Below are 223976 nucleotides of genomic sequence, written 5' to 3'. Positions count from 1 at the left end.
CGGGCACTCGCGCGCCGACTGGGGCACCGTGGTGGCCTTCGGCATCGCGATGGGCGGGATGAACACCCTCTTCTACCAGGCCGCCGACCGCATCCCGCTGGGCGCGGCCGTCACCCTGGAGGTGCTGGGGCCGCTCGTCCTGTCGGTCGTCGCCTCCCGCCGCCTCATCAACCTCGTCTGGGCGGCGCTGGCACTCTGCGGCGTCGTCCTGCTCAGCGGTGGAGGCTTCGACCGTCTGGACCCAGTCGGAGTCGCGTACGCCCTCGGCGCGGGCGTCATGTGGGCGGTGTACATCCTCTTCAGCGCCCGGACCGGACGGCGCTTCCCGCAGGCGGACGGACTGGCCCTGGCCATGGTCGTGGCAGCCGCCCTCTCGCTGCCCCTCGGCATCATGGAATCGGGCTCGAAGCTCGTGGTCCCGTCCACCCTGGGCCTGGGCATCGCCGTCGCGCTGCTCAGCTCGGTCCTTCCGTACACCCTCGAACTCATGGCCCTGCGCCGGCTGCCCGCACCCACCTTCGCGGTCCTCATGAGCCTCGAACCGGCCATCGCGGCCACGGCCGGCTTCCTCGTCCTCGACCAGGCGCTCTCCACCACCGACGCCCTCGCCATCGCCCTGGTCATCGGGGCGAGCATGGGCGCGGTGCGCAGCCAGACGCGGGGCCCGCGGAAGAGGTGAGCCCCCGCTTCGGGGGCGTGCCCGTTCCGCCTGCGCGGCCGGGCGTCCGATCCTAGGGTGGTCGCGACGGCCCACCTGGAGGTACTCATGCCGGAACGCGACGACCTGCTCGCGCTCGTGACCGACCAGCGCACCAACTTCCTCTACACCGTCGCGGGGCTCGACGACGCGGGAGCCCGCGCCCGGACGACGGTGAGCGAGCTGACCCTCGGCGGACTCCTGAAGCACCTGGGAGACATGCAGCGCGGCTGGCTCGACGTCGTCGAGGGCACCGCGCCCGCCGAGGTCGGCTGGGCGGACCTCGACCCCGACGGCAACCGCATGACGGACGCCGAGACGCTGCCCGGACTGCTGGAGGCCTTCCACGCGGCGGCGGCCGCGTTCGACCGTACGGTGCGCGAGGAGGCCGACCTCGACCGCGAGGTCACGCTGCCCGCCTACCCCTGGTCACCCCCGGAGCCGGTCGTCTGGACCGTCCGCCGCGTCCTGTGGCACATCTTCCGGGAGATCGCCCACCACAGCGGCCACGCCGACATCATCCGGGAGGCGCTGGACGGGGCCAGCACCACGGCGAAGATGGCCGAGGCGGCGTCGGAGGGGCGGTAGCGGGCCGCCGTGGGTGCGGCCGTGCCGGGAGCGGGCGGGCGAGGCACGATGGAAGGGAGCGGAGGAAGGAGGCGCGCGCATGGGATCCACGAAGGGAACCGACGAGTACGCCGGTCTGTACTCGCACACCCCCTCACAGGCCGAGGGCGAACGCGACGAGCCCGCCGCGCGGGGCAGCGCCCTGGAGACACACCCCGACGTCCCCCGGACCGAACCCTCCCAGGCCGAGGGCGACCGCACGGAGTGACCCGGACGCCGGCTCAGCCGTCGACGGGCAGGATGCGGAACGCGGTGAGGCCGGGGGTCAAGGGGGTGATGGCCCCGAAATCCCTCCGGTCGAGAGTGAAGATGCGGTCGGTCCTGTACCGGTCGGCGAGGACGACTCCCACCGCGTCCGCGAGGTCCAGCCTCAGCCCTCCGTAGTCGCGGCGCACCGTGTGGGCCGCGACCAGATCGGCGGGTCTGAGCTCCGCGAGTCTGTACTGGCCGTCCGTGATGCGCGCGTTGAGGGCTTCCATGACCTGCATGGCCGCCGGGAAGCCGAGGTCCCGGTGAACGAGGTGGTCGAGCTCCGTGAGCACCAGCGGAGAGACTGCCAGCCTCTCGTACTCCAGGATCTTCGCAGCGCCGGAGTGCTCGGGCTGCGCGCTGTCGAACGCCGCGTACAGGGCGGATGTGTCGGCGACGATGATCAACGGCGTGCTGCTCGTTCCTTGATGTGCTCGTACACCACGTCGTCCATCGCCTCGGGGCTGAGCGGGCGCCCGCTGTCGAAGACCGGGAGATCTCCGCTGCGCTTGGGCCGCTCCGCGTGGTCGAGGATCATGGCGACGCCCCTCCTGATGAGCTCCGCCTTGCTGACCCCCGTCGCGGACGACTCGGCGTCCAGCCGGACTTCCAGGTCCTCGGGAAGGTACACAGTCGTCTTTATCATGTCTCCAAAAATACCACCCTGCCCTACGTAGGGCAGGGTGGCGGAACGCTCTCCGCTGTCACGAAAGCCGTCGCCCCGAATAAATCATGCAAGCATGCTTGCTTGTTTTATGGGCCGCTGGCATGCTCCGGGGCACACCGCCACGCCCCGAGGGGAGCGCACCGTGCCCGACGCATCGGCCGTGACCGTCGCAGTGCTCGACGACATGCGTGAGGAGAGCGACGAACTCGACCTGCTGGTAGCGGGGTTGAGCGCACAGGAGTGGACCGCGCCGACCCCCGCCGCCGGGTGGACCGTCGCCCATCAGATCGCCCACCTCAACTGGACCGACGAGGTGGCCCTGGTCGCCGCCACGCAGCCCGACGCCTTCGCCGCCGAGGTGGAGAAGGCGCTCGCGGCCCCCGAGACCTTCGCCGACGAGGCGGCCGAGGAGGCCGTCACCGCGCTCACGCCCGCAGACCTGCTCGTGGAGTGGCGGCAGGGCAGGGCCCGGCTCCAGGAAGCGCTCCGCGCGGCGCCGGAAGGGACGAAACTTCCCTGGTACGGCCCGCCCATGAGCGTCGCCTCGATGGCGACCGCCCGGCTCATGGAGACCTGGGCGCACGGCCAGGACGTCGCCGACGCGCTCGGGGTGACCAGGAAGCCCACCGCGCGGCTGCGGCACGTCGCCCGGATCGGCGTACGGGCCCGGGACTACGCCTACTTCGTGCGGGGCCTGCGCCCGCCCGCCGAGCAGTTCCGGGTGGAACTCCTCTCGGAGGACGGCGTCCTGACGGTGTACGGACCCGAGGACGCCGAGCAGCGGGTCACCGGACCGCTCCTGGACTTCTGTCTGCTCGTCACCCAGCGCGCCCACCGGGACGACCTCGCCGTCGAGGCGGCCGGCCCGGACGCCGGGCAGTGGCTGGACATCGCACAGGCCTTCGCCGGACCCGCCGGGCCCGGGCGCCCCCGGAAGGCGGACCGATGACCCGGCCGCTGCGCATCGGCAACGCCTCCGGCTTCTACGGCGACCGCTTCGACGCCGTGCGCGACATGCTCACCGACGGGCCGCTGGACGTCCTGACCGGTGACTACCTCGCCGAGCTCACCCTGCTCATCCTGGGGCGCAGCCGTCTGAAGGACCCGAAGCGCGGATACGCCTCGACGTTCCTCCGGCAGCTGGAGGAGAACCTCGGGCTCGCCCACGAACGGGGCGTGAAGATCGTCACCAACGCCGGCGGGCTCAACCCGGCCGGGCTCGCCGACGCCGTACGGGAGCTGGCGGACCGCACCGGCATACCCGTGCGCGTCGCCCACGTGGAGGGCGACGGCCGCCCCGTGCCCGAAGGCTGTCTCACCGCCAACGCCTACCTCGGCGGCGCGGGCATCACCGCCTGCCTGCGCGCCGGGGCCGACATCGTCGTCACCGGGCGGGTCACCGACGCCGCCCTCGTCACCGGTCCCGCCGCCGCACACTTCGGCTGGGGCCGGGGCGACCACGACGCGCTCGCCGGGGCCGTCGTCGCCGGACACGTCCTGGAGTGCGGGACCCAGGCCACCGGCGGCAACTACGCCTTCTTCGGCGACCACGACGTCCGCCGGCCGGGGTTCCCGCTCGCCGAGATCCACGCGGACGGAAGCAGCGTGATCACCAAGCACGAGGGGACGGGCGGGGTCGTCGACATCGGCACCGTCACCGCGCAACTGCTGTACGAGACCGGCGGCGCCCGCTACGCCGGACCCGACGTCACCGCCCGGCTCGACACCGTACGGCTCACGCAGGACGGGCCCGACCGGGTGCGGATCGAAGGCGTGCGCGGGGAGGCGCCACCGCCCACGCTGAAGGTCGGGATCAACCGGCTCGGCGGGTGGCGCAACGAGGTCGTCTTCGTGCTGACGGGCCTCGACATCGACGCCAAGTCCCGTCTCGTACGTGACCAGTTCGCCGACGCCCTCGACCGTGCCGGCTCGAAGCCCGCGGAGGTGCGGTGGGAACTCGCCCGCACCGACCGGGCCGACGCCGACACCGAGGAGACGGCCAGCGCGCTGCTCCGGCTCGTGGTGCGCGACCCGGACGCGGAGGCCGTCGGCCGCGCCGTGTCCGGGGCGGCCGTCGAGCTGGCACTCGGCAGCTACCCGGGCTTCCATGTGACCGCCCCGCCCGGCAAGGGCGCTCCCTACGGCGTGTTCGAGGCCGCGTACGTGCCGGCCGGCGAGGTCGAGCACGTCGCCGTGCTGCCGGACGGGTCACGGGAGGCCGTACCGGCGGCCGGGGCGTACCGGGAGCTCGACGCGGTGGCGGAGCCGCCCCTGCCCGAACCGCTGCCCGCCGGTCCCACCCGTGCCGTCCCGCTCGGCCGGCTGGCGGGGGCCCGCAGCGGGGACAAGGGCGGGGACGCCAACGTCGGGGTGTGGGTGCGCTCGGACGACGCCTGGCGGTGGCTGGCCCACGAACTGACCGTCGCCCGCTTCCGGGAGCTCCTTCCGGAGACCGCCGGGCTCACCGTCGTACGCCATGTCCTGCCCCGGCTGCGGGCGCTCAACTTCGTCGTCCACGGCCTGCTCGGCGAGGGCGTCGCCGCGCAGGCGAGGTTCGACCCGCAGGCCAAGGCGCTGGGGGAGTGGCTGCGTTCCCGGCACGTCACCGTCCCCGTGCAGCTGCCGGCCGACCCGGAGGTGCACGCATGACCGTCCTGCCCACCGCCCTCGACACCGCGGGCCCCGAGTACGCCGCCCACCGCGAGGCGATGCTCGCGAAACTCGCCGACCTGGAGACCGAGCACGCCAAGGCCCTCGCGGGAGGCGGCGAGAAGTATGTCGCCCGCCACCGCAAGCGCGGCAAGCTCCTCGCCCGCGAGCGGATCGAGCTGCTGGTCGACCCGGACACGCCGTTCCTGGAACTCTCGCCGCTGGCCGCCTGGGGCAGCGACTACGCGGTGGGGGCCTCGCTCGTCACCGGCATCGGGACCGTGTCCGGCGTGGAGTGCCTGATCACCGCCAACGACCCGACCGTGCGCGGCGGAGCCTCCAACCCGTGGACCCTGAAGAAGGCGCTGCGGGCCAACGAGATCGCCTTCGCCAACCGGCTGCCCTGCATCAGCCTCGTGGAGTCGGGCGGGGCCGACCTGCCGTCCCAGAAGGAGATCTTCATCCCGGGCGGCGCGCTCTTCCGCGACCTCACGCGGCTCTCCGCCGCCGGGATCCCCACCGTCGCCGTGGTGTTCGGCAACAGCACCGCCGGAGGCGCGTACGTCCCCGGCATGTCCGACCACACCGTGATGATCAAGGAACAGTCCAAGGTCTTCCTCGGCGGCCCGCCCCTGGTGAAGATGGCCACCGGCGAGGAGAGCGACGACGAGTCCCTCGGGGGTGCCGAGATGCACGCCCGCACCTCCGGCCTCGCCGACCACTACGCCGTCGACGAGCACGACGCGCTGCGCCAGGCCCGACGGATCGTCGCCCGGCTCAACTGGCGCAAGGCACACCCGGATCCGGGCCCCGCCGAGCCGCCGAAGTACGACGAGGACGAGCTGATCGGGATCGTGCCCGGTGACCTGAAGGTCCCCTTCGACCCGCGCGAGGTCATCGCCCGGCTGGTCGACGGCTCCGACTTCGACGCCTTCAAACCGCTCTACGGGACGAGCCTGGTCACCGGCTGGGCGCGGCTCCACGGCTACCCGGTCGGCATCCTCGCCAACGCCCAGGGCGTGCTGTTCAGCGAGGAGTCGCAGAAGGCCGCGCAGTTCATCCAGCTCGCCAACCAGCGCGACATCCCCCTCCTCTTCCTCCACAACACCACCGGCTACATGGTGGGCAAGGAGTACGAGCAGGGCGGCATCATCAAGCACGGCGCCATGATGATCAACGCGGTGTCGAACTCCCGGGTCCCGCACCTCTCCGTGCTGATGGGCGCCTCCTACGGCGCCGGGCACTACGGCATGTGCGGCCGGGCCTACGACCCCCGCTTCCTCTTCGCCTGGCCCAGCAGCAAGTCCGCCGTCATGGGAGCCCAGCAGCTCGCCGGCGTCCTCTCGATCGTCGCCCGCGCCTCCTCCGCCGCCAAGGGGCTGCCCTACGACGACGAGGCCGACGCCGGGCTCCGCGCCATGGTGGAACAGCAGATCGAGTCCGAGTCGCTGCCGATGTTCCTCTCGGGGCGGCTGTACGACGACGGGGTCATCGACCCACGCGACACCAGGACCGTCCTCGGGATGTGCCTGTCCGCGATCCATACGGCCCCGGTCGAAGGCGCACGCGGCTTCGGCGTCTTCCGGATGTGAGGCATCGGATGATCACCACACTGCTGGTCGCCAACCGGGGCGAGATCGCCTGCCGGATCTTCCGCACCTGCCGGGACCTGGGCATCGCCACCGTCGCGGTGTACTCCGACGCGGACGCCGGCGCCCTGCACGTACGCGAGGCCGACACCGCCGTACGCCTGCCGGGGGCCGCGCCCGCCGACACCTATCTCCGCGGCGACCTCGTCGTCGCCGCCGCGCTCGCGGCGGGAGCCGACGCCGTGCACCCGGGCTACGGCTTCCTCTCCGAGAACGCCGGATTCGCCCGGGCCGTGCAGGACGCGGGCCTCCTCTGGGTGGGACCGCCGGTCAAGGCCATCGAGCTGATGGCGTCCAAGACCCGGGCCAAGGAACTGATGGCCGCCGCCGGAGTGCCCCTGCTCGCCCCGGTCGACCCGGGGAACGCCACCACCGCCGATCTGCCCCTGCTGCTCAAGGCGGCGGCGGGCGGGGGCGGGCGCGGGATGCGGATCGTGCGGGACCTCGCGTCGCTCCCCGGCGAACTGACCGCCGCGTCCGCCGAGGCCGTCAGCGCCTTCGGGGACGGCGAGGTCTTCGCCGAGCCGTACGTCGAACGGGGCCGGCACGTCGAGGTCCAGGTGATGGCAGACGGGCAGGGCACGGTGTGGGCGCTCGGCACCCGTGACTGCTCCCTCCAGCGCCGCCACCAGAAGGTCGTCGAGGAGGCCCCGGCCCCCGGACTCGACGACGGACTGCGCCGCCGCCTGCACGACGCGGCGGTCGCCGCGGCGCAGGCGGTGGGCTACCGGGGCGCCGGTACCGTCGAGTTCCTCGTGTCGGCCGAGGGGCGGCCCTGGTTCCTGGAGATGAACACCCGGCTCCAGGTCGAACACCCCGTCACGGAGGCCGTGTTCGGGCTCGACCTCGTCGCCCTGCAACTGCGCGTCGCGGAGGGCGGGCCACTCCCCACGACCACCCCGCCCGAACCGCGCGGCCATGCCGTGGAGGCCCGGCTGTACGCCGAGGACCCGGCCCGTGACTGGCAGCCACAGACCGGAGCACTGCTCTCGCTCGACGTACCCGAGGCGCCCGGACTGCGCCTCGACACCGGATACACGGGCGGCGACACGATAGGCGTGCACTACGACCCGATGATCGCCAAGATCATCGCCCACGCGCCCACCCGCACCGAGGCCGTCCGCCTCCTCGCCCGCGCCCTGGAACGCGCCCGCATCCACGGCCCCGTCACCAACCGGGACCTCCTCGTGCGCTCCCTGCGCCACCCCGACTTCGTCGCGGCACGCCTCGACACCGGCTTCTACGACCGGCACCTGACCGCCCTCACCGCCACCGCGCCGGGCGAGGACGCCGCGCGCCGTCTCGCCGCCACCGCCGCCGCGCTCGCCGCCGCCGGACCCTCCCCGGCGGGGACCGCCACAGGCCGCGTGGGCCCCGCCCGCTTCGGCGCCTGGCGCAACCTGCCCGCGCGGCCGCAGACCCGGAGCTACCGGAGCGAGCCCGACGGCACCGAGTACGAGATCGCCTACCGCACCGGCCGCGACGGCATCCCGGTGCCCGGGACGGGCGAGCGGGTCGTCGCCGTGCACCCCGGCGCGGTCACCCTCGAAACCGACGGCCTGACACGGCACTTCACCGTCACCGTCCACGGCGACCGGGTCCATGTGGACACCTCGTCCGGCTCGTACGCCTTCACCGCGCTGCCCCGTTTCACCGACCCCGCCGAACGCACCGAACCCGGCTCCCTGCTCGCCCCCATGCCCGGCACCGTCGTCCGCCTCGCCGACGGGCTCGCACCGGGCGCGGCCGTCGAGGCCGGGCAGCCGCTGATCTGGCTGGAGGCGATGAAGATGGAACACCGCATCCTCGCCCCCGCCTCCGGCACCCTCACCGCGCTCCACGCCGCGCCCGGACTCCAGGTCGAGGTCGGCGCTCTGCTCGCCGTCGTACAGGACGCGTCCGCGACCGACGCCGCGCCCGTATCCGCGAACGCCCCTGCTGACGACCCTGCGAGCGACCCCGTGAACGCATCCGCGCACCAGGAGGAGACGACCCGATGAGCACCGTCCTCGAAACCGAAGAGCACAAGGCACTCCGCGCGGCCGTCGCCGCCCTCGGCAAGCGCTTCGGCCGCGCCTACGCCACCGACCTGTTCCGCAACGGCGAGCACCCCCGCGAGCTGTGGGAGGAGGCCGGCAAGCTCGGCTACCTCGGCGTCAACCTCCCCGAGGAGTACGGCGGCGGGGGCGGCGGCATGGCCGAGCTCTCCATCGTCCTGGAGGAACTGGGCGCCGCGGGAAGCCCTCTGCTCATGATGGTCGTCTCCCCGGCGATCTGCGGCACCGTCATCGCCCGCTTCGGCACCGACGAGCAGAAGCAGGCCTGGCTCCCCGGCCTCTCCGACGGCTCCCTGAGCATGTCGTTCGGCATCACCGAGCCCGACGCCGGGTCCAACTCGCACCGCATCACCACGACGGCCCGCCGCGACGGCGGGGACTGGGTCCTCACCGGACGCAAGGTCTTCATATCCGGCGTCGACATCTCCGACGCGACCCTGATCGTCGGCCGTACCGAGGACGCCAGGTCCGGCAGCCTCAAGCCCTGCCTCTTCATCGTCCCCCGTGACACCCCCGGCTTCACCCGGACCCCGATCGACATGGAACTCCAGGCGGCGGAGAAGCAGTTCGAGCTGGTCCTCGACGACGTACGGCTGCCCGCAGGCGCCCTCGTCGGCGAGGAGGCGGACACCGGGCTGCTCCAGCTCTTCGCCGGGCTGAACCCGGAGCGCATCATGGGCGCCGCGTTCTCCATCGGCATGGGCCGCTACGCCGTCGACAAGGCCGTGGACTACGCGAGGACCCGCACCGTCTGGAAGGGCGCGCCCATCGGCTCCCACCAGGCCATCGCCCATCCGCTCGCCCAGGCGCACATCGAGCTCGAACTCGCCCGGCTGATGATGCAGAAGGCCGCCAGGCTGTACGACGACGGCGACGACATCGGCGCGGGGGAGGCGGCCAACATGGCGAAGTACGCCGCCGCCGAGGCCTGCGTCAGGGCCGTCGACCAGGCCGTCCACACCCTCGGCGGGAACGGCCTCACCCGCGAGTACGGGCTCGCCTCCCTGATCACGGCCGCGCGCGTCTCCCGCATCGCTCCGGTCAGCCGGGAAATGATCCTGAACTACGTCTCCCACCAGACCCTGGGCCTGCCGAAGTCGTACTGACGGTTCCCGGTCGCTCCTGGGTCTCCCCATCCGCCCCCGCAGGGGCGATTCTGGCTCTTCACCCGCGTCGAAGGGGACCGCCATGGTGTTCCACAGCGAGTACGCAGACGTCCAGCCCCTCGAAAGACCCATCCACGAAGCCGTCCTCGGGAACGCCGCGGACTTCGGTGACACACCCGCACTGATCGACGGCACCAACGGGATGACCGTCACCTACGCCCAGCTCGACACCTTCCACCGGCGCATCGCCGCGTACCTCGCCGCGGCCGGGCTGCGCAAGGGCGACGTGCTCGCCCTGCACAGCCCCAACACGATCGCCTACCCGGCCGTCTTCTACGGGGCGACCCGGGCCGGCGCCACCGTCACCACCATCCACCCGCTGTCCACCGCGGATGAGTTCGCCAAACAGCTCGGGGACTCCGCCGCACGCTGGATCGTCACCGTGTCCCCCTTCCTGGACGTCGCCCGCCGGGCCGCCGAACTCGCGGGCGGTGTCGAGGAGATCTACGTCTGCGACCAGGCCGAGGGCCACACCTCCGTACTCGACATGCTGGGGTCCACCGCGCCCGAGCCCGAGATCGCCTTCGACCCGGCCGAGGACATCGCCGTGCTCCCGTACTCCTCCGGGACCACCGGCACCCCCAAGGGCGTCATGCTCACCCACCGCTCCATCGCCACCAACCTGGAGCAGCTGCGGCCCTTCGTCCCCCTCGGCGAGCGCGACCGCATCCTCGCCGTGCTGCCCTTCTTCCACATCTACGGGCTGACCGCCCTCATGAACGGGCCGCTGCGCTACGGCGCCACCGTCGTCGTCCTGCCCCGCTTCGACCTCGCCCAGTTCCTGGAGACGATCCAGACCCACCGCATCACCGGCCTGTACGTCGCCCCGCCCATCGTCCTGGCCCTCGCGAAGCACCCGCTCGTCGGCGACTACGACCTCTCGTCGCTGGAGTACATCGTCAGTGCCGCCGCACCCCTGGACGCCGAACTCGCCGCCGCCTGCTCCACCCGGCTCGGCGTGCCCGCCGTACGCCAGGCGTACGGAATGACGGAGCTCTCGCCCGGCACGCACGTGGTGCCCCTCGACGCGGAGAACCCTCCGCCCGGCGCCGTCGGGAAACTGCTGCCCGGCACCGAGATGCGGATCGTGGCGCTCACCGACCCCGGCATCGACGTCGCCCCCGGCACCGACGGCGAGATCCTGATCCGGGGCCCCCAGGTGATGAAGGGCTACCTCGGACGCCCCGACGCCACCGCCGCGATGATCGACCCCGACGGCTGGCTGCACACCGGTGACGTCGGCCGGGTCGACGCGGACGGCTGGCTGTACGTCGTCGACCGGGTCAAGGAACTCATCAAGTACAAGGGCTACCAGGTCGCCCCCGCCGATCTGGAGGCGCTGCTCCTCACCCACGCGGGGATCGCCGACGCCGCCGTCATCGGGGTCCACGACGCCGACGGCAACGAGGTCCCGAAGGCGTACCTGGTCCGCCAGCCCGACGCGGGGGACCTCACCGAGGAGGACGTCCTGACATACGTCGCCGAGCGCGTCTCGCCGTACAAGAAGGTCAGACAGGCCGAGTTCATCGAAGCCGTGCCCCGTGCGGTGTCCGGCAAGATCCTGCGGCGCGAGCTGCGCGACCGGGAGAAGCAGTGACGACCCTGGCGACCCCGTCCCACGACCGGGGCATCACCACCCTCACCCTCGACTCCCCGGCCAACCGCAACGCGCTCTCCGCGACGCTGGTCGGTGAGCTGACCGAGGCGCTGGCCGGGTGCGCGGGCGACGACGCGGTGCGCGCGGTCGTGCTCACCCACACCGGCAACACGTTCTGCGCGGGCGCCGACCTGACCGCACCACCCGAACCTGCGGCCTTCGTCGCCCTGATGCGGGCGATCGTCGCCCTGCCCAAACCCGTCGTCGCCCGGGTCACCGGCCACGTCCGGGCCGGCGGGCTCGGGCTCCTCGGCGCCTGCGACATCTCGGCGGCGGGGCCCGGCTCCTCCTTCGCGCTCACCGAGTCCCGGCTCGGTCTGGCGCCCGCCGTCATCTCCCTGCCGCTGCTGCCCCGCCTCGACCCGCGCGCCGCCGCCCGCTACTACCTCACCGGGGAACGCTTCGACGCGGAGGAGGCGGCCCGCATCGGCCTCGTCACCCTGGCCGCCGGTCCCGAAGACGTGGACAAGGCACTCGTACCGGTACTGGACGGACTGCGCAGGGCGTCACCGCAGGGGCTGGCGGCTTCGAAAGAGCTGGTCACGGCTACTGTGCTGAGGAGTTTCGAACAGAACGCAGAAGACCTCATCGCCCGCTCGGCGGCGCTCTTCGCCTCCGACGACGCACGGGAGGGGATGACGGCCTTCCTGGAACGACGGGATCCCGCATGGGTGCTGTGACGACCCCGAAGCAGGACAGGAGCCGCGCCACCCGGCAACGGCTCCTGGCGTCGGCGGTGGCCTGCCTGGCCGAACACGGCTGGGCGGGCTCCACGGTCACCGTCGTCGCCGAGCACGCCGGGGTCTCGCGGGGAGCCGCCCAGCACCACTTCCCGACCCGCGAGGACCTGTTCACCGGCGCCGTCGAGTACGTCGCCGAGGAACGCTCCGCCGCCCTGCGCGCACTGCCCGTCCAGGACCGCGCGGCGGTGATCGCCGCCCTGGTCGACCTCTACACGGGGCCCCTCTTCCGCGCCGCCCTCCAGCTCTGGGTCGCCGCTTCGAACGAAGCCCAGCTGAGGCCCCGCGTCACCGAACTGGAGGCCCGGGTCGGCCGGGAGACCCACCGGATCGCCGTCGAACTCCTCGGCGCGGACGAGAGCCGCCCGGGGGTGCGCGAGACCGTGCAGGGCCTGCTCGACATGGCCCGCGGCCTGGGCCTCGCCAACGTCCTGACGGACGACACGGCCAGACGCCGCAAGGTCGTGGCCCAGTGGGCGGCCCTGCTGGACGAAGCGCTTGGCTGACGCGTGGTGGGGGACGCGTGGTGGGGAAACGGGCACCCGCACTCAGCGGGACCTGAGCAACTCCCTCACGTGGCCCGCGAGGGCGCGGACCTCGGACTCGGCGAGAGCACCGGAGGGAAGGTCCACCGGCGCCGACGGATCGGGCCGGCCGCACGGGCGGCAGAGACCGTCGGGGAGGGCCTCCGGGCGTCCGGGTACACCGCACTTGGCGCACTCCATCATCATGCGGTGAACGGGGCCGCCGGACGCGGTCGGCGCCACGGCCGGGGAAACGATCGGCGGGATCTTGTCGGCCAGGCGACGGCGTACGAACCCGACCGGCGAGCCGATCTGCCCGGGGAGTCCGGCGGTGAGGGCCTGGGTCAGGTACTCGGTGGTCACGCCCCGGGCCAGCCACTCGGCGGCCCGCGCCTCCAGCACCGCGCAGTCGGCGGCGGACAGGGCCAGACGCGAGTCGGCGCGTCCGAGCCGGGCCAGGGCCAGATAGGCGGGGGAGGGGGCATCGGCCGAAGCCGGAGTCGGAGCCGGAGTGGATTCCGGGGTCCGCTGCTGCGGCACGGCAGGTGCCGTGGGCGGTTCCTCCACGGCAGCCCCGGACGGCGATGTTGCTGCGGGGACGACCGGACTTGACTCACCGCCCCAGGCGGCGAGGTGCGTGCCCCACCACTCGTTGTCGCGGGAGGTACGGGACCAGAACGTCCGGAAGACCCAGCGGACCTGCTCGCCCTCACCGACCAGGCACCGTACGCGCCGCAGGTGGCCTGCCACGGACAGGGCCCGCAGGGCGGAGCCGACCGCCTGCTGGCCGTAGAGCGGCAGTTGCTTGGCGAGGCTCTTCACATCCATGGCCGCACCGTCGGGAAGGTGGTCGACGAACCCGGCGACGTACCGTTCGCGGGCGGGCAGGAGCGCGAAGACGTCCGTGCGTGACGGGCTTCGGTCCGGCACCGAGCGCTTGCCGTAACCGGTCTTGGCCATCGGGTACGGGCGGGAGAGTGCGGGGGCGGAGGGGGCCGGACTAGGCTGCTGGGTAGCCACGGGATCGCTCTTTCGATCTTGGGGTGAGACCCCGGCCGGTGCGCTAACACCGCGTCGGGGTCGTTCGTTTGGTCGCACCGTAAGCAGTCATGACACTCCGCCGCAAGCTGGTCACGATTAGTCATACTTGCTGGCCGTGACGGGTCCGGGAGGTCGGGGAGGTTTCCCCAAACCCCTTCTTTTCCCTACCGGTGACAAGAAGGCGCTCGGACCTCGGAGCCCGCATCCCGGCACCCGGATCCCGAAGCCCAAGCTTCGGGCGCACCCTCCTCCACGTACACCCGGAGGAGTGAACGTGCCGATCTCGGAGCTCGGGGCTCGGGACGCGAGATCCGAGCTTCGGGCCGCGCCTGGTGGCCCGTGGGGAGGACCGGTCAGGCGCCGAGGTCGAGTGAGCCGTTCCTGACGGCTGTGACGAAGGCGGACCAGCTTGCCGTGGACGCGATCACGGCCGGTCCGTGGGAGACCTTGCTGTCCCGTACGGGGACGACGGCGTAGCCGCGAGCCACCTCAAGGCATTCGCCGTTACTTCCGCCGCTGTAGCTGGACTTGTACCACCCTGCGAACAAGGCGGAGTCGGATCGGGTGCGTTCAACGCTCGCCATTTTCGTATTCCTCCGCGATGACCCTGACGAGGGCGAGGGACTCGTGATGCGGCGCCGCATCACTCAGGGCCAGAGCGTATGCCGTCTTGCATGACTCGACCACTGTTGGATCATCGATCAACTTGCCTGTGTGCAGACCTTCTACGTATGCCACCGGAGCGGCATCCGAGAAGCTCAGAAGGTAGAGCATGCTTTCCATGAGGGCATGAGCTCCCACGCTGAACGGCACCACATGCAGCCGGATCCTTCCGGAATCCGCCAAGCCCGCGATCTTGCGCAGTTGCTCGGCCATGACCTGTGGCCCGCCGACCGGGCGCCGGAGCGCCGCCTCGTCGAGCAAGGTCCAAGCGGTGGGGCTCAACGAGTTGTCCAGGATTCGGGCACGAGCAGCACGGTTGACGATCAGGCTGTCAACCTCGTCTGCCAGGAAGTTGGGGCTATGGGCTTTGAAGACGGCGCGCGCATAGTCGTTCGTCTGGAGCAGCCCGGGAATCAGTGAAGCTCCGTACTGTCGAATATCAGTGGCTTGCTGCTCAAGCTCGGCCACGGCGGCGAAGTGCTCCGCGAACTTCGTGTCCAGATCCTTCAGCCACCGGGCGAAGAACCCGTCCGTGCTCAGCGCCCGGTCGATCCGCTGGGCGTCATCCGGGTTGGGCAGCCGACGGCCCGCCTCGAAGTGGCTGATGAGCGTCGGCGAGCACACGATCTGCTCGCTCAACGCCTCCTGGGTCAGCCCCGCCGCCGTGCGCCTGAGCCGCAGCTCCTCGCCGTACTTCACCCGTGCCGTGCGTGGCCTGTGATGCGACGTCATGCGACCAACTCCCCAGGATGACAGGCGCGCTGTCAGGCGTGAACCCCTGGCAGCGTAGCGAGTGGCGACCTCATTCTGTGAAGAGTCGAGCACGGAGCGCAGTCGTTCGCTCCTTCGTGTGGCGTGGCCACGAAATCCGCAGGAAGCAGGAAGCCATGAGGGACCGCATCGCCCGGATCTTCGAGCTGCTGGCGAGACGGCCGGCGTCGGGAGCAGGGCATCCCCCGAGCGCGTGCACTCACCCCGACGGGATCACGAGACACTGCACCGGCGAACGTCCGCCGCGCGGCGAGGACAGCCCACTGGTGCGCCCCTACTACGTGGCGCACGAAAGGGAGCGGGAAGCCCGCAGGATCGCGGAGCTGAGGCGGCGGCGTGCGCTCGCGGTCATCCCGCGTGGGTGGGAGGCGGCGGCGTGAGGGCGGAGTCCGGAGAAGCGCGGCTGCTCCCGTGGACGACGGCGGGCGGCGAGCCCTGCTATCTCCTCGGGGACTGCGCGGGCACGGTGTCGCGGATGGCGGACTGGATCGAGAGTGCGCAGCTGTCCATGGCCGAGGATCTGCTCGGTCACGCGGCGGACCTGCTGGGCGACCGACGGGCCACCGGCCCCCAGGTGCACTACCTCGCGTGCCGCCTGGCCGAATCGCTGGGCGACGTACGGCGTGTGGCCGAGAGCCGGGGGCGACGGCTGGACGGCACCTCTGACGAGCCTGTGTCCGGCGGCGAGTGATGCTCCGTCACCCCGTTCGACACGTCGTGCTGCGGTGGCGGACGCCGACTGGGCAGGGGCGAATCTCGGCCCCGTTTCGCCGGGTCACCAAACAGTTTCCGCTAGGCAAATGATGTCCCGCTGGTGCATATTCCGGGGCGTATCGGTCGGCAGCAACGGCTTGTTCCGGCAGGTTTGCGTTCATGGGGCAGCGAAGTCGTTCGCCGAACGTGAAGGCGCGTGTCAGCGTGTGGAGCCAACAGGAATGGTGGATCGATCATGGGGCGTCATGGGCAGTCTGTTGAGCAACAGGCGAAAGTCCGCATGTTGTACGTCATGTCCTCCGTCGCTTTCGGAGTCCTCCTCATCTCCGGGATCGCTCTGGGAGTCATGGGGAACCCTGCGGGGTGGATCCTGTGCGTGGTGGCTGTGGCCCTCTGGTCGGGTCTGCACCTCACCCTCAAGTACACCCGGCAGGCTCAGCCCTAGGCAGGGGTGGGACAGCACGATGCGGCCCTGCGCTGCCGGTTCACTCTCCGGGCGCTCACACGCCGGCGACGAACCAGCTCGCCGGCGGCTGCTTCGCCACTCCCGGGCACACAGAGAAAGACGGTTTCCGTGACTCGTGTCGGATGGTCCCTCGAGCAACGTGCGGCGGTGAAGAGGTGGATGCAGGTTTCCACGATCTTCCTGATCGCCGGGATGGTCCTGTCAGGATTTCTCATCGCGAAGGGAAATAATGGGGGTTGGGGTCTGCTTGTTCTGTGTGCGTGTATGTACGGGGCCTGCTTCCTGTACATAAGGAATATCAAGCGGAAGCAGCCTGGCTGATGCGTTCCCGCACGGTGATCGCCGGTGCATTGAGGTTCGCCGGACGGTCTGCGGTGGATCTGGTCGACCGGTCACGAGCCTGCGTGGATGGTTCCCGCATGCGCCCGCAGTGCCGCGCCTCATGAACGGGCCGAGCGAAGGGCGAGGCGGTACGTCCTGTACCCCCTCGCCCCGCCCGTCAGTTGCCCAGGTCCGCCAGCTGGTCGTAGCCCGGGATCGAGCGGGGGTCGCGCGTGCCCGGGCCGACGTACGTCGCCGAGGGGCGCACCAGGCGGCCCGTCCGCTTCTGTTCCAGGATGTGCGCCGACCAGCCCGCCGTGCGGGCGCAACTGAACATCGACGTGAACATGTGGGCCGGGACCTCGGCGAAGTCCAGGACGATCGCCGCCCAGAACTCGACGTTCGTCGCCAGGACACGGTCCGGGCGGCGGGCGTGGAGCTCCTCCAGGGCCGCCTTCTCCAGCGCCTCCGCCACCTCGAAGCGCGGGGCGGCCAGTTCACGGGCCGTGCGGCGCAGGACGCGGGCCCGGGGGTCCTCGGCGCGGTACACGCGGTGGCCGAAGCCCATCAGACGCTCGCCCTTGTCCAGGGCCTGCTTGACGTACGCCGTCGCGTCGCCCGTCCGCTCGATCTCCTCGATCATGCCGAGGACCCGGGACGGGGCCCCGCCGTGCAGCGGACCCGACATGGCGCCCACCGCTCCGGACAGTGCCGCCGACACGTCCGCACCGGTGGACGCGATGACCCGGGCGGTGAACGTCGAGGCGTTCATCCCGTGCTCGGCGGCCGACGTCCAGTAGGCGTCGACGGCCTTGACGTGCTTCGGGTCCGGCTCACCGCGCCAACGGATCATGAACCGCTCGACGACGGACTCGGCCTTGTCGATCTCGCTCTGCGGGACCATCGGGCGACCCTGGCCGCGGGCCGACTGGGCGACGTAGGACAGCGCCATCACGGCGGCCCGCGCCAGGTCGTTGCGCGCGGTCTCCTCGTCGATGTCGAGCAGCGGCTTCAGGCCCCAGACCGGGGCCAGCATGGCGAGTGCGGACTGCACGTCGACCCGGATGTCACCGGAGTGCACGGGGATCGGGAACGGCTCGGCGGGCGGCAGACCGGGGTTGAACGCCCCGTCCACCAGCAGGCCCCAGACGTTGCCGAACGACACGTGGCCGACGAGGTCCTCGATGTCGACGCCGCGGTAACGGAGCGAGCCGCCTTCCTTGTCGGGTTCGGCGATCTCCGTCTCGAACGCGACGACTCCTTCAAGTCCGGGTACGAAGTCGGACATCGGGCGGCTCCCTCGACTCGGCGGCTGTGTTCAGGCCACAAAGGCCTGAGCACGATACTGGCGGGTTACCACGACGCGGGGAAGGGTGACGTCCGGCACAGCCCCTCCGGCTCGCGGACCGGCGATCGTGCCCCTCCCCGTGGGGAAACCGGCCCGCTGCGGCAGGATGGCCCCGTGCCCACAGCAGATGCCACTCCGTCTTCCGCTTCCGCCTCCTCTCGCGTCCCGTCATCCGATTGCACCACCGATCCCGCCGGGATGCGCGAGCAGTACCGCTCCGAGGACTTCACCGAGAAGGATCTCGCCGCGGACCCCATGGAGCAGTTCGCCCACTGGTTCCGCCAGGTCGCCGGCGGCGGCGCGCTGCACGAGCCGAACGCGATGGTGGTCTCCACGGCCGACTCCCGGGGCCGGCCGTCCTCCCGGACGGTGCTCCTGAAGCACTACGACGCGCGCGGCTTCGTCTTCTTCACCAACTACGGCTCCCGGAAGGGCCGGGAACTCACGGCGAACCCGTACGTCTCGCTGCTCTTCCCCTGGCACCCGCTGGCCCGCCAGGTCATCGTCACCGGTTCGGCTGTCCGCGTCGGCCGGGAGGAGACGGTGGCGTACTTCCGCACCCGCCCGCACGGCTCCCAGCTGGGTGCCTGGGCGAGCGACCAGTCTGCGGTGATCGGCTCCCGCCAGGAACTGGTGGACCGTTACGAGGAGCTCGCGGCCCGGTACCCCGAGGGCGAGAAGGTCCCGGCGCCCCCGCAGTGGGGCGGCTTCCGCGTCGTGCCGGACGCGATCGAGTTCTGGCAGGGGCACGAGAACCGGCTGCACGACCGGCTGCGGTACGTGCGGGAGAGCCCGGAGGCGGGCTGGCACGTGGAGCGCCTCTGCCCCTGAGGGGCTCCCCGAGAGCCCCTGGACTCCTCGGGTCCGGGGCCTCTCAGCCCGCCTCGGCGCCCGGAGCCTCGCCGGACTCCGGCAGCAGCCGTACGAGGCCGAGGAGGTCGGCCTCGGTGATCTCCTGGCCCAGGAACACCGTCCGGTACACGACGTAACCGGTCCAGCTGTCGACGATCGTGTCCACCGGCAGCCCCTCCGGGAGCCCGCCCCGGGCCACGCCGTTGCGCAGCAGCAGAGCGGCCCGCTCGGCGTGGGCGCGCAGGAGGTCCCGCAGATCCGCCCGGCCGGCCTCGCCGCGCTCGGTCAGCGCGCCCGTCACCACGCTGGGGTCGCCCAGCAGGGTCAGGGTCCGCACCAGGTTCCGCAGCCAGAGCAGCGCGTCCTCGCGCACATCGCCCGTGTCGGGGGCCGGTCCGGGGGCGAGCCGGTCGGCGACCGCCTCGGTGATCACGGCCGCCTTGTTCGGCCACCAGCGGTAGACCGTCATCCGGGCCACCCCGGCCCGTGAGGCGATGCGGTCCATCGTCACGCCCTTGTAGCCCAGCTCGGCCACCAGCTCCCGCGTGGCCGCCAGGACCGCCTCGTGGGCTTCCGGGTCGCGGTGCGGGCCGCGACGGGGGCGTGCTGCGGGGCGTTCGTCGTCCATGGAACCTCCTGAGCCGCACGATACGGGCACAGCGGAATATTTAGACTGTACGTACTGTCTAGCCTAAGTGTCATCCGGCACATCTCGGCGTGGAGGTTCAGTCATGGAAGACCGGTTCAACGGCAAGGTCGTCCTCATCACCGGCGGCGGCTCGGGACTCGGCCGCTCGGCGGCCGTGAGGGTCGCGGCGGAAGGCGCCCGGCTGGCGCTCGTCGACGTCAGCGAGCAGGGCCTCGCGGACACGGCGGCCGAGGTGGAGAAGGCGGCGCCCGGCGCGGAGGTCCTGCGGATCACCGCCGACGTCAGCTCCGAGGAGGACACCCGGCGGTACGTCTCCGCCACGGTCGAGGCGTACGGACGCATCGACGGCTTCTTCAACAACGCCGGCATCGAGGGCAAGCAGAACCTCACCGAGGACTTCGGCTCCGACGAGTTCGACCGCGTCGTCTCGATCAACCTCCGCGGCGTGTTCCTCGGCCTCAAGTACGTGCTCCCGGTCATGAAGGGCCAGGGCTCCGGATCCGTCGTGAACACGGCATCGGTCGGCGGCATACGGGGCGTGGGCAACCAGTCCGGCTATGCGGCGGCCAAGCACGGCGTGGTCGGTCTCACCCGCAACTCCGGTGTCGAGTACGGGCAGTTCGGCGTCTCGGTCAAGGCGATCGCCCCCGGTGCCATCATGACCCCGATGGTCGAGGCCTCGCTCAAGCAGATCGACGCGGACAACTGGGAGAAGGCCGGCGAGGCCTTCGTCAGCGTCAACCCGATGAAGCGCTTCGGCAGGCCCGAGGAGGTCGGCAACCTGGTCGCGTTCCTGCTCTCCGAGGAGTCCGGCTTCATCAACGCCACGGTCGTGGCGATCGACGGCGGCCAGTCCGAGCAGTACTGAGCCCTCCTGACCGGAGAGGGCGACCCCGGGAGTGCCCGGGGAACGCAGGAACCCGCAGGCTCTGGTCCCTCCTTGCGGAGGAGCCGGCCGGACTTACCGGCGAGCCTGCGGGTCGGTGACTGCTTGGGTTTCGGCAGACAGCCTGCCGAGGTGCACGGTGTGCGACGACGGGCTGTCAGCCCGCAGCCACCTCACGAATCCGATAAGACTGCACTTTTCGGATCACCTCCTTTCAGCGTGTGCCCACAGCCTAGGAACGCCCTCGCGCACGCACAACCGAATTAACGCGGCCCTGGGTGGACACCGGATTTCAGGGAAGTGGCTGTGTGGTGGCTCACGTTCGAGTTCAATGGTCTGACGTGCGGCAATGCGAGACGCGAAGCGGAAGACGCCCTGCGGGAGGTACGGAGTGAGTGCTTCCAGGAGCACCGGGACCACCGACGCGGTCGGCCCCGACGAGGACCCCGGGCGGGACCATCCGGCGGCGATCCCGGGCACCCGGCTTCTCGCGGCCCTGCTGGACGGGATGGACGCCGCGCTCTGCGCGTTCGACGCGCACGGCACCATCACCCACTGGAACCGCGAGGCCGAGCGGATCCTCGGCTGGAGCGCCGCCGAGGCCGTCGGCCGGCGCGGATTCGCCGGGTGGGCCGTCCGGAGCGCGGACGCCGGGGACGTACAGGGACGGCTGCTGTCCGTCATGGACGCGCCGGGCCGCCAGGTCCACGAGTTCGCGCTGCTGCGCAAGGACGGCGGGCGCGTCCTCGTGCGGACCCAGTCGTCGGGGGTCCGTGGTGAGGACGGGAAGCCCGCCGGGGTGTACTGCGCGTTCAGCGAGGTGCACGCGCAGATCGACCTGGAGCGTTCCATCGCGCTCAGCGAGGCCCTGTTCGAGGACGCGTCCTGGGGCGTCGTCGCCGTCGACGTCGACCTGCGTCCCACCGTGGTGAACGCCTACGCCGCCCGCGCGCTGGGCGGCGGACGCACCACGCTGCTCGGGCGACCGCTGGGCGAGCTGATCGTGCAGGGCGTCGAGGACCTGGAGAGCGCCCTGCAGCACGTCCTCGCCGAGGGTGCGCCGCCCGCCCCGGCCGAGCTGTGGGTGACCCTGCGCACCGCCGACGGCGACCGGCGGCGCTGCTGGCGCAGCGGGTTCCTGAGGCTGGCCTCGCCGCTCGCGGAAGAACCGGTTCCGCTCGGGGTCGGCTGGCTGTTCCGGGACGTCACCGCGGCGAAGCTCGCGGAGCAGGACGCGGACCGGGTGCGCTTCCGCGCGAAGCAGCTGCACCGCGCGGCCCGCCAGGCCGCGGAGTGCGAGGACCCGATGGAGGCGGCGACCACGTCGCTGGACTACGCGCTGGCCGGGTTCGCCGACCACGTGGTCGTCGATCTGCTGGCGGACCTGGCGGCGGGGGAGCGGCTCGTACGGGCCGCGGCCACGCCGTCCGACGCGCCGGGACCCTGTCTGCCGGTGTCCGGCGGCCCGCTCCCGGTGCGGTACGCGCCCGGACACCCGGCCCTCCAGGCCGTGGAGCGCGAGGGATCCGTCCGGGCCGCCGCGCCGGCGGGAGCGGGCGGGGCGTGGTCGGTGGAGCACCAGTGGCCGGACGGCTCGGTGCACGCCCTGTGCGCGGTGCTGCGGAGCCGGGGGCGGACGCTCGGCGTGGTGACGTTCCTGCGCGCGGCGAACCGCAGCGCGTTCGAACGCCCCGACGTGACGTACGCGGAGAGCGTGGCCGCCCGGGTCGCCACGGCGGTCGACCTGGCCCGGCTGACGGCCGGGCCGGACGCCTGAGGGTGAGGCCGCGCCCGGCGGTGCGTCGGTGACGGTGGCGCGGGCCGCTCCCGTCCGGGCGCCCCGGGCCGCTCAGTGCCGGTAGAAGACGCGGTCGCCGTACTCCCGCATCACGCGCCCGTTCCACTCGTGTCCGCCGTCGACGTTGCCCGAGCGCAGCAGCGGCGGCTCGATCCCGCGGGCGACGAGTTCCTCCGCCGCGGTGGCCATCATGGCCTGCATCAGCGCGCTGGTGACGACCGTCGACGCGGGTGCGAAGGGTGCCTCCACGCCCTCCGTCCGCAGCTCGGCGTCCCCGATCGCGATCTTGCTGTCCAGAACGATGTCGCAGTGGTCGCGCAGGAATCCGCCCGAGACGTGCCGGGACTTCGTGCCCGTCGCGTAGGCGACGGAGGTGACCCCGACGACCGTGAGCCCGAGCGCACGCGCGTTCTGCGCCATCTCCACGGGCAGTGCGTTGCGGCCGGACAGGGAGATGATCACGAGGAGGTCGCCGGCCCGGGCCGGGCTGGAGTCCAGCACCGCGCTCGCGAGACCGTCCACCCGCTCCAGGGCCGAGCCGAGCGTGGCGGGCATGACGTCGACGCCGACGGTGCCGGGCACCGCGAGCAGGTTCATCAGGGCCAGTCCGCCCGCCCGGTAGACGACGTCCTGTGCGGCGAGCGAGGAGTGCCCGGCGCCGAAGGCGAAGAGCCGGCCACCCGCGGCGACGGTGTCGGCGATCGCGGCCCCCGCGGCGGCGATCGACCCCGCCTCCTCGTCGCGCACCCGCTCCAGCAGGCCGATCGCTGCGTCGAAGAACTGACCGGCGAGCTTGCTGTCGCTCATCGAGGAGGCCTTTCCTGGCGCGTGGGGGGTCCGTGCGGTGCCCGTGTCGCGGATCACGTTGCGGTCTGGACCACTGGGCTGTCAATAGCGCCCGGAACCGGGCGTCCGCACGGACTCCCGACGGCGAGGCACGGTTGTCGGTGCCATGCGTCAGAATTGGTGGAGGGCCATCGCACGACGACTTCATGTCACAGCATCGAGGGGCACGTATGTCCGGACTGATCGACACCACGGAGATGTATCTCCGCACCATCCTCGAGCTCGAAGAGGAAGGCGTGGTCCCCATGCGCGCCCGGATCGCGGAACGGCTGGACCAGAGTGGTCCGACGGTCAGCCAGACCGTGGCGCGTATGGAGCGGGACGGCCTGGTCCAGGTCGCGGGCGACCGCCATCTGGAGCTGACCGAGGAGGGACGCAGGCTGGCGACCCGGGTGATGCGCAAGCACCGGCTCGCCGAGTGCCTGCTCGTCGACGTCATCGGCCTGGAGTGGGAGCAGGTCCACGCCGAGGCGTGCCGCTGGGAACACGTGATGAGCGAAGCGGTGGAGCGGCGGGTGCTCGAGCTGCTGCGGCACCCGACGGAGTCCCCGTACGGAAACCCGATCCCGGGGCTGGAGGAACTCGGCGAGAAGTCCGAGGCCGATCCGTTCCTGGACGAGGGCATGGTGAGCCTGGCCGAGCTCGACCCGGGCACGGAGGGCAAGACCGTGGTGGTGCGCCGGATCGGTGAGCCGATCCAGACCGACGCGCAGCTGATGTACACGCTGCGCCGGGCGGGCGTGCAGCCCGGGTCCGTCGTCAGTGTGACGGAGTCGGCCGGCGGCGTGCTGGTCGGTTCCAGCGGCGAAGCGGCCGAGCTGGACTCCGATGTCGCCTCGCACGTCTTCGTCGCAAAGCGCTGACCAGCGGTTGCGCCCGCGTCGGCGCCCTGCCACACATGCAGGCGCCGATGCGGATGCACGTGCAGATGTGAGCCGGTAAGCCCGCTTTCTGTTTTCCGCCCGGAATCGCAGCGCCCGGGCGAAACGCGTGCCAGGCTGTGGCCAGGCATATGACCTGAGGGCGCCGGCGGAAGCCGCCGGGCGGTCGGGGAGGGAGCAGGGAATGCGCCCGTCGCACTGGCACGTGCACCGTGAGGTGGCTGCCGGGCTCTCCGACGCCCTCACGCTCCCCCGTACCGCCGTCGCGGTGCGGGGTGTTCGATTTTCCGGGGTGCTGCTCCATGCCGCCCCGGCCGTCCGCCGCGAGCGCGGACCCCTGCGTGCCCGGACATGTCGCGGCCCCGGCGCCCGAAGGTGCCGGGGCCTGTCCTCCCCTGCGCTGACCTGGAGCCCCGAGCTCTCGAGGTCAGTCCCCGCGGACCCCTGTCCCCGAGTGGTCCGCTTCCCGGAGAAGGTCTCCCCAGGGCGGCCGTCGTCAATCCTGAACCGCTGTCACTCAAACGTGGGATGTTGCGAGCCGGAAGCGAGTTTTCGAATAAGAGTTCGATAGTCTGGCGCGCACGCACACGGTGATCGAGGACCAGAAGGGGGTGCCAGAACCAATGGTGCGGCGCATCGATGTGACCGGATCCGACGGTGTGAACCTCGCGGCCTGGGAGTTCGCCGACCCGCCCAAGGATCGCGCGGAGGCCGGGCAGGCCCCCGGGATCTTAATGCTGCACGGCCTGATGGGCCGGGCCACGCACTGGGCGTCCACCGCCCGCTGGCTCTCGGAGCGCCACCGGCCGGTCGGCCTCGACCAGCGTGGTCACGGGCGCAGCGACAAGCCGGCCGGGGGCCTGTACACCCGTGACGCCTATGTCGCGGACGCCGAGACCGCGATCGAACAGCTGGACCTGGCCCCGGTGACCCTCGTCGGGCACTCGATGGGCGCGCTCACGGCGTGGCAGCTCGCCGCGAAGCGCCCCGACCTCGTCAAGGCGTTGATCATCTGCGACATGCGGGCCTCCGCGATCGGGGCCGCCTCGCAGCGCGAGTGGGCGGACTGGTTCACCACCTGGCCGCTGCCCTTCGCGACGCTCGCCGACGTGCGGAAGTGGTTCGGCGAGGACGACCCCTGGGTGGAGCGGCCCAACCCCTCGCGCGGCGAGTTCTTCGCCGAGGTGATGGCCGAGAGCGCCGACGGCTGGCGGCCCGTCTTCTCCCAGGAACAGATGCTGGCGTCCCGGGCCACATGGGTCTACGACGCCCACTGGGAGGAGCTGGCGCAGGTGCGCTGCCCCACCCTGGTCCTGCGCGGGATCGACGGCGAGCTGGGCAGGGCCGAGGCCCAGGAGATGGTCCGCGTCCTGCCGCGCGGGCAGTACGCGGAGGTGGAGGACGCCGGTCATCTCGTCCACTACGACCGGCCGGACGGCTGGCGCAGGGCGGTGGAGCCCTTCCTCGAACAGCTCGCCGAGGGGTACCGGGAGCCCGTCAGCCCCTGAACGACGGGCCCCCCGTCCCCTTCCGCCGTACGCCCCGTGTCCTGGCCCGTCAGCCCTTGCTGACCGCCGCCAGGATCTCGGGGAGCCGTTGCGCGGTGCGCGGAGCGGCCAGCCGCACGCCCAGCCACCCGATGAACGCCCCGTACACCGCGCCCACCGGCAACAGCAGCCACAGCCGGTCCTGATGGCCTGCCACGTGCAGCCAGATCGTCAGCCCGATCACGGGGCCGCTGAGCACCGCGGCCGCCACCACCCCGCCGAGCATGGAGATCCAGGCGAGCCCGGCCTGCCCCGGCACGACGTTCTTGAAGGCCCCGTCCTGCGGAATCGAGTACGGGAACAGCGCCGACGCCAGGGCGCCCGTCGCCAGCATCGCGCCCAGCAGCGCGAACGACAGGCCCATCACCCCCGGCAGCGCACCCCATTCCCCGAGGACCGCGGCGGTCACCACCGTCACCAGGACCGTGTACGGCAGGGTGATCAGCAACAGGGCGAGCGCCCGCGCCCGCAGTTCGAGGTACGCGTCCCGGGTCGAGGACACCGACAGCGCCACCATCCAGAAGGCGGAGGTGTCCTGCCCGAACTGGTTGTACATCTGCATGCCGAGCATCCCGGCCGCGAAGCACGCGAAGTAGACCGACCCGCCGCCCTGCACCGCGTTCAGCACCGGCACGATCAGGCCGATCGCCAGCGCCGTCACCCAGGCCGCCTTGGTCTTCGGATCCCGTACGACGTAGCGCAGGCTCCGCTCCATCACCGTCCCCGTGCGCCCCTCCGGAAGCAGCGAGAAGAGACCGGAACGGCCCGCGCCGGAACGCCCGGCCGACGGTTCGGCGGCGGCGACCGTGGAGCCGTCCGGTGACGTCATCAGCTTCACGAGGCTCCGCTCCCACAGCCACAGCAGGACGCCCAGCGCGAGCACCGAGAGCAGCGACTGCCCGAGCGCCACCCCGTACGCACCCTCGGACGCGGACTCCACCGCGCCGAGAGCGGAGGCGGGGGGCAGCCATCGCACCACGTCCGCGACCGGTTCGAGCGAGGACAGCCCGCCCGCCCGGCCCAGGCGCTGCGCACCGAAGTTGACGAACTGGATGCCCACCGCGATGACCAGCCCGCTGAGCACCGCGAGATCACGGCCCTTGCGCGAGGTCAGCAACCGGACGTTGGCCGTGGTGACCGAGCGCGCCAGCGCCACACAGACCAGTGCCGTCAGCGGTACGGCGATCACCCCGAACACCACAGCGACCGCCCCGTGCGCCAGCGCGATCACCGAGCCGACGACCAGGGCGAGCGTGAAGAGCGGCCCGATGCCGATCAGCGAGGCCGTCAGCAGAGCCCCGACCAGCGGGCGCGGCCGCAGCGGAAGCATCACCAGCCGGCTCGGGTCCAGGGTCTCGTCCCCGCTCGGGAAGAACAGCGGCATCACCGCCCAGCCCAGGGCCAGCACCGCGGCCAGCAGCACCACCAGCGTGCCCGCCTGCGCGTGCCCCCGCAGCGCCACCAGGCCGATCACCTGCCCCACCGCGAGCAGCAGCGTCACGACGAGGGACGCGATGTAGGCGGCCCGCCGCCCGGACGACTGGCGCAGCCCGTTGCGCAGCAGCGTCAGCTTGAGCCGTGCGAAGACGGGGACCAGGCCCTGACCGCGTACGGCCGGGACAGCGGCGCCCGCGGGGGCGTCGAGCACCGTCATCGTGCACCGCCCAGCCAGTCGAGGGACTCCCCGGTGTCCCGGGCACCCGCGCCGACGAGTTCGAGGAAGGCGTCCTGGAGGGAGGCCGCGTCACCGCGCACCTCGGTCAGCGTGCCGTGCGCCCGGATCCGCCCCGCGGCCAGCACGGCCACCCAGTCGCAGAGGGACTCGACGAGCTCCATCACATGACTGGAGAAGACCACGGTCGCACCGGAGCGCGTGTAGCGCTCCAGAACGCCGCGGATGGTCTGCGCCGACACCGGATCGACACCCTCGAACGGTTCGTCGAGGAAGAGGACTTCGGGGTTGTGCAGCAGCGCGGACGCCAGCCCGATCTTCTTGCGCATCCCGGTCGAGTAGTCGACGACCAGCTTGTGCTGCGCCCCCGCGAGGTCCAGGACGTCGAGCAGCTGGGTGGCGCGCTTGTCCACCTCGGCGCCGGGCAGCCCGCGCAACCTCCCGGTGTATCCCAGGAGTTCACGCCCGGACAGACGCTCGAAGAGCCGCAGCCCCTCGGGCAGCACGCCGATCCGGGACTTCACCTCGACCGGATCCCGCCACACGTCGTGGCCCGCGACCTCGATCCGCCCCATGTCGGGCCGCAGAAGGCCGGTCACCATCGAGAGCGTCGTGGTCTTCCCCGCGCCGTTCGGGCCCACCAGACCGATGAACTTGCCCGCGGGCAGCTCCAGATCGATCCCCGCGACCGCGACCTGCTCCCCGAACCGCTTCCACAACCCCTCCACCCGCACGGCGGGTGCCGGCGAGGGAGCCGCGCCCGCCGTGTCGGTCCCGCCCGTACGCTCCGCCTGGTCCGGCATGGCACTGCCTTTCGAAGTCCCCGCTTGTGGGGACCACCCTACGAAAGACGGGTCCGGGCGTCGGCGGCCTCCCGCGCGCAGGCGTACGCGAGCGGGCCGATCAGCTCCTCCACGCCGGGCAGCCACAGATCGGCGCGGGACGGGCGGCGGGCCCACTGCACGGCCCCGCGCCCGGCCGTCCGGGTCGGCGGCCCGGCCATGTGGTCACCCTCGCCGCGCCCCACCAGGCCGATCACCTCGGCGTCCCATCCCAGGCCGCGTACCAGCGCGGGCGCCTCGGCCGCGGCGCCCGGCAGCGCGAGGAACAGCATCCGGCGGTCCGGGGTGCGGGTCACCGGGCCGAGCGTCAGGCCCATCCGCTCCATCCTGGCCAGGGCCAGGAAGCCGGCGGCCTCCGGGACGTCCAGGGCGTCGAAGGTACGGCCGGTGGGCAGCAGGACCGCCGAACCGGGCTGCCTGGACCACATCCTGCGTGCGGCGGCGGCGCTGCCGGTCACCTGGTCCGCCCAGTCGGGCCGGGTGGGATGTGCTCCGGGGGCCGCGCAGCGGGCGTCACCGCAGGAGCAGCGCTCCGCCCCTCCGACGACCTCGAGCCAGGTGCCCGGGAACACGTCCCAGTGCCGCTCCTGGGCGTACCAGGCGGCGGCCTCGAGCAGCTGTTCACCCCGCTGCCTGGGGACCTTCGCGGCTTCCGTCACTCCGATGGGCTCTTCCACTCCCCGCTCAACTCCCGGCGCCACCAGGGGTTACGGGCGCACGCGCACCCTTCCGGACGGATCGATCCTGCATACGGGGCGCACGGGTGCACGGCCGGGGGCGCGTAGGAGGAAGCGCACCGGTGCGGGGGTAGGCACACGCAGGATTGTGCCAACTCACCACTGCTCGTACCCGATACAGATGAATATGCGCATTTCTTGTACCGTGCCGGGCAGTGATGCCTTTACTGGAATCACTGCGGTCTCAGGGGGAAATATGGCAGCCAGGCCTCTCGTCGCCCGCCAGCCGAACGAACGTCTCCAGACGCTCATCCAGGAGGCGGCGTGCTCCAACGCCGGCCTCGCACGCCGGGTCAACATGGTCGGGGCGGAACGGGGGCTGGACCTCCGCTACGACAAGACCTCCGTGGCCCGCTGGCTGCGCGGACAGCAACCACGCGGCAGGGCACCGGGAATCATCGCCGAGGCGATCGGACGCAAGCTCGGACGTACGGTCACGATCGACGAGATCGGCATGGCCAACGGCAAGAGCCTGGCGTCCGGGGTCGGCCTGCAGTTCGCTCCCACCGTGCTCGGCGCCGTCGAGCAGGTCTGCGAGCTGTGGCGCAGCGACGTCGGCCGCCGCGACCTGCTGTCCGGGTCGGCGGTGGCCGCCTCGGCGCTCGTCGAGCCCAGCAGGGACTGGCTGATCACGGGCGCCGACCCGCAGGTGGCGCGGACGGCCGGGAGCCGGGTCGGCATGCCCGACGTGGCGGCGGTGCGGGCGATGACCGCGGCACTCGTCGACCTCGACCATCGGTTCGGCAGCGGACATGTGCGGCCCGTGCTGGTGCACTACCTCAACAGCGTGGTGTCCGGGCTGCTTTCGGGCTCGTACCGCGAGTCGGTCGGCCGCGAGCTGTTCGGCGCGGTCGCCCGGCTCACCGAGCTCGCCGGGTACATGGCCGTCGACACGGGCCAGCCCGGGCTGGCCCAGCGGTACTACATCCAGGCGCTGCGCCTGGCCCAGGCCGCGGGGGACCGCGCGTACGGGGGCTATGTGCTGGCCGCCTCCATGAGCCATCTCGCCGCCCAGCTCGGCAATCCGCGTGAGATCGCCCAACTGGCGCGGGCCGCCCAGGAGGGCGCGCGCGGGCGGGTGACCCCGAGGGCGGAGTCGATGTTCCACGCCGCGGAGGCCCGGGGCCACGCCCTGATGGGCGACGCCCGCACCTGCCACGCCGCGGCGGGCAGGGCGCTGACCGCCCTGGAACAGGCCGGCCCGGACACGGGCGACGACCCCGACTGGATCGCGCACTTCGACGCGGGCTATCTCGCCGACGAACTCGCCCACTGCCACCGTGACCTGGGACAGGCGGAGCCGGCCGCCCGCCGCGCGAAGGAGGCCCTGGCCGCCCTTCCGGAGTCCCGGACCCGGCGCCGGGGCATCGGTCTGGTGCTGCTGGCCTCGGCGCAGGTGCAGCAGCGTGAGGTGGAGCAGGCCTGCCACACGGGGCTGCGGGCGATGGAACTGCTGGGCACCGTGCGCTCCAGCCGGGGTGCCGAATATCTCGACGACCTCCAGCAGCGGTTCGAGCCGTACGCGAACGAACCCTCGGTCCGGGAGTTCGGCGCGAGGCTGGAGCTCCAGGCCGCCTGACCGGCGTCCTCGGCGGGCCGGCCATGAACAGCGCCGCGGACGGCCCGGGTGTTACCCGCGGTGTGAAGGGGTGGTGAGCGCTCTCGGGCGCTTGGCGCCGGGCTCCGGACACCCGGTAGCGTGAGCCGACGATTCCATAGGTTCACACGTAGGAGTCCCGGTGACGCAGAGCGGACAGGGTGACGAGCGGCAGCTTCCCGCTGCACGGCCCGCGCACGAAGGTGTCGTGCTGCCCGCGGAGGGTGGTGCCCCCTGGAACCCGGGGGGTCCGGCGAGCGGACAGCCGGACCAGGCCGCCCCCGCCGGCGGGCAGCCGTGGGGCGGGTCCTGGGGCCCGGAGGCCGGGCAGCAGGACGGCCCGCCACCGGGGCAGCTGCCACCCGAGCAGCACCAGCACGGGGCGTACCGGCAACCGCAGCACGGGGCCTACCAGCAGCCCGCGCAGCAGCAGTACGCGCCTCAGCCGGACTCGTACCAGCAGGACCCGTACCACCAGCCGCCGTCGTACGCGCAGCCCCTGCCGCCCGAGGCCGGTCCGGCGGGGAACATGGGACAGGGCGGGGACGCGGACGCCACGCAGTACATCGCACCCGTACCCGGCGGAGCCCTGCCCGGCGGAATGCCGCCCGAGCACCAGGCCGAGTCCACCCAGTACCTGGGCCACCACGCCGCGCCGGCGCAGCAGTCCGACGCCGACGCGACCCAGTACATACCCCCCGTGCCCGGCGGCGCCCCGTACGGGATACGCCCCGGTGCCCCGGGCGACCGGCAGCCTCCCGCGGAGTTCGACAGCCTCTTCCGCAGCGACGAACCCGCGGGCGCCACACAGCAGATGCCCCGGGTCGCCGGGCACCAGCAGCCGCCCCACCAGGGCGGGCACCAGCAGCAGCCCCAGGGCGCCCAGCCGTACCGGTCGGGCCTCCAGGACGGGAACGGCGGCCACGGCGCGCAGGAGCCCGACCGCGGCGGCGACGCCCCGCGCAGGCGGTCCGCAGCCGTCCCGCTGATCGCGGCCGTCGTCATCGGCTGCGCCGTCATCGGACTCGGCGCCGGTGCCCTGATGAGCGGCGGTGACGACAGCCCGTCGGACGACAAGAAGACGGTGGCCGCGCAGAGTCCCACCGCGGGCTCCCCCTCGGAGGAGGCGGCCGACCCCGCGAAGCCGCAGGCCGAGGAGCTCGACAAGCTGCTCGCGGACAGCAACAACAGCCGCTCCGCGGTGATCAGCGCCGTGGAGAAGATCAAGAGCTGCAGTGCTCTCGACCAGGCGGCCACCGACCTGCGGGGCGCCGCCGAGCAGCGGCGGGGCCTGGTGACCCGGCTGGAGGGGCTGAGCGTCGACCAGCTCCCGGCCCACGCCGAGCTGAAGACCTCCCTGACCGACGCCTGGCAGGCGTCCGCCGAGGCCGACGACCACTACGCCGCCTGGGCCGTGCAGGCCAAGGACGGCAAGAAGGTCTGCAAGGGCGGCAAGGCCCGTTCGACCGACGAGACCGCCAAGGCGAACGCGTCGAGCGGCGAGGCCACCACGGCCAAGCGCAAGGCCTCGGGGCTGTGGAACTCCATCGCGCAGAAGTACGGACTGACCGAGCGCGCCCCCACGCAGCTCTGAGGTGACACCCGCTCACCGGTCTCCGCCCCGTTCACCCGGGCAGGGAGGCCGGTGCCCGCGTGTCAGCCGCGCGAACGGGAGTTGAGGAGAGCCTCCGTGACATCCACGAAGCCCTTCTTCTCCGCGGTCAGACGCCCGTCGCGGACCACCTGGAACGTCACCCGCGCGTTGACGATGCGTCCGTAGGCCGTCGTGCCGATCATGTCCTGGAACCGCCAGCGGAGTACCGGGGTGAGGCCGCCGGTGTCCACCTCGGTGCCCCGGTTGAGACTGACGGAGATCCCGCCCGCCGTGATGTCGGGCCGGTCCATCGCCTCGACGACCGCCTCGAGCGCGGTGTACGCGATCCAGGTGGTCTGCACGCCCGCGTCGGTGGGATCGATCCGGTCGTCCCCGAAGGCGTACTCCCGGATCACCCCCCGCATCTCGTTCCAGCGGGCGTCTCCCGACTCCGGGTACCAGCCGGTGACCAGGGCCCCCTCGAAGGGGCTGTCCGCCCCGCCCGTCCGGTCGACGAGTCCTTGGCCGACGCTGCCGAGGACCGACGAGATCCGTACCTCGCTGTCCTGCGGCTCCAGCCGGCGGAACGAGTCGAAGAACGTCTCCGTGCCCTTGCCGAGCACCGCGGTCACACAGCCGTCGCCCGCCTGACGGAGGGCCCGGGACGCCTCCGTCTCGTACGACGTGGCCTCCTCCGTCGTGCTGATGTCGTAGGACGCGGGGCGGCCGCCCCCGCTGAGGCCCGTGTCGAGGAGCCCGGGCAGGGTGTCGCCGACCAGGGTGTCGGGCCGCACGAGCGACACACGGGAGCAGTTCGCGGCGAGCTGCTCACCGTTGCCCGCGACGAGCGCCGGCTGGCCGCCGTTGACCGGGTAGGAGAGATAGCTGGTGAACTCGTCGGCCGAGGCGCCGTACCCGCCGATGTACGGGATCCCGGCGGCCTCCAGCGGAGCCAGGACCGCCCGGCCGTACCGGCTGTACGAGCCGACCACGGCGGCCACGTCCTCGTCGGCCGCCCGCCGGGCGCACTTCGACGCCCCGGCCGCGGTGTCCTGGTCGTTGCAGGTGAGCACCCGGAGCTCGTGGCCGCCGATCCCGCCCTTGTCGTTGACCCAGCGGGCGTAGGTCTGCGCCATGGCGGTCATCCCGGCCATGTTCACCGAGCCGACCGCGGTGGTGTCCGGGGCCCAGGTCATCACGGTGACGGGCTCCCTGGAGCCCCCCCGGGACTCCAGGGAGTGCGCCGCAGCCGGACATCAGCAGCGCCCCGGCCGCCACGGATGCGAGGAGTGCGTAGGGGCGGGGGGAGGTGAGGCGTCGCCATCCGGTCATGGGCACGGACTTTTCCGGCCCGGATGTAACGCCGCAGTGTGCCGTGGTCAACGCAGGGTGACGTGGAGGTGAATTGTGGGGGCCCCCGCGCGGCCGCCGGGAAGGAACGTACGATCGGCAACCGTGCAGCAAGGTTCGGAGAACACTTCCCGTCGCGGCCGTCGCTCCTCCACCATGGGCGGCATGCCGCTCAACGACATGCCCTGGTGGCGCTGGCGCAGCAACGTGCGCTCGGCGCTGCACATGCTCTCCGACCCCGTCTTCCACCACGAGTGCTGGCTGGCCGGCCGGGAGGGCTACGGCGACGTCACCGACGCCGTGTACCGCCTGGTCGAGGACACCTGGCTGGACAACTGGTCCGCCGAGAAGTACGTGGGAACGATCTTCCGCGACTCGGCCGAGGCCGCCCTCGTGGACGTCGCCGCCCTGCGGGTGCTGCGCATCATGCACCAGATAGGTGCCGATGCCCCCGTATCCGCCTATCTGGAACATCCCGGGTGGCAGGAGGCGGTCATGGCGGCACGCGAGGCCCATGTGATGCTCGCCACCAACGACGCGGAGGACCCGGACACCCCGCCGCGTTCCCTGGACGTGCTCCGCATCATGACCAGATCCGCGTGACCGCCGGGCGGTGTGGCACCCTGACGGGATGACCGCGCCGCAGCCCGCCGAATCCGCATCCGCTGCCTCGGAGACCGCCTCCGAGCAGTACGTCCTCACGCTTTCCTGCCCCGACAGGCAGGGCATCGTGCACGCCGTGTCGAGTTACCTCTTCATGACCGGCTGCAACATCGAGGACAGCCAGCAGTTCGGCGACCACGACACCGGTCTCTTCTTCATGCGCGTCCACTTCTCGGCGGACGCCACGGTCACCCTGGACAAGCTGCGTGCCAGCTTCGCGGCGATCGGGGACTCCTTCCGGATGGAGTGGCAGATCCACCGGGCGAGCGACCGGATGCGGATCGTGCTGATGGTCAGCAAGTTCGGGCACTGCCTCAACGACCTGCTGTTCCGTTCCCGCACCGGCGCCCTGCCGGTCGAGATCGTGGCCGTCGTCTCCAACCACACGGACTTCGCCGAGCTCGTCGCCTCCTACGGCGTCCCGTTCCGGCACATCCCCGTGAACAAGGAGAACAAGCCGGAGGCCGAGGCGCAGCTGCTGGAGCTGGTCCGCGGGGAGAACGTCGAACTCGTCGTCCTGGCGCGCTACATGCAGGTGCTGTCGGACGACCTGTGCAAGCAGCTCAGCGGCCGGATCATCAACATCCACCACTCCTTCCTGCCGAGCTTCAAGGGCGCGAAGCCCTACCACCAGGCCCACGCCCGCGGTGTGAAGCTGATCGGCGCGACGGCGCACTACGTGACCGCCGACCTCGACGAGGGGCCGATCATCGAGCAGGAGGTCGAGCGCGTCGGGCACGGCGTCACGCCGGACCAGCTCGTCGCCGTCGGCCGTGACGTGGAGTGCCAGGCCCTGGCCCGCGCAGTCACCTGGCACGCGGAGCGGCGCATCCTGCTCAACGGCCGCCGCACGGTCGTCTTCCCCTAGGACCCGCGGCCGGGCCCTACAGCCTGCTCAGGGAGGCCGCGGCGAACAGGACGTCGCTGATCGCCTCCCGGTCGCCCTCCTGACCGGCCGCGGCCTCGACCGGCGGTACGTGCCCGGCCACCAGCCGGCAGAACTCCACCCCGTCCAGCGCCACCTGCGCGACCGCGTGGGCAGGGGAGCCGAGTGCGGCCGGTGAGTCCAGCGCGATGTACCAGTCGCCGCCCCCGCGGCCCTCGACCTCCAGGTGGAGGGAGCGCCCGGGGGACCCCGCTGTCACCAGGTGGCGGGCCGGTGAGGCGAGCCCCGCGCGGCGGCGCTCGGCGAGGACGCCGGGGAGCAGCCGGGCGGCGAGGTCGATCATCCGGTTCAGATGGGCGGCGGCGGGCGGTTCGTACGGATAGTCCACCGCGTCCGCGATGTCACCGCCGTGGATCCAGCACTCGAAGGCGCGCTCCAGGAGCGAGTCCTGCAGCGGAAGGGCGAAGCCCCCGTACGGCACGGAGAGTTCCGCGACGCCCCGGCCGGCGAACGACACCGTGCGGACGAGCGCATGGCTCTGGTCGCGCCAGGGCTCCCGTACGGCCCGGGTGGGCGGGTGGTGCGCGGCGGCCCAGTACGCCTCGGTGCGTCCGGTCGGTGTCGGCGGCGGGGAGCCGCCGTCCGCCTTCCCGAGCGGGTCGTCCAGACCCAGCGCCGCGGACACCAGGCCGTCGACGGCCATCAGGTGGCCGATCACCCCGGCGACCGTCGTCCTGCGGTTCACCTGCCGGTCCGCCTCGAACCACTTGAGCCGCACCGGCGCGTGCCACTCCGCGTCGCCGATGTCCCGCAGCAGCGCGTCGAGCCGTGCGGTCTCCGCGTCGTAGGGGGCGGCCCACGACGGGAGGGGGATGCGCGCCGGGCGGCGGCCCAGGCAGTTCTCCAGGACCCGCGACCGCAGCATCGGGTCCAGGTCCAGGGTGCCGTCGGTGTGCAGCAGGCCGACGGCGTCGCGCAGCCGCAGCCCTTCGTCGGCGCAGGGGGCGCACGAGGTGAGGTGCTCCTCGACGGCCGCGGTCTCCTCGGCGGAGCAGGCGGCCAGCGCCCAGGCGCCGAGGAGTGACTTGAGCACCTCGTGCGGGAGCGGTGGCCCCGGCGGGCCGGGTTCGGGGGGGCTTCGCCGGTTCCGGCGCCCCGGACAGGACCGGCGGCAGCGTCTCCCGGTCGTCCGCGGCCGGCCGGGGCCCCGGTATACGGCGTTCCACGGGCTTCTCGCCGTCGCGGCCGCCGCTCTGGCCGCCGCTCACGGGGTCGGTCCGTAGCCGGGAGGGGCGGAGTCCGCCGACGGCCGGGTGTTCGCGGTGGAGAGCAGCTGGAGGCCGAGCCGCAGCCGGCGCCTCGCCTCGTCCGCGGTGACTCCGAGGTCGGCGGCGGTCTGCCGGTAGTCCCGCCGCTGGACGTACGCGAGTTCCAGGGCGGCGCGCAGCGGCGCCGGCATCGAGGCGACGATGTAGTCGGCACGGGCCGCGGTGGTGGCCTTGAGCACCCGGTGCTCCAGCTCCCGGGCCCGCGCGTCCGTGCGGGGTCCCTCGTCCTCGCCGTGTGCCCCGCGGAGTCTCCGCACGGACCGGCGGTGGGTGAGCCGCGCGACCCAGGAGCGCATCGAGCCGTGCTTCGGGTCGTACGCGCCGGGGTTCTCCCAGATGTAGCCGAACACCTCGCGCGTCACCTGGTCCGCGGCGTCCTCGTCGTCGAGCATGCGGTGGGCCTGGCTGTGGACGAGAGCGGCGAACCGGTCGTAGAGCTCGCCGAGCGCCGCCGCCTCGCCACGGGCCAGCCGCTGCTGCATGCGGCGGTCCCAGCGCGGTGGTGCGTCCTTCGCCATCCGGCCCCCAGCCCTGTGCCTCTCGTCACGTCGAATGTAGTCGGCGGAATCCTCCGAGCACGCGCCTTTCCAGCAAGTACGTCCCTGGAGTGGCGCCGAATGACAGGGAGTGATACACGCCTTGCCCCTTCCCGATCGCCTAAACGATCCTGAAGTGATCATTCCTGGATGAATCCTGTGTCAGGCTGGTGAGCTGCAGGGTGTTTCGCGGGCGGAGGAGCGGGCAGCCGCGAGGAGGAACGGAAACTTCCGGATCCCCCGGAGCCCCCCGGAGCGAGAGGCCGAGTCGCGTGACGCTGAAGGTGTACGAGACCGAGCAGGACGCGTGGACGGTGCTGCGGATCCACGGCGAGCTCGATCTCGTCAGCTCACCCGTCGTGCGTCAGTCCGTCCACGGGGCGGTGGCCGCGGGCCGGCACGACGTGGTCCTCGACCTTTCCGGCGTCCTCTTCTGCGACTCCAGCGGCGTCAACGTCCTGATCGCCGCGAGACGCCTCATGAAGTCCTGCGGCGGCCGGCTGAGGCTGATCCTCCCGGCGCGGGGCGCGGTCGACGGCTCGCACGTCAACAAGGTGCTCGGCGCACTGGGCGTGCGCCGGCTCTTCGACGTGTACCCCGACGCCGGCGCCGCCACCGACGACACGTCCCGCCCGCTCACCGCGTGACACGCCGATCCCGCACGAGGTTGTCACACCTCTGAAGGCAGTTGGTGACACGTGACGCCTCCCGGCGTCGTACGCTCCCCGCATGGACAGCGCAGAGTACGAGCGCAAGATCGCGCACCGCTTCGCCGCCTTCGACCAGGACGGCAACGGCTACATCGATCGCGCCGATTTCAACGCCGCCGCGGCCCGTCTGCTCACCGAGTTCGGTACGACGGCCCGCTGCGACCGGGGCCAGTCGCTCTACACGGGTGCCGAGGCCTTCTGGCAGGGCATGGCGGGGATCGCCGACGTGGACGGGGACCAGCGCGTCACCCGGCAGGAGTTCGTCGGCGGGGCCGTGAAAAGACTGAGGGACAGCCCGGATCGCTTCGCGGAGATCGCGCGGCCCTTCCTGCGCGCGGCGCTCGCCGTGGCCGCGGGAACGGATCCGGAGGGCACCGCGCCCGCCTCGGCCCCGGTGGACCGGGTGGAGCGCGCCCTGCGGGTGCTGGGGGCCGAGGACGACATCGCGAGCGTCGCGGCACGGAGCCTGGACACCGACCAGGACGGGCGGATCGCCGAGGCCGAGGCGGTCGCCGCCTTCTCCGCGTACTTCACCGTCATCGAGCCCGACGCGTGACCGCCGGGGCCTCACGACGGATGTCCGCCCCGTGCTCGGCCCCCAGCTGGATCCCGGGTCAACACGCCCGGTGCGTTCAGTAGTTGACTCCCTCCCGTGGCCCGGTACGAAGCCGGGCCACGGCGTCCTCCGGCGGACGGTCATGACTGGCCGGGGGCGCGCGGAGGGTGCGCAGCGGGTGACGCAACGCATCCGGACGCCGCTTGCGCCCCCGGAGCGTTCGGTCACCGGGCGGAGTCGCGGGCGCCGGCTCGGGTACGCTCCCTGGGATGCGAGTGGTACTGGAACCGGAACATCCGGATACGGCCCCCACGGCCGCCCCGGGCGGTACGCGGTGCCCTGCTCGCACCCCACGGAGCTGCGGCGGTGCCGCCGGGGACGCGGTCCCCGGGACGCCGGTGCGCTTCTGTTCGACTCTCCGCAGCACGCGTCGCACAGTATGGACCACGCGTACTCCTTCGCGCTGGAATATGCCCGAAGCGCTTGTTGCGGTGACTGTACGTCAACCATGCTGTCTCGAAGGGGAGTCACGTTCCGTGACCCTGAGGAGGCGCGAGGCGATGTGTCCGCCGGTTCGGATGGTGTGAGCGGTGCAGGTGCTTCAGGTTCAGCTGGAGGTCGGGCCGGACCCCGCGGAGGTGGGGCGGGCCCGCAGATGGGCGCGGTCGAGGCTGATCGGGTCCGGGATGGAGGACGACGAGCCCCTCGCGGAAACGCTCATCCTGCTCATCTCGGAGCTCGTCACCAACGCGGTGGTCCACACGGGCTGTCCGGCCGTGCTGCGGATGCTGTTCGGCTCGACGAGTCCGGCGGGTTCGGCCGGGACGGTGCGCGTCGAGGTCGCCGACACCAGCTGCCGTCCGCCCCGGCCGCGTCACGCGGAGGGCGAGGACACCAACGGCCGCGGCCTGGAGCTGGTGGACGGTCTGGCGGACCGCTGGGGCTGGCAGCCGGAGGGCGCGGGCAAGCGGATCTGGTGCGAGATCGACCGTGGCGGTCCGGTGATCATCCCGGCGGTCCAGGAGCAGTCCGGCGATCCCGCCCGTCTCTGAGGGGACCCTCCCCCCGGAGCCCCGCCGACCGGAACGTCCGCCGGTAGACCGTGGGCGACACGCCCAGCGCGGCCTGCACGTGCTGACGCAGGGAGGTGGCCGTGCCGAATCCCGCGTCCCGTGCCACCCGGTCGATCGACAGGTCCGTGGACTCCAGCAGGTGCCGTGCCCGCTCGACCCGCTGCTGGGCGAGCCACTGCCCCGGGCTGATGCCCACCTCCTCGCGGAAGCGCCGGGTGAAGGTGCGTACGCTCATCGACTCCCGCAGCGCCATGTCGCGCAGCAGGATCGGTTCTTCGAGCCGCCCGAGCGCCCAGGTGCGTGCGGCCGTCGTCGTGGCGACCCCCGCCTCGGGCAGCGGGCGCCGGATGAACTGTGCCTGGCCGCCGTCGCGGTGCGGGGGGACGACCGTGCGGCGGGCGACGTCGTTGGCGACGGCGGTGCCGTGGTCACGGCGCACGATGTGCAGGCAGAGATCGATCCCCGCGGCGACCCCGGCCGAGGTCAGCACGTCCCCGTCGTCGATGAACAGGACGTCCGGATCGACGCGGACCTTCGGGAAGAGCCGCTGGAAGTGATCCGCGGACGCCCAGTGCGTGGTCGCGGGGCGCCCGTCGAGATACCCCGCCGCGGCGAGCACGTAGCTGCCCGTGCAGATGGACACGATGCGGGTTCCCGGCCTGACGTGGGCGAACGCGGCGGCCAGTTCGGCGGTCAGCCGGCCCTCCTCGTACACGGGGCCGAGTTCGTACGAGGCCGGGACGACGACGGTCCCGGCGGTGGCGAGTGCCTCCGGGCCGTGCTCGACCACGATGCTGAAGTCGGCGTCGGTGCGGACGGGCCCCGGCGGGCGTACGGAGCAGGTCACCACGTCGTAGAGCTTCTCGCCCCGGCCGTCCGGCCCGGTGCTCGTCGACCGGCCGAAGATCCTCTGGGGGATGCCCAGTTCGAAGGGGAGGACCCCGTCGAGCGCGAGAACGACCACACGGTGGCGCATCCGGACTCCTGCTCTTCCGCGGATTGGGCGTAACCGCCTGCGTCCTGATAAACGTACCGGCCATGAGGGAAACACCGGCAGCACGCACGTCCGTCCCCGGGGCGGCCGTCATCCGGGCGGCAGCGGTGGCGGCGGCTCTCCTGACGGTCGCCGCGGGGCTGGGCGTCCGCTCGGCGGCGGGCGGGGACGTGGCGAAGTACGCGGGCGACGCCCTCTACACCGTCCTGATCCACATCCTGGTGGTCGTCCTCGTGCCCAGGGTGCGGCCGGCGACGGCCGCCGCCGTCGCGCTGGCCTTCAGCTGGGCGGTGGAACTGGCCCAGCTCACGGGCGTACCGGCCGAACTCTCCCGGCAGAGCACGGTGGCGCGGCTGGTGCTCGGCTCCACGTTCAACGCGCCGGACCTGTTCTGGTACGCGGCCGGGGCCGCCCTGGCCTGGGCCGTCCACCGCCGACTGCCGTCCGGGCGCCCGGCGCGGGCCTGACCCGGCAGGCACTGGCCCGATCCCTGCGAAGGGTGTCCTTCCGGCCACTCGTCCGGCTTCTCCGCCCGGCCGATGCTGAGCGCGTGAACCGGACAACCGACAGCACGGCGATCGAGGACGCACCTCGCCGCCGCTCCCGCCCACGGATCCACCGCGCGTGGATCGTCGCCGCAGTCACCTTCGTGACGATCATCGGCGGAGCGGCCTTCAACTCCCTGCCAGGGCTCCTGATCGACCCCCTCCACTCCTGGTTCGGGTGGTCACGCGGCGAGATCGGTCTCGCCGTCTCCCTCGACATGGCGCTGTACGGGCTGACCGCCCCGTTCGCCGCGGCGCTGATGGACCGCTTCGGTATCCGCCGGGTCGTGGTCGTCGCGCTCGCGGCGGTGGCGACCGGGGCGCTGGCGAGCGTCTGGATGACCGCTTCCTGGCAGCTGATGCTCTACTGGGGCCTGCTCGTCGGGCTGGGCACCGGTTCAATGGCGATGGCGTTCTCCGCCACCGTCACCAACCGCTGGTTCGTGGCCCGCCGCGGACTGGTCACCGGGATCCTGACCGCGGCGGGGGCCTCCGGCCAGCTGGTCTTCCTGCCGCTCTGCGCCTGGATCGTCGACCGGCACGGCTGGCAGCCCGCCTCCGTGACGGTCGCGCTGGCCGCCCTCGTCGTCATCCCCTTCGTCTGGCTCCTCATGCGCGACCACCCCGCCGACGTGGGCCTCGGCCCTTACGGCGGCGCGTACGTGGAGAAGCCGGCACCCGCGACGGGGGCGGCGGCCCGCACCGTGCGCGTCCTGTTCGACGCGGCCCGCACGGGCCCGTTCTGGCTGCTCGCGGGCTCGTTCGCCATCTGCGGCGCCTCCACGAACGGCCTGGTCCGCACCCACTTCGTCCCCTCGGCGCACGACCACGGCATGGAGATCACGGCCGCGGCCTCCCTGCTCGCGGTCATCGGCGTCTTCGACATCATCGGCACGGTCTTCAGCGGCTGGCTCACGGACCGCTTCGACGCCCGCAGGCTGCTGGCCCTCTACTACGCGCTGCGCGGAGTCTCGCTGCTGTTCCTGCCGATGCTGATGGGGCCGGCGGTGCACCCCCCGATGGTCTTCTTCATCATCTTCTACGGCCTGGACTGGGTCGCCACGGTGCCGCCGACGCTGGCTCTGTGCCGCGAGCAGTACGGCGAGGACAGCGCGATCGTCTTCGGCTGGGTCCTGGCCTCGCACCAGGTGGGCGCGGCACTGGTGGCCTTCCTCGGCGCCGTGGCCCGGGACGCGACCGGTTCGTACGACGTGGTCTGGTACGCCTCGGGCGCCCTGTGCGCCATGGCCGCGCTGATGGCTCTGATGATCCGCCGCGTGCGGGCCGGAGGTCCGGAGCCGGCCGTACGAGGCGACGGCCGGGTCAGCCCGTCCGCGCGACGCGGGCGGCTATCCTCCGCGCGTCCAGGGCCATCTCGCGGAGCATCCCGCTGATCGGGTTGGTGAAGCCGGTGAAGTACAGGCCCGGCGCCCCGTCCGGGGTGCGCGCGCCGTGCACCACGGGGCGCCCCCTCGGGTCCAGTACGCCGAGATGGCCGACCAGCCCCTCCAGCGCGCGTTCGTAGCCGGTCGCCGCGATCACCGCGTCCGGGGTGATCCGGGTGCCGTCGGCCAGCACCACCGCGTCCCCGTCGAACGACCCGACCGTCGCCACCGGGACCACCGTGCCGCTCCTCACCGCGTCGATCAGCCCGACGTCCTGGACGGGGATCGCGCCCTCCTTGACCCGGGAGTACAGGCCCGTGTCGGGGCGGGGGAGGCCGTGCGCCGCCAGGTCGGGTACGGAGACACGGCACATCAGGCTGCCCGCCCGGTCGACGAGCCGGACCGGGAGCCTGCGGACCAGGACGGCGGTGGCCTGGGCGGGCCAGCCGGCCGTCGAGCGGCGCACGATGTGCGGAACCGTGCGGACCGCGATGCGTACCCGGGACGCCCCGCCCTCGACCAGGTCCACGGCGATCTCCGCGCCGGTGTTGCCGATACCGACGACCAGGACGTCCTTGCCCGCGTACGGGGCCGGGGAGCGGTACTCCGCGGCGTGCAGCAGCTCGCCCGTGAAGTCCTCGCTGCCCGGCCACGCGGGGATCCGCGGGGTGTGGTTGAAGCCGGTGGCCACCACCACGGCCCGCCCGGTCAGCACCCGGCCGCCGGTCGCGCTCAGCTGCCAGCCCGTGCCGTCGTCGGTCCGGTCGATCCGGGAGACCTCGACGCCCGTCACCACCTCCAGCTCGTGGTGCTCGGCGTACTTCTCCAGGTAGCGCACCATGTCGTCGCGTGACACCCAGCGTCCGAACCGGCGGGGCATCGCCAGCCCCGGCAGGGCGGACCAGCGGCGGATCGTGTGCAGGTGCAGCCGGTCGTAGTGACCCCGCCAGGACGACCCCACACGGTCGGACTTCTCCAGCACCACCGCGCGTACGCCCTGTTCCCGCAGGGCCGCGGCGGCGGCGAGACCGCCGGGGCCGCCACCGATCACGTAGACCGGCCGGCCGTCGGTGCGGTCGAGGGAGGCGGGCGGGGCGTCACCGGGGAGGGGGGTGCTTTCGGGCATGCTTCGGAGCGTAAGTAGGCCGAGGACACGGTGGGTTCCGGTCCGGGCGGGAATCGGTTGCGAAATGATCACGGGGTGACGCGGCGCGCCCCGTTCACAGGCCCGGAGCGCCCCACACCGGGAACCACCGCGACAGGTCGCCCTCCACGCGCAGGTCGTCACCGAGCACGGCCCGTACCTGGAGCTCCAGTTGGTTGTCGCGCCGCTCCCCGCCGCCGGGGTCCGGGGCGAACGGGTAGAACGTGCCCCGCTTGTAGAGGTACACGAGGGCGAGCGGGCGTCCCGCCGGGTCCCGGAACCCGATCAGCGAGCAGAGCAGCTGCGGACCGAAGCCGCCGTCCTGCAACAGGGTGTTGACCGCGTGCAGGTCGTTCACCAGGGCGGCCGTGCCGTCGGCCCCTGGCTCCTGACGTGCCAGCAGCCAGGTGTATCCGTAGGAGTCCCGGCTGAGGTCCACGGGGATCCCTCCCCGCCCCGTGTCCGCGTCCAGCAGTTCGCGTACGTCCTCCTGGAGGCGGGCGAACGTGCCTCCCTCCACCCCCGCGAAGCACACCGAGCCGGCCCCGGTCGGTGAGAAACCGGTGCCGGCCTGGAGGGTCAGTGCCGCGGAGGGGACCGCGAAGAGCTGGTCGAGGTCGGGGCGGACCGGTTTGCTGCGCCCCAGGATGCTGTCGAGCAGGCCCACGGAAGCTCCTCACGGGTGGGACAGGCCGGCGGATATGCGGGCCAGCTGGTCCAGACGCTGTTCGAGGGTCGGGTGGGAGGAGAGCAGCCGGCCCAGGCTCTCCTTGGAGGCGAAGGCGGGCACGAAGTAGAAGGCGTTGTACGGCTCCGCCTTCCGCAGGTCCTCCGTCGGGATCCTGGCCATCTGCCCGCTCACCTTGGTGAGGGCCGAGGCGAGCGCCGAGGGACGGCCGGTGAGCAGTGCGGCCGTGCGGTCGGCCGAGAGCTCCCGGTAGCGGGAGAGCAGCCGGGTCAGCAGGAAGCTGAGGGCGTACACGACCGCGCTGATCAGCGGGATGAGCATGATGATGACGCCCGCCGGGTCGTTGCCCCGGCTGTTGCGGGCGAAGCCGCCCCAGAGGGCGACCCGGGTGACGACGCCGGCGAGGACCCCGAGGAACGACGCGATCGTCATCACGGCGACGTCGCGGTGCGCGACGTGCGACATCTCGTGGGCGAGGACACCTTCGAGCTCCTCGGGCTCCAGCCGGCGCAGCAGCCCGGTCGTGGCGCAGACCAGGGCCGTCTTCTCGCTGCGGCCGGTCGCGAAGGCGTTCGGCACATCGCTTTGCGCGACGGCCACCCGGGGTTTCGGCATGTCGGCGAGGGCGCAGATCCGGTCGATCGCCCCGTGCAGTTCCGGTGCCTCCCGCGGGGTGACCTCCCGGGCGCCCATGCCGTACGCCGCGATGCGGTCGCTGAACCAGAACTGGGCGACGAACATCCCGCCCGCCAGGATCAGGACGACGGGCCAGGCGCCGCGCAGGACGGCCAGCAGCACGCCCACGAGGACCACGTACAGCAGGCCGATGAAGAACATCGTGCTCACCATGCGGGTGGTCAGACCGCGGTCGGGTGCGTACCGGGAACGGGTTCGTGCCATGGGTGCCTCCAGAAGCTCACCTGACTCCCATAGTGCCCCTTCCGTGCAAAAGCCGTATAAGTGCCGCATCAGGGCCAGAGGAGCTCACGGGTCCAGGCCGCCCCGTCACGGCGGTAGCGCAGCCGTACGTGCCGGCGCCGCCCGTCCCCCTGGAAGAACTCCACCTCCCGGGGCTCGACCACGTAGCGCGTCCAGGTCTCCGCCTCGGCGTCCGGTTCCGCCCGCGCGCGGTCCCAGGCCGCCTCGGAGGCCCGTACGAGTTCCTCCTGCGAGCCCAGCACCTCGCTCTGCGACCCGGTCAGCGCGGCGGCCAGCGCACCGGTGGACCTGGCGTGCAGATCGGCCCGGCTCTCCTCGCGGCCGGCGGGGACGGCGGCGCCCCGCACCCGTACCTGCCGCCCCTGGGCGGGCCAGTAGAAGCCGAGCGCCGCGTACGGGCGTGCGGCGAGCTGGCGTCCCTTCGCGCTGGTGGCATGCGTGGCGAAGTGCCAGCCGCGCTCGTCCGCGTCGTGCAGCACCAGCGTGCGTACGTCGGGCCGGCCCTCGGTGTCCGCGGTCGCCAGGGTCATGGTGTGCGGCTCGGTCTGGCCGGCGGCCACCGCCTCGGCGAACCAGGCGTGGAAGAGGGGCAGGGGGGCGGCGGGTGCGGAGGACGGGTCGAAACGGGGGAGGGGGACGTCCCAGACGCGCTGGGCGTGGAGCAGGTCGCGGAAGTCCTTCTGTGCATCGCTCATGGGTCCATTCCACAGCGTCCGGAGCCGGTGCGGGAACGCCGACGGCGGACCACACGGGTGGTCCGCCGTCGGTGAGACAGGACGTGGAGGAGCCGGGCGGGGGTGCGGCGGCCCGGCGTGTGCGGGGGTGTCCTGGCCGGCGCCTACCTGACCGGCTTCTTGCCGGTGATGCCCAGGTGGACCAGCAGGGCGAGGTTGGGGCGGAGTTCGGCCTGCTTCACGCCCCAGGTGGTGAAGCCCTTCTGGTGCGAGGCGACCCCCGCGAGCATGACGACCAGGGAGCCCGCCACCGCGCCGGGGCTGACGTCCTTGTCCACCCTGCCCTTGGACTGGAGTTCCTTGACCGCGTCCGTCAGGGAGTTGGTGACCGAGTTCAGGACCTTCATGCGGATCTTGTAGAACCGCTTGTCCCCTTCGGCCGCGCCGAGGTCGACGACACGGAGGATCGCATCGTGCCGCCGCCAGAAGTCGAGGAAGCCCTCGACCAGTTCTTCCGATGCCTGCCAGCCGGCCTTGCCGACCCAGGAGCGCCCGCCGACCAGTTCGGTCAGTCCGGCGCCTTCCTTGGCCATTTCCTCGGCGAGTTCGAGAACGGCGCCCTCGACGTCGGGGAAATACTGGTAGAAAGTCGCGGGTGAAGTCCCGGCCTTACGGGCCACGTCGATGACTTTGACGTCCCGGTACGGCGAGGAGCTGAGCATCTCGCTGAGGCAGTCGAGCAGCTTCTGCCGCGTCGCCTGACCTCGCCGACCAGCCACGCGGCCGTCGACGGTGCGCACTTGTCCTGTCATGCCGTCAGCTTACCGAGGGGTGAACCGAGCGCGATCTGACCGACTGCAAATGGGGAACGCCCCAGTCGGGACAGGGTGGACGACGCAATTCCCGAGCGTGCTCGAGCGGTAATTCCAGGTGACCCGGAGGGTTTATGGAATTCCTCTCCGGCCGCACTCGGGGGGCCGTGGTGCGATGTTGTTATCAACAGCCTGTGGATAACTTTGGTGGACAACTTCCGTCCACGGGGCGGGCGGAAGCTTCACGATTCGGGCAAAGGTTCTATTCGGCCCCTCGGGGCGCGCTCCGGGACCCCCGACGCTACGTTGAGTGTGAGGGACGTCACGGCGGCCCTCGTGGTGGTCCACCGCGATCCACAGCCGCCGCGCCGCCGCCGCGCCGTCACGCCCCACAGCGACGGAAGGACTCCGGTCATGGCCGTATTCGCGCAGTCCGCGCCGTGCTGGGTGGATGTGCAGCTCTCGGACCTGGAGGCCGGCAAGCGCTTCTACGGCGGTCTGTTCGGCTGGACGTTCCGCGCGGGGGACGGGATGCCCTTCGCCGACGCCTACAGCGACGGCGAGCTCGTCGCCGCGCTCGCCGCCAAGCAGGACGGCCGCATGCCCACGACCTGGGGCGTCTACTTCTCCACCGACGACATCCTCGCCACCGTCGCCCTGGTCCGGAAGGCGGGCGGCCAGGTGATCACCGACCCGGTGCGGGCCGGCGACGCCGGGGTCCTCGCCCAGGCGGCCGACCCCGGCGGCGCGGTGTTCGGCCTCTGGCAGGCGGGCCGGCGGGCCGGTTTCGAGAAGAGCAACGCCCCGGGATCCTTCTGCTGGACCGAGGTCCACACCCGCAGGCCCGAGCGCGTGGACGCGTTCTACGAGCAGGTCCTCGGATTCCGGGGGACCGACATCGAGCTGCCAGGGCCCGAGGGGGCGCCGGAGCCCTTCCGCGTCTGGTCACCCGCGGGTACCGAGCCGGGCGAGGACACGGCGGTCGGCGGGCGCGCGGTCATCACGGACGCCTTCCCCGAGATGCTGCCCAGCTACTTCCTGAACTACTTCGCCGTCGCCGACTGCGACCGGTCCGCCGAGACCGCCGTCCGGCTCGGTGGCCGGATCACGGCCCCGGCCCTCGACATCCCGTACGGACGGACGGCGGTCCTCCAGGACGACCAGGGTGCGGCTTTCGCCGTGCTCCAGCCGACCGAACCGCTGCGGTAGCCGTTCCGCGGCCGTCGTGCGGCTGTCCTGAAAGGGATGGAGTGCCACACAACACCCCGACTCGCCCCCGGGTTCGCAACCAGGCCCCGGGACAGGAAGAATCAGGGTGTGCACCGCCATGTGGTGCCCACTGGTGAGACGCTGCACAGGGCGGGATTTCGCGGGCTTCTGTTCCTGAGGCCCGTACGGGGAGGTGGCAGGCAAGTGGAGCAGCTGACGCAGCATGACCCGAGGCGGATCGGCCCGTTCGAGGTGCTGGGACGGCTCGGGGCCGGCGGCATGGGGCTGGTCTATCTGGCGAGGTCGGCGTCGGGCCGACGGGTGGCGATCAAGACGGTCCGTACGGAACTGGCCGAGGACCAGCTGTTCCGGGTCCGCTTCACGCGTGAGGTGGAGGCCGCCCGCGCGGTCAGCGGGTTCTACACCGCTGCCGTGGTCGACGCCGACCCGAGGGCGGCCGTGCCCTGGCTGGCCACCGCCTACGTACCCGCGCCCTCCCTCGAGGAGATAGTGAGTGAGTGCGGGCCGATGCCGACGCAGGCCGTGCGCTGGCTGGCCGCCGGTATCGCGGAGGCCCTGCAGTCGATCCACGGGGCAGGCCTCGTCCACCGCGACCTGAAGCCGTCCAACGTCCTGGTGGTCGAGGACGGCCCGCGGGTGATCGACTTCGGGATCGCGTCCGGGGTCTCCAACACCCGGCTGACCATGACGAACGTGGCCGTGGGCACGCCCGCGTACATGTCGCCGGAACAGGCGCGCGACTCGCGCAGCGTGACGGGGGCCAGCGACATCTTCTCGCTCGGTTCGACCCTCGTCTTCGCGGCGACCGGCCACGCGCCCTTCCACGGGGCGAACCCGGTCGAGACCGTGTTCATGCTGCTGCGGGAGGGTCCCGACACGGAGGGGCTGCCCGACGACCTCCGCCCGCTCATCGAGTCCTGCATGCAGATGGACCCGACGCGGCGGCCGAGCCCGGCGGATCTGCAGGCCCAGCTGGCCCCGCACCTGTTCGCCTCCGGCAGTGACGACAGCGGCACGGCGTCGGCCTGGCTGCCGACCGTCGCGACCGCGATGATCGAGCAGCGCCGCGGTGGGGGCCGCACCGTCACCGTGCCGCCCGCCCCGGTGGCCGTTCCGCCGCCGCCGCAGCGGCCGCCGCCGGGCGCCGACCGGGACGGGGCGTGGCGCGGTGCCGGTGACCTGCGGACCGCGCCGGCGCCCGTGCCGGTGTCCACGTCCGCCCCCGACGGCGGTCCCGTGCGGCTGGCGGGCGCCAGGGTGCCGATCGGACCCGGGCCGCGCCCCGTGGACGTACGCGGCCCCGCGGCGGCGCACGCCGACCCGGTGACCGGCTGGGTGCGCCCGCCCGGCGGGCACACCCCGGCGGCCCCGGCCGCACCCGTGCCCGCCCCGGCACCGGCCCCGGACGCGGCCCCCGCCGCCCCGGAACGCTGGCGGCCGTGGCGTTTCCGCATGTCGAACGACGTGTGGGGGACCCCCGTCGTGGTCGGTGACCTGCTGTACGTGACGTCCTTCGAGGTCCACGCCCTGGACGTCGGCAACGGACGCCGTCAGTTCAAGACCCGCGACGTGGCCTGGTCGATGACCGTCGACGGCGGCCGGATCCACGCCTCGGACGGCCCGTCCCTGTACGCGCTGGACGCGGCGACGGGCGCCGAGCGGTGGCGCCTGCAGACGGACGCCTGGGTGTACTCCCTCAAGGCCGACCGGGGCACCGTCCTGACCGGCACACGGGGTGGCGGCGTACAGGCCTGGGAGGCGTCGAGCGGCGAGAAGCTGTGGGAGGCCACGGGCCTCCAGACGGACTTCGAGACCGCGGAGGCCGGTCCCGTCATCCACGACGGCACGGTCTTCCTGTGGCAGGACGCCCGGCTCCGGGCGGTCGACGCGCGCACCGGCACCGAGCGGTGGTCGTACCCCGTCGGCGACGCCGCCTCCTGCGGCGGGGTGCCGGTCCGGGTCACCCCGGCGCCCGACGGCTCGGTGTACGTCGCGGCGGGGACCCGGGTGCTGGCCGTGGACATGGTCTCGGGCCGGGTGCGCTGGCACTTCGAGTCCCCGGCCGTCTTCCTGTCCCCGCCCGCCTTCGCCCCGGGCCCGGCGGTCACGGGCGGCGGGGTGTACCTCGCCGACTACCTCGGCACCGTGTACGCCCTGGACGCCTCGACCGGCAAGGACCGCTGGCGGATCGCGACCGAGGCCCGTCAGTCCGTCGAGCCCGTGCTGGTCACGGCGGGCAACGTGCACGTCGGCAGCGGCAGCGCCCTGTACACCCTGGACGCGGTGACCGGCACCCCCAAGTGGCGCTTCGCGGCGGGCGGTGACGTGGTCGGGGCCCCGGTGGTCGCCGACGGCCGGGTCCACTTCGGTTCGGCGGACCACGTGCTCTACACGCTGGACGCGGCGGGCGGCCAGCTCCGCTGGAAGCTCGCCACGGGCGGCGAGATCACGGGCTCCCCGGTGGCGCGGGCGGGTGTCGTGTACGCGTGCAGCAAGGACCGCTGCGTGTACGCGCTGGACGCGCTCAAGGGCACCGGGACGGGCGGCAGGGCGCGGACCTGACGCTCAGGGGTGGGGCGGGTGGTACCGGCCCCGCTCCTCCGGCTCGCCCCGGCCGGGGTGGGTGCTCCCGTCCTGGACCGGGAACTCCGCGGTGTCCTCGTCCTCCCGGGCCGCCCGGTATTCCGCGCGGTGCCGCCCGGGGCCCGTGTACGGGTCCGCCTCGGGCTCCGGCCCGGGGGAGGTGTACGCCGCCGGGCCCGGCTCCTGGGTCGGCGGCCAGGTGTCGGGGCGGTCGTCCGGCGGCACGGGATACGGTTCGGCGGCACGCCCCCGCCGTATGCCGCGCCGGCCCGACATGACCAGCGCCCCCAGCAGGAGCAGCACGCCGCCCGCCAGGGCCTGGGCCACGCCCCAGCGGAGCCCCGAGGCGTCGCCGTCGACCGTCAGGCTCCCCACGGCCTGCCCCTGCCGCACCATCCACAGGACGGTGAAGCCGAGGACGACCAGGCCGGCGAGCGCCACCACCCAGCGCGAGCGGAGCACGACGCCGACGACCGTCACCAGCGCGGCGAACAGGAACGGCAGCAGGATCGAACCCATGACGGACGACGAGACCCCGCTGACGCCGTCGAACAGGTCCTGGACGCGGTAGTCCCGCCCGAGGCGGTCGGCGTACCAGCTGTGGAAGGGGCTCTGCACGGCGGCTGCCGCTCCCACGAGCGCGACGACGGAACCGAGGACGTTGCGGATCATCGACAGCCTCCCGGGTCAAGGCGCACGGCTGTGCGCACCGCTCCCCGGCTCGACGCTACGCCCGGCCGGATCCTCCTGCCATCGGAGACCATGACAAGACCGTGACAGGGTCATGACCGCACCATGGGTGAGTGGCCGGAATGCTGTGCGTTACGGTGTCGCGCGGCCGTGCGACGGCCGACGAAACCGGCAACAGCTAGGGGGGCTGCATCGATGGTGCGGCGACAGATGAGGTTCGCGGCGGTCCTGGTCGTGGTGGTGCTCGCGCTCACCGGATTCTCGACGTCCAGTCACGGCGGCAAGAGCGGGAAGAGCCGCAGCAGCGGCGGCTCGGGCGGTGGCTGCTCCAGCTCCAAGAAGAGCAACAACGGGTACCGCGACTACGACGACGACTACGACAGCTCGTCGAGCTCGTCCGGCGGCTCCACGTACGGGTCGGCCACACCCAGCCCGACCGCGTCGGACGCCCCCGGCCTGCGTGTCGTCCGCTGCGCCCAGCCCAAGAAGGGCAAGCGCAAGGCGAACACCTCCTCGTCGATCGAGATCACCTCGACCGCGACGGGCACGCACGTGTACGAGATCGACGTGACATTCGTCGACGCCAAGGGCCTCACCGTCGACACGGGCGAGACCGAGGTCGAGGTCGACGGGGGCGATTCCAGGACCGTCGCCGTCCGGATGGACAGCCCGCGCTCGGTCTCCCGCGTCAAGCGCTGCCTGGTCACGGCGGAGCTGCGCTACTGACAGCCGCGCACACGCGCAGGGGCCCGAGCCGGAAGGCTCGGGCCCCTGCGCGTCCTGCGCGGACATGGTGCGGCCGCGACGGCTCCCCCTCCGCGCCGCCGCGGCCGCTTTCCCCCGTGCGGGTCAGGTCTACTTGGGCGTCGGAGCCGACGCGTGGTTGTCCAGGGTGGTGATGCCGCCCCCCGACGCGTGGTTGTCCTGCGTGGTCGCGGTGTCCGTGCCGGTGTCGGCGTCGGACGCGTGGTTGTCCTGCGGCTTGAGGAGGTCGTCCTTGGCCTTCTTGGCGTCGCTCATCGTCAGCTCCCGTTCGTCGTTCCAGGCAGAAGTTCGGATGCCCGCCCGGCCATTCCCCCGTGGATCGCCGGGCAGGCATCTCAGGGCCGTTCACCCTACGGGGACGGCCGTACCCTCGATCCGCCTGCCCCCCGACGCGACGGCTCGATGCACACACGATGACGCGCGCCGATAAACGAACGATGAACGCCGTGGCCGAGGACCTCAGGCCGCGGCCACCGGCATCAGCAGGAGACGTGTCTCCTCCGCCTCGGGCGCGCCCAACTGTTCGTAGATGGCCAGGGCTTCGTGCCAGCAGGCCCGGGCACGGTCGGGCTGGCCGATGCTGTCGAGGGCCTTGCCGAGCACGGTCAGCACCGTGCCGCGCCGCCACTCGCCGCCGATACCCCGGAGCGCGATGGCCTGTTCCGCGTGGGCGGCCGCCAGCGTGGGGCGGTGCGCGGCGAGGTGGGCCTCCGCCAGCCGGAAGTGCGTCACGCCCTCCCACAGCGGCTGCCGGTTGTCGTGGAACAGCGCCAGTGCTTCGGTGAGCTGGTTCAGGGCCTCGGGCAGCCGGCCCGCCCGGGTCAGTGCGATGCCCAGGGCGTACCGCCCGTTGGCAAGACGGAGGCTGAGCCCCATCCGGTCGTAGATGTCGATGCCCTGCTGCGCGAGCTCTATCGCGCTGGAGACGCGTCCGAGGGACACGTGGATCCTGGAGAGGTTGCACAGTGCGCTCGCCTGGCCGACGAAGTTGCTGTCCGCCCGGAAGTTCTCGATGGCCTGCAGGAGGTGCTGTTCGCCCTCCTCGTGCCGCCCCTGGTAGATGGCGATCACCCCCCGGTCGTTGGGGGCCCAGCAGTTGGGCACCGGGTCGTCGGCCGACCGCGCGAGCTGCATGGCCCGCTCGGCCTCGGCCTCGTCGAAGCGGCCCGCCACGATGTGGACGTTGGTGATGGTGGTCCGGGCGCGGCCCTCGGCACGGGCGTCGCCGTAGGCCCGGGCGGCGTCGCGCGTCGTCAGCGCCGCCGACTCGTACTGCTTCGAGTTCGCTCCCGACTCCGCCAGGTCCTTCGCCGCCCACAGGAGGTCCACCGCCCGGCGGAGCATGTTCTGTCCCGTCGACTGCTGTGCGCAGGCCAGGAGGCAGTTCGCCTCGGAGAACAGCCAGTCCAGGGCGGAATGGCGGTCCTCGAACGTGAGCCCCGGATGCCGCGTCGGCTCCAGGTGGGCGACCAGCCGGTCCCCGGGCCGCTCCAGCGCGTACACCCCCGCCGCCGTGGCCAGGTAGAAGTCCAGCAGCCGGGAGAGCGCCAGCTCCCGCTCCACCGGGGGCTGTTCGTCCCGTTCGGCGCACGCACGCGCGTAGAGGCGCACCAGGTCGTGGTAGCGGTAGCGGCCCGGGGCGGCCGACTCCAGGAGGCTGGTGTCGACCAGCGACTCCAGGAGGTCCTCCGCCGTGCGGGGGTCCAGGTTCAGGAGCGCGGCGGCCGCCGCGAGGGAGATGTCCGGGCCGTCCGCCAGGCCCAGGAGGCGGAAGGCACGGGCCTGGGCCGGTTCCAGCTGGCCGTAGCCGAGCTCGAACGTGGCCTTCACCGCGAGGTCGCCCGCCTGGAGTTCGTCCAGGCGGCGGCGTTCGTCGGCGAGTTTCGCGGCCAGCACCGACACCGTCCAGGTCCGGCGGGCGGCCAGCCGGGACGCGGCGATGCGGATGGCCAGCGGGAGGAAGCCGCACGCGGCCACCACGTCCAGGGCCGCCTCGCGCTCCGAGCGGACGCGTTCGTCGCCGACGATGCGGGTGAAGAGCTGCAGGGCCTCCTCGGGGGACATCACGTCCAGGTCCACGAGGTGTGCGCCGGCCAGGTCGACCATGCGGACCCGGCTGGTGACCAGGGCCGCGCAGCCCTCCGTGCCGGGCAGCAGGGGCCGGATCTGGGCCGCGTCGTGGGCGTTGTCGAGCAGGACGAGGATGCGGCGCCCGTCGAGGGTGGAACGGTAGAGCGCGGCCCGCTCGTCCAGGGAGTCCGGGATCGCGGAGTCCGCGGTGCCCAGCGCGCGCAGGAACGAGCCGAGGACGGTCTCGGGTTCGGCGGCCGTGGCGCCCGCCCCCTGGAGGTCCACGTACAGCTGGCCGTCCGGGAAGTGGGGGCGTGCCCGGTGGGCGATGTGGACCGCGAGGGTCGTCTTGCCGACGCCGCCGATGCCGGCCAGCGCGGAGACCGCCATGACGGCCCCCTCGGGAGTCACCAGCCGGTCGCCCAGCTCGCGTACGAACGTGGCGCGGCCCGTGAAGTCCGGGACGGTGGCGGGGAGCTGGGCCGGGCGGACCGGGACGGCGGCCGGGGCCGGTTCGTCGGACGGGCGGGCCAGCTCCTCGTCCGCCCGCAGGATCCGCTGCTGGAGCTGGGACAGTTCGGGGCGGGGGTCGACGCCCAGTTCCTCGGCGAGCAGCCGGCGCGTGTCGGCGTACACCGCGAGTGCCTCCGCCTGCCGGCCGCTGCGGTAGAGGGCGACCATCAGCAGTTCGCGCAGGCGCTCGCGCAGCGGCTGCGCGGCGGTGAGCGCGGTCAGCTCGGAAACCGCCTCCGCGTGGCAGCCGAGCTCCAGGTCGAGGTCGAGTCGGGTCTCGGTGAGCTGGAGGCGCCACTCCTCCAGGCTGGCGCGCTGGTTCTCGGCGTACGGGCCGGGGAGTGAGGCGAGGGCCTCGCCGTCCCAGAGGCCGAGCAGCTTGTTGATCAGCGCGCGGGCCTGGCCGCGGTCCCCGCTGCCGCGCGCCTTCTCCGCCTCGACCGCCAGGTCCTGGGCCAGCGTCAGGTCCAGCGCCTCGCGCGGGATCCGGACGGCGTAGCCGCCCGCCTCGCTGACCAGGATGTCCTGCCCCAGGGTCTTGCGGAGCCTGGACGCGTACGTGCGGACCGTCGCGAGGGCCTGGGAGGGCGGATCGTCGCCCCAGAGGGCGTCGATGAGTTCGGCGGCGGTGGCCGTGCGTCCGTTACGCGACAGGAGTGCGGCCAGCAGGGCGCGTTGCTGGGGGGAGCCCGAGGGGAGGGCCTCACTGCCGCGCCAGACGCGTACCGGGCCGAGCACGGTGAAGCGCAGTTCGGCGCCGGCCGCTCGTTCCCCATGCGCCCGTTGCTCCGGAACGCGCACGCCGGGTCCGTTGTCGCGGTCCATGATGCCCCCCTGTCCTGCTCGCCCCGCCGGTCCTGCTGATCCCGCTCTGCGTCATACCGTTGGTATCGCGGTCAACAGTCTGCCTTGTCATGGGCGGGCTCGTCAGTATCGGGTGACCCTCTGCACAGGCCCTCGACAAGAACGAGGAGCGAGGGCCCGTACGGAGGGTGACGCGTCGTCAGCCGACGAGAGGCAGCTGGAGTTCGGTGACCCACATCTCGCGGTCCTCCGGGCACTCCAGGGAGACCTCCCGGGAGTATCCGGCCGGGCGCCGCCCGTGGTCCTCGATCCAGCGCGCCAGGATCTGCTCGGTCGCCAGTACGTGGTCCATGGAGCCCCGGTGCACGATGGTCGCCGCCTCGAAGGCGGGCAGTTCGACGACGGTGACGCCCGTGTCGCCGAGCGGCCCGGCCGGGGCGTCGACGGTCACGCCGGCGTGGACGACGACCGATCCGTCGCCGTCCGGACCGTCCTCGTACCGGGCGATGCCGGGACCGGTGGGGCGGACCCCCGCCGTGGCGAGCAGCGGGAAAAGCTTCTCGTACAGCGGTCCGACGACCGGGGAGATGTCCTGGGGCTGGTACCCGGGGGCCGTGGCGGTCACCTCTGCGACCCGCACCGCCGGGACCCGCTTGATCTGGACGTCGTTCTCGGGCATGTGTCCCTCGCTCTCGATGGACCGGAGCCTCGCCTCGACCTGGGTCAGCCGGGCCGCCGCCGCCGTCATCGCCGCCTCCAACTCCGCCCGGCGCAGCCGCAGCATTCCGCGCAGCTCGTCCGCGTCCACCTGGTCGTCGACGACGGCCCGCACCTGCTGGAGCGTGAAGCCGAGGTCCTTGAGCGCGATGACGCGGTTGAGGCGGGCGAGCTGGGCGGCACCGTAGTAGCGGTAGCCGGTGGCGGGGTCGATGCGGTCCGGGCGCAGCAGACCGATGGCGTCGTAGTGGCGCAGCATGCGGGCCGAGACCCGTCCGTGCCGGGCGAACTCTCCGATGGTGAACATGATGGCTCCCACTGCACGGCCTCACACGATGTGAAGGTCAAGCACCCGTCGTGCCGAGTTCCGCGCCCGATGTCCCGCGCCCGGTGTCCGGTCCTCTCGCGGGCGGTGTCCCGGGTCCGGGAAGGGCAGGAGCCCCGCTCCTCCGCCGAAACGGGGGAGCGGGGCTCCTTGGGTACTGCTCACTCGGCCGCGATCGGCCGACCCGGGCAACTAGGCCGGGGTGACGTTCTCAGCCTGCGGACCCTTGGGTCCCTGAGTGACGTCGAAGTTCACGACCTGGTTCTCCTCGAGGGAGCGGAACCCGGACGCGTTGATCGCGGAGTAGTGGACGAAGACATCCGGGCCGCCGCCGTCCTGGGCGATGAAGCCGAAGCCCTTTTCAGCGTTGAACCACTTGACGGTTCCGGTAGCCATAAGCCCTCCTTGGGCCAAAGGGTTGCCCTGCTCCAGAACCTGCAAACAAGTCTGAAAACTACAAAAGCCTGCGGGTTACATGCTCCGCAGGCTCTGTACTGCAAGGGAAACCAAACTGCAACTTGCGGGCGAGCCTAGCACGCAGTCTGCGGGGAGCGGTAGAGGGAAAGATCACTTCACCCGGATGTTTGATTGGACCGCGGGAGAGCTGACGGACAAGGCCCTCGCGGGGCAGTCGGACGCCCCGATGATGTCGGCCGGGAGGGACAGGTCTAGCCTCGCGATGTGGACAATTCAACCGTCTCTCCCGTAGAAGGCGACGACCGTCGCAGCAGGCCGCGCGTCGGCCACATCCAGTTCCTGAACTGCCTCCCCCTCTACTGGGGCCTGGCACGGACCGGGACCCTGCTCGATCTGGAGCTCTCGAAGGACACCCCGGAAAGACTCAGCGAGCAGCTGGTCAGGGGTGACCTCGACATCGGTCCCGTCACCCTGGTCGAGTACCTGCGCAACGCCGACGACCTGGTCGCCCTCCCCGACATCGCCGTCGGCTGCGACGGCCCCGTCATGTCGTGCGTGATCGTGTCCCAGCTTCCCCTGGAGCAGCTGGACGGGGCCCGGGTGGCCCTCGGCTCGACGTCACGCACCTCCGTGCGGCTGGCCCAGCTGCTGCTCGCCGAGCGGTTCGGCGTGGCACCCGACTACTACACCTGCCCGCCGGATCTCGGCCTGATGATGCAGGAGGCCGACGCCGCCGTCCTCATCGGGGACGCCGCGCTGCGGGCGAACCTGCACGACGCGCCCCGGCTCGGGCTGCAGGTCCACGACCTGGGTGAGATGTGGAAGGAGTGGACGGGGCTGCCGTTCGTCTTCGCCGTCTGGGCGGCGCGCAAGGACTATCTGGCCTCGCACCCCGACTACGTGCAGAAGGTCCACGAGGCGTTCCTGGCCTCCCGCGACCTCTCGCTGGAGGAGGTCACCAAGGTGGCCGAGCAGGCGGCGCGCTGGGAGTCCTTCGACGCCGAGGTGCTGGAGCGCTACTTCACCACGCTGGACTTCCGCTTCGGCCCCGACCAGCTGGCGGGCGTGCGTGAGTTCGCCCGGCGGACCGGGCCCACGACCGGGTTCCCGGCCGACGTGAAGGTGGAACTGCTCGGCGGCTGACCGCCGGCGGTGGCCCGGGCGCCGTGCTCCCGTGCCCCGGTGCCCGGGAGCAAGGGGACGGGAATGGACGCGGGAAGAAAGATGAATCCTGCACCATCCCGGGCTCTGCTTCTCCGCGCCTCGCTTTACCCCTGACGCGTGACTCCGGCATTCCGTTCCCTGGAAAGGGGACGAATGTCGGAGTTCTGTCACGGGACCCCTCTCCGAGCCCCTCTCGGTGCATCCCTGTACGCCTCTCGACGGACAGCCGGGCGAATAGCGGATGTCCCCCGGAACGCCTTCCGGTTTCTCTCCCGTGAACCCGAACGGGATGGACGAACGGCGTATTCGCGCCTTTCCATGTGGCGAAATCCCTGCTTCGTGCCCATAGGGGCGATATCGGCAGAAGGGGTCTCCGTGACCGTGCGACCCGGGCGGCCTAGGCTGCCGTCCGAGTCCCGGGGCCCACAGGGGGAGACCGTATGCAGCCGCTGGAAGCCGGCGAACCGCACACCATCGGCGCCTACCGGCTGCTCGGCAGACTCGGCGCCGGCGGTATGGGCCGGGTCTACCTGGGCCGCAGCACGGGCGGACGCACCGTCGCGGTCAAGGTCGTGCACCCCCACTTCGCCCTGGACGAGCAGTTCCGCGCGAGGTTCCGGCGCGAGGTGGACGCCGCCCGACGCCTCGGGGCGCGGTGGACGGCCCCGGTCCTGGACGCCGACCCCGAAGCCGCCGTGCCCTGGGTGGCGACCGGATACGTCGCCGGGCCCCCGCTCTCCGACGCCGTGACCCGCTACGGGCCACTGCCCGAGTACGCGGTACGGACCCTGGGGGCAGGGCTCGGCGAGGCACTCGACGCCGTGCACGCGCACGGCCTCATCCACCGTGACGTGAAACCCTCCAACGTCCTGCTCGCCCTGGACGGCCCCCGGCTGATCGACTTCGGCATCGCCCGGGCGCTGGGCGCCACCGTCTCCCTCACCTCCACCGGTGTCTCCGTCGGGTCGCCCGGCTACATGGCGCCGGAGCAGATCCGCGGCCTGGACATCTCCGGCGCGGCCGACGTCTTCTCCCTCGGGGCCGTCCTCGCCTACGCGGCCACCGGCACCGCGCCCTTCCCCGGTGACTCGTCCGCCGTACTCCTCTACAAGGTGGTGCACGAGGAGCCCGAACTCGGGGACCTGGAGGGCGAACTGCGTGAGCTGGTCGCCGGGTGCCTCGCCAAGGACCCCGCGGACCGGCCCGCCCCCGCCGAGCTCGCCCGCACGCTCGCGCCGAGCGGCGCGGCGGCACTGGTGGCGCCGGGATGGCTGCCGGGCCCGCTGGTCCGCGAGGTCAGCCGGTCGGCGGTGGCCCTGCTGGACCTGGAGCCGCAGGAGGCGCCGGTGCAGTCCGGGCCCGTGCCGTTCAGCAACGCCTCGCTGGGGAGCGCGGCGCCCGGGACCTTCGGTCCGCCGCTGCCGCCCCCGCCGGCCGGACCGCCGGCCACCGCGGACACCGCGGGGGAGCACGGCACGGGCGGGGCCCGTGTCGCCGTCACCATGGACGCCGGGCCGCGGACCGGTACGCGGCCCGGCCGACGCATCAGCTGCACCGTCGCGCTGGCCGTGGCCGGGGCGCTCGCGGTGGCGACCGTCGGCGTCGCCACGCTGGGGGACCTGTTCACGGGCGGCGGCGGGGACGACGACCGCGGCAGCGACGCCGCGGGGCCCCCGTCGGCCACCGGATCGCGGGACCCCGCGGACTCCGGGGAGCCGACCCCGTCGGGCACCTCCTCGGGGGCGGCCGCCGTGAGCGCGGTGCCCAAGACCTTCGCGGGCACCTGGAAGGGCTCCGCCACCGAACGCAGCGGCGCGCCCCACGGCACGGTCACCGCCGTGTTCGTCGAAGGGAAGAAGGGCGAGGAGGTGGTCAGGCTCTCCTACCGCTTCGACGCGCTCGGGACGACGGTCGTCTGCAAGGGCGTCGGGACCCTCGTCTCCGGCACGGCAACCGAGCTGAAGATCCGGGAGCGCGCCGACCCGGACGCCCGCACGGGGGCGATGTGCACCGGTGGTGACGCCGACCTGGACTTCACCCTCACCTCCGAGGACACCCTGCGCTACGAGTCCCACGAGGAGGCCGCGGGCACCCCGAAGGGGACGCTGACCCGGTCCGACGGCTGACCTCGGCAAGGGCTGGCGTAGGCTGGATCGGTCCGTGGAACAGCAGAAGAACCGCCGAAAGGTGACAGCCCGGTGACCGAGAAGGCCGACCTTCAGCCCGTCCTCGACCGCGCCGCCGAAGGCGGGCGGATCTCCCCGGAGGAGGCGCTCGACCTGTACAGGTCGGCTCCGCTGCACGCGCTGGGCGCCGCGGCCGACGCCGTGCGCCGCCGCCGTTACGCCGGTACGGAGCACATCGCGACGTACATCATCGAGCGCAACATCAACTACACCAACGTCTGTGTCACGGCCTGCAAGTTCTGCGCGTTCTACGCGCCGCCCAAGGACACCGCCAAGGGCTGGTCCCGGGACCTCGACGACATCCTGCGCCGCTGCGCGGAGACCGTCGAGCTGGGCGGCACGCAGATCATGTTCCAGGGCGGCCACCACCCGGACTACGGCGTGGAGTACTACGAGGAGCACTTCTCCGCGATCAAGAAGGCGTTCCCGCAGTTGGTCATCCACTCGCTGGGCGCCTCCGAGATCGAGCACATGGCCCGCATCTCGGGCGTCTCCGCGAAGGAGGCCATCGAGCGGATCCACGCCGCCGGTCTCGACTCCTTCGCCGGCGCGGGCGCCGAGCTGCTGCCCGAGCGGCCGCGCACGGCGATCGCCCCGCTCAAGGAATCCGGCGAGCGCTGGCTGGAGATCATGGAGATCGCCCACGGTCTCGGCGTCGAGTCGACCTCCACCATGCTGATGGGCACCGGCGAGACCAACGCCGAGCGCATCGAGCACCTGCGCATGATCCGTGACGTCCAGGACCGTACGGGCGGCTTCCGCGCCTTCATCCCGTACACCTACCAGCCGGAGAACAACAAGCTGAAGGGGCAGACGCAGGCCACGCTCTTCGAGTACCTGCGGATGATCGCCATCGCCCGGCTCTTCCTCGACAACGTCGCCCACATCCAGGGCTCCTGGCTGACCACCGGCAAGGAGGTCGGCCAGCTGTCCCTGCACTACGGCGCGGACGACCTGGGCTCGATCATGCTGGAGGAGAACGTCGTCTCCTCGGCCGGCGCCCGGCACCGCTCGAACCGGCTCGAGATCATCGACCTGATCCGCAAGGCGGGACGCGTCCCGGCCCAGCGGGCCACGACCTACGAGCACCTCGTCGTCCACGACGACCCGGCGAACGACCCGGTCGACGAGCGGGTCGTCTCGCACATCTCCTCCACCGCGATCGACGGCGGCACGGCACACCCGGAGCTCAAGCTCCTCGACGCCAACTGAGCGGCTCGTGCTGACCGTTCACGCCGCTCCGCTGGTCCTGCCGGTCGGCGCGGCGGGCGTGGACGGCGGCGCGGTCGCGGTGGACGGCGACCGGATCGTGGCCGTCGGGCCGTACGACGTGGTGACGGCCGCCCACCCCGCCGCCCGGATCCGCCGGTGGCCGGGCGTCCTCACCCCCGGACTGCGCCAGTGGGACGCCGTCCCCCTGCTGACCCGCTGCTACCACCCCGACCCGCGCGAGGCCGACGAGCTCGGCGAAGAGCCCCTGACCGGGACGGACTTCGAGCGGCTGGCCGCGCGGATGGACGAGCCCCGCAGAGCCGGCAGCGTACGCCGAGGGCTCCAGCGCATGCTGCGCCACGGCACCACCCACGTCGCGGGCGGGTTCGCCGACCCCGCCGTACGCACGGCCGTGGGCCGCGCGGGCCTGGCGGTCGTCCCGCCGGCCGGGGCCCCGGCCGACGAGCCGGACCTGGACCCCTTCCGCCGGGGCCGCGACCTCGCGGGATCCGCGCACGGCCCGCTCACGGTCGGCGCCCGCGCCGACCTCGCGGTCTTCGACGTACCGGACGAAGCGGCGCTGTGCGCGGCGGGCGCCACCACCTGCGTGGCGACCGTCCTCGGCGGACGGCTGGTGTACCGGCGGCGGTGACCGGGGCGCCCGGAGCAGCTCTACGGCACGGACGGGCCGCCCAGGTAACGGCCCTTCCCGTCGTAGGGCCAGGCGTTGGACACGCAGCCCTTCAGCCCCTTGATCTGCTGCATCATGGCGGGGGCGGGGCTGCCGGAGCCGGGGCAGGTCTCGTGTCCGTGGCCCAGCCAGTGCCCCACCTCGTGGTTGATGATGAGGGCCCGGTACTCGGAGGCGGTCCCGTCGAACGTCGGTGAACCCAACTGCCACCGGGCGAGATTGACCATGACGTTCTTCCCGCCGCGGCAGTTCACCTCGCCCCTGGTGTCGAGGCCGTACCGCCCGCAGAGCCGGTCGGTGGTCCTCGGAGTCCCTATCCGGATCACCAGCCCCGCCGACCCGTCGTCCACCTGGCGGAAGGCGCGGCTTCCTCCCTCGCTCCAGCCCCGGGGGTCGGAGAGTATCCGCGCGACGTCCTCGGCGGCGCGGTCCGGGTCCACGCCGATGCCGTCCTCCACCTCGACGCGGTAGCGGCTGCCGCCGCCCGGCCTGACGCCCTCGCGCGCCACCGTGAAGGTGCCGGGACCCGAGAGGGGCACGGAACCGGCGTCCACGGGCTCCTCCTCGGCCGGGGCCTCTTCGGTGTCCGGTGATCTCCCGGCCGCCCCCTCGGCCTCCGGGCTCGCCGGAGCGGGCTTCGAGGGCGGGACGGGGGCCGGGGACGAGGCTGCCCCGGACCGCTCCGGTCCGGCAGCGGCGGTGTCGGCGGCCGCGTCGGCGTCCTGCCACGGCGGGAAGACGTGGAGGAACGCCGCCACGACGGCGGCCGCGAGGACCGCCCCGGTGAGGCCCGCACGCCGTCGCCGCAGGCGCGACCGGCGGCCCGCGGCCCGTCCCCGGGCGCCCGGAGGCCGCCTTCCCGGCGCCGACGCCCCGGCCCCCCGGCCGCCTCCGGCCGCGCCCGCGTTCCGTCTTCGATGGTTCTCGTCACTGTGCATGCGGTGGTGAATGTCCATGGTCTCGGTGTGGCCGCCCGGGACGGAAGGATCGTCCGCCCCGCACGCTGACCTGCTTCTCGGGCAGCCGGTGCCCGTGTGCTTCCCGTCCGCGCCCGGCAGCCCGCGCCCCCGTCCGTCGTACGGGAGTCGCCGGGGGCACGGGCGCGGAAACCCCTTTCCCTCGCCCGGTCAGACGATGATCAAGGCGGTGCTGTTCCCGAAATCACGGACGACCGTGCGGACGTGTGCCCCCGGTGCCGGTCCCGCCGTGCGACGGCCCCCGTCCGCACGGAAAACGCCGAAGCCGTTCCACGCCGCCGCGAGGCACCGCGGGCCGGGCTGCTTGAATGGGAGGGTGACCCGAGCATCCCTGGACAAGCAGCCGCACGAAGTCGCCTCGATGTTCGACGACGTGGCGGCGAACTACGACCTCACCAACGACGTGCTGTCGCTCGGCCAGGCGCGGCTGTGGCGCAAGGAGGTCGCCCGGGCCGTCGACGCGCGCCCGGCGCAGAAGATCCTCGACCTCGCGGCCGGTACGGCCACCTCCTCGCAGCCGTTCGCCCGCGCCGGTGCCTACGTGGTGCCCTGCGACTTCTCGATCGGCATGCTCAGGGTCGGCAAGGAACGCCACCCGTGGATGCCGTTCACCGCGGGTGACGGCACGAAGCTGCCCTTCAAGGACGAGACCTTCGACACGGTCACCATCTCCTTCGGGCTCCGCAACATCCAGGACACCGGCGCGGCTCTCAGCGAGCTGTACCGGGTCACCAGGCGCGGCGGCCGGGTCGTGATCTGCGAGTTCTCCCAGCCCACGTGGGCGCCCTTCCGGACCGTCTACACGGAGTACCTGATGCGGGCGCTGCCGCCGGTGGCACGGGCGGTGTCGTCCAACCCGGACGCCTACGTCTACCTCGCCGAGTCGATCCGCGCCTGGCCCGACCAGGCCGGCCTGGCGACGCTGCTGCAGAAGGCCGGCTGGTCGGACGTGGCCTGGCGCGACCTCACCGGCGGAGTGGTGGCACTCCACCGGGGTGTGCGCGCCTGACCGGGCTCAGAGCTCCAGCCGGAAGCAGTACGCCTCCTGCTTCGACACGGGACTCGTGTACGTCTCGGCCTGTCGCATGCCGAGACGTACCGCCACCGCCATCGAGCGGGCGTTCCGTGCGTTGATCATCGCCACGACCTCGCGCACCCCGAGCGCCCTCATCCGCTCCAGCGTGACGCGCGCGGCGGCGGTGGCGTAGCCCCGGCCCCAGGAGGCCCGGCCCAGGCGCCAGCCGATCTCGACCTCGCCCACCGGCCCGAACGACGTGTGCGGCCAGGGCTGTGCGCCCGTGAACCCGAGGACCTGGCCGGTCTCGTCCAGCACCGTCCACAGACAGTGGCCGAGCTCGGCGTCGTGGCGGCGCTGGCGGGCGGTCAACTCCTCGTACACCGAGTACTCCGCCCGGCGGCTGCCGAGGAACTCCATCACCTCCGGATCGTCGAACACCCGGTACCAGGCAAGGGCGTCCTCGTCGGTGGGGACGCGCAGATGTACGGACGGGGTCGAACCAGGCACGTGCGTCATCGGGGAGCCCTTCGGGAGGTTGATCAGCAGGCACCCATAGACTGCACGCGACATGTGCCGCGCGGCACGCGAATTCGAGTCTTCGGGAGATCCGACCGTGACCGAGCCCCTCTCCGAACACAGCGCGGACGTGATCGTCGTCGGAGCGGGCCCAGCCGGCTCCACGACCGCGTACTACCTCGCGAAGGCCGGACTCGACGTCCTCCTCCTGGAGAAGACGGCCTTCCCGCGTGAGAAGGTCTGCGGCGACGGTCTCACCCCGCGCGCCACCAAGCAGCTCGTCTCCATGGGCATCGACATCTCCGAAGAGGCCGGCTGGCTGCGCAACAAGGGCCTGCGCATCATCGGCGGCGGTGTCCGCCTCCAGCTGGACTGGCCGGATCTCGCCTCGTACCCGGACTACGGTCTGGTCCGCAAGCGCGACGACTTCGACGAGCAGCTGGCCCGGAACGCGCAGAAGGCGGGCGCGCGGCTGTACGAGCGCTGCAACGTCGGGGAACCGGTCAAGGACGAGCGCACCGGCCGCATCACCGGTGTCCACGCCAAGCTCGGCGAGGAGAAGACGCCGGTCACCTTCCACGCCCCGCTCGTCGTCGCCGCCGACGGCAACTCCACCCGGCTGTCCCTCAACATGGGCCTGCACCGCCGGGAGGACCGCCCGATGGGCGTCGCGGTCCGCACGTACTTCACCTCGCCCCGGCACGACGACGACTACCTGGAGTCCTGGCTGGAGCTGTGGGACCGCCGTGGCGCCGAGGACCGTCTGCTGCCGGGCTACGGCTGGATCTTCGGCATGGGCGACGGCACGTCCAACGTCGGCCTCGGCATCCTGAACTCCTCCTCCGCCTTCAAGGAGCTCGACTGGCGCGAGGTCCTCAAGGCCTGGTGCGCCTCGATGCCGGAGGACTGGGGCTACACCCCGGAGAACATGACGACGCCGATCCGCGGGGCCGCGCTCCCGATGGCGTTCAACCGGCAGCCGCATTACACCAAGGGCCTGCTGCTCGTCGGTGACGCGGGCGGGCTCGTCAACCCGTTCAACGGCGAAGGCATCGCCTACGCCATGGAGTCGGGCCAGATCGCCGCGGACGTCATCGTCCAGGCGCACGCCCGCGCCACCCCCGCCCAGCGGGAACTGGCCCTGCAGCACTACCCGAAGATCCTCAAGGACACCTACGGCGGGTACTACACGCTGGGCCGCGCGTTCGTGAAGATGATCGGGAACCCGAAGGTCATGAAGATCGCCACCCAGCGCGGCCTGACCCACCCGGTCCTGATGAAGTTCACGCTGAAGATGCTCGCCAACCTCACCGACCCGACGGGCGGCGACGCCATGGACCGCATCATCAACGGCCTCTCGAAGGTCGCCCCGAAGGCCTGAGCGGACGGGCCCGGGGGTTGCCCCGGGCCCCGGACCCCGGCGGTCCGCCCTGCGATAGGTTCGGTCCATGGGGGCAACAGCGACATGGACCACCGGCGGCTTGCGACGGCTCGGCGCTGCCGGGTCGGCGGCGATCGCGCTGGGCGGCTGGGCCGTCGGCACGCTTCCGGCCCACGACCCGTGGGGCCTGTGGGTGGACCACGGTCCCGCGGTGAGAGCGGCGGGCTACGCACTGGCCTACGGCGGCCTCACGGTGCTCGTCGTCGCCTGGTGGCTGTACGGCAGGGCAGGAGCCTCCGTACGCGACACCCTCGTCACCCTCGGATGGTGGACGGCGCCGCTGGTCCTCACACCCCCGCTGTACTCCGCCGACGTCTACAGCTACATCGCGCAGGGCGCGATGGTCCTCGAAGGGCACGACGTCTACAGCGTGGGCCCGTCCGTCCTCGACCCCGGCGGTCCGGGCGGCGACGCCGCGGCCAGCGTCGGCGGGCACTGGACCGACACCCCGGCCCCCTACGGCCCGTTCTTCCTCCTCCTCGCACGCGGCGTCGCGTGGACGACCGGCGGCACCCTCGTGCCCGCCGTGCTGGGCATCCGCCTGATCGCCCTCTGCGCGCTCGTGCTCCTCGTGTGGGCCCTGCGCGGCCTCGCCCGGGAGCACGGACGCAGCGAGAGCGCCGCGCTGTGGCTCGGGGCGCTGAACCCGCTGCTGCTCATCCACGTCGTCGGAGGCGTCCACAACGACGGGCTGATGACCGGTCTCATGCTGGCCGGCGTGCTGCTCGCCCTGCGCGGGAGGTGGATCGCCGGGTCGGCGCTCATCGGGCTCGCCATGATGGTGAAGTCGCCCGCCGCGGTGGCCCTGCTGTTCGTCGGCGTCGTGGTGGGCCGGGCGGCGACCGGGCCGGTCCCGCGCCGGATCGTGAAGGGCCTGCTGGCGCCCGGGCTGGTCGCGGCGGCCGTCGTCGTCGGCGTGACGTTCCTCGGCGGCACCGGCTTCGGCTGGATCGGGACCCAGAGCGTCGCCGGGCGCATCCACACCGCGCTGTCCCTCAGCAGCGACCTGGGCCTGGGCCTGGGTGAACTCCTGCGACTGCTGGCCGGGACCGACCCGGATCCGGTCAAGTCCGCCGTGCAGAACCTGGGCCTGCTGATCGCGCTGGTGCTGATCGCACGCCTCGCCCTTCACGCGGCGACCGGACGGACGGAACCCGTGCGTGCCCTGGGGCTCGCACTGCTGGCCCTGGTCGCGCTCTCGCCGATGGTGCAGCCCTGGTACCTGCTGTGGGCGACGGCGGTGCTGGCCGCCACCGCGAGCGGGGGCAGGGCCCTGGGAGCGGTGACCGTGCTCTCGGCGGCGCTCGTCTACGAGACGCAGCCCTCGGGCTCCACCCCGCCGTACGGCTTCGTGCTGGCGGCCCTGGTGTGCGTGGCGGGCGTGCTGCTCCTGCGCGGGGACCGGGCCGACGCCGGACGAGGACAGGTGCCGGGACAGCGCCGTCCGGTGGAGACCGCCCCGGAAGCCCCCGCGAGGACCGCCTCGGAGCCGGATGCCTCCGGCGCACGATGACGGGCCGTCACTCCGAACGGTGGAGTGACGGCCCGCGGTCGTGCTCAGGCGCGCGGCGCTTGTGAATCAGAGAACGCGGACGGCGCCCGACGGCGGGTCGTAGTCCAGGGACTTCTGCACGACGCCCGTGCTGGAGTTCTGCGCGCCGACGAACTGGCCGCCGCCGACGTAGATCCCGACGTGGTAGGCGCTGCCCGCGCCGCCCCAGTACAGGATGTCGCCGGGCTGGAGGTTGTCGAGGGAGACCTGGGTGCCGGCCGTCGACTGGCTCTGCGAGACACGCGGCAGGTCCACACCCACCGTGCGGAACGCGGCCTGGACGAGCCCCGAGCAGTCCCACGAGTTCGGGCCGGTGCCGCCGGAGACGTACGCGTCGCCGACCTGGGACTGGGCGAACGCGACGACGGACGCGGCGGACCCGGTGGCGCTCGACGAGGACGACGACGACGAGGACGACGACGAGGCGGAGTCGGAGGAACCGGTGGAGGCGCTGAGCGTGGTGCGCTCGGCGGAGCGGGAGGCGCGCTCGGCGGCCTCCTGCGCCTTGGCCTCGGCGGCTGCTTCGGCCTTCTTCCTGGCCTCGGCCTTGCGGACCGCCTCGGCCTTGGCCTTCTTGGCGGTCTTGGCGGCGGTGGCCGCAGCGGCGTCCTCGGTGGCCTGCGTCTCGAGGTCGAGAGCGACCGCCTGGGTCGCCTGCGCGGACGCGGCGACGGAGGTGGAGAGCCCGGCGGTGATGGTGGGCATCTCGATGGTCTGGGCCACCGGCTCGGCCTGAGCCGGACCGGCGGCACCCGCGACCGCGATGGTGCTGAGGACGCCACCGGCAACTCCTGCCCGCAGCGCCGTCTTCGAGGCGCTTCGGCGGGGCTTCCGGTGGCTGGGTATGTGAGCGGTGTGGGACATGGGTACTAGCGCTATCAGGGCTGTAGGGGTCCCATCAAGAAACGTGTGTTGCGACACAGTTACGTTCGGAATCTGTGAATCCGCTTATTCGGGGCCCTTATTGACGCCCTAAGGGGCAAAACGGTCACGCTGCCGCACCGCTGTGATCACGGCGTTCTTTCAATAGGTCCGAATTGCCCGTCGCTTACCATCTGTTCACACGGTTGGCCAAGCCCCGCTTCTCTTGGAGCGCGGGTGTGGTGATGCAGGTCACAGTATGGCTCTCCTGTGAGAGGCAACCGCGCGGCCGCGCGCCGCGTGCCGTGCGCGACCGGCCCCGGACTGCGGGCGGCTTGACCTATTGGTGTGTCATGTCCGATTCCATGACTGCCCGTCGGGGGCTTCCGTCCTTCCGGTCGCGTGCCGCCGGCTCGCCCGGTCGCCGCTCCGTCCGGAAGATCGTGAATGTGTGCGCAATGTCCACATCGGTACCGGAGGCCCCTCGTCCGGGTGGCCTGCACCCGGGGCCGGTTCCTATATCACCCCATCGGTGTCCACCGCCAATTTGCTTGTACGGGGCTGCGATTGATAGAGCCATGCGCCTTTGACCAGCGGTGACGCCGCGAGATGTCACGTCTCGTAACCGGTCGGCCGCTTCGCGTACGAAGATCACCGCTCATCCGACTTCATGATCGTTCGTCAGGTGGTGGAGATCACAAAGGCGTTGGCGTACCCCGTGTCGCAGATCACAGGACGGCGGGCATAGGATGCGGGGCAGTCGGGCTTGTGAACTGCCTCACATGTGCACGATCTTGATGAGGTGGCGAGCCGGTCGCCCGATGCGGTCCAACGGTCAAGGACGACTGGAAGGAGCGAGGAGCGTGAATGCCTACGCGCCCATCCTCGTGCTCGGCGCCCTCGGGGCAGGGTTTGCGATCTTCTCCGTGGTCATGGCCACGCTAATCGGCCCGAAGCGGTACAACCGGGCAAAGCTCGAGGCGTACGAGTGCGGTATCGAACCCACCCCCACTCCAGCTGGTGGTGGCCGTTTCCCCATCAAGTACTACCTGACGGCGATGCTGTTCATCGTCTTCGACATCGAGATCGTCTTCCTCTATCCCTGGGCGGTCACCTTCGACGCCCTGGGGATCTTCGGGCTCGTGGAGATGCTGCTCTTCGTGCTCACCGTCTTCGTCGCCTACGCGTATGTGTGGCGCCGGGGCGGCCTGGAATGGGACTGAGGGGCTGAGGGGCACACATGGGACTCGAAGAGAAGCTGCCGAGCGGCTTTGTGCTGACCACCGTCGAACAGGCCGCCGGCTGGGTACGGAAGTCCTCCGTCTTCCCTGCCACCTTCGGCCTCGCCTGCTGCGCCATCGAGATGATGACGACCGGCGCGGGGCGGTACGACCTGGCCCGTTTCGGGATGGAGGTCTTCCGCGGTTCGCCGCGACAGGCGGATCTGATGATCGTCGCGGGGCGGGTGAGCCAGAAGATGGCCCCCGTCCTGCGGCAGGTCTACGACCAGATGCCCAGCCCCAAGTGGGTGATCTCCATGGGGGTTTGTGCGTCATCAGGTGGAATGTTCAATAATTACGCCATTGTTCAGGGTGTTGATCATATTGTCCCGGTCGACATCTATTTGCCGGGATGCCCGCCGCGTCCCGAGATGCTGATCGACGCGATCCTCAAGCTCCACCAGAAGATCCAGGGCTCCAAGCTCGGGGTCAACGCGGAGGAGGCCGCCCGCGAGGCGGAGGAGGCGGCGCTCAAGGCACTTCCCCTGATCGAGATGAAGGGGCTGCTGCGATGAGCGACGAATCCAACAGCAACAGCGGCCAGGTACCCGTCCCGCGCGAGGACTCCGGTGAGGTCATCGGCGTACGCAAGGGCATGTTCGGCGCGAACAACGGCGGTGACACCTCCGGCTACGGGGGACTCGTCCGCACGGTGAGCCTTCCGGGCGCCACCGCGCGGCCGTACGGCGGCTGGTTCGACGAGGTCGCCGACGAGCTCGAAGGGGCCTTGGAGGAGCAGGACCTGCTCCCCGCGAACGCCCTCGAGAAGACCGTCGTCGACCGGGGCGAGATCACCTTCTTCGTCGCGCGCGAGCACCTGGTCCAGGTCGCCCGCACCCTGCGCGACGACCCGGCCCTGCGCTTCGAGCTCTGCACGGGCGTCAGCGGCGTCCACTACCTGGGGGACAAGGGGCGCGAGCTGCACGCGGTGTACCACCTGCGCTCACTCACCCACGGACGGCTGATCCGTCTCGAGGTGTCCGCCCCGGACAGCGATCCGCACATTCCGTCACTCGTCGGGGTCTACCCCACCAACGACTGGCACGAGCGCGAGACCTACGACTTCTTCGGCCTGATCTTCGACGGGCACCCCGCCCTGACCCGGATCATGATGCCGGACGACTGGCAGGGCTTCCCGCAGCGCAAGGACTACCCGCTCGGCGGCATCGCCGTCGAGTACAAGGGCGCCCAGATCCCGGCTCCGGACCAGCGGAGGTCGTACAGCTGATGACCACTCCCCATTCCCACGCGACGCCCGGCGTGTCCGGGACACCGTTCTCCGACGCCCGCGCCACGACCGAGGGGACTGTATATACAGTCACCGGCGGCGACTGGGACGAGGTCGTCGAGTCCGCCGCCAAGTCGGACGACGAACGCATCATCGTCAACATGGGTCCCCAGCACCCCTCCACGCACGGCGTGCTGCGGCTGATCCTGGAGATCGACGGCGAGACCGTCACCGAGGCCCGCTGCGGCATCGGTTACCTCCACACCGGCATCGAGAAGAACCTCGAGTTCCGCAACTGGACGCAGGGCACCACCTTCGTCACGCGCATGGACTATCTGACCCCCTTCTTCAACGAGGCGGCGTACTGCCTCGGGGTCGAGAAGCTGCTCGGCATCGAGGACCAGGTCCCCGACCGGGCCACCGTCCTGCGCGTGCTCCTGATGGAGCTCAACCGGATCTCCTCGCACCTGGTGTGCATCGCCACCGGCGGTATGGAGCTCGGCGCCACGACGATCATGATCTACGGATTCCGGGACCGTGAACTCGTCCTCGACCTCTTCGAGCTGATCACCGGGCTCCGGATGAACCACGCGTTCATCCGCCCCGGCGGCCTCGCCCAGGACCTTCCCATGGGCGCGGTCGACCGGCTCCGCGAGTTCGTGAAGACCATGAAGAAGAACCTGCCGGAGTACGACAAGCTCGCGACCGGCAACCCCATCTTCAAGGCCCGTATGCAGGACGTCGGATACCTCGACCTCACCGGCTGCGTGGCGCTCGGCGCCACCGGCCCGGTCCTCAGGTCCGCAGGACTCCCGCACGACCTGCGCAAGACCGATCCGTACTGCGGCTACGAGACGTACGACTTCGACGTCCCGACCGCGGACACCTGCGACGCCTACGGGCGCTTCCTCATCCGCCTGGAGGAGATGCGCCAGTCGCTCAGGATCGTCGAGCAGTGCCTGGAACGGCTCGAACCGGGTCCGGTCATGGTCGCCGACAAGAAGATCGCCTGGCCCGCGCAGCTCGCGCTCGGACCCGACGGGCTCGGCAACTCGCTCGACCACATCAAGAAGATCATGGGCACCTCCATGGAGGCCCTGATCCACCACTTCAAGCTGGTGACCGAGGGCTTCCGGGTCCCGGCGGGGCAGGCGTACACCGCCCTGGAGTCCCCCAAGGGCGAACTCGGCGTGCACGTGGTCTCGGACGGCGGCACCCGCCCGTTCCGGGTCCACTTCCGCGACCCGTCGTTCACCAATCTGCAGGCCATGGCGGCGATGTGCGAGGGCGGCCAGGTCGCCGACGTCATCGTCGCCGTCGCGTCCATCGACCCCGTGATGGGAGGCGTCGACCGGTGACCGCATCCAACCAAGAAGTCAGCCTGGGGATGCCGCAGCTCCCCGCCCCCGCCTACCCGGCCGAGGTGCTCGCCCGGCTCGAAGCGGACGCGAAGGAGGTGATCGCCCGCTATCCCGGCAGCCGTTCCGCGCTGCTGCCGCTGCTGCACCTCGTGCAGTCGGAGGAGGGGTACGTCTCCCGTACGGGCATGGCGTTCTGCGCCGACCAGCTCGGCCTCACCACGGCGGAGGTCACCGCGGTCGCCACCTTCTACACGATGTACCGGCGCCGGCCGAGCGGTGACTACCAGGTCGGCGTCTGCACCAACACCCTGTGCGCGGTCATGGGCGGCGACGCCATCTTCGACCGGCTCAAGGAGCACCTGGGCGTCGGCAACGACGAGACGACCGACGACGGCAAGGTCACCCTCGAACACATCGAGTGCAACGCGGCCTGCGACTTCGCGCCCGTCGTGATGGTCAACTGGGAGTTCTTCGACAACCAGACACCGGAGAGCGCGACGCGGCTCGTCGACGACCTGATCGCCGGCCGCACCGTCGAGCCCACCCGCGGCGCGCCCCTGTGCACGTACAAGGACACCGCCCGCATCCTGGCCGGCTTCCCCGACCCGCGCCCCGGCGCGGTCGAGGCGAGCGGCGGGGCGGGAGCCGCCTCGCTGATCGGTCTGAAGCTGGCCAGGGGCGAGGCCGCCCCGCAGGCACGTGTGGTCGGACCGAGGGGCGAGACGCCCCGGGGCACCAAGGACGTGCAGCCCGAGGACGCGGCGCCCCACGACCCGTCGCCGACCGAGCACCTCAGCTCGCACGACGCACCGCAGAAGACGTCGGCCTCCGACCCGGAGCACCCGGCCGGGCCCGCCGCCGAGGAGGGGGAGTGATGACGTTGGCAGCCGAGATCGACAAGAACGGGACCAGCCCGGAGAAGCTCCTGGCCCCGGTCCTCTCCGCCTTCTGGGACGAGCCGGAGTCCTGGACGCTGGACACCTACCACCGCCACGACGGGTACGAGGGTCTGCGCAAGGCCCTGGCCATGGAACCCGACGACCTCATCGCCTACGTCAAGGACTCCGGTCTGCGCGGACGCGGGGGCGCCGGCTTCCCCACCGGGATGAAGTGGCAGTTCATCCCGCAGGGCGACGGCAAGCCGCACTACCTCGTCGTCAACGCCGACGAGTCGGAGCCCGGCACCTGCAAGGACATCCCGCTCCTCTTCGCCAACCCGCACAGCCTCATCGAGGGCATCGTGATCGCCTGTTACGCGATCCGCTCCTCGCACGCCTTCATCTATCTGCGCGGCGAGGTCGTGCCCGTACTGCGGCGGCTGCACGAGGCCGTGCGCGAGGCGTACGAGGCGGGCTATCTGGGGACGAACGTCCTCGGCTCGGGGCTCGACCTCGAGCTCACGGTCCACGCCGGCGCGGGCGCCTACATCTGCGGAGAGGAGACCGCGCTCCTCGACTCGCTCGAAGGACGGCGCGGACAGCCCCGGCTGCGGCCGCCCTTCCCCGCGGTCGCCGGCCTGTACGCCTGCCCCACCGTGGTGAACAACGTCGAGTCCATCGCCTCGGTTCCCGCGATCCTGAACAAGGGCAAGGACTGGTTCAAGTCGATGGGCAGCGAGAAGTCCCCGGGCTTCACGCTGTACTCGCTCAGCGGGCACGTCACCAGCCCCGGCCAGTACGAGGCACCGCTCGGCATCACCCTGCGCCAGCTGCTCGACATGAGCGGCGGCATCCGGGAGGGGCACCGCCTCAAGTTCTGGACCCCCGGCGGCTCCTCCACACCGATGTTCACCGACGAACACCTCGACGTCCCCCTCGACTACGAGGGCGTCGGCGCCGCCGGATCCATGCTCGGCACCAAGGCGCTGCAGTGTTTCGACGAGACCACCTGCGTGGTGCGTGCCGTCACCCGCTGGACCGAGTTCTACGCCCACGAGTCCTGCGGCAAGTGCACACCGTGCCGCGAGGGCACGTACTGGCTCGTCCAGCTGCTCCGCGACATCGAGGCGGGCAAGGGGCAGATGGCGGACCTCGACAAGCTCAACGACATCGCCGACAACATCAACGGCAAGTCGTTCTGCGCGCTCGGTGACGGTGCCGCCTCGCCGATCTTCTCCTCGCTGAAGTACTTCCGCGAGGAGTACGAGCAGCACATCACCGGTAAGGGCTGTCCCTTCGACCCGGCCAGGTCGACCCTGTGGGCCGACGACAAAGACGACAAGAACGCTCACCGGGGGGTGAACGCATGACAGTCACCACGAGTGCGCCCTCCGGGGGCGGCGAGGCGGCCGTTCCGCCCGAGGACCTCGTCACGCTCACGATCGACGGCATCGAGATCAGCGTGCCCAAGGGCACCCTGGTCATCCGCGCCGCCGAACTCCTCGGCATCGAGATCCCGCGCTTCTGCGACCACCCGCTCCTCGACCCCGCCGGCGCCTGCCGGCAGTGCATCGTCGAGGTCGAGGGGCAGCGCAAGCCGATGGCGTCCTGCACCATCACGTGCACCGACGGCATGGTCGTGAAGTCGCAGATCACCTCGCCCGTCGCGGAGAAGGCCCAGAAGGGGGTGATGGAGCTCCTGCTCATCAACCACCCGCTGGACTGCCCGGTCTGCGACAAGGGCGGCGAGTGCCCCCTGCAGAACCAGGCGATGTCGCACGGAGGCGCCGACTCCCGCTTCGACGGGAAGAAGCGCACCTTCGAGAAGCCCGTCCCCATCTCCACCCAGGTGCTGCTCGACCGTGAGCGGTGCGTGCTCTGCGCGCGCTGCACCCGGTTCTCCAACCAGGTGGCGGGCGACCCGATGATCGAGCTGATCGAGCGCGGCGCGCTCCAGCAGGTCGGCACCGGTGAGGGCGACCCCTTCGAGTCGTACTTCTCGGGCAACACCATCCAGATCTGCCCCGTCGGGGCGCTCACCTCGGCGGCGTACCGCTTCCGGTCCCGGCCCTTCGACCTGGTGTCCGCGCCCTCCGTGTGCGAGCACTGCGCCGGCGGCTGCGCGACCCGGACCGACCACCGCCGCGGCAAGGTCATGCGGCGGCTCGCCGCCAACGACCCCGAGGTCAACGAGGAGTGGCTCTGCGACAAGGGCCGCTTCGGCTTCCGCTACGCCCAGCAGCGTGACCGGCTCACCACCCCGCTCGTGCGCAACGCGGACGGCGTGCTGGAACCGGCGAGCTGGCCCGAGGCGCTCGAAGCCGCGGCGGCCGGACTCTCGGCGGCCCGGGGCAGGACCGGGGTGCTCACCGGAGGCCGGCTGACCGTCGAGGACGCCTACGCCTACAGCAAGTTCGCGCGGATCGCCCTCGACACCAACGACATCGACTTCCGCGCACGCGTCCACAGCGGCGAGGAGGCCGACTTCCTCGCCTCGCGGGTGGCCGGCCGAGGCCGCGACCTGGACGGCAGCGGAGTCACGTACACCGCGCTGGAGAAGGCCCCGGCCGTCCTGCTGGCCGGCTTCGAGTCCGAGGAGGAGGCGCCCGGCGTCTTCCTGCGGCTCCGCAAGGCCCACCGCAAGCACGGGCAGCGGACGTTCGCGCTCGCCTCGCACGCCAGCCGGGGCCTGGAGAAGGCGGGCGGCACCCTGCTCCCCGCCGCGCCCGGCACCGAGACCGAATGGCTGGACGCCCTCGCGGGCGGGGTCGGCCTGGACGGTGACGGAGCCGTGGCGGCCGAGGCGCTGCGCGGCGAAGGCGCCGTGATCGTGGTCGGCGAACGGCTCGCCGCGGTGCCCGGCGGACTCACCGCCGCCCTGCGCACCGCAGCGGCGACCGGCGCCGCACTGGTGTGGATCCCGCGCCGGGCCGGCGAACGCGGCGCGCTGGAGGCGGGCGCCCTCCCGTCGCTGCTGCCCGGAGGCCGTCCCGCGACGGACCCCCGGGCCAGGGAGGAGGTGGCGTCCGTCTGGGGCGTCGCCGAACTCCCCGCCCGCTTCGGCCGGGACACCGGCCAGATCGTGGAGGCCGCGGCCACCGGAGAACTGGGCGCGCTGCTGGTCGCGGGCGTCGACCCCGAGGACCTGCCCGACCCGGCGGGAGTGCTGCGGGCCCTGGACGAGGTCGGCTTCCTGGTCTCCCTGGAGCTCCGGCCCGGTGCGGTCACCGAGCGCGCCGACGTGGTCCTGCCCGTCGCCGCCGTCGCCGAGAAGCCCGGTACCTTCCTCAACTGGGAAGGCCGGGCCCGGATGTTCGAGGCCGCGCTGAAGCCCGAGCAGATGCCGAGGACGCTCTGCCCGACCGACGCGCGGGTGCTCCACATGCTGGCCGACGCGCTCGACGTGCACCTCGCCCTGCCCGACCTGCGCGCGGCCCGCCGTGAACTCGACCGCCTCGGCGGCTGGCAGGGCGGTCACGCCGACGACCCGCGGGCCACGTCCCGCCCGGTGCCCCGGCCCGGTGACGGCGAGGCGGTCCTCGCGGGCCACCGGATGCTGCTCGACCGGGGCCGGCTCCAGGAGGGCGACGAGGCGCTGGCCGGTACCCGGCACGCGGCCGTCGCCCGGCTCTCCCCGGTCACCGCGGCCGAGTCCGGAGTGAAGGACGGCGACCTGCTCGCCGTCACCGGCCCCGCCGGCACCACCGAACTCACCCTGGCGGTCACCGAGATGCCGGACCGGGTGGTCTGGGTCCCGCTCAACTCCGTCGGCCGGGGCGTCCCCGCCGAAACCGGCGCACAGCCCGGCGGACTGGTCCGGATCGGTCCGGCCGCCCCGGGATCCCACGTCGTGACAACGGAGGTAGGAGAGTGACCGGCCTCGCCCAATTCGCCACGGCACCGGGGGGGACCGTCCTCGCGGCCGAGGACCTCTCGATGTTCGGCACCGACCCCTGGTGGCTCGTCGTCGTCAAGGCGGTGTTCTGCTTCGCGTTCCTGATGGTGACCGTGCTCTTCTCCATCGTGTGGGAGCGCAAGGTCGTCGCCTGGATGCAGCTGCGCATCGGCCCCAACCGGCACGGCCCCTGGGGCATGCTCCAGTCGCTCGCCGACGGCATCAAGCTGATGCTGAAGGAAGACGTCGTCGTCAAGCGCGCCGACAAGGTCGTCTACATCCTGGCCCCGATCGTGGCCGCCGCCCCGGCGTTCATGGCGATCGCGGTGATCCCGTTCGGCCCGGCCGGCAACGAGGTCTCGATCTTCGGCCAGCGCACGACGATGCAGCTGACCGACCTGCCGATCGCGATGCTGTACATCCTCGCGGTCGCCTCCGTCGGCATCTACGGCATCGTGCTGGCCGGCTGGTCCTCCGGATCGACGTACCCGCTGCTCGGCGGTCTGCGCTCCTGCGCCCAGATGATCAGTTACGAGATCGCGATGGGCGCCGCCTTCGCCTCGGTGTTCCTCTACTCCGGTTCGATGTCGACCTCGGAGATCGTCGCGGCGCAGCAGGACCGCTGGTTCGTCCTGCTGCTGCCGGTCTCCTTCATCATCTACGTCGTCACGATGGTCGGGGAGACCAACCGGGCGCCGTTCGACATGCCGGAGTCCGAGGGCGACCTGGTCGGCGGCTTCAACACCGAGTACTCCTCGATCAAGTTCGCGATGTTCATGCTCGCCGAGTACGTCAACATGGTGACGGTCTCCGCGGTCTCCGTGACCCTCTTCCTGGGCGGCTGGCGGGCCCCGTACCCGATCAGCACCTTCTGGGAGGGCGCCAACCACGGCTGGTGGCCGCTGCTCTGGTTCGTGATCAAGGTGCAGCTCCTCCTCTTCTTCTTCATCTGGCTGCGCGGCACGCTGCCCCGCGTCCGCTACGACCAGCTGATGAAGCTCGGCTGGAAGGTCCTGATCCCGGTCTCCGTGGTCTGGCTCATGCTGGTCGCCACCGTCAGGGCGCTGAACAACGAGGGCTACGACTACTCCAAGATCCTGCTGTACGTCGCGGGAGCCGTCATCGCCGTCCTGCTGATCTCCTTCGTCGCGGACACCTTCCGGGACCGCAGGGCCAAGGCCGCCGAGGAGGCGGCCGGTCCGGAGCCGGCGTTCGACCCGATGGCGGGCGGATTCCCCGTGCCGCCGCTGCCCGGCCAGACCCTGCCGCCGGTGCCGCGCCGCAGTCCGCGACGCGAGCGCGAGCTCGTTGTCAGTGGCGGACCGGATACTCAGAGTGACGACCATGCGAGTGCGGGAAGTTCGAGTGACGGAAGGGAGGCCGACGGTGTCTGAGTCGTCAGAACCCTCAGGGGAGAAGTTCCAGAATCCTGTGGCCGGCTTCGGCGTGACCTTCAAGGCCATGTTCAAGAAGCGGCTGACCGAGCAGTACCCGGAGACGCAGAAGGTGACGGCGCCGCGCTTCCACGGCCGGCACCAGCTCAACCGTCATCCCGACGGACTGGAGAAGTGCGTCGGCTGCGAGCTCTGCGCCTGGGCGTGTCCGGCGGACGCGATCTACGTCGAGGGCGCGGACAACACGGACGAGGAGCGCTACTCCCCGGGCGAACGCTACGGCCGCGTCTACCAGATCAACTACGCACGCTGCATCCTGTGCGGGCTCTGCATCGAGGCCTGCCCCACCCGGGCGCTGACGATGACCAACGAGTTCGAGCTCGCCAACACCACCCGCGAGAGCCTCATCTACACCAAGGACGAGCTGCTCGCGGGCCTGGAGGAAGGCATGGTCGACAGCCCGCACGCGATCTTCCCCGGCATGGACGAACAGGACTACTACCGCGGTCTGGTGACCGAGGCGGCTCCCGGCACGGAGCGTCAGGCCGCCGTCTCCAAGGGAGAAGCGGACAAGGGGGTGGACGCATGACCGCCGCCCTGGCCGCAGCGGCCACCACGACCTCGACCGGCGAGGCCGTCCAGTTCTGGATCCTCGGCACCGTCGCCGTCGTCGGCGCCCTCTCCACCGTCCTGATGAAGAAGGCGGTGCACAGCGCGCTGTCGCTCGCCGGCACCATGATCGTGCTGGCGGTCTTCTACCTCGCCAACGGCGCCTACTTCCTGGGCATCGTCCAGGTCGTCGTCTACACCGGCGCAATCATGATGCTGTTCCTCTTCGTGGTCATGCTCGTCGGCGTCACGGCGGCGGACTCGCTGAAGGAGACCCTCAAGGGCCAGCGCTGGCTGGCCGCCGCCTGCGGACTCGGCTTCGGCATCCTGCTGATCGCCGGGATCGGACAGGCGTCCCTCCAGTCCTTCAACGGCCTGGGGGCGGCGAACGCGCAGCACGGCGGAAACGTCGAGGGCCTCGCCAACCTCATCTTCACCAAGTACGTCTTCGCGTTCGAGATCACCGGCGCCCTGCTGATCACGGCGACCGTCGGCGCGATGCTGCTCACGCACCGCGAGCGCACCGAACGCGCCAAGACGCAGCGCGAGCTCTCGCAGGAGCGGGTGCGCAGCAGCCATCTGCCGCCCCTGCCGGCGCCCGGTGTCTACGCCCGGCACAACGCCGTGGACATCGCGGGACTGCTCCCGGACGGCACCCCGTCCGAGCTCACCGTGATGCGGACGCTGCGGCAGCGCGGCCAGATCCGCGACGTGTCCGGCGACTCGCTCGCCGAGCTCAAGGCGCTGGAACAGCGCTCCGGGGAGCGGCTCGGCCGTGACCGCGGACCAGCCCGTGACCATGCGGAAGAAGAGGAGGAGGTCGCCAAGTGAATCCGGTCAACTACCTCTACCTCGCGGCCCTTTTGTTCACGATCGGCGCCTCCGGTGTGCTGATCAGGCGGAACGCGATCGTGGTGTTCATGTGCGTCGAGCTGATGCTCAACGCCTGCAACCTCACGCTCGTCGCGTTCTCCCGGATGCACGGCAACCTCGACGGCCAGATCATCGCGTTCTTCACGATGGTCGTGGCCGCCGCGGAGGTCGTCATCGGGCTCGCGATCATCGTGTCGCTCTTCCGCTCCCGCCACTCGGCCTCGGTCGACGACGCCAGCCTGATGAAGCTGTAAGGGGTCGGAATCGTGGAAAACCTGATTGCGCTGCTGGTCGCGGCGCCCCTGCTCGGAGCGGCGGTCCTGCTCTGCGGCGGACGCCGGCTCGACCGGGCCGGACACTGGATCGGCACGGTGCTCGCCGCCGCGTCGTTCGTCGTCGGCGCGGTGCTGTTCACCGACATGCTGGGCAAGGGGGCCGAGGACCGCACCCTGCGCCAGCACCTGTACAGCTGGATCCCCGTCGAGGGGTTCCAGGCCGACGTGGCCTTCCAGCTCGACCAGTTGTCGATGACGTTCGTCCTGCTGATCACGGGTGTGGGCACGCTGATCCACATCTACTCCATCGGGTACATGGAGCACGACGAGCGGCGACGCCGTTTCTTCGGCTACCTGAACCTCTTCCTCGCGGCGATGCTCATCCTGGTCATCGCCGACAACTACCTCCTGCTGTACGTCGGGTGGGAGGGCGTCGGTCTGGCGTCGTACCTGCTCATCGGCTTCTGGCAGCACAAGCCCAGCGCTGCCACCGCCGCCAAGAAGGCCTTCCTGGTCAACCGGGTCGGTGACATCGGCCTGTCCATCGCGATCATGCTGATGTTCACCACCTTCGGCACCTTCGCCTTCGGGCCCGTCTTCGAGGCCACCGGCGACACGAGCGAGGGCAAGCTCACCGCGATCGGCCTGATGCTGCTCCTCGCCGCCTGCGGCAAGTCGGCCCAGGTGCCGCTGCAGTCCTGGCTCGGTGACGCGATGGAGGGCCCGACCCCGGTCTCCGCCCTCATCCACGCCGCGACCATGGTGACCGCGGGCGTCTACCTCATCGTCCGCTCCGGAGCGGTCTTCAACGGGGCGCCCGACGCGCAGCTGGTCGTCGTGGTGGTCGGAGCCGTCACGCTCCTCTTCGGTGCGATCGTCGGTTGCGCGAAGGACGACATCAAGAAGGCCCTCGCCGGCTCGACGATGTCGCAGATCGGCTACATGATCCTCGCCGCGGGCCTCGGCCCCATCGGCTACGTCTTCGCGATCATGCACCTGGTGACGCACGGCTTCTTCAAGGCCGGGCTCTTCCTCGGCGCCGGTTCGGTCATGCACGGCATGAACGACGAGGTGGACATGCGGAGGTACGGCGGCCTGCGGAAGTTCATGCCGGTCACCTTCGTCACCTTCGGCCTCGGGTACCTCGCGATCATCGGCTTCCCCGGCCTGTCCGGCTTCTTCTCCAAGGACATGATCATCGAGGCGGCCTTCGCCAAGGGCGGCACCGAGGGCTGGATCCTCGGCTCCGTCACCCTGCTGGGCGCCGCGATCACCGCGTTCTACATGACGCGCGTGATGCTGATGACGTTCTTCGGGGAGAAGCGCTGGCAGCCGGACGCCGAGGGCCACGAGCCGCACCCGCACGAGTCGCCGAAGTCCATGACGATCCCGATGATCGTGCTGGCCTTCGGGTCGGTCTTCGCCGGAGGCTTCTTCTCCCTCGGCGACCGCTTCCTGCACTGGCTGGAGCCCGTCACCGGCCACGACCACGGACACGCCCCGGTCAGCGCGGCCACCGTCACCGCCGCCACCATGGTGGTGCTCGTCATCGGTGTCGCCATCGCCTGGGCGATGTACGGGCGCAGGCCCGTCCCCGCGGTCGCCCCGCGCGGCTCCCTGCTCACCAGGGCCGCCCGCCGCGACCTCCTCCAGGACGACTTCAACCACGTGGTCCTGGTCCGCGGCGGCGAACACCTCACCCGCTCCCTGGTCTACGTCGACCACACCCTGGTCGACGGTGTCGTCAACGGCACGGCCGCCTCGATGGGCGGGCTCTCCGGCCGGCTGCGCAAGCTGCAGAACGGCTACGCCCGCTCCTACGCGGTCTCGATGTTCGGCGGTGCGGCGGTCCTCATCGCCGCGACCCTGCTGATGAGGGCGGTCTGATCCCATGTCCTTTCCCCTCCTGACAGCGACGGCGGCGCTCCCGGCGATCGGCGCGATCGCCACCGCCGCCGTCCCCGCGGCCCGGCGCACGGCGGCCAAGTGGCTCGCCCTGGCCGTCTCGCTGGCGACGCTCGTCCTGGCCGGCATCGTGTTCGCCCGCTTCGAACCGGGCGGCGACCGCTACCAGCTCACCGAATCGCACGCCTGGATCAAGGACTTCGGCGTCCGCTACGAACTCGGCGTCGACGGCATCGGGGTGGCGCTCCTCGCGCTCACCGCCCTGCTGATCCCGTTCGTGATCCTGGCCGGCTGGCACGACGCCGACGTCCTGGAGACGAACTCCAGCCGCTGGCGCCCCACCCAGGGCTTCTTCGCCCTGATCCTCATGGTGGAAGCGATGGTGATCCTCTCCTTCGTGGCCACCGACGTCTTCCTCTTCTACATCCTCTTCGAAGCCATGCTCATCCCGATGTACTTCCTCATCGGGGGCTTCGGGGACCGGGCGCACTCGGGCAGCGACGAGAACGCGGCGGCGCAGCGCAGCTACGCCGCGGTGAAGTTCCTCCTCTACAACCTGGCCGGCGGGCTCATCATGCTGGCCGCCGTCATCGGGCTCTACGTCGTCGCGGGGAGCTTCTCGCTCTCGGAGATCGCCGAGGCGCGGGCCAACGGCTCGCTGGACATGGCGACCTCCACCGAGCGGTGGCTCTTCCTCGGGTTCTTCTTCGCCTTCGCGGTGAAGGCCCCTCTCTGGCCGCTGCACACCTGGCTGCCGAACGCCATGGGGGAGGCGACCACCCCGGTGGCCGTCCTGATCACCGCGGTCGTCGACAAGGTCGGCACCTTCGCGATGCTCCGCTTCTGCCTCCAGCTGTTCCCGGAGGCCAGCAAGTGGGCGACGCCGGTGATCCTGGTCCTGGCGCTGATCTCCATCGTCTACGGCGCCCTGCTCGCCGTCGGCCAGCGCGACATCAAACGGCTCATCGCCTACGCGTCGATCTCGCACTTCGGCTTCATCGTGCTCGGCATCTTCGCGATGACCAGCCAGGGCCAGTCGGGCGCCACGCTCTACATGGTCAACCACGGGCTCTCGACGGCCGCGCTGATGCTGGTCGCCGGCTTCCTGATCACCCGGCGGGGCTCGCGTCTCATCGCGGACTACGGCGGGGTGCAGAAGGTGGCCCCCGTCCTGGCGGGGACCTTCCTCGTCGGCGGACTGGCGACGCTCTCGCTGCCCGGTCTCGCCCCGTTCGTCAGTGAGTTCCTCGTCCTGGTGGGCGCGTTCAGCGCGTATCCGGTGGTCGGCATCATCGCCACGGTGGGCATCGTGCTCGCCGCGCTGTACGTCCTCGTCCTCTACCAGCGGACGATGACGGGACCGGTCAGGGAGGGCATCGGAGGCATGCCCGACCTCAAGGTCCGTGAGCTGGCGGTGGCCCTTCCGCTGATCGCCCTGCTGATCTTCCTGGGTGTCTTCCCGCAGCCGCTGACCGAGGTGGTCAACCCTGCGGTCCAGCACACCATGCACGACGTACAGAAGAAGGACCCCCAGCCCGAGGTGGAGGCCGCCAAGTGAGCGCAACAGCTGTCCACAGCCTGTGGACGACGGCGGGCGAGGTGACGACGGCCGCGCCGGGCGACAGGTTCACCGCACCGACCATCGAGTACGCCCAACTGGCACCCGTCCTGATCGTGGTCGGGGCCGCCGTCCTCGGAATCCTGGTGGAGGCGTTCGTCCCGCGACGGGCCCGCTACACCACCCAGGTGTTCCTGACGGTCGTCGCGATCGCGGCGGCGTTCGCCGCGGTGATCGGGCTCGCCGCCGACGGATACGCCACGAAGAACGCGCACATCGCCGCGATGGGCGCCGTCGCCGTCGACGGTCCCGCCCTGTTCCTCCAGGGCACCATCCTGCTCGTCTCGGTGGTCTCCGTGTTCACCTTCGCCGAGCGGCGCCTCGACCCGGCCTCGCACGGCACCCGGGTGGACTCCTTCGCCGCCCAGGCGGGTTCGGTACCGGGCAGCGACGGCGAGAAGGCCGCGGTCAAGGCCGGGTTCACCACGACCGAGGTCTTCCCGCTGGCCCTCTTCTCCGTGGCGGGCATGCTGGTCTTCCCGGCGGCCAACGACCTGCTGACGCTCTTCATCGCGCTCGAGGTCTTCTCCCTCCCGCTCTACCTCCTGTGTGCCGTCGCCCGCCGCAAGCGGCTGATGTCACAGGAGGCGGCCGTGAAGTACTTCCTGCTCGGGGCGTTCTCCTCGGCCTTCCTGCTCTTCGGGATCGCCCTGCTCTACGGATACGCGGGCACCGTCTCGTACGCGGGCATCGCGAACGTCGTCGACGGCAGCGTCCAGCAGATCGACCCGGCGCTCGCCTCCACCATGGGCAACGACGCGCTGCTGCTGATCGGCGGGGCGATGATCCTCATGGGCCTGCTCTTCAAGGTCGGCGCGGTCCCGTTCCACATGTGGACCCCGGACGTCTACCAGGGCGCCCCGACCCCGGTCACCGGCTTCATGGCCGCGGCCACCAAGGTCGCCGCCTTCGGCGCGCTGCTGCGCCTGCTCTACGTGGTGCTGCCCGGCCTCACCTGGGATCTGCGCCCCGTCATGTGGGGCGTCGCGATCGTCACGATGCTGGGCGGGGCGATCGTCGCGATCACCCAGACCGACATCAAGCGGCTCCTGGCCTACTCCTCGATCGCCCATGCCGGTTTCATCCTCGCCGGCGTCATCGCGGCCAGCCCCGAGGGCATCTCGTCCGTCCTCTTCTACCTGGGCGTGTACTCCTTCGTGACCGTCGGCGCCTTCGCCGTCGTGACCCTGGTGCGGGACGCGGGCGGCGAGGCGACCCACCTGTCGAAGTGGGCCGGCCTCGGCCGGCGCTCGCCGCTCACCGCGGCGGTCTTCGCCGTGTTCCTGCTGTCCTTCGCCGGTATCCCGCTCACCTCGGGCTTCTCCGGCAAGTTCGCCGTCTTCAAGGCGGCGGCGGACGGCGGGGCGAGCGGGCTCGTCGTGGTCGGTGTGATCTCGTCGGCCATCGCCGCGTTCTTCTACATCCGGGTCATCGTCCTGATGTTCTTCAGCGAGCCGAAGGCGGACGGCCCCACGGTCGCCGTCCCGTCCCCGCTGACGATGACCACGATCGCGGTCGGGGTCGCCGTGACCCTGGTGCTCGGCCTGGCCCCCCAGTACTTCCTGGACCTGGCCGGCCAGGCCGGAGTGTTCGTTCGGTAACGACAGGAACGCGCTGCGACGCCGGACGGGCCTTGGAAAGTCAAGCCCGTCCGGCGTTGTCGTACGCGGCGCCTATGGTTGCTGTGGACGGGTGAGGACGGACGGACGGGCGCGACCATGAGTGTGACGACCGAGAGCGCTGCGCAGCAGACGCTGCACAAGGTCTTCGGGTACGAGGCGTTCCGCGGCGAGCAGGGCGCGGTGATCGAGCACGTCGTCGGGGGCGGCGACGCGGTCGTCCTCATGCCCACCGGTGGCGGAAAGTCCCTCTGCTACCAGATCCCCGCCCTGGTCAGGCCGGGCACCGGCATCGTGATCTCCCCGCTGATCGCCCTCATGCAGGACCAGGTGGACGCCTTGCGCGCCCTCGGTGTCCGTGCCGGCTTCATGAACTCCACGCAGGACTTCGACGAGCGACGCTCGATGGAGGCACAGTTCGTCGCCGGTGAGCTCGACCTGCTGTACCTCGCCCCCGAGCGGCTGCGCCTCGACTCGACGCTCTCCCTGCTCGCCCGGGGTGAGATCTCCGTCTTCGCCATCGACGAGGCCCACTGCGTCGCCCAGTGGGGCCACGACTTCCGCCCCGACTACCTGGCCCTGTCCGTGCTCGGTGAGCGCTGGCCCGACGTGCCCCGTATCGCGCTGACGGCCACGGCGACCGAGGCCACGCACAAGGAGATCACCCAGCGGCTCGGTATGCCCGAGGCCAAGCACTTCGTGGCCAGCTTCGACCGGCCGAACATCCAGTACCGCATCGTGGGGAAGTCCGACCCGAAGAAGCAGCTGCTCACCTTCCTGAAGGAGGAGCACGCGGGGGACGCCGGCATCGTCTACTGCCTCTCACGCAACTCCACCGAGAAGACCGCCGAGTACCTCTCCCGCAACGGCGTCGAGGCCGTGCCGTACCACGCCGGTCTGGACGCCGGGACGCGCGCCGCCCACCAGTCTCGCTTCCTGCGCGAGGAGGGCCTGGTCGTCGTCGCGACCATCGCCTTCGGCATGGGCATCGACAAGCCCGACGTGCGCTTCGTCGCCCACCTGGACCTGCCCAAGTCCGTCGAGGGGTACTACCAGGAGACCGGCCGCGCGGGGCGTGACGGGGCGCCGTCGACGGCCTGGATGGCGTACGGACTCCAGGACGTCGTCCAGCAGCGCAAGCTGATCCAGGGCGGCGAGGGCGACGAGGCGTTCCGGCGTCGCGCCGCCTCGCACCTCGACTCGATGCTGGCGCTCTGCGAGACCGTGCAGTGCCGCCGGGCCCAGCTCCTGACGTACTTCGGCCAGGAGCCCGGCGAGCAGGCCTGCGGCAACTGCGACACCTGCCTCACCCCGCCCGAGACCTGGGACGGCACGGTGGTCGCCCAGAAGCTGCTGTCCACCGTGGTCCGGCTGAAGCGGGAGCGTAATCAGAAGTTCGGGGCCGGGCAGATCATCGACATCCTGCTGGGCCGCAGGACGGCCAAGGTCATCCAGTTCGACCACGACCAGCTCTCGGTCTTCGGCATCGGCGAGGAGCTGGCCGAGGCGGAGTGGCGGGGCGTGGTGCGCCAGCTGCTGGCCCAGGGGCTGCTCGCCGTCGAGGGCGAGTACGGCACGCTGGTGCTGACGGAGGCGAGCGGCACCGTGCTCGGCAGGGAGCGCGAGGTGATGCTCCGCAAGGAGCCGAAGCGGCCCACGACCCGGTCGTCCTCGGGCGGGGAGCGCAGGAGCAAGGCCGCGGCGACCGCGGAGCTGCCGGCGGAGGCCGTACCGGTCTTCGAGGCGCTGCGCGCCTGGCGCGGTGCCCAGGCCAAGGAGCTGGGCCTCCCGGCGTATGTGATCTTCCACGACGCGACGCTGCGGGAGATCGCCGCACTGCGGCCGGGTTCCCTCGCGGAGCTGGGAGGCGTCAGCGGGCTCGGCGAGAAGAAGCTGGCGACGTACGGCGAAGGAGTGCTGGAGGTGCTGGCCGGGCTGGGGGACACGGCCCCGCCGGCCGCCGCACCGGAGACGTCCTCGCCGGATACTTCGCAGAGCCCCGCGCCGGTCCGGGCGTCCGAGCCGGCGCCGGTGGCCCGGCCCGCCGCCGGGGTCCCGGACCCGGACCCGGAGTTCGGCTGGGACGAGGAGCCCCCGGAGTTCGACTGACCCTCGGGTGGGCCCTGCTTACCGGTCCTGCCCGTCGGTCGCCCGGCGGCGGGACACGATCGCGGTCAGGTCGAGATCGACGGGAAAGGGCGTGGACACCTTCATACGGTCGTGGAAGATCCCGGTCGAGGTGTAGGCGCCGGTGGCGGGCTCCAGCTCGAAGACGTACACGACCGCCCGGCCGTCCTTGTTCTCCACCCGCCAGTAGTGCGGGATCCTGGCCCGCGCGTACTTCACGGGCTTGGTCTCCCGGTCACGGGTGACGGACTCGTCGGACACGACCTCGACCGCCAACAGCACACTGCTTGCCGGGAACCGTGTCTGCCGCAGACTCTCGACGGCGTCCGCGCGTACGACGACGACGTCGGGTTCGGGCCGGTTCTGGAAGTCGACGTCGATGGTGAATTCGCGGAAGACTTCGAGCTCAAGCGGTGCGAGCGACTGCAGTTGCCACTTGAGGTAGTCGATCGCACGCTCATGAAACACGGTCTGCGGACTCACGAAAACCAGACTCCCGTCGATCAGCTCCGTGTGCGGAGGCAGATTCGGGAGTGTGTCCAGGTCATCGGCGGTCCAGCCGCCCACGGGCGGGACCGCCCACCGCGGCTCGGGGGCCTCGGGTTCGATGCTCATCAGTGCTCCCATGGGAGGCAGTCTCGCGGGACTCCTCAGCGTATCCGGAGGGAACGGAATGAGGTCCCCCCGAACGTGTGACCGCCTCACGCGTCGCTGACCAGCGCGCCTCGCCGTCGGAGCGGGCCGCGCCGGACGACCCGCGGGGGTCAGTCCCCGCCCCCGCTTCCCCCGCCGTCCCCGCCGCCCGCCCGGGCCGCCTTGTCCTGGCGTACGTTGCGGTGCACGGCCTGCGCCGGCCACTCCTCGCGGACCAGGGCCCGCGTCGCCGCACGCGCGCGGCGGTCGCCGCCCCGTACGACCGCCGGCAGCTCGACGGCCGCCGCCAGGGCCGCGAGCATCCGCCCCCTGCGGTCGGGATGGCCCGCCGCACGGGACTCCTCGTAGCCCCGCAGCACCTGCTCGGCCGGGGAGCCGGGGCCCGCCGGGTGGCGGTGGTAGGGGAGCAGGCCGAGGAAGCGGCGGGTCTCCCTGCGCAGGACACCACGCTCCACCAGCGCGTCCAGATACAGCCCTCCGGCCCGCCGTCCCGCCTGCCGCACCCAGCGCCGGGCCGACGCCCCGGAGAGGAGCCCGCCCTTGCCGGGAGGCGGGAGACCGCGCAGGAACACCGCGAGCAGCGGATCCGGCGGATCCAGCGGGTTCACGACCACCACCCGCCCGCGTTCCTCGGCTATCCGCCCCTGGAGCTCCAGCTCCGCCAGGGCGGCCCCGGCGACGCCGTACTCCAGGAACCGGCCCCGGCAGTACGGCTTTCCGCGTACCGGGTCCAGGGCGAGCAGCAGCAGTTCCTCCGGGAGCGTCAGGGCCGCGCCGGTCACGGCCTGGCCGTGATCCGGCCCGTGACCTCACCGAGCCCGACCCGGGTGCCGTGCGGGCCGGGTGCCCAGGCGGTCAGGGTGACGGTGTCCCCGTCCTCCAGAAACGTCCGCTTGCCCTCGGCCAGGTCCAGCGGGTCGCGGCCGTTCCAGGTGAGTTCGAGCAGGGAGCCGCGCTGCCCCGGCTCCGCACCGCTGACGGTGCCCGAGCCGTACAGGTCGCCGGTGCGCAGCGAGGCGCCGTTCACCGTCATCTGCGCCAGCTGCTGGGCCGCCGTCCAGTACATCGAGGAGAACGGCGGCTCGGAGACGGTCTGTCCGTTGATCTCCACCGAGATCCGGATGTCGAAGCCGCCCGGCTCCTCGTCGTCCGCGTCCTCCAGGTACGGGAGCAGGTCCTCGTCACGTGCGGGCGGCGCCGTGCGGGCCGCGTCCAGGGCCTCCAGCGGAGTCACCCACGCCGACACCGAGGTGGCGAAGGACTTGCCGAGGAACGGGCCCAGCGGCACGTACTCCCAGGCCTGGATGTCCCGCGCCGACCAGTCGTTGAGCAGGGAGAGCCCGAAGACGTGCTCCCGGAAGTCACCGAGGGCCACGGGGGACCCCTGCTCCGAGGGGACACCCACGACGAAGCCGACCTCGGCCTCGATGTCCAGCTTCACGGAGGGGCCGAAGACCGGGGCGGGGTCCGACGGTGCCTTGCGCTGCCCGGAGGGCCGCGTCACGTCGGTGCCGGAGACCACGACCGTGCCGGCCCGGCCGTGGTAACCGATCGGCAGGTGCTTCCAGTTGGGGGTGAGCGCCGCACCGTCGGGGCGGAAGATCCTCCCCACGTTGGTGGCGTGGTGCTCGCTGGCGTAGAAGTCGACGTAGTCCGCGACCTCGTACGGCAGGTGCAGGGTCACCGAATCCAGCGGGTGCAGCAGCGGTTCCAGCTCCGGGCGGTGCGACGGGACCGTGACCCACGCCGTCAGCGCCCGCCGCACGTCCCGCCACGCGGTGCGCCCGGCCGCCAGCAGCGGCATCAGGCTCGGCTGCGCCAGCAGTCTGGCGTACGGCGAGCCGAGTGCGTGCGCCGCCGCCCCGGCGTCCAGTACATGTCCGCCGATGCGGACCCCGACCCTTCGGTCCTCGGGGTGTCCGGGGATGGAGAACACGCCGTACGGAAGGTTGTGCGGACCGAAGGGATCGCCCTCGGCCGTGTCGAGCGGGCTGTCGTGCTCGGGCATCTGTCGCTGCCCCTTTCCAGTCGCTTGAGGGACACGGTACGTCGGAGTCGCCAGTCGGCGGCAGTACCTCAAGTAGGCGTGATGCCCGGAAAGTTATGCGATAACCCTGGTCAGCCGCCCGTCCGCGGGATCCGCTTCTCCCAGGTCCGGTGGAAGACGATCTCCTCGCCGTCCCTGCAGACGACCTCGTTGGAGGTGATGAAGTCGTCTGCGTCCGCGCTCAGCTCCGAGCGGGTCTCGACCCGTACGTCCCAGGACATCTCGGGCCGGTGCAGTCTGATCGTCCAGTCCGAACGCGCCCGGGCCGACAGCGGGTCGTCCTGCTGGATCGTGTACGTCTCCAGGGCGTCCTCGGTGAACTCCAGGCCGTCCGGGTAGACACGCGTGCCGCCGTACCGCGGGTCGACCTCCAGGCGCCACTCGCCCTTGGCGACGTCCCGGACCACCAGGCGCTCCGGGCGCTGCTCGTCGAGCGTGACCGGGTGGACGACGCCGAGGGGCTCCGCCTGTTCCGGCACGCCGAAGGTGATGCCCGGGTCCTCGGTGTGCCGGCGGACCGGGAGCTCGACGAGGCTGCCCTCCGCCTCCAGCGTGAAGCCCGCCGAACCGGCCTGGGGCCAGATCCACGGCCAGTACGAGGACGAGATGGCGACCCTGATCCGGTGGCCGGGCGGGAAGGTGTGCCCGATGCCGTTCAGCTCGAAGTTCACGTACTCGGCCTCCCCGACGGGCCAGTCCTCCGCGCGGTCGCGCCCGTGACGGGCGGCCAGGTTCAGGGCGCCGCGGGTCACCAGGGTGGAGGACCCGTCCGGGGCCACGTCGCAGAGCCGGGCGATCACCTGGCCGCGCGGTACGTCCATCCGGAGCAGGAGCGTCATCAGGGGGCGGCCGAGGATCTCGATCGGGGCGTCCTCGACGGGGAACTCGAAGCACACCGACTTGGCGTCCTCGTCCCGCTGGTCGGGCGGCAGGTCGGCGTCGTTGCCGAACGGGAAGAAGCGGCCCGCGTCGAGCCCCGTCTGCTGCGGCGACCGGACGATCTGCGCCCCGCCCCCCAGGGCGTACGTGACCGGGGCGACGTTCTCCGAGGGCCAGGCCGCGTCGCCGACCCAGCGGCCGGGCAGCGTCTCGTAGACGGTGGCCGGGGGGTGCGAGCCGCTGATCCAGGACCGCAGCAGGGGCTCGTTCATCACCCCGGTGTCCTTGTCCTTGAGGTGCTGGTCCCACCAGCGCAGCGTCTCCTGGAGGAAGCCGATCGCCGGCCCCGGCGGAAGACCGCGGTCCGGGTACTGGTGCGACCAGGGGCCGATCAGTCCGCGTACCTGCCCGGGATCCAGGTGCTCGACGAGCCTCAGGACGGTGTCGCGGTACGGGTCGTGCCAGCCGCCCACCGCCAGGACCTTCGCCCGGATCGCCCCGTAGTCCTCGCAGACGCTGCCGTGCTTCCAGTAGTCGTCGCGGGTCTGGTGGGCCAGCCACGTGTGGATGAACGGCTCGACCTTCTCCAGTCGCCGCAGCCACATGTCCCGCCAGTCGTCGCCGACGTCCGCCGGGTCCGGGGGCCGCGAGACGAAGGCCAGCATGGTGGAGGCCCAGGCGTGCATGTCCACGCCCAGTACGGAGCCGCCCATGTAGTGGACGTCGTTGTCGTAGCGGTCGTCGGCCGAACAGACGGTCACGATCGCCTTCAGGGGCTCCGGTGCGAGCGCGGCGATCTGGAGCGAGTTGAAGCCGCCCCAGGAGATCCCGAACATGCCGACCCGGCCCGAGCACCACTCCTGCTCGGCCAGCCAGTGCACGACGGCGACCCCGTCGGCGAGCTCCGTCGCGTCGTACTCGTCGCCCGGCATGCCCTCGCTGTTGCCGTGCCCGCGCACGTCGACCCGGACGGAGGCGTAGCCGTGGCCCGCGTACCAGGGGTGGCGCTGCCAGTCGCGCGGCGCCGTCCAGTCGCTGAGCCGGTAGGGCAGGTACTCCAGCAGCGCGGGCACCGGTTCGTCGGTGACCGGCCGCCAGATCCTGGCGTACAGCTGTGTGCCGTCCGCGAGGGGGATGTAGAGGTCCTCGTGGGTGGTCTCGTACGGGAAATCGGTGCGGATGTGCATGGCGGTACCTCAGTGGACGGGGTGCATGGTGCGCCTGAGCCAGGGAGCGGCGGCGATGACGGCCACACCGGCCGCCACCGCGATGGCGCCATTGACACCGAAGTAGGCGGGGTTGGAGACCTCGCCGTAGAGCTTCACGACCTGTGCCTGGATGCCGTTGGCGAGGGCCAGGGACAGGAACCACAGCGCCATCGTCTGGCTGGCGAAGGCCTTGGGAGCGAGCTTCGTGGTGGCGGACATGCCGGAGGTCTCCAGCAGGATGTCGCCGAGGCCGAGCAGCAGGTAGGAGCCGACGATCCACCAGGCGGCCATCTTGTAGGTCTCGTCGGCGTGGCCCGAGGTGGGCAGCACCATCAGCAGGAAGGACAGACCGCCGAGGATCACCCCGATCGCGATCTTGTTCGACGCGTGCGGCTGGCGCGGGCCCATCCTGGCCCACACGGCGGCCACCACGGGCGCCAGCGCGACCTCGAAGGCGCCCAGCGCGGAGGCGTACCAGCTCGCCGGGAAGTGGAAGCCGAAGATCTCCGCACGGGCGTTCGTCGAGGCGAGCAGGATCATGGTCGAGTAGGCCTGGAACAGGATGAAGTTGAAGACGACGGACGCCAGGAAGAGCACGACGTACGGCCGGAGCCTGCCGCGCTCCTCCGGGGTGACCCGGGGGCTCCTGAACATCACGACGAAGTAGACGACGGGCGCGATCACCGAGACGAGGGTGAGGACGTCGACGAAGCGGTCCATGGTGAGCCAGCCGGCCAGCGCCAGGGCGGTCGCCACCAGGGCCACCACCAGGATTCCGGCCATGATCATCAGCACGGCCCGGCGCATCGGTCCGGGCGCGAGCGCGTACTCCGCCGCGTGCTTTCGCCCGGCCAGGTGACGCCGGCCGGCGACGTACTGGATCAGGCCGAGCGTCATGCCGAACGCGGCGGCCGAGAACCCCCAGTGCCAGCTCGCGTGCTCACCGAGCCAGCCGGTGACCAGCGGGCCCACGAAGGCGCCGATGTTGATGCCCATGTAGTAGAGCGCGAAGCCCGCGTCGCGACGGTCGTCCTCGGTGCCGTAGAGCTTGCCGACCATCGAGGCCACGTTGGGCTTGAGCAGCCCCGTGCCCGCGCTGATCAGGCCGAGGCCCACCCAGGTCATCGTGGCCGTCGGCACGGCCATGGCGTAGTGGCCGCAGGCGATGAGGATGCCGCCGTACAGCACGGCGCGGTACGAACCGAGGATCCGGTCGGCCAGCCAGCCGCCCGCGACGGACACCAGGTAGACGAGGGTGCCGTAGGCGGCGGACACCGACGCCGCGGTGCCCGGGTCCATGCCCAGACCGCCGTCGGAGACCTGGTCGGCGAAGAAGAGGACCAGGATGGCCTGCATCCCGAGGAACGAGAATCGCTCCCAGACCTCCAGCCCGGACAGGGTCATCAGGCCCCGTGGCTGGCCGAAGAACGCGTGGTCGTCCTCGGGCGGTGGCTGGGCCGGATCGGTACCGGTTGCGGTGTGGGACAAAACGACAACTCCTGATCGTATGAGCTGATGTCGAACATACCGGCGGTGGCGGGAAGGCGCCCACGGTGATCCAAAGGGGACCGGATACGCTGACTCGAGTGAGGACAGCGACACATCGACATTCCGTGTGATCGTCAGCAGACAGGAGATCCCCTCGTGACCGTCGTCGGGCCGTTCGGACTGAGCGTGCGGGACCAGGCTCTTGAGGCCGATGTCCAGGCCGGTTTGGCCGCTGTCGAGGCGGGGCTGCTGGATGCCACCAAAAGTGAGGTCCCGTTCATCACGGAGGCCGCGCAGCACCTCGTCAGCGCGGGGGGCAAGCGCTTCCGGCCGCTGCTCGTGATGCTCGCGTCCCAGTTCGGTGACCCCGACGCACCCGGCGTCGTCCCCTCCGCCGTGGTCGTCGAGCTGACGCACCTGGCGACGCTGTACCACGACGACGTGATGGACGAGGCGGACGTACGCCGCGGGGTGGACAGCGCCAACACCCGCTGGGGAAACTCCGTCGCCGTCCTGACGGGCGACTTCCTCTTCGCCCGGGCCTCGCACATCCTGGCCGACCTCGGCCCGGAGGCCGTGCGCATCCAGGCGGAGGCGTTCGAACGCCTGGTCACCGGCCAGATCCTGGAGACCGCCGGCCCGCGCGACGGACGCGACCCCGTCGACCACTACATGGACGTGCTGGGCGGCAAGACCGGCTCGCTGGTCGCCGTGTCCGGCCGCTTCGGCGCCCTGATGGCCGGTGCCGACGAGTCGGTCGTCGACATCCTCACGCAGTACGGCGAACGCCTCGGCATCGCCTTCCAGCTCGCCGACGACGTCCTGGACATCGCCAGCGACTCCCACGAGTCGGGCAAGACGCCCGGCACCGACCTGCGCGAGGGCATCCCCACCCTTCCGGTCCTCCACCTGCGCGCGCGGGCCGCCGCCGGGGGCAGCCCGGAGGACAAGGAGCTCGTGGAGCTGCTCGACGGCGACCTCGCCGACGACGCCCGCCTCGCGGAGGCCCTGCGCCGGCTCCGCGCCCACCCCGCGCTCGAACAGGCACGGCGCGACACCGTCCGCTACGCCCAGGAGGCACGGGCGACGCTGGCACCGCTGCCCGAGTGCTACGCGAAGGCCGCACTCGAGGAGCTGTGCGACGCCGTGGTGCACCGGGCCGGCTGACGTCCCCAGGCGCCCCGGCGGGCGGTGCGGCCCCGGTCGCCCCACAGCCGTCCGCCGAACCCCTAGGGGCTCGGCGGACCCCCGGCCGCCGGGGTCATCCCGGAGAGGTACGACCAGTTGCTCCCGAGGGCTGACGCTTGTACCGGCCCGATTTGGTCAGATGGATGACAACCACTCCTGACCACATCGGGTGAGAATGGCGGCGGGGAGTGGACGAGTGCAACGGGATGGCAGCCGCCGACCACGGAGGTAGAGCACACATGGCACCGAACGACAGCGCAGAGACCAGCGAGGCCACGGGCACTGTCGTGGGCCGTCGGAAGGCGGCGCGCTACATCGTCCCGTTCGCGGTGGCGGGGGTGGCGGCGGCGACGATCGGACTCGTCCCGGCCCTCGCGAACTCGGGCGACCCGGATCTCCCGGACATCACGGCGCAGGAACTCATCGAGAAGATCGCCGCGTCGGACGAGCAGCAGCTCTCCGGCACGGTGAAGGTCACCACCGACCTCGGCATCCCGTCGCTCGGAGGCCTCGCGGGCTCCTTCGCGCCGGACGCGGGCTCGGGCGGGTCGAGTGCGGAGCCCGAGAGCAAGCTGATGGAGCTCGCCTCCGGGACCCACACGCTCAGGGTCGCGGTCGACGGCCCCGACAAGCAGCGCCTCTCGGTCCTCGGCGAGGGCTCGGAGTACAGCCTCGTCCACCACGGGGACGACGTCTGGGGCTACGACAGCGCGAGCAACGAGGTCTACCACGCGGAGTCGGACGGGAACGAGCACGCGGCCGGCAAGGCGCCGGAGGGCGTGCCGGGCACCCCGAAGGAGCTCGCCGAGAAGGCCCTCGCCGCCGCGGACGACACCACGTCCGTCACGGTCGGCGGCACGGCGCAGGTCGCGGGGCGCGACGCCTACAAGCTCGTGATCAAGCCGAAGCAGTCCGGTTCCACGATCGGCTCCGTCACCGTGGCGGTCGACGCCTCGACCGGCGTACCGCTGAAGTTCACACTGGCCCCGAGCAGCGGGGGGAAGGCCGCGGTCGACGCGGGCTTCACCCAGGTCGACTTCGCGAAGCCCGACGCCTCCTCGTTCTCCTTCACCCCGCCCAAGGGTGCCAAGGTGACCGAGGCCGACGAGCTCGAGGCCGAGGCCGGGAAGAACGGCGCGGCGGACACGGCGCACAAGGACCTGGGCGCGCTGGAGGACTTCCAGGGGCTGAACGTCATCGGCAAGGGCTGGAGCGCCGTCGCCGAGATCGCCCTGCCGGGCGGGGCCGGCCTGCCCGCCCAGGGCTCCGGCGACATGCCGGCACAGGCGCAGCAGTTCCTGGACGCCCTCGGCGACAAGGTCACCGGCGACTTCGGCTCCGGCACGGTCTTCAAGACGCGGCTGGTCAACGCGCTGCTCACGGACGACGGCAAGGTCTACGTGGGGGCCGTCACCAAGGACGCGCTGGTGAAGGCGGCGGACGCCGCCGAGTAGGACGCACCGGTGAAGGCGGCCGACACCGCCGGGCAGGACGCACCGCACGCACCGCCCCGTCGTACGCTCCGTACGGCGGGGCGGTGCGGTTCGTACGGCAGGGCAGCCCCGTCCGGCACGGGGCGCCGGACAGGGCGCGACAGGACCGGGAGTGCGCATGACCGACACAGCGGCCGCGACGACGGGGCCGGAGACGGAGCCGGGGCCCGGCGCGGTGATCGAGACGCGCGGGCTCACCAAGCGCTACCGGGGCGGGCAGACGGCCGTCGACGGACTCGACCTCACCGTCCCCTCCGGCAGCGTCTTCGGCTTCCTCGGGCCCAACGGTTCCGGCAAGACCACCACCATCCGGATGCTCATGGGGCTCATCGCCCCGACCACCGGCACCGCACACGTCCTGGGCAGCCCCATGCCCGCGGCCGCCCGCACGGTACTGCCCCAGGTCGGCACACTCATCGAAGGGCCCGCGCCGTACGGGTTCCTGACGGGCCGCGACAACCTCGCTCGCTTCGACTCCGCCGACCCGACCTCGGATCCGCGCACCCGGCGCGCACGGGTCGCCGGCGCCCTCGACCGGGTCGGTCTCTCCGCGGCGGCGGGCAAGAAGGCCAAGGCGTATTCGCTCGGCATGAAGCAGCGCCTCGGGCTGGCCGCCGCGCTCCTCCAGCCGCGCCGGCTGCTCGTACTGGACGAACCGACCAACGGTCTCGACCCGCAGGGCATGCGCGAGATCCGTGCCCTGGTGCGGGAACTCGCGGCCGAGGGCACCACCGTCTTCCTCTCCTCCCACCTGCTCGACGAGATCGAACAGGTCTGCACCCACGCGGCTGTGATGGCCCGCGGCCGGCTCCTCGTCCAGGGCCCGGTCGCCGCCCTCGCGGCGGGAGCCCGCGGGCGGCTCACCGTGACCACCCCCGACCCCGCAGCCGCGGCCGGCGTCCTCACGGCGCACGGGGCGACGGGCCTCGTGACCGAGGGGGACCGGGTGAGCGCCGACGCTCCGCCGGGCGAGGTGGAACTCGCGGACCTCAACGCCGCCCTGGTGCGCGGCGGCGTCCGCGTACGCGCCTTCGGCGTCGAACGGGCCTCGCTGGAGGACGCCTTCGTCGCACTCACCGGAGAGGGATTCGATGTCGCAGGCTGAACGCACCGCGCTCGCCGCGCCCCGCACCCCGGGCCGCGCGCTGTGGACCCTCGGGCTCCTCCGCTCCGAGCTGACCGTCATGTTCCGCCGTTGGCGCACCCTGGCCCTGCTCGGGGTGCTGGCGGCCGTTCCCGTCCTCATCGGGATCGCGGTGCGGATCGAGACGGGTGACGGCTCACGGGGCGGGCCCGGCGACGGGGGCGGCCCCGCCTTCCTCTCCCAGGTCACGAACAACGGACTGTTCCTGGTCTTCGCGGCGCTCTCCGCGACGCTTCCGGTCTTCCTCCCGATGGCCGTCGGCGTCATCGCGGGGGACTCCGTCGCGGGCGAGGCGAGCGGCGGGACGCTGCGCTACCTGCTGGTCGCGCCGGCGGGACGCACCCGGCTGCTGCTCACGAAGTACGCGTCCGTGCTGGTCTTCTGCCTGGCCGCCACCCTGGTCGTGGCGGCCTCGGCACTCGCGGTCGGGGCGCTGCTCTTCCCCGTCGGCGAGGTCACGACGATCTCCGGGACGCGGATCGGCTTCGGCGAAGGAATGCTGCGGGCCCTGTGCGTCGCGGTCGCGGTGGCGGCGTCCCTCATCGGCTTCGCGGCGCTGGGCCTCTTCGTCTCGACCCTCACCAACAGCGGGATCGCGGCGATGGCCGCCACCGTCGGAGTGCTCATCACCGCGCAGATCCTGGACACGATGCCGCAGCTCGACGCGATCCACCCGTATCTCTTCCCGCACTACTGGCTGTCCTTCACGGACCTGCTGCGTGAGCCGGTCTACTGGGACGAGCTGGTCAGGAACCTGGGCCTGCAGGCCCTCTACGCGGCGGTGTTCGGCTCCGCGGCCTGGGCGCGCCTGACCACGAAGGACATCGGCGTCTGAGGGGTCCGGAGCCGGCCGTACGCACCGTCGGCCGGTCGAGCCGTCCCCCGATCGGCTCGTCGCGGCACGAACGGCACGAACGGTGTGCTGAACGGAGCGTCACGACACGGTACGTTCCGTTTCCAGCCTGGTCATTGTTCGACTTTTGGCGACGACCTGTCAACAAGCGGTGGGCAGAATCCCCCTATGCTCACCGAATGATCACATCGCCGAGTTCCGTGCGTCGCAGCGAGAGGTCACGACGGGCGACGCTGGAGGCCGCCCTGGAGCTCTGTACGGAGAAGGGGTACGGCCGGGTCACGGTCGAGGCGATCGCCGCCCGTGCCGGCGTGAGCAAGAAGACGATCTACCGCTGGTGGCCGTCCAAGGGGGCGGTGATGCTGGAGGCCTTCGCCGGCATGCTGGCCGGTGCCACGCCGTTCGTCGACACCGGCGAGATCGAGGCCGACCTGCGCACGCACGTCAACGGGATCGTGAAGCTGATCTCCACGCCGCCGTACGGCCCCGCCTATGCCGGGATCCTGTCGGAGATGCACCACGACGACGAACTCGCCAGAGCCGTGCGCGAACAGCTCGTCGGGCCGCGCGTCGAGGCGGCCGTGGAGCGTCTGCGCCGGGCCCAGGAGCAGGGACAGATACCGGAGGACGCCGACCTTCCGCTCACGGTGGAGATGCTCTACGGGCCGGTCTACTACCGCCATGTGCTGCGGAAACCGGCTCAGGACGAGGCGACGGTCGCCGCGCTGGTGGCCCATGTGCTGCGCTCCCTGTCCGCCGGGCCCCGGCCCGCCGGGGAGGGGGGCGCTCAGGCGAGCAGGGGTGAGGGCTAGGGCGCGGGTGGCGCCGGGGCCGTCAGGCTCAGGCGAACAGGCGCTCGAGGACCACCGCGACGCCGTCCTCCTCGTTCGAGAGGGTGATCTCGTCGGCCTCCGCCCGCAGCTCCGGGTGCGCGCCGGCCATCGCGACCCGGTGTCCCGAGCGGCGGAACATCGGCAGGTCGTTCGGCATGTCCCCGAAGGCCACCGCACCCGCGAGGTCGCGGCCCAGCAGCCCGGCGGCCAGCGAGACCCCGGTGCCCTTGTCCACGCCGTACGGCGCCAGCTCCACGGTTCCGGGGCCCGCCATCGTGACGGACGCCAGGTCGCCCACCGCCCCGCGGGCGGCGGCGGCCAGTTCGTCGTCGGTGAGCCCGGGATGGCGTATCAGGACCTTGATCACCGGCGCGGCCCACAGCTCCGCACGCCGCCCGGCCCGCTGCGCCGGGAGCGAGGGGTGCGGCATGCGGTAACCCGGCTCGATGAGGGTCCGGCCCTCGGGGCCGTCCTGGTCCACGGCGGCGAACACCTGCCCCACCTCGGCCTCGATCTTGCCGAGCGCGGCGTCGGCCAGATCGCGGTCCAGGGTCACCGAGCTCAGCATGCGGGCCGACCCCGCGTCGTACACCTGCGCGCCCTGCCCGCAGACCGCGAGGCCGTCGTAGCCGAGGTCCGCGAGCAGGGAGCGTATGCCGGGGACCGCCCGGCCCGTGACGATCAGGTGCTGCGCTCCGGCTGCGGCGGCGCGGGTGAGGGCCGCGCGGGAGCGGGGGCTCACGGTGTCGTCGGAACGCAGCAGCGTGCCGTCCAGATCCGTGGCGACCAGGGTGTATGCGGCGGGTGGCGTGAACATGTGATCAGCCTAGAGAGATCGCCTTCCCGCCGTACGCCGCTGACCTGCGGGGACGGTCCGCCCTCTCAGTGGACGCAGAACTCGTTGCCCTCCGGGTCCAGGAGCACCTGCCACGACCCGCCCGGCTCCTCGACGGTCCGCAGCACGCTGGCGCCCAGCCCCACCAGCCGTTCCGCCTCGGCCTCGCGCTGCCCGGGGTCCGTGTGCACGTCCAGGTGGAGGCGGTTCTTCACCGTCTTGGGCTCCGGTACGCGCTGGAAGAGGAGCCGGCGCCCGAGGCCGGTCCCGCTCTTCCGCTCGTACGGATCGTCCGGATGCCGCACCGCGGCGAGATCGCGCCAGGCGCGGTGCCCATGGGGCTCGACGGTGGCGGCCTCGGTCACGATCCCCGCGCCGAGCAGCTCCTCGATCAGGGCGCTGTTGTCCTCGACCACGTAGCCGAGGGTCTCGGCCCAGAAGTCGGCCTGGGCATGTGGGTCGATGGCATCGATGACGACCTTCCAGTGCAGAGTCATGAAAACCGTTTGTACTGGTTGTCCGACCGCTGCGGCAACGGGCGCGCCGGGGCCGGTGCGCCCCTCATCGGGGCGGGCAGGCCGGGCAGACGTGCCCGCCGCACGCGACGAGCAGTTCTCCGGCCGCCGCGCTCACCGCCGGGTCGCCGTCGGCGGCCAGTCGCTCGGCCGTCGTCCGGCCGGCCAGGACCGCGAGGTGCGCGTCCCTGGTCCACTCCGGGTGGTGCGCGTGGCCGTGGGCGAGGATGGTCCCCAGCAGGCCGAGTACTCCCGCACGGTCCTTCACGGTGTCCACGGCGGCGAGTTCCCACAGGAAGGGCACCGCGGCGACCGTCGCGTCGAACACGGCCAGGGCGGCGATCCACCGGCCCAGATCGCTCAGCGCGTCCTCGGCGGACCGGATGTCCCCCCAGGCTATGCGCGACAGCATTCCGGGGACCTGGGACGCGGAGCCCCGGGCATGGCGCAGCTCATGCCACTGAACGTGCCGCATGCCCTCCAGGACGGTCCCCATCCGGGCACTCAATCAGCCTTTGCCGGTGCCGTCCACCATGCCTCCCCCCCCACATCCGGTCCGCCTCCCGGGCCCCGTCCAGCACGTCCAGATACCGCAGTGCCGCACCGTGGCCGTCCGCGTCGGAGATCAGCCCCACGTGGTTGTCGGGCCGGATCACGACGACGGTGTCCCCGGCGACGCCGTACGCCGTGCGGGCGTGCCCGTCCCGGTCGTGCAGAGCCCCGGGCAGAGGCGCCTCCGGGGTGTTCCCGGCGTCGTACACCCGGACGGTCCGCACGGTGTCGCCGTGGGCCGCGGCCGCCTCCCGGAGCGTGTGCTCCGTTCCCGGGCCGAAGCCCAGCACCGTGATGTGCGGGCCGGCGAGGACGCGGAACAGGCGGGTGGGCGCACCGGTTCCGGCGTCCGCGCAGGGGGCGTCGGGGGCCCGGTCGCCCGACCGCACGCCGCCGTGGCCCCCGGGGCGGGCGAGGGAGCTCCAGCGGTAGCCCCGGTCGAGTCCCGTCGTCGACGGGGTGACGGCGGTGTCGAGCCCGCCGCCCGGCTTCCTGATCGCCTCCAGCGTCGCCCGCAGCCGCTCCGAGGTGAGGTCGAGCGTCCAGGCGGCGACCGGCAGCCGCTCCTCCTCGTAGGTGTCCAGCAACTCGTCGCCGGCCCGCCCGCGCAGCACCTGGGCGAGCTTCCAGCCGAGGTTGAAGGCGTCCTGGATGCCGGTGTTCATGCCCAGTCCGCCCGCGATCGCGTGCACGTGGGCCGCGTCCCCGGCGAGGAGGACCCGGCCCACCCGGTAGCGGTCCGCCATGCGCACGTTGACGCGGTACGTCGAGAGCAGCGCGGCCCCGGTGAGGTGGCCGGCCGGAAGGCTCGTGTGCCGGGCGAACAGCCGCCGGAAGCCTTCCAGGGAGGGGGCGAGGGCCCGGCCCTCCGCGTCCCTCTCCGGGCCGGACTGGTACCACCAGCCGGTGCGTGTGCCGGGGATCGGGCAGAGCATGACGGCCCCGTCCTCGTCGAACCACTGGTGCCAGACGTCGCGGTCGAGAACGCCCGGGGTGATCTCGACGTCACCACAGACCATCTGCTGCTCCGTCTCCGTCTCGCCGTCGAACGTGACGCCGAGCAGCTTCCTCACGCGGCTGTGAGCGCCGTCGCAGCCCACCACGTAGCGCGCGTCCGTGCCGGAGCCGTCGGCGAAGGCGACGGCCACCGTGGTGTCGCGGTCCGTGAGGCCGACGACCTCGGTGCCCGTCTCGACGGCCGTGCCGGACTCCGCGAGCCGGTCGCGCAGGATCTCCTCCAGCCGCCACTGCGCGATCAGCCGTCCCCGGTCGTAGGGCGCGTCCGGCGTCGGCGAGGAACCGGCGTACGGGTCGGCGTCGGCGACCGGCAGACCGTCGCGGTACTTGCGCATCGGCAGCGGGGCCGAACCGGCCGCCAGGACCGCCCCGACGACACCCAGGTCCTCCAGTACCTCCAGGGAACGGGGGTTGGGGCCCTTGGCGCGCGAGCTGCGCGGGTACTCCGGCGACTTGTCCACGACCCGGACCGCGATGCCGCGCCGGGCCAGATCGCAGGCCAGTGTCAGCCCGGTCGGACCCGCGCCCACGATCAGTACGTCGGTCATGCCTGCTCCTCGGTCCACGTCGTCTGGAAGCCAGAGAATCGCAACCGAGTAAAAAAAGCAACTGAGTAACTATTTTACCGGGGTGCTCGCGTCCGGGTCGGAGGCGGAGGCCGTCGCGGCGGGTGCCGCGGCCTCCGCCGCCCGCACCGCCAGCCGCAGCGCCTCCGCCCGCGTGCGCCGTGCCGTCCGCAGGGCGTCCCAGGTCAGCAGGATCAGCGCCACCCAGACCAGCGCGAAGCCGGCCCAGCGCTCGGGCGGCATCGCCTCGTGGAAGTACAGGATGCCGAGGGCGAACTGGAACACGGGCGCCAGGTACTGCAGCAGCCCCAGGACGGACAGCGGTACCCGGATCGCCGCCGCACCGAAACAGACGAGCGGGATCGCGGTGACGAGCCCGGTCGCGGCGAGAAGGGCCCCGTGGCCGGCGCCCCCGGACATGAACGTCGCGTCGCCGCTCGCACCGAGCCACAGCAGGAAGCCGAGCGCGGGCACGAACAGGACGGCGGTCTCCGCGGCCAGCGACTCCAGGCCGCCCATGTCGACCTTCTTCTTCGCCAGGCCGTACGTCGCGAAGGAGAAGGCCAGCACCAGCGAGATCCACGGCGGCTGCCCGTAGCCGATCGCCAGCACGAGCACCGCGGCGAAACCGGTGGCCACCGCGGCCCACTGTGCGGGCCGCAGCCGCTCGCCCAGCAGCAGGACGCCCATCGCGATCGTGACCAGGGGGTTGATGAAGTAGCCGAGCGACGCCTCGACGACATGGCCGTTGTTCACGGACCAGATGTAGAGGCCCCAGTTCACGGAGATCACGGCGGCGGCGATGGCTATCAGCCCCAGTCTCCGGGGCTGCCGTAGCAGCTCGCCGATCCACGCCCAGCGGCGCAGGACCAGCAGGGCGATGCCGACGACGCCCAGGGACCACACCATCCGGTGGGCGAGGATCTCCACCGCTCCCGACGGTTCGAGCAGCGGCCAGAAGAGGGGCACGAGGCCCCACATCCCGTACGCGCCGATTCCGTACAGCAGGCCTGCCCGCTGCTCGTTCTTCCCCTTCACGGGCCCTCCCGGCGCTCCTGGCGTCGGCGGTCGGCCGACTGCACGACGGTAGCGCCGGAAGAGTCCTGTGTCATTGCCGTCTCACGGAAACGGTCGTGACAGCCGTTCGGGTGCCCGTTCGGGCGGTCTCCGCCGCGGGCCTCGCGGTCAGGCGGCTGCGACCGCCGCGGCGACCGTGTCGGCCAGGGGGGTGGTGGGCCGGCCGATCAGGCGGGCCAGGTCACCGCTCGTCCCGGCGAGCGCGCCGCGCGCGATCGCCTCGTCCACGTCGACGAGGATCGCGGCGAACGGCTCGGGCACCCCGGCTCCGGTGAGGATCTCCTGGTGCACCGTGGCCGGCACGTTCCGGTACGTGATCTCCTTGCCGGTCGCCTCGGCCACCACGGCGGCGTACTCGGCCAGCGACCAGGCCACGTCACCGCTCAGCTCGTACGCGGCGCCGAGGTGCCCGTCGCCCGTGAGGACGGCTGCGGCGGCGTCCGCGTAGTCGGCCCGCGTGGCGGCGGCCACGCGCCCCTCGCCCGCGTTCGCGACGACGGCGCCGTGCTCCAGGACGGGCGCCAGGTTCGCGGTGTAGTTCTCGGTGTACCAGCCGTTGCGCAGGAAGGTGTGGGGGAGGCCGGAGTCCAGGATCAGCTGCTCGGTCACCTTGTGCTCGGCGGCCAGCTGGAAGTCCGCGTCCGGTCCGCCCAGGATGCCCGTGTACGCGAGCTGTGCCACGCCTGCCGCCTTGGCGGCGTCGATCACGGCGGTGTGCTGGGGGATGCGCCTGCCGACCTCGTCGGCCGAGATCAGCAGCACCCGGTCGCCGGCGCGGAACACGTCGGCCAGGGTCTCGGGCCGGTCGTAGTCGGCGACCCGGAGCTCCACGCCCCGGGCGGCGAGCGGTGCGGCCTTCTCCTTGTCGCGGACGACCGCCGCGACCGACTCGGCGGGGACCGTGGCGAGCAGCCGCTCGACGACGAGGCGGCCGAGCAGGCCGGTGGCTCCGGTGACGACGATGCTCATGTGTTTCCTCCTGAGGTGCCGGCCGGGTCCGCCGGCCGCCGCGCTGATCCTGGGAACTGCTCCCTGAACTCTTTCCACTCACTCTAAGAGGTGCACTTTCGATGCGAAAGTACCCACTTTGAAGTAAGGTACTGGCATGAACGTAAGCAGTGTCAGGGTGCCGGGCGTCAACCAGCCGATGTGTCCCTCCAGGCTGGTGCTGGAGCATGTCACCAGTCGCTGGGGTGTGCTGGTGCTCGCCGCGCTGCTGGAGCGCTCGTACCGCTTCAGCGAGCTGCGCCGCACCGTGGGCGGGGTCAGCGAGAAGATGCTCGCCCAGACCCTGCAGACGCTGGAGAGGGACGGATTCGTGCACCGGGACGCGAAGCCCGTCATCCCGCCGAGGGTGGACTACTCGCTCACCCCGCTCGGCGCGGAGGCCGCGGAGCAGGTCTGGGGCCTGGCCCGGTGGGCGGAGCGGCGGCTGGAAGCGGTGGAGAGTGCCCGCGAGACGTACGACGGGGCCCGGAGCCAGGCGGCTCCGGGCCCCGTCGGGCAGGCGTGACGGCGGATCAGCCGATCACGGTCCAGGTGTCGTTCCCGGCCAGCAGCGTGTTCAGGTCGCCCTTGCCGTGCTGCTCGATCGCGGCGTCGAGCTGGTCGGACATGAGGGAGTCGTAGACCGGGCGCTCCACACTGCGCAGGACTCCGATGGGGGTGTGGTGCAGGGTGTCCGCGTCGGCCAGCCGGGACAGCGCGAACGCGGTCGTGGGGCTGGGGTTGTGGGCGTCGTGGACGAGGATCCGCGACTGGTTGTCCTCGGTGACCGCGACGACGGCCAGGTCTCCGGTGAGGGGGTCGCGGACGACGCCCTTGGGGTTTTCCTCGCTGCCGAAGAGGATCGGCTTGCCGTGTTCGAGGCGGATCACCGCCTCCTCGGCCCTTTCCTTGTCCTTCAGCACCTCGAACGCGCCGTCGTTGAAGATGTTGCAGTTCTGGTAGATCTCCACCAGCGCGGTGCCGGGGTGGTCGGCCGCCGCGCGCAGCACGCTCGTGAGGTGCTTGCGGTCGGAGTCCACCGTGCGGGCGACGAAGGAGGCTTCGGCGCCCAGGGCGAGCGAGACCGGGTTGAACGGCGCGTCCAGGGAACCCATCGGCGTCGACTTGGTGATCTTGCCGACCTCGGAGGTGGGGCTGTACTGCCCCTTGGTGAGCCCGTAGATCCGGTTGTTGAACAGCAGGATCTTCAGGTTGACGTTGCGGCGCAGGGCGTGGATGAGGTGGTTCCCGCCGATGGACAGCGCGTCGCCGTCGCCGGTGACGACCCAGACGGACAGGTCGCGGCGGGAGGTCGCGAGCCCTGTGGCGATGGAGGGGGCCCGGCCGTGGATGGAGTGCATCCCGTAGGTGTTCATGTAGTACGGGAAGCGGGACGAGCAGCCGATGCCGGAGACGAACGTGATGTTCTCCTTGGCCAGGCCCAGTTCGGGCATGAAGCCCTGGACCGCCGCGAGGACCGCGTAGTCACCGCAGCCCGGGCACCAGCGCACCTCCTGGTCGGACTTGAAGTCCTTCATGGACTGCTTGCCCTCGGCCCGGGGGACCAGCTGGAGGAGCTCGTTGGCGTGGGCGTCAGGCATCGATGGCCTCCTTGAGGGCTGTGGCGAGCTGCTCCGCCTTGAAGGGCATTCCGTTGACCTGGTTGAAACTCTGCGCGTCCACGAGGTACTTGGCTCTCAGCAGCAGGGCGAGCTGACCGAGGTTCATCTCGGGGACGACGACCTTGTCGTAGCGCCGCAGTACCTCACCGAGATTGGCGGGGAAGGGATTGAGGTGGCGCAGATGTGCCTGTGCGATCGTCTCGCCGGCCGCGCGGAGACGGCGCACGGCGGCGGTGATCGGCCCGTACGTCGAACCCCAGCCCAGGACCAGGGTCGTCGCGCCGGCCGGGTCGTCGACCTCCAGGTCGGGGACCCGGATGCCGTCGATCTTGGCCTGGCGGGTGCGGACCATGAAGTCGTGGTTGGCCGGATCGTAGGAGATGTTCCCCGTGCCGTCCTGCTTCTCGATCCCGCCGATCCGGTGCTCCAGACCCGGGGTGCCGGGCACCGCCCACGGGCGGGCCAGCGTCTCGGGGTCCCTCTTGTAGGGCCAGAACACCTCGGTGCCGTCCGCGAGTTCGTGATTCGGGCCGGTCGCGAACCGTGTCCGCAGGTCGGGGAGGCTGTCGGCCTCGGGGATCCGCCACGGCTCGGAGCCGTTCGCGAGGTACCCGTCCGAGAGCAGGAAGACCGGGGTGCGGTAGGTCAGCGCGATCCGCGCCGCGTCCAGGGCGGCGTCGAAGCAGTCCGCCGGAGTCCTCGGTGCCACGATCGGGACCGGGGCCTCGCCGTTGCGCCCGTACATGGCCTGGAGCAGGTCGGCCTGCTCGGTCTTGGTCGGCAGGCCGGTGGAGGGGCCGCCGCGCTGGATGTCGATGATCAGCAGCGGCAGTTCCAGCGACACCGCCAGGCCGATCGTCTCCGACTTCAGCGCCACACCCGGGCCCGACGTCGTCGTCACACCCAGTGAACCGCCGAACGACGCGCCCAGGGCCGCACCGATCCCGGCGATCTCGTCCTCCGCCTGGAAGGTCCGCACACCGAAGTTCTTGTGCTTGCTGAGCTCGTGCAGGATGTCGGACGCCGGAGTGATCGGATACGAGCCGAGATACACCGGCAGATCGGCCTGCCGTCCCGCCGCGATCAGCCCGTACGACAGTGCGAGATTCCCGGAGATATTGCGGTAGGTGCCCGTCGGGAAATCCTGCGAGGCCGGTGCGACCTCGTAGGAGACAGCGAAATCCTCCGTCGTCTCACCGAAATTCCAGCCCGCGCGGAAAGCCGCCACATTGGCCTCGGCGATCTCCGGCTTCCTGGCGAACTTCGACCGCAGGAACTTCTCCGTACCCTCGGTCGGACGGTTGTACATCCAGGACAGAAGCCCGAGCGCGAACATGTTCTTCGACCGCTCGGCCTCCTTGCGGGAAAGCCCGAACTCCTTCAAAGCCTCGATCGTCAACGTCGTCAACGGCACCGGATGCACGTTGTACGCCTCGAGGGAACCGTCCTCCAAAGGGGATTCCGCATATCCGACTTTCGCCATCGGGCGTTTCGTGAACTCGTCCGTGTTCACGATGATGTCGGCCCCGCGCGGCACATCGGCGATATTCGCCTTCAGTGCGGCGGGATTCATCGCGACCAGGACGTTCGGCGCGTCGCCCGGTGTCAGGATGTCGTGGTCCGCGAAATGCAGCTGGAACGACGACACCCCGGGCAGGGTGCCGGCGGGTGCCCGGATCTCGGCCGGGAAGTTGGGCAGTGTCGACAGGTCGTTCCCGAACGACGCCGTCTCCGACGTGAAACGGTCGCCCGTCAACTGCATACCGTCACCCGAGTCACCCGCGAAACGGATGATCACCCGGTCCAGACGGCGGATTTCCTTCTCCGTGCCACCCGCACCGGCGATGTGCGGGGCGCGCTGTTCCCCGACGACAGCCTCGCTGGCCTCATCGGACTTTCCGGCTGGGCTACTGACCTGGCTGGTCACTGAACTGGACCTCCCTCGGGGCGGCGGCTCGGGACCGGCCGACCCGCCGGCGGTCCAGGCCCCACCCTACTTCTGTAAGGGTCGCCTTCCTCGGACCGGTCAAATGGTGGACACGTTTTCGCCATGTCAATGCGTCACGCTCCGCCATGTTTTCCGGACCCCCTCAGTCGCCGTTCAAACCCCCTGGGTACCCCTACTTTCGTCCTGGTTCCCCGGGAATCGGCCGACTGCGGGTGGATCATCCAGATGATCGCAAGTAGATCATCGCTTTGTCAGGAGTTCAGATAAGTGAGAACGGCGAGAACGCGTCGGTGATCCCCGTCACTGGGGGACAGCCCGAGTTTCAGGAAGATGTTGCTGACGTGCTTCTCCACCGCTCCGTCGCTGACCACCAGCTGCCGGGCCACGGCCGAATTCGTACGCCCCTCCGCCATCAGGCCGAGGACCTCCCGCTCGCGTGGCGTGAGTCCCGTGAGCACGTCCTGCTTGCGGCTGCGGCCCAGGAGCTGCGCCACCACCTCGGGGTCCAGGGCGGTCCCGCCCCGCGCGACGCGCACCACGGCGTCCACGAACTCCCGGACCTCGGCGACCCGGTCCTTGAGGAGGTAGCCCACCCCGCGGCTGCTGCCGGCCAGCAGCTCGGTGGCGTACTGCTCCTCGACGTACTGGGAGAGGACCAGCACCCCGATGTCCGGATAGTCCTTGCGCAGCCGCACCGCGGCCCGCACCCCCTCGTCGGTGTGGGTCGGAGGCATCCGTACGTCGGCCACCACCACGTCCGGCAGCGCGTCCTGCCCCGCGAGATCGCTGATCGTCTTGATCAGCGCCTCGGCGTCCCCGACCCCGGCGACGACATCGTGCCCGAGGTCGGTCAGCAGCCGGGTGAGTCCCTCCCGGAGCAGCACCGAGTCCTCGGCGATGACGACCCGCACTCTTTCCTCCACGACGTTGTGTCCCCCACTGTCGGTGTTCCGTGTGCACGCGCTCCCGCGTGCCGCTTGCGTCCAGCATTCCAGCTCCGGCGCCCCCGTGGGCCGGGGACCAGCGGTTCCGGGTGCGGCGGTGCGTCCTGCCGCACCCGCCGGTCCGGTACAGCAGGACGCACCGCAGTGCCCCGGCGCCTTGACGGCGGCCGGGGCACTGCGGAACCGGTCCGGGGAGGGGCCTCAGCCCCGCCAGGGAAGCTCGGCCGTGACCGTGGTCGGGCCGCCGACGGGGGAGTCGACGACGAGGATGCCGTCCACCGCGTCCAGCCGCTCCGTGAGCCCGGCCAGCCCGCTGCCCGTCGACACCCCGGCTCCGCCGCGCCCGTCGTCCCGTACCTGGAGCATCAGCCGGTCGCCGGCCCGCCACACGTCGACCGACGCGCGGGTGGCCCGGGCGTGCTTGCTGACGTTCTGGAGGAGTTCGGAGACGGTGACGAGTCGGGCCTGTGCGCCGTCGTGGAGGTCGCGTTCGATGCGGCGCAGGTCGGCGGCGGCCGTGTCCACGACCACACCCCGGTCCGACTCCAGCTCCGAGACCCTGGTGGCCAGCCGGGAAGGCCCGAGCAGACCCAGGACCATGACCCGGTCCACCGCCACCAGCCCGCGGACGATCCACGGTGTGACCAGGACGAGAGCCAGGCCGAGCGCGCTGGTCACCGCCATCTCGAAGGGGGAGTCCAGATAGACCTGGTGCGTCCGGTCGCCGTACAGCTGGATGCCGCCGACGCCCGCGTACGCCGGGAAGACCCAGCGCCACAACGGATAGGTGAAGGCCGCCCAGCCGTACGCCCAGAAGGTCACCGCCACGACGAACGCGAACGTCGCCCAGGGCATGTGCAGCACCGCGTAGAGGAGGTGCCGCCAGGACACCCCGCTCTTCAGGACGGCGCCGACCCAGGACATGAGGCCGCCCTTTCCGCGTATCGGTGCGGGATCAGCGACGTCCAGCCTCAGCAGCGCGCGCGCCCGGGCCCGCTCCACGGCGCCGAAGCCGCGGCACATCGCCAGGCCGGCCGCGAGGATCGGAATGCCGAGGAAGGTGATCAGCATGCCCAGCCCCAGCGACACCATGGTCACCGCGAAGCAGAACAGCACCACGCTGATCGGCATGCTCAGGAGTACGTAGCCCAGCTCGCGCCACGTCCGCCCCTCGAAGGGCGCGCGCAGCGCCGCGGGGAGGACGTGCTTCGCCGGGGGGTGGCCCCCGGACCCCGTGCCGGGCCGGTGGCGGTCCCGCGTGTCCGGTCCGTATGCCGTGGCCATCAGTGGCGTCCGTCCGTTTCCTGTGGGCGGGTACTCCCCGCGGGTTCGTGTGGGCGGATGCCGCCCAAGGGCCTGTACCTCAAGACTGCTGCGCCGGGGGCGGCCGCGCCATGAGGGCCGTCTCCGTATCCGGCAGGGGGTTTTCCCCACCATCGGCAGCCCCCCTCCGACGGCCGGGCGGGGCGGTCCCGCGGGGCCGCCCCGGCGGGAAGCCCGTGCGCCGCCGGCCGGTTCACGCCGCGCCGACCCGCTCGGTCCCGGTCTCCGCGCGGTCGCGCCAGGGCAGTTCCGCGGTGACCGTGGTGGGCCCGCCCTCGGGGGAGTCCAGGACGAACAGCCCGTCGACCGCACCCAGACGCTCCGCCAGCCCCGACATGCCCGTGCCGCCGTCCAGCCGCGCCCCGCCCCTTCCGTCGTCCCGCACCTGGAGCATCAGCCGGTCGCCCTCCCGCCACACGTCGACGGACGCGGCGGCGGCACGGCTGTGCTTGCTGACGTTCTGGAGGAGTTCGGAGACGGTGACGAGTCGGGCCTGTGCGCCGTCGTGGAGGTCGCGTTCGATGCGGCGCAGGTCGGCGGCGGCCGTGTCCACGACCACACCCCGGTCCGACTCCAGCTCCGCGATCCTGCGCTCCAGTTCGTCGGACGGCGAGAGCAGCCCCCGCACCATCGCCCGGTCCGCGTTCGTCAGGCCGCGTGCGATGTAGGGGAGGACGGGCCAGAGCACGAACAGGCCCACCAGCGTCACGGCGAATGTCGCCACCCCCCAGGGCAGCCGGATGAACGAGTACAGCAACGCCCGCCAGCCCACCGGGTCCTTCAGCCCCGCCCACAGCCAGGTGAAGAAACCCTGGTCCCGGCGGCTCCGGGCCATGGGGCTGGGCTCCTCGATCCGCACCCCGAGCATGCCCCGCGCCCGGCCGCGCTCGAGGCGGCCGATTCCGCGCGCGCCCTGCAGTCCCAGGGCCAGCAGCGGCAGACCGATCACCGTGACCGAGAGCCCCGCACCCACGCCGATCAGGAACACGGTGTAGACGAACCCGGCGACGGCCATCGGCAGATTGGCCAGGAGATACGCGATCTCCTTCCACGTCCACGGGTCGAAGGCGAAGCGCGCGGGCGGTGGCCGGTCGTTGTCCGGCGCGGAGGGGCTCATGGTCATAGGACCAGCGTGCCGGGCCGGACGCGCCCACGCCATGGGGTCCGTGGGTGGGGCCGAGTAGGGATAACCCCACCTCGTGGCGCGCCTCCCGGCCACCTCCCGCCCCACCTGTTCCGCGACGGGACTGCCTACCGTCTCTTTGGCAGGGCCTAGACTCCCGTGCGTACAGACCGTCGAACAGGTTGAGGGAGCGAGGGGCGGACGTGGCGGACGTGCCGGGACCGACCGTTCTCGCGTCGGACTACTTCCAGAGCTACTCAGTGGTCGGACTGCTCGCCCTGGTGGGCGTGTTGTTCGTCGCCGTCGCCTTCGGGGCCGGCCGGCTGCTGAGGCCCGTGGTCCCGACGCCGGAGAAACTCCTCACGTACGAGTGCGGCGTCGACCCCGTGGGCGAGGGCTGGGCCCACACACAGGTTCGCTATTACGTGTACGCCTTCCTGTACGTGATCTTCGCCGTCGACTCGATCTTCCTCTTCCCCTGGGCGACCGTGTTCGCGGCTCCGGGATACGGGGCGACGACGCTGGTGGAGATGTTCATCTTCCTCGGCTTCCTGGCCGTGGGACTGCTCTACGCATGGAAGAAGGGCGTCCTCGAATGGACGTGACGAGCCGGTCGAACCCCGAACCCCCCGTCCTGCTGCCCGAGCCGAAGAGGCTCGGGGTGCTGTCCCGGCTCGCGCCCGAGCCGATGAAGGTGGTCCTCAACTGGGGCCGCCGCTACAGCCTGTGGGTCTTCAACTTCGGCCTCGCCTGCTGCGCCATCGAATTCATCGCGGCCTCCATGGCGCGCCACGACTTCATCCGGCTCGGTGTCATCCCCTTCGCACCCGGCCCCCGGCAGGCCGACCTGATGGTCGTCTCCGGCACGGTGACGGACAAGATGGCCCCGGCCGTGAAGCGGCTCTACGAGCAGATGCCCGAACCGAAGTACGTCATCTCCTTCGGCGCCTGCTCCAACTGCGGCGGACCGTACTGGGATTCGTACTCCGTGACGAAGGGCGTCGACCAGATCATCCCCGTCGACGTCTACGTGCCCGGCTGCCCTCCGCGTCCCGAGGCGCTCCTCCAGGGAATCCTCAAGCTCCAGGAGAAGATCGCCCGCGAGTCGCTCGCCGAGCGGTACGCCTCCGAGGACACGCCCCGCCCCTCGGCCGCCGCCCTGCGCAGCGGACTGGTGGCAGCTCCGAAGACCCCCGGGGAGGAGCGGAAGTGACCGCCTCGGAGACCTACGACCGGCTGCCCGACGCCGTCACCGACGTCTTCGGCGCGGACGCCACCGCGGCGCACGCGTACGACCTGCTCACCGTGGACGTCCCCGCCGCCTCCTGGACCGAGGCCCTGGAAACGGCCCGCGACGTGCTGGGCTGCACCTACTTCGACTGGCTGAGCGCCGTCGACGAACCGGGCACCGGCTTCCGCGTCTGCGCCCACGTCGCCGCACTCGGCGACGGAACGGTGCGACGCCTGCTGCTCCGTACGACCGTCCCGCACGATGCCGCCGTCCTGCCGACCGCCGTGGGCGTCTACGCGGGCGCCGCCTGGCACGAGCGCGAGACGCACGAGATGTTCGGCATCGGCTTCGAGGACCACCCCCATCTGGTCCCGCTGCTGCTGCCGGACACCTTCGAGGGCCATCCGCTGCGCAAGGACTTCGTCCTGGCCGCCCGGGTCGCCAAGGCCTGGCCGGGGGCGAAGGAACCGGGGGAGTCGGAACACGGCGGCCCCAAGCGGCGCACGATGCTGCCGCCCGGAGTGCCCGACCCGAACGAGTGGGGCCCGCTCAAGGGGCAGCTCCCGCCCGCCACGGCGCGGCCCGCCCGAGGAGCCCGCGCGGCCGGCGACCGCCCGGTGCGCCGGGCGCGCAGCGTGACCGAGGGCTCGGCGGCGCAGCGGCCGGACGCCCCGGAGACCCCGCAGGCGGCTCCGCCGCGTCGCACCCGCAGCGCCTCCCAGGGCTCGGCGAGCCAGGCCACCGGCCCGGCGCCCGTGTCTCCGGCAGCCACGCCCTCCCCGGGCGGGTCCGAAGCGGCTGCTCCGGATTCGGGGACCACGGATGCCGGCGCCTCGCGGGGCGGCGACACGGGCCGCGCGAAGCGTGCGGCGGGCAGCGCGGACGCACCCTGGCACGACGCGCAGCCGGCGTTCGCCAACGCACCGAAGGACCCGGGCCCGAAGCGGCCTGCGGCGGAGGGGCCTGCGGCGGAGGGGCCTGCGGCGGAGGGGCCCGCCCAGGAGCGGCCCGTGCCGAAGCGGCCCGTACCGGCAGAAGCCGAGCGGGCGGCAAGACCTGAGCCCGAGTCCGAGCAGCCGCCAGTGTCCGAGCAGCCGCCGGGGTCCGAGGCGGAGCAGCCCTCGGCGTCCGGAGCCGACTCCGGGGCCGACTCCGAGGCCCGCCCCGCCGCCGATCCGGATCCCGCCGATCCGGATCCCGCCGTCGAGCCGGATTCCGGCTCAGGCTCTGATTCCGGCTCCGACTCCGCCTCCCGGGCCGACCGTTCCCCCGGGCCCGACCGTTCCCCCGGACCCGACCGTTCCTCCGGGCCCGACCGACCCGCCGGAGGCGATACCGCGTGAACGACGTACTCGACGTCGCCCTCCGCCTCGTCATCGTCTTCGCCGTGTTCATGGTGGTCCCCCTCGTCGTGGGACAGGCCGAGCACAAGGTCATGGCCCACATGCAGGGCCGCCTCGGCCCGATGTACGCGGGCGGATTCCACGGCTGGGCCCAGCTCGTCGCGGACGGGGTCAAGTTCGCACAGAAGGAAGACGTCGTACCGGCCGACGCGGACCGCCGCATCTTCCAGCTGGCGCCCGCCGTGGCCCTGCTCCCGTACCTCCTCGTGATCCTCGCCATCCCGATCGGCCCCAGCGAGGGAGCGGTCGGCCAGGTCATCGACGCCGGCATCTTCTTCGTGCTGGCCGTCATGGGCGTCGGCGTACTCGGCTCGTTGATGGCGGGCTGGGCCTCGGCCAACAAGTTCTCCCTCCTCGGCGGTCTTCGGACCGCCGCGCAGCTGCTCGCCTACGAACTGCCGATGCTGCTCGCCGCCGCATCCGTGGCCATGGCGGCCGGTACCGTCTCGCTCCCCGGCATCCTCAACGCCTTCGAGTGGTGGTGGCTGCCCTGGCAGATCGTCGGTGCCCTGGTCTTCTTCGTGGCGGGGCTGGCCGAACTCCAGCGCCCGCCCTTCGACATGCCGGTCGCCGACTCCGAGATCATCTTCGGCGCGTACACCGAGTACACGGGCCTCCGCTTCGCCCTGTTCCTGCTCGCCGAGTACGCGGGCATCGTCGTCCTGTGCGGTCTGACGACCGTTCTCTTCCTCGGCGGATGGCACGGACCGTTCGGCGAGGACGGGCTCGGCTGGGTGTGGACCCTGCTCAAGACCGGCGTGCTCGCGTTCGTCGTCATCTGGCTCCGGGTCACCTACCCCCGCCTGCGCGAGGACCAGCTGCAGAAGCTTGCCTGGACCACGCTCATCCCCCTCGCCCTCGCGCAGATCGCGCTCACCGGCATCGTGAAGGTGGCGATCAACTAGTGCCCCCGATCCCCGGCTCAGGCCTGGCCAAGGGCCTCGCCGTCACCCTGCGGACCATGACGAAGCGCACCGTCACCGCGCAGTACCCGGACGTCCAGCCCGAACTCCCGCCCCGCACCCGGGGCGTCATCGGACTGTTCGAGGAGAACTGCACGGTCTGCATGCTCTGCGCCCGTGAATGCCCCGACTGGTGCATCTACATCGACTCCCACAAGGAGACGACGCCCCCGGCCGCTCCCGGCGGCCGCGAGCGCAGCCGCAACGTCCTGGACCGCTTCGCGATCGACTTCGCCCTGTGCATGTACTGCGGTATCTGCATCGAGGTGTGTCCCTTCGACGCGCTGTTCTGGTCGCCCGAGTTCGAGTACGCGGAGACGGACATCCATGAACTGACCCACGAGCGCGACAAGCTCCGTGAGTGGATGTGGACCGTCCCCGAACCGCCCGCGCTCGACCCCGGGGCCGAGGAGCCCAAGGAGATCGCCGCCGCGCGCAAGACGGCGGACAAGCTCCAGGCCCAGGAGGAACGGGAGGCCCAGGAGGCCCGCGAGGCCCGCGATGCCCAGGGACCGGCGGAAGACCGCTCGGACCGGGCAGCGGGACAGGAGGGGCAGGAGTGATCCTCTCGGCCACCGCCGGCCACCCCGGCTTCCTCTCACCGACCGGCGTCGAGATCGCCTTCCTCCTGGTCGGGCTCGCCACCTTCGGCGCAGCCGTCGTCACCGTCACGACCAAGCAGCTCGTGCACGCCGCACTCTGGCTCGTCGTGGCGCTCGGCGGCATCGCGGTGGAGTACCTCCTGCTCACCGCCGAGTTCATCGCGTGGGTGCAGGTCCTGATCTACGTCGGTTCCGTCGTGGTCCTCCTCCTCTTCGGGCTGATGCTCACCAGAGCCCCCATCGGCCGCTCCCCGGACGCCGACTCGGGCAACCGGTGGATGGCGCTCGGAGCCTCGGTCCCCGCGGCGGGCGCGCTCGTCTGGGTCGTCGTGGACGCCTTCCGCACGACCTGGATCGACCTGGACGGTCCCGCCCAGGGCTCCACCAAGGCCTCGGGCGAGTTCCTCTTCCGTAACTGGGTCCTCCCCTTCGAAGCGCTCTCCGTCCTGCTGCTCGCCGCGCTGGTGGGGGCGATCGTCCTGTCCCGCAAGGACCGTCAGGACCGCAAGGACCGCAAGGACCGCAAGGACCGTCCGGACCGAAGCGACGGGCGCACGGCCGGGCAGGTCCGCCCGGACACCCGGGCCCGTCGAACCGGCCCCGACCGCACGGAACGGCCGGCCGCCGACCGGGAGGACAACAGCTGATGCACCTCGCCTATCCGGCCGTCCTCGCCGTCCTCCTCTTCTGCACCGGGCTCTACGGGGTGCTCGCCCGCCGCAACGCGATCCTCGTCCTGATGTCCGTCGAGCTCATGCTCAACGCCGTCAACCTCAACCTGGTCGCCTTCGACGTCTGGCTCCGCGACGCACTCCACGGGGGACAGGCGCTGACCCTCTTCACGATCGCCATCGCCGCGGCCGAGATCGGCATCGGCCTCGCGATCGTCCTGGCGGTGTACCGCAACCGCGGCAGCTCGGACATCGACAGCCTCCGCGACACCGCGGAGACCGACGACGCCGAGACGCTCCCCGACGAGGTCGACGCCGACGCCGTCCGGGACACCACCGCAGACCAGGCCACTGCTCCGGCAGGGAAGGCAAAGAAGGCAGAGGCCACCGCGTGACCACCACGACCCTCGCCGTCCTCGTCCCCCTCCTCCCCTTCCTGGGGGCCGCCGCAGGGCTCCTCCTGGGCCGGACCGCGCCCGGATTCGTCCGCCCCCTGGCGGTGCTGCCGACCCTCGCCGCCGCCGTCCTCGCCGTCCTCGTCGCGTCACGCCAGGGCGGCGGCCGGCCCATCGACGCCGCGACCCAGCTGACCCCCACGGGCTCGGTCCCGATCGACCTGGCCCTGCACCTGGACGGTTTCGCCGTCCTGGTCGCCGTCCTCGTGGGGCTCGTCGCCACCTGCGTCCAGGTCTACTCGACCGCGTACCTCAAGGACGACGCCCGCTACCCCTCCTACGCGGCCCTCGTCTCCCTCTTCACCTCCGCGATGCTGCTCGTCGTCTACTCCGGCGACCTCATGGTGCTCCTGGTCGGCTGGGAGATCATGGGCATCTGCTCGTACTTCCTGGTCGGCCACTACTGGGAGACCCCCGAGGCACGCGCGGCCTCCCTCAAGGCATTCCTCGTCACCAAGCTCGGCGACGTTCCCTTCCTCATCGGCCTGTTCGCGCTCGCCGCGGACACCGGCACTTTCCGCATCACCGGCATCCTGGCCGCCGTGAACAACGGCGGGCTCGATCACCCCACCCTCATCGCCCTGCTGCTTCTCGCCGGAGTCGCCGGCAAGTCCGCGCAGTTCCCCCTGCACACCTGGCTGCCCGACGCGATGGCCGGCCCCACCCCCGTCTCCGCGCTGATCCACGCCGCGACGATGGTCGCCGCCGGCATCTACTTCGTCGCCCGGCTCCTCCCCGTCTTCGCGGCCTCCGCCGCCGCCCTCGTCGTCCTCGCCGCGATGGCCGCCGTCACGATGATCGGCTCCGGACTCGCCGCACTGGCACAGGACGACATCAAGCGCGTGCTCGCCTACTCGACGATCGGCCAGCTCGGCTACATGTCCGGCGCCCTGGCCGTCGGCGACCGCGGAGCCGCCGTCTTCCACCTCCTCTCGCACGGTGCGTTCAAGGCCGTCCTGTTCCTCTCGGCCGGTGTGGTCATCCACGCGGCGGGCACCAACTCACTCGCCGCCATGTCCCGCATGAGCGGGCTGACCAAGCGCATCCCCGACGCCTTCTGGACGATGACCGTCGCGCTCCTCGCGCTCGCCGCCATCCCCCCGTTCGCCGGCTTCTTCTCCAAGGAAGCCGTCCTCGTCGCCGCCGAGCACACCGCCTTCGGCGACCGCGACGTCGCTCCGGCCGCGGCCGGCTGGCTGGTCCTCGTCGCCGGACTCACCGCCGCGGTCCTCACCGCCGCCTACGCCACCCGGCTCTGGCTCCTCGCCTTCCGGGGGCGCGGCCCCGAGGTCGCCGACCACGGCAGGCAGCCCGCCGCGATGACATCCGTCCTCTGGGTCCTGGCCGTCCCCACGATCGCCTTCGGTCTCACCACCGGCGTCCTCGTCGACTGGTTCGACGGACACAGCCTCACCCCCTCCCTCACGACCGCCGTCCTCTCCACCGGCGTCGGACTCGTCGGCGGGCTCGTCACCTACGGGGCGTGGCGCCACACCACGGCGCACGCCGAACGCCCCCCGGTCGGCGCGGTCGCCGCCCACCCCGACGCCGAACCCGCCCTGGTGGAGGCCGAGGCGATCACCTCGCACACCGCGGCGTACGGCACCATCGCGGGCGCCCCGGACCCGTCCGACCCCGGCAGGCTGCTACTGGGCCCGCTGCACCGCCACGCGGTCACCGGCTTCCACCTCGACGCCCTGTACACGGCACTGTTCGTCCGCCCGACGGCCGCCGCCGCACAGCTGGTGCGCTTCCTGGACCGTGAGGTGGTCGACACCTACGTGCGCGGCTCGGGCGGGATCGCCCGCGGACTGGGCACCCTGGTCCGCCGCGCCCAGACCGGCAACGTGCAGACCTATCTGGGAGCGTTGCTCGCCGGATCCCTCGTCCTGGCGATCGCCGCCGTCGTCCTTGCCAACGTCTACGCCGGGGCGTGAGCCGTGTTCGATATCAGCGCATCCGTGATGCAGTTCCTTCTGGCGTTCGTCGTCGTCGCCCCGCTCCTCGGCGCTGTCGCCGCGCTCCTGCCCGCCCCGCCCGGGCTCAAGGGCCGGAACCCCGACCAGGCCGTGCTCCGCCACGGCGTGACCGTCACCGGCGCCGTGCTCCTCGCCGTGCTCGTCCTCGCCGCGGGCTTCGACCACGACCACCCGTCGAAGATGCAGGCCACCACGGACATCAGCTGGATCCCGGCACTCGACGTCCGGATCCACCTCGGCACCGACGGCATCTCGCTCCCCCTTCTCGTGCTGACCGCGCTGCTGACCTTCCTCTGCGCGCTCCACAGCTACTTCAAGCCCCCCGCAGGCCCCTCCCCGAAGGCCTTCGTCGCGCTCGTCCTCCTCCTCGAGTCCGGCACCCTCGCGACCTTCGCCGTCCTCGACCTGCTGCTGTTCTTCCTGGCCTTCGAGATGGTCCTCATCCCGATGTACTTCCTCATCGCCCGCTGGGGCGGCGACCGGAAGCAGCCCGCCGCCTGGAAGTTCATCCTCTACACCCTGCTCGGCTCCGTGATCATGCTGTTGGGGCTGCTCCTCATCGGACTGGAGAGCGGCACCTTCGACATGGTGGCACTCGCCACTGACAACGGCCGCGGCCTCACCACGTCCGTGCAGGTCGTCGCCGTACTGGCGGTCGGCCTCGGGCTCGCCGTGAAGACCCCGATGTGGCCCCTGCACAGCTGGCTGCCCGACGCCCACACCGCGGCCCCGACCGTCGGCTCCGTGCTCCTCGCCGGCGTCCTGCTGAAGATGGGCACGTACGGGTTCGTCCGCATCCTGCTCCCCGTCACGCCCGACGGGATGCAGACCTTCGCGCCGTACCTCGCGGCGTTCGCGGTCGTCGGGATCATCTACGGATCCCTGGCCTGCCTCGCCCTCGCCCGCCCCGGAGCCAAGGGCGACCTCAAGCGCCTGATCGCCTACTCCTCCGTCGGCCACATGGGCTTCGTGCTCCTCGGCATCGCGACGATGACCCCCACCGGCGTGAACGGCGCACTCTTCGCGAACATCGCCCACGGCCTCATCACCGGACTGCTGTTCTTCCTGGTCGGCGCGGTCAAGGACCGCTACGGCACCGCCGACCTGGACACCCTGGCAGGGGCGACCGGAGCCGCCCTCTACGGCCGCGCACCCCGGCTCGGCGGCCTCCTCGCCTTCGCCGCCGTCGCCTCGCTCGGACTCCCCGGTCTCGCCGGATTCTGGGGCGAGATGCTCACGCTGTTCGGCGCGTTCGACCCCGCCGAGGGCCTCAGCCGCCCCGCCTTCCTCACCTACATGTCCATCGGCGCCCTCGGCACCCTGCTCACGGCCGCGTACATGCTGATCGTCGTACGCCGCGTCTGCATGGGCGAGCAGCGCGAGCAGCCCCACCCGGTCGACGACGTCCGGCGTCACGAACTCGCCGCCTGGACCCCGCTCGCCGCCCTGACCGTCCTCGCCGGACTGTGGCCCGCCGTCCTCCTCGGCCTCACCGACCCGGCCGTTCAGAAGCTCCTCGCAGGAGGCAAGTCGTGACCGTGGCAGCCGACAGCGCACCCGGGGCGGCGAGCCTCGTCCAGTCCGTCGACTGGCTCGCGATCGCACCCCCCGTCATCGCGGCGTCCGTGGCCCTGATCGTCCTCGTCGCCGACCTGTTCGTGGGCGAACGGCACAAGCCGCTCCTCGGCTACGGGGCCGTCGCCGGGCTCGTCGCCGCACTCGCGACGCTCGTCCCGCTGCGGGCCGGCGACCGCTCCACCTTCTGCCTCACCGACGGTTCCCAGGCCTGCAGCTACACCGCCGACCACTTCGCGCTCGTCATCCAGGCCCTCGTGCTCGGCGGAGCCCTGCTCACCGCGCTGCTCTCGGTCGGCGACACCCGCAAGCTCCCCGCCGGCGAGTTCTGGTTCCTGCTGCTGGCCTCCGCGGCGGGCGCAGCGCTGCTGCCCGCGGCCCGGGACCTCGCCACCCTCGTCGTCGCCCTCGAAGTCGCCTCGCTCCCCGCCTTCGCGCTCGTCGGCATCAAGCGCGGCGACCGGCGCTCCTCCGAAGCGGCCCTGAAGTTCTTCCTCTCCTCCGTCGTCGCCACCGCCGTCATGCTCCTCGGCGTCAGCTTCGTCTACGCGACGACCGGGACCATGCACCTCACGGAGATCGCCGCCCGCCTGGACGACGTACCGGGCAGGTTGTCCACGCTCGCCGAGGCGGGCGTCGTGCTCACCCTCGTCGGCTTCGCCTTCAAGACGGCCGCGGCGCCGTTCCACTTCTGGGTCCCCGACACCTACGTGGGAGCGCCGCTTCCCATCGCCGCCTACCTCTCGGTCGTCGGCAAGGCGGTCGGCTTCTCCGGCCTCGTCCTCGTCACGGTGATCGGCTTCCCCTCGTACGCCGACGTCTGGGGGCCCTCGCTGGCCGTCCTCGCCGCGCTCACCATGACCGTCGGCAACGTCGCCGCGCTCCGGCAGACCGCCACCCGCGCCCGCAGCGCCGTACGCCTCCTCGCCTGGTCGTCCGTCGGCCAGGCCGGCTACCTCCTCGTCCCGATCGCCGCCGCCGCGTACTCCAGCGACGAGCAGATCGGCTCCACCGTCGCCTACGCCCTGATGTACGCCGTCGTGAACCTCGGTGCCTTCGCCGTGGCCGCCCTGGTCGCCCGTAGCCACCCCGGCAACCGCCTGAGCGACTACCGCGGCCTGTACGCCACCCGCCCCCTGGCCGCCCTAGCCATGGGCTTCTTCCTGCTCTGCCTCGCGGGCCTGCCGCCGGGCGTCATCGGCCTCTTCGCCAAGGTCACGGTCTTCTCCGCGGCCGTCGACGCCGGCCTCGGCTGGCTCGCCGTCGTCATGGCCGTCAACGTGGTGATCGCGCTCTACTACTACCTCCGGTGGACCGCCGCCCTCTTCACGGCCCCGGAGGCCGGCACGCAGTCCGGGACGGCGCCCCAGGGACCCGGCCACCGGGTCCCTGCCCCGCTCACCCTGGCGATCGTGCTCACCGCCGTAGCCGGAATCACACTGTCCGGCGCCCCCCAGCTCATCCTGCGCTTCGCGGCCGTCAGCCTCTTCTGACCGGCGCCGGACGGCGCCGACCGGCTTGCCCGTGCACCCGCGCACAGGGCATGGTCTTGCGTGCACCGGTCACGTAACCGTGCACCGGCCACGTCACGGAGCAGGCAGGACGAGTACGCGTGCAACGCGTGCGAGAAGAGCACAGAGGAGCCAGAGCGGTGCTGAACGGTTTCAAGGACTTCATCCTTCGCGGGAACGTCATTTCCATGGCCATCGGCCTCGCCGTCGGAGCAGCCTTCACCGCCGTCGTCACCGGCTTCAGCAACGCGTTCATCGTGCCGCTGATCGGCCTCTTCACCCGGGGTACGGGCGACTTCAGCAAGGCCTCGTACACCGTCGACGGCGTGAAGTTCCCCTTCGGCCTGTTCATCAGCGCCGCCATCGCCTTCATCATCACCGCGGCGGTCCTCTACTTCCTGGTCGTGATGCCCATGGCCAAGGTCCAGAACCGCTTCACGGCCAAGGCGGAGGAGGAGAAGGCGGACATCAAGGCCGCCCTGCGCGACTGCCCCCGCTGCTTCACCGAGATCCCCTCCATCGCCACCCGCTGCGCGCACTGCACCAGCGACGTCGAGCCGGACGCGGAAGCCCGCGCGCTCGCGGGACTGCCCGCCCAGCGCTGACGCACCGCCGCGAGGACCCCAGCCGCCCCGCGGCCGGGAGACCACCCGTACGGCCCAGGGGCGGATCCGACCGGATCCGCCCCTTCTGCCTGTGCCCCCGGCCACCTCGCACAAGGGAACTAGCTCCCTCCGCCTCGCGTTGACCAGTACGGGAGGCTCCACTGGGAGTGGAGCACCACCGAGCAAGGGTTCCCCTGCTGCACCACTTAGGAGGGCGTACCGTGCACCGCCGGCACAACGGGCTGAAAACCGCTGTACTCCTCGGGGGCCTCTCGGCCCTCATCATCGTCATCGGCAGCTTCTTCGGACGGACCGGCCTCGTCGTGGCCGTCCTCGTCGCGCTCGCCACCAACGCCTACGCGTACTGGAACAGCGACAAGCTCGCCCTGCGCGCCATGCGGGCCCGCCCGGTCAGCGAGTTCGAGGCCCCTCAGCTCTACCGCACCGTGCGCGAGCTCTCGACGGCGGCCCGCCAGCCCATGCCCCGGCTCTACATCTCCCCGACCCAGGCACCCAACGCCTTCGCCACCGGCCGGAACCCGCGCAACGCCGCCGTGTGCTGCACCGAGGGGATCCTCCAGATGCTCGACGAGCGCGAACTGCGCGGTGTCCTCGGCCACGAGCTGAGCCATGTCTACAACCGCGACATCCTCATCTCGTCCGTCGCGGGAGCCCTCGCCTCGGTCGTCATGTTCCTGGTCAACTTCGCCTGGCTCATCCCCGTGGGCCGGTCCGACGACGACGACGGCCCCGGCCTTCTGGGAATGCTCCTCGTCATGATCCTCGGCCCGCTCGCCGCCTCGGTGATCCAGCTCGCCGTGAGCCGGTCCCGCGAGTACCAGGCCGACGCGTCCGGGGCCCAGCTGACCGGCGACCCCCTCGCCCTGGCGTCCGCGCTGCGCAAGCTCGACGCCGGGACCAAACAGCTTCCGCTCCCACCCGAACCACGGATCGAGACCGCGAGTCACATGATGATCGCGAACCCGTTCCGTCCCGGCCAGGGCATGTCCAAGATGTTCTCCACCCACCCGCCCATGGCCGACCGCATCGCCCGACTCGAGCAGATGGCAGGGTACCGACCGTGAAGACAATCCTGAACGTCATATGGCTGGTCCTGTGCGGACTCTGGATGTTCCTCGGCTACATCGCCGCGGGGCTCCTGCTCTGCATTACGATCATCGGAATCCCCTTCGGCGTGGCCGCGTTCCGCATCGGCGTCTACGCCCTCTGGCCCTTCGGCTACACCGTCGTCGACCGTCATGACGCCGGGGGCGGCTCCCTCGTCGGCAACGTCCTGTGGGTGATCCTGGCCGGCTGGTGGCTCGCGCTCGGCCACATCTTCACCGGCATCGCCCTGTGCGTCACGATCATCGGGATCCCGCTGGGCATCGCGAACTTCAAGCTCATCCCCGTCTCACTGATGCCCTTCGGCAAGGAGATCGTCCGCACCGACGAGCCGTTCGCCACCCGCTGACGGGACGACCCGGCCGCAACCCACCCGCCCACGCAGGCGTCTTGGCTTGCAGGAACAAGTGACGGGTAGGAACGCGAACATGAGCATCATCAGCTGGATCATCCTCGGGCTGCTGGCCGGAGCCATAGCCAAATTTCTGCTGCCGGGCCGCGACCCCGGCGGGATCGTGGGCACCACCCTCATCGGGATCGTGGGCGCCTTCCTGGGCGGCTGGCTGTCGTCCCAGTTCCTCGACCGCCCCATCAGCACGGACTTCTACGACACGGCCACCTGGGTGGCGGCCATCGCCGGATCCCTGGTCCTGCTGATCGCCTACCGGCTGCTCTTCGGCAACTCCCGCGACCGCCGCTGACCCGCGCCCGCACAACCCGCGCACACGGCGACGGGGCGGGCCGTGCCACCCGGCACGCCCCGCCCCGCCCGCGAACACGCCGCACGCGGCAGCGAACGCTCTACCGGTAGTTGGCGAACTGCACCGCGAAGTCGAGGTCCTTGCCCTTGATCAGCGCCTGCACCGCCTGCAGGTCGTCCCGGCTCTTGGAGCTGACCCGCAGTTCCTCGCCCTGGACCTGCGCCTTGACACCCTTCGGGCCCTCGTCCCGGATGATCTTCGCCACCTTCTTGGCGTTCTCCTGGGAGATGCCCTCCTCGATCGTGGCGAAGATCTTGTACTCCTTGCCGGAAAGCTGCGGCTCACCCGCGTCCAGCGACTTCAGGGAGATCCCGCGCTTGATCAGCTTGGACTGGAAGATGTCGAGGATCGCCTTGACCCGCTCCTCGCCGTTCGCCTCCATCAGGATCTTCTCGCCGGACCAGGAGATCGACGCGCCCGTGCCCTTGAAGTCGTAGCGCTGGGAGATCTCCTTGGCGGCCTGGTTGAGGGCGTTGTCGACCTCCTGCCGCTCGACCTTCGAGACGATGTCGAAACTGGAGTCGGCCATGACGTGTGGCTCCTTGCGTCGTATGCGTTGGGTACGGCACAAAGCCTAGCCACCCGCGCCCGCGACAGGTGCTGATCAACCGGGTGGCGTAGCACCCCCGGGTATCGGGTATCGTTTACGACGTCGCCGAGGAACCCTCACGGGATCCGAGGCGTCGTTCCAGGCGGTGTGCCCGAGTGGCCAAAGGGAGCAGACTGTAAATCTGCCGGCTCAGCCTACCCAGGTTCGAACCCTGGCGCCGCCACAGGACGGGAAACCCCGTCCGACCTGCTTAAATGCCAGGTCGGGCGGGGTTTTTTCGTGCGCGGGGCGCGCCGAGGTCAGGGGTGTTCGAAGAACTGCAGCACCCCGCCGACGGAGAAGCAGAGCGCTCCCGTGAGAGTGCCCCAGTCGGCGATGTCGATGTTCAGGACGCCTCCCGTGGCGGGGCGGGTGAAGTCGGCCAGTGCCGAGGCCATGAAGAGAGCCGAGCCGAGTTGGTTGACCGCGACGATCCACCAGCCGAGATCCCGTGGGAGTGCGCGCGGCCGGCCGTGGCAGACCTCCACCAGGGCCAGATGTCCTGAGACGAGGAAGATGGTGCAGCCGATCAGGTCGGGGGCCCAGACCAGCTCGTTCTCCTGCTGCACCGAGAGTCCCTGCAGCAGGGAGCCGACCAGATTGACGCCGAACACCAGCGTTCCCACGAACAGCAGGAAGGTGCTCAGCCAGTCGATCCGGCCGGGCTCGTAGCTCCACCAGCGCCAGTGCCGTGTGGCGAGCGAGGCGCTCGTACTGTCCTGGCGAGGGGCGTTGACCGCCTGGAGCAGTGACGCGTAGCCGCCCGCGTTGAAGAACAGACCGCCGGCGAAGTAGATCCAGGCTCCCGTCGCATCGACAGGGCCGAACTGTGCCACCGCGGCCCCGAGGACGAACAGGCCCCCTCCGACGGCGAAGGCTCCGGCGGCAACGGCATTGAGGGTGCGCAGCCGGCCCACCGAAACGGTGTCCGCGCTGCGGGACCGGGCCTCCGTCTCGCCCGCGGCCAGGACAGTGAGCAGGCCGCGCTTGCGTGCCCGCCGTGATTCCCAGACAGCGGTGCTTCCGTCGTCGAGGTGCCAGGTCAGCCGGGTCGTGAACGGCCCTGCGCCCTCGGCGGTCTCCTCGGTTCGGCTCACCTGACGACTCCAGCTTTTTGACGGGCTTTCATATCGATCAGGACGGTTTCGACCTCTATTGCGTGCGGACTGGGCCGAACTGTCGAGGGATGGTGCCGCACTCCCGGACTCGTCAGGCGGATTCGTGTCCGGCTTCGGCAGGGCGCCGCAGCAGGTAGACCCCGGCGCACGTGACCAGGACGCCCATGCAGGCGATGAAGACCAGCCCCGCGTCCTGGAGTCCGATGTGGTCGGACAGGACACCCACGCCGATCACCGGCAGGGAGATGCCCGCGTACGCCACCACGAACAGCGTCGAGATCACCGCCGCCCGCCGGTCCGCTGGCGAGGCGGCTGCCACCTGGGCAAGAGCCGCTCTGAAGGCCAGCCCCTGACCCGCGCCGCCGAGGACGGCGCTCAGGATCACCAGGGGCAGCAGTTGCCACCACAACGCCCCCGCGAGCAGCGCCAGTCCGCCCAGGAGGCCCGCGCAGCCGAGCGGAAGCGACCGGCGCTCACCGATCCGGCCGACCGCCGACTGCCCGGCGATCGAGGCGAAGAAGGCCAGCGCGACGACCAGCCCGCTCACCGCGTGGTTGTCCACGTCCAGAAAACGGGACAGGAGCGCCGGACTGACCGAGGTGAACACCCCGAAGAGCGCGAAGCCGACGAACGAGGCGAGCGCGGCGGGTCCGAACACCGCCCTGACCTCGGGCGGCAGCCCCGGCTTCTGCGGGCGGACGGTGCTCAGCGGCCGTCGCTCGCGCACGGTCTCGCGCAGGCCCAGGAGCACGGCCGCCGAAACGGCCAGCAGCACCAGGTGCACGGCGAAAGGCAGGTAGAGCGGCCAGGGGGCGTACTGGGCGAGGAACCCGGCGATCAGCGGCCCGCACCCCAGACCGCCCATGTTGGCAGCCGTCGCGACCAGGGAGGCCCGGGGCGAGCCCTTGCCGGGCGCCAGCTCCATGACGTACGCGGTCGCCGCCCCGGTGAACAGCCCGGCCGACAGGCCCGACAGGAGCCGACCCACGTAGAGCCAGCCCAGAGCGGTGGCGCAGAGGAAGCAGACGGCGCTCGCCGCCGCGCAGGCCAGCCCCCAGAGCAGCACGGGGCGTCGGCCCACCGTGTCGGAGGCGTTCCCCGCAAGCAGCAGCACCCCGATGACGCCGAAGGCGTACACGGCGTACACCACGGTCACCGTCAGCTCGGAGAACCCGAGCTCGTCCTGGTACAGGCTGTAGAGCGGGGTCGGCAGGGTGGTCCCCGCCATGCACACGGCGAACACCGCCCCGCTGAGAAAGCAGGGGAGCCAACCTCGGCGAGCAGAGCCACCGTCCATGCCGCCGACGCTATCCCGCGGACACCCCGCCACACCGGAACGCCTCGCTCCATATGGCCCCGGCCCGCTGGCCCCGGCACATGAGGGCGCCCGGCCGAATCACCCGGCCCAGGCACCCCGGCACGCCTGGCTCAAGCGCTGTGAAGGGCCTGAGCCAGGCAGGCCGAAAACGGCGCGGCTCCGACCGGAGCGTCCGGGGCGTACGGCCCGGCTCAGTTCCCCGCGATGTCCTTCACCGCGACCGTCACGGGCTTGTTCCCGCTGATGAGTTCCAGCGTGAGACCCGCCGTCGCCGGGGTGTCCAGCAGCTCCACCAGCACCGCCGCCACGTCGTCACGGGGGATCGGGCCACGGCCCGTGGAGGCGGCGAGCTGGATCTGTCCGGTGCCGGCGTCGTTCGTCAGCATCCCGGGGCGCAGGATCGTCCAGTCCAGGCCGCTCCTGGACTGGACGTACGCGTCCGCCTCGCCCTTCGCCCGCTGGTAGACGTCGAAGACCTCCTCGCCCCGGTTGTCCGGGTCGGCACCCATGGAGGACACCACGACGTAGCGGCGTACTCCCGCCCGTTCCGCGGCGTCCGCGAACAGCACGGCCGCTCCTCGGTCCACCGTGTCCTTGCGCGCCGAGCCGCTGTCGGGGCCCGCTCCGGCCGCGAAGACCACCGCGTCGGCCCCGCGCAGTACCTCCGCCGTCTCCTCGACCGACGCCGATTCGAGGTCGAGGACGACGGGCTCGGCGCCCGCCTCTCTCAGGTCGTCACTCTGCTGCGGGTTGCGGATGACGCCCACCGCCTCGTCACCGCGCGCGGCGAGCAACCGCTCGAGCCGCAGCGCGATCTGACCATGTCCACCTGCAATGACAATGCGCATGTATCCGACCGTACGCCGCGCGGCCCGCTCGCGCTCAAGGCCCGCCGCCGGAACCGGAATCGGCCCGTCCCTGCCGGGGGAGACCGAGGGCCGCAGCCGCGGCCCCGGAGTCCAGGTACTCGCGTACGGCACTGGTCCGCGCGACCACGCGTCCGCGGTGCACCACGATCCTGCTGTACGCGAGGGAGAGCGCCCCGGCCAGGTCGTCCCCGCGCACGGCGAGCAGCTCGGCGGGGAAGCCGGCCTCGACGCGCACCCCGGGCAGCCCCAGCGCCGCCCTGGCGGCTCCCGAGACCGCGTCGTAGGCGCTCCCGGGGGCGATGCCCTCCTGCGAGGCCAGCAGATACGCCGCCTCCAGGGGGTCCGCCCGCCCGACAGGGTTGGAGGCGTCACGCAGGGCCCCGCTGCCCGCGGCCACCCGCACCCCGGCGGCGCGCAGCAGCCCCACGGGCGGGGTTCCGCGGATCCCGGCGCAGGAGCAGCCTCCCTGGGGCAGGCAGACGACGGTCACGGCCGCCGCGGCGAGCCGGTCGGCTGTACGGGCCGCCTCGTCGCGGGGAAGCCGTGAGAGGCCCGCACAGGGGCCGAGGCAGAGGCCGGGACGGAACCCTTTGGCCATGGCGGCCAGCCGGGCCAGCCGGGCCGGGGCCTCGCCGTCCGTGTGCAGGTCGACGGGGCGGCCCCGGTCCGCCGCGAGTGCGAGCACGGTCTCGGCGTAGCCGGCCGGATCGGGGTCGAGGTCGGGGCGGCCGCCGATCACGCCCGCGCCCATGTCCACGGCGTCCCGGAGCGCGGCGAGACCGTCCGCGCCCGCGACGCCCGTGAGGAGCCGGGGGACGGCCACGACGGTCAGTTCGGTGAGTCCGCGCAGGGAACGGCTCGCGGCCAGGACCCCCTCCAGGGCGGCGAGGCCCTGTGCGCCGCCGACCCGCACATGGGCGCGCAGCGCGGTCGTCCCGTGGCCGAGCTGGAGCAGCGCCGCCTCGGTGGCGCGACGCCGGACGTCCTCGGCCCGGTGCGACGGCGGGCCTCCCGGGGGGCCGGTGAGCGCCGTGTCGGCGTGGGCGTGTGGTTCGGCGGGGGCCGGCAGCAGAAGGTGACCGCGCAGGTCCAGGCGCGTTCCCCGGTTGGTGAGGCTGCCCGCCGTCCCGACCGCCTCGATGTGCCGTCCGGCGATGCGCACGTCGACGAGGCGTCCGTCCGTCAGCCGCGCCCCGCCGAGGAGCAGCGGGGGCGCGTCACCGGTGTTCTCGGGCATCGCGCCGCTCCTGGAGGACATGCAAGATCACGCAGGGTGCGCCGAGCCTAGGCGCGGGCCGGTCCCGCTCAGAGGAAGGCCGAATTAGTCGTACGAATGTGGCCTCGTTCGGCAGGCGTGGGGAGGAGTGCCGCCGAGGCGCGTGAGGCCGCTCCCGGAGTCGGCGTACAGGCTGATCAAGAGCCTGATCAGGGGGTCGGCCGCAGGGAGCGTACGGGGGCGGCAGGGGCCCCGGAACGACCGCCCGAAACGGATTTGGGGGATCGGCGACAGACCGTGTAATGTCTTCCTCGCTCGCCCCAATAGCTCAGTCGGTAGAGCGTCTCCATGGTAAGGAGAAGGTCTGCGGTTCGATTCCGCATTGGGGCTCTGGTGATCGAGTGAACCCGCTTCGGCGGGGGATCTCGGCATCAAAGCGGTGTAGCTCAGTCGGTAGAGCAAGCGGCTCATAATCGCTGTGTCACCGGTTCAAGTCCGGTCACCGCTACTAACGGTAGCCGATTGTTGGGTCGGTCCTTCGATCGGCTACTCTTTCATGCGTTCATCCGTCCCATCCGTCCAAGGAGCACTCACGTGGCTGCCACCGACGTCCGCCCGAAGATCACGCTGGCCTGCGTGGAGTGCAAGGAGCGGAACTACATCACCAAGAAGAACCGGCGTAACAACCCGGACCGTCTTGAGATGAAGAAGCACTGCCCGCGCTGCAACTCGCACACCGCGCACCGCGAAACGCGCTGAAAAAGGCTCGTACACGAGGCCGTCCCCACTGGGGGCGGCCTCGTGTCGTTTTATGTGGTGGCTAGGGCCGATCTTCGGCCTATTCGATATTTCACCAGGAGGTACCGGGCTCATGGCGCTCGACCAGTCCTTCGTGGGGCGGACCTATCCGCCCACCCCGGCGTACGAGGTCGGCCGGGAGAAGATCCGGGAGTTCGCGGAAGCGGTGGGTGACACCAACCCCGCCTACACCGACCCGGAAGCCGCCAAGGCTCTGGGGTACTCGGATGTGATCGCTCCGCCCACCTTCGTGTTCTCGATCACGTTCAGGGCCGCGGGCCAGGTGATCCAGGACCCGCAGCTGGGTCTGGACTACAGCCGTGTGGTGCACGGTGACCAGAAGTTCGCCCATGTGCGCCCCGTGCGGGCGGGGGACCGGCTGACGGTCACCTCGACCATCGAGGGCATCAAGTCGATGGCGGGCAACGACATCGTGGACATCCGCGGCGAGGTGCACGACGAGTCCGGTGAGCACGTCGTGACCGCGTGGACCAAGCTGGTGGCGCGCGCCGCCGAGGAGGCGTGATGACGGCGACCATCGCATACGGAGCGGTCGAGGTCGGTACGGAACTGCCGGCACGGTCCTTCCCGGTGACGCGGGCGACCCTGGTGCAGTACGCGGGCGCCTCCGGAGACTTCAACCCGATCCACTGGAACGAGAAGTTCGCGCGTGAGGTCGGTCTGCCGGACGTGATCGCGCACGGCATGTTCACCATGGCCGAGGCGATCAGGGTGGTCACGGACTGGACCGGAGACCCGGGCGCGGTCGTCGAGTACGGCGTCCGGTTCACCAAGCCGGTCGTCGTGCCCAACGACGACACAGGGGCTCTGATCGAGGTCAGCGGCAAGGTCGCCGCGAAGCTCGACGACAACCTCGTGCGGGTCGACCTGACGGTGACGAGCGACGACAAGAAGGTGCTGGGCATGTCCCGCGCCCTCGTCCGCCTGGCCTGACACGTCCCCGCCCGTGCCGGGCCCAAGGGCGCTCTCCTCAGGAGGGCGCCCTTCGCGCGGCCCGTGGCCCCGCCGGGCCGGCACGGCCGCGGACCGTACTCTTGTCCCGTGCAGGAACTCCACGACGCCCCCCTCGCCCCCCTGACCACCTTCCGGCTCGGCGGCCCGGCCCAACGCCTCCTGACGGCCACCACCGACGCCGAGGTGATCGCCGCCGTACGCGAAGCCGACGACAGCGGCACCCCGCTCCTGATCATCGGCGGCGGCTCCAACCTGGTCATCGGCGACAAGGGCTTCGACGGAACGGCCCTGCGCATCGCGACCAAGGGCTTCGAGCTCTCCGGTACGGCGCTCGAACTGGCCGCGGGAGAGGTCTGGACCGACGCGGTGGCCCGCACGGTCGAGGCGGGACTGGCCGGGATCGAATGCCTCGCCGGGATCCCCGGATCCGCCGGGGCGACGCCGATCCAGAACGTCGGCGCCTACGGGCAGGAGGTGTCCTCGGTCATCACCGAGGTCGTCGCCTACGACCGGCACACCCGGGAGACCGTCACCCTGCCGAACGAGGCCTGCGCGTTCTCGTACCGCCACAGCCGCTTCAAGGCCGAACCCGACCGCTACGTCGTGCTCCGGGTGCGGTTCGGGCTGGAGGACGCCGACGGGCTGTCGGCACCCCTCCGTTACCCCGAGACCGCCCGGACCATGGGCGTCGAGCAGGGCGACCGTGTGCCCGCCGCCTCCGCCCGTGAGACGGTCCTGCGGCTGCGGGCGGGCAAGGGCATGGTGCTCGACCCGGAGGACCACGACACCTGGTCGGCCGGGTCCTTCTTCACCAACCCGATCCTCGACGAGGAGGAGCACGCGGCCTTCCTCGCCCGCGCGGGCGAGCGCCTCGGAGCCGACGTCACGCCGCCGGCCTTCCCCACGGGCGACGGCCGGGTGAAGACATCGGCAGCCTGGCTCATCGACAAGGCCGGCTTCACCAAGGGATACGGCACGGGCCCGGCGCGCATCTCCACCAAGCACACGCTCGCCCTCACCAACCGGGGCGACGCGACCACCGAGGACCTGCTGGCGCTGGCCCGCGAGGTCGTCGCCGGGGTCCACGCGGCCTTCGGGGTCACGCTCGTCAACGAACCGGTGACGGTCGGCGTCAGCCTGTAGCGGCGTGGGCCGGCGGTGCCCACGTCGGCGTCAGCCGGTCAGCCACGCGTCGATCCCGCCCAGCAGCCTCTCCCGCACCTCGACGGGCGCCACCGATCCGCGCACGGACTGCCGGGCCAGCTCGGCCAGTTCCTCGTCGGTGAAGCCGTGGTGCCGGCGCACGAGGTCGTACTGGGCGGCCAGCCTGGAGCCGAAGAGCAGCGGGTCGTCCGCGCCCAGCGCCATCGGCACCCCCGCGTCGAACAGGGTGCGCAGGGGTACGTCCGCGGGCTTCTCGTAGACGCCGAGCGCCACGTTGGACGCCGGGCAGACCTCGCACGTCACGCCCCGCTCCGCGAGCACGCTCAGCAGCCGGGGGTCCTCGGCCGCCCGTACGCCGTGCCCCACACGGGACGCGTCGAGGTCGTCCAGGCAGTCCCGGACGCTGGAGGGGCCGGAGAGCTCGCCGCCGTGCGGAGCGGCGATCAGGCCCCCCTCGCGGGCGATCGCGAAGGCGCGGTCGAAGTCGCGGGCCATCCCCCGGCGCTCGTCGTTGGAGAGCCCGAAGCCGATGACGCCCTGGTCGGCGTAGCGCACGGCGAGCCGGGCCAGCGTGCGGGCGTCCAACGGATGCTTCATGCGGTTCGCCGCGATCACCACCCGTATCCCCAGACCGGTGTCGCGGGCCGCGCTGTGCACGGCGTCCAGGATGATCTCGATGGCCGGGATGAGCCCGCCGAGCAGCGGGGCGTACGAGGTCGGGTCGACCTGGATCTCCAGCCACCCCGAGCCGTCCGCGACGTCCTCCATGGCCGTCTCGCGCACCAGGCGCTGGATGTCCTCCGGCGAGCGCAGACAGGACCGCGCGATGTCGTAGAGGCGCTGGAAGCGGAACCAGCCGCGCTCGTCGGTGGCCCGTAGCTCGGGCGGCTCACCGCCGGTCAGTGCCTCGGGGAGGCGAACCCCGTACTTGTCCGCGAGTTCGAGCAGGGTCGTCGGCCGCATCGACCCGGTGAAGTGCAGGTGCAGATGGGCCTTGGGCAACAGCCGTACGTCACGCTCCATTGAAGGATCTTGCCGCACCGAGGGGGTGCGGCGGTAGCCGGATCCCCCTGTGAGTTACCCCTCGAACAAAAAGGTGACCCCCGACCGGAACCGGGGGTCACCTTCACCGCACGCGTGCTCCGCGTCAGTCGCGGGCCTCGCCCAGCAGCTTCTGGAGCCGGGAGACGCCCTCGACGAGGTCGTCGTCGCCCAGCGCGTAGGACAGCCGCAGGTAACCCGGCGTACCGAAGGCCTCGCCCGGGACCACGGCGACCTCGGCCTCGTCCAGGATCAGGGCGGCCAGCTCGACGGAGTCGGCCGGGCGCTTGCCGCGGATCTCCTTGCCGAGCAGGCCCTTCACCGACGGGTACGCGTAGAAGGCGCCCTCCGGCTCGGGGCAGAACACGCCGTCGATCTCGTTGAGCATGCGCACGATCGTCCGGCGGCGGCGGTCGAAGGCGGTCCGCATCTCGGCGACCGCGTTCAGGGGGCCGGACACGGCGGCCAGCGCGGCGACCTGTGCGACGTTGCTGACGTTGGAGGTGGCGTGCGACTGCAGGTTGGTCGCGGCCTTCACGACGTCCCTCGGGCCGATGATCCAGCCGACCCGCCAGCCGGTCATGGCGTACGTCTTGGCGACGCCGTTGACCACGATGCACTTGTCACGCAGCTCGGGCACGACCGCGGGGAGCGAGGCGGCGGCCGCCCCGCCGTAGACCAGGTGCTCGTAGATCTCGTCGGTCATGACCCACAGGCCGTGCTCCACGGCCCACCGGCCGATGGCCTCGGTGTCCGCCTCGTTGTAGACGGCGCCGGTCGGGTTCGACGGGGAGACGAACAGGACGACCTTGGTGCGCTCGGTGCGCGCCGCCTCCAGCTGCTCGACCGAGACCCGGTAGCCCGTGGTCTCGTCGGCGACGACCTCGACCGGGACACCGCCGGCGAGACGGATGGACTCCGGGTAGGTGGTCCAGTACGGGGCGGGGACGATGACCTCGTCGCCCGGGTCGAGGATCGCGGCGAAGGCCTCGTAGATGGCCTGCTTGCCGCCGTTGGTCACCAGGATCTGGGACGCGTCGACCTCGTAGCCGGAGTCGCGCAGGGTCTTCTCCGCGATGGCGGCCTTGAGCTCGGGAAGCCCGCCGGCGGGGGTGTAGCGGTGGTACTTCGGGTTGCGGCAGGCCTCGACCGCGGCGTCGACGATGTAGTCGGGTGTCGGGAAGTCGGGCTCACCGGCGCCGAAGCCGATCACCGGACGCCCGGCGGCCTTGAGGGCCTTCGCCTTGGCGTCGACGGCGAGGGTGGCGGACTCGGAGATCGCACCGATGCGGGCCGAGACCCGGCGCTCGGACGGAGAAGTTGCAGCGCTCATGCCCCCCATGCTCGCAGACCGGAAAAGCCCCCGGCACAGGGGTTTCAGGGACCGGACAGGACTCGGACAGCATCCGGACAGGACCGGTCGGTTGTGGTCTGTTCGACGCGGCGGCGCTGAGCACGTACACTCACCTGTCGTTGGCCTTCATCAGCCGCACCGTTTTCCCCACCCGCTCACCGGGGAGGATGCGGTAGGTTGGTGGAAACCACAAAGGGTCGTAGCTCAATTGGTAGAGCACTGGTCTCCAAAACCAGCGGTTGGGGGTTCAAGTCCCTCCGGCCCTGCTACACACTCCTTCGCCAGGATGTGTGCGCATGTACGTACTTCAATGCACCGCCGTGCGGCTCCACCGGGCGCGGCACGGCCATGACCCGGAATCAGGTGAGTAGCGTGACGGACGCCGTGGGCTCCATCGACATGCCTGATGCCGAGGACGAAGCCCCCGAGTCGAAGAAGAAGGCTCGGAAGGGCGGCAAGCGCGGCAAGAAGGGCCCTCTGGGCCGTCTCGCGCTGTTCTACCGCCAGATCGTCGCCGAGCTCCGCAAGGTCGTCTGGCCCACGCGCAGCCAGCTGTCCACGTACACGGCCGTCGTGATCGTTTTCGTGGTCGTCATGATCGGTCTCGTCACCGTGATTGACTTCGGATTTGCGCGGGTCATCAAGTACGTCTTCGGCTGATCCCCGCGGAGGGCGCCTCATCGGCGCCCCTTTCGCATGTTCCACCCATATGTATCCAGGAAGAAGCAGCCATCGTGTCTGACCCGAACCTGAACGACGACGCCGAGCCCACGGCGAGCGCCGTCGAGTCCGCCGAGGACGAGCTCGACATCGTCGAGGCGGCGGATGCCGTGGCCCCGGACCAGGTCGACGCTGCTGACGCCGCCGCGGGCGAGCCCGCCGAGCAGGACGCCGTGCGTGCCGAGTCCGACGACGACGCCGACGAGCCCGTCGAGGGTGACGAGGACGCTGCCGACGAAGAGGACGCCGAGCCGGCCGCCCCGGTCGACGCCGTCGCCGCCCTGCGCGACGAGCTGCGCGGACTTCCCGGTGAGTGGTACGTCATCCACACGTACGCCGGTTACGAGAAGCGCGTGAAGGCCAACCTGGAGCAGCGCGCCGTCTCGCTCAACGTCGAGGACTTCATCTACCAGGCCGAGGTGCCCGAGGAAGAGATCGTCCAGATCAAGAACGGTGAGCGCAAGAACGTCCGTCAGAACAAGCTCCCGGGATACGTCCTGGTGCGCATGGACCTGACGAACGAGTCCTGGGGTGTTGTCCGCAACACGCCCGGCGTCACCGGCTTCGTGGGCAACGCCTACGACCCGTACCCGCTGACCCTGGACGAGATCGTCAAGATGCTCGCCCCCGAGGCCGAGGAGAAGGCGGCCCGCGAGGCGGCCGAGGCCGAGGGCAAGCCGGCTCCGGCCCGCAAGGTCGAGGTCCAGGTCCTGGACTTCGAGGTGGGCGACTCGGTCACCGTCACCGACGGCCCCTTCGCGACCCTGCAGGCGACGATCAACGAGATCAACGCCGACTCGAAGAAGGTCAAGGGCCTCGTCGAGATCTTCGGTCGCGAGACCCCGGTCGAGCTCAGCTTCGACCAGATCCAGAAGAACTGACGGCTTTCCGCCCGTTCCTGGACACATGCCTACCGAGCAGGTCAGACAGGCTTCGCAGCCCGTCTGACCTGCTCGGTTTTTGGTCGCGCAGCTATACCCGTTATCGTTGCGCGGTATGCCTCCATCCGGATGACCGGAACGGCGGCGAAACACTCTCACTAGGACCCGGAGAGAGCAATGCCTCCCAAGAAGAAGAAGGTCACGGGGCTTATCAAGCTCCAGATCAACGCCGGTGCGGCCAACCCGGCGCCGCCGGTCGGTCCCGCGCTGGGCCAGCACGGCGTCAACATCATGGAGTTCTGCAAGGCCTACAACGCCGCGACCGAGTCGCAGCGTGGCATGGTCGTGCCGGTGGAGATCACGGTCTACGAGGACCGCTCCTTCACCTTCGTCACGAAGACTCCGCCGGCCGCCAAGCTGATCCTCAAGGCCGCGGGTGTGGACAAGGGCTCCGGCGAGCCGCACAAGACCAAGGTCGCCAAGCTCACGGCCGACCAGGTCCGCGAGATCGCCACGACCAAGCTCCCCGACCTGAACGCCAACGACCTCGACGCCGCGTCGAAGATCATCGCTGGCACCGCCCGTTCCATGGGCATCACGGTCGAAGGCTGAGTCAGCCCCGTAGCCCCACAGTGGTAGGACCAAGCGCTGGTCCGCACCACGACTCCACACTCTGAAAACCACAGGAGTAGATGTGAAGCGCAGCAAGAACCTCCGCGCTGCGGACGCGAAGATCGACCGGGAGCGTACCTACGCCCCGCTCGAGGCCGTCCGTCTCGCCAAGGACACCGCCGCCACCAAGTTCGACGGCACCGTCGAGGTCGCGTTCTGCCTGGGTGTTGACCCTCGCAAGGCCGACCAGATGGTCCGTGGCACCGTGAACCTCCCGCACGGCACCGGCAAGACCGCCCGGGTCCTGGTCTTCGCGACCGGTGACCGTGCTGCGGCCGCGGAAGCCGCGGGCGCCGACATCGTCGGCGCCGACGAGCTCATCGACGAGGTGGCGAAGGGCCGTCTGGACTTCGACGCCGTCGTCGCCACGCCGGACCTCATGGGCAAGGTCGGCCGCCTGGGCCGCGTGCTCGGTCCGCGTGGTCTGATGCCGAACCCGAAGACCGGCACCGTCACCCCCGATGTCGTGAAGGCTGTCAACGACATCAAGGGCGGAAAGATCGAGTTCCGCGTCGACAAGCACTCGAACCTGCACTTCATCATCGGAAAGACCTCTTTCGATGACACGAAGCTGGTCGAGAACTACGGCGCGGCCCTGGAGGAGATCCTCCGTCTGAAGCCGTCCGCCGCGAAGGGTCGCTTCATCAAGAAGGCGACCATGAGCACGACGATGGGCCCCGGCATCCCGCTGGACGCCAACCGCGTGCGCAACCTCCTCGTCGAGGAGGACCCGGCCGCCGTCTGAGCCCCCGTGCTCAGCAGGTAGCCGCGTCACGGCAACGGACGGGCCCCGCAGCCTCTTCGGAGGGTGCGGGGCCCGTCCTCGTACCCCCGGGCCCGTACGCCGGCCTCCGGCGTCGACGAGGGCGTAAACCCCTTTCGGGGGACGGATCATGACGGATTTGCTCGCGAAGGCCCCGGTCGCGTACTCTCGTGAAGAAGCCAAAGACCGCTGGTCGTTGCCGCGTTCTCGTCAGAGGAACGGTGACCGAAGGTTCCGCTAGATCGGACGACCTGCGCAGGTGACTGTGGATCGCTCCCGGACTCTGTCCGGTTGAGCTGCGCCCTGGCACTTGTGCTGGGGCGTTTCGTCTTTCCCGGCCCCTTCTGAGCGGTCCTCATCACCCGGAAGGAGGCCGACGCTCATGGCAAGGCCCGACAAGGCTGCCGCGGTAGCCGAGCTGACGGACCAGTTCCGCAGCTCGAACGCCGCCGTGCTGACCGAGTACCGGGGTCTCACCGTGGCGCAGCTCAAGACGCTGCGTCGTTCGCTCGGTGAGAACGCCCAGTACGCCGTGGTGAAGAACACGCTGACCAAGATTGCGGCCAACGAGGCCGGGATCGACACGCTGGACGACCTGTTCGCAGGTCCGACGGCGGTTGCCTTCATCACCGGTGACCCGGTGGAGTCGGCGAAGGGTCTTCGTGACTTCGCCAAGGACAACCCGAACCTCATCATCAAGGGCGGTGTCCTTGACGGTAAGGCGCTGTCCGCCGATGAGATCAAGAAGCTCGCGGACCTCGAGTCCCGCGAGGTTCTGCTCGCCAAGCTGGCCGGCGCCATGAAGGGCAAGCAGACTCAGGCTGCGCAGCTCTTCCAGGCTCTGCCGTCGAAGTTCGTCCGCACCGCGGAAGCGCTTCGCGCCAAGAGGGCCGAGCAGGGCGGTGCCGGTACGCCGGCTCCCGCCGAGGCTGCCGAGTAACCACTCGGTGGTCCAGCGGGCACCACGTACGCCCGCCGACATATACAACCGGCACCTGCCGAATAGTGGAAGGACGCCATCATGGCGAAGCTCAGCCAGGAAGACCTGCTCGCTCAGTTCGAGGAGCTCACCCTCATCGAGCTCTCCGAGTTCGTTAAGGCGTTCGAGGAGAAGTTCGACGTCACCGCCGCCGCGGCCGTCGCCGTCGCCGGCCCCGCGGGCGCCGGCCCGGCCGCCGAGGCCGCTGAGGAGCAGGACGAGTTCGACGTCGTCCTCACCGCCGCCGGTGACAAGAAGATCCAGGTCATCAAGGTCGTGCGTGAGCTGACCTCGCTGGGTCTCAAGGAGGCCAAGGACCTCGTCGACGGCGCCCCGAAGCCCGTCCTCGAGAAGGTCGCCAAGGAGGCCGCCGAGAAGGCTGCCGAGTCCCTCAAGGGCGCCGGCGCCTCCGTCGAGGTCAAGTGACTTCGAGAGTCGTCTGACTCTTCCGAGGACGCTCACGCCGCACGGCGCTGAGTGACCTCAGCCAGGGCGATCACCCATCCGGGTGGTCGCCCTTCGGCATGCCCCCGGAGGCTGCCTTGATCTTCCGCGCACGACGAGTAGGGTGATCTTCGCCGTGCGTTTCTCCAGGAGCGCCGTGAGGCGTCAACCGGCGTCCCCCGGGCGCAGGTGAAGATCGCCGGACCTCCGCCGAGGCCCTCGGGGCCTTGACGAACCGCACGCGGCGCGCAATTCTCAGGACGCGTCGTCATCTCGATCCGCTTCCGAGGCATGGATCGAGAGCGAAGAGGGCAGTAAAGAAGAGCGCACCCCGCGCGAGGGCTATTCATAGGTGTTGAGAACAGCTGTTGAGAGCAACGTGGGTCTCTGAGAACCCCGACTGGACATCAGTGTGGCACTTGGCTACACTGACCCTTTGCGCTGCCTGTTAGCTGCCTCCTGCCCGTCACCAGGGGCATGCCCACGCCTAGCACCGATGGCCGGACCTTCCCTGACCTTGGGATTTCTGTCTCTGTGTGCGGCTTGGGGCCGGTACGCGCGTAGTGAGTCCGAGCCCTCGGAAGGACCCCCTCTTGGCCGCCTCGCGCAACGCCTCGACCTCGAATACGAACAACGGTGCCAGCACCGCCCCGCTGCGCATCTCTTTTGCAAAGATCAAGGAGCCCCTCGAGGTTCCGAACCTCCTCGCGCTGCAGACCGAGAGCTTCGACTGGCTCCTCGGCAACGCCGCCTGGAAGGCTCGCGTCGAGGCTGCTCTGGACAGCGGACAAGACGTCCCCACCAAGTCCGGCCTGGAGGAGATCTTCGAGGAGATCTCTCCGATCGAGGACTTCTCCGGGTCGATGTCGCTCACATTCCGCGACCACCGCTTCGAGCCCCCGAAGAACTCGATCGACGAGTGCAAGGAGCGCGACTTCACGTTCGCCGCGCCGCTCTTCGTCACGGCCGAGTTCACCAACAACGAGACCGGCGAGATCAAGTCCCAGACGGTCTTCATGGGCGACTTCCCGCTCATGACCAACAAGGGCACCTTCGTCATCAACGGCACCGAGCGTGTCGTCGTGTCGCAGCTCGTGCGCTCGCCGGGTGTCTACTTCGACTCCTCCATCGACAAGACGTCCGACAAGGACATCTTCTCCGCCAAGATCATCCCGTCCCGGGGTGCCTGGCTGGAGATGGAGATCGACAAGCGCGACATGGTCGGTGTCCGCATCGACCGCAAGCGCAAGCAGTCCGTCACCGTCCTCCTGAAGGCTCTCGGCTGGACCACCGAGCAGATCCTCGAGGAGTTCGGCGAGTACGAGTCCATGCGCGCCACCCTGGAGAAGGACCACACCCAGGGCCAGGACGACGCGCTGCTCGACATCTACCGCAAGCTGCGTCCGGGCGAGCCGCCCACGCGCGAGGCCGCTCAGACGCTGCTCGAGAACCTCTACTTCAACCCGAAGCGCTACGACCTCGCGAAGGTCGGCCGCTACAAGGTGAACAAGAAGCTCGGCGCCGACGAGCCGCTCGACGCCGGTGTCCTCACCAGCGACGACATCATCGCCACCATCAAGTACCTGGTGAAGCTGCACGCCGGTGAGACCGAGACGGTCGGCGAGTCCGGCCGCTCGATCATGGTCGAGACCGACGACATCGACCACTTCGGCAACCGCCGTATCCGTAACGTCGGTGAGCTGATCCAGAACCAGGTCCGTACGGGTCTCGCCCGTATGGAGCGTGTCGTGCGCGAGCGCATGACCACCCAGGACGTCGAGGCGATCACGCCGCAGACCCTGATCAACATCCGGCCGGTCGTCGCCTCCATCAAGGAGTTCTTCGGCACCAGCCAGCTGTCGCAGTTCATGGACCAGAACAACCCGCTGTCGGGGCTGACGCACAAGCGTCGTCTGAACGCCCTCGGCCCGGGTGGTCTGTCCCGTGAGCGGGCCGGCTTCGAGGTCCGCGACGTGCACCCGTCGCACTACGGCCGCATGTGCCCGATCGAGACGCCCGAAGGCCCGAACATCGGTCTGATCGGTTCGCTGGCCTCCTACGGGCGCATCAACCCGTTCGGGTTCATCGAGACGCCCTACCGCAAGGTCGTCGAGGGCGTCGTCACCGACGACGTCGACTACCTGACGGCCGACGAAGAGGACCGCTTCGTGATCGCCCAGGCGAACGCGACGCTCTCCGACGACATGCGCTTCACCGAGGCCCGCGTCCTGGTCCGCCGTCGTGGCGGAGAGATCGACTACATCCCCGGTGACGACGTCGACTACATGGACGTCTCGCCGCGCCAGATGGTGTCGGTCGCGACCGCGATGATCCCGTTCCTCGAGCACGACGACGCCAACCGTGCCCTCATGGGCGCGAACATGATGCGTCAGGCCGTCCCGCTCATCAAGAGCGAGGCGCCGCTGGTCGGCACCGGCATGGAGTACCGCTGTGCCACCGACGCCGGCGACGTGCTCAAGGCGGAGAAGGCGGGTGTGGTCCAGGAGGTCTCCGCGGACTACATCACCGTGACGAACGACGACGGCACGTACACCACGTACCGCATCGCCAAGTTCTCGCGCTCCAACCAGGGCACCTCGGTCAACCAGAAGGTCGTCGTCTCCGAGGGCGACCGCGTGATCGAGAGCCAGGTCCTCGCCGACGGGCCCGCCACCGAGAACGGTGAGATGGCGCTCGGCAAGAACCTGCTCGTGGCGTTCATGCCGTGGGAGGGTCACAACTACGAGGACGCGATCATCCTGTCGCAGCGCCTCGTGCAGGACGACGTCCTCTCCTCGATCCACATCGAGGAGCACGAGGTCGACGCCCGTGACACCAAGCTCGGCCCGGAGGAGATCACCCGGGACATCCCGAACGTCTCCGAAGAGGTCCTCGCGGACCTCGACGAGCGCGGCATCATCCGTATCGGTGCCGAGGTCGTCGCCGGTGACATCCTCGTCGGCAAGGTCACGCCCAAGGGTGAGACCGAGCTGACCCCGGAGGAGCGCCTGCTCCGCGCGATCTTCGGCGAGAAGGCGCGCGAGGTGCGTGACACCTCGCTCAAGGTCCCGCACGGTGAGATCGGCAAGGTCATCGGCGTCCGCGTCTTCGACCGCGAAGAGGGCGACGAGCTGCCGCCGGGCGTGAACCAGCTGGTGCGCGTCTACGTCGCGCAGAAGCGCAAGATCACCGACGGTGACAAGCTCGCCGGCCGTCACGGCAACAAGGGCGTCATCTCGAAGATCCTCCCGATCGAGGACATGCCGTTCCTCGAGGACGGCACCCCGGTCGACATCATCCTCAACCCGCTGGGTGTCCCGTCCCGAATGAACCCGGGACAGGTCCTGGAGATCCACCTCGGCTGGCTCGCCAGCCGCGGCTGGGACGTCTCCGGCCTCGGTGACGAGTGGGCCCAGCGCCTGCAGGCCATCGGCGCCGACCAGGTCGCCCCCGGTACCAACGTCGCCACCCCGGTCTTCGACGGTGCGCGCGAGGACGAGATCACCGGCCTCTTCCAGGCCACGATCCCGAACCGCGACGGCGACCGGCTGGTCCTGCCCTCGGGCAAGGCCAACCTGTTCGACGGCCGCTCCGGCGAGCCGTTCCCGGACCCGGTCTCGATCGGGTACATGTACATCCTCAAGCTGCACCACCTGGTCGACGACAAGCTCCACGCCCGTTCGACCGGCCCGTACTCCATGATCACGCAGCAGCCGCTGGGTGGTAAGGCGCAGTTCGGTGGGCAGCGATTCGGTGAGATGGAGGTGTGGGCCCTTGAGGCTTACGGCGCCGCATACGCCCTCCAGGAACTCCTGACGATCAAGTCCGACGACGTCACCGGCCGCGTGAAGGTCTACGAGGCGATCGTCAAGGGCGAGAACATCCCCGAGCCGGGCATTCCCGAGTCCTTCAAGGTGCTCATCAAGGAAATGCAGTCGCTCTGCCTCAACGTGGAGGTGCTGTCCTCGGACGGCATGTCCATCGAGATGCGCGACACGGACGAGGACGTCTTCCGCGCGGCGGAGGAGCTCGGTATCGACCTGTCCCGGCGCGAGCCGAGCAGCGTCGAAGAGGTCTGACGGGTTGCCCGGCCGGATCCCAGTGATCCGGCCGGCCCTCCCCGGACCCGTTCAGACCATTGCTGAAGTGCCCCGATTTCTCGCGTGAAGCGAGGGGGCTCGAACCCCCGAAAGAGGGATTGACGACAAGTGCTCGACGTCAACTTCTTCGACGAGCTGCGGATCGGCCTTGCCACCGCGGACGACATCCGGACCTGGTCCCACGGCGAAGTGAAGAAGCCGGAGACCATCAACTACCGCACGCTCAAGCCCGAGAAGGACGGACTCTTCTGCGAGAAGATCTTCGGTCCGACCCGGGACTGGGAGTGCTACTGCGGCAAGTACAAGCGTGTCCGCTTCAAGGGCATCATCTGTGAGCGCTGTGGCGTCGAGGTCACGCGCGCCAAGGTGCGCCGTGAGCGCATGGGCCACATCGAGCTTGCCGCTCCCGTCACCCACATCTGGTACTTCAAGGGCGTCCCGTCGCGCCTCGGCTACCTGCTGGACCTCGCGCCGAAGGACCTCGAGAAGGTCATCTACTTCGCCGCGTACATGATCACGTTCGTCGACGAGGAGCGCCGTACGCGCGACCTCCCGTCGCTGGAGGCGCACGTCTCCGTCGAGCGTCAGCAGGTCGAGAACCGCCGCGACTCGGACCTCGAGAACCGCGCCAAGAAGCTCGAGACCGACCTGGCCGAGCTCGAGGCCGAGGGTGCCAAGGCCGACGTGCGCCGCAAGGTGCGCGAAGGCGCCGAGCGTGAGATGAAGCAGCTGCGCGACCGTGCGCAGCGCGAGATCGACCGTCTCGACGAGGTGTGGAGCCGCTTCAAGAACCTCAAGGTCCAGGACCTCGAGGGCGACGAGCTGCTCTACCGCGAGCTGCGTGACCGCTTCGGCACGTACTTCGACGGCTGCATGGGCGCCGCCGCGCTGCAGAAGCGCCTGGAGTCCTTCGACCTCGACGAGGAGGCCGAGCGCCTCCGCGAGATCATCCGTACCGGCAAGGGCCAGAAGAAGACCCGTGCGCTCAAGCGCCTCAAGGTCGTCTCCGCGTTCCTGCAGACCAGCAACAAGCCCAAGGGCATGGTGCTCGACTGCGTGCCGGTCATCCCGCCGGACCTGCGTCCGATGGTGCAGCTGGACGGTGGCCGCTTCGCGACCTCCGACCTGAACGACCTGTACCGCCGCGTGATCAACCGCAACAACCGCCTGAAGCGGCTTCTCGACCTCGGCGCGCCCGAGATCATCGTGAACAACGAGAAGCGCATGCTCCAGGAGGCCGTGGACGCCCTCTTCGACAACGGTCGTCGTGGTCGCCCGGTCACCGGTCCCGGCAACCGCCCCCTGAAGTCCCTCAGCGACATGCTGAAGGGCAAGCAGGGCCGTTTCCGTCAGAACCTCCTCGGCAAGCGCGTGGACTACTCCGCGCGTTCCGTGATCGTCGTCGGTCCGCAGCTCAAGCTGCACCAGTGCGGTCTGCCGAAGGCGATGGCGCTGGAGCTCTTCAAGCCGTTCGTGATGAAGCGCCTGGTGGACCTGAACCACGCGCAGAACATCAAGTCGGCCAAGCGCATGGTCGAGCGCGGCCGCACCGTGGTGTACGACGTCCTCGAAGAGGTCATCGCCGAGCACCCGGTGCTGCTGAACCGTGCGCCGACCCTGCACCGCCTCGGCATCCAGGCCTTCGAGCCCCAGCTGGTCGAGGGCAAGGCCATCCAGATCCACCCGCTCGTCTGCACCGCGTTCAACGCGGACTTCGACGGTGACCAGATGGCCGTGCACCTGCCGCTCTCCGCGGAGGCGCAGGCCGAGGCCCGCATCCTGATGCTGTCCTCGAACAACATCCTGAAGCCGGCCGACGGTCGTCCCGTCACCATGCCGACCCAGGACATGGTGCTGGGCCTCTTCTTCCTCACCACGGACGAAGAGGGCCGCAACGTCAAGGGCACGGACCGCGCGTTCGGCTCCACGGCCGAGGCCACCATGGCCTTCGACGCCCGCGAGCTGTCGCTCCAGGCCAAGGTCGACATCCGCTTCCCGGTGGGCACGATGCCCCCGCGTGGCTGGGTGCCGCCGGTCGCCGAGGAGGGCGAGCCCGAGTACCAGCCGGGTGACACCTTCCGGCTGCGTACGAGCCTGGGCCGCGCGCTCTTCAACGAGCTGCTGCCCGAGGACTACCCGTTCGTCGACTACTCGGTGGGCAAGAAGCAGCTCTCCGAGATCGTCAACGACCTGGCCGAGCGCTACCCCAAGGTCATCGTGGCGGCGACGCTCGACAACCTGAAGGCGGCCGGTTTCCACTGGGCGACCCGCTCCGGTGTGACCGTGGCCATCTCCGACGTCGTCGTGCCCGAGGCCAAGAAGGCCATCGTCAAGGGCTACGAGGAGCAGGACGAGAAGGTCCAGAAGCAGTACGAGCGCGGTCTGATCACCAAGGACGAGCGCACGCAGGAGCTCATCGCGATCTGGACCAAGGCGACCAACGAGGTTGCCGAGGCGATGAACGCGAACTTCCCGAAGACGAACCCCATCTTCATGATGGTCGACTCGGGTGCCCGAGGAAACATGATGCAGATGCGTCAGATCGCGGGTATGCGTGGTCTGGTGTCGAACGCCAAGAACGAGACGATCCCCCGTCCCATCAAGGCGTCCTTCCGTGAGGGCCTCACCGTTCTGGAGTACTTCATCTCCACGCACGGTGCCCGTAAGGGTCTGGCGGACACCGCCCTGCGTACCGCCGACTCGGGTTACCTGACCCGTCGTCTGGTGGACGTCTCGCAGGACGTCATCATCCGCGAGGAGGACTGCGGCACCGACCGCGGCCTCAAGCTGAAGATCGCCGTCAAGGGTGCGGACGGTGTCCTGCGCAAGACGGAGGACGTCGAGACCTCGGTCTACGCCCGCATGCTCGCCGAGGACGTCGTCGTCGACGGCAAGGTCATCGCGCCTGCCAACGTCGACCTCGGTGACGTCCTGATCGACGCCCTCGTGGGCGCCGGCGTCGAGGAGGTCAAGACCCGCTCGGTCCTGACCTGTGAGTCCGCGGTCGGCACCTGTGCCTTCTGCTACGGACGCTCGCTCGCCACCGGCAAGCTGGTCGACATCGGTGAGGCGGTCGGCATCATCGCCGCCCAGTCCATCGGTGAGCCCGGTACCCAGCTGACGATGCGTACCTTCCACACCGGTGGTGTGGCGGGTGACGACATCACGCAGGGTCTGCCCCGTGTCGTCGAGCTCTTCGAGGCGCGTACCCCCAAGGGTGTCGCCCCGATCTCGGAGGCCAAGGGCCGGGTCCGGATCGAGGAGACCGAGAAGACCAAGAAGCTCGTCGTCACCCCGGACGACGGCAGCGAGGAGACGGCGTTCCCGATCTCCAAGCGTGCCCGTCTCCTGGTCGGCGAGGGCGACGCGGTCGAGGTGGGCCAGAAGCTCACCGTCGGTGCCACGAACCCGCACGACGTGCTGCGGATCCTCGGTCAGCGCGCGGTCCAGGTCCACCTGGTCGGCGAGGTCCAGAAGGTCTACAACTCGCAGGGTGTGTCGATCCACGACAAGCACATCGAGATCATCATCCGGCAGATGCTGCGCCGTGTGACGATCATCGAGTCCGGCGACGCGGAGCTGCTGCCGGGCGAGCTCGTCGAGCGGTCGAAGTTCGAGACCGAGAACCGTCGTGTGGTCACCGAGGGCGGTCACCCCGCCTCCGGCCGTCCGCAGCTGATGGGTATCACCAAGGCCTCGCTCGCCACCGAGTCGTGGCTGTCGGCGGCGTCCTTCCAGGAGACGACCAGGGTCCTGACCGACGCGGCGATCAACGCCAAGTCGGACTCCCTGATCGGCCTCAAGGAGAACGTCATCATCGGTAAGCTCATCCCGGCCGGTACGGGCCTGTCCCGCTACCGCAACATCCGGGTCGAGCCGACCGAGGAGGCCAAGGCCGCGATGTACTCGGCCGTCGGCTACGACGACATCGACTACTCGCCGTTCGGCACGGGCTCCGGCCAGGCCGTCCCGCTGGAGGACTACGACTACGGTCCGTACAACCAGTAGGCGTGAGTGAGAAGGGCGCCCACCCCGTCTGTACGGGGTGGGCGCCCTTCTGCGTGTCCGGCGGACGCAGTGAGGTCGGTCACCCGCGGTGACGGACGCACGCGGCGCCGGCCGTGCACGGGAGGCGGTACCCGGCCCCGGGCCGTCGTTTATGCTGGTGGGAGCGCTGTGCCGGGTGAACCGACCCTGCGGGGGCGTGGGTGGCGTGTCCGGCCGCTCGGTCGGGGGGCCGGGGTGGTCCCCATTTGTTTTGACCCAGCTCGCTGAGGTAGGTACGCTCAAGCCTTGTGCCTGGGGTGTGCCTGGGCTCGGGTGCGTGTCCTCAACCGCACGGCGAGTCCGTCAGTGAACACCGCAATCTGCGTCTCCTCTGCTTCACCGCAGGGGCGTGCAGTATTCGACACACCCGACCGCGTGGGTCGGCGAGTGTTCCAGGTTAGTTTCACGAACGGCACACAGAAACCGGAGAAGTAGTGCCTACGATCCAGCAGCTGGTCCGGAAGGGCCGGCAGGACAAGGTCGAGAAGAACAAGACGCCCGCGCTCGAGGGTTCGCCCCAGCGTCGCGGTGTCTGCACGCGTGTGTTCACGACCACCCCGAAGAAGCCGAACTCGGCCCTCCGTAAGGTCGCGCGTGTGCGTCTGACCTCCGGCATCGAGGTCACGGCCTACATCCCGGGTGAGGGGCACAACCTGCAGGAGCACTCCATCGTGCTCGTGCGTGGTGGCCGTGTGAAGGACCTGCCGGGTGTTCGTTACAAGATCATCCGCGGTTCGCTCGACACCCAGGGTGTCAAGAACCGCAAGCAGGCCCGCAGCCGCTACGGCGCCAAGAAGGAGAAGTAAGAATGCCTCGTAAGGGCCCCGCCCCGAAGCGCCCGGTCATCATCGACCCGGTCTACAGCTCTCCTCTTGTCACGTCGCTGATCAACAAGATCCTGCTCGACGGCAAGCGTTCCACCGCCGAGCGGATCGTCTACGGCGCCATGGAAGGCCTCCGCGAGAAGACCGGCGCTGACCCGGTCATCACGCTGAAGCGCGCGCTTGAGAACGTCAAGCCCTCGCTCGAGGTCAAGTCCCGCCGTGTCGGTGGCGCCACCTACCAGGTGCCGATCGAGGTCAAGCCCGGCCGTGCCGCCACCCTCTCGCTGCGCTGGATCGTGGGTTACTCCCGCGCCCGTCGTGAGAAGACCATGACCGAGCGCCTCATGAACGAGCTGCTCGACGCCTCCAACGGTCTTGGCGCTGCCGTCAAGAAGCGCGAGGACACCCACAAGATGGCCGAGTCCAACAAGGCCTTCGCGCACTACCGCTGGTAGTCGCTCACCCCATCGAGACCGAGAGAAGATTGAGCCTTATGGCCACCACTTCGCTTGACCTGGCCAAGGTCCGCAACATCGGGATCATGGCCCACATCGACGCGGGCAAGACGACCACCACTGAGCGGATCCTCTTCTACACCGGCGTCTCGTACAAGATCGGTGAAGTCCACGACGGCGCTGCCACGATGGACTGGATGGAGCAGGAGCAGGAGCGCGGCATCACGATCACGTCCGCCGCGACGACCTGTCACTGGCCGCTCAATGATGTTGACCACACCATCAACATCATCGACACCCCGGGTCACGTCGACTTCACCGTCGAGGTGGAGCGTTCGCTCCGCGTCCTCGACGGTGCCGTCACCGTGTTCGACGGTGTGGCCGGCGTCGAGCCCCAGTCCGAGACCGTCTGGCGTCAGGCGGACCGCTACGGCGTGCCGCGTATCTGCTTCGTCAACAAGCTCGACCGCACCGGTGCCGACTTCTTCCGTTGCGTCGACATGATCGTGGAGCGCCTCGGCGCCGTCCCGATCGTCATGCAGCTCCCCGTCGGTGCCGAGGCGGACTTCACGGGTGTCGTCGACCTCGTGTCGATGAAGGCCTTCCTGTACCCGGAAGAGGCCGCCAAGGGCGAGATGTACAACGTCGTCGAGATCCCGGACAACCTCAAGGAGGCCGCCGAGGAATGGCGCGGCAAGCTCCTCGAGGCCGTCGCGGAGAACGATGACCAGATGATGGAGCTGTACCTCGAGGGCAATGAGCCCACCGAGGAGCAGCTGCACGAGGCGATCCGTCGGATCACCCTCGCGTCGAAGGGCTCGGCCGACTCCGTCACCGTGACCCCCGTCTTCTGTGGCACGGCGTTCAAGAACAAGGGCGTCCAGCCCCTGCTCGACGCGGTCGTCCGTTACCTGCCCTCCCCCCTGGACGTCGAGGCCATCGAAGGCCACGACGTCAAGGACCCGGAGAAGGTCATCTCGCGCAAGCCTTCGGACGACGAGCCGTTCTCCGGCCTGGCGTTCAAGATCGCGAGCGACCCGCACCTGGGCAAGCTCACCTTCGTCCGGATCTACTCCGGTCGCCTCGAGGCCGGCACCGCGGTGCTGAACTCGGTCAAGGGCAAGAAGGAGCGCATCGGCAAGATCTACCGCATGCACGCGAACAAGCGTGAGGAGATCGCGTCGGTGGGCGCCGGTGACATCGTCGCCGTCATGGGCCTGAAGCAGACCACCACGGGTGAGACGCTGTCCGACGACAAGAACCCGGTGATCCTGGAGTCCATGGACTTCCCGGCGCCGGTCATTCAGGTCGCCATCGAGCCCAAGTCCAAGGGTGACCAGGAGAAGCTGGGTGTCGCCATCCAGCGCCTCTCGGAGGAGGACCCCTCCTTCCAGGTGCACTCCGACGAGGAGACCGGCCAGACCATCATCGGTGGTATGGGCGAGCTTCACCTCGAGGTGCTCGTCGACCGCATGAAGCGCGAGTTCCGCGTCGAGGCGAACGTCGGCAAGCCCCAGGTCGCGTACCGCGAGACGATCCGCAAGACCGTCGAGCGCATCGACTACACGCACAAGAAGCAGACTGGTGGTACCGGCCAGTTCGCGAAGGTGCAGATCGCCCTCGAGCCCATCGAGGGTGGCGACGCCTCCTACGAGTTCGTCAACAAGGTCACCGGTGGCCGCATCCCCCGTGAGTACATTCCCTCGGTGGACGCGGGTGCTCAGGAAGCCATGCAGTTCGGCATCCTGGCCGGTTACGAGATGGTCGGCGTCCGCGTCACCCTTCTCGACGGTGGTTACCACGAGGTCGACTCCTCGGAGCTCGCCTTCAAGATCGCCGGTTCGCAGGCGTTCAAGGAGGGTGCCCGCAAGGCGTCCCCCGTGCTCCTCGAGCCGATGATGGCCGTCGAGGTCACCACGCCCGAGGACTACATGGGCGATGTCATCGGCGACCTCAACTCCCGCCGTGGCCAGATCCAGGCCATGGAGGAGCGCAGCGGCGCTCGCGTCGTGAAGGGCCTCGTGCCCCTCTCGGAGATGTTCGGCTACGTCGGAGACCTCCGCAGCAAGACCTCGGGTCGCGCAAGCTACTCGATGCAGTTCGACTCCTACGCCGAGGTTCCGCGGAACGTCGCCGAGGAGATCATCGCGAAGGCCAAGGGCGAGTAACTCTTCCGAGCTCACGCTTTAGGCTTGTCACCGGAGCCCGGTCGGGCATTCGTCGCAGTGCGCAAGCAGCGCGGCGAATGCCCCCGGCACCGGCATTCCAGCAAAGATCACCTGGCGCCGATGAAGCAAGGCGTACAGAACCACTCAGGAGGACCCCAGTGGCGAAGGCAAAGTTCGAGCGGACTAAGCCGCACGTCAACATCGGCACCATCGGTCACATCGACCACGGTAAGACGACCCTCACGGCCGCCATTACCAAGGTGCTGCACGACGCGTACCCGGACCTGAACGAGGCCTCGGCCTTCGACCAGATCGACAAGGCTCCTGAGGAGCGCCAGCGCGGTATCACCATCTCGATCGCGCACGTCGAGTACCAGACGGAGTCGCGTCACTACGCGCACGTCGACTGCCCGGGTCACGCCGACTACATCAAGAACATGATCACGGGTGCGGCGCAGATGGACGGCGCCATCCTCGTGGTCGCGGCCACCGACGGCCCGATGCCGCAGACCAAGGAGCACGTGCTCCTGGCCCGCCAGGTCGGCGTTCCGTACATCGTCGTCGCCCTGAACAAGGCCGACATGGTGGACGACGAGGAGATCCTGGAGCTCGTCGAGCTCGAGGTTCGTGAGCTCCTCTCCGAGTACGAGTTCCCGGGCGACGACCTTCCGGTCGTCAAGGTCTCGGCGCTCAAGGCTCTCGAGGGCGACGCCGAGTGGGGCAAGACCGTTCTCGACCTGATGAAGGCCGTGGACGAGAACATCCCGCAGCCCGAGCGTGACGTCGAGAAGCCGTTCCTCATGCCGATCGAGGACGTCTTCACGATCACCGGTCGCGGTACGGTCGTCACCGGCCGTATCGAGCGTGGTGTCCTCAAGGTCAACGAGACCGTTGACATCGTGGGCATCAAGCAGGAGAAGACCACCACCACGGTCACCGGCATCGAGATGTTCCGCAAGCTGCTCGACGAGGGCCAGGCCGGTGAGAACGTCGGTCTGCTCCTCCGTGGCATCAAGCGCGAGGACGTCGAGCGCGGCCAGGTCATCATCAAGCCCGGTTCGGTCACGCCGCACACCGAGTTCCAGGCCCAGGCCTACATCCTGTCGAAGGACGAGGGTGGCCGTCACACCCCCTTCTTCAACAACTACCGCCCGCAGTTCTACTTCCGTACCACGGACGTGACGGGCGTTGTGACCCTTCCCGAGGGCACCGAGATGGTCATGCCGGGTGACAACACCCTCATGGACGTCGCGCTGATCCAGCCGGTCGCCATGGAAGAGGGCCTGAAGTTCGCCATCCGTGAGGGTGGCCGGACCGTGGGCGCCGGCCAGGTCACCAAGATCGTCAAGTAATCACCTGACTGTCTGACCTGGTTGCTCCGCACTGAGCACCAAGAAGGGCCCCGCACCTCGCGAGAGGTGCGGGGCCCTTCGGTATGTGCGGAGCGTGTTCCGTGCGCGACCGGCCGGCCCGCTCGGAGGCCCTCCTACGGCCGCCAGGTGAAGGGGAGCGCGTCCGGGCCCAGGCCGACCACCACCGGGCGTCCGTCGTCGCCGAGCCGGAGCGCGGCCCCGTCCAGGGCCGCGGACCCCTGCGTCCGCTGGGACAGCCGCGTGCCCGTCAGGACCTGGAGCCCTCCCTCGACGGTCCGGCCGAGCAGGGAGGCGCCGACGGCGGTCAGCTCCCCGTACCCGTCGAAGCCGACGAGGTCCGAGGCCACCCCGTCCCGTACGGCCGTCGTCACGGCCCGCGCCTGCCCCCGGTAGAACACGTCCACGGAACCGTCGGCGGCGGGCAGCCCGGCGGGGGCGTCGCCCGGTACGGGGCCGGCGTCGATCTGCGTCCGGGCGGTGAGCTCCGAGCCCGGCGCGTCCTGGGTCCAGTGGTGCACGGCGTGATGACCTGCCGCGTGGACATGGACGCGGCCGGCGCGGTCCACCACGGCGCTCAGGCCGTCCTGCACCTCCCCGCCGCCCATGTCGCGCCACTTTCCCCAGGTCCTGTCGGCCTCCCGTACCCGGGTGCTGACGCCCTTCTCCGCGTTGCGCACGAAGAGGTGAACCCTTCCGTCCGGTGCCGCCACGGCTACGGGTACACCGATGCGGCGGCCGTCGTCCCGGCCGGGGGCGGGATTGCCGAGTCCCCGCCAGGCGAGGAAACCGCCGCCGGGGGCGGTCTGCTCCAGCAGCACGACCTCCCGCTCGTCGTCCGACCCCTGCCCCCGGAGCGCCGCGAAGCGCAGCCCGAACAGCAGCAGGCTGCCGTCCTCCGCGGCGGCCGATCCCAGAGCCGGAGCGAGCGGACCGCCTCCGAGGTCGCCCGGTGGTCCCCACACCCCGCCCGCCGGTTCGGTCTCGCGCCACCGGACCAGGCGGAGCCCCACCACGGCGTACGCGTCGAGCCGGCCGTCGGGCCCGGCGGCGACGACGGTGCGGGCGCCCGGATAGCGGTGGCGGGTCGAGCGGACCCAGCCCTTCCTGTTCGTCAGCGGCCGGTCACCGCCCACGTTGTAGTCGCCGCAGCCCGACGGGTTGCCGCAGTCCCAGTCGGGCGAACCGCCGTAGGGGACGAGATGGCCGGCCTTCTCCGTGAGCACGGCCGGTGGGAGGTTCTTCGGCCAGTGCCGGTTGTAGTACCCGCGGAACGAGGCGACCGCGAAACCCGGCACCCGGCCACCGCCACGGGTGCTCGCGGCCACCCACCGGATCATCGCCGCCCAGGCGAAGCAGGCTGCGGCCGTGTGGTCGGCGTGGTCCGAGTATCCGGACTGTTCGCTGTCCCGGCGCCGGGCGGCCTCGCTGCTGTGCTGGATGTCCGGATCGGGGTCCAGGGTGTGCACGAGGGTCGGCCGGTGGAGCTCGAACAGTCCGACGAGCACGTCGACGAGCCCGTCGTACGTGTACGTGCCCGGGCGGTCCAGCGGAGAGCCCTCGGCGACGACCGTGCGGAGGGTCAGCCGCCGGTCGTGCCACAGGCTGGGCAGTCCGAGGCGGTGCCGCGTGGTGTGCATGGCCGTGTCGATGAAGACCAGCTCGACCCTGCGCCCCCCGGCGGCCAGGGTGTTGACCTCGGCCCGGTGCCCGTCGGCGAGTTCGGCGACGGATATCTCCCAGGGGGTGAACTTCTCCAGGCCGAGCAGGGTGGCGTAAGCCTGCCGCAGCCCTTGGTGACGTGCCGACGAGTACGCCGCCTTGTCCGGAGCGGGGCGGGGGCGGCCGGGGACCTTGTTGAGGCCGTCGGCCTCGCCCGCCGTGAGGTACACGCAGACCAGCGGTGTTCCGGCGTCGAGGGCGCGCCGGGTGTCCGGGTTCATGAAGTACAGGTCGTCGTCCGGGTGGGCGAGGATCTGCATCAGCAGCGCCCGTCGCGCGGTGCTGACGGGCATGCCGGGCGCGGGATCCGGCGTGGGGTCCGGACGCCGGGGCGCCGGGACCGAGCAGGCGCCGAGAGCCGTCCCGGCGACCGCTGTGGTGATGACGGCGCGTCGTCGCACACCGTTTCCGGGCAGGGCAGATCGATCCGTCACGCCACGCACTCCGTCCGCGTCCCCCCGCAGCGGGCGGGTCGGTGCCCTGAGCTGCGTACTATCGGTCGTCGCAGGTCAGGGCCGTGTGCCTGTGCCTGCGGGGGGATAGACGGGTATCCGGGCAGCCGGGTTGCCCGGCGCGCGGCGCTCGGGAGGTCGTCCCCGGGGGGCCCGGGGCCGGTTGTCCGGACCGCTCGGTCGGCGCGGCGGTCAGGCCGCGAGCCGGGTGAGCGTGCCGCGCCGCCAGACCGCGCGGAGGTTGAGCGTGTCGGCGATGGTGGTGGTCGGGTCGCCGTCCACCAGGAGCAGGTCGGCGCGGAGCCCCTCGGCGATGCGGCCGCGGTCCGTCAGGCCGAAACGGCGCGCCGGGGTGAGAGTGGCGGCACGCAGGGCCTGGACCGGAGTGAGGCCGGCCCGGACGAGGTACTGCAGCTCGTGGTGGACGCTTGCGCCGTGGATCACGCCCCCCAGGAAGGGCAGCGGCATGGGTGCGGCGTCGGTGCCCGCGAGGAGGTCGACCCCGGCGTCGTGCAGCGCCTTGACCGAGGCCAGGACGTCCTCCAACGCGCCCTGGGGGTAGCGGTTGTAGCTGCTGCGCAGGGTCTCGTTCCACGCGGGGGTCAGACGTGAGCCCACGCGGGGGTCGTCGGCGAGGTCCGAACCGGTGACGCCCGTCATCGACGCGTTCAGGACGACACAGGGGGCGACGAACGCGCCGGACGCGGCGATGAGCCCGATGATCTCGTCGGTGTGCGGCTGGTCCATGAACAGGTGGGCGAAGCCGTCGATGCCGGCCTCGACCGCCATCCGCGTCGCGTCGACGGTCAGGGTGTGGGCGATCGTGAGCATCCCGTGCCGGTGCGCCTCGGCGACGCCGGCGGTCAGGGTCGCCTGGTCGAGCATGGGCAGACCGGGGTGCCCCTCGACGGAGCCGTCGTCGACCATGAACTTGATGTAGTCCGAGCCGGCCGCGACGAGTCGCGGGACGAAGGCGACCGCTTCGGCCGGGGTGCTGGAGAACGGCATCAGCGGAGCCGGGCCCTGGGCGTGCCGCGCACCGTCCTCCGGTTCGTCCTGCCCCGGTTCCCCGGAGTCCGCGTCTCCGTGGCCTGCCGGCTCGAAGTCGTCGGGGAGCAGTTCGCTGGGGTGCCCGCCGGGCGGGGTGATGCCGAACCCCGAGGAGCGGACGTCGGCGACGGAGTCGTCGTCGAGCAGATGCTCACGGAAGCCCTTGGTGTACATGCCCTGCATCTCCAGCTCCGTCGTGACGCCGAACCGCAGCGCCAGCGCCAGCCCGTCCTCGGAGGTGTGGACGTGGGAGTCGATCAGGCCGGGCATGAGCGTCGCGCCCGAGGCGTCGACGACGTCCGCCCCGGCGGGCGCCTCCCCGCCGATCGCGGAGATGCGGGTGCCGTCCAGCAGGACGGTGGTCTCCCCGCGGACGCGCTCACCGTCGAACACACGGGCGTTGGTGATGGCCGTGATCATGCTGCTCCACCCTTCATCGCAGGCCTGAGGCCTGGTGCGGCGAACATCCTCACCGCGTCGGTCAGATCAATGCTACGTGCAACTCCATGCTTAATCGCACGCAACTGCTGTTTGCAAGCTTTTGGGGTAGGGTCGTGGCGTGACGTACTCCGATGCCTCCACCCCGCAGGGAGAAGCTCTGCTGGATGCCGTGGGCGCGGCCTTCGCCCGACTCCGACGGCGCACGATGCAGGCCCCTGTCGACCCCCCGGTGGGCCGCAAGGACCTCAAGCGCAATCTGGTCCTCAACCTCGTCGACGAGGCGACCGAGGCCGGCCGGGATATCACGGTCGGCGGCCTCGCCGATCTCCTCATGGTCGATTCGTCCGTCGCCAGCCGGATGGCGAGCGACTGCATCACCCACGGCTATCTGGTGCGCACCGCCTCGCAGCAGGACGGCAGGCGTACGGTGCTCCGGCTCACCGAGGACGGAGTCACCCTTCTCGGCCACTTCCGGCGTCAGCAGCGGCAGGCCTTCGAGCACATCACGCGTGACTGGCCCACCGCCGAACGCGTCGAATTCGCACGCCTGCTCCTGAAGTACGCCGACGCCACGGCCCGCCTCCCCGCGCCCGGCGACGAGAGCGGTCTCTCCGCGCCGTGACCGTGCCCGTCGGCCGCTCCTGCCGGAGAGCGCCCGGGAGCGTCACATGATCGTCACTGTTCGCTTCGCACTCTTGTTTGAACACCATCAGGCGGCATGAACTGGTGGTGGCAGAGTCGCGTGGGGGAGTGGAACAGAACAGTGAGCACCAGAACGCCGGCAGGAGAACCGTCCGAGCACCCGGACGAGGGGGGCCCTGTCTCCGACGAACAGTGGGCGGAGCTCGTCCGGCAGGCCGAGAGCGGTGGAGCCGACGCGCCGAAGGAGCCCTCGGCCCGTGCCCGGATGGTCACCGCGCGCCTGCGTGCGCTGGACGAGGAGGCTGCCGCGAGCGGACGGCGCTTCGGCCGGAAGCGCAAACCGGCCGAACCGTGGCAGCCGGACGGCTGGCGTACCGGCCCGGCCTGGCAGGAGAGGAACGGCCGCGCACGGAAGCGGCGGCGGCTCGTCGGCGCCCTCGGGTTCGTGCTCGTCCTGGGGGCCCTGGTGGTCGTCATGCGGCCGAGCCTGCTGACCGATCACCTCCCCGGAGGCGGCTCCGTGGACACCTTGCCGTTGCCCGCCGAGACCGCGCCGCCGACCGCCGCACCGGCCGACGAGCCCGGCGCCGACCGGCCGACGACGGCACAGCCCTTCCGGGGGTCGCCCGCCGTCCGCTGGGCGGACGGGGCTGCGGGGATCGAGATCCCGGAGGCCAGGGCGGCCGGGGGGATGAGCGAGGACGAGGTCGAGCAGGCTCTGCGGGCGACCCGGCAGTTCCTCGTCGCGGCCAACCTGGATCCGGCCACCCTGCGCGGGGAGACGCCCCGGGAGGCACTGGACCTGCTCGACCCCTTGCAGAAGGGCGAACGGAAGCGGCTCGAACAGTCCCTGGCGGAACCTGGCGGGGAACGGGACCCGTTGGTGATGTTCAGCCGGTTCGACCCGGACGAGGTCCGGCTGGTGGGCGACGTCGTCAAGACCCGTGGGCGGATGACCTTCGAGGCGGGCCCCGCCGGCTCCGTGGAGGTCAAGGCCGACTACACCTTCGTCTACCCGCTGGTGAGGGTGGGCGGGGACGAGGTGGCGCGCACCATCGTGAGGCGGGAGCTGACGGTGGCCCTGCACGATCCGGAGAAGTTCATGGCCACACCCGGCAAGCTGTCCGTGGTCAGCTCCCAGCAGAACGTCGGCAACACCGACTGCGCGCTGGACGACGGCTTCCTGCACCCGTCCTTCCCGAGCGACGGGCCCGGCACCAGCCCCACGGGGCCCGACGTGGACCCCTACGACCGCAGGGAGTGGCAGCCCGACGGGGAGTGCGGCACGGTCACCCGCACGTGAGCGGGCGGGCCTCTCCGCCCGGGATCACGACCCGCCGCCGGGCAGGCGGACCATGAACACGTCCACCGGGTCCTCCCGTTCCGGAGCGAAGCCGTGCCGCTCGTACAGGCTGCGGGCGGCGCTGCCCTGAAGGACGTTCAGCCGGACCGGTGCACCCTCGGCGTCGGTGCGGGCCAGAAGACCGGTCAGGACGGCCGTGCCGATGCCCCTGCCCCGGACCCTCGGAGCGAGGTAGAAGTGCTCCAGCCAGAAACAGTCCTCGGAGGGCCGCAGGGCGACGCATCCCGCGACCGCTCCGCCCGCCTCCACCACGGTGGTGTACTCGGGGGCGTAGGCGTCACGCAACCGCTGCCGTACCCGGTGTTCGTCGTAGCGGCCCAGACGCTCCAGGTCGGGGCGCATCGCCGCGGCCCGGATCTCGGCCATGGGCTCGACGTCCTCGGAGGTGGCCGGCCGCAGGCGCCAGCCCTGGAGGGTGTTCGCAGACATGGCCGGATTGTGTCAGGCCTCCACGCACAGCTCCCCGGCCGTTTCCGGGACGATCGCGGTCACCGCGGCCTCCGGGCCGCAGCGGGTTCGATGCCCCCCGCACGGGCGCCTGCGTTTGACCGGTCCCTCGCAGGGGGTAAGATCCCGGACCCGATTGGCCAGGCCCCTGAGCCATGTGGCACACTGGCCAGGTTGCTCGGTTGAGTGTCAATGCTGCGCGCCTCCCGCCGGGAGGACCGGAAGCGAGTCCCACAGTACTCGTCGACCCCCAGGGTCGGACGTACGGGAATCTTCCGGGAAGTGCCAGTGGGGCGCTGACCAGGCACCCGGTGGGGTTTCGCCCCCGGCAGCGTGGTTTCGGCCCGCACCCCCTTGGTTGGGAAATCCTTCGGGAGATCTTCGTAGAGGGGATGCGACACGCCCGACCGCGTGGGTCGGAGGCGAAGTTGCGAGAACCGCTGGGTTCCAGAGCGTTATGAGAGACAGGACTACTAGTAGCCATGGCGGGACAGAAGATCCGCATCCGGCTCAAGGCCTACGACCACGAGGTCATCGACTCCTCGGCGAAGAAGATCGTCGAGACGGTGACCCGCACTGGTGCGTCGGTCGCGGGCCCGGTGCCGCTGCCCACTGAGAAGAACGTGTACTGCGTCATCAAGTCGCCGCACAAGTACAAGGACTCTCGCGAGCACTTCGAGATGCGCACGCACAAGCGCCTCATCGACATCCTCGACCCCACCCCGAAGACGGTTGACTCGCTGATGCGTCTCGACCTTCCGGCTGGCGTCGACATCGAGATCAAGCTCTGAAGGGACGGGCCGAGATGAGCAAGAACATCAAGGGCGTCCTGGGCGAGAAGCTCGGCATGACCCAGGTCTGGGACGAGAACAACCGGGTTGTCCCGGTGACCGTCGTCAAGGCCGGTCCGTGCGTCGTGACGCAGGTCCGTACGAACGACAGCGACGGCTACGAGTCGGTCCAGATCGCCTTCGGCGAGATCGACCCGCGCAAGGTGAACAAGCCCCTCAAGGGCCACTTCGCCAAGGCCGACGTGACCCCGCGCCGCCACCTGGTGGAGCTCCGCACCCCTGACGCCAGCGAGTACACGCTGGGCCAGGAGGTCACTGCCGAGGTGTTCGAGTCCGGCGTCAAGGTCGACGTCACGGGCAAGAGCAAGGGCAAGGGCTTCGCCGGTGTCATGAAGCGTCACAACTTCAAGGGCCTCGGCGCCGGCCACGGCGTCCAGCGCAAGCACCGTTCCCCCGGTTCGATCGGTGGCTGCGCCACCCCTGGGCGTGTCTTCAAGGGCATGCGCATGGCCGGTCGCATGGGTAACGAGCGCGTCACCACCCAGAACCTGACCATCCACGCGGTTGACGCGGAGAAGGGTCTGCTCCTCATCAAGGGCGCAGTCCCCGGTCCGAACGGCGGCCTCGTCCTGGTCCGTACCGCGGCCAAGGGGGCTTGAGGTAATGAGCACCATTGACATCCTTTCGCCGGCAGGCGACAAGGCCGGTACCGTCGAGCTCCCCGCGGAGATCTTCGACGCCAAGACCAGCGTCCCGCTGATCCACCAGGTCGTCGTCGCACAGCTGGCAGCTGCCCGTCAGGGCACGCACAAGACCAAGACCCGCGGCGAGGTCCGTGGTGGTGGGCGCAAGCCGTACCGCCAGAAGGGCACCGGCCGCGCGCGCCAGGGTTCGACCCGCGCGCCGCAGTTCGCCGGCGGTGGCGTCGTCCACGGCCCGCAGCCGCGTGACTACTCGCAGCGCACCCCGAAGAAGATGAAGGCCGCCGCCCTGCGCGGTGCCCTCTCGGACCGGGCGCGTCACTCCCGCATCCACGTCGTCACCGGCGTGGTCGAGGGTGGGATCTCCACCAAGGCCGCCAAGACGCTGTTCGGCAAGATCTCGGAGCGCAGCAACCTGCTCCTGGTCGTCGAGCGTGCAGACGAGGCCGCGTGGCTGTCCGCTCGCAACCTGCCCCAGGTGCACATCCTGGAGCCGGGCCAGCTGAACACGTACGACGTGATCGTCTCTGACGACGTGGTCTTCACCCAGGCCGCTTTCGAGTCCTTCGTGTCTGGCCCCCAGACCGCTGAGACCGAAGGGAGCGCCGCCTGATGAGTGAGGCGACCGTTACCAGCAAGACCTACTCGGACCCGCGCGACGTTCTCGTCAAGCCGGTTGTCTCCGAGAAGAGCTACGCGCTGCTCGACGAGAACAAGTACACGTTCATCGTCGCGCCCGGCTCCAACAAGACCCAGATCAAGCAGGCCGTGGAAGCGGTCTTCTCGGTCAAGGTCACCGGGGTCAACACGATCAACCGGCAGGGTAAGCGCAAGCGCACCAAGACCGGTTTCGGCAAGCGCGCTGACACCAAGCGCGCCATCGTGACCCTCGCCGAGGGCGACCGTATCGACATCTTCGGCGGCCCGACCTCCTGACGGAGGTCGAGTCGTCCGGAATCGGACGAGGACTGAGAAATGGGTATCCGCAAGTACAAGCCGACGACCCCGGGCCGTCGTGGCTCCAGCGTCGCCGACTTTGTCGAGATCACGCGGTCCACGCCGGAGAAGTCGCTGGTCCGCCCTCTGCACAACAAGGGCGGCCGTAACAACGCCGGTCGTGTGACCGTTCGCCACCAGGGTGGTGGCCACAAGCGCGCCTACCGCGTGATCGACTTCCGTCGTCACGACAAGGACGGCGTGCCGGCCAAGGTCGCGCACATCGAGTACGACCCCAACCGCACCGCGCGCATCGCGCTGCTGCACTACGCGGACGGCGAGAAGCGTTACATCGTCGCCCCCCGTGGTCTGTCGCAGGGTGACCGCGTCGAGAACGGTCCGGGCGCCGACATCAAGCCGGGCAACAACCTGGCGCTGCGCAACATCCCGGTCGGTACGACCATCCACGCCATCGAGCTGCGGCCCGGCGGCGGCGCGAAGTTCGCCCGTTCCGCGGGTGCCTCCGTGCAGCTGCTGGCGAAGGAGGGCACGATGGCCCACCTTCGTATGCCGTCCGGTGAGATCCGGCTGGTCGACGCCCGCTGCCGCGCCACGATCGGCGAGGTCGGCAACGCCGAGCAGTCGAACATCAACTGGGGCAAGGCCGGCCGCATGCGCTGGAAGGGCGTTCGCCCGACCGTCCGCGGTGTCGCGATGAACCCGGTTGACCACCCGCACGGTGGTGGTGAAGGCAAGACCTCCGGTGGACGTCACCCGGTCTCGCCGTGGGGTCAGAAGGAGGGTCGTACTCGTTCGCCGAAGAAGGCATCGAACAAGTACATCGTCCGCCGCCGCAAGACGAACAAGAAGCGCTAGGAGCGGGTTTAGATGCCGCGCAGTCTCAAGAAGGGGCCCTTCGTCGACGGCCACCTCATCAAGAAGGTGGACGTACAGAACGAGGCAGGCACCAAGAACGTCATCAAGACCTGGTCCCGTCGCTCGATGATCGTCCCGGCCATGCTGGGTCACACCATCGCGGTGCACAACGGCAAGATCCACGTCCCGGTGTTCGTCACCGAGTCGATGGTCGGCCACAAGCTCGGCGAGTTCTCGCCGACTCGCACCTTCCGCGGCCACGTCAAGGACGACCGGAAGTCGAAGCGCCGCTAACCGCGGGGTGGAAACGACTATGACTTACACCGAAGGGACAACCATGGAAGCCAGGGCCCAGGCGCGGTACATCCGCGTCACGCCCATGAAGGCCCGCCGCGTGGTGGACCTCATCCGTGGCATGGATGCCACGGAGGCTCAGGCGGTCCTGCGTTTCGCCCCGCAGGCCGCGAGCGTGCCGGTTGGCAAGGTGCTGGACAGCGCCATCGCCAACGCTGCACACAACTACGACCACACCGACGCCTCTTCGCTGGTCATCAGCGAGGCGTACGTGGACGAGGGCCCGACCCTGAAGCGGTTCCGTCCGCGTGCTCAGGGCCGTGCCTACCGGATCCGTAAGCGGACCAGCCACATCACCGTGGTCGTCAGCAGCAAGGAAGGAACCCGGTAATGGGCCAGAAGGTAAACCCGCACGGGTTCCGACTCGGCATTACCACGGACTTCAAGTCCCGTTGGTACGCCGACAAGCTGTACAAGGACTACGTCAAGGAAGACGTCGCCATTCGTCGCATGATGACGAAGGGCATGGAGCGGGCCGGCATCTCGAAGGTCGAGATCGAGCGCACCCGCGACCGCGTCCGCGTTGACATCCACACCGCCCGCCCGGGCATCGTCATCGGTCGCCGTGGCGCCGAGGCCGACCGCATCCGTGGCGAGCTGGAGAAGCTGACCGGCAAGCAGGTCCAGCTGAACATCCTCGAGGTCAAGAACCCCGAGGTCGACGCTCAGCTGGTGGCCCAGGCCGTCGCCGAGCAGCTCTCCTCCCGCGTCTCCTTCCGTCGTGCCATGCGTAAGAGCATGCAGAGCACGATGAAGGCCGGCGCCAAGGGCATCAAGATCCAGTGCGGCGGTCGCCTCGGCGGCGCCGAGATGTCCCGCTCGGAGTTCTACCGCGAGGGCCGCGTGCCCCTGCACACGCTCCGTGCGAACGTCGACTACGGCTTCTTCGAGGCCAAGACGACCTTCGGCCGCATCGGTGTGAAGGTCTGGATCTACAAGGGCGACGTCAAGAACATCGCCGAGGTTCGCGCCGAGAACGCCGCGGCCCGCGCCGGCAACCGTCCGGCTCGTGGCGGCGCCGACCGCCCGGCCGGCCGCGGTGGCCGTGGTGGCGAGCGTGGCGGCCGCGGCCGCAAGCCGCAGCAGTCCGCGCCGGCAGCCGAGGCCCCCAAGGCCGACGCTCCCGCCGCCGCTGCTCCGGCTGAGAGCACCGGAACGGAGGCCTGACCGAAATGCTGATCCCCCGTAGGGTCAAGCACCGCAAGCAGCACCACCCGAAGCGCAGCGGTATGTCCAAGGGTGGCACGCAGGTTGCGTTCGGCGAGTACGGCATCCAGGCGCTGTCCCCGGCGTATGTGACGAACCGTCAGATCGAGGCAGCTCGTATCGCGATGACCCGCCACATCAAGCGTGGCGGCAAGGTCTGGATCAACATCTACCCGGACCGCCCCCTGACGAAGAAGCCTGCCGAGACCCGCATGGGTTCCGGTAAGGGTTCTCCCGAGTGGTGGATCGCGAACGTCAAGCCCGGTCGGGTGATGTTCGAGCTGTCCTACCCGAACGAGAAGATTGCTCGTGAGGCGCTCACCCGCGCTGCTCACAAGCTTCCGATGAAGTGCCGGATCGTTCGGCGCGAGGCAGGTGAGTCGTGATGTCGGCCGGTACCAAGGCGTCCGAGCTGCGCGAGCTGGGCAACGAGGAGCTCCTCAACAAGCTCCGCGAGGCCAAGGAAGAGCTGTTCAACCTCCGCTTCCAGGCGGCGACGGGGCAGCTCGAGAACCACGGTCGGCTCAAGTCCGTCCGTAAGGACATCGCCCGGATCTACACCCTGATGCGCGAGCGCGAGCTGGGCATCGAGACGGTGGAGAGCGTCTGATGAGCGAGAAGACTGTGACTGAGACCAACACCGACCGCGGTTTCCGCAAGACCCGTGAGGGTCTGGTCGTCAGCGACAAGATGGACAAGACCGTCGTCGTCGCTGTCGAGGACCGGGTCAAGCACGCGCTGTACGGCAAGGTCATCCGCCGTACGAACAAGCTCAAGGCCCACGACGAGCAGAACGCTGCTGGCGTCGGCGACCGCGTCCTCATCATGGAGACGCGTCCGCTGTCCGCCTCGAAGCGCTGGCGCATCGTCGAGATCCTCGAGAAGGCCAAGTAATCCCTGAGGGGGTTTCCCCTCAGGCCAGTTCCGCCAGGCTCGGCAGGGGCTCCCGCCAAGGAGCCCCTGCCGGGAACCGGCAGACGATCAGGAGATAGACGTGATCCAGCAGGAGTCGCGACTGCGCGTCGCCGACAACACGGGTGCGAAGGAAATTCTCACCATCCGTGTTCTCGGTGGCTCGGGTCGCCGCTACGCGGGCATCGGTGACGTCATCGTCGCCACCGTGAAGGACGCGATCCCCGGTGGCAACGTGAAGAAGGGTGACGTCGTCAAGGCCGTCATCGTTCGCACCGTCAAGGAGCGTCGTCGCCCGGATGGCTCGTACATCCGCTTCGACGAGAACGCCGCTGTCATTCTCAAGAACGACGGCGACCCCCGCGGCACCCGTATCTTCGGCCCCGTGGGCCGAGAGCTGCGCGAGAAGAAGTTCATGAAGATCATCTCGCTCGCGCCGGAGGTGCTGTAAGCATGAAGATCAAGAAGGGCGACCTGGTTCAGGTCATCACCGGTAAGGACAAGGGCAAGCAGGGCAAGGTCATCGTTGCCTTCCCCGCCCAGGACCGTGTCCTCGTCGAGGGTGTCAACCGGGTCAAGAAGCACACCAAGGCCGGTCAGACGGCTCGCGGCTCGCAGACCGGTGGCATTGTCACCACCGAGGCCCCGATTCACGTCAGCAACGTTCAGCTGGTCGTGGAGAAGGACGGCAACAAGGTCGTCACCCGCGTCGGCTACCGCTTTGACGACGAGGGCAAGAAGATCCGCGTTGCCAAGCGGACCGGTGAGGACATCTGATGACGACCACCACTGCGCCGCGTCTCAAGACGCGCTACCGCGAGGAAATCGCCGGCAAGCTGCGTGAGGAGTTCTCGTACGAGAACGTCATGCAGATCCCCGGTCTGGTCAAGATCGTGGTCAACATGGGTGTGGGCGACGCCGCCCGCGACTCCAAGCTGATCGACGGTGCGGTCAAGGACCTCACCACGATCACCGGCCAGAAGCCCGCCGTCACGAAGGCCCGCAAGTCGATCGCGCAGTTCAAGCTGCGCGAGGGGCAGCCGATCGGCTGCCACGTCACCCTCCGTGGTGACCGCATGTGGGAGTTCCTGGACCGTACGCTGTCGCTCGCGCTTCCGCGTATCCGTGACTTCCGTGGTCTGTCGCCGAAGCAGTTCGACGGCCGTGGCAACTACACCTTCGGTCTCACGGAGCAGGTCATGTTCCACGAGATCGACCAGGACAAGATCGACCGGGTCCGGGGCATGGACATCACCGTGGTCACCACGGCTGCCAACGACGACGAGGGTCGTGCCCTGCTTCGTCACCTCGGCTTCCCGTTCAAGGAGAACTGACCGTGGCGAAGAAGGCTCTGATCGCTAAGGCCGCCCGTAAGCCGAAGTTCGGCGTGCGCGGGTACACCCGCTGCCAGCGCTGCGGCCGGCCCCACTCCGTCTACCGCAAGTTCGGCCTGTGCCGCGTGTGCCTTCGTGAGATGGCTCACCGTGGCGAGCTGCCGGGCGTGACCAAGAGCTCCTGGTAATTCTCCTCGGCCCCTAGGGGCTTGGGAGGACCAGAAAGCTCTCGGTAAGTATCCGGTCGGCAGGAGCCCCGCTCTTCATGCCGTAGGCTAGAAGGGTTGGGCGCCTGCCGCCCTGACCGACTTACTACGCCGTAGGTCCCCGCACCGCACCCGTCCCGCCACTGAGTGGGGAGAGGGATGGCGCATACAGGAAACCCCGGCGAGAGAGGCCGAAGGCCAACTCATGACCATGACTGATCCCATCGCAGACATGCTCACGCGTCTGCGTAACGCGAACTCGGCGTATCACGACGATGTCGCGATGCCGCACAGCAAGATCAAGTCGCACATCGCGGAGATCCTCCAGCAGGAGGGCTTCATCACCGGCTGGAAGGTCGAGGACGCCGAGGTCGGTAAGAGCCTCGTCCTCGAGCTGAAGTTCGGGCCGAACCGCGAGCGTTCGATTGCCGGCATCAAGCGCATCTCGAAGCCGGGTCTGCGTGTATACGCAAAGTCCACCAATCTGCCGAAGGTTCTCGGCGGCCTGGGCGTGGCGATCATCTCCACGTCCCACGGTCTCCTGACCGGCCAGCAGGCCAGCAAGAAGGGCGTAGGTGGGGAAGTCCTCGCCTACGTCTGGTAGTCGGGAACGGAGGAATAGCTCATGTCGCGAATCGGCAAGCTCCCCATCCAGGTTCCCGCCGGTGTGGACGTCACCATCGATGGCCGCACGGTCGCGGTGAAGGGCCCCAAGGGTTCCCTCTCGCACACCGTCGCCGCGCCGATCGAGGTCACCAAGGGTGAGGACGGCGTGCTCAACGTCGTCCGCCCGAACGACGAGCGTCAGAACAAGGCCCTCCACGGCCTGTCCCGCACGCTGGTGGCGAACATGATCACCGGCGTGACCCAGGGATACAGCAAGGCGCTCGAGATCAGCGGTGTCGGTTACCGCGTCCAGGCGAAGGGCTCCAACCTGGAGTTCGCCCTGGGCTACAGCCACCCGATCCTCATCGAGGCTCCGGAAGGCATCACCTTCAAGGTCGAGTCGCCCACGAAGCTCAGCGTCGAGGGCATCGACAAGCAGAAGGTCGGCGAGGTAGCCGCCAACATCCGCAAGCTGCGGAAGCCCGACCCGTACAAGGCCAAGGGCGTCAAGTACGCGGGCGAGGTCATCCGCCGCAAGGTCGGAAAGGCTGGTAAGTAGCCATGGCATACGGTGTGAAGATCGCCAAGGGCGACGCGTACAAGCGCGCTGCTCTCAAGCGGCGCCACATCCGCGTCCGCAAGCACATCTCCGGTTCGCCGGAGCGTCCCCGCTTGGTCGTGACGCGTTCCAACCGCCACATCGTGGCCCAGGTCATCGACGACATCGCGGGCCACACGCTCGCGTCGGCGTCGACCCTGGACACCTCGATCCGTGGTGGCGAGGGTGACAAGAGCGCCCAGGCCAAGCAGGTCGGCGCACTTGTCGCCGAGCGTGCCAAGGCTGCAGGCGTCGAGGCCGTCGTGTTTGACCGCGGTGGTAACCAGTACGCCGGGCGGATTGCCGCTCTGGCTGACGCCGCCCGTGAAGCCGGGCTGAAGTTCTAAGCCCCGGTTCCAACGCACAGCGGACGTAACAGAGAGAGGTAAATCCAATGGCTGGACCCCAGCGCCGCGGAAGCGGTGCCGGTGGCGGCGAGCGGCGGGACCGGAAGGGCCGTGACGGTGGCGCTGCCGCCGAGAAGACCGCGTACGTCGAGCGCGTCGTCGCGATCAACCGCGTCGCCAAGGTAGTGAAGGGTGGTCGTCGCTTCAGCTTCACCGCGCTGGTCGTGGTGGGCGATGGTGACGGCACCGTCGGTGTCGGATACGGCAAGGCCAAGGAAGTTCCCGCGGCCATCGCCAAGGGCGTCGAAGAGGCCAAGAAGAGCTTCTTCAAGGTCCCGCGTATCCAGGGCACCATCCCTCACCCGATCCAGGGCGAGAAGGCTGCGGGCGTCGTCCTGCTGAAGCCTGCTTCCCCCGGTACCGGTGTTATCGCCGGTGGCCCGGTGCGCGCCGTTCTGGAGTGCGCCGGCGTTCACGACATCCTGTCGAAGTCGCTCGGTTCTTCGAACCCGATCAACATCGTGCACGCGACCGTGGCGGCCCTCCAGGGCCTGCAGCGTCCCGAGGAGATCGCGGCCCGCCGCGGTCTGCCCCTCGAGGACGTCGCTCCCGCGGCTCTGCTCCGTGCGCGTGCGGGAGCGGGTGCGTAATGGCTCGCCTCAAGATCACGCAGACGAAGTCGTACATCGGCAGCAAGCAGAACCACCGCGACACCCTGCGTTCGCTCGGGCTCAAGCGCCTGAACGACTCGGTTGTCAAGGAGGACCGCCCCGAGTTCCGCGGAATGGTTCACACCGTCCGCCACCTCGTGACGGTTGAGGAGGTTGACTGACATGGCGGAGAACAGCCCGCTGAAGGCCCACAACCTCCGGCCTGCCCCGGGCGCCAAGACCGCCAAGACCCGTGTGGGTCGTGGTGAGGCGTCCAAGGGTAAGACCGCAGGCCGTGGTACCAAGGGTACGAAGGCTCGTTACCAGGTTCCGGAGCGCTTCGAGGGTGGCCAGATGCCCCTCCACATGCGTCTCCCGAAGCTCAAGGGCTTCAAGAACCCGTTCCGCACGGAGTACCAGGTCGTGAACCTGGACAAGCTCGCGACGCTCTACCCCGAGGGTGGAGAGGTCACGGTGGCCGACCTGGTCGCCAAGGGCGCCGTGCGTAACAACCACCTCGTCAAGGTCCTCGGACAGGGCGAGATCTCCGTGGCACTGCAGGTTTCGGTTGACGCCGTCTCCGGCTCCGCCAAGGAGAAGATCGCCGCCGCCGGCGGCACCGTCACCGAACTCGTCTGAGACAACTCGGACAGGGCTGTGGCCTGAACACCCGACCGGGGATGCCTCTCATTTGGGGCATCCCCGGTTGGTCGTTCCTAGGGGGGCATGTCCGCCGGTAAGGTGGCGTGCGTTGCTGTGGTAAGTCCTGGGCAAACGCCCGGGGTCCTTTGGCTGTTACGTAATCGTCGATCCTCAAGACCGTCACCTCACGCTTTTGCGCGGGGGTCGCAGGAGGCACCGTGCTCACCGCGTTCGCCCGGGCGTTCAAGACGCCCGACCTGCGCAAGAAGCTGCTCTTCACGCTCGGCATCATCGTGCTCTACCGTCTCGGGGCGCACATTCCCGTACCGGGGGTGAGCTACGAGAACGTCCAGACCTGTGTTGATCAGGCCAGCAAGGGCAACAACAGCCTCTTCGGTCTGGTCAACATGTTCAGCGGTGGTGCACTGCTGCAGATCACGATCTTCGCGCTCGGCATCATGCCGTACATCACGGCCAGCATCATTCTCCAGCTGCTGACCGTCGTCATCCCACGGCTCGAAGCCCTCAAGAAGGAGGGGCAGTCGGGCACGGCGAAGATCACGCAGTACACGCGTTATCTGACCGTGGCGCTGGCCATCCTCCAGGGCACCGGCCTCGTGGCGACCGCCCGCAGCGGCGCGCTGTTCAGCGGCTGCCCCGTCGCCGACCAGATCGTCCCGAACCAGTCGATCTTCACGACCATCGTCATGGTGATCACCATGACCGCCGGCACCGCCGCCGTCATGTGGCTCGGTGAGCTCATCACCGACCGCGGTATCGGCAACGGCATGTCGATCCTGATGTTCATCTCGATCGCCGCGAGCTTCCCCGGCGCCCTCTGGGCCATCAAGCAGAGCGGCAAGCTGGCCGACGGCTGGATCGAGTTCATCACGGTGATCCTCATCGGCTTCGTGATGGTGGCCCTCGTCGTCTTCGTGGAGCAGGCCCAGCGCCGCGTTCCGGTGCAGTACGCGAAGAGGATGATCGGGCGCCGGTCGTACGGCGGTACGTCCACTTACATCCCGTTGAAGGTGAACCAGGCGGGTGTGATTCCCGTCATCTTCGCTTCTTCGCTGCTCTACATTCCTGCTCTAATCGTTCAGTTCTCCAACTCCACCGCGGGCTGGGCGACCTGGATTCAGGACCACTTCGTCAAGGGCGACCACCCGTACTACATCGCGACGTACTTCCTGTTGATCGTGTTCTTCGCATTCTTCTATGTGGCGATCTCGTTCAACCCCGAGGAAGTCGCCGACAACATGAAGAAGTATGGTGGCTTCATCCCGGGAATCCGGGCTGGTCGACCTACTGCCGAGTATCTGAGCTACGTGCTCAACCGGATCACTTGGCCGGGCTCGCTGTACCTGGGCCTGATCGCTCTGGTGCCGACGATGGCGTTGGCAGGCTTCGGCGGTGCTAACCAGAACTTCCCGTTCGGCGGGACGAGCATCCTGATCATCGTGGGTGTGGGTCTGGAGACCGTGAAGCAGATCGAGAGTCAGCTCCAGCAGCGCAATTACGAAGGGTTCCTCCGCTGATGCGAATCGTCCTCGTCGGGCCGCCCGGTGCCGGCAAGGGAACGCAGGCTGCGTTCCTTGCCAAGAATCTTTCGATTCCGCACATCTCCACGGGCGACCTCTTCCGCGCCAACATCAGCCAGGGCACCGACCTTGGCAAGCAGGCCCGTGCCTTCATGGACGCGGGCCGGCTGGTGCCGGACGAAGTCACCATCGCGATGGCCAAGGACCGCATGGCCCAGTCGGACGCCGAGAACGGCTTCCTCCTGGACGGCTTCCCCCGGAACGTGGGGCAGGCCGTGGCGCTCGACGAGATGCTTCTCGGCGAAGGCGTCAAGCTGGACGCGGTCCTCGACCTGGAGGTCCCCGAGGACGAGGTGGTCAAGCGCATCGCGGGCCGCCGCATCTGCCGTAACGACAGCTCGCACGTGTTCCACGTGACGTACAACGCCCCGAAGACCGAGGGTGTCTGCGACGTCTGCGGCGGCGAGCTGTACCAGCGTGACGACGACACCGAGGAGACCGTGCGCACGCGTCTCGAGGTCTACCACACGCAGACCGAGCCGATCATCGACCACTACCGGTCCCAGGGCCTGGTCGTGACGATCTCCGCGCTCGGCAAGGTCACCGAGGTGACCGACCGGGCCATGGAGGCCCTCAAGAAGTCCGACGAGGGCTGATCACCCCGTTCCACCACTGCAGCCGGCCGCGGCGCCCTCGGGCGTCGCGGCCGACTGTTTGCGCCGTATCGTGGAGTACGGCCGCAACCGTTCCCCTTCGTACGCAGAGAGGCGCCCAGCGATGGTGCAGATCAAGACCCCCGAGCAGATCGCGAAGATGCGCGAGGCGGGCCTGGTGGTCGCTGCCATTCACGCCGCCACCCGCGAGGCGGCCGTTCCCGGCGCCACCACGAAGGACCTCGACGAGGTCGCGCGCAAGGTGATCGCCGACCACGGAGCGAAGTCGAACTTCCTCGGCTACGGCGGGTTCCCCGCGACCATCTGCACCTCGGTCAACGACGTCGTGGTGCACGGCATCCCGGACGAGAAGACCGTCCTCAAGGACGGCGACATCATCTCGATCGACGCGGGCGCGATCATCGACGGCTGGCACGGCGACGCCGCGTACACCGCCTTCGTGGGCACCGGTCACGCTCCGGAGCTCGTCGAGCTCTCCCGGGTGACCGAGGAGTCCATGTGGGCCGGTATCGCGGCGATGAAGGTGAACAACCGGCTCGTCGACATCTCGAAGGCCATCGAGTCCTACATCCGCCGCCAGCCCCGCCCGGCGACCGGCAAGTACGGGATCATCGAGGACTACGGCGGCCACGGCATCGGCACCGAGATGCACATGGACCCGCACCTGCTGAACTACGTCTCGCGCAAGCGCGGCAAGGGCATCAAGCTCGTCCCGGGCGTGTGCCTGGCCATCGAGCCGATGGTGTCGCTGGGCACCGCGCAGACGAAGGTCCTCGCGGACGAGTGGACGGTGCTCACCACCGACGGCAGCTGGTCCTCGCACTGGGAGCACTCGATCGCCCTCACCGAGCAGGGACCCCTGGTCCTGACCGCCCCGGACTGCGGCCGGGCGAGGCTCGCCCCGTACGGCATCGAGGTGGCACCGGACCCGCTGGGCTGACGCCCGCGAGACTGTCCGGCTGATCCGTGTCTAAGGATCAGGGTGAGTGGGCAAACTTGACGGATTCGTCTTTTGGGGTCCGCTGACGTAGACTGACTCGTCGGCTCTCGTGCATCCCTGTGTCTACATGCGATGACGTGAGTCGATCAAGGTAGCCGATTCGAAAGGCGAAGCGTGGCCAAGAAGCAAGGTGCCATCGAAATTGAGGGCACCGTGATCGAGTCCCTCCCGAACGCCATGTTCAAGGTGGAACTCCAGAACGGTCACAAAGTCCTCGCGCACATCAGCGGCAAGATGCGGATGCACTACATCCGTATTCTCCCGGATGACCGGGTCGTCGTGGAGCTCTCCCCGTACGACCTGACGCGTGGCCGGATCGTCTACCGCTACAAGTAGATCTTGCCGCCATCCCGCTTCGGCGTGGTGAGGGCACTGACCCGGAGAACCTGACATCCCATGAAGGTCAAGCCGAGCGTCAAGAAGATCTGCGACAAGTGCAAGGTGATCCGCCGTCACGGCCGGGTCATGGTCATCTGCGACAACCTGCGCCACAAGCAGCGCCAGGGCTGACGCACGACCACCTGCATCTCGCAGTTCTTCGCGCGACGCACGTAAACGTACATACGCAGTGCCCGTCCAAGCTTCGGCTGACGACACCTCCGGCGGGGGCCGGGGACCCGGGCGTACCACCTCTTCCCATGCGGGCGGGGTCGGCGTTCGGGAGTGGCACTGCGGAAGACCCCCGAAATAACAACTGGAGCCATTGAATGGCACGCGTTTCAGGTGTTGACATCCCGCGCGAAAAGCGCGTGGAGGTTGCCCTCACCTACGTCTTCGGTATCGGGCGCACCCGGTCCAAGGAGATCCTCGCCGCCGCCGGCGTGAACCCCAACACCCGCGTTCGTGACCTGGCCGAAGAGGACCTGGTCAAGATCCGCGAGTACGTGGACGCCAACCTCCGCACCGAGGGTGACCTTCGCCGCGAGATCCAGGGCGACATCCGCCGCAAGATCGAGATCGGCTGCTACCAGGGCATCCGCCACCGTCGTGGCCTGCCCGTCCACGGCCAGCGCACCAGCACCAACGCGCGTACCCGTAAGGGCCCGCGTCGCGCCATCGCCGGTAAGAAGAAGCCGGGCAAGAAGTAGTCCTCAGCGGACGTACTGCGGGTGTCCGGGCCACCGGACGTTCGCGGAAACCAGCGGTCTTCGCTGTAGGACCGATCACCTCCCCTCTCCATCTGGAGTCAAGACATGCCCCCCAAGGGTCGTCAGGGCGCAGCCAAGAAGGTGCGTCGCAAGGAAAAGAAGAACGTCGCTCACGGCCACGCGCACATCAAGAGCACGTTCAACAACACCATCGTCTCGATCACGGACCCCTCGGGCAACGTGATCTCCTGGGCCTCCGCCGGCCACGTCGGCTTCAAGGGCTCGCGCAAGTCCACCCCCTTCGCCGCGCAGATGGCCGCCGAGTCGGCCGCCCGCCGCGCGCAGGAGCACGGCATGCGCAAGGTCGACGTCTTCGTCAAGGGTCCCGGCTCCGGCCGTGAGACCGCGATCCGCTCCCTCCAGGCCACGGGCCTCGAGGTCGGTTCGATCCAGGACGTCACCCCGACGCCGCACAACGGCTGCCGTCCGCCGAAGCGTCGCCGCGTCTGATCCGCAACGGCCGGTGACGGCCGTGCGGCAGTAGCGTGGGTCCGGGCGGTATGTCCCTTCGGGGGCGTGCCGCCCGTACCCTTGTTTCATCTGTCGGGCATCAAATAGTGGGTGCCCACGACTGAAGGATCACCACATGCTTATCGCTCAGCGTCCGTCGCTGACCGAAGAGGTCGTCGACGAGTTCCGCTCCCGGTTCGTGATCGAGCCGCTGGAGCCGGGCTTCGGTTACACCCTCGGCAACTCCCTGCGCCGCACGCTCCTCTCCTCGATCCCCGGTGCCGCTGTCACCAGCATCCGGATCGACGGTGTCCTGCACGAGTTCACCACCGTGCCGGGCGTCAAGGAGGACGTGACCGACCTCATCCTCAACATCAAGCAGCTGGTCGTCTCCTCGGAGCACGACGAGCCGGTCGTGATGTACCTACGCAAGCAGGGTCCCGGCCTGGTCACCGCTGCTGACATCGCCCCGCCGGCCGGTGTCGAGGTCCACAACCCGGACCTGGTCCTGGCCACGCTGAACGGCAAGGGCAAGCTGGAGATGGAGCTGACCGTCGAGCGCGGTCGCGGCTACGTCTCCGCCGTCCAGAACAAGCAGGTGGGCCAGGAGATCGGCCGGATTCCGGTCGACTCCATCTACTCCCCGGTGCTCAAGGTCACGTACAAGGTCGAGGCGACCCGTGTCGAGCAGCGCACCGACTTCGACAAGCTGATCGTCGACGTCGAGACCAAGCAGGCCATGCGTCCCCGTGACGCCATGGCGTCGGCCGGTAAGACCCTGGTCGAGCTGTTCGGTCTGGCGCGCGAGCTCAACATCGACGCCGAGGGCATCGACATGGGCCCGTCCCCGACGGACGCCGCGCTCGCCGCCGATCTGGCGCTGCCGATCGAGGAGCTCGAGCTCACGGTCCGTTCGTACAACTGCCTCAAGCGCGAGGGCATCCACTCCGTGGGTGAGCTCGTGGCCCGCTCCGAGGCGGACCTGCTCGACATCCGCAACTTCGGTGCGAAGTCGATCGACGAGGTCAAGGCGAAGCTGGCCGGTATGGGCCTGGCGCTGAAGGACTCGCCTCCCGGCTTCGACCCGACCGCCGCCGCCGACGCCTTCGGCGCCGACGACGACGCGGACGCCGGTTTCGTGGAGACCGAGCAGTACTGATCCGCTTCCCGGCCAGGGGCGCCCGCTGACGCGGAGCCCCTGGGCCGGTCGCGGACCGTTCAAGACTTCCGCGGGGCGGCCGCCTCGCGGGAACTGACACCGGTACCTGATACGGCCGGTGCAGCACACAAGGAGAAAAACCATGCCTCAGCCCGCCAAGGGTGCCCGTCTGGGCGGCAGCGCTGCGCACGAGAAGCTTCTTCTCATCAACCTCGCGAAGTCGCTGTTCGAGCACGGCCGCATCACCACGACCGAGGCCAAGGCCCGCCGCCTGCGTCCGGTCGCCGAGCGTTTCATCACCAAGGCCAAGAAGGGCGACATCCACAACCGTCGCCTGGTGCTGCAGTCGATCACGGACAAGAGCATCGTGCACACGCTCTTCACCGAGATCGCCCCGCGGTACGAGAACCGCCCCGGTGGTTACACCCGCATCACCAAGATCGGCAACCGTCGTGGCGACAACGCCCCGATGGCCGTCATCGAGCTGGTCGAGGCGCTGACCGTGGCCCAGCAGGCCACCGGTGAGGCCGAGGCCGCCACCAAGCGCGCCGTCAAGGAAGACGCCCTCAAGAAGGACGAGGCTCCGGCCGAGACCGTCGAGGACGCCAAGCCGGCCGACGCCGCCGCCGAGGAGTCCAAGGACGCCTGAGCGTTCTGAGACCCAGGTACGGGCCCGCATCTCCCTTCGGGGCGGTGCGGGCCCGTCCGGTTTTGAGAGGATCTTCGGGTGAGTGACGAGGCAGAGCCCGGATTCGTACGGGTACGGCTGGACCTTTCCTATGACGGCAAGGATTTCTCCGGCTGGGCGAAGCAGACCAGCAGGCGCACCGTGCAGGGCGAGATCGAGGACGCGCTGCGGACCGTGACGCGGTCGTCGGTGACCTACGACCTGACGGTCGCCGGGCGGACCGACGCGGGGGTGCACGCGCGCGGGCAGGTGGCGCACGTCGACCTGCCGGCGGAGGTGTGGGCCGAGCACGAGGAGAAGCTGCTGCGGCGGATGGCGGGGCGCCTGCCGCTGGACGTGCGGATCTGGCGGGCCGCCGAGGCCCCGGCAGGGTTCAACGCGCGCTTCTCGGCGCTGTGGCGGCGTTACGCGTACCGGGTGGGGGACCGGCCGGGCGGTGTGGACCCGCTGACCCGGGGCCATGTGCTGTGGCACGACCGTCCGCTCGATCTGGACGCGATGAACGAGGCGGCCGCCCTGATGACGGGGGAGCACGACTTCGCGGCGTACTGCAAGAAGCGTGAGGGTGCCACGACCATCCGCACGCTGCAGAGGCTGCACTGGGTGCGGGACGCGGAGTCGGGTGTACTGACGGCGACCGTGCAGGCCGACGCGTTCTGCCACAACATGGTGCGGGCGCTGATCGGCGCGGCCCTGTTCGTCGGGGACGGGCGCCGCCCGGCCGGGTGGCCGGCCGAGGTGCTGGCGGCGAAGGTGCGGGACCCTGCGGTGCACGTGGTGCGGCCGCACGGACTGACCCTGGAGGAAGTGGCCTACCCGGCCGACGGCCTGCTGGCCGCGCGTGCCCAGGAGGCGCGGAACGTCAGGACGCTGCCGGGGGCGGGCTGCTGCTGACCGGGCGGCGGCGCAGGGCGCGGACCAGCTTCGCCGCGAAGTACAGGGACAGGACGCTGGACACGGTGGAGCGGAACCAGCCGATGTCCGGGGTCCACCACGCGTAGACCGCCGCCGCGGTGAAGAACAGCAGGGCGGCGGTCCGCAGCACCCACCAGCGCACCGGGTGCGGTTCGTCCTGGGGCGGGGTCTCCGGGTGGACGCCGTCCTTCGTGGTCATGGTGTCCCGCATGCCCGCGAGGAAGCCCCGCCTGGCCAGCACCCGGGCGCCGGGCAGTTCCGCGAGGATCTCCTGCTCGCCGCCGTAGCCGGAGGGCAGCGGGGGGAGGCCCAGGGCGGCGACGAGTTCGCGCTGGTGACGGGCGGGGTCGCCGGTGGCCCGCAGGATGTGGGCCACCGGGCGCGGGTCGGACAGCCCGTAGGAGCGGGCGAGCGCGGCGGCCGTCCTCGTCGCCTCCGCGTGGTCGGTCGCGGGGGCCGCGGTCTCCCAGGCGTGGTCCGTCACCTTCCTGCCCCGGTGCACGAGCGTGAAGCTGCTGCGTTCCGGGGTGCGGTGCAGGACCAGCGCCGGCCAGTCCTCGGCGGTGGTGAAGTTGTCGGCCGCCGAGGTGAGCGGATCCTCGGGGAGCAGGGCCGCGCGCTTGCCCCGCACCGGGTCCGGGACGATCTCGACGTACGTGTGGTGGCTGCCGGCCGGTGCCGTCCGCAGGCTGTGCCCGCAGATCAGGGCGGCCTGGGCCACCTCGGTGGGGCCGGTGGAGGCGATGGCCAGCGACCGCGGCGCCAGTTCGCGCTCCCAGTCGGGTGTCCCGGAGGCCGGGGGGCCGGGGGAGGCGCGGAAGAAGGGGATCTTCATCGCCAGCTCTACGCGGGTGTCGGAGCGGGCCTCCAGGAACTCCTCACGGGCCTCGCCGAAGTAGGTCCACGGGAAGGTGGTGGCGTGCACCCCGATGCTGCGGAAGGCGTCGAGGGCCTCCTCGTAGCGGTTCAGCGACCACAGGACGAGGGCCAGGTGGTTGCGGAAGCCGGCGGCCTCCCGGTCCCCCGGGGCGTAGCTGTCCGACAACGCCTGCGCGCGGGTCACCGCCGCCTCGGTGCGCGCGGTGTACGGGCCGGGGCCGGACGTCTCCTCGTCGGCGATCAGGTACTCCACGACGGCCTGGAGCGGCAGCGCGTGGAGCCGGGAGCCGGGAGGGGCCTGCTCGGCCGCGCGCTCGGCGAACGCGAACATCTCCTCGTGGGAGCCGTACCACTTGGCGCAGAGGTACTGGAGAGCCTGTACGTGACAGCCCTCGTGGTGCGGGTCGCGTGCGTTCGCCTCGGACAGGTAGCCGTCGAAGACCTCGCGCGGTGCCTGGATGCCCCTGGCCTGGGTCAGTGCGATGCGCCACGGGACCGGATCGTCGGGGTTGAGCTCGGCGGCGGTGGAGATCACCGGCACCGAGTCCCGCAGCACCGCGTGGAACGCCCGGAACTGATCGGCCTCGACGTGCCTGGCGCGGGCACCGGTCCGTATCTGCCAGGCCTGGCAGACGTACTGGTCGGCCTTGACCAGGACGGCGTCGGGGTCCTCCGGGGACTCCTCCAGCCAGCTCTCCAGCCAGCCCGGGTGATGCAGCGAGGCCCGTGCGAGGCGGGAGACGCAGGTGTCCCTGCGTTCCCACTGGGCGTGCTCCCTGGTGCCCGCGAGCAGCTCGGCGGCCGGGGTGTGGTCCCCCGAGGAGGCGGCGGCGAGAGCGGCCCGCAGCGAGGGGTCGGGGGCGTCGAGGACCACGGCGTCGTCCGGGGGCAGGTCGGCGCCTACGGCGTCGCTGTGGCGCAGGACGCGCGGGATGGTGAAGAGCGTGGTCAGACGCACGGCGGCGGGTCCTCGGTCGAGGGGAGGGGACGGGGCTGGTGCGTGGGGGGAGGCGCGGGGACGGTCAGGTGACCGGTGCCCCGGCGGCGGCCGAGGCCTGGACCTCGCCGCGGTGCCGGATCTGGCGGAAGGCGAAGTCGGTCAGGTCGTCGCCGACCGCGTACACGGCCTTGTCCGCCGTGGTCACGTTCTTCCCGCTGATGTGGCCGCCGACGGTGAAGTAGGCGTAACGACCGTAGGAGTTGGCGGTGCGCCGGCAGACCGCTCCGCCGCGGCAGAAGGTGGGGACCCCCGAGCCGCTGAGGGAGGCGATGCCGCCGGACGCCTGCTGGGCGGCCTTCTTCGCCTGGGCCTCGGTACCGAAGACGGCGAGTCCGACGGTGACCGCGATGCCGTCCTTGCTGTACGTGGCGCGGATCACCTGGTCGCAGCCGTTGTTTTCGAGGATCGGGCCGAGGGCGCCCTGGGTCACCGTCGCGCAGCCCGTCGTACGCGTCGTCGCGCCCTTGGCGTAGACGCGGTCGCCCATGGTCAGTTTCCTGCCGGGGAAGAAGGCGTCCACGGTGACCGGCGACGTGTCCTTCTTCTCGTCGGCTATGTAGTCCTTCGGGTCCGGCGGGGGCGGCGGTGCGACCGAGGAGAAGGAGGGACCCGGCGCGGACTCCGAGGGCAGGTCGGCGGGGGCCGGCAGCTCGCTCGCGTTCTTCTGCGGGCCCGAGGCGCCGCCGCCGCCGTCCGTGGTGATCACGGCGGTGGCCACGATCGCGGCGACCGCGGCGGTGGCCAGGGCGCCCCCGCCGATGAAGAGCCACTTCCTGCGCCTGCCGCGTGCAGCGGAGGCCTCCGCCAGTGCCGCCCAGTCCGGAGTCCGGCTGTCTCCCGGCCCCCAGGAGGGCCCCCCTTGCCCAAAGCTCATGCGGCGAATCCTAGACCGAGCGTAATCCGGTTGGGCCAACGGTTCGGCTGCCGTGACAATGCTGTGCATGGGACATCTCGAAGCGGGCCACCTGGAGTACTACCTACCGGACGGACGGGTGCTGCTCGGCGACGCTTCGTTCCGGGTGGCCGACGGTGCCGTCGTCGCCCTCGTCGGGGCGAACGGCGCGGGCAAGACGACACTGCTGAGGCTCCTCGCCGGGGAGATCCAGCCGCACGGCGGCTCGGTCTCGGTGAGCGGCGGCCTGGGCGTGATGGCCCAGTTCGTGGGCTCGGTGCGGGACGAGCGGACCGTCCGCGACCTGCTGGTGTCCGTGGCCCAGCCCCGGATCAGGGAGGCGGCGAAGGCCGTCGACGCGGCCGAGGAGCGCATTCTCACCGTCGATGACGAGGCCGCGCAGATGGCGTACGCGCAGGCGCTGAGCGACTGGGCCGAGGCACGCGGCTACGAGGCCGAGACGCTGTGGGACATCTGCACCATGGCCGCACTCGGCGTGCCGTACGAGAAGGCGCAGTGGCGCGAGGTGCGCACGCTCAGCGGGGGTGAGCAGAAGCGGCTGGTGCTGGAGGCGCTGCTCCGCGGGCCCGACGAGGTGCTGCTCCTGGACGAGCCGGACAACTATCTGGACGTCCCCGGCAAGCGGTGGCTGGAGGAGAAGCTCAAGGAGACCCGCAAGACGGTGCTCTTCGTCTCCCACGACCGGGAACTGCTCTCTCGGGCCGCCGAGAAGATCGTGAGCGTGGAGCCCAGCCCGGCCGGCTCGGACGTCTGGGTGCACGGCGGTGGGTTCGGCACGTACCACCAGGCCCGCAAGGAACGCTTCGCGCGCTTCGAGGAACTCCTGCGGCGCTGGGAGGAGGAGCACGCCCGGCTGAAGGCCCTCGTCCTGCGGATGCGGCAGCAGGCGGCGAACAGCCCCGACATGGCGAACCGCTACCACGCGATGCAGACCCGCTTCAAGAAGTTCGAGGAGGCCGGCCCGCCGCCGGAGCCGCCCCGCGAGCAGGACATCAGGATGCGCCTGCGCGGCGGGCGGACCGGGGTGCGGGCGGTGACGTGCACGGGCCTGGAGCTGACCGGGCTGATGAAGCCCTTCGACCTGGAGATCTACTACGGGGAGCGGGTCGCCGTGCTCGGCTCCAACGGGTCGGGCAAGTCGCACTTCCTGCGGCTGCTGGCGGGCGAGCTGGTGGAGCACACCGGCGAGTGGAAGCTCGGGGCGCGTGTCGTGGCCGGTCACTTCGCCCAGACGCACGCCCACCCGGAGCTGCTCGGGAAGACGCTCGTCGAGATCCTGTGGACGGAGCACGCCAAGGACCGCGGCGGCGCGATGTCGGTGCTGCGGCGCTACGAGCTGGAGCGCCAGGGGGACCAGGCCTTCGAGAGGCTGTCCGGCGGGCAGCAGGCGCGCTTCCAGATCCTGCTCCTGGAGCTGGCCGGCACGACCGCGCTGCTGCTGGACGAGCCGACCGACAACCTGGACCTGGAGTCCGCCGAGGCCCTTCAGGACGGGCTCGAGGTGTACGACGGGACGGTCATGGCCGTCACCCACGACCGCTGGTTCGCGAAGTCCTTCGACCGTTACCTGGTCTTCGGCTCCGACGGCGTGGTCCGGGAGACCGCGGAGCCGGTCTGGGACGAGCGCAGGGTCGAGCGGAAGCGGTAGGACCGGCGCGTTTTGACCCGTCCCGGGCGGGGCGGGTACTGTCGGACGTTGTTATGCGCACGGGCTCGTTCGTTCTCACGCGAAGAGCCCCTGCGTAGGTTCTCTGGAGCAGTTACCAGTGGCTCGCATACGGGCAACGTCCCCGGCATTGTGTGCCCCAGCTGCATGATCGCTTCAGGGGTGCCATGTGTCTGGACCTCATCCACTGAAGAAGCGAAGGCTACGAAGTGCGTACGTACAGCCCCAAGCCCGGCGATGTCACTCGCCAGTGGCACATCATCGACGCTGAGGACATCGTCCTCGGCCGTCTGGCGACCACGGCCGCGAACCTCCTCCGCGGCAAGCACAAGGCGATCTACGCCCCCCACATGGACATGGGCGACTTCGTCATCATCATCAACGCCGAGAAGGTCCACCTCTCCGGCAACAAGAAGACCCAGAAGATGGCGTACCGCCACTCGGGCTTCCCGGGCGGTCTCCGTTCGGTGCGCTACGACGAGCTGCTCTCCAAGAACCCGGAGAAGGCTGTCGAGAAGGCCATCAAGGGCATGATCCCCAAGAACACCCTGGGTCGCCAGATGATCTCGAAGCTGAAGGTCTACGCGGGCGACCAGCACCCGCACGCTGCGCAGCAGCCGGTCCCGTACGAGATCACCCAGGTCGCGCAGTAGTTCCGGCCTCCCCCCTAAGACGTAAAGAAAGATCTGAGGAGAATCGTGGCCGAGACCACTGTTGAGACGCCCGTCGAGGGCACCGAGGGCGAAGAGACCTTCGCCGAGGTGACCACCTTCGAGTCCGAGGTCCCCGTCGAGGGCGAGTACACCAGCGAGTCCCTCGCGGGCCGCTTCGGTGACCCGCAGCCCGCCGCCGGCCTGGGCCGTCGCAAGAACGCCATCGCCCGTGTCCGGATCGTCCCGGGCACCGGCAAGTGGAAGATCAACGGTCGCACCCTTGAGGACTACTTCCCCAACAAGGTGCACCAGCAGGAAGTCAACGAGCCCTTCAAGGTGCTCGAGCTCGACGGCCGCTACGACGTCATCGCCCGCATCTCGGGTGGCGGCGTCTCCGGTCAGGCCGGTGCCCTGCGCCTCGGCGTGGCCCGTGCGCTGAACGAGGCGGACGTGGACAACAACCGCGCCACGCTGAAGAAGGCCGGCTTCCTCTCCCGCGACGACCGTGCGGTCGAGCGCAAGAAGGCCGGTCTCAAGAAGGCCCGTAAGGCCCCGCAGTACAGCAAGCGCTAAATCGCCTGCTCCACTGCTTTACACGTTCGCCCCGGCGGCACCCATCGTGCCGCTGGGGCGTTCGTTTATCAGCCCTCGCGGGCGTATAACGGCTTAAGACGTTTACATGCTGATCGGGCCGGCAGCCGCAGGCGCGCCCTTCTTTGCTGTGCCTTGCCTGGCTATGCCCTGTTTTGTTTACTTTGGTTTTGCGGTTTCGGAGCACCTTCGGAGGACACCAGTGGGACGACTCTTCGGTACGGACGGCGTACGCGGTGTCGCCAACGCGGACCTGACAGCCGAGCTCGCGCTCGGCCTCTCGGTCGCGGCGGCACACGTACTGGCCGAGGCGGGCACCTTCGAGGGGCACCGGCCGACCGCCGTGGTGGGCCGTGACCCGCGCGCGTCCGGAGAGTTCCTGGAGGCCGCCGTCGTGGCGGGCCTGGCCAGCGCCGGCGTGGACGTGCTGCGCGTCGGCGTGCTGCCCACTCCGGCCGTCGCGTACCTCACCGGCTCGCTCGGCGCCGACATCGGTGTCATGCTCTCCGCCAGTCACAACGCCATGCCGGACAACGGCATCAAGTTCTTCGCCCGCGGTGGGCACAAGCTCGCCGACGAGCTGGAGGACCGGATCGAGTCGGTCTACGAGCAGCACCGCACCGGTGAGCCCTGGGAGCGCCCGACCGGCTCCGGCGTGGGGCGCGTCACCGACTACACCGAGGGCTTCGACCGCTACGTCGCGCATCTCATCGCGGTCCTGCCCAACCGGCTCGACGGGCTGAAGGTCGTTCTCGACGAGGCGCACGGCGCCGCCGCCCGTGTCTCGCCCGAGGCGTTCGCCCGGGCCGGGGCCGAGGTCGTCACCATCGGTGCGGAGCCGGACGGCCTGAACATCAACGACGGCTGCGGGTCCACCCACCTCGACCTGCTGCGCGCCGCCGTCGTCGAGCACCGCGCCGACCTGGGCATCGCGCACGACGGGGACGCGGACCGCTGCCTGGCCGTGGACGCGAACGGCGAGGAGATCGACGGCGACCAGATCCTGGCCGTGCTCGCCGTCGCCATGCGCGAGGCCGGCCACCTGCGCAAGGACACCGTCGTCGGCACGGTCATGTCGAACCTCGGCTTCAAGGCGGCGATGGAGCGGGAGGGCATCCAGCTCGTCCAGACCGCCGTCGGCGACCGTTACGTCCTGGAGTCGATGAAGGCCGAAGGCTTCGCGCTGGGCGGCGAGCAGTCCGGCCACGTCATCGTCCTGGACCACGCCACGACGGGTGACGGCACGCTGACCGGACTGATGCTCGCGGCCAGGGTCGCCGCCACCGGACGTACGCTCGCCGACCTGGCCGGTGTCATGCAGCGCCTCCCGCAGGTCCTGGTCAACGTGCCGGACGTCGACAAGTCGCGCGTGGACACCTCGCCCGAGGTGGCCACCGCGGTGGCCCGTGCCGAGCACGAGCTGGGCGACACCGGGCGCGTGCTCCTGCGCAAGTCGGGTACCGAGCCGCTCGTGCGGGTCATGGTCGAGGCCGCCGACCTGGAGCAGGCACGCGCCGTGGCCGGGCAGCTGGCCGACGTGGTCAAGTCCGCCCTCGGCTGATCTGCCGTCAGCTCCCGTACGGGTCCGGCCTCATGGCCGGGCCCGTTCGGCGTCCTGGGGCCCGCGGCTCCGCTCCAGCTCACGGATGATGCGGGTCAGGTCGTCCGGCGCGGCGGCGAGGCGGACCGGTGTGCCCGCGTCGTCGAGCTCGGCGACGTGCCAGTCCCTGCGGACGGCGTCGCCGTCGCTGCCCCGGACGCGCCGTACGTGCGTGACGGTGAGCCGCTCCACCGGGATCCGTCTGGCCGCGAACCTGCCCGGACCGGGATGGGGGGTCACCGCGGGCGGACCGCCCCCCAGGACCACGTGGGTGCCGAAGCCGTTCGGGTTGTAGTCGGTGTGATCGAGGAAGCGGGCGGCCAGGAACCGTTCCGCCGCCCCCGGGGAGGTCTCGTCCCCAGGATCCGCCGCGTCGCCCGGTGTACGCACGCGGGTGGTGTGCCAGGCCCAGGCGAACATGCCCAGCGAGGCGGCCGTGCCCGAGGCCGCCCATACGAGGGTCACGGGGGAGCCGAGCGGGTCCGTGGGGTGCAGGTAGCACAGCGGCAGCAGCCACACGGCCGTACCGGCGAGGGCGGCCGCGAACGGCAGGGCGGAGGGGACCACCTCGTCGTCCGACAGCCGGCGGCCTCCTCTTCCGCGCAGCAGGATCCGGGCCCCGGGGTAGCCCGCGGCGAGGGCGCAGCCCGCCGCGATCACGGCCACGTCTCCGCCGCCGGTGAAGTGCTCGCGCCACTCGTGGTGCTCCCCGGTGACCTCCCGTACCTGCCCCCGCCACAGCGTCAGCTCGACGCGGTCCCCGGGGTGGAATCCCCGGGCACCCTCCTTGGAGACCCCGAGGCGCTCCAGGGGGCGGCCGTCGGCGAAGAGCAGCCAGCTGTTCCGCTTCCCCTCGCCGACCTCGGACTCCGCGATCACCGCGCTCGTGCTGCTCCGGCACTCGCCGCGCTCCGAGGAGGGCGTGCCGGCTGCGCAGGGGACGGAGGCCGCCCACGCCCGTTCCTCCGAGGTCGCCACCGGTACGAACCACGCCGCCAGGCCCGCGCCCGCCAGCAGCAGCACGCACAGGATCCACGACACGGCCGAGCCGCGTCCGGCGGTGCGGTACGTGAGGACGGGGGCATGGCTCGACTCCGGGGATCCGTGACGGCGGTGCAGCGCGCGGAGCGCGTCCAGCTTCGCGTCGAAGGCCGCGCGGTCGCCGGAGGACGCGCTGATCGGCAGGGGAAGCCGCCGGGTGCGCCCGTCGCGCAGCAGCACGCTGACACGGTGGATCTCCTGGTTACGCCCGTACTGGACGTACGTGCGCAGGTCCGCGACGTCGGACCACGGCACGTCCCGGCGGCGCAGCAGCGTCCGGGAGCGCAGACCGCGGGCGTCGGCGCTCACCCGGGCGGACGCGGCGTACAGGCAGACGAGACCCAGCACCGTGAGCAGCAGGCCCACAGCCGCCGCCGGGTCCGGGAACCCGGCCCCGTACGCCACGCGCACCGCGGCCAGGGCGGTCCCGGCCGCTCCGAGGGCGACGGAGCACCACAGGGCGCGCCTGTTCCTGGGGTTCAAGGTCAGATCCGGGGTGTCGGTCATGCCGGGATCGTGTCATCGGCGGGGCCGCTCCCGCCTGTGCCGGGTGCGGCAGTCTCCACGCCCGTGAAGCTGCCGGTTCGTCACCCCCGCGACGGGGCCGCGGTCACGCGGTCACCTGGGGACGCCCGGCGCCCGCCGGACGGCCGGCACGGTCCGGCGCCGCATGCTCCACACCACCCGCTGCACCAGCAGCGTCAGCGTCCCCGCGAGCACGATCCCGCCCAGGTTGGCCATCAGCTGGACCGACGACCCCCAGGTCTGCGGTAGATCCTGATAGCTGAACGCGACCGCGGCGTTGGCGGCCGCCGGCACCGTGGTCACCGAGATCGCCACACCGATCAGCGCACCCGACTTCGCCGAGGTCAGCGAGAGCGTCCCCGCGATGCCCGCCAGCAGCGCCACCACGAACGACATCCAGTCCGGGTGCCAGATGAAGCCGGTGTTGGGCCGTTCCGCCGTGACCATGTCCTCGGTGAACAGGCCGAGCGCGTCCAGCAGCCAGGCGAAGCCCGCCGTGAGCGCCATCGCCACCACGAAGCCGCCGACCAGCGCCCACAGCGAGCGGGCCACCAGCCGGGGAGCCCGCTGCACCAGCGCCGTCGAGATACCGGCCAGCGGGCCGAACTCCGGGCCCACCGCCATGGCGCCCACGATCAGGACCGCGTTGTCCAGCATCACCCCGCAGGCGGCGAGCATCGTCGCGAGGGCGAGGAAGGCCACATAGGTGACGCTGAACGTCGACTCCTCGTGGGTCACCTCGCTCAGCTCTTCCCAGAGCACCGCGTCCGCGCCTTCGCCGGGCGCGGCCCGTTCGGCCTCCTCGGCGTGCCGGGAGAGCGTGAGGTCCATGTTCTCGACGGTGATCGAGCCGGTGCTGTCGATGCCCAGGTCCCGCAGCGCGCCGATCAGTTCGTCGCCCGCCTCGCGCGCCACGTCGCACATGACCACGTCACCCGCGGGGTTCCGCGCGGCACCCGTGAACACCACGAGATGGGCGGTGCCCACGGTCCGCTCCACCAGCGCCACCACCTCGTCGGTGCGGTCGGCGGGCACGATGAGGCGCAGATGCAGCACGGCGCACCCTTTCCGGAGTCAGAGCTTGCGCAGTGACAGGCGCTGGACCTTGTGGTCCGGCCCCTTGCGCAGCACCAGAGTGGCACGGCCGCGCGTCGGCGCCACGTTCTCCAGCAGATTGGGTTTGTTGATGGTCCGCCACATCGTCCGGGCGTAGTCCAGCGCCTCCTCCTCGGAGACCTGGGTGTACTTGCGGAAGTACGAGAACGGGTTCTGGAACGCCGTCTCACGCAGCCGGCGGAAACGGTGGAGGTACCAGGTCTCGATGTCCTCGGCGCGCGCGTCGACGTACACGCTGAAGTCGAAGTAGTCCGCGAGCCCGACCCTGGTCCGGCCGTCCTTGCCGGGCAGGGCGGGCTGCAGCACGTTCAGCCCCTCGACGATCAGGATGTCGGGACGGCGCACGGTCAGCCGCTCGCCCGGCACGATGTCGTAGATCAGGTGCGAGTAGACGGGGGCCGTCACCTCGTCCTTGCCGGCCTTGATGTCGGCGACGAACCGGGTCAGCGCCCGCCGGTCGTACGACTCGGGGAACCCCTTCCGCGACATCAGGCCGCGTGCTTCGAGCTCCTTCATCGGCAGCAGGAACCCGTCGGTCGTCACCAGCTCCACCCGGGGGTGCTCCGGCCACCGTGCCAGCAGCGCCTGGAGGATGCGGGCGGTGGTGGACTTGCCGACGGCGACACTGCCGGCGACCCCTATGACGAAGGGGGTGCCGCGCTGCTCGCCGTGCCCGTTGCCCGCGTCGCCGAGGAAGGTGTTCAGGGCACCCCGCAGGCCGGAGGTCTTCTGGACGTAGAGGTTGAGGAGCCGTGAGAGCGGCAGGTAGACGTCCCGGACCTCGTCGAGGTCGATGACGTCGCCGAGGCCTCTCAGCTTCTCGACCTCCTCGGCGGTGAGCGGCAGCGGCGTCTTGTCACGCAGGGCGCTCCACTCGGCCCGGGTCAGGTCGACGTAGGGCGTCGGCGCGTGCTCGGTGCGGCGGGGGCTCCGTGCGGACGAGGTGATCACGTGTTCATTGTTGCGGGGGTTCGAACGGAGTGGGGGGTGGGGTCGGTCACGTGGGGGAGGCCGGGCGGGGCCGCCCGGTCCTGCCGGGCCGGGCGGTGGGCCGACTGCGGCTCCTCCGTCAGGACGGCCGGCCGGCCTGCTCGGCGAGCCCGGCACGGAGCGCCAAGGCCGTCCGGTCCGCCCGGGCGGCCGTCACGCGCTCGGACTCCGGGGCCCGCAGCAGCCCGAAGACGCCCGGCCCCCGGTGCTCCGGTGCCAGACCGCCGTCGCGCGGCACGATGTGGAAGTGCACATGGGAGAAGCCCTCGGCCTCGGCGAACTGGACGACGTACGTCTTGTCGCAGCCCGTGACCGCGCGCAGCGCCCTGGAGAGCCTGACCTGCCAGGTCCCCAGGACGGCCGCCTCGGCGTCCGTGAGGTCGTGCACGGCCGTGACGTGGCGGCGCGGCAGCAGCACCAGCCAGCCGGGCAGCGAGGTGCCGGTCGCGTGGGCCACCCGCCAGTGCCGGTCGTGGGCGATGCGTTCGCGGGGCGGTAACGCGTCGAACTCCGCCTCCATGCCGCAGGTGTAGCACTCGGAAGTCGTCATGGACCGAGAGCGTAGCTTCGGGGGCGATCCCGGCTGCGGGCATTCGCTCGGGTCTGCGCATCGAAGGTGATGCGGCGGGAGAGGGCGGGCGGACATGGCCCGCGCGTGGCGCACCCCTGCTGTCCCCAGCCCCCGTACGGCCTTATGGTGCCGATATGTGTGGAATCGTGGGTTACGTCGGGGTGCAGTCGGCGCAGGACGTCGTCGTCGCGGGGCTGAAGCGGCTGGAGTACCGGGGGTACGACTCCGCCGGGGTCGCCGTGCTCGCGGACGGGGGGCTGGCCTCCGCGAAGAAGGCCGGGAAGCTCCTCAACCTGGAGAAGGAACTCAAGGACCGGCCGCTGCCGGCCGGGAACGCCGGGATCGGGCACACCCGTTGGGCCACCCATGGCGGGCCCACCGACATCAACGCCCACCCGCATCTCGACAACGCCGGCCGGGTCGCCGTCGTGCACAACGGGATCATCGAGAACTTCGCGTCGCTCCGCGAGGAGCTGGCCGGGCGAGGCCACGACCTGACCTCCGAGACCGACACCGAGGTGGTGGCCCATCTGCTCGCCGAGGCGTACTCCTCGGGCGGTGATCTGGCGGACGCCATGCGCCTGGTGTGCCGGCAGCTGGAGGGCGCGTTCACCCTGGTCGCCGTGCACGCGGACGAGCCCGACGCGGTGGTGGGGGCCCGGCGGAACTCGCCGCTGGTGGTGGGGGTGGGGGACGGCGAGATGTTCCTCGCCTCGGACGTGGCCGCCTTCATCGCGCACACCCGGGACGCGGTCGAGCTGGGCCAGGACCAGGTGGTCGAGCTGCGCCGGGACGGGGTGACGGTCACCGGGTTCGACGGCCGGCCCGCCGACGTGCGTGAGTACCACGTGGACTGGGACGCGTCGGCCGCCGAGAAGGGCGGATACGCCTCCTTCATGCTCAAGGAGATCGCCGACCAGCCCAAGGCGGTCGCCGACACGCTGCTCGGGCGGGTCGACGGTTCGGGCACCCTCCACCTCGACGAGGTGCGCATTCCGCAGACCGTGCTCCGCGAGGTCGACAAGGTCGTCGTCATCGCCTGCGGTACCGCCTTCCACGCCGGGATGATCGCCAAGTACGCCATCGAGCACTGGACCAGGCTGCCCTGCGAGACCGAGCTCGCCAGCGAGTTCCGCTACCGCGACCCGATCCTGGACCAGCGCACGCTCGTCGTCGCCATCTCGCAGTCGGGCGAGACGATGGACACGCTGATGGCCGTCCGGCACGCGCGTGAGCAGGGGGCGAAGGTCCTCGCCATCTGCAACACCAACGGCTCGACCATCCCCAGGGAGTCGGACGCCGTCCTCTACACGCACGCCGGGCCCGAGGTCGCCGTGGCCTCCACCAAGGCGTTCCTGACGCAGCTGGTCGCCTGCTACCTCGTCGCGCTCTACCTGGGGCAGGTGCGCGGCACCAAGTGGGGCGACGAGATCCGCACCGTCGTACGCCAGCTCTCCGAGATGTCCGGCGCGGTCGAACGCGTCCTCGGGACCATGGAGCCCGTACGCGAGCTGGCCCGCTCCCTGGCCGCCCACGACACCGTGCTCTTCGTGGGCCGGCACGTGGGCTACCCGGTGGCCATGGAAGGGGCGTTGAAGCTCAAGGAGCTCGCCTACATGCACGCCGAGGGATTCGCCGCCGGCGAGCTCAAGCACGGACCCATCGCGCTGATCGAGGAGGGCCTCCCTGTCGTCGTGATCGTGCCGTCACCGCGGGGCCGCTCCGTGCTGCACGACAAGATCGTCTCCAACATCCAGGAGATCAGGGCCCGCGGAGCCCGTACCGTCGTCATCGCGGAGGAGGGCGACGAGGAGGTCGTCCCGTACGCCGACCACCTCATCAGGATCCCGGCTACGCCTACGCTGCTTCAGCCGCTGGTCGCCACGGTGCCGTTGCAGGTCTTCGCCTGCGAGCTGGCGACCGCGCGGGGCAACGAGGTGGACCAGCCGCGCAACCTGGCGAAGTCCGTGACAGTCGAGTGAGTGAGTGAGCGCGTGATCATTGGGGTCGGGATCGATGTGGCGGAGATCGAACGCTTCGGCGCCGCGCTGGAGCGCACGCCCCAGCTGGCCGATCGGCTCTTCCTGGAGCGCGAGTTGCTGCTGCCGGGCGGGGAGCGGCGGGGAACCGCCTCACTGGCGGCCCGGTTCGCCGCGAAGGAGGCCCTGGCCAAGGCGCTCGGCGCGCCGGGCGGACTGCTCTGGACCGACGCCGAGGTCTGCGTCGAGGAGAGCGGCCGGCCCCGGCTGGAGGTGCGCGGCACCGTCGCGGCACGGGCGGCCGAGCTCGGCGTACGCAGCTGGCACGTCTCGCTCAGCCACGACGCGGGGGTGGCGTCGGCCGTGGTGATCGCGGAGGGTTGAGCGTATGCGACATGCCTACAGCGTCAAGACCGTACGGGCCGCCGAGCGGGCGCTCATGGAACGGCTGCCGGAGGGGGCGCTGATGCAGCGTGCCGCCGCCGGACTCGCGGTGGCCTGCTGCGACCTGCTCCGGCGCAACGGCAGGGTGTACGGCTCCCGGGTGCTGCTCCTCGTGGGCAGCGGTGACAACGGCGGGGACACCCTCTACGCGGGAGCCCGGCTGGCCCGGCGCGGCGCCGGTGTCCGAGCCCTGCTCACCTCGCCGGACAAGGTGCACCGGCAGGCCGTGGCCGCCCTGCTGGCCGCGGGCGGGCAGGTGCTCGGCGGCCCGCCGCTCGGCGCTCTCGGCCCCCTCGACCTCGTCGTCGACGGCATCACCGGGATCGGGGGCCGCGGCGGGCTGCGGCCCGAGGCGGCGGAGCTGGTGCGCGCGGTCACCGCAGGCCACGTGCCGGTGCTCGCCGTCGACCTGCCGAGCGGCGTGGAGGCGGACACCGGCGAGGTGCTCGGCGAGGCCGTACACGCCGACGCGACCGTCACCTTCGGCACGTACAAGCCGGGACTGCTCGTCGACCCGGCCGCCGGACACGCGGGTGCCCTCCGGCTCGTCGACATCGGCCTGGCGGAGGAGCTCCCGGACCGGCCGGACCTGGAGGCACTCCAGTACGCCGACGTGGCCGCCCTGCTGCCCGTGCCCGACGCCGGGAGCGACAAGTACCGCCGCGGGGTCGTCGGGGTGGCCGCGGGCTCGGAGCGCTACCCCGGAGCCGCCGTGCTCGCGGTCGCGGGCGCGCTCCGCGGGGGCGCGGGCGCCGTGCGGTACGCGGGCCCCGGGGCCGACGCGGTCATCGCCCGCTTCCCGGAGACGCTGGTGCACCCCGGCCCGCCGTCGAAGGCCGGACGGGTCCAGGCCTGGGTCGCAGGCCCGGGGCTCGGCGACTCCTCGGCGTCGGCGGAGGCCGTGGCCGACGTCCTGGCCGCGGACGTCCCGGTGCTGGTCGACGCGGACGGGCTGCGGCTCATGGACGCGGCGGCCGTGCGCGCGAGGACCGCCGCGACCGTCCTGACCCCGCACGCCGGTGAGGCCGCCGCGCTGCTCGGCGTCGGGCGCGAGGAGGTCGAGGCGGGACGGCTCGCCGCCGTGCGGGAGCTGGCCGCCCGCTACCGGGCCACGGTGCTCCTGAAGGGCTCGACGACGCTCGTGGCGGAGCCCGGGGACGCACCCGTGCGGGTCAACCCGACCGGCACGTCCTGGCTGGCCACGGCGGGCAGCGGCGACGTGCTGTCCGGGCTGACCGGCTCGCTGCTCGCCGCGGGCCTCGCACCGCGCGACGCCGCCTCCGTCGGCGCCTACCTGCACGGACTCGCGGCACGCCGCGCGGCGGACGGGGCGCCGGTCGCCGCGCACGACGTCGCGGACGCCGTACCGGCGGCGTGGCGGGACGTCCTCGCCTGATCCACGCTGGAGAGCGGAGGCCGGAGCGGGGCCGGCGTGACGGGAAAGGGCCGGTGATCGGGCATGGGCAGCGGCAGCGGCATTCGCGTACGCAGGGTCTACGACCCACCGGAGGACGACGACGGCACCCGTGTGCTGGTGGACCGGCTCTGGCCGCGCGGGATCTCCAAGGAGCACGCGGCGGTCGACATGTGGGCCAAGGACGTGACGCCGTCGAAGGAACTCCGCACGTGGTACCACGAGGACCGCACGGGCGGACGGTACGACGACTTCGTGGACCGCTACCGCACCGAGCTCGGTGACCCCGCCCACACCGAGGCCGTGGAGGCCCTGCTCGCGCTGCTGCGCCGGGGCGGCCCGGTCACCCTCGTCACGTCGGTGAAGGACGTCCCGGCCAGCCACGTACCGGTCCTCGTTGAGCATCTGGAACATGCCCTCGACCACCGGTGACCGCCTCACCGGGCACAGGAGGTCGAGGGCACAGGCGTACGGCTCTGAGACACTGGGCGCGATGAACGAGACAGCGACCCTGAGAGCCCGTGCCGAGATCGACCTCGCCGCGCTGCGTGCCAATGTGCGCGTTCTGCGCGCGCGGGCGTCCGGGGCACAGCTCATGGCCGTGGTGAAGTCCGACGCCTACGGGCACGGAGCGGTGCCCTGCGCCAGGGCGGCGCAGGAGGCCGGGGCGTCCTGGCTGGGCACCGCCACCCCGCAGGAGGCCCTCGCGCTCCGTGCGGCCGGCATCCGGGGCCGGGTGATGTGCTGGCTGTGGACGCCCGGCGGCCCCTGGCGCGAGGCGGTCGAGGCCGACATCGATGTCTCGGTGAGCGGGATGTGGGCGCTCGACGAGGTCGTCGCCGCCGCCACGGAGGCGGGGATTCCGGCGCGGGTCCAGCTGAAGGCGGACACGGGCCTGGGACGCAACGGCTGCCAGCCCGCCGACTGGCCCGAGCTCGTCTCGGCCGCCCGCGCCGCCGAGGAGGCCGGTGTGCTGCGCGTCACCGGTCTCTGGTCGCACTTCGCCTGTGCGGACGAGCCGGGCCACCCGTCGATCGCCGCCCAGCTGGACGTCTTCCGCGACATGGTGGCGTACGCGGAGAAGGAGGGCGTCCGGCCCGAGGTGCGGCACATCGCCAACTCCCCGGCGACGCTCACGGTGCCCGAGTCGCACTTCGACCTGGTGCGCACCGGCATCGCGATGTACGGCATCTCGCCCAGCCCCGAACTGGGCACCTCCGCCGACTTCGGGCTGCGCCCGGTCATGACGCTGGCCGCCTCCGTCGCCCTGGTCAAGCAGGTGCCCCCGGGGCACGGCATCAGCTACGGCCACCACTACACGACCGCTGCCGAGACGACGCTGGCCCTGGTGCCGGTCGGCTACGCGGACGGCATCCCGCGCCACGCCTCGGGCCGGGGACCCGTCCTGGTCGGAGGCGCCGTCCGCAGGATCGCGGGCCGGGTCGCGATGGACCAGTTCGTGGTGGACCTCGGGGGAGAGGTCCTGGAGGCCGGCGCGGAAGCGGTGCTGTTCGGGCCGGGCGACCGGGGCGAGCCGAGCGCGGAGGACTGGGCGCGGGCGGCGGACACCATCGCCTACGAGATCGTCACACGCATCGGTGTACGCGTCCCGCGCGTCCATCTCCACGAGGACTCCGGCAGGGACTGAACACCCCGGCCGGGGGCAGTCACGGTCCTACGACGACAACCACGACGAAGGAGCACGGCACGGTGAGCGAGACCAGCGCGGAGGACGTGGTGGCGACGGCGGCCGTCGCGGCGGCCGGCTGGCGCCGGGCGGGCATCGCCGGGGCGGCGATAGGCGTCATCGCCGCGGGCGCGGCCGCCGGTGTGGCCGTCGAGCGGCTCACCGTGGGCCGGGGCATGCGCAAGAAGGCCCGCCTCGCGCTGGACGCCTCGGGTCCGTACGGCTCCCTGCGGGGTCAGCCCGGCCGGGCCGTCGCGGACGACGGCACCGAGCTCTACTACGAGGTCGACGAGACCGAACCGGACGGCGGTACGAGCCGTGCGGGCGGGCGCCCCGGCGCGGGAACCCACGCCGGCACCGGCCCGCGCCGGCGCCGGCTCTTCGGCAGCAAGGACCCCGCGCCGCTGACCGTCGTGTTCAGCCACGGCTACTGCCTGAGCCAGGACTCCTGGCACTTCCAGCGCGCCGCGCTGCGCGGCCTGGTCCGCACGGTCCACTGGGACCAGCGCAGCCACGGCCGCTCCGAGCGGGGCAGGTCGCAGGCCGAGGGCGTCCCGGTGGGCATCGACCAGCTCGGCCGCGACCTCAGGGCGGTCATCGACGCGGCGGCCCCCGAGGGCCCGCTGGTACTGGTCGGGCACTCCATGGGCGGCATGACGATGATGGCCCTCGCCGACCGGTACCCGGAGCTGATCCGTGACCGGGTCGCCGCGGTCGCGTTCGTCGGGACGTCGAGCGGCAAGCTCGGCGAGGTGAACTTCGGCCTGCCGGTGGCGGGTGTGAACGCGGTGCGCCGGGTGCTGCCCGGGGTGCTCAAGGCCCTCGGATCGCAGACGGAGCTGGTGGAGCGGGGCCGGCGGGCGACCGCCGACCTGTTCGCGGGGCTGATCAAGCGGTACTCGTTCGGGTCGCGGGACGTGGACCCGGCGGTCGCCCGGTTCGCCGAGCGGCTCATCGAGTCCACCCCGATCGATGTCGTCGCGGAGTTCTACCCGGCCTTCACCGAGCACGACAAGAGCGGCGCCCTGCCCGCCTTCCGCGACATCCCGGTACTGATCCTGGCCGGTGACAAGGACCTCGTGACGCCGAGTTCGCACAGCGAGGCCATCGCGGACGAGCTGCCGGACGCGGAGCTGGTCATCGTGCCGGACGCGGGCCACCTGGTGATGCTGGAGCACCCGGAGACGGTGACCGACCGGCTCGCGGACCTGCTGGTGCGGATCGGAGCCGTTCCGGCCGGGACGCGCTGATCCTCTACCGTTGGTCGGCATGGAAGCAGCGCACAACGGCCCGGTGGCCGACACCGTCGCACCGGGCAACGTCACCCTGGACGTCGCCGTCGAGTCCCCCGAAGAGATGAAGGAGCTGGGCCGCCGGATCGCCGGTGTGCTGGCGCCCGGAGACCTGGTGATGCTCACCGGCGAGCTCGGTGCGGGCAAGACCACACTGACCCGGGGGCTCGGCGAGGGACTCGGTGTACGCGGTGCCGTCACCTCACCGACCTTCGTGATCGCCCGGGTCCATCCGCCGCTGGGCGAGGGACCCGCCCTGGTCCACGTCGACGCGTACCGCCTGGGCGGTGGGCTCGACGAGATGGAGGACCTGGACCTCGACGTCTCGTTGCCGGAGTCGGTGATCGTGGTGGAGTGGGGTGACGGCAAGGTGGAGGAGCTGTCCGAGGACCGGCTGCGCGTGGTGATCGACCGCGCGGTCGGCGACACCGACGACGAGCGCCGCACGGTGACGCTGGTGGGGATCGGCGCGCGCTGGTCGGGACGGAGCGCCGAGCTCTCTGCCCTCCGGTAGCCGGCCCGCCCGGCGAGGTGCCCGTCCCTGCCCCGGCTCCCCGACGCGTCCGTCGCTTTCCGACAGGACGTCGGTAAAATGTTGCGCGGGGGAGCCCCGTCGTGGTCACATGGGGTACAGGGATTGGTTAGGTCTACCTAACCACGTCTCACCGAAGCCCGAGGAGGCATCCATGCCGGCACCCGAGCGTGAAGTGCGGCCGCAGTCGTCCCCGGCGGAACCACCGTCGCCGTCCGCGGTGTCGATGAAGGACCTGCTCGCCTCCTGCGCCGCCGCGACGGCGGTGTCGACGCCGCCCCGCGACGAACAGGCCGACGCGGACGACACCGACGCGCCGCCCGCCGCGGGGCTCGACGCGGCCTGACCCGGGCCGCCGGGACGCGACCGCGGACGCCACGGGTCTCAGGGGACGACGACGACCTTCACGCCGACCGTGGCGAAGGTCCACAGCACGTCGCCGTCGGCCCGCTTCATCCGGACGCCGCCGGTCTTCATCGTGGGGTCGGGGCTCTTCATCGAGCCGTCCTGGGCGGCGCTGAAGCCCACGGACACGTCGTCGACGTTCGCGAAGCGCACCACGTGCTCGATCAGCACGCCGTCGGAGCCCTTGATGGTGCCCGAACGCGAGGAAACCGTGTAGACACCGGGCAGCGGGCTCACGGAGCTCGGCATGACGGGGAACGTCCGAAGGGTCTCCTCCTTGTCGTCCACGATCCAGACCCGGCGGTCCTTCAGCCCGTACACGACGCGGGCCCCGGTGTCGGAGTCCTCGGGCACCGCGAGCGGCTCCTTCGTCGGCTCCGGCTTCACGGACGGCTTCACCGGCGCGCTGGAGGGCCCGGCCGAGGGAGCGGCGACGGAGTCGGGCGCGTTCGCCGATGCCTGGTAGGCGAGGAAACAGACCGCGGCCACCGCCGCGGCAGTGAGCCCGGCCACGATTCCCGAGCTGCCCCTTGCCACCGTGAGTTCCCCTTTCACATGCATTCGTCGCATGTCGTACAAGCATTTACGTCGTACACGCGTATACCCGGCGACGGTACCAGCAGCGGAAGGGGAGGCCGGGACGCTGCACGGGCTGCCGTGGCCGAGTCGGCGGAGCCGTAGGCTGTTTGTGTGCTGCTGCTCGCCATGGATACCGCCACCCCCGCCGTCACCGTCGCCCTTCACGACGGGACCTCCGTCGTCGCCGAGACCGGCCAGGTCGACGCCCGGAGGCACGGGGAGCTGCTCCTGCCCGCCGTCGACCGGGTCCTCGCCGAGGCCGGGGTGAAGCTCGACGCCGTGACCGACGTGGCCGTCGGGGTCGGCCCCGGCCCGTACACCGGGCTGCGCGTCGGCCTGGTCACCGCCGCGACCTTCGGCTCCGCCCTCTCCGTGCCGGTGCACGGGGTGTGCACGCTCGACGCCCTCGCGTACGCCGCCGGCCTGGACGGTCTCGAAGGCCCCTTCGCCGTCGCGACCGACGCGCGCCGCAAGGAGGTCTACTGGGCGCGGTACGAGGACTTCCGCACCCGGGACGGCGACCCCGCCGTCGACCGGCCCGCCGACATCGCGGACCGGCTCGCCGGACTCCCCGTGGCCGGTGCCGGCGCGCTGCTCTACCCCGAGGCCTTCCCGGACGCCCGCGGCCCGGAACACGTCTCCGCCGCCGCGCTCGCCGCCTTCGCCGCCGGACGGCTGGCCGCCGGTGCCGCACTGCTGCCGCCCCAGCCGCTCTACCTCCGCAGGCCCGACGCCCAGGTCCCGAAGAACTACAAGGTGGTCACCCCCAAGTGACCACCTCGACCGCTGTGCTCCGTGAGATGCGCTGGTGGGACATCGAACCGGTGCTGGAGCTGGAACACGAGCTGTTCCCCGACGACGCCTGGTCGGCCGGCATGTTCTGGTCCGAACTGGCGCGCACCCGCGGACCCGGGGCGACCCACCGCTACGTCGTCGCGGAGGACCCCGCCGACGGCCGGATCGTCGGGTACGCGGGCCTGGCCTCGGCCGGGGACCTCGCCGACGTCCAGACGATCGCGGTCGGCCGGCACCGGTGGGGCGGCGGCCTCGGCTCCGAGCTGCTGACCGACCTGCTCCGGCACGCCACCGCCCTCGAGTGCGCCGCCGTGCTCCTGGAGGTCCGGGTCGACAACACCCGCGCCCAGAAGCTCTACGAACGCTTCGGCTTCGAACCCATCGGCTTCCGCCGGGCCTACTACCAGCCGGGCAACATCGACGCACTCGTCATGCGCCTGACCGTACAAGGAACAGAGACAGACTGATGGCTGACGAACCGCTCGTACTCGGTATCGAGACCTCCTGCGACGAGACCGGTGTCGGCATCGTGCGCGGGACGACGCTCCTCGCCGACGCCGTCGCTTCCAGCGTCGACACCCACGCCCGCTTCGGCGGCGTCGTACCCGAGATCGCCTCCCGCGCCCACCTGGAGTCGATGGTCCCCACCATCGAGCGGGCCCTGAAGGACGCCGGGATCAGCGCGCGCGACCTCGACGGCATCGCGGTCACGGCCGGTCCCGGGCTCGCCGGTGCCCTGCTCGTCGGCGTCTCGGCCGCCAAGGCGTACGCGTACGCGCTCGGCAAGCCGCTGTACGGCGTGAACCACCTCGCCTCGCACATCTGCGTCGACCAGCTGGAGCACGGCCCGCTGCCCGAGCCGACGATGGCGCTGCTGGTGAGCGGCGGGCACTCCTCGCTGCTGCTCGCCCCGGACATCACCAACGACGTACGGCCGCTCGGCGCGACCATCGACGACGCCGCGGGCGAGGCCTTCGACAAGATCGCCCGGGTGCTGGACCTCGGCTTCCCCGGCGGGCCGGTCATCGACCGGCTGGCCAGGGAGGGCGACCCGAAGGCGATCGCCTTCCCCCGCGGGCTGAGCGGTTCGCGCGACCCGGCGTACGACTTCTCCTTCTCCGGGCTCAAGACGTCCGTGGCGCGCTGGATCGAGGCCAAGCGCGCGGCGGGCGAGGAGGTCCCCGTACGCGATGTGGCGGCGTCCTTCCAGGAGGCCGTCGTGGACGTCCTGACCCGCAAGGCCGTCCGGGCCTGCAAGGACGAGGGCGTCGACCACCTGATGATCGGCGGTGGCGTCGCGGCGAACTCGCGGCTCCGGGCGCTCGCCCAGGAGCGGTGCGAGAGGGCCGGGATCAGGCTGCGGGTCCCACGGCCGGGACTCTGCACGGACAACGGCGCCATGGTCGCCGCCCTGGGAGCGGAGATGGTGGCGCGCAACCGCCCCGTGTCCGACCTCGGCCTCTCGGCGGACTCCTCCCTGCCGGTCACGGAGACCCATGTGCCGGGGGCGCACGGCCACGACCACGGCCACGACCACGTGCACGAGATCAGCAAGGACAACCTCTACTCATGACCGTCGCCCTGATGTGGGAGGCCCGCGCCGCGCAGGGCAGGGGCGGGGAGCTGCTGGAGTGGGCCGGGGCGAGGACGGCGGAGCTGTCCCCGAAGCCGTCGCGCAGCGAGCTGCTGCGCGCCCCCCAGGACCGGGTGCTCGTGCTGACCTGGTGGGAAGCGGGATACGACGACCGGCTGCCGGAGCTGCCGGAGCCGGACGCCGGGCTGATCACCCGCGCCGTCCACCGGTGGCGCTTCGAGTCCCTCGGCCCGGCGGGCGGCTGATCCGGGGGCGGGAGCGCGGGACCGGACGCCTGCCGGAGAAGAATCCTGAAAAGATCTTCCCGCACGTGTCGATCCGGGCCCCTCCCGTTCGACGCATGGGTGAGAGGCGGGGAACAGCCCCGCTTCCCGAGTCCGAGGAGACACCATGCCGCGCTACCTGACGATGGTCCGCATCGACGAGAAGAACGCACCCGCGGAGGGCCCCAGCGAGGCGCTGATGGAGCGCATGGGGGCGCTCATCGAGGAGATGACGAAGGCCGGGGTCCTCCTGGACACCGCCGGACTCACCCCGACCTCCGAAGGCACCAGGGTCACCTGGTCGAACGGCGAGTTCACCGTCACCGACGGACCGTTCACCGAGACCAAGGAGGTCATCGGCGGCTACGCCCTCATCCAGGCCAAGGACAAGGCGGAGATCCTGGAGTGGACCAAGCGCTTCCTCGCCGTCCACGAGCCGTACTGGACGATCACCTCCGAGATCCGCGAGATCGCGGAGGGCTGACGGGCACGGCCGGCAGCGACCGGGGCGGGCGGACGATCCTTGCCGCGCCCGCCCCCGGCTGCTCTGATAAGTGCCCGTGACAGCAACGAGCAGCGCCGTCGAGGCCGTGTACCGCATCGAGTCGGCCAGGATCATCGCCGGCACGGCGCGCATCGTGCGGGACGTGGGCATCGCCGAGGAGATCGCGCAGGACGCACTCGTCGCCGCGCTGGAGCAGTGGCCCGAGGACGGCGTCCCGGACCGCCCCGGGGCCTGGCTCATGGCCACCGCCAAGCACCGGGCGATCGATCTCGTACGCCGCAGGGAGACCTACGCCCGCAAGCTCGCCGAGGCCGGCAGGGCACTGGAGGACGTGCCGCCGCCCGAACCGGCCGACCCGGACGGCATCGACGACGACCTGCTCCGGCTGATCTTCACCTCGTGCCATCCGGTGCTCTCCACCGAGGCGCGCGTCGCACTCACCCTCCGCCTGCTCGGCGGCCTCGGCACGGACGAGATCGCCCGCGCGTTCCTGGTCCGGGAGTCCACCGTCGCCCAGCGCATCGTCCGCGCCAAGCGGACCCTCGGACGTACGGGAGTGCCCTTCGAGGTGCCGTCGGGCCCGGAACGTCCCGCCCGGCTCGGCTCCGTGCTCGACGTGATCTACCTGATCTTCAACGAGGGATACGCGGCCACCGCGGGCGACGACCTGCTGCGCCCCGCGCTCTGCGAGGACGCGCTCCGGCTCGCGCGTCTGCTGGCGGGCCTGATGGACAGGGAAGCGGAGGTCCACGGGCTGGCCGCCCTCCTGGAACTGCAGGCGTCCCGCACACGCGCCAGGACGGGCGCCGACGGCACGCCTCTCCTGCTGGCGGAACAGAACCGTGCCCGGTGGGACCACCTGCTGATCCGGCGGGGCTTCGCGGCCCTGGAACGGGCGCACGCGCTGGGCGGCGCCCCGGGGCCGTACACCCTCCAGGCCGCGATCGCCGCCTGCCACGCCCGCGCCGCGCGCTGGTCCGACACCGACTGGCCGGTGATCGCCGCCCTCTACGGACGGCTCGTGGCGGTGGCCCCGTCGCCGGTCGTGGAGCTGAACCGGGCGGTGGCCGTCTCGATGGCCCAGGGGCCGGAGGCGGGTCTCGCCCTGACCGACGCGCTCCTGGACGACCCGGCCCTCGCCGGGTACCACCTGCTGCCGAGTGTGCGGGGCGACCTGCTGGAACGGCTCGGGCGCGGCGAGGAGGCGCGGGCCGCGTTCGTACGCGCCTCCGAGCTGACGCGCAACGCGCGGGAACGGGAGCTGCTGCTCGCACGTGCCGAGGGCGTGTCCCGATGAGTTCGGGGCCTCGCCGCGGTCTACCTTGCACAGCGTCCCGCGGAGCGGGGCGGCGAGTGGAGGAGGAAGATCATGCAGAAGATCAGGCCCTGTCTGTGGTTCGACGACCAGGCGGAGGAAGCGGCCACGTTCTACGTCTCGGTGTTCGGCGGTGACTCCCGCATCGAGAAGGTCACCCGCTGGCCCGAGGGGACCGAGTCGGCCGGATCGGTGCTGACCGTCGACTTCGTGCTCGCCGGCCAGGAGTACCTCGGTCTCAACGGCGGCCCCCAGTTCCACTTCAGCGAGGCCGTCTCGCTGAGCGTGGACTGCGCGGACCAGGAGGAGGTCGACAGGCTGTGGGCGAAGCTCACCGAGGGCGGTGAGGAGAGCATGTGCGGCTGGCTGAAGGACAGGTACGGCCTGTCCTGGCAGATCGTCCCGCGTGCGCTGCCCGAGCTGCTCGGCGGTCCCGACCGGGCCAGGGCGGACCGGGCGATGAAGGTGATGATGGGCATGCGGAAGCTGGACGTGCGGACCCTGCTGGACGCCTGAGCCGCACGCCGTGCGAGGGCGTGCGGACGGGCGCACCCTGGAGACAGGAGACCCCGGGAGGTGACCGTCATGATGGAGACCGCCGTCGGATGGCATGTCGAGCTGGAATTCGAGGAGGACACCCACCGGACCCGTGCGGCCGCGATGGTGCGGCTGAGCGACGGGACCGAGGTACGGGCCCACGGATACGCCAGCCGGCACCCGTCCGACTCGCAACAGCCACGGGTGGGCGAGGAGATCGCCGGCGCCCGCGCGCTCAACGAACTGGCGATGAAGCTGCTCACCAAGGCACACGACGAGATCGACGAGGCGTCGGGCCGGACGTCGTACCCGCTGACCTGAACTCCGCACCGTCCCACCGCCGGAGGGCGGCGCGGGCTCGGTAATGTCTGGGACATGCCCAGTCGTTCACCCCTTCCGCCCCCGCCCCCGCCCGTGGAGATACGTGCCTGGCCCGACCGGGACGCCCTGTTGAGGGACCGCGCGGCCGTCCTCGACGAGCTGGTGAGGACGTTCATCGGGCCCGCGCGACTCGGTGTGCTCTGGCTGTGGGCGGGCGTCGCCGCGTTCGGATGGTCCCTGGTGGGCGCGGCGTTCCTGATGTTCGAGGACGCCGCCGACTCCCCGGGCGTGGTCCCGGGCGTCGTCGTCCTCGCGGGCGGCGCGGCCACCCTGGTCCCCGGTATCGTCCTGCTCGTCGTCGGTGCGGCCAGGGACCTGCGCGTCCACCGCCTCCTCGTGGAGTGGGGAGGCCTGGACCACGACCCCGCGGGCGACGTCGGGCTGCGCATGCCGCGGGCGAGTTTCCTCTGGCTGCTCACGTCGTTCACGCTCTGCGCGGTCGGCCTGTTCACCTGCGTCGTCGTCCCGGCGACCGCCAGGGCGGGCGAGGAGACGTACGGTCTGGTGGCCCTGTTCATGGGACTCGGGTTCCTCGCGTGGCTGACCGGACTGACCGGCCTCGTCAAGGCGTTCGCCCACCGGCGCTGGGTGATCCGGGTGCTCGTCGGGGTACCCGCCGAGCCGCTGATCACGGTGGAGGGCTGACCGGGGCCGCGCAGCGGCCGCCGGGGCGAGGGCGTCAGGCCCGCTTCACCGGCTGCCCGACGAGCATCGTCGGAGCCCCGGCCACCCGGGTCAGGAAGACGGTGGCCGCGTGCGGCCCCTGGAGCTTCATCTTCCGCCGCAGTTCCTCAGGTTCGACCGCCGAGCCGCGCTTCTTGACGGTCAGGACACCGACCTGGCGTTCCCTCAGCAACGCCTTCAGCTTCTTCATGTTGAAGGGCAGCTGATCGGTGATCTCGTACGCGGCGACGGCGTCGGACTCGTACGGCACGTCGCTCGTGACGTAGGCGATCGTCTCGTCGACCAGCCGGCCGTCGCACTCCTCCACGATCCGGGCCACCAGATGGGCGCGGATGACGGCGCCGTCCGGCTCGTACAGGTACCGGCCGACGGGGCCGACGGGCGGTGCGGGCAGCGGGCCGTCGGAGGCGAGGGTCGTGCGGGAGGGGAGCAGCGTGGCCCGGAACGCCCCGGGGGTGAAGCCCTCGCCGAACCAGAGCACGGCCTCCTTCACATCGCCGCCGTCCGAGATCCACTCGGCCTCGGCCTGCGGGCCGATCGCCTCGTGGGGGACTCCGGGGGCGATCTTGAGCGCGGCGCGTGGCGCCTTCAGCGCGGCTCCGGTCGCCCAGGAGAGCGGCGGCGAGTAGGCCTCGGGGTCGAAGATCCTGCCCCGCCCGCCACGCCGTGCCGGGTCGACGAAGACGGCCTCGTAGGGGGCGGTGTCGATCTCGGTGACGTCGGCGCACCGCACCTCGACGAGGTCCTGGAGGCCGAGCGCCTCGGCGTTGGCGCGGGCCACCCGCGCGGTGAGCGGATCCCGGTCGACGGCCAGGACCGAGATGCCCGCCCGGGCCAGGGCGATCGCGTCGCCGCCGATCCCGCAGCACAGGTCGGCCACGCTCCGTACGCCGAGCTCGGCGAACCGCCCGGCGCGGTGGACGGCGACCGAGGTGCGGGTCGCCTGCTCCACGCCGTTCGGGGTGAAGAACATGCGGTACGCGTCCTCCGCCCCGAACTTCGCCACCGCGCGCTGCCGCAGCCGCGCCTGACCGAGCGCCGCGGAGACCAGGGCCGCGGGGTGCGTGCGGCGCAGCCGGGTCGCGGTCGCCAGCTCCCGGGCGGGGTCGTGGTCGCGCAGCTCGTCCAGGAGTGCGGCGCCCTCGGGGGTGCGCAGGGCGGCGAATGCGGCGAGCGGGTCGGCCGGGTCGGCGGGAGGAATGGCGTTCACGGATCCATTGTGAGCCAGCCGGGGGACCCGCCGGGTCCCCCGGAGGTGTCGCGGCGGGAGGCCCGTGCCCCGGTGGCAGGATGCGGCGCCATGCAGCTAGTAAGACAAAAGGAAAAATTTGCTACGAAGCGGAGCGGAACGGTCTGCGCGGTCCTGGCCGTCCTGATGGCCGGCGCGGCCGCCTCCGGGTGCGCGGCCGGCGAGGACGGGAGGGCGGGCGGCCCCCGGGAGCCCGTCGCCGGCCGGCCGGGTGCCGCCGCCCAGAAGGACGCCGCCGCGGCCGAGGCGCGGCGTCTCAAGCGGGAGCAGGCCGCCCGGGTGGCCGCCGCGCGGAAGTGGGGGCTGGCGAAGATGCCGCTCGCCGCTCCCGCGCCACCCGCCGTGAAGCCGCGCATCACGACCCGGGAGGGATTCGAGGTGGAGGGCGGGGAGACGCTTCCGCCCGTCTTCACCACCGTGCCCACCAAGGAGCGGATCGTCTTCCTGACGATGGACGACGGGGCGGAGAAGGACCCCGAACTGCTGCGGATGATGACCGAACTGAAGATCCCGTACAGCGCCTTCCTCAGCGACTACGTGGTGAGCGACGACTACGGCTACTTCAAGGACATGCAGGCCCGAGGCGTCACCCTCAACAACCACACGCTCAACCACCGTTACCTTCCGGGACTCTCGAAGGAGGAGCAGCGGCGGGAGATCTGCGGGGAGCAGGACAAGCTCGAGAAGTACTTCGGGAAGCGGCCCACGCTCTTCCGGCCGCCGTACGGCAACTACAACGGCGACACCCTGCGCGTCGCGCGGTCCTGCGGCATCAAGGCCGTGCCCCTGTGGGCGGCCGAGGCGTTCCCCGACCACATGGAGTGGCGCGAGTGGGACCAGGACCTGCACCCCGGCGACATCATCCTCACCCACTTCCGGGGCGAGGAGGACTGGAAGGGGTCCATGGCCGACATGATCCGCCGCGTCATGAAGACGGTCACGGACAAGGGGTACGCCGTGGCCAGGCTGGAGGACTACGTCTGACGGATCCCCGGACGGCGCGGGCGCGGACCTCATGACGGGGCGTCCGCCCTTCCCGCGCCGTCCGCCCTTTCCACCCGCTCTCCCGCCCGCCGGCCGCTCCGGGCGCACCCCGGAACGCCGCGGCCCCTTCCCGCGTTGTCCGGGCGGGCGACGGTCCCCGTGACGCCACGCGAGGGTGGTGAATTGGCACTCCGCTTGACCGAGTGCTAATCGCGGTCATAGTCTCAGTGCTGGCACTCCCCGAGGGAGAGTGCCAGCACAACTGCGCGACAGGGCAGGTCCGGCACCCGCGACGACGGATCGACCTGGTCGCCACCCACAGACTGTTAAACCCCGTGAGATCTCCGAAGGGGGAGACCGGATCGTGTCGACCACCAGCTCCAAGGTTGCGATCAAGCCGCTCGAGGACCGCATTGTGGTCCAGCCGCTCGACGCCGAGCAGACCACGGCTTCCGGCCTGGTCATTCCGGACACCGCCAAGGAGAAGCCCCAGGAGGGCGTCGTCCTGGCCGTGGGCCCGGGCCGCTTCGAGAACGGCGAGCGCCTTCCGCTCGACGTCAAGACCGGCGACGTCGTGCTGTACAGCAAGTACGGCGGCACCGAGGTGAAGTACAACGGCGAGGAGTACCTCGTCCTCTCGGCGCGCGACGTCCTCGCGATCGTCGAGAAGTAGTTCACCCACGTTTGCTTCTGTTCTGCGCCCCTGGCCCCCTGCGAGATGACTAGCCGGGCGGCGAGGGGCGCAGTTCGTTTTGAGAGGGAAGAAAACAGCCCATGGCGAAGATTCTGAAGTTCGACGAGGACGCCCGTCGCGCCCTTGAGCGCGGCGTCAACAAGCTTGCCGACACGGTGAAGGTGACGATCGGTCCGAAGGGCCGCAACGTCGTCATCGACAAGAAGTTCGGCGCTCCCACCATCACCAACGACGGTGTCACCATCGCGCGCGAGGTCGAGCTCGACGACCCGTACGAGAACCTCGGTGCCCAGCTGGTGAAGGAGGTGGCGACCAAGACCAACGACGTAGCGGGTGACGGCACCACCACCGCCACCGTGCTCGCCCAGGCCCTCGTCCGCGAAGGACTGCGCAACGTCGCCGCGGGCGCGTCCCCGGCCGCCCTGAAGAAGGGCATCGACGCCGCCGTGAAGGCCGTGTCCGAGGACCTCCTCGCGACTGCCCGCCCGATCGACGACAAGGCCGACATCGCCGCCGTGGCCGCGCTCTCCGCGCAGGACCCGCAGGTCGGCGAGCTCATCGCGGACGCGATGGACAAGGTCGGCAAGGACGGTGTCATCACCGTCGAGGAGTCCAACACCTTCGGTCTGGACCTCGAGTTCACCGAGGGCATGGCCTTCGACAAGGGCTACCTCTCCCCGTACATGGTGACCGACCAGGAGCGTATGGAGGCCGTCCTCGACGACCCGTACATCCTGATCCACCAGGGCAAGATCGGCTCCATCCAGGAGCTGCTCCCCCTCCTGGAGAAGGTCATCCAGGCGGGTGGCTCCAAGCCGCTGCTGATCATCGCCGAGGACGTCGAGGGCGAGGCGCTCTCCACCCTCGTCGTCAACAAGATCCGTGGCACCTTCAACGCCGTCGCGGTGAAGGCCCCGGGCTTCGGTGACCGCCGCAAGGCCATGCTCGGCGACATCGCCACCCTCACCGGTGCGACCGTCATCGCCGAGGAGGTCGGCCTCAAGCTCGACCAGGCCGGTCTGGACGTGCTCGGCACGGCCCGCCGCGTCACGGTCTCCAAGGACGACACGACCATCGTCGACGGCGGCGGCGACTCCGCCGACGTCAAGGGCCGCGTCAACCAGATCAAGGCCGAGATCGACGCCACGGACTCCGACTGGGACCGTGAGAAGCTCCAGGAGCGTCTCGCGAAGCTGGCCGGCGGCGTGTGCGTGATCCGCGTCGGTGCCGCCACCGAGGTGGAGCTCAAGGAGAAGAAGCACCGTCTGGAGGACGCCATCTCCGCGACCCGCGCCGCGGTCGAGGAGGGCATCGTCTCCGGTGGTGGCTCCGCTCTGGTCCACGCCGTCAAGGTCCTCGAGGGCAACCTCGGCAAGACCGGCGACGAGGCCACGGGTGTCGCGGTCGTGCACCGCGCCGCCGTCGAGCCGCTCCGCTGGATCGCCGAGAACGCGGGCCTCGAGGGCTACGTCATCACCTCGAAGGTTGCCGAGCTCGACAAGGGCCAGGGCTTCAACGCCGCGACCGGTGAGTACGGCGACCTGGTGAAGGCCGGCGTCATCGACCCGGTCAAGGTCACCCGCTCCGCCCTGGAGAACGCCGCCTCCATCGCGTCGCTGCTCCTCACGACCGAGACCCTGGTCGTCGAGAAGCCGGCCGAGGAAGAGGCCGACGCCGGTCACGGCGGCCACGGCCACTCCCACTAGTACGGCTCCGTACGCCACCGAGGCCCGGTACCCCCGTCGCGGGGGTACCGGGCCTCGGTGTTCGTGCGGGAACCACTCGGGGGAACTACTTGGGGCCGTACGTCCGGCCCGCGCGGGAGGTGACTCCGCCGAGGAGGCTGCGGGGCGTCAGCTTCACCAGACCCATCAGCGCCTTGTAGCGCGGGTCCGGGATCGACACGGACCTGCCCCGGGCCAGGTCCTCCAGGGCCGCGGCCACCAGCTTGTCCGCGTCGAGCCACATCCAGTCGGGGATGTTGCCCGTCCCCATCCCGGCCCGCTGGTGGAACTCGGTCCGTACGAATCCGGGGCACAGAGCCATCAGCCGGACGCCCGTACCGGCCAGGTCCTTCGCCGCCCCCTGGGTGAACTGGACGACCCACGCCTTCGACGCCCCGTACGTCCCCCGGGGCAGGAAGGCCGCGACCGAGGCGACGTTGACCACCCCGCCGCGACCCCGCTCCCGCATCGCACCCGCCGCGGCCGAGGTCAGTCGCAGCACTGCCTCGCAGTGGACCTTCAGCATCGTCAGCTCGTCGGCGACGGACACGTCCAGGTAGCGGCCCTTGTTGCCGAAGCCGGCGTTGTTGACCAGCAGGTCCACCGGGCTCACACGGTCCGTCAGGCGTGCGGCGACCGCTTCGATCCCGGCATCCGTGGACAGGTCGGCCGTCAGCACCTCGGCCTCGATGCCGTGCCTGTCGTGCAGCTCCGTGGCCTGGGCCCGCAGCCGTTCCGTGTCACGGGCCACCAGCACCAGATTGTGCCCGTCACCCGCGAGCCGCCGTGCGAAGGCGGCCCCGATCCCCGCCGTCGCGCCCGTAATCAGTGCAGTCGTCATATGCGGCACGTTAGCGCCCGCCCGAGCGGCGTCCCGACCCGCCTTCGGACGACGCCCGCCACGGCCGCCGGGCCGACGTGGCGAGGCGACGACGCGGTGGGCGCGCGTGCGGGGCGTCGCGGGGCGGGCGGCACCGCGCGGGCACCCCCTAGGAGACCGGGTTCTGCTTCGCGACGTAGGCCCGCGCCGCCCGGAGCGTCTCCGTGTGCAGCGCGTCCCCGGCGTCGAGCAGGCGGGGCAGCAGCTCCCGCTCCGTGGTCGTCGCCCGGAACTCCAGGGCGGCGGTGATGTCGTGGTCGGGCACGTGCACCACCTCGACGGGGTCCCCGGAACGGATCGTGCCCGGCTCGACCACGCGGAGGTACGCGCCCGTGGCCCCCTCGCGCGTGAACCGCTTCACCCAGCCCCGCATGCCCAGGTGACCCGCGAACGTACGGCACGGGATGCGGCCCGAGGTCACTTCGAGGACCAGCTCGTCGCCGATCCTCCAGCGCTCCCCGATCCGCGCACGGCTCACCGTGAGGCCGAGAGTCGTGAGGTTCTCGCCGAACGCGCCGTTGGGCAGGGGCCGGCCGAGCTCCTTCTCCCAGGCGTCGAGCTCCTCACGGGCGTACGCGTACACCGCCTGGTCGGTCCCGCCGTGGTGCCGGAGGTCGCACACCGCGTCCCCCGCCAGGCCGCTGCCCCCGCTGCCCTTGGGGCCGGGATCGGTGACCCGCACCGGGACGTCGGACGGCTGCTTGCCGATCCCGGTGAGGCCGTCGGCCGCGTCGGAGTGCGCGGAGGGCGTGGGACGGCCGAGATTCACGGTGAGCACCTTCATAACCCGACAGGTTAACCGCGAGGATCTCAAAGTCGCTCAGGATTAATCTACCGACGCTGCAAGAATCCCTTATGGTTGAAGGGTGATCGAAGCCCGTCATCTCCGTGTCCTGCGCGCCGTGGCCACCACTGGTTCGTTCTCCGCCGCCGCGCGGGAGCTGGGCTGCACCCAGCCCGCCGTCAGCCAGCAGATGAAGGCCCTGGAGACCTCCGCGGGCACCCCGCTGCTGATCCGCACGGGGCGCGAGATGCGTCTCACCCAGGCCGGTGAGGCGCTGGTGCGTCACGCCTCCGGCATCCTCGCCGGACTGACCGCCGCCGAGGAGGAGGTCGCCGCGATCGCCGGGCTGCGGGCCGGCCGGGTCCGGCTCGTGTCGTTCCCCAGCGGCAGTTCCACCCTGGTCCCCGGCGCCCTCGCCGCCCTGCGCGCCGCGCACCCCGGCACCCAGGTCTCGCTCGTCGAGGCGGAACCGCCTCGTTCGGTGGAGATGCTGCGCGACGGCGACTGCGACATCGCGCTCGCGTTCCGCTACGGGACGGCCACCGGCGAATGGGACGACCTGGTCGTCCGCCCGCTGCTCCGGGACCGGCTGATCGGTCTCGTACCCGAGGGGCACCGGCTCGCGGGGACGGATGCGGTGGGCATCGGGGAACTGGCCGACGAGCCGTGGATCGCCGGATGCCCGCGCTGCAGGCGCCAGCTGGTGGAGGTCTGCGAGTCCTCCGGCTTCACCCCCCGGATCGACTTCGCCACCGACGACTACCCGGCGGTGATCGGCCTGGTCGGGGCGGGGCTCGGTGTCGCCGTCCTGCCCGGGCTCGCCCTGGAGTCGGTACGGCCCAAGGGGGCGCGGACCGTGACGGTGGAGCCGGCCGTGGAGCGGGAGGTCGTGGCCCTCACCCTGCCCGACCTCGCCCGTGTGCCGGCGGTGGCGGCGACCCTGGACCAGCTGTCCCTGGCTGCCGCACGCTGACCGGCCCGGTCCGCCGCACCCGGTCGAGCGGGTCCGACGGCGGACACGTCCGATCGGAAAAAACGTTTCTGCGTTCGATGGTCCGTGCGGTGTCTCAGGTGCGGCCGGTCTCCGGCGGCGGACCTGAGTGGGCGGTGATCAGCCGGTTGCGGGCGCGGCCCATGAGCTCCTCGCGCTCGTCCTCGGTCAGACCTCCCCATACGCCGTAGGGCTCACGCACCGCGAGTGCGTGCGCCGCGCACTCGGCGCGCACCGGGCAGCGCATGCAGACCTCTTTCGCCGAGGTCTCGCGCGCGCTCCTGGCCGCTCCGCGTTCCCCTTCGGGGTGGAAGAACAGCGAACTGTCGACCCCGCGGCAGGCGGCCAGCAGCTGCCAGTCCCACAAGTCCGCGTTGGGTCCTGGAAGGCGGGAGAAATCTGCCATTGCGTGTCCCCTCGAAACCTTGCTGGTTCGGAAACGGCGTCCTCGACCGTGTCGCTCGTCTCGTGCTCGACGGTGACCGGAGTCCCGACGGTACATCTACGGTCTTAGTAGATGTAAATATGACTGATTGCGAATCTAGCCATAGACGCCAGCAAAAGGGAAGAAAACCCGCTAAATGGGGCAGGTCGCCGGGTGGAAGATCGATTGAGGAGTGAATGACCCCGTGTCGCTCTCCTCCGTGTTCGACCCCTCACTTAGAGTGCCGAACCGGATGCTTTGGCCCGTAACTCTTTCGAGTGACCGTCGTTGATGAGGGGGAGGCGGTTGACGGAGAACGAGCTCGGGCAGATGTCCGAGGGGGTCAACCGCACAGGTGACGACTTGTATCAGCCTGGAGGCTCAAGGTGACGCGCATCAGCTGCGGAGGACGGTCATGACATCCGTCCTCGTCTGCGACGACTCCCCGCTTGCCCGAGAAGCGCTCCGCCGCGCGGTTGCGACCGTGCCCGGTGTCGAGCGCGTGACGACAGCGGCGAACGGGGAGGAAGTCCTCCGCCGCTGGGGAGCCGATCGTTCGGATCTGATTCTGATGGACGTACGCATGCCCGGTCTCGGGGGTGTGGAGACGGTCCGGCGGCTGCTCTCCGCGGACCCCGGAGCCAGGATCATCATGCTGACCGTCGCCGAGGATCTCGACGGGGTCGCACTCGCGGTCGCCGCCGGGGCCCGCGGTTATCTGCACAAGGACGCCTCGCGTGCCGAACTGCGCGCGACCGTGACCCAGGCGCTCGCCGATCCGACCTGGCGGCTCGCCCCGCGACGGCTGCGGTCCGCGGAGATGGGCGCGGCGCCGACGCTCACGGCCCGGGAGATCCAGGTGCTCGAAGGTATGAGCCACGGCCGGTCCAACGCGGAGATCGGACGCGAGCTGTTCCTCTCCGAGGACACGGTCAAGACGCACGCGCGGCGGCTGTTCAAGAAGCTCGGGGCCTCGGACCGGGCGCACGCCGTCGCGCTCGGATTCCGCTGGGGCCTGGTCCGCTGACACCGCGGCGCGGCCGGTGACCGTGCGATCCCGTCCGCGCGTCGGCGGACGGGGCGACGGTGGCGGCGGACCCGCGGCCGGGCCGTTCCCACCAGCGCCGTGTGACGCTTTCCGGCCGATGCCGCATCCTTGGGGTTGTGGAGTTCCCAGGGGAACATTCGGTCGAGCGGAAGGGGAGGGCGCAGGACATGACATCCGGCGCACCCGCTCAGAACGCTGGAGCACGCACTCACCACGCCGAGGACGAACCGGTCGACGCGTCCGCCGACCGGGCCGGCGCGTCCTCCGGCGGTACGGACACGGCCGCTGATAACGCTTCGGTGCACAACTCGGGACGCGATGCCTCGGATCGGACGCCGTCGAGGCACCATGGTCCGATGCGTGAGGACGGGACGACGGTGATCGGTGCTCTGGTGCACCGCGCCGTCGACGGCGACGCGCAGGCCACCCATGATCTGCTGGCCCACGTCCACCCCCTCGCCCTGCGTTACTGCAGGTCCCGGCTGAACCGGCTTCCCGGTGACGCCCGTCACTTCGTGGAGGACCTCGCGCAGGAGGTCTGCGTGGCCGTACTGATGGCGCTGCCGAGGTACAAGGACACCGGCAGGCCCTTCGAAGCCTTCGTCTTCGCCATCGCGGGCCACAAGGTCGCCGACCTCCAGCGGGCCGCGATGCGGCACCCCGGTTCGACGGCCGTGCCCTCCGACGAGATGCCGGAGCGGCCCGACGACTCGCTCGGCCCCGAGGAACGGGCCCTGCTCAGCAGCGACGCCGCCTGGGCGAAGAAGCTCCTCGCCAACCTGCCGGAGAACCAGCGCGAACTGCTCGTCCTCCGGGTCGCGGTCGGGCTGACCGCCGAGGAGACCGGGCAGATGCTCGGAATGTCCCCCGGCGCCGTCCGGGTCGCGCAGCACCGGGCGCTGAGCAGACTGCGGGCCCTCGCTGGCCAGTAGCGGCCGGTTCCGGGAGCTCCGACGGTGTGGAGGATGCCACAGAACCGCCAGGTGATCTTGATCGTGGAATGAGACACCCCGCGAGGCCGTTAGCATGGACATCCGCACCGATCAAGGCCATTTGGGGAAGGTGTCATGACTGCAAACGTCGACGGAGTGCCTGAGAAGTTCGCGACGCTCGGGCTGACATACGACGACGTGCTGCTGCTGCCGGGCGCGTCCGAGGTCCTGCCCAACGCGGTCGACACCTCGTCCCTCATCTCGCGCAACGTACGGGTGAACATCCCCCTGCTGTCCGCGGCCATGGACAAGGTGACCGAAGCCCGGATGGCCATCGCCATGGCCCGTCAGGGCGGCGTCGGCGTGCTGCACCGCAACCTCTCGATCGAGGACCAGGTGAACCAGGTCGACCTGGTCAAGCGGTCCGAGTCCGGGATGGTCAGCGACCCGATCACCGTGCACCCCGACGCCACACTCGGTGAGGCGGACGCGCTCTGCGCGAAGTTCCGCATCAGCGGCGTGCCCGTCACCGACCCCGCGGGCAAACTGCTGGGCATCGTGACCAACCGTGACATGGCCTTCGAGTCCGACCGGTCGCGTCAGGTGCGCGAGGTCATGACGCCGATGCCGCTCGTCACGGGCCGGGTCGGCATCTCCGGCGTGGAGGCGATGGAACTGCTGCGCCGCCACAAGATCGAGAAGCTGCCGCTGGTCGACGACGCGGGCATCCTCAAGGGCCTGATCACCGTCAAGGACTTCAAGAAGGCCGAGCAGTACCCGAACGCCGCCAAGGACGCCGAAGGCCGTCTGCTGGTCGGCGCCGCCGTCGGGGCCAGCCCCGAGGCGCTGGACCGCGCGCAGGCGCTCGCCTCCGCGGGGGTCGACTTCCTGATCGTCGACACCTCCCACGGACACAACAGCAACGCCCTCGACTGGATGGCGAAGATCAAGTCGAGCGTCGGCATCGACGTCATCGGCGGAAACGTCGCCACCCGCGACGGCGCCCAGGCGCTGATCGACGCCGGTGTCGACGGTGTGAAGGTCGGCGTCGGACCCGGCTCGATCTGCACCACCCGCGTGGTCGCCGGTATCGGTGTCCCGCAGGTCACCGCGATCTACGAGGCGGCCCTCGCCGCCCGTGCCGCGGGCGTCCCCGTGATCGGCGACGGCGGCCTCCAGTACTCCGGGGACATCGGCAAGGCGCTGTCCGCCGGCGCGGACAGCGTGATGCTGGGCAGCCTCCTCGCGGGCTGCGAGGAGTCCCCGGGCGAGCTGATGTTCATCAACGGCAAGCAGTTCAAGTCGTACCGCGGCATGGGCTCGCTGGGCGCCATGCAGTCCCGCGGCCAGGGGCGGTCCTACTCCAAGGACCGCTACTTCCAGGCCGAGGTCTCCTCGGACGACAAGCTCGTGCCCGAGGGCATCGAGGGGCAGGTCCCCTACCGCGGCCCGCTGGCCAACGTCCTCCACCAGCTCGTCGGCGGACTCCGCCAGACCATGGGCTACGTCGGCGCCGCGACCGTCGACGAGATGGAGCGCAAGGGCCGCTTCGTCCGGATCACCTCGGCGGGTCTCAAGGAGAGCCACCCGCACGACATCCAGATGACGGTCGAGGCACCCAACTACAGCAGGAAGTAAGGCATCAGCACAGGTGAGGGGCGGACCGGTGTTCCCGGGACCGCCCCTCACGTGTGCGTCGGGGATACTGGTCAGCGCAGACGTAGAGGAAAGGCCACATCATCGTGACTGAGATCGAGATCGGGCGCGGCAAGCGCGGCCGCAGGGCATACGCGTTCGACGACATCGCTGTCGTGCCGAGCCGGCGCACCCGTGACCCGAAGGAGGTCTCGATCGCCTGGCAGATCGACGCCTACCGTTTCGAGCTGCCGTTCCTGGCCGCTCCCATGGACTCGGTGGTCTCCCCGCAGACCGCCATCCGCATCGGTGAGCTGGGCGGCCTCGGCGTCCTCAACCTCGAAGGGCTGTGGACCCGGCACGCCGACCCGCAGGCGCTCCTCGACGAGATCGCCGAGATGCCCGTCGAGACGGCCACCCCGCGGCTCCAGGAGATCTACTCCGCCCCCATCCAGGAGGAGCTGATCGGGCAGCGCATCAAGGAGGTGCGCGACTCCGGCGTCGTCACCGCCGCGGCGCTCTCCCCGCAGCGCACCGCGCAGTTCTCCAAGGCCGTCGTCGACGCGGGCGTGGACATCTTCGTCATCCGCGGTACGACGGTCTCCGCCGAGCACGTCTCCGGCGCCGCCGAGCCGCTCAACCTGAAGCAGTTCATCTACGAGCTGGACGTCCCGGTGATCGTCGGCGGCTGCGCCACGTACACCGCCGCCCTGCACCTGATGCGCACCGGCGCGGCCGGTGTGCTCGTCGGCTTCGGCGGCGGCGCCGCGCACACCACGCGCAACGTCTTCGGCATCCAGGTCCCGATGGCCACCGCCGTCGCGGACGTGGCCGGTGCCCGCCGCGACTACATGGACGAGTCCGGCGGCCGGTACGTCCACGTCATCGCGGACGGCGGCGTCGGCTGGTCCGGCGACCTCCCCAAGGCGATCGCCTGCGGTGCGGACGCCGTGATGATGGGCTCCCCGCTGGCCCGTGCCACGGACGCACCCGGCCGTGGCCGGCACTGGGGCATGGAGGCCGTCCACGAGGACGTGCCGCGCGGCAAGCTGGTCGACCTCGGCTCGGTCGGCACGACCGAGGAGGTCCTGACCGGCCCCTCGCACACGCCTGACGGCTCGATGAACATCTTCGGCGCGCTGCGCCGGGCGATGGCCACCACGGGGTACAGCGACCTCAAGGAGTTCCAGCGCGTCGAGGTGACGGTGGCGGACTCGCAGCACCGCCGCTGATCTCCCACCGCACGCGCGACGGCCCGGACCTCTTCGGAGGTCCGGGCCGTCGCGCGTGCCGTGCCGCTGGTCAGGCGGCCTTCCTGGCGCCACCGAAGGCGGCGACCGGACCCAGGAGGAGGAAGAGGTACGTCATGAAGTCGGCCTCCTGCTTCCAGACGTCGACGACGTCACCGAAGTGCTCGAAGAAGACCTCGGAGAAACCGACGCCCAGGCCGTCCGCGAGGATCATCGACATGGCCACGAGCTGACCGAGGAAGACGGCGCCCAGGGAGAAGACGGCACTGGCCGCGCCGACGGCCGGGAGCGGGCCGCCGACCTTGCTCGCCGCGAAACCGACCAGGAAGCCGACACCGATGGCCGCGTAACCGACCTCGCGCTCGATGGAGCCCGCGATGACGCCGTACAGGATCGCCGCGACGATCGCCGTGCCGAGCGCGGTCAGCACGCCGAGGCCCACGTTGCCGCGTGCGGCGGGCGGGGCGGGCGGGAAGCCGCCGGCGAACTGTCCGGGCTGCTGGCCCGCGAACGGGTTGCCCGTCGGCGCACCGGGCTGCTGGCCGGCGTAGGGGTTGCCGGGCGCGGGCTGCTGGCCCGCGTACGGGTTGCCGTCGGCCGGCTGGCCGCCGTAGGGCTGCTGCGGCGGGTTCGGTGGCTGTACGGGCTGGCTCATACGGGTGTTCCCCCTGGGACGGTGCGCACGGGTGTGCGAGAAGTGACGCCGCAGGCTAGCAGCCCGCACCGACACGGCCCACCGGGAATTCCGGCGGGCCCGCCCCGGGGACGTTCACAGCCGGTGGGCGGCTCCCGCCGGGGTGGCTCCCCGGGTGTCCAGGAGGAGCTGGGCCTTCACCGCCAACCCCTGGAGGTCGTACGTGCGGTGGTGCTGCAGAAGCACCGTCAGGTCGGCGCCGGCGGCGGCCTCGTAGAGCGAGTCGGCGCGTGCGACGGGCAGGTCACGCACCCGCCAGTCCAGTACGAGGGGGTCGTGGTAGCCGATCTGGGCCCCCATGTCCATCAGCCGCGTCGCGATCTCGCGGGCCGGTGAGGACTCCTGGTCGGCGAGGTCCGGCTTGTACGTGACGCCGAGCAGCAGGACCCTGGCGCCCCGGACCGACTTGCCGTGCTCGTTCAGCAGGGTCGCGCAGCGCTGGATCACGTAGCTCGGCATCCGGTCGTTGATCTCCTTGGCGAGCGAGACCATGCGCAGGGGGTGGCCGGGCGTACGGCTGTGGTAGGGGAAGTGGCCGGGGTCGACCGGGACGCCGTGGCCGCCGACGCCGGGGCCGGGGCGGAAGGGCTCGAAGCCGAACGGTTTGGTCTCGGCGCACCTGATGACGTCCCAGAGGTCGACACCGAGGTCGTGGCAGAGCACCGCCATCTCGTTGACCAGCGCGATGTTGACGTGCCGGAAGTTGGTTTCGAGGACCTTCGTCATCTCCGCCTCGCGCGGCCCGCGGGCCCTGACGACCTTGTCGGTGAGCCGTCCGTAGAAGGCGGCGGCGGACTCGGTGCACGCGGGGGTGAGGCCGCCGATGACCTTCGGGGTGTTGCCGTACACGTGGACCCGGTTGCCGGGGTCGAGGCGGCCGGGGGAGTGGGCGAGGTGGAAGTCCCGTCCGGCGCGCAGCCCGGAACCCTCCTCCAGCAGGGGGCGTACGACGTTCTCGGTCGTGCCGGGCGGTACCGCCGACTCCACCAGGACGGTGGTGTGCGGCCGCAGTCGCGCGGCGAGTGCGCGGGCCGCGTCGGTCACCGCGCCGAGGTCGAGGGTGCGGTCGGGCCCGAGGGGCGTGGGGGCGCAGATCGCGGCGGTGCGTACGCGGCCCAGTTCGGCCGGGTCCGCGGTGGGCCGGAAACCGCCCGAGACCATCCGGCGGATGTCGGACGCGCTGAGGGATCCCTCGACCGGAGTACGGCCCGCCGAGAGTTCGGCGAAGGGACGCGGGTCGGTGTCGTAGCCGACGGTGTGGATTCCCACGCCGACGGCTGCTTGGGCGAGAGGCAGGCCGAGGTGACCGAGTCCGATGACGGCGAGGTCTGCGGGCATGTGGGCCGTCCTTCCCTAAGGCCAAGAGACAGAAAGTGCAACTGCTGTGGACAGCGCTATGTCAGACTAGGCGTAAATATGACCTATATGTCGCATTCTGTGACTCTTGTAGGGCGGGTGTTGTCCACAGGCGGTGGCTGAAGTCGTGGAGCGCGGACAGAATCGAGAGGTGGGCACGGGCGCCCGGCCCTCCGGCCGGTTCCCGAACCCGTGCCGTACCACCCCCGATGCACCGGGATTACCGGGAGGCAGCAGTGAGGACAGCGACACTGGGACCCGCGGAGCGCACCGAGGCGCTGGCCGCGATGGCCGAGCGCGAACTGGACGTGCTGGTCGTGGGAGCGGGCGTGGTAGGCGCCGGGACCGTGCTGGACGCGGTCACCAGAGGACTTTCCACCGGACTGGTCGAGGCGCGGGACTGGGCGTCCGGCACGTCCAGCAGGTCGAGCAAGCTGATCCACGGCGGACTGCGCTATCTGGAGATGCTGGACTTCGCGCTCGTCCGCGAGGCGCTCAAGGAGCGCGGGCTGCTCCTGGAGCGGCTGGCGCCCCACCTGGTCAAGCCCGTTCCCTTCCTCTACCCCTTGCAGCACAAGGGCTGGGAGCGGCTGTACGCCGGCTCGGGCGTCGCGCTGTACGACGCGATGTCGGTGTCCTCGGGACACGGCCGCGGGCTGCCCGTGCACCGGCACCTCACACGCCGCCACGCCCTGCGGGTCGCTCCGGCCCTGCGCAAGGACGCCCTGGTCGGAGCCCTGCAGTACTACGACGCCCAGATGGACGACGCGCGGTTCGTCGCGAACCTCGTGCGCACGGCCGCGAGCTACGGCGCACACGTGGCGAACGGGGCGCGGGTGACCGGTTTCCTGCGGGAGGGCGAGCGGGTCGTCGGCGCGCGGGTGCAGGACGTCGAGGGCGGCGCCGAGTACGAGATCCGGGCCAAGCAGGTCGTCAACGCGACCGGCGTGTGGACCGACGACACCCAGGCCCTCATCGGCGAGCGCGGGCAGTTCCACGTCCGGGCGTCGAAGGGCATCCACCTCGTCGTGCCCAAGGACCGCATCCACTCGTCGACCGGACTCATCCTGCGGACCGAGAAGTCCGTGCTCTTCGTGATCCCGTGGGGACGGCACTGGATCATCGGCACTACCGACACCGACTGGGACCTGGACAAGGCCCACCCGGCGGCCTCCAGCGCCGACATCGACTATCTGCTCGAACATGTGAACTCGGTGCTCAACACCCCGCTCGGCAGGGACGACGTCGAGGGCGTCTACGCCGGGCTCCGGCCCCTGCTGGCCGGTGAGTCGGACGCCACCAGCAAGCTCTCGCGGGAGCACACGGTGGCCCACCCGGCGCCGGGACTCGTCGTCGTGGCGGGCGGGAAGTACACGACGTACCGGGTGATGGCGAAGGACGCCGTCGACGAGGCCGTGCACGCGCTCGACCGACGGGTGGCGGACTGCGTCACCGAGGACATCCCGCTGCTGGGGGCCGAGGGCTACCGCGCCCTGTGGAACGCCCGCGCCAGGATCGCCGACCGCACCGGGCTGCACGTCGTCCGGGTGGAGCACCTGCTCAACCGCTACGGCTCGATGACGGAGGAACTCCTCGAACTCGTGAAGGGCGACTCGTCGCTGGGAGAACCCCTCACGGGTGCCGAGGACTACCTGCGCGCCGAGGTCGTCTACGCCGCCTCGCACGAGGGTGCCCGCCACCTCGACGACGTCCTGACCCGGCGCACCCGGATCTCCATCGAGACCTTCGACCGGGGCACCCGCTGTGCCCGCGAGTGCGCGGACCTGATGGCACCGGTGCTCGGCTGGGACACCGACCGGATCGAACGGGAGGTTGAGCACTACCGCAAGCGCGTGGAGGCCGAGCGTGAGTCCCAGCGGCAGCCGGACGACCTGACGGCCGACGCGGCGCGGCTGGGGGCGCCGGACATCGTGCCGCGCTGAGGCGGGGCGGCCGGCCTCACCGGGCACCGTGACGCGCCGATGTGCGGGGCCCGGCGGCCGCCCTGGCAGGACGGCGGGCGGAACTCCGCCGTCGGCAGGCCCGCTTCGGGCCCTGGCCGGTCCGTCCTCCGGTCAGCGGCCCTGGCCGGGCGGCACGCGACCGGCGCCCGCCGAGGCGTACGTCCGCCCGTCTCCCGGGGGCGCCGTCGTGCACCGGAAAGGCCACGGCCGGGGCGGGGCCCTCGACGGCGGGCCGGGGGAGGTAGGACGATGCGGTCGAGAGGTGTGGTTCGCTGGGCGGGCTCGCGGATCCCACCGGGAGCCGAGTCGGTACCGGCGGGGCGGCGGGGCCCTGGACATCGGCGTGGCAGGGTGTTCCTTCCTCCGGCCGCATCACGGCCGTCCCTGGACCCGGCACCATGACCGGTCCCGGGGTGAGGGACAATGAACGCTCTGCCAGGGCGGGTTGATCGCAGAGGGGACGCATGTCGGAGGCGCAGCAGTCGCGGGAGCCCCAGGGGGACAAGGACGGACGCCTTCTCGCGGGGCGTTACCGCCTCGGGGAGGTGCTCGGCCGGGGCGGCATGGGCACGGTCTGGCGTGCTGTCGACGAGACGTTGGGGCGGACGGTCGCCGTCAAGGAACTGCGGTTCCCGTCGTCCATCGACGAGGACGAGAAGCGGCGTCTGATCACGCGAACCCTGCGTGAGGCGAAGGCGATCGCGAGGATCCGCAACACCAGTGCGGTGACGGTGTACGACGTGGTCGACGAGGACGACCGGCCGTGGATCGTCATGGAACTCATCGAGGGCAAGTCCCTCGCCGAGGTGATCCGCGAGGACGGGACCCTGACGCCGAGGCGCGCGGCGGAGGTCGGCCTCGCCATCCTCGACGTGCTGCGCTCCGCGCACCGTGAGGGCATCCTGCACCGGGACGTGAAGCCGTCCAACGTGCTGATCTCCGAGGACGGCCGTGTCGTCCTGACGGACTTCGGCATCGCCCAGGTCGAGGGCGACCCGTCCGTCACCTCCACGGGCATGCTCGTCGGCGCCCCTTCCTACATCTCCCCCGAGCGGGCCCGGGGCCACAAGCCGGGACCGCCCGCCGACCTGTGGTCGCTCGGCGGGCTGCTGTACGCGAGCGTCGAGGGCCGCCCGCCGTACGACAAGGGCTCGGCCATCGCCACGCTGACGGCGGTGATGACGGAGCCCGTCGAACCGCCGGCCAACGCGGGTGGCCTGGAGGAGGTCATCTACGGCCTGCTCGCCAAGGAGCCCGACGAGCGGCTGGACGACGCGGGCGCGCGCGTCCTGCTCAACGCGGTGATCAACGCCCCCGAGAAGCCCGCCGTGCCCCCGGCCGAACGCACCCAGGTCATGGCGCTGCCCTCGATCGGTGACTCCGAGAAGGGCGGCAAGGCCGGCAAGGGCGGCGCGAAGGACAGCAGGAGCGGTGGCAGGAAGGCTGCCGCGGCCGGTGCCGCCGCGGGCCTCGGAGCCGCTGCCGCAGCGGGTTCCGGGAGCCCGGCAGCCGCCGAGCCCGCCGCGGGCCGGACCCCCGGCGCGGCAGCCACGTCCGTCACCCCGTCCGCGGGCGCCGCCGGGATCGCCGAGGGCACCCGCGACCGGCTCCGCGGCGCACTGAAGTCCGTACGGAACGCGAAGTCCCCGGCCGCGGCCGGTGTTACCCCGCGCACCACGGCCGCCACGGCATCGGTGTCCGGCGGCGCCGCCGCGCCGGGCAGGCCGGCCCCCCGCGCCTCGATCACCGACGTCGTGCCGCGCCGCACCCTGGCGGTCATCGCCGGCGTCGTCGTACTCGCCGTCCTCGGCACGGTCCTGGCACTCACGCTCGGCGACGACGACGCCGGCGACCAGGGCGGGTCCAAGGGGGGCGACACCGCTGCCTCGTCCGGTGCGACGGCGGGCGACGACACCCAGGCCTCCACCGGGGGCGGCTCGGGCAAGGACGAGGGCGACGGCACGCAGGACGGCGGCAAGGAGGGCCAGGGGCAGGGTGAGGGCGAGGCCTCCAGCGAACCCTCCCCCTCGAAGGAGACCGGCGAGCCGAGCCCCGACCCGGACGCGCTGCCCGCCGGCTACAAGAAGGTCACCGACGAGCGGTTCCACTTCACGATGGCGATGCCCGAGGGTTTCAAGCGCAACGCCATAGCGGGAAGCAACTCGGGCGGCATCTACAACAAGAGCGGTGGCTTCCCCCGCGTCCAGGTCGACTACAACAGCTCGCCCGGTGAGGACGCCGCCGCCGCATGGCGCGGCCTGATGGGGGCGGTGGCCGGGAGCAGCAACGGCTACAAGCACATCGGGATAAAGAAGGTCGAGTACAACGGCTACCCGACCGTCGCCGACTGGGAGTTCACCCGTAACCAGCAGGGCAAGCGGATCCGGGTACTCAACCGGGGCTTCAAGGCCGACGCCACGCACGGCTACTCGATCATGATCAGCTGCGAGGCCGACGCCTGGGACGGGGAGGAGTGCCGGACCCTGCGGGAGACGGCGTTCGCCACGTTCGAGTCCAAGGACTGACCCGTCCCGCGGCCCATCGGGCGGCCGGGTTGCCCTGACCCGGCCGCGCCGCCGCGACTTGCCACGTATGGTGAGAGACCGAGGACCGTACGCAGCCGGAATGATCAGGTCAATTGCACGGCGAATGACCGCAACTGACCGCAACTGACGGATTGACGCGGTCTCCGTGACCGGGGGACAGCGCGCTCTGGGGAGGCGTCGTGGACGACTACGCGGGTCGGGTGCTTGCCGACCGCTACCGCCTGCCGCTGCCTCCGTCCGATGCGTACGAACTGGCCGAAACCCGGGCCTTCGACACCTACAGCGGGCAGGAAGTCCTGGTCCGGCAGGTGCCGTTGCCCGAGGTCGTGGACGCTGAGGTGCTCGACGCCGACGGGCTCCCCCCGGCCGGACGCGCCACCGGGCGCACGGCCCGACGGCCCACGGACCCCGCGGTCCGGCGGGCGATCGAGGCCGCGCAGGCTGCCGCCCAGGTGCCCGACCATCCGCGTCTGGACCAGGTCTTCGACGTGTTCGCCGAGGCGGGGTCGCTCTGGATAGTGAGCGAGTTCGTCCCGGCGAGGCCACTCGCCGCGCTCCTCGCGGAGCGGCCTCTCAACCCTTACCGGGCGGCCGAGATCGGCTCCGACGTGCTCACGGCCCTGCGGGTGCTGCACGCGCACGGCTGGACCCACCGCAACATCACGGTCCGCACGGTGCTGGTCTGCGACGACGGGCGGGTCCTGCTGACCGGACTCGCGGCCGGCGCGGCGGAGGAGGCGCTGTGCGGATACGTTCCGGCGCCCCAGCCGGACGAGGAGAACGCCTACGGGCCCCCGGCGGTCGAATCCGGACCCACCGGCCCGTACGAGCCCCCGGCCGTCGAGCCGGGCCCGCACGGGCCCCCGGCCGCGGAGTACGGCCCCTACGGTCGTCCGGCGGTCGAACCCGGTCCCTACGGATCCCCGGCGGTCGAGTCGGGAACCGCCGGCTCCTACGAGCCCCCTGCCGCGGAGTCCGGTCCGTACGAGCCTCCGGAGGCCGGGAACGCTCCCGAGGCGCTGCCCGCGCCCAGGGCGTCCACCGACGGGGTGCCGGCGCCCGGGCCCCGCGCCGAGATCGAGGTGGCGCCGCCCGTCCTGCCCGCGCCGGGGAGCGCCGCGCAGTTGCGCGCCGCCCGTGCCGGGGCCATCGCCGCCTACCGCGCGGGGGCCCGCGCCGCGGCCCGCGCGGGTGAGGACCGGGAGCACCCGGAGCGGGACGACGAAGACGACGCCGCGGCGGACGAACGGGAGGAGCCCGCCGCGCCTTCCGGGCCCGGGCGCCCGCAACTGCCCAGTACCTGGGGCAGGCCCGCCGAAGGCCCGTACCCCTACGACGACGAGGGCGACGACGAGGACGACGAGGACGACGGCGGGGGTCCCGGCGGCCCCGTGCCTCCCGGCCGGCGGGTCCACCTCGCCGGCACCTGGGGAGACGGCTCCGGCTCGGGCCGTCCCGTGCCCGCGGGCGGCTCCGGAGGACCGGGCGGCTCCGGTGAGGACGCGCTGCGCGCCGACGCGCGGCGCCTCGGCGGCGGATCGGCGGAGCGACGGGACAGGCTGCCCGAGCCGGTGGCCGCCCGCGCGTCCGCCGGAGGGTGGGACGAGGTCGTCGCCGGGAGCGGCACCACCCCCGTCTACCGGGGCCCGGCCACCCCGCTCGCCGCCGAACGCGCCCGACAGGCCCGTATAGCCGTCGTCGGCGCCGTCACGGAGCGCTGGGCGCCCGAACAGGCGGGGCCGGTTCACGACAACTGGCAGCTCGCCCCGCCCATCGGGCCCTCCACCGACCTCTGGGCGCTCGGCGCGCTCCTCTACCGCGCGGTGCAGGGACACGCACCGTATCCGGAGGAGAACGCCGCCGAGCTCGTCCAGATGGTCTGCGGCGAACCGCCCGCCTTCGCCGAGGAGTGCGGCCCGCTGCGGCCCGTCGTCGAATCGCTGCTGCGCCAGGACCCCACGGAGCGACCCGACTTCGAGGAGCTGCGCGGCTGGCTGCGCTCCCTGGTGCGCTCCGCCCCCGAGCCCGAGGCCGGCACCGACATCGTCACGATGCCGCCCGCGGACGCCACCCGGCTGCCGGTCGTACGCCGCCGGGGCGAGCTGGTGCGCCGCCGCAGAGGACGCGGTGGCGCGGCCCACGGGCGGCACCGCCAGGGGAAGGCGCGACGCGGCGAGAGCAGGCAGGCGTACGAGCAGCCGCATGCCTACGAGAAGCCGGCACGCCCGCCCAGGGAACCCAAGGGGCCCAAGGTGCTGCGTGAGCCGCAGCCCGGTCGCCGGGCGCCGCGGCGGCTCGGACGGCTGCTGCTGGTCCTGATCCTGCTGTTGATGGCCGCCGCCATCGCCTACGCCATGCTGTTCATGCCCAAGGACGGCGAGAACACCGGGGCGGCGCCCTCGGACTCCGTGGCACCGGCGGATCCCGGCGGCAGTCCGTCCACCGGGGCGTCCTCGTCCTCCGGATCCTCGGACTCCGAGCCGCCGTCGGGTTCCGCGGGTTCGCAGAAGCCGCAGACCAGCCGCTCGGCCGTCGCCCTGGCGTCCGGTTACGAACTGCGCAAGGACGCCGAAGGGTTCGAGATCGGCGTGCCGAAGGACTGGCAGCGCAGCCCCGCCAACGCCGACCGTCAGGTCCGTTACGGCAGCGACGGGTTCAGTGTCCTGGTCGTGCCCGGCAGGGACACCGTCAAGGCCAACGGGAGCGACCCGCTGGACTACCAGCGGTCCGCGGAACCCGAGCTGAAGCCGTTCCGGGAGTCCAGCTGGGCCACGTCCACCGGTCTGCGCCGTGTCGACGTCGGACGACAGGCCATGGCGGAGGGGCAGTTCACCTGGCAGGAGAGCAGCGGCCGCCAGGTGTACGTCCGCAACATGGTCCTGATCGTGGACGGCAGGTACCACATCGTGCAGGTCATCGGCCCGGAGAACGAGCGGGACAAGGTCTCCGACATCTACACGCAGGCCATCTCCTCCTACCGCGCGACCTCCTGAC

General features: G+C 70.9%; 220 protein-coding genes, 4 tRNA genes and 1 pseudogene (1 of these 225 cut by a window edge). 158 read left to right on the top strand and 67 right to left on the bottom strand.

Annotated features, from left to right (window positions below):
• The 3 genes from IA22_RS0115960 to IA22_RS37125 form a co-directional block, all read left to right on the top strand.
• Positions 1-679: the 3' portion of an EamA family transporter gene (locus IA22_RS0115960; RefSeq protein WP_014154754.1), read on the top strand. 269 nt of this gene lie to the left of the window's left edge; the window shows 679 of its 948 coding nt (coding positions 270-948); the start codon falls outside the window, past its left edge; it ends in the stop codon at positions 677-679.
• 87 nt (positions 680-766) lie between these two features.
• A complete protein-coding gene (locus IA22_RS0115955; RefSeq protein ID WP_015578265.1) occupies positions 767-1285 on the top strand; it encodes a DinB family protein in 519 nt (172 codons plus the stop codon).
• 79 nt (positions 1286-1364) lie between these two features.
• Entirely contained in the window at positions 1365-1532 is a 168-nt protein-coding gene (locus tag IA22_RS37125) for a hypothetical protein (protein WP_015578266.1), read from the top strand.
• Between the two features lie 13 nt (positions 1533-1545).
• Here IA22_RS37125 and IA22_RS0115945 read toward each other — a convergent pair whose 3' ends face one another.
• Positions 1546-1980: a PIN domain-containing protein gene (locus IA22_RS0115945; RefSeq protein ID WP_030123958.1), complete on the bottom strand. Its 435-nt coding sequence runs from the start codon at positions 1978-1980 to the stop codon at positions 1546-1548.
• Complete coding sequence (locus tag IA22_RS0115940; protein ID WP_014154750.1) at positions 1977-2219, bottom strand: ribbon-helix-helix domain-containing protein; 243 nt, start codon at positions 2217-2219, stop codon at positions 1977-1979. Before IA22_RS0115940 ends, IA22_RS0115945 begins: the two co-directional genes overlap by 4 nt.
• Before the next feature lie 163 nt (positions 2220-2382).
• Between IA22_RS0115940 and IA22_RS0115935 the strand changes: the two genes are divergently transcribed.
• From IA22_RS0115935 to IA22_RS0115900, 8 genes are all read left to right on the top strand, one after another.
• Positions 2383-3189 (top strand): TIGR03084 family metal-binding protein, encoded by an 807-nt coding sequence (locus IA22_RS0115935; protein WP_030123957.1) that lies wholly within the window; start codon positions 2383-2385, stop codon positions 3187-3189.
• The gene (locus IA22_RS0115930; RefSeq protein WP_030123956.1) at positions 3186-4889 is read left to right on the top strand and encodes an acyclic terpene utilization AtuA family protein; all 1704 of its coding nucleotides are present in this window, start codon (positions 3186-3188) and stop codon (positions 4887-4889) included. Before IA22_RS0115935 ends, IA22_RS0115930 begins: the two co-directional genes overlap by 4 nt.
• Positions 4886-6481, top strand: a complete 1596-nt coding sequence (locus IA22_RS0115925; RefSeq protein WP_015578271.1) for an acyl-CoA carboxylase subunit beta — start codon at positions 4886-4888, stop codon at positions 6479-6481. The genes IA22_RS0115930 and IA22_RS0115925 overlap by 4 nt, the downstream gene beginning before the upstream one ends.
• Positions 6482-6489: 8 nt before the next feature.
• Positions 6490-8538, top strand: a complete 2049-nt coding sequence (locus IA22_RS0115920) for an acetyl/propionyl/methylcrotonyl-CoA carboxylase subunit alpha (protein ID WP_030123955.1) — start codon at positions 6490-6492, stop codon at positions 8536-8538.
• Positions 8535-9701 carry an acyl-CoA dehydrogenase family protein gene (locus tag IA22_RS0115915; RefSeq protein WP_014154745.1) on the top strand — a complete coding sequence of 389 codons (1167 nt, stop codon included), beginning with the start codon at positions 8535-8537 and terminating at the stop codon, positions 9699-9701. The genes IA22_RS0115920 and IA22_RS0115915 overlap by 4 nt, the downstream gene beginning before the upstream one ends.
• An 82-nt stretch (positions 9702-9783) precedes the next feature.
• Positions 9784-11358, top strand: coding sequence for a 4-coumarate--CoA ligase family protein (locus tag IA22_RS0115910; protein WP_014154744.1), 1575 nt, complete (start codon positions 9784-9786; stop codon positions 11356-11358).
• The gene (locus IA22_RS0115905) at positions 11355-12098 is read left to right on the top strand and encodes an enoyl-CoA hydratase family protein (RefSeq protein WP_030123954.1); all 744 of its coding nucleotides are present in this window, start codon (positions 11355-11357) and stop codon (positions 12096-12098) included. Before IA22_RS0115910 ends, IA22_RS0115905 begins: the two co-directional genes overlap by 4 nt.
• Complete coding sequence (locus IA22_RS0115900) at positions 12086-12664, top strand: TetR/AcrR family transcriptional regulator (RefSeq protein WP_015578275.1); 579 nt, start codon at positions 12086-12088, stop codon at positions 12662-12664. The genes IA22_RS0115905 and IA22_RS0115900 overlap by 13 nt, the downstream gene beginning before the upstream one ends.
• A gap of 42 nt (positions 12665-12706) precedes the next feature.
• Here IA22_RS0115900 and IA22_RS0115895 read toward each other — a convergent pair whose 3' ends face one another.
• The 3 genes from IA22_RS0115895 to IA22_RS0115885 all read right to left on the bottom strand — a co-directional run bounded on the left by IA22_RS0115895 (position 12707) and on the right by IA22_RS0115885 (position 15118).
• Complete coding sequence (locus tag IA22_RS0115895; RefSeq protein ID WP_038272317.1) at positions 12707-13642, bottom strand: hypothetical protein; 936 nt, start codon at positions 13640-13642, stop codon at positions 12707-12709.
• A gap of 434 nt (positions 13643-14076) precedes the next feature.
• The gene (locus IA22_RS0115890) at positions 14077-14307 is read right to left on the bottom strand and encodes a DUF397 domain-containing protein (RefSeq protein WP_030123952.1); all 231 of its coding nucleotides are present in this window, start codon (positions 14305-14307) and stop codon (positions 14077-14079) included.
• The gene (locus IA22_RS0115885) at positions 14294-15118 is read right to left on the bottom strand and encodes a helix-turn-helix domain-containing protein (RefSeq protein ID WP_015578278.1); all 825 of its coding nucleotides are present in this window, start codon (positions 15116-15118) and stop codon (positions 14294-14296) included. The genes IA22_RS0115890 and IA22_RS0115885 overlap by 14 nt, the downstream gene beginning before the upstream one ends.
• A 155-nt stretch (positions 15119-15273) precedes the next feature.
• Here IA22_RS0115885 and IA22_RS0115880 point away from each other — a divergent pair, with 155 nt between their 5' ends.
• The 3 genes from IA22_RS0115880 to IA22_RS34120 all read left to right on the top strand — a co-directional run bounded on the left by IA22_RS0115880 (position 15274) and on the right by IA22_RS34120 (position 16316).
• Positions 15274-15537, top strand: a complete 264-nt coding sequence (locus IA22_RS0115880; RefSeq protein WP_014154738.1) for a hypothetical protein — start codon at positions 15274-15276, stop codon at positions 15535-15537.
• Positions 15534-15848, top strand: a complete 315-nt coding sequence (locus tag IA22_RS0115875; RefSeq protein WP_030123951.1) for a hypothetical protein — start codon at positions 15534-15536, stop codon at positions 15846-15848. The genes IA22_RS0115880 and IA22_RS0115875 overlap by 4 nt, the downstream gene beginning before the upstream one ends.
• Positions 15849-16163: 315 nt before the next feature.
• A complete protein-coding gene (locus tag IA22_RS34120; protein ID WP_162471237.1) occupies positions 16164-16316 on the top strand; it encodes a hypothetical protein in 153 nt (50 codons plus the stop codon).
• Between the two features lie 520 nt (positions 16317-16836).
• On the opposite strand, the gene IA22_RS0115865 is transcribed toward IA22_RS34120, so the two are convergent.
• Entirely contained in the window at positions 16837-17946 is a 1110-nt protein-coding gene (locus IA22_RS0115865; RefSeq protein ID WP_014154735.1) for a citrate synthase 2, read from the bottom strand.
• Between the two features lie 258 nt (positions 17947-18204).
• Between IA22_RS0115865 and pdxH the strand changes: the two genes are divergently transcribed.
• Positions 18205-18837: a pyridoxamine 5'-phosphate oxidase gene (gene pdxH, locus IA22_RS0115860; protein WP_015578282.1), complete on the top strand. Its 633-nt coding sequence runs from the start codon at positions 18205-18207 to the stop codon at positions 18835-18837.
• Between the two features lie 43 nt (positions 18838-18880).
• Here the strand turns inward: pdxH and IA22_RS0115855 are convergent, their stop codons facing one another.
• Positions 18881-19486, bottom strand: coding sequence for a TetR/AcrR family transcriptional regulator (locus IA22_RS0115855; RefSeq protein WP_015578283.1), 606 nt, complete (start codon positions 19484-19486; stop codon positions 18881-18883).
• Positions 19487-19589: 103 nt separating this feature from the next.
• Between IA22_RS0115855 and IA22_RS0115850 the strand changes: the two genes are divergently transcribed.
• Together IA22_RS0115850 and IA22_RS0115845 are read left to right on the top strand one after the other, a co-directional pair.
• A complete protein-coding gene (locus tag IA22_RS0115850) occupies positions 19590-20375 on the top strand; it encodes an SDR family oxidoreductase (RefSeq protein WP_030123950.1) in 786 nt (261 codons plus the stop codon).
• A 409-nt stretch (positions 20376-20784) separates the two neighbouring features.
• The gene (locus IA22_RS0115845; RefSeq protein ID WP_014154731.1) at positions 20785-22170 is read left to right on the top strand and encodes a PAS domain-containing protein; all 1386 of its coding nucleotides are present in this window, start codon (positions 20785-20787) and stop codon (positions 22168-22170) included.
• Between the two features lie 72 nt (positions 22171-22242).
• Here IA22_RS0115845 and IA22_RS0115840 read toward each other — a convergent pair whose 3' ends face one another.
• Positions 22243-22998 carry an SIS domain-containing protein gene (locus IA22_RS0115840; protein WP_014154730.1) on the bottom strand — a complete coding sequence of 252 codons (756 nt, stop codon included), beginning with the start codon at positions 22996-22998 and terminating at the stop codon, positions 22243-22245.
• 209 nt (positions 22999-23207) lie between these two features.
• Between IA22_RS0115840 and IA22_RS0115835 the strand changes: the two genes are divergently transcribed.
• Positions 23208-23900, top strand: coding sequence for an iron-dependent transcriptional repressor DtxR (locus IA22_RS0115835; RefSeq protein WP_014154729.1), 693 nt, complete (start codon positions 23208-23210; stop codon positions 23898-23900).
• 641 nt (positions 23901-24541) lie between these two features.
• Positions 24542-25426 carry an alpha/beta fold hydrolase gene (locus tag IA22_RS0115830; RefSeq protein WP_030123949.1) on the top strand — a complete coding sequence of 295 codons (885 nt, stop codon included), beginning with the start codon at positions 24542-24544 and terminating at the stop codon, positions 25424-25426.
• Positions 25427-25475: 49 nt separating this feature from the next.
• Here IA22_RS0115830 and IA22_RS0115825 read toward each other — a convergent pair whose 3' ends face one another.
• The 3 genes from IA22_RS0115825 to IA22_RS0115815 are packed head-to-tail and all read right to left on the bottom strand — an operon-like array spanning position 25476 to position 28656.
• The gene (locus tag IA22_RS0115825; protein WP_030123948.1) at positions 25476-27119 is read right to left on the bottom strand and encodes a hypothetical protein; all 1644 of its coding nucleotides are present in this window, start codon (positions 27117-27119) and stop codon (positions 25476-25478) included.
• The gene (locus tag IA22_RS0115820) at positions 27116-27940 is read right to left on the bottom strand and encodes an ABC transporter ATP-binding protein (protein ID WP_014154726.1); all 825 of its coding nucleotides are present in this window, start codon (positions 27938-27940) and stop codon (positions 27116-27118) included. The genes IA22_RS0115825 and IA22_RS0115820 overlap by 4 nt, the downstream gene beginning before the upstream one ends.
• Before the next feature lie 38 nt (positions 27941-27978).
• The gene (locus IA22_RS0115815) at positions 27979-28656 is read right to left on the bottom strand and encodes a bifunctional DNA primase/polymerase (RefSeq protein ID WP_014154725.1); all 678 of its coding nucleotides are present in this window, start codon (positions 28654-28656) and stop codon (positions 27979-27981) included.
• A gap of 256 nt (positions 28657-28912) precedes the next feature.
• Here IA22_RS0115815 and IA22_RS0115810 point away from each other — a divergent pair, with 256 nt between their 5' ends.
• Together IA22_RS0115810 and IA22_RS0115805 are read left to right on the top strand one after the other, a co-directional pair.
• Positions 28913-30295: an NsdA family TPR-like regulatory protein gene (locus tag IA22_RS0115810; RefSeq protein WP_014154724.1), complete on the top strand. Its 1383-nt coding sequence runs from the start codon at positions 28913-28915 to the stop codon at positions 30293-30295.
• 160 nt (positions 30296-30455) lie between these two features.
• The gene (locus tag IA22_RS0115805; protein WP_030123947.1) at positions 30456-31907 is read left to right on the top strand and encodes a hypothetical protein; all 1452 of its coding nucleotides are present in this window, start codon (positions 30456-30458) and stop codon (positions 31905-31907) included.
• Between the two features lie 62 nt (positions 31908-31969).
• On the opposite strand, the pseudogene IA22_RS34115 reads toward IA22_RS0115805, so the two are convergent.
• Positions 31970-33239: pseudogene (locus IA22_RS34115) on the bottom strand (ABC transporter substrate-binding protein).
• A gap of 174 nt (positions 33240-33413) precedes the next feature.
• Here IA22_RS34115 and IA22_RS0115795 point away from each other — a divergent pair.
• Positions 33414-33860: an SCO4402 family protein gene (locus IA22_RS0115795; RefSeq protein ID WP_014154721.1), complete on the top strand. Its 447-nt coding sequence runs from the start codon at positions 33414-33416 to the stop codon at positions 33858-33860.
• Positions 33861-33888: 28 nt separating this feature from the next.
• Positions 33889-34788 (top strand): formyltetrahydrofolate deformylase, encoded by a 900-nt coding sequence (gene purU / locus IA22_RS0115790; protein ID WP_014154720.1) that lies wholly within the window; start codon positions 33889-33891, stop codon positions 34786-34788.
• Between the two features lie 16 nt (positions 34789-34804).
• Here purU and IA22_RS0115785 read toward each other — a convergent pair whose 3' ends face one another.
• Positions 34805-35899 carry a maleylpyruvate isomerase N-terminal domain-containing protein gene (locus IA22_RS0115785; protein ID WP_030123946.1) on the bottom strand — a complete coding sequence of 365 codons (1095 nt, stop codon included), beginning with the start codon at positions 35897-35899 and terminating at the stop codon, positions 34805-34807.
• A gap of 171 nt (positions 35900-36070) precedes the next feature.
• Entirely contained in the window at positions 36071-36652 is a 582-nt protein-coding gene (locus IA22_RS0115780) for an RNA polymerase sigma factor (RefSeq protein ID WP_014154718.1), read from the bottom strand.
• A 290-nt stretch (positions 36653-36942) separates the two neighbouring features.
• Here IA22_RS0115780 and IA22_RS0115775 point away from each other — a divergent pair, with 290 nt between their 5' ends.
• The 3 genes from IA22_RS0115775 to IA22_RS0115765 all read left to right on the top strand — a co-directional run bounded on the left by IA22_RS0115775 (position 36943) and on the right by IA22_RS0115765 (position 38988).
• Positions 36943-37317 (top strand): STAS domain-containing protein, encoded by a 375-nt coding sequence (locus IA22_RS0115775; RefSeq protein ID WP_014154717.1) that lies wholly within the window; start codon positions 36943-36945, stop codon positions 37315-37317.
• 82 nt (positions 37318-37399) lie between these two features.
• Positions 37400-37936 (top strand): EF-hand domain-containing protein, encoded by a 537-nt coding sequence (locus tag IA22_RS0115770; RefSeq protein WP_014154716.1) that lies wholly within the window; start codon positions 37400-37402, stop codon positions 37934-37936.
• A gap of 590 nt (positions 37937-38526) precedes the next feature.
• On the top strand, positions 38527-38988 hold the full coding sequence (locus IA22_RS0115765) for an ATP-binding protein (protein WP_015578293.1): 462 nt from the start codon (positions 38527-38529) through the stop codon (positions 38986-38988).
• Here IA22_RS0115765 and IA22_RS0115760 read toward each other — a convergent pair.
• Complete coding sequence (locus tag IA22_RS0115760) at positions 38942-39985, bottom strand: GlxA family transcriptional regulator (RefSeq protein ID WP_030123945.1); 1044 nt, start codon at positions 39983-39985, stop codon at positions 38942-38944. The two genes, IA22_RS0115765 and IA22_RS0115760, sit on opposite strands and share 47 nt — an antisense overlap.
• A gap of 62 nt (positions 39986-40047) precedes the next feature.
• Between IA22_RS0115760 and IA22_RS0115755 the strand changes: the two genes are divergently transcribed.
• Together IA22_RS0115755 and IA22_RS0115750 are read left to right on the top strand one after the other, a co-directional pair.
• Positions 40048-40470 carry a ribosomal maturation YjgA family protein gene (locus IA22_RS0115755; protein ID WP_030123944.1) on the top strand — a complete coding sequence of 141 codons (423 nt, stop codon included), beginning with the start codon at positions 40048-40050 and terminating at the stop codon, positions 40468-40470.
• Between the two features lie 83 nt (positions 40471-40553).
• Positions 40554-41942, top strand: a complete 1389-nt coding sequence (locus tag IA22_RS0115750) for an MFS transporter (protein WP_245229573.1) — start codon at positions 40554-40556, stop codon at positions 41940-41942.
• Here IA22_RS0115750 and IA22_RS0115745 read toward each other — a convergent pair.
• The 5 genes from IA22_RS0115745 to IA22_RS0115725 all read right to left on the bottom strand — a co-directional run bounded on the left by IA22_RS0115745 (position 41872) and on the right by IA22_RS0115725 (position 46190).
• Positions 41872-43059 carry a flavin-containing monooxygenase gene (locus tag IA22_RS0115745; RefSeq protein WP_030123942.1) on the bottom strand — a complete coding sequence of 396 codons (1188 nt, stop codon included), beginning with the start codon at positions 43057-43059 and terminating at the stop codon, positions 41872-41874. The two genes, IA22_RS0115750 and IA22_RS0115745, sit on opposite strands and share 71 nt — an antisense overlap.
• Positions 43060-43153: 94 nt before the next feature.
• Positions 43154-43744, bottom strand: coding sequence for a PspA-associated protein PspAB (gene pspAB / locus IA22_RS0115740; RefSeq protein ID WP_014154710.1), 591 nt, complete (start codon positions 43742-43744; stop codon positions 43154-43156).
• 9 nt (positions 43745-43753) lie between these two features.
• On the bottom strand, positions 43754-44665 hold the full coding sequence (gene htpX, locus IA22_RS0115735) for a zinc metalloprotease HtpX (protein WP_014154709.1): 912 nt from the start codon (positions 44663-44665) through the stop codon (positions 43754-43756).
• A 68-nt stretch (positions 44666-44733) separates the two neighbouring features.
• Positions 44734-45399 (bottom strand): pyridoxine/pyridoxamine 5'-phosphate oxidase, encoded by a 666-nt coding sequence (locus IA22_RS0115730; protein ID WP_014154708.1) that lies wholly within the window; start codon positions 45397-45399, stop codon positions 44734-44736.
• Positions 45400-45542: 143 nt separating this feature from the next.
• Positions 45543-46190, bottom strand: a complete 648-nt coding sequence (locus IA22_RS0115725) for a TetR family transcriptional regulator (protein WP_014154707.1) — start codon at positions 46188-46190, stop codon at positions 45543-45545.
• A gap of 414 nt (positions 46191-46604) precedes the next feature.
• On the opposite strand from IA22_RS0115725, the gene IA22_RS0115720 reads away from it, so the two are divergent.
• Entirely contained in the window at positions 46605-47399 is a 795-nt protein-coding gene (locus IA22_RS0115720; protein ID WP_030123941.1) for a VOC family protein, read from the top strand.
• Between the two features lie 204 nt (positions 47400-47603).
• Complete coding sequence (gene afsK / locus IA22_RS0115715; RefSeq protein ID WP_015578302.1) at positions 47604-49982, top strand: protein serine/threonine kinase AfsK; 2379 nt, start codon at positions 47604-47606, stop codon at positions 49980-49982.
• Between the two features lie 3 nt (positions 49983-49985).
• Here afsK and IA22_RS0115710 read toward each other — a convergent pair whose 3' ends face one another.
• On the bottom strand, positions 49986-50675 hold the full coding sequence (locus IA22_RS0115710; RefSeq protein WP_030123940.1) for a hypothetical protein: 690 nt from the start codon (positions 50673-50675) through the stop codon (positions 49986-49988).
• A gap of 213 nt (positions 50676-50888) precedes the next feature.
• Between IA22_RS0115710 and IA22_RS0115705 the strand changes: the two genes are divergently transcribed.
• On the top strand, positions 50889-51419 hold the full coding sequence (locus tag IA22_RS0115705; protein ID WP_014154703.1) for a hypothetical protein: 531 nt from the start codon (positions 50889-50891) through the stop codon (positions 51417-51419).
• A gap of 129 nt (positions 51420-51548) precedes the next feature.
• On the opposite strand, the gene IA22_RS0115700 is transcribed toward IA22_RS0115705, so the two are convergent.
• The 4 genes from IA22_RS0115700 to IA22_RS0115685 all read right to left on the bottom strand — a co-directional run bounded on the left by IA22_RS0115700 (position 51549) and on the right by IA22_RS0115685 (position 56283).
• On the bottom strand, positions 51549-51713 hold the full coding sequence (locus IA22_RS0115700) for a hypothetical protein (RefSeq protein WP_030123939.1): 165 nt from the start codon (positions 51711-51713) through the stop codon (positions 51549-51551).
• 204 nt (positions 51714-51917) lie between these two features.
• On the bottom strand, positions 51918-54866 hold the full coding sequence (gene afsR / locus IA22_RS0115695) for an SARP-family global regulator AfsR (protein ID WP_030123938.1): 2949 nt from the start codon (positions 54864-54866) through the stop codon (positions 51918-51920).
• Between the two features lie 178 nt (positions 54867-55044).
• Entirely contained in the window at positions 55045-55869 is an 825-nt protein-coding gene (locus tag IA22_RS0115690; protein WP_014154700.1) for a MerR family transcriptional regulator, read from the bottom strand.
• Between the two features lie 210 nt (positions 55870-56079).
• Positions 56080-56283 carry a cold-shock protein gene (locus IA22_RS0115685; RefSeq protein ID WP_003967102.1) on the bottom strand — a complete coding sequence of 68 codons (204 nt, stop codon included), beginning with the start codon at positions 56281-56283 and terminating at the stop codon, positions 56080-56082.
• Positions 56284-56568: 285 nt separating this feature from the next.
• On the opposite strand from IA22_RS0115685, the gene IA22_RS0115680 reads away from it, so the two are divergent.
• The 4 genes from IA22_RS0115680 (at position 56569) to IA22_RS0115665 (ending at position 61518) form a co-directional block, all read left to right on the top strand.
• Positions 56569-57447, top strand: coding sequence for a menaquinone biosynthetic enzyme MqnA/MqnD family protein (locus IA22_RS0115680; RefSeq protein WP_014154699.1), 879 nt, complete (start codon positions 56569-56571; stop codon positions 57445-57447).
• A 461-nt stretch (positions 57448-57908) separates the two neighbouring features.
• Positions 57909-59594 carry a serine/threonine-protein kinase gene (locus tag IA22_RS0115675; protein ID WP_015578309.1) on the top strand — a complete coding sequence of 562 codons (1686 nt, stop codon included), beginning with the start codon at positions 57909-57911 and terminating at the stop codon, positions 59592-59594.
• 72 nt (positions 59595-59666) lie between these two features.
• Entirely contained in the window at positions 59667-60866 is a 1200-nt protein-coding gene (mqnC, locus tag IA22_RS0115670) for a cyclic dehypoxanthinyl futalosine synthase (RefSeq protein WP_014154697.1), read from the top strand.
• Positions 60867-60873: 7 nt separating this feature from the next.
• The gene (locus IA22_RS0115665; protein WP_030123937.1) at positions 60874-61518 is read left to right on the top strand and encodes an imidazolonepropionase-like domain-containing protein; all 645 of its coding nucleotides are present in this window, start codon (positions 60874-60876) and stop codon (positions 61516-61518) included.
• A gap of 20 nt (positions 61519-61538) precedes the next feature.
• Here IA22_RS0115665 and IA22_RS0115660 read toward each other — a convergent pair whose 3' ends face one another.
• A complete protein-coding gene (locus IA22_RS0115660) occupies positions 61539-62513 on the bottom strand; it encodes a DUF3152 domain-containing protein (RefSeq protein WP_030123936.1) in 975 nt (324 codons plus the stop codon).
• Between the two features lie 337 nt (positions 62514-62850).
• On the opposite strand from IA22_RS0115660, the gene IA22_RS0115655 reads away from it, so the two are divergent.
• Positions 62851-63543, top strand: a complete 693-nt coding sequence (locus IA22_RS0115655) for a demethylmenaquinone methyltransferase (protein WP_015578313.1) — start codon at positions 62851-62853, stop codon at positions 63541-63543.
• 6 nt (positions 63544-63549) lie between these two features.
• Here IA22_RS0115655 and IA22_RS0115650 read toward each other — a convergent pair whose 3' ends face one another.
• Positions 63550-64068 (bottom strand): GNAT family N-acetyltransferase, encoded by a 519-nt coding sequence (locus IA22_RS0115650; RefSeq protein ID WP_015578314.1) that lies wholly within the window; start codon positions 64066-64068, stop codon positions 63550-63552.
• Between the two features lie 97 nt (positions 64069-64165).
• On the opposite strand from IA22_RS0115650, the gene IA22_RS0115645 reads away from it, so the two are divergent.
• Together IA22_RS0115645 and mptB are read left to right on the top strand one after the other, a co-directional pair.
• Positions 64166-65449 carry a geranylgeranyl reductase family protein gene (locus IA22_RS0115645; RefSeq protein WP_014154692.1) on the top strand — a complete coding sequence of 428 codons (1284 nt, stop codon included), beginning with the start codon at positions 64166-64168 and terminating at the stop codon, positions 65447-65449.
• Between the two features lie 67 nt (positions 65450-65516).
• Entirely contained in the window at positions 65517-67022 is a 1506-nt protein-coding gene (gene mptB / locus IA22_RS0115640) for a polyprenol phosphomannose-dependent alpha 1,6 mannosyltransferase MptB (RefSeq protein WP_030123935.1), read from the top strand.
• A gap of 66 nt (positions 67023-67088) precedes the next feature.
• Here the strand turns inward: mptB and IA22_RS0115635 are convergent, their stop codons facing one another.
• On the bottom strand, positions 67089-67925 hold the full coding sequence (locus IA22_RS0115635; protein WP_015578316.1) for a C40 family peptidase: 837 nt from the start codon (positions 67923-67925) through the stop codon (positions 67089-67091).
• A gap of 860 nt (positions 67926-68785) precedes the next feature.
• Between IA22_RS0115635 and IA22_RS0115630 the strand changes: the two genes are divergently transcribed.
• The 15 genes from IA22_RS0115630 (at position 68786) to recQ (ending at position 86966) form a co-directional block, all read left to right on the top strand.
• Positions 68786-69145, top strand: coding sequence for an NADH-quinone oxidoreductase subunit A (locus tag IA22_RS0115630; RefSeq protein WP_003992243.1), 360 nt, complete (start codon positions 68786-68788; stop codon positions 69143-69145).
• 17 nt (positions 69146-69162) lie between these two features.
• Positions 69163-69717 carry a NuoB/complex I 20 kDa subunit family protein gene (locus IA22_RS0115625; protein WP_014154689.1) on the top strand — a complete coding sequence of 185 codons (555 nt, stop codon included), beginning with the start codon at positions 69163-69165 and terminating at the stop codon, positions 69715-69717.
• Positions 69714-70430, top strand: a complete 717-nt coding sequence (locus tag IA22_RS0115620) for an NADH-quinone oxidoreductase subunit C (protein WP_015578319.1) — start codon at positions 69714-69716, stop codon at positions 70428-70430. Before IA22_RS0115625 ends, IA22_RS0115620 begins: the two co-directional genes overlap by 4 nt.
• Entirely contained in the window at positions 70430-71788 is a 1359-nt protein-coding gene (locus tag IA22_RS0115615; RefSeq protein WP_014154687.1) for an NADH-quinone oxidoreductase subunit D, read from the top strand. The genes IA22_RS0115620 and IA22_RS0115615 overlap by 1 nt, the downstream gene beginning before the upstream one ends.
• Positions 71789-71817: 29 nt before the next feature.
• Positions 71818-72666 (top strand): NADH-quinone oxidoreductase subunit NuoE, encoded by an 849-nt coding sequence (nuoE, locus tag IA22_RS0115610; RefSeq protein ID WP_015578320.1) that lies wholly within the window; start codon positions 71818-71820, stop codon positions 72664-72666.
• On the top strand, positions 72663-74039 hold the full coding sequence (gene nuoF / locus IA22_RS0115605; RefSeq protein WP_015578321.1) for an NADH-quinone oxidoreductase subunit NuoF: 1377 nt from the start codon (positions 72663-72665) through the stop codon (positions 74037-74039). Before nuoE ends, nuoF begins: the two co-directional genes overlap by 4 nt.
• Positions 74036-76543: an NADH-quinone oxidoreductase subunit G gene (locus IA22_RS0115600; protein WP_030123934.1), complete on the top strand. Its 2508-nt coding sequence runs from the start codon at positions 74036-74038 to the stop codon at positions 76541-76543. Before nuoF ends, IA22_RS0115600 begins: the two co-directional genes overlap by 4 nt.
• Positions 76540-77958: an NADH-quinone oxidoreductase subunit NuoH gene (gene nuoH / locus IA22_RS0115595; protein ID WP_030123933.1), complete on the top strand. Its 1419-nt coding sequence runs from the start codon at positions 76540-76542 to the stop codon at positions 77956-77958. The genes IA22_RS0115600 and nuoH overlap by 4 nt, the downstream gene beginning before the upstream one ends.
• Positions 77951-78547 (top strand): NADH-quinone oxidoreductase subunit NuoI, encoded by a 597-nt coding sequence (gene nuoI, locus IA22_RS0115590; RefSeq protein ID WP_014154682.1) that lies wholly within the window; start codon positions 77951-77953, stop codon positions 78545-78547. Before nuoH ends, nuoI begins: the two co-directional genes overlap by 8 nt.
• The gene (locus IA22_RS0115585; RefSeq protein ID WP_014154681.1) at positions 78544-79398 is read left to right on the top strand and encodes an NADH-quinone oxidoreductase subunit J; all 855 of its coding nucleotides are present in this window, start codon (positions 78544-78546) and stop codon (positions 79396-79398) included. The genes nuoI and IA22_RS0115585 overlap by 4 nt, the downstream gene beginning before the upstream one ends.
• On the top strand, positions 79395-79694 hold the full coding sequence (nuoK, locus tag IA22_RS0115580) for an NADH-quinone oxidoreductase subunit NuoK (protein WP_014154680.1): 300 nt from the start codon (positions 79395-79397) through the stop codon (positions 79692-79694). Before IA22_RS0115585 ends, nuoK (IA22_RS0115580) begins: the two co-directional genes overlap by 4 nt.
• Positions 79695-79706: 12 nt before the next feature.
• Entirely contained in the window at positions 79707-81602 is a 1896-nt protein-coding gene (gene nuoL / locus IA22_RS0115575) for an NADH-quinone oxidoreductase subunit L (RefSeq protein WP_014154679.1), read from the top strand.
• A 4-nt stretch (positions 81603-81606) separates the two neighbouring features.
• Positions 81607-83178 (top strand): NADH-quinone oxidoreductase subunit M, encoded by a 1572-nt coding sequence (locus IA22_RS0115570; RefSeq protein WP_015578323.1) that lies wholly within the window; start codon positions 81607-81609, stop codon positions 83176-83178.
• Entirely contained in the window at positions 83175-84839 is a 1665-nt protein-coding gene (nuoN, locus tag IA22_RS0115565) for an NADH-quinone oxidoreductase subunit NuoN (RefSeq protein ID WP_014154677.1), read from the top strand. Before IA22_RS0115570 ends, nuoN begins: the two co-directional genes overlap by 4 nt.
• 117 nt (positions 84840-84956) lie before the next feature.
• Positions 84957-86966 (top strand): DNA helicase RecQ, encoded by a 2010-nt coding sequence (gene recQ, locus IA22_RS0115560; RefSeq protein WP_014154676.1) that lies wholly within the window; start codon positions 84957-84959, stop codon positions 86964-86966.
• 18 nt (positions 86967-86984) lie between these two features.
• On the opposite strand, the gene IA22_RS0115555 is transcribed toward recQ, so the two are convergent.
• From IA22_RS0115555 to IA22_RS0115535, 5 genes are all read right to left on the bottom strand, one after another.
• On the bottom strand, positions 86985-87599 hold the full coding sequence (locus tag IA22_RS0115555) for a Uma2 family endonuclease (RefSeq protein ID WP_030123930.1): 615 nt from the start codon (positions 87597-87599) through the stop codon (positions 86985-86987).
• A gap of 149 nt (positions 87600-87748) precedes the next feature.
• Complete coding sequence (locus IA22_RS0115550; protein ID WP_030123929.1) at positions 87749-88420, bottom strand: GOLPH3/VPS74 family protein; 672 nt, start codon at positions 88418-88420, stop codon at positions 87749-87751.
• Entirely contained in the window at positions 88417-89646 is a 1230-nt protein-coding gene (gene fahA / locus IA22_RS0115545) for a fumarylacetoacetase (RefSeq protein WP_030123928.1), read from the bottom strand. Before fahA ends, IA22_RS0115550 begins: the two co-directional genes overlap by 4 nt.
• Before the next feature lie 110 nt (positions 89647-89756).
• Positions 89757-91751, bottom strand: coding sequence for a CocE/NonD family hydrolase (locus IA22_RS0115540; protein ID WP_030123927.1), 1995 nt, complete (start codon positions 91749-91751; stop codon positions 89757-89759).
• A 9-nt stretch (positions 91752-91760) separates the two neighbouring features.
• Positions 91761-93260: a peptide MFS transporter gene (locus tag IA22_RS0115535; protein ID WP_015578329.1), complete on the bottom strand. Its 1500-nt coding sequence runs from the start codon at positions 93258-93260 to the stop codon at positions 91761-91763.
• A 156-nt stretch (positions 93261-93416) separates the two neighbouring features.
• Between IA22_RS0115535 and IA22_RS0115530 the strand changes: the two genes are divergently transcribed.
• The 5 genes from IA22_RS0115530 (at position 93417) to IA22_RS0115510 (ending at position 98750) form a co-directional block, all read left to right on the top strand.
• Complete coding sequence (locus IA22_RS0115530; protein WP_014154670.1) at positions 93417-94427, top strand: polyprenyl synthetase family protein; 1011 nt, start codon at positions 93417-93419, stop codon at positions 94425-94427.
• Positions 94428-94687: 260 nt separating this feature from the next.
• Complete coding sequence (locus tag IA22_RS0115525; RefSeq protein WP_030123926.1) at positions 94688-95902, top strand: LolA family protein; 1215 nt, start codon at positions 94688-94690, stop codon at positions 95900-95902.
• Between the two features lie 157 nt (positions 95903-96059).
• Complete coding sequence (locus IA22_RS0115520) at positions 96060-97046, top strand: ABC transporter ATP-binding protein (protein WP_030123925.1); 987 nt, start codon at positions 96060-96062, stop codon at positions 97044-97046.
• Positions 97033-97920 (top strand): ABC transporter permease, encoded by an 888-nt coding sequence (locus tag IA22_RS0115515; RefSeq protein WP_014154667.1) that lies wholly within the window; start codon positions 97033-97035, stop codon positions 97918-97920. Before IA22_RS0115520 ends, IA22_RS0115515 begins: the two co-directional genes overlap by 14 nt.
• A 197-nt stretch (positions 97921-98117) precedes the next feature.
• Positions 98118-98750 carry a TetR/AcrR family transcriptional regulator gene (locus IA22_RS0115510; protein WP_014154666.1) on the top strand — a complete coding sequence of 211 codons (633 nt, stop codon included), beginning with the start codon at positions 98118-98120 and terminating at the stop codon, positions 98748-98750.
• A gap of 28 nt (positions 98751-98778) precedes the next feature.
• Here the strand turns inward: IA22_RS0115510 and IA22_RS0115505 are convergent, their stop codons facing one another.
• From IA22_RS0115505 to IA22_RS0115480, 6 genes are all read right to left on the bottom strand, one after another.
• A complete protein-coding gene (locus IA22_RS0115505; RefSeq protein ID WP_030123924.1) occupies positions 98779-99588 on the bottom strand; it encodes an HAD family hydrolase in 810 nt (269 codons plus the stop codon).
• Positions 99589-99653: 65 nt separating this feature from the next.
• The gene (locus IA22_RS0115500) at positions 99654-100103 is read right to left on the bottom strand and encodes a VOC family protein (RefSeq protein ID WP_014154664.1); all 450 of its coding nucleotides are present in this window, start codon (positions 100101-100103) and stop codon (positions 99654-99656) included.
• 64 nt (positions 100104-100167) lie between these two features.
• Entirely contained in the window at positions 100168-100617 is a 450-nt protein-coding gene (locus tag IA22_RS0115495) for a hypothetical protein (protein WP_014154663.1), read from the bottom strand.
• Positions 100574-102238, bottom strand: coding sequence for an FAD-dependent oxidoreductase (locus tag IA22_RS0115490; protein WP_245229572.1), 1665 nt, complete (start codon positions 102236-102238; stop codon positions 100574-100576). Before IA22_RS0115490 ends, IA22_RS0115495 begins: the two co-directional genes overlap by 44 nt.
• A 69-nt stretch (positions 102239-102307) precedes the next feature.
• The gene (rarD, locus tag IA22_RS0115485) at positions 102308-103294 is read right to left on the bottom strand and encodes an EamA family transporter RarD (RefSeq protein WP_030123922.1); all 987 of its coding nucleotides are present in this window, start codon (positions 103292-103294) and stop codon (positions 102308-102310) included.
• A 147-nt stretch (positions 103295-103441) separates the two neighbouring features.
• Positions 103442-104302: an SDR family oxidoreductase gene (locus IA22_RS0115480; RefSeq protein ID WP_030123921.1), complete on the bottom strand. Its 861-nt coding sequence runs from the start codon at positions 104300-104302 to the stop codon at positions 103442-103444.
• A gap of 136 nt (positions 104303-104438) precedes the next feature.
• On the opposite strand from IA22_RS0115480, the gene IA22_RS0115475 reads away from it, so the two are divergent.
• A complete protein-coding gene (locus IA22_RS0115475) occupies positions 104439-104846 on the top strand; it encodes a winged helix-turn-helix transcriptional regulator (RefSeq protein WP_030123920.1) in 408 nt (135 codons plus the stop codon).
• Between the two features lie 7 nt (positions 104847-104853).
• On the opposite strand, the gene IA22_RS0115470 is transcribed toward IA22_RS0115475, so the two are convergent.
• The 5 genes from IA22_RS0115470 to IA22_RS0115450 all read right to left on the bottom strand — a co-directional run bounded on the left by IA22_RS0115470 (position 104854) and on the right by IA22_RS0115450 (position 111280).
• Entirely contained in the window at positions 104854-105921 is a 1068-nt protein-coding gene (locus IA22_RS0115470) for a 2-oxoacid:ferredoxin oxidoreductase subunit beta (protein ID WP_015578340.1), read from the bottom strand.
• A complete protein-coding gene (locus tag IA22_RS0115465; RefSeq protein ID WP_014154657.1) occupies positions 105914-107869 on the bottom strand; it encodes a 2-oxoacid:acceptor oxidoreductase subunit alpha in 1956 nt (651 codons plus the stop codon). Before IA22_RS0115465 ends, IA22_RS0115470 begins: the two co-directional genes overlap by 8 nt.
• A 272-nt stretch (positions 107870-108141) precedes the next feature.
• Positions 108142-108801: a response regulator transcription factor gene (locus tag IA22_RS0115460; protein ID WP_014154656.1), complete on the bottom strand. Its 660-nt coding sequence runs from the start codon at positions 108799-108801 to the stop codon at positions 108142-108144.
• A 234-nt stretch (positions 108802-109035) separates the two neighbouring features.
• Positions 109036-110118 (bottom strand): sensor histidine kinase, encoded by a 1083-nt coding sequence (locus IA22_RS0115455; RefSeq protein ID WP_030123919.1) that lies wholly within the window; start codon positions 110116-110118, stop codon positions 109036-109038.
• Positions 110119-110350: 232 nt separating this feature from the next.
• Positions 110351-111280 (bottom strand): sensor histidine kinase, encoded by a 930-nt coding sequence (locus IA22_RS0115450; protein WP_030123918.1) that lies wholly within the window; start codon positions 111278-111280, stop codon positions 110351-110353.
• A gap of 203 nt (positions 111281-111483) precedes the next feature.
• On the opposite strand from IA22_RS0115450, the gene IA22_RS0115445 reads away from it, so the two are divergent.
• From IA22_RS0115445 to IA22_RS0115380, 14 genes are all read left to right on the top strand, one after another.
• On the top strand, positions 111484-111885 hold the full coding sequence (locus IA22_RS0115445; protein WP_014154653.1) for an NADH-quinone oxidoreductase subunit A: 402 nt from the start codon (positions 111484-111486) through the stop codon (positions 111883-111885).
• Complete coding sequence (locus IA22_RS0115440; RefSeq protein WP_014154652.1) at positions 111876-112493, top strand: NADH-quinone oxidoreductase subunit B; 618 nt, start codon at positions 111876-111878, stop codon at positions 112491-112493. The genes IA22_RS0115445 and IA22_RS0115440 overlap by 10 nt, the downstream gene beginning before the upstream one ends.
• Positions 112490-113854, top strand: a complete 1365-nt coding sequence (locus IA22_RS0115435; RefSeq protein WP_030123917.1) for an NADH-quinone oxidoreductase subunit C — start codon at positions 112490-112492, stop codon at positions 113852-113854. Before IA22_RS0115440 ends, IA22_RS0115435 begins: the two co-directional genes overlap by 4 nt.
• Positions 113851-114819, top strand: coding sequence for a complex I subunit 1/NuoH family protein (locus IA22_RS0115430; RefSeq protein WP_014154650.1), 969 nt, complete (start codon positions 113851-113853; stop codon positions 114817-114819). The genes IA22_RS0115435 and IA22_RS0115430 overlap by 4 nt, the downstream gene beginning before the upstream one ends.
• A complete protein-coding gene (locus IA22_RS0115425) occupies positions 114819-115439 on the top strand; it encodes a NuoI/complex I 23 kDa subunit family protein (RefSeq protein ID WP_014154649.1) in 621 nt (206 codons plus the stop codon). Before IA22_RS0115430 ends, IA22_RS0115425 begins: the two co-directional genes overlap by 1 nt.
• Positions 115436-116125 carry an NADH-quinone oxidoreductase subunit J family protein gene (locus IA22_RS0115420; protein ID WP_030123916.1) on the top strand — a complete coding sequence of 230 codons (690 nt, stop codon included), beginning with the start codon at positions 115436-115438 and terminating at the stop codon, positions 116123-116125. Before IA22_RS0115425 ends, IA22_RS0115420 begins: the two co-directional genes overlap by 4 nt.
• The gene (gene nuoK, locus IA22_RS0115415; protein WP_014154647.1) at positions 116125-116544 is read left to right on the top strand and encodes an NADH-quinone oxidoreductase subunit NuoK; all 420 of its coding nucleotides are present in this window, start codon (positions 116125-116127) and stop codon (positions 116542-116544) included. Before IA22_RS0115420 ends, nuoK (IA22_RS0115415) begins: the two co-directional genes overlap by 1 nt.
• Positions 116541-118541 carry an NADH-quinone oxidoreductase subunit 5 family protein gene (locus IA22_RS0115410; protein ID WP_030123915.1) on the top strand — a complete coding sequence of 667 codons (2001 nt, stop codon included), beginning with the start codon at positions 116541-116543 and terminating at the stop codon, positions 118539-118541. The genes nuoK (IA22_RS0115415) and IA22_RS0115410 overlap by 4 nt, the downstream gene beginning before the upstream one ends.
• 27 nt (positions 118542-118568) lie before the next feature.
• On the top strand, positions 118569-120119 hold the full coding sequence (locus tag IA22_RS0115405; protein ID WP_030123914.1) for a complex I subunit 4 family protein: 1551 nt from the start codon (positions 118569-118571) through the stop codon (positions 120117-120119).
• Positions 120116-121651, top strand: coding sequence for an NADH-quinone oxidoreductase subunit N (locus IA22_RS0115400; RefSeq protein ID WP_030123913.1), 1536 nt, complete (start codon positions 120116-120118; stop codon positions 121649-121651). Before IA22_RS0115405 ends, IA22_RS0115400 begins: the two co-directional genes overlap by 4 nt.
• 158 nt (positions 121652-121809) lie before the next feature.
• Positions 121810-122274, top strand: coding sequence for a large conductance mechanosensitive channel protein MscL (mscL, locus tag IA22_RS0115395; RefSeq protein ID WP_014154643.1), 465 nt, complete (start codon positions 121810-121812; stop codon positions 122272-122274).
• 221 nt (positions 122275-122495) lie between these two features.
• The gene (gene htpX / locus IA22_RS0115390) at positions 122496-123359 is read left to right on the top strand and encodes a zinc metalloprotease HtpX (protein WP_030123912.1); all 864 of its coding nucleotides are present in this window, start codon (positions 122496-122498) and stop codon (positions 123357-123359) included.
• Entirely contained in the window at positions 123356-123748 is a 393-nt protein-coding gene (locus tag IA22_RS0115385) for a YccF domain-containing protein (protein WP_014154641.1), read from the top strand. Before htpX (IA22_RS0115390) ends, IA22_RS0115385 begins: the two co-directional genes overlap by 4 nt.
• Positions 123749-123827: 79 nt before the next feature.
• Positions 123828-124100 carry a GlsB/YeaQ/YmgE family stress response membrane protein gene (locus IA22_RS0115380; protein ID WP_014154640.1) on the top strand — a complete coding sequence of 91 codons (273 nt, stop codon included), beginning with the start codon at positions 123828-123830 and terminating at the stop codon, positions 124098-124100.
• 100 nt (positions 124101-124200) lie between these two features.
• Here the strand turns inward: IA22_RS0115380 and IA22_RS0115375 are convergent, their stop codons facing one another.
• Entirely contained in the window at positions 124201-124689 is a 489-nt protein-coding gene (locus tag IA22_RS0115375) for a YajQ family cyclic di-GMP-binding protein (RefSeq protein ID WP_014154639.1), read from the bottom strand.
• 162 nt (positions 124690-124851) lie between these two features.
• On the opposite strand from IA22_RS0115375, the gene IA22_RS0115370 reads away from it, so the two are divergent.
• Positions 124852-124933, top strand: a tRNA-Tyr gene (locus IA22_RS0115370).
• Positions 124934-125009: 76 nt separating this feature from the next.
• Here the strand turns inward: IA22_RS0115370 and IA22_RS0115365 are convergent.
• The 4 genes from IA22_RS0115365 to IA22_RS0115350 all read right to left on the bottom strand — a co-directional run bounded on the left by IA22_RS0115365 (position 125010) and on the right by IA22_RS0115350 (position 129291).
• A complete protein-coding gene (locus IA22_RS0115365) occupies positions 125010-125846 on the bottom strand; it encodes a hypothetical protein (protein WP_030123911.1) in 837 nt (278 codons plus the stop codon).
• Positions 125847-125958: 112 nt separating this feature from the next.
• Entirely contained in the window at positions 125959-127164 is a 1206-nt protein-coding gene (locus IA22_RS0115360) for an MFS transporter (protein WP_014154614.1), read from the bottom strand.
• Between the two features lie 212 nt (positions 127165-127376).
• Positions 127377-128033, bottom strand: a complete 657-nt coding sequence (locus IA22_RS0115355; RefSeq protein WP_030123910.1) for an SDR family oxidoreductase — start codon at positions 128031-128033, stop codon at positions 127377-127379.
• A 34-nt stretch (positions 128034-128067) separates the two neighbouring features.
• On the bottom strand, positions 128068-129291 hold the full coding sequence (locus IA22_RS0115350; protein ID WP_038272300.1) for an amidohydrolase family protein: 1224 nt from the start codon (positions 129289-129291) through the stop codon (positions 128068-128070).
• A 296-nt stretch (positions 129292-129587) separates the two neighbouring features.
• Here IA22_RS0115350 and IA22_RS0115345 point away from each other — a divergent pair.
• The 6 genes from IA22_RS0115345 (at position 129588) to IA22_RS0115320 (ending at position 132186) form a co-directional block, all read left to right on the top strand.
• Positions 129588-129660, top strand: a tRNA-Thr gene (locus IA22_RS0115345).
• 45 nt (positions 129661-129705) lie between these two features.
• Positions 129706-129778: transfer RNA gene (locus IA22_RS0115340), tRNA-Met, on the top strand.
• A gap of 86 nt (positions 129779-129864) precedes the next feature.
• Positions 129865-130029: a 50S ribosomal protein L33 gene (gene rpmG, locus IA22_RS0115335; RefSeq protein WP_003956487.1), complete on the top strand. Its 165-nt coding sequence runs from the start codon at positions 129865-129867 to the stop codon at positions 130027-130029.
• A gap of 112 nt (positions 130030-130141) precedes the next feature.
• Positions 130142-130594 carry a MaoC family dehydratase N-terminal domain-containing protein gene (locus IA22_RS0115330; RefSeq protein ID WP_014154612.1) on the top strand — a complete coding sequence of 151 codons (453 nt, stop codon included), beginning with the start codon at positions 130142-130144 and terminating at the stop codon, positions 130592-130594.
• Positions 130594-131022, top strand: coding sequence for a MaoC family dehydratase (locus IA22_RS0115325; RefSeq protein WP_014154611.1), 429 nt, complete (start codon positions 130594-130596; stop codon positions 131020-131022). Before IA22_RS0115330 ends, IA22_RS0115325 begins: the two co-directional genes overlap by 1 nt.
• A gap of 108 nt (positions 131023-131130) precedes the next feature.
• Positions 131131-132186 (top strand): UDP-N-acetylmuramate dehydrogenase, encoded by a 1056-nt coding sequence (locus tag IA22_RS0115320; RefSeq protein ID WP_030123908.1) that lies wholly within the window; start codon positions 131131-131133, stop codon positions 132184-132186.
• A gap of 30 nt (positions 132187-132216) precedes the next feature.
• Here the strand turns inward: IA22_RS0115320 and IA22_RS0115315 are convergent, their stop codons facing one another.
• Positions 132217-133230, bottom strand: a complete 1014-nt coding sequence (locus IA22_RS0115315; protein WP_030123907.1) for an adenosine deaminase — start codon at positions 133228-133230, stop codon at positions 132217-132219.
• A gap of 124 nt (positions 133231-133354) precedes the next feature.
• Positions 133355-134581 carry a pyridoxal phosphate-dependent aminotransferase gene (locus IA22_RS0115310; RefSeq protein WP_014154608.1) on the bottom strand — a complete coding sequence of 409 codons (1227 nt, stop codon included), beginning with the start codon at positions 134579-134581 and terminating at the stop codon, positions 133355-133357.
• A 214-nt stretch (positions 134582-134795) separates the two neighbouring features.
• Here IA22_RS0115310 and IA22_RS0115305 point away from each other — a divergent pair.
• From IA22_RS0115305 to tuf, 13 genes are all read left to right on the top strand, one after another.
• A tRNA-Trp gene (locus IA22_RS0115305) sits at positions 134796-134868 on the top strand.
• A gap of 106 nt (positions 134869-134974) precedes the next feature.
• A complete protein-coding gene (gene secE / locus IA22_RS0115300) occupies positions 134975-135262 on the top strand; it encodes a preprotein translocase subunit SecE (RefSeq protein ID WP_015578365.1) in 288 nt (95 codons plus the stop codon).
• Positions 135263-135336: 74 nt separating this feature from the next.
• Entirely contained in the window at positions 135337-136203 is an 867-nt protein-coding gene (nusG, locus tag IA22_RS0115295; RefSeq protein WP_014154606.1) for a transcription termination/antitermination protein NusG, read from the top strand.
• Between the two features lie 177 nt (positions 136204-136380).
• The gene (gene rplK / locus IA22_RS0115290) at positions 136381-136815 is read left to right on the top strand and encodes a 50S ribosomal protein L11 (protein ID WP_014154605.1); all 435 of its coding nucleotides are present in this window, start codon (positions 136381-136383) and stop codon (positions 136813-136815) included.
• A gap of 82 nt (positions 136816-136897) precedes the next feature.
• Positions 136898-137620 carry a 50S ribosomal protein L1 gene (gene rplA, locus IA22_RS0115285; RefSeq protein WP_014154604.1) on the top strand — a complete coding sequence of 241 codons (723 nt, stop codon included), beginning with the start codon at positions 136898-136900 and terminating at the stop codon, positions 137618-137620.
• A gap of 400 nt (positions 137621-138020) precedes the next feature.
• Entirely contained in the window at positions 138021-138578 is a 558-nt protein-coding gene (gene rplJ, locus IA22_RS0115280; protein ID WP_014154603.1) for a 50S ribosomal protein L10, read from the top strand.
• Positions 138579-138659: 81 nt separating this feature from the next.
• A complete protein-coding gene (rplL, locus tag IA22_RS0115275) occupies positions 138660-139043 on the top strand; it encodes a 50S ribosomal protein L7/L12 (protein WP_014154602.1) in 384 nt (127 codons plus the stop codon).
• Positions 139044-139654: 611 nt separating this feature from the next.
• A complete protein-coding gene (rpoB, locus tag IA22_RS0115270; RefSeq protein WP_014154601.1) occupies positions 139655-143140 on the top strand; it encodes a DNA-directed RNA polymerase subunit beta in 3486 nt (1161 codons plus the stop codon).
• Between the two features lie 129 nt (positions 143141-143269).
• Entirely contained in the window at positions 143270-147169 is a 3900-nt protein-coding gene (locus IA22_RS0115265) for a DNA-directed RNA polymerase subunit beta' (protein WP_014154600.1), read from the top strand.
• A 473-nt stretch (positions 147170-147642) separates the two neighbouring features.
• Positions 147643-148014 carry a 30S ribosomal protein S12 gene (gene rpsL / locus IA22_RS0115260; protein WP_003948652.1) on the top strand — a complete coding sequence of 124 codons (372 nt, stop codon included), beginning with the start codon at positions 147643-147645 and terminating at the stop codon, positions 148012-148014.
• A gap of 2 nt (positions 148015-148016) precedes the next feature.
• Positions 148017-148487 (top strand): 30S ribosomal protein S7, encoded by a 471-nt coding sequence (gene rpsG, locus IA22_RS0115255; RefSeq protein WP_014154599.1) that lies wholly within the window; start codon positions 148017-148019, stop codon positions 148485-148487.
• Positions 148488-148525: 38 nt separating this feature from the next.
• The gene (gene fusA, locus IA22_RS0115250) at positions 148526-150655 is read left to right on the top strand and encodes an elongation factor G (RefSeq protein ID WP_014154598.1); all 2130 of its coding nucleotides are present in this window, start codon (positions 148526-148528) and stop codon (positions 150653-150655) included.
• 158 nt (positions 150656-150813) lie between these two features.
• Entirely contained in the window at positions 150814-152007 is a 1194-nt protein-coding gene (tuf, locus tag IA22_RS0115245; RefSeq protein ID WP_014154597.1) for an elongation factor Tu, read from the top strand.
• Positions 152008-152141: 134 nt separating this feature from the next.
• Here the strand turns inward: tuf and IA22_RS0115240 are convergent, their stop codons facing one another.
• A complete protein-coding gene (locus IA22_RS0115240; protein WP_038272296.1) occupies positions 152142-154181 on the bottom strand; it encodes a PIG-L family deacetylase in 2040 nt (679 codons plus the stop codon).
• A gap of 210 nt (positions 154182-154391) precedes the next feature.
• Positions 154392-155669 (bottom strand): amidohydrolase family protein, encoded by a 1278-nt coding sequence (locus IA22_RS0115235; RefSeq protein ID WP_030123905.1) that lies wholly within the window; start codon positions 155667-155669, stop codon positions 154392-154394.
• A 139-nt stretch (positions 155670-155808) separates the two neighbouring features.
• Between IA22_RS0115235 and IA22_RS0115230 the strand changes: the two genes are divergently transcribed.
• Positions 155809-156312, top strand: coding sequence for a MarR family winged helix-turn-helix transcriptional regulator (locus IA22_RS0115230; RefSeq protein WP_015578368.1), 504 nt, complete (start codon positions 155809-155811; stop codon positions 156310-156312).
• A gap of 141 nt (positions 156313-156453) precedes the next feature.
• Positions 156454-157635, top strand: a complete 1182-nt coding sequence (locus IA22_RS0115225; protein WP_030123904.1) for a hypothetical protein — start codon at positions 156454-156456, stop codon at positions 157633-157635.
• Positions 157636-157659: 24 nt separating this feature from the next.
• Here IA22_RS0115225 and IA22_RS0115220 read toward each other — a convergent pair whose 3' ends face one another.
• Positions 157660-158124 carry a GNAT family N-acetyltransferase gene (locus IA22_RS0115220; protein WP_030123903.1) on the bottom strand — a complete coding sequence of 155 codons (465 nt, stop codon included), beginning with the start codon at positions 158122-158124 and terminating at the stop codon, positions 157660-157662.
• A 500-nt stretch (positions 158125-158624) separates the two neighbouring features.
• Between IA22_RS0115220 and rpsJ the strand changes: the two genes are divergently transcribed.
• From rpsJ to truA, 31 genes are all read left to right on the top strand, one after another.
• The gene (gene rpsJ / locus IA22_RS0115215) at positions 158625-158933 is read left to right on the top strand and encodes a 30S ribosomal protein S10 (RefSeq protein ID WP_003948644.1); all 309 of its coding nucleotides are present in this window, start codon (positions 158625-158627) and stop codon (positions 158931-158933) included.
• Between the two features lie 14 nt (positions 158934-158947).
• Entirely contained in the window at positions 158948-159592 is a 645-nt protein-coding gene (gene rplC, locus IA22_RS0115210) for a 50S ribosomal protein L3 (RefSeq protein ID WP_014154591.1), read from the top strand.
• 4 nt (positions 159593-159596) lie between these two features.
• Positions 159597-160247 carry a 50S ribosomal protein L4 gene (rplD, locus tag IA22_RS0115205; protein ID WP_014154590.1) on the top strand — a complete coding sequence of 217 codons (651 nt, stop codon included), beginning with the start codon at positions 159597-159599 and terminating at the stop codon, positions 160245-160247.
• Complete coding sequence (rplW, locus tag IA22_RS0115200; RefSeq protein WP_014154589.1) at positions 160247-160570, top strand: 50S ribosomal protein L23; 324 nt, start codon at positions 160247-160249, stop codon at positions 160568-160570. Before rplD ends, rplW begins: the two co-directional genes overlap by 1 nt.
• A gap of 39 nt (positions 160571-160609) precedes the next feature.
• Positions 160610-161446, top strand: coding sequence for a 50S ribosomal protein L2 (rplB, locus tag IA22_RS0115195; RefSeq protein WP_014154588.1), 837 nt, complete (start codon positions 160610-160612; stop codon positions 161444-161446).
• A gap of 12 nt (positions 161447-161458) precedes the next feature.
• Complete coding sequence (gene rpsS / locus IA22_RS0115190) at positions 161459-161740, top strand: 30S ribosomal protein S19 (RefSeq protein WP_003966956.1); 282 nt, start codon at positions 161459-161461, stop codon at positions 161738-161740.
• Positions 161741-161783: 43 nt separating this feature from the next.
• Entirely contained in the window at positions 161784-162131 is a 348-nt protein-coding gene (rplV, locus tag IA22_RS0115185) for a 50S ribosomal protein L22 (protein ID WP_004571827.1), read from the top strand.
• The gene (gene rpsC / locus IA22_RS0115180) at positions 162131-162967 is read left to right on the top strand and encodes a 30S ribosomal protein S3 (RefSeq protein ID WP_014047784.1); all 837 of its coding nucleotides are present in this window, start codon (positions 162131-162133) and stop codon (positions 162965-162967) included. The genes rplV and rpsC overlap by 1 nt, the downstream gene beginning before the upstream one ends.
• 5 nt (positions 162968-162972) lie before the next feature.
• Positions 162973-163392: a 50S ribosomal protein L16 gene (rplP, locus tag IA22_RS0115175; RefSeq protein WP_014154587.1), complete on the top strand. Its 420-nt coding sequence runs from the start codon at positions 162973-162975 to the stop codon at positions 163390-163392.
• On the top strand, positions 163392-163616 hold the full coding sequence (gene rpmC / locus IA22_RS0115170) for a 50S ribosomal protein L29 (protein ID WP_014047786.1): 225 nt from the start codon (positions 163392-163394) through the stop codon (positions 163614-163616). Before rplP ends, rpmC begins: the two co-directional genes overlap by 1 nt.
• Positions 163616-163900: a 30S ribosomal protein S17 gene (gene rpsQ / locus IA22_RS0115165; RefSeq protein ID WP_014154586.1), complete on the top strand. Its 285-nt coding sequence runs from the start codon at positions 163616-163618 to the stop codon at positions 163898-163900. The genes rpmC and rpsQ overlap by 1 nt, the downstream gene beginning before the upstream one ends.
• Positions 163901-164000: 100 nt before the next feature.
• Positions 164001-164369, top strand: a complete 369-nt coding sequence (rplN, locus tag IA22_RS0115160) for a 50S ribosomal protein L14 (RefSeq protein WP_003974257.1) — start codon at positions 164001-164003, stop codon at positions 164367-164369.
• A gap of 2 nt (positions 164370-164371) precedes the next feature.
• Entirely contained in the window at positions 164372-164695 is a 324-nt protein-coding gene (rplX, locus tag IA22_RS0115155) for a 50S ribosomal protein L24 (protein ID WP_014047788.1), read from the top strand.
• Positions 164695-165252: a 50S ribosomal protein L5 gene (rplE, locus tag IA22_RS0115150; RefSeq protein ID WP_014154585.1), complete on the top strand. Its 558-nt coding sequence runs from the start codon at positions 164695-164697 to the stop codon at positions 165250-165252. The genes rplX and rplE overlap by 1 nt, the downstream gene beginning before the upstream one ends.
• A 2-nt stretch (positions 165253-165254) precedes the next feature.
• Positions 165255-165440 carry a type Z 30S ribosomal protein S14 gene (locus tag IA22_RS0115145; RefSeq protein WP_003948630.1) on the top strand — a complete coding sequence of 62 codons (186 nt, stop codon included), beginning with the start codon at positions 165255-165257 and terminating at the stop codon, positions 165438-165440.
• A 223-nt stretch (positions 165441-165663) separates the two neighbouring features.
• A complete protein-coding gene (rpsH, locus tag IA22_RS0115140; protein WP_014154584.1) occupies positions 165664-166062 on the top strand; it encodes a 30S ribosomal protein S8 in 399 nt (132 codons plus the stop codon).
• 21 nt (positions 166063-166083) lie between these two features.
• Positions 166084-166623, top strand: coding sequence for a 50S ribosomal protein L6 (gene rplF, locus IA22_RS0115135; RefSeq protein WP_014154583.1), 540 nt, complete (start codon positions 166084-166086; stop codon positions 166621-166623).
• A 2-nt stretch (positions 166624-166625) separates the two neighbouring features.
• On the top strand, positions 166626-167009 hold the full coding sequence (rplR, locus tag IA22_RS0115130) for a 50S ribosomal protein L18 (protein WP_014047792.1): 384 nt from the start codon (positions 166626-166628) through the stop codon (positions 167007-167009).
• Positions 167010-167056: 47 nt separating this feature from the next.
• On the top strand, positions 167057-167659 hold the full coding sequence (gene rpsE, locus IA22_RS0115125; RefSeq protein ID WP_014047793.1) for a 30S ribosomal protein S5: 603 nt from the start codon (positions 167057-167059) through the stop codon (positions 167657-167659).
• Positions 167659-167841: a 50S ribosomal protein L30 gene (gene rpmD / locus IA22_RS0115120; protein ID WP_003966943.1), complete on the top strand. Its 183-nt coding sequence runs from the start codon at positions 167659-167661 to the stop codon at positions 167839-167841. The genes rpsE and rpmD overlap by 1 nt, the downstream gene beginning before the upstream one ends.
• A 1-nt stretch (position 167842) precedes the next feature.
• Positions 167843-168298, top strand: coding sequence for a 50S ribosomal protein L15 (gene rplO, locus IA22_RS0115115; protein ID WP_014047794.1), 456 nt, complete (start codon positions 167843-167845; stop codon positions 168296-168298).
• 221 nt (positions 168299-168519) lie between these two features.
• The gene (gene secY / locus IA22_RS0115110; RefSeq protein ID WP_014154582.1) at positions 168520-169839 is read left to right on the top strand and encodes a preprotein translocase subunit SecY; all 1320 of its coding nucleotides are present in this window, start codon (positions 168520-168522) and stop codon (positions 169837-169839) included.
• Positions 169839-170498: an adenylate kinase gene (locus tag IA22_RS0115105; protein WP_015578371.1), complete on the top strand. Its 660-nt coding sequence runs from the start codon at positions 169839-169841 to the stop codon at positions 170496-170498. Before secY ends, IA22_RS0115105 begins: the two co-directional genes overlap by 1 nt.
• A gap of 121 nt (positions 170499-170619) precedes the next feature.
• A complete protein-coding gene (gene map, locus IA22_RS0115100) occupies positions 170620-171456 on the top strand; it encodes a type I methionyl aminopeptidase (protein WP_014154580.1) in 837 nt (278 codons plus the stop codon).
• Between the two features lie 174 nt (positions 171457-171630).
• Complete coding sequence (infA, locus tag IA22_RS0115095; protein ID WP_003956442.1) at positions 171631-171852, top strand: translation initiation factor IF-1; 222 nt, start codon at positions 171631-171633, stop codon at positions 171850-171852.
• A gap of 60 nt (positions 171853-171912) precedes the next feature.
• A complete protein-coding gene (gene rpmJ / locus IA22_RS0115090) occupies positions 171913-172026 on the top strand; it encodes a 50S ribosomal protein L36 (protein ID WP_003956441.1) in 114 nt (37 codons plus the stop codon).
• A gap of 197 nt (positions 172027-172223) precedes the next feature.
• Entirely contained in the window at positions 172224-172604 is a 381-nt protein-coding gene (gene rpsM, locus IA22_RS0115085) for a 30S ribosomal protein S13 (RefSeq protein ID WP_014154579.1), read from the top strand.
• A gap of 105 nt (positions 172605-172709) precedes the next feature.
• A complete protein-coding gene (rpsK, locus tag IA22_RS0115080; protein ID WP_003956432.1) occupies positions 172710-173114 on the top strand; it encodes a 30S ribosomal protein S11 in 405 nt (134 codons plus the stop codon).
• 136 nt (positions 173115-173250) lie between these two features.
• Positions 173251-174273 carry a DNA-directed RNA polymerase subunit alpha gene (locus IA22_RS0115075; protein ID WP_003966937.1) on the top strand — a complete coding sequence of 341 codons (1023 nt, stop codon included), beginning with the start codon at positions 173251-173253 and terminating at the stop codon, positions 174271-174273.
• 142 nt (positions 174274-174415) lie between these two features.
• Positions 174416-174922, top strand: a complete 507-nt coding sequence (gene rplQ, locus IA22_RS0115070; protein WP_014154578.1) for a 50S ribosomal protein L17 — start codon at positions 174416-174418, stop codon at positions 174920-174922.
• A 78-nt stretch (positions 174923-175000) separates the two neighbouring features.
• Positions 175001-175855 (top strand): tRNA pseudouridine(38-40) synthase TruA, encoded by an 855-nt coding sequence (truA, locus tag IA22_RS0115065; RefSeq protein ID WP_014154577.1) that lies wholly within the window; start codon positions 175001-175003, stop codon positions 175853-175855.
• Here the strand turns inward: truA and IA22_RS0115060 are convergent.
• Both IA22_RS0115060 and IA22_RS0115055 read right to left on the bottom strand, forming a co-directional pair.
• Positions 175824-177713 (bottom strand): hypothetical protein, encoded by a 1890-nt coding sequence (locus IA22_RS0115060; RefSeq protein ID WP_030123902.1) that lies wholly within the window; start codon positions 177711-177713, stop codon positions 175824-175826. The two genes, truA and IA22_RS0115060, sit on opposite strands and share 32 nt — an antisense overlap.
• Positions 177714-177777: 64 nt before the next feature.
• Complete coding sequence (locus IA22_RS0115055; RefSeq protein ID WP_030123901.1) at positions 177778-178629, bottom strand: hypothetical protein; 852 nt, start codon at positions 178627-178629, stop codon at positions 177778-177780.
• Between the two features lie 67 nt (positions 178630-178696).
• Between IA22_RS0115055 and IA22_RS0115050 the strand changes: the two genes are divergently transcribed.
• From IA22_RS0115050 to glmM, 4 genes are all read left to right on the top strand, one after another.
• Positions 178697-180316, top strand: a complete 1620-nt coding sequence (locus IA22_RS0115050; RefSeq protein ID WP_030123900.1) for an ABC-F family ATP-binding cassette domain-containing protein — start codon at positions 178697-178699, stop codon at positions 180314-180316.
• 227 nt (positions 180317-180543) lie between these two features.
• Complete coding sequence (gene rplM, locus IA22_RS0115045) at positions 180544-180987, top strand: 50S ribosomal protein L13 (protein ID WP_014154573.1); 444 nt, start codon at positions 180544-180546, stop codon at positions 180985-180987.
• 45 nt (positions 180988-181032) lie between these two features.
• Complete coding sequence (rpsI, locus tag IA22_RS0115040; protein WP_014154572.1) at positions 181033-181560, top strand: 30S ribosomal protein S9; 528 nt, start codon at positions 181033-181035, stop codon at positions 181558-181560.
• A 220-nt stretch (positions 181561-181780) separates the two neighbouring features.
• Positions 181781-183139, top strand: coding sequence for a phosphoglucosamine mutase (gene glmM, locus IA22_RS0115035; protein ID WP_014154571.1), 1359 nt, complete (start codon positions 181781-181783; stop codon positions 183137-183139).
• A gap of 30 nt (positions 183140-183169) precedes the next feature.
• Here glmM and IA22_RS0115030 read toward each other — a convergent pair whose 3' ends face one another.
• From IA22_RS0115030 to IA22_RS0115015, 4 genes are all read right to left on the bottom strand, one after another.
• The gene (locus tag IA22_RS0115030; RefSeq protein ID WP_030123899.1) at positions 183170-184726 is read right to left on the bottom strand and encodes a PH domain-containing protein; all 1557 of its coding nucleotides are present in this window, start codon (positions 184724-184726) and stop codon (positions 183170-183172) included.
• Between the two features lie 111 nt (positions 184727-184837).
• Positions 184838-185800, bottom strand: a complete 963-nt coding sequence (locus tag IA22_RS0115025; RefSeq protein ID WP_015578378.1) for a DUF389 domain-containing protein — start codon at positions 185798-185800, stop codon at positions 184838-184840.
• 18 nt (positions 185801-185818) lie between these two features.
• Positions 185819-186811, bottom strand: a complete 993-nt coding sequence (gene coaA, locus IA22_RS0115020) for a type I pantothenate kinase (RefSeq protein WP_014154568.1) — start codon at positions 186809-186811, stop codon at positions 185819-185821.
• Positions 186812-186929: 118 nt separating this feature from the next.
• Positions 186930-187400: an HIT family protein gene (locus tag IA22_RS0115015; protein ID WP_015578379.1), complete on the bottom strand. Its 471-nt coding sequence runs from the start codon at positions 187398-187400 to the stop codon at positions 186930-186932.
• A 155-nt stretch (positions 187401-187555) separates the two neighbouring features.
• Between IA22_RS0115015 and glmS the strand changes: the two genes are divergently transcribed.
• The 8 genes from glmS (at position 187556) to IA22_RS0114975 (ending at position 195115) form a co-directional block, all read left to right on the top strand.
• On the top strand, positions 187556-189403 hold the full coding sequence (gene glmS / locus IA22_RS0115010; RefSeq protein ID WP_014154566.1) for a glutamine--fructose-6-phosphate transaminase (isomerizing): 1848 nt from the start codon (positions 187556-187558) through the stop codon (positions 189401-189403).
• Positions 189404-189415: 12 nt separating this feature from the next.
• Positions 189416-189784 carry a holo-ACP synthase gene (locus IA22_RS0115005; protein WP_014154565.1) on the top strand — a complete coding sequence of 123 codons (369 nt, stop codon included), beginning with the start codon at positions 189416-189418 and terminating at the stop codon, positions 189782-189784.
• A gap of 4 nt (positions 189785-189788) precedes the next feature.
• Entirely contained in the window at positions 189789-191240 is a 1452-nt protein-coding gene (locus tag IA22_RS0115000; protein ID WP_030123898.1) for a bifunctional ADP-dependent NAD(P)H-hydrate dehydratase/NAD(P)H-hydrate epimerase, read from the top strand.
• A 63-nt stretch (positions 191241-191303) separates the two neighbouring features.
• Positions 191304-191690 (top strand): DUF488 domain-containing protein, encoded by a 387-nt coding sequence (locus IA22_RS0114995; protein WP_014154563.1) that lies wholly within the window; start codon positions 191304-191306, stop codon positions 191688-191690.
• Between the two features lie 61 nt (positions 191691-191751).
• On the top strand, positions 191752-192906 hold the full coding sequence (alr, locus tag IA22_RS0114990) for an alanine racemase (protein ID WP_030123897.1): 1155 nt from the start codon (positions 191752-191754) through the stop codon (positions 192904-192906).
• 62 nt (positions 192907-192968) lie between these two features.
• Positions 192969-194195 carry an alpha/beta fold hydrolase gene (locus IA22_RS0114985; RefSeq protein ID WP_014154561.1) on the top strand — a complete coding sequence of 409 codons (1227 nt, stop codon included), beginning with the start codon at positions 192969-192971 and terminating at the stop codon, positions 194193-194195.
• Positions 194196-194214: 19 nt separating this feature from the next.
• Entirely contained in the window at positions 194215-194751 is a 537-nt protein-coding gene (tsaE, locus tag IA22_RS0114980; RefSeq protein ID WP_015578384.1) for a tRNA (adenosine(37)-N6)-threonylcarbamoyltransferase complex ATPase subunit type 1 TsaE, read from the top strand.
• Between the two features lie 172 nt (positions 194752-194923).
• Positions 194924-195115, top strand: a complete 192-nt coding sequence (locus tag IA22_RS0114975; RefSeq protein WP_014154559.1) for a hypothetical protein — start codon at positions 194924-194926, stop codon at positions 195113-195115.
• Between the two features lie 38 nt (positions 195116-195153).
• On the opposite strand, the gene IA22_RS0114970 is transcribed toward IA22_RS0114975, so the two are convergent.
• Positions 195154-195735 carry a hypothetical protein gene (locus IA22_RS0114970; RefSeq protein WP_014154558.1) on the bottom strand — a complete coding sequence of 194 codons (582 nt, stop codon included), beginning with the start codon at positions 195733-195735 and terminating at the stop codon, positions 195154-195156.
• A gap of 144 nt (positions 195736-195879) precedes the next feature.
• Here IA22_RS0114970 and tsaB point away from each other — a divergent pair, with 144 nt between their 5' ends.
• The 9 genes from tsaB to IA22_RS0114925 all read left to right on the top strand — a co-directional run bounded on the left by tsaB (position 195880) and on the right by IA22_RS0114925 (position 201788).
• A complete protein-coding gene (gene tsaB / locus IA22_RS0114965) occupies positions 195880-196527 on the top strand; it encodes a tRNA (adenosine(37)-N6)-threonylcarbamoyltransferase complex dimerization subunit type 1 TsaB (RefSeq protein ID WP_030123895.1) in 648 nt (215 codons plus the stop codon).
• Positions 196524-197015, top strand: coding sequence for a ribosomal protein S18-alanine N-acetyltransferase (gene rimI / locus IA22_RS0114960; protein ID WP_014154556.1), 492 nt, complete (start codon positions 196524-196526; stop codon positions 197013-197015). Before tsaB ends, rimI begins: the two co-directional genes overlap by 4 nt.
• Positions 197015-198121 carry a tRNA (adenosine(37)-N6)-threonylcarbamoyltransferase complex transferase subunit TsaD gene (gene tsaD / locus IA22_RS0114955; RefSeq protein ID WP_014154555.1) on the top strand — a complete coding sequence of 369 codons (1107 nt, stop codon included), beginning with the start codon at positions 197015-197017 and terminating at the stop codon, positions 198119-198121. The genes rimI and tsaD overlap by 1 nt, the downstream gene beginning before the upstream one ends.
• Complete coding sequence (locus tag IA22_RS0114950) at positions 198118-198387, top strand: hypothetical protein (protein ID WP_014154554.1); 270 nt, start codon at positions 198118-198120, stop codon at positions 198385-198387. Before tsaD ends, IA22_RS0114950 begins: the two co-directional genes overlap by 4 nt.
• Positions 198388-198532: 145 nt before the next feature.
• A complete protein-coding gene (locus IA22_RS0114945) occupies positions 198533-198889 on the top strand; it encodes a YciI family protein (protein WP_014154553.1) in 357 nt (118 codons plus the stop codon).
• 76 nt (positions 198890-198965) lie between these two features.
• Positions 198966-200207, top strand: coding sequence for an RNA polymerase sigma factor (locus IA22_RS0114940; protein ID WP_038272401.1), 1242 nt, complete (start codon positions 198966-198968; stop codon positions 200205-200207).
• A 72-nt stretch (positions 200208-200279) separates the two neighbouring features.
• The gene (locus IA22_RS0114935) at positions 200280-200741 is read left to right on the top strand and encodes a VOC family protein (protein ID WP_014154551.1); all 462 of its coding nucleotides are present in this window, start codon (positions 200280-200282) and stop codon (positions 200739-200741) included.
• A gap of 69 nt (positions 200742-200810) precedes the next feature.
• Positions 200811-201083: a DUF1876 domain-containing protein gene (locus IA22_RS0114930; RefSeq protein WP_014154550.1), complete on the top strand. Its 273-nt coding sequence runs from the start codon at positions 200811-200813 to the stop codon at positions 201081-201083.
• Positions 201084-201137: 54 nt separating this feature from the next.
• On the top strand, positions 201138-201788 hold the full coding sequence (locus tag IA22_RS0114925; RefSeq protein ID WP_030123893.1) for a hypothetical protein: 651 nt from the start codon (positions 201138-201140) through the stop codon (positions 201786-201788).
• Positions 201789-201822: 34 nt separating this feature from the next.
• Here IA22_RS0114925 and IA22_RS0114920 read toward each other — a convergent pair whose 3' ends face one another.
• Positions 201823-203037, bottom strand: a complete 1215-nt coding sequence (locus IA22_RS0114920) for a THUMP-like domain-containing protein (protein ID WP_030123892.1) — start codon at positions 203035-203037, stop codon at positions 201823-201825.
• Positions 203038-203127: 90 nt separating this feature from the next.
• Between IA22_RS0114920 and IA22_RS0114915 the strand changes: the two genes are divergently transcribed.
• From IA22_RS0114915 to groL, 3 genes are all read left to right on the top strand, one after another.
• Entirely contained in the window at positions 203128-204060 is a 933-nt protein-coding gene (locus IA22_RS0114915) for a polysaccharide deacetylase family protein (RefSeq protein WP_030123891.1), read from the top strand.
• 364 nt (positions 204061-204424) lie between these two features.
• A complete protein-coding gene (groES, locus tag IA22_RS0114910) occupies positions 204425-204733 on the top strand; it encodes a co-chaperone GroES (RefSeq protein WP_003966899.1) in 309 nt (102 codons plus the stop codon).
• A gap of 101 nt (positions 204734-204834) precedes the next feature.
• Positions 204835-206460: a chaperonin GroEL gene (groL, locus tag IA22_RS0114905; protein WP_015578397.1), complete on the top strand. Its 1626-nt coding sequence runs from the start codon at positions 204835-204837 to the stop codon at positions 206458-206460.
• Between the two features lie 85 nt (positions 206461-206545).
• On the opposite strand, the gene IA22_RS0114900 is transcribed toward groL, so the two are convergent.
• Together IA22_RS0114900 and IA22_RS0114895 are read right to left on the bottom strand one after the other, a co-directional pair.
• The gene (locus tag IA22_RS0114900; protein WP_030123890.1) at positions 206546-207319 is read right to left on the bottom strand and encodes an SDR family NAD(P)-dependent oxidoreductase; all 774 of its coding nucleotides are present in this window, start codon (positions 207317-207319) and stop codon (positions 206546-206548) included.
• 148 nt (positions 207320-207467) lie between these two features.
• Positions 207468-208142, bottom strand: coding sequence for an MOSC domain-containing protein (locus tag IA22_RS0114895; RefSeq protein ID WP_030123889.1), 675 nt, complete (start codon positions 208140-208142; stop codon positions 207468-207470).
• A gap of 82 nt (positions 208143-208224) precedes the next feature.
• Here IA22_RS0114895 and IA22_RS0114890 point away from each other — a divergent pair, with 82 nt between their 5' ends.
• A complete protein-coding gene (locus tag IA22_RS0114890) occupies positions 208225-209115 on the top strand; it encodes a LysR family transcriptional regulator (protein ID WP_015578399.1) in 891 nt (296 codons plus the stop codon).
• 94 nt (positions 209116-209209) lie between these two features.
• Here the strand turns inward: IA22_RS0114890 and IA22_RS0114885 are convergent, their stop codons facing one another.
• Positions 209210-209539, bottom strand: a complete 330-nt coding sequence (locus IA22_RS0114885; protein ID WP_030123888.1) for a WhiB family transcriptional regulator — start codon at positions 209537-209539, stop codon at positions 209210-209212.
• Between the two features lie 433 nt (positions 209540-209972).
• On the opposite strand from IA22_RS0114885, the gene IA22_RS0114880 reads away from it, so the two are divergent.
• From IA22_RS0114880 to IA22_RS0114865, 4 genes are all read left to right on the top strand, one after another.
• Complete coding sequence (locus IA22_RS0114880) at positions 209973-210584, top strand: response regulator transcription factor (protein WP_003948568.1); 612 nt, start codon at positions 209973-209975, stop codon at positions 210582-210584.
• A gap of 377 nt (positions 210585-210961) precedes the next feature.
• Positions 210962-211537: a sigma-70 family RNA polymerase sigma factor gene (locus tag IA22_RS0114875; RefSeq protein WP_030123887.1), complete on the top strand. Its 576-nt coding sequence runs from the start codon at positions 210962-210964 to the stop codon at positions 211535-211537.
• A 135-nt stretch (positions 211538-211672) separates the two neighbouring features.
• Positions 211673-213175 carry an IMP dehydrogenase gene (gene guaB, locus IA22_RS0114870; RefSeq protein WP_015578402.1) on the top strand — a complete coding sequence of 501 codons (1503 nt, stop codon included), beginning with the start codon at positions 211673-211675 and terminating at the stop codon, positions 213173-213175.
• 104 nt (positions 213176-213279) lie between these two features.
• Positions 213280-214404, top strand: a complete 1125-nt coding sequence (locus tag IA22_RS0114865; RefSeq protein ID WP_015578403.1) for a GuaB3 family IMP dehydrogenase-related protein — start codon at positions 213280-213282, stop codon at positions 214402-214404.
• A 70-nt stretch (positions 214405-214474) separates the two neighbouring features.
• Here IA22_RS0114865 and IA22_RS0114860 read toward each other — a convergent pair whose 3' ends face one another.
• Both IA22_RS0114860 and IA22_RS0114855 read right to left on the bottom strand, forming a co-directional pair.
• Positions 214475-215077, bottom strand: a complete 603-nt coding sequence (locus IA22_RS0114860) for a hypothetical protein (protein ID WP_014154538.1) — start codon at positions 215075-215077, stop codon at positions 214475-214477.
• A 114-nt stretch (positions 215078-215191) separates the two neighbouring features.
• Positions 215192-216454, bottom strand: coding sequence for a nucleotide sugar dehydrogenase (locus IA22_RS0114855; protein WP_014154537.1), 1263 nt, complete (start codon positions 216452-216454; stop codon positions 215192-215194).
• A 254-nt stretch (positions 216455-216708) separates the two neighbouring features.
• Between IA22_RS0114855 and IA22_RS0114850 the strand changes: the two genes are divergently transcribed.
• From IA22_RS0114850 to IA22_RS0114840, 3 genes are all read left to right on the top strand, one after another.
• Positions 216709-218415, top strand: a complete 1707-nt coding sequence (locus IA22_RS0114850) for a glycerol-3-phosphate dehydrogenase/oxidase (protein WP_014154536.1) — start codon at positions 216709-216711, stop codon at positions 218413-218415.
• Between the two features lie 485 nt (positions 218416-218900).
• Positions 218901-220961 carry a serine/threonine-protein kinase gene (locus IA22_RS0114845; RefSeq protein WP_030123886.1) on the top strand — a complete coding sequence of 687 codons (2061 nt, stop codon included), beginning with the start codon at positions 218901-218903 and terminating at the stop codon, positions 220959-220961.
• Between the two features lie 200 nt (positions 220962-221161).
• Complete coding sequence (locus IA22_RS0114840; RefSeq protein ID WP_030123885.1) at positions 221162-223975, top strand: protein kinase; 2814 nt, start codon at positions 221162-221164, stop codon at positions 223973-223975.
• Position 223976: the final 1 nt, after the last annotated feature.

The organism is Kitasatospora papulosa (genome assembly GCF_000717245.1).
Lineage (GTDB): Bacteria > Actinomycetota > Actinomycetes > Streptomycetales > Streptomycetaceae > Streptomyces > Streptomyces papulosus.
The sequence above is the reverse complement of the archived record's forward strand: the minus strand, read 5'-3'. Positions and strand labels throughout refer to the sequence as shown.

What these genes read in the sequence shown, in the direction of transcription:
- IA22_RS0115955 (WP_015578265.1), top strand. Translation starts at nt 767, where the DNA reads ATGCCGGAACGCGACGACCTGCTCGCGCTCGTGACCGACCAGCGCACC.
- IA22_RS37125 (WP_015578266.1), top strand. Translation starts at nt 1,365, where the DNA reads ATGGGATCCACGAAGGGAACCGACGAGTACGCCGGTCTGTACTCGCAC.
- IA22_RS0115940 (WP_014154750.1), bottom strand. Translation starts at nt 2,219, where the DNA reads ATGATAAAGACGACTGTGTACCTTCCCGAGGACCTGGAAGTCCGGCTG.
- IA22_RS0115930 (WP_030123956.1), top strand. Translation starts at nt 3,186, where the DNA reads ATGACCCGGCCGCTGCGCATCGGCAACGCCTCCGGCTTCTACGGCGAC.
- IA22_RS0115925 (WP_015578271.1), top strand. Translation starts at nt 4,886, where the DNA reads ATGACCGTCCTGCCCACCGCCCTCGACACCGCGGGCCCCGAGTACGCC.
- IA22_RS0115920 (WP_030123955.1), top strand. Translation starts at nt 6,490, where the DNA reads ATGATCACCACACTGCTGGTCGCCAACCGGGGCGAGATCGCCTGCCGG.
- IA22_RS0115915 (WP_014154745.1), top strand. Translation starts at nt 8,535, where the DNA reads ATGAGCACCGTCCTCGAAACCGAAGAGCACAAGGCACTCCGCGCGGCC.
- IA22_RS0115910 (WP_014154744.1), top strand. Translation starts at nt 9,784, where the DNA reads ATGGTGTTCCACAGCGAGTACGCAGACGTCCAGCCCCTCGAAAGACCC.
- IA22_RS0115900 (WP_015578275.1), top strand. Translation starts at nt 12,086, where the DNA reads ATGGGTGCTGTGACGACCCCGAAGCAGGACAGGAGCCGCGCCACCCGG.
- IA22_RS0115895 (WP_038272317.1), bottom strand. Translation starts at nt 13,642, where the DNA reads ATGGCCAAGACCGGTTACGGCAAGCGCTCGGTGCCGGACCGAAGCCCG.
- IA22_RS0115890 (WP_030123952.1), bottom strand. Translation starts at nt 14,307, where the DNA reads ATGGCGAGCGTTGAACGCACCCGATCCGACTCCGCCTTGTTCGCAGGG.
- IA22_RS0115885 (WP_015578278.1), bottom strand. Translation starts at nt 15,118, where the DNA reads ATGACGTCGCATCACAGGCCACGCACGGCACGGGTGAAGTACGGCGAG.
- IA22_RS0115880 (WP_014154738.1), top strand. Translation starts at nt 15,274, where the DNA reads ATGAGGGACCGCATCGCCCGGATCTTCGAGCTGCTGGCGAGACGGCCG.
- IA22_RS34120 (WP_162471237.1), top strand. Translation starts at nt 16,164, where the DNA reads ATGTCCTCCGTCGCTTTCGGAGTCCTCCTCATCTCCGGGATCGCTCTG.
- IA22_RS0115865 (WP_014154735.1), bottom strand. Translation starts at nt 17,946, where the DNA reads ATGTCCGACTTCGTACCCGGACTTGAAGGAGTCGTCGCGTTCGAGACG.
- pdxH (WP_015578282.1), top strand. Translation starts at nt 18,205, where the DNA reads ATGCGCGAGCAGTACCGCTCCGAGGACTTCACCGAGAAGGATCTCGCC.
- IA22_RS0115855 (WP_015578283.1), bottom strand. Translation starts at nt 19,486, where the DNA reads ATGGACGACGAACGCCCCGCAGCACGCCCCCGTCGCGGCCCGCACCGC.
- IA22_RS0115850 (WP_030123950.1), top strand. Translation starts at nt 19,590, where the DNA reads ATGGAAGACCGGTTCAACGGCAAGGTCGTCCTCATCACCGGCGGCGGC.
- IA22_RS0115840 (WP_014154730.1), bottom strand. Translation starts at nt 22,998, where the DNA reads ATGAGCGACAGCAAGCTCGCCGGTCAGTTCTTCGACGCAGCGATCGGC.
- IA22_RS0115835 (WP_014154729.1), top strand. Translation starts at nt 23,208, where the DNA reads ATGTCCGGACTGATCGACACCACGGAGATGTATCTCCGCACCATCCTC.
- IA22_RS0115830 (WP_030123949.1), top strand. Translation starts at nt 24,542, where the DNA reads ATGGTGCGGCGCATCGATGTGACCGGATCCGACGGTGTGAACCTCGCG.
- IA22_RS0115825 (WP_030123948.1), bottom strand. Translation starts at nt 27,119, where the DNA reads ATGACGGTGCTCGACGCCCCCGCGGGCGCCGCTGTCCCGGCCGTACGC.
- IA22_RS0115820 (WP_014154726.1), bottom strand. Translation starts at nt 27,940, where the DNA reads ATGCCGGACCAGGCGGAGCGTACGGGCGGGACCGACACGGCGGGCGCG.
- IA22_RS0115810 (WP_014154724.1), top strand. Translation starts at nt 28,913, where the DNA reads ATGGCAGCCAGGCCTCTCGTCGCCCGCCAGCCGAACGAACGTCTCCAG.
- IA22_RS0115795 (WP_014154721.1), top strand. Translation starts at nt 33,414, where the DNA reads ATGGGCGGCATGCCGCTCAACGACATGCCCTGGTGGCGCTGGCGCAGC.
- purU (WP_014154720.1), top strand. Translation starts at nt 33,889, where the DNA reads ATGACCGCGCCGCAGCCCGCCGAATCCGCATCCGCTGCCTCGGAGACC.
- IA22_RS0115780 (WP_014154718.1), bottom strand. Translation starts at nt 36,652, where the DNA reads ATGGCGAAGGACGCACCACCGCGCTGGGACCGCCGCATGCAGCAGCGG.
- IA22_RS0115770 (WP_014154716.1), top strand. Translation starts at nt 37,400, where the DNA reads ATGGACAGCGCAGAGTACGAGCGCAAGATCGCGCACCGCTTCGCCGCC.
- IA22_RS0115760 (WP_030123945.1), bottom strand. Translation starts at nt 39,985, where the DNA reads ATGCGCCACCGTGTGGTCGTTCTCGCGCTCGACGGGGTCCTCCCCTTC.
- IA22_RS0115755 (WP_030123944.1), top strand. Translation starts at nt 40,048, where the DNA reads ATGAGGGAAACACCGGCAGCACGCACGTCCGTCCCCGGGGCGGCCGTC.
- IA22_RS0115745 (WP_030123942.1), bottom strand. Translation starts at nt 43,059, where the DNA reads ATGCCCGAAAGCACCCCCCTCCCCGGTGACGCCCCGCCCGCCTCCCTC.
- htpX (WP_014154709.1), bottom strand. Translation starts at nt 44,665, where the DNA reads ATGGCACGAACCCGTTCCCGGTACGCACCCGACCGCGGTCTGACCACC.
- IA22_RS0115730 (WP_014154708.1), bottom strand. Translation starts at nt 45,399, where the DNA reads ATGAGCGATGCACAGAAGGACTTCCGCGACCTGCTCCACGCCCAGCGC.
- IA22_RS0115725 (WP_014154707.1), bottom strand. Translation starts at nt 46,190, where the DNA reads ATGACAGGACAAGTGCGCACCGTCGACGGCCGCGTGGCTGGTCGGCGA.
- IA22_RS0115720 (WP_030123941.1), top strand. Translation starts at nt 46,605, where the DNA reads ATGGCCGTATTCGCGCAGTCCGCGCCGTGCTGGGTGGATGTGCAGCTC.
- IA22_RS0115710 (WP_030123940.1), bottom strand. Translation starts at nt 50,675, where the DNA reads ATGATCCGCAACGTCCTCGGTTCCGTCGTCGCGCTCGTGGGAGCGGCA.
- IA22_RS0115705 (WP_014154703.1), top strand. Translation starts at nt 50,889, where the DNA reads ATGGTGCGGCGACAGATGAGGTTCGCGGCGGTCCTGGTCGTGGTGGTG.
- IA22_RS0115700 (WP_030123939.1), bottom strand. Translation starts at nt 51,713, where the DNA reads ATGAGCGACGCCAAGAAGGCCAAGGACGACCTCCTCAAGCCGCAGGAC.
- afsR (WP_030123938.1), bottom strand. Translation starts at nt 54,866, where the DNA reads ATGGACCGCGACAACGGACCCGGCGTGCGCGTTCCGGAGCAACGGGCG.
- IA22_RS0115690 (WP_014154700.1), bottom strand. Translation starts at nt 55,869, where the DNA reads ATGTTCACCATCGGAGAGTTCGCCCGGCACGGACGGGTCTCGGCCCGC.
- IA22_RS0115685 (WP_003967102.1), bottom strand. Translation starts at nt 56,283, where the DNA reads ATGGCTACCGGAACCGTCAAGTGGTTCAACGCTGAAAAGGGCTTCGGC.
- IA22_RS0115675 (WP_015578309.1), top strand. Translation starts at nt 57,909, where the DNA reads ATGCAGCCGCTGGAAGCCGGCGAACCGCACACCATCGGCGCCTACCGG.
- IA22_RS0115660 (WP_030123936.1), bottom strand. Translation starts at nt 62,513, where the DNA reads ATGGACATTCACCACCGCATGCACAGTGACGAGAACCATCGAAGACGG.
- IA22_RS0115650 (WP_015578314.1), bottom strand. Translation starts at nt 64,068, where the DNA reads ATGACGCACGTGCCTGGTTCGACCCCGTCCGTACATCTGCGCGTCCCC.
- mptB (WP_030123935.1), top strand. Translation starts at nt 65,517, where the DNA reads ATGGGGGCAACAGCGACATGGACCACCGGCGGCTTGCGACGGCTCGGC.
- IA22_RS0115635 (WP_015578316.1), bottom strand. Translation starts at nt 67,925, where the DNA reads ATGTCCCACACCGCTCACATACCCAGCCACCGGAAGCCCCGCCGAAGC.
- IA22_RS0115625 (WP_014154689.1), top strand. Translation starts at nt 69,163, where the DNA reads ATGGGACTCGAAGAGAAGCTGCCGAGCGGCTTTGTGCTGACCACCGTC.
- IA22_RS0115620 (WP_015578319.1), top strand. Translation starts at nt 69,714, where the DNA reads ATGAGCGACGAATCCAACAGCAACAGCGGCCAGGTACCCGTCCCGCGC.
- IA22_RS0115615 (WP_014154687.1), top strand. Translation starts at nt 70,430, where the DNA reads ATGACCACTCCCCATTCCCACGCGACGCCCGGCGTGTCCGGGACACCG.
- nuoE (WP_015578320.1), top strand. Translation starts at nt 71,818, where the DNA reads ATGCCGCAGCTCCCCGCCCCCGCCTACCCGGCCGAGGTGCTCGCCCGG.
- IA22_RS0115600 (WP_030123934.1), top strand. Translation starts at nt 74,036, where the DNA reads ATGACAGTCACCACGAGTGCGCCCTCCGGGGGCGGCGAGGCGGCCGTT.
- IA22_RS0115585 (WP_014154681.1), top strand. Translation starts at nt 78,544, where the DNA reads ATGACCGCCGCCCTGGCCGCAGCGGCCACCACGACCTCGACCGGCGAG.
- IA22_RS0115570 (WP_015578323.1), top strand. Translation starts at nt 81,607, where the DNA reads ATGTCCTTTCCCCTCCTGACAGCGACGGCGGCGCTCCCGGCGATCGGC.
- recQ (WP_014154676.1), top strand. Translation starts at nt 84,957, where the DNA reads ATGAGTGTGACGACCGAGAGCGCTGCGCAGCAGACGCTGCACAAGGTC.
- IA22_RS0115555 (WP_030123930.1), bottom strand. Translation starts at nt 87,599, where the DNA reads ATGAGCATCGAACCCGAGGCCCCCGAGCCGCGGTGGGCGGTCCCGCCC.
- fahA (WP_030123928.1), bottom strand. Translation starts at nt 89,646, where the DNA reads ATGCCCGAGCACGACAGCCCGCTCGACACGGCCGAGGGCGATCCCTTC.
- IA22_RS0115540 (WP_030123927.1), bottom strand. Translation starts at nt 91,751, where the DNA reads ATGCACATCCGCACCGATTTCCCGTACGAGACCACCCACGAGGACCTC.
- IA22_RS0115525 (WP_030123926.1), top strand. Translation starts at nt 94,688, where the DNA reads ATGGCACCGAACGACAGCGCAGAGACCAGCGAGGCCACGGGCACTGTC.
- IA22_RS0115520 (WP_030123925.1), top strand. Translation starts at nt 96,060, where the DNA reads ATGACCGACACAGCGGCCGCGACGACGGGGCCGGAGACGGAGCCGGGG.
- IA22_RS0115515 (WP_014154667.1), top strand. Translation starts at nt 97,033, where the DNA reads ATGTCGCAGGCTGAACGCACCGCGCTCGCCGCGCCCCGCACCCCGGGC.
- IA22_RS0115510 (WP_014154666.1), top strand. Translation starts at nt 98,118, where the DNA reads ATGATCACATCGCCGAGTTCCGTGCGTCGCAGCGAGAGGTCACGACGG.
- IA22_RS0115505 (WP_030123924.1), bottom strand. Translation starts at nt 99,588, where the DNA reads ATGTTCACGCCACCCGCCGCATACACCCTGGTCGCCACGGATCTGGAC.
- IA22_RS0115500 (WP_014154664.1), bottom strand. Translation starts at nt 100,103, where the DNA reads ATGACTCTGCACTGGAAGGTCGTCATCGATGCCATCGACCCACATGCC.
- IA22_RS0115495 (WP_014154663.1), bottom strand. Translation starts at nt 100,617, where the DNA reads ATGGGGACCGTCCTGGAGGGCATGCGGCACGTTCAGTGGCATGAGCTG.
- IA22_RS0115490 (WP_245229572.1), bottom strand. Translation starts at nt 102,238, where the DNA reads ATGACCGACGTACTGATCGTGGGCGCGGGTCCGACCGGGCTGACACTG.
- IA22_RS0115480 (WP_030123921.1), bottom strand. Translation starts at nt 104,302, where the DNA reads ATGAGCATCGTCGTCACCGGAGCCACCGGCCTGCTCGGCCGCCTCGTC.
- IA22_RS0115475 (WP_030123920.1), top strand. Translation starts at nt 104,439, where the DNA reads ATGAACGTAAGCAGTGTCAGGGTGCCGGGCGTCAACCAGCCGATGTGT.
- IA22_RS0115470 (WP_015578340.1), bottom strand. Translation starts at nt 105,921, where the DNA reads ATGCCTGACGCCCACGCCAACGAGCTCCTCCAGCTGGTCCCCCGGGCC.
- IA22_RS0115455 (WP_030123919.1), bottom strand. Translation starts at nt 110,118, where the DNA reads ATGGCCACGGCATACGGACCGGACACGCGGGACCGCCACCGGCCCGGC.
- IA22_RS0115450 (WP_030123918.1), bottom strand. Translation starts at nt 111,280, where the DNA reads ATGACCATGAGCCCCTCCGCGCCGGACAACGACCGGCCACCGCCCGCG.
- IA22_RS0115440 (WP_014154652.1), top strand. Translation starts at nt 111,876, where the DNA reads ATGGACGTGACGAGCCGGTCGAACCCCGAACCCCCCGTCCTGCTGCCC.
- nuoK (WP_014154647.1), top strand. Translation starts at nt 116,125, where the DNA reads ATGCACCTCGCCTATCCGGCCGTCCTCGCCGTCCTCCTCTTCTGCACC.
- IA22_RS0115405 (WP_030123914.1), top strand. Translation starts at nt 118,569, where the DNA reads ATGCAGTTCCTTCTGGCGTTCGTCGTCGTCGCCCCGCTCCTCGGCGCT.
- IA22_RS0115380 (WP_014154640.1), top strand. Translation starts at nt 123,828, where the DNA reads ATGAGCATCATCAGCTGGATCATCCTCGGGCTGCTGGCCGGAGCCATA.
- IA22_RS0115375 (WP_014154639.1), bottom strand. Translation starts at nt 124,689, where the DNA reads ATGGCCGACTCCAGTTTCGACATCGTCTCGAAGGTCGAGCGGCAGGAG.
- IA22_RS0115360 (WP_014154614.1), bottom strand. Translation starts at nt 127,164, where the DNA reads ATGGACGGTGGCTCTGCTCGCCGAGGTTGGCTCCCCTGCTTTCTCAGC.
- IA22_RS0115355 (WP_030123910.1), bottom strand. Translation starts at nt 128,033, where the DNA reads ATGCGCATTGTCATTGCAGGTGGACATGGTCAGATCGCGCTGCGGCTC.
- IA22_RS0115350 (WP_038272300.1), bottom strand. Translation starts at nt 129,291, where the DNA reads ATGCCCGAGAACACCGGTGACGCGCCCCCGCTGCTCCTCGGCGGGGCG.
- IA22_RS0115330 (WP_014154612.1), top strand. Translation starts at nt 130,142, where the DNA reads ATGGCGCTCGACCAGTCCTTCGTGGGGCGGACCTATCCGCCCACCCCG.
- IA22_RS0115325 (WP_014154611.1), top strand. Translation starts at nt 130,594, where the DNA reads ATGACGGCGACCATCGCATACGGAGCGGTCGAGGTCGGTACGGAACTG.
- IA22_RS0115315 (WP_030123907.1), bottom strand. Translation starts at nt 133,230, where the DNA reads ATGGAGCGTGACGTACGGCTGTTGCCCAAGGCCCATCTGCACCTGCAC.
- IA22_RS0115310 (WP_014154608.1), bottom strand. Translation starts at nt 134,581, where the DNA reads ATGAGCGCTGCAACTTCTCCGTCCGAGCGCCGGGTCTCGGCCCGCATC.
- rplK (WP_014154605.1), top strand. Translation starts at nt 136,381, where the DNA reads ATGCCTCCCAAGAAGAAGAAGGTCACGGGGCTTATCAAGCTCCAGATC.
- rplJ (WP_014154603.1), top strand. Translation starts at nt 138,021, where the DNA reads ATGGCAAGGCCCGACAAGGCTGCCGCGGTAGCCGAGCTGACGGACCAG.
- rplL (WP_014154602.1), top strand. Translation starts at nt 138,660, where the DNA reads ATGGCGAAGCTCAGCCAGGAAGACCTGCTCGCTCAGTTCGAGGAGCTC.
- rpsG (WP_014154599.1), top strand. Translation starts at nt 148,017, where the DNA reads ATGCCTCGTAAGGGCCCCGCCCCGAAGCGCCCGGTCATCATCGACCCG.
- fusA (WP_014154598.1), top strand. Translation starts at nt 148,526, where the DNA reads ATGGCCACCACTTCGCTTGACCTGGCCAAGGTCCGCAACATCGGGATC.
- IA22_RS0115235 (WP_030123905.1), bottom strand. Translation starts at nt 155,669, where the DNA reads ATGATCACGGCCATCACCAACGCCCGTGTGTTCGACGGTGAGCGCGTC.
- IA22_RS0115220 (WP_030123903.1), bottom strand. Translation starts at nt 158,124, where the DNA reads ATGTCTGCGAACACCCTCCAGGGCTGGCGCCTGCGGCCGGCCACCTCC.
- rpsJ (WP_003948644.1), top strand. Translation starts at nt 158,625, where the DNA reads ATGGCGGGACAGAAGATCCGCATCCGGCTCAAGGCCTACGACCACGAG.
- rplC (WP_014154591.1), top strand. Translation starts at nt 158,948, where the DNA reads ATGAGCAAGAACATCAAGGGCGTCCTGGGCGAGAAGCTCGGCATGACC.
- rplD (WP_014154590.1), top strand. Translation starts at nt 159,597, where the DNA reads ATGAGCACCATTGACATCCTTTCGCCGGCAGGCGACAAGGCCGGTACC.
- rplW (WP_014154589.1), top strand. Translation starts at nt 160,247, where the DNA reads ATGAGTGAGGCGACCGTTACCAGCAAGACCTACTCGGACCCGCGCGAC.
- rplB (WP_014154588.1), top strand. Translation starts at nt 160,610, where the DNA reads ATGGGTATCCGCAAGTACAAGCCGACGACCCCGGGCCGTCGTGGCTCC.
- rpsS (WP_003966956.1), top strand. Translation starts at nt 161,459, where the DNA reads ATGCCGCGCAGTCTCAAGAAGGGGCCCTTCGTCGACGGCCACCTCATC.
- rplV (WP_004571827.1), top strand. Translation starts at nt 161,784, where the DNA reads ATGGAAGCCAGGGCCCAGGCGCGGTACATCCGCGTCACGCCCATGAAG.
- rpsC (WP_014047784.1), top strand. Translation starts at nt 162,131, where the DNA reads ATGGGCCAGAAGGTAAACCCGCACGGGTTCCGACTCGGCATTACCACG.
- rplP (WP_014154587.1), top strand. Translation starts at nt 162,973, where the DNA reads ATGCTGATCCCCCGTAGGGTCAAGCACCGCAAGCAGCACCACCCGAAG.
- rpmC (WP_014047786.1), top strand. Translation starts at nt 163,392, where the DNA reads ATGTCGGCCGGTACCAAGGCGTCCGAGCTGCGCGAGCTGGGCAACGAG.
- rpsQ (WP_014154586.1), top strand. Translation starts at nt 163,616, where the DNA reads ATGAGCGAGAAGACTGTGACTGAGACCAACACCGACCGCGGTTTCCGC.
- rplX (WP_014047788.1), top strand. Translation starts at nt 164,372, where the DNA reads ATGAAGATCAAGAAGGGCGACCTGGTTCAGGTCATCACCGGTAAGGAC.
- rplE (WP_014154585.1), top strand. Translation starts at nt 164,695, where the DNA reads ATGACGACCACCACTGCGCCGCGTCTCAAGACGCGCTACCGCGAGGAA.
- rpsH (WP_014154584.1), top strand. Translation starts at nt 165,664, where the DNA reads ATGACCATGACTGATCCCATCGCAGACATGCTCACGCGTCTGCGTAAC.
- rplF (WP_014154583.1), top strand. Translation starts at nt 166,084, where the DNA reads ATGTCGCGAATCGGCAAGCTCCCCATCCAGGTTCCCGCCGGTGTGGAC.
- rplR (WP_014047792.1), top strand. Translation starts at nt 166,626, where the DNA reads ATGGCATACGGTGTGAAGATCGCCAAGGGCGACGCGTACAAGCGCGCT.
- rpsE (WP_014047793.1), top strand. Translation starts at nt 167,057, where the DNA reads ATGGCTGGACCCCAGCGCCGCGGAAGCGGTGCCGGTGGCGGCGAGCGG.
- rpmD (WP_003966943.1), top strand. Translation starts at nt 167,659, where the DNA reads ATGGCTCGCCTCAAGATCACGCAGACGAAGTCGTACATCGGCAGCAAG.
- rplO (WP_014047794.1), top strand. Translation starts at nt 167,843, where the DNA reads ATGGCGGAGAACAGCCCGCTGAAGGCCCACAACCTCCGGCCTGCCCCG.
- IA22_RS0115105 (WP_015578371.1), top strand. Translation starts at nt 169,839, where the DNA reads ATGCGAATCGTCCTCGTCGGGCCGCCCGGTGCCGGCAAGGGAACGCAG.
- map (WP_014154580.1), top strand. Translation starts at nt 170,620, where the DNA reads ATGGTGCAGATCAAGACCCCCGAGCAGATCGCGAAGATGCGCGAGGCG.
- rpmJ (WP_003956441.1), top strand. Translation starts at nt 171,913, where the DNA reads ATGAAGGTCAAGCCGAGCGTCAAGAAGATCTGCGACAAGTGCAAGGTG.
- rpsM (WP_014154579.1), top strand. Translation starts at nt 172,224, where the DNA reads ATGGCACGCGTTTCAGGTGTTGACATCCCGCGCGAAAAGCGCGTGGAG.
- rpsK (WP_003956432.1), top strand. Translation starts at nt 172,710, where the DNA reads ATGCCCCCCAAGGGTCGTCAGGGCGCAGCCAAGAAGGTGCGTCGCAAG.
- IA22_RS0115075 (WP_003966937.1), top strand. Translation starts at nt 173,251, where the DNA reads ATGCTTATCGCTCAGCGTCCGTCGCTGACCGAAGAGGTCGTCGACGAG.
- rplQ (WP_014154578.1), top strand. Translation starts at nt 174,416, where the DNA reads ATGCCTCAGCCCGCCAAGGGTGCCCGTCTGGGCGGCAGCGCTGCGCAC.
- IA22_RS0115055 (WP_030123901.1), bottom strand. Translation starts at nt 178,629, where the DNA reads ATGAGCTTTGGGCAAGGGGGGCCCTCCTGGGGGCCGGGAGACAGCCGG.
- IA22_RS0115050 (WP_030123900.1), top strand. Translation starts at nt 178,697, where the DNA reads ATGGGACATCTCGAAGCGGGCCACCTGGAGTACTACCTACCGGACGGA.
- IA22_RS0115030 (WP_030123899.1), bottom strand. Translation starts at nt 184,726, where the DNA reads ATGACCGACACCCCGGATCTGACCTTGAACCCCAGGAACAGGCGCGCC.
- IA22_RS0115015 (WP_015578379.1), bottom strand. Translation starts at nt 187,400, where the DNA reads ATGACGACTTCCGAGTGCTACACCTGCGGCATGGAGGCGGAGTTCGAC.
- glmS (WP_014154566.1), top strand. Translation starts at nt 187,556, where the DNA reads ATGTGTGGAATCGTGGGTTACGTCGGGGTGCAGTCGGCGCAGGACGTC.
- IA22_RS0115000 (WP_030123898.1), top strand. Translation starts at nt 189,789, where the DNA reads ATGCGACATGCCTACAGCGTCAAGACCGTACGGGCCGCCGAGCGGGCG.
- IA22_RS0114995 (WP_014154563.1), top strand. Translation starts at nt 191,304, where the DNA reads ATGGGCAGCGGCAGCGGCATTCGCGTACGCAGGGTCTACGACCCACCG.
- alr (WP_030123897.1), top strand. Translation starts at nt 191,752, where the DNA reads ATGAACGAGACAGCGACCCTGAGAGCCCGTGCCGAGATCGACCTCGCC.
- tsaE (WP_015578384.1), top strand. Translation starts at nt 194,215, where the DNA reads ATGGAAGCAGCGCACAACGGCCCGGTGGCCGACACCGTCGCACCGGGC.
- IA22_RS0114975 (WP_014154559.1), top strand. Translation starts at nt 194,924, where the DNA reads ATGCCGGCACCCGAGCGTGAAGTGCGGCCGCAGTCGTCCCCGGCGGAA.
- IA22_RS0114970 (WP_014154558.1), bottom strand. Translation starts at nt 195,735, where the DNA reads ATGCATGTGAAAGGGGAACTCACGGTGGCAAGGGGCAGCTCGGGAATC.
- tsaB (WP_030123895.1), top strand. Translation starts at nt 195,880, where the DNA reads ATGGATACCGCCACCCCCGCCGTCACCGTCGCCCTTCACGACGGGACC.
- tsaD (WP_014154555.1), top strand. Translation starts at nt 197,015, where the DNA reads ATGGCTGACGAACCGCTCGTACTCGGTATCGAGACCTCCTGCGACGAG.
- IA22_RS0114950 (WP_014154554.1), top strand. Translation starts at nt 198,118, where the DNA reads ATGACCGTCGCCCTGATGTGGGAGGCCCGCGCCGCGCAGGGCAGGGGC.
- IA22_RS0114945 (WP_014154553.1), top strand. Translation starts at nt 198,533, where the DNA reads ATGCCGCGCTACCTGACGATGGTCCGCATCGACGAGAAGAACGCACCC.
- IA22_RS0114935 (WP_014154551.1), top strand. Translation starts at nt 200,280, where the DNA reads ATGCAGAAGATCAGGCCCTGTCTGTGGTTCGACGACCAGGCGGAGGAA.
- IA22_RS0114930 (WP_014154550.1), top strand. Translation starts at nt 200,811, where the DNA reads ATGATGGAGACCGCCGTCGGATGGCATGTCGAGCTGGAATTCGAGGAG.
- IA22_RS0114925 (WP_030123893.1), top strand. Translation starts at nt 201,138, where the DNA reads ATGCCCAGTCGTTCACCCCTTCCGCCCCCGCCCCCGCCCGTGGAGATA.
- IA22_RS0114915 (WP_030123891.1), top strand. Translation starts at nt 203,128, where the DNA reads ATGCAGCTAGTAAGACAAAAGGAAAAATTTGCTACGAAGCGGAGCGGA.
- groL (WP_015578397.1), top strand. Translation starts at nt 204,835, where the DNA reads ATGGCGAAGATTCTGAAGTTCGACGAGGACGCCCGTCGCGCCCTTGAG.
- IA22_RS0114900 (WP_030123890.1), bottom strand. Translation starts at nt 207,319, where the DNA reads ATGACGACTGCACTGATTACGGGCGCGACGGCGGGGATCGGGGCCGCC.
- IA22_RS0114895 (WP_030123889.1), bottom strand. Translation starts at nt 208,142, where the DNA reads ATGAAGGTGCTCACCGTGAATCTCGGCCGTCCCACGCCCTCCGCGCAC.
- IA22_RS0114885 (WP_030123888.1), bottom strand. Translation starts at nt 209,539, where the DNA reads ATGGCAGATTTCTCCCGCCTTCCAGGACCCAACGCGGACTTGTGGGAC.
- IA22_RS0114880 (WP_003948568.1), top strand. Translation starts at nt 209,973, where the DNA reads ATGACATCCGTCCTCGTCTGCGACGACTCCCCGCTTGCCCGAGAAGCG.
- IA22_RS0114875 (WP_030123887.1), top strand. Translation starts at nt 210,962, where the DNA reads ATGCGTGAGGACGGGACGACGGTGATCGGTGCTCTGGTGCACCGCGCC.
- guaB (WP_015578402.1), top strand. Translation starts at nt 211,673, where the DNA reads ATGACTGCAAACGTCGACGGAGTGCCTGAGAAGTTCGCGACGCTCGGG.
- IA22_RS0114860 (WP_014154538.1), bottom strand. Translation starts at nt 215,077, where the DNA reads ATGAGCCAGCCCGTACAGCCACCGAACCCGCCGCAGCAGCCCTACGGC.
- IA22_RS0114855 (WP_014154537.1), bottom strand. Translation starts at nt 216,454, where the DNA reads ATGCCCGCAGACCTCGCCGTCATCGGACTCGGTCACCTCGGCCTGCCT.
- IA22_RS0114845 (WP_030123886.1), top strand. Translation starts at nt 218,901, where the DNA reads ATGTCGGAGGCGCAGCAGTCGCGGGAGCCCCAGGGGGACAAGGACGGA.